Below are 225,243 nucleotides of genomic sequence, written 5' to 3'. Positions count from 1 at the left end.
CGTTTGCGTGTTTCATAAGGTCTCGACGTAACAGTGCATATTGCTTGGCCGTTATCGGCTCTTGGTTTCGTCCGGCTGTTGCCGCCGGATCGAATGCTGAACGGGGGTGGATTGACACTCTCAGCCCACCACGCCTCCTACCGGTATGTGCACTTGCGGACGCGACGCCGCAGGTTTTCAGTTCGCGTCACCGGTGAAAATTTTCCTCGATATCTGCGGGATTTAGCGCGCGAGTGGGCGGCCGGTAAGCGGGGCGGCTTGCGAAAGGGATCAGGATGGCCCCCCGGTCAGGCCGCCGTTCGGCTGGCCGCGACGACAAGCCTCCACTCGTATGAATCGTCCGGCATGATCCGGTACCGGACGCGAGATCCGACTGACCGATCTTCCCCGCCGCATTCGGCCGCAAGCGCCGCTGCTGCTTCTGCTGACAGGTTCATCGTCGACTCGCCCCCGTGATTGTCGTGAAACTCCACCCGAACACGTGCGCTACCGTCTTCATCAGACTCACCAGACAGGATTGTCACCTCGCACCATGGGAGTGGTGCAGATCTACGGAAAGTCTTTGCAGCATTTCCGGTTGACATCATCACTTCTTGGTTTGCCAACCTCTCAGGTTCGCCATCCACGCCTAAAGCATCGTCAAGGCTTGCGTATTCGTCGCTGTCGATATGGCAGCGCAATGTAAACTTGGCACCACGTGCGCTCCGAAGGTGGGCAAGCAAGACGTCTTTCTCGTCATCGTCTGCGCCCTTCTTGCCGACATATTCAGCGTGGACGATGCGCCACTTCGCAAACCGACCTCCCTCAGAGGCATGCCAGCGCGCCGCACTTTCCTCTTTCTTGGCGCCACCCTGCGCGCCCTCAACAGGGCGCGCTCCTTTAGGGGCGCCTATATTATCCTCTGTAAGAGGATGGGTTTGGGGGTCACCATGACACCTTGGGTGTGCGCTTTTGATACCTTGGGAGCGCACTTTTGATACCTTGGGAAGGTCGTCATTTGCCCCTTGGGGCGGACCTGCTAGCCGGCCGGCCAAATGATAGTCGTTCGGCATGGTGACCGTGCTGGTGCGAAAGTCCACCGCGTGCTCGCCGCCGCTGAGTTCACGGAAGCGATCTGAACCTCGGTAATAGAGCGCGATGCCATAGCGCGTCGGCAGATTGACTACACCCCTTCGACCGCCGCGCCGTATAATCCAAATTCGTTCAAGCGTGCACAGCAGTTTGCGAGCGCGCTTGATTGAGGCCAGGGAAATCGGGATGTCACGATCTATAAACGTGTCAGCACACTCCGCATAGCCGTTCTTCCAGCTGTAGGAGGCAAGCAATTTCTCGAAGAAACGAGTTGCTGTGTGAGTGACCCTCGAATCTCCGTTTATGTCGTCACGAAGATTGGAGCGCACCCAGTAGGTTGGCGCGAAATCACGCTGCTTCTTGGGCATTCGTTGGCTCCAGAGAATCCTCGGGAGCCACGAAATCGTATCGCGCTGCGCATGCCTCGGCACGCCCCCAGATCGCCTTGTAGATGGGCTCGCCGGTCGCGGTGCGCCCCTCGTATGAAATAAAGCCCTTCTCGATAAGCTCTCGAACGGCTTTGCCGATCGTGCGACGGCCACAGAATGATGCGGCAGCCAGGTCATTATGGCTGATTGCACAATGGCCGAATGCCAGCGTCGCCTTTGCAATATAATGAGCGACCCGGCCTCCAGAACCGCAACGTACAGTCCTCCACACATCGGCGTTGTGGTTGCAGTACAGGTCGCACTCTTTCTCGCCAGACGGCATCGCTGACCGAACCTGATCAAGCGTCATGGACATCGCCCATGAAGGCCCCCAATTGTTGTTACTGTTGAATAGTGCGGCTCTGCTGGGCAGGCACTAAAGCGGGCCGCCCGAAAAAGCTGGGGGAGATAGGAGGCGAGCGCGGCGGCGGTAAAGGGCCGCCGGAAGATTAATGCCAGGACTTGCGCGGTCGCGGCGCTCTCGTTGGCGACCAAGTGGAGGTCTGGCAAGGGGTCATCACCGGCTCGTGAATTGCCCTCGACCTGGGCGAGCATACCCTTTCAATGCCCGTCCGCGGTCCGGCTAAACGCATCCATCCCAGGTTTGGCCTGCGGGCGGCTCTTTAAACGGTTTTTGCGTTGCCACAGTACTGAACTGGCCATTTTTGAGAAGCGCTAGACGGCGCTCATTTTTGGGAGAGTGACATGCTCCGCCTGACTGCCATTCTTTTTTTCGTGCTCACCTTTGCCGCCCAAGCCCAAACCAACCGCCAGGAATTGAAGCGTGCCGATCTAACCGGCACCAACATGGAAGTCATCGTCAGCGTTGTGGACGTGCCGCCAGGGAATAATCTCGCGCGCCACACCCACCACGGTGAAGAGGCGGTTTACGTGCTCGATGGCGCGACACTGGCGCTCCCCGATGGCAAGGAGATTCAGTTTCCAACTGGCGCGGCAGTAATCAACGCTCGCGACGTCCCTCATGCGGGCTTCAAGATTGCGGGCGATAAGACCCTGAAGATGCTAACCGTCCACATCATTGATAAGGGCAAGCCGATGATGGAGCCGGCTCAATAGTCGCTCCGCCTGCGGCTCTGATGTATCAAAGCGACCGCGTGCTTTGCGTGCCTCGGCTTCGAGCCCAGCCGTGCTTACAGCCTTCTTTTGTTCTGTTAACAACCTAAAGGTGAATTCTCCGGTTGTGTGGTTGTGTTCGGCGCAGCAGGCTCCTCAAGACGACTCCGGCCGAGGTTTCAACTTCGGCCAGTTTCAGGCTCGTTTTTGTTCCACGAAAGTTGAAACTCTGATTGAAGGCAGGAGCCTTTTAGCCGGCCTGTCACGCCGGAGGTCGCGGGTTCGAGCCCCGTCTCTCGCGCCATTTTGGCAATTCCTTCATAGTCTTAGCCTGAACTTCTCGACGCTGTCGCGTCTGCGGCAAGCCATGGACGACATTCGAGCCGGCATAGTCAGGCCGCGCCCGAATCGTCTACGCCTCCAGGAACTTGCGGGGTCCAGGGGTGTCCCCGAGCCACCGGCCAGAACGAGGAGGTTAGACATGGCGAAGAAGGCAGCCGCTCCCGCCACTATTACGCTCAAGCACCTCGCTGCTGACATCGCGGAAAGCCAGGACCTGTCGAAAAAGCGCGCCGAGGCCGTCCTGACCAACATGGTCGACCTGATCACCAAGCACCTGAAGAAGGGCGACCGCGTCCGGATCGTCGGCCTCGGCATTCTCCAGGTCCGCAAGCGCGCCGCCCGCACCGGCCGCAATCCCGCCACTGGCGAGCCGATCCACATCAAGGCCAGCAGGAAGGTCGCGTTCCGCCCCGTCAAGGAACTGAAAGAGGCGATCTAGCAATTACGCTTCGTGACGCCCGACCCAACATCGTTCTGTCCGCAACGCAGCCCGCTTTTCTGGTATACCGCCAGCTTCCCCCTGACCCGGCGGTTTGAGCAGAAATGTCCCCCCTCACCTTTTCGCATACCGTGACCGAGCGCTTCCTGCGCTACGTCACCATCGACACCCAGTCCGATCCGGAATCGGCGGCCTCGCCTTCGACCGAGAAGCAGAAGGAGCTCGGCCGCGTGCTCGCCGCCGAGCTCAAAGCCATGGGCGTTGCGGACGCGCATCTCGACGAGTTCGGCTATGTCTATGCAACGATCCCGGCCAACACACCTAAGAAGGTGCCGGTGATCTGTTTCTGCTCGCACATGGACACCTCGCCCGACGTCACCGGCAAGGATGTCAAGCCGCAGGTGGTGAAGAACTATCGCGGCGGCGACATCGTGCTGCCCGGCGACACCAGCCAAGTGATCCGCTTCGCCGAGCACCCTGCGCTGAAGAACCAGATCGGCAACGACATCATCACGACCGACGGCACCACGTTGTTAGGCGCCGACAACAAGGCCGGCGTCGCCGAAATCATGGATGCCGCGCATTTCTTCATCAACAATCCCGATGTGAAGCACGGCACCATCAAGATCCTGTTCACGCCGGATGAAGAGATCGGCCGCGGCGTCGACAATGTCGATCTGAAGAAGCTCGGCGCCGATTTCGGCTACACCATGGACGGCGAGAGCGCCGGCTGCGTCGAGGACGAGACTTTCTCGGCCGATGGGGCTACCATCACCATCAACGGCGTCAGCGCCCATCCCGGCTATGCCAAGGGCAAGATGGAGCACGCGATCAAGATCGCCGCCGCCATCGTCGAGCGGCTGCCCAAGGAAGGCTGCTCGCCGGAGACGACCTCAGGCAAGCAGGGCTTTCTGCACCCGGTCGGCATCGAGGGCGCGCTGGAACAGGCGACGCTCTCCTTCATCGTCCGCGACTTCAACGAGGATGGGCTGAAGGAGAAGGAGGTCCTGCTCGAGAACATCGTCAAGGACGTGATGAAGGACTATCCGCGCTCGACCTACAAATTCGAGGTGCGCGAGCAGTACCGCAACATGAAGCAGGTGATCGACCGTCACCCCCACGTCCTCGAATACGCCATCGAAGCGATCCGCCGCGCCGGTTTGCGCCCGATGCGCACCGCGATCCGCGGCGGCACCGACGGCTCGCGCCTGTCCTTCATGGGCCTGCCCTGCCCCAACATCTTCGCCGGCGAGCACGCGTTTCATTCGCGGCTCGAATGGGTCAGCCGGCAGGACATGGAGAAGGCGGTGCAGACCATCGTGCATCTCGCGATGATCTGGGAAGAACGGGCCTAGCGCCCCTTATCGGGTTGTGCATGCGGAAATGGCCGGGCTTATGCCCGGCCATTTGCTTTGGGATCAGGGCACCGGCATCGCGCGCGGATTGCGATGGAACCGGTTGGCACTCGCCATCCAGCTCGGCAGCGGTTCTCCATCGCGATGTCGGCCGCCGGCGGCGGCCGCCGCCCAGGCCACTGCGGCCCCGATCAGGGTCGCGGCCGCAACCGAGAACGCAACGATGATCGAGTTGCGCCGCGCGCGGTTGATGGCTGTCCTGGCATCCGCGATCGAAGCATCGACTCGTCGTTCGGCGTCGGGCGCCGCGAGACCCGTCAGCGCGGCCACCTGCTGCACGAGATAGTTTCGATCGTCGGTGCTGACACCGCTGTGGCTCGATGACGTCATCAGGATGCGTCCCGCTTCGGCGCGGGGTTCCCGCAGATCGGTGTTGGGCGGGCGCCGCGGCGCGCGGAACAGCTTGTCGAGCTCATAGCTCAACAGCGGTTCGGCGGCCGAAGTGTTGCTGGCCGAGCTGCGCATCGGCGAACGGTCGATCGCAGCTGCACCGAGCAGCGCGAGCAGCGCGGCGCCGAGAAGCACCGCGAGAGCCCACGACGTCAGGCCATGCAGCCCGTCCCGCCGCTCGCCATCATCCTCGATCGTTGCAAGTGCCGGCGCCGGTCGCGCGGTCCGGCCGGCGATGTAACCGCCAAAGCCAAAACTGACGATCGCCTGGATGATCAGATACAAGCCGGACAGCAACGCAAGGGCCGCTGAGGCATCCCGCCATGTCGGCGAGGCCGAGCTGACACCCAGGCCGACCGCGACGCCAAAGCCGATCAGGATGAACGACATTGCGCTGGCGGCGAGAGAGCCTGCAAGTACCGAGCTCCATTGGATGGTCCGGCGTTCGTCGGCTGTAGCCACGCCGCCCTCCATGACGTCTTCCCGTATGAGAGTTTCAATAGCCATCGCCGTTCTCTCAGCGCAGGCCGAAGAACGACAGGATCGCCATGATCACGACGATCAAGCCGATGAGATAAATCAGTCCGTCCATGGTCCCTTCCTCCTCAGATACCTCTGCTCGGTAATCACAAGGAATGAGGAACGTTCCAAATTTGTCATCTGCCATGGAACGGATCGGCGAGATGCGCATTGTCTGCGCGAGTCCCAAGGATGAAGATTGTGAGCACATGAGGCCCCAGCCGGTCAGTCCCGGGCTGGGGCCTTTGCGCTTAGGGCCGGCTTTGAGGTCTCTTGCTGGGTTAACGACGCCGAGGGCAGATGATGAAATGCGGTCGGCGGAACCTTCCGGATCGGGAGCGCCGCGTGGACCGCAGAACAGCCTGGCTGTATCAGGCAAATGCGCATTCCGGGAAAAGGCCATCCCCGTTTCCACCATCACGGTCGAGCCGCGACTTCTTGCGATCTGCCGAACGATCTCGTCGCGGTAACGGGGCCTCCGCGCTGGTTAACGCCCGATTGCCGGAGGCTCCTTTGCACAAGGCACGCAAACGAATGGCCAAGTCGTGATGCCCGGCCGGTTTGCAGGTTCCGCTCCGCCGTGCGACAATGAGGCATGTCCGTGAGACCGTTCGCCAACGCTGTGGTGATGCTGCTGGTGGCAGCCGGGCTCCTGCTCGCGCCGCTGGCGACGCCTGCATCCGCCATGCCGGTATCCGGTGCTGTTGCCAGCATGCCCGCAATGTCAGACGACACGCAAGGCATGTCCGAAGACATGCCCTGCTGCCCGGATCAGACCAAGAGCAAGGCCTGCGGTTCCTGTCCGTTCGTCGCATTGTGCATGCTGAGCCTGTCGCTCTCCGCTCCGTTCGGAGCGAGCACGATGATCGAGCGGCAGCCGCAGAGGAGCGCGCTCGCGCCGCGCAATGACCGCCTGCGCGACGGGCTCGCCGCCAAGCCACCCGACCATCCTCCTCGAACCCGGGCCTGATTGGCGCTGACGCGCCTGATGATCGTGCGCGCCGACATCGGCGCGCACGCCATTGCCTGCCGATTGGCTGCATCCCGGCTCGCCGCGTGCAGCTCCGGCGGCTCCATCAGACCCATCGAGGAACTATAAATCATGACGACGACCAAGCTCGCGCGCACCGCTCTGGCCGCGCTGATCGGTGCTGTGCTCACGGGGAGCGCTCAGGCCGAGATCAAGAACTACGAATTCCAACTAGTTCAACCGACCATCAAGACGGGGGCCGATCGCATCGTAACCGTGCGGCTGGTCGACAAGACCAGCGGCAAGGCGATACCCGATGCGGTGATCTTCGCCACTCGGCTCGACATGGCGCCTGACGGCATGCAGGAGATGGTCACCAAGCTCACGCCGCTGCCGGGCACCGAACCCGGGACCTATCGCTTCAAGGCCAATTTCAGCATGGCCGGACGCTGGCAGCTCTCACTGGGCGCCAAGGTGCAGGGCGAGACTGGCACGGTCGAAAACAAGCTCGTCGTCACGGCCGAGAAATGACCCGCCTCGCCGTTACAGGCAGTGCCGCTGCGATTTTCGCGGCGGCCGCTGTCGCGCTGATTGGCGGCCGCGCCATGCAGCCTCAGTCGGGGTCAAGCTCGCTGACCTTCGCCGCGCAGGCGGACACGGGCGCACCGATCTATTTCCGGGATCCGGACGGCAGGCCGTTCTACTCGCTCACCCCGAAGAAGACGGCCGACGGCCGCGACTATCGCGCCGTGCGGGCGAACGAGGACATCAGCTTCGACGAGCCGGACGAATCGCCCAGGGTCGTAACGGCTGACGCCAAGGGCGATCGCAAGATCAAATATTACCGCAACCCGATGGGCCTGCCAGACACCTCGCTGGTGCCGAAGAAGGACTCGATGGGGATGGATTACATTCCCGTCTACGAAGGCGAGGACAGCGACGACGGTTCGGTGAAACTGTCGCCCGGCAAGATTCAGCGTAGCGGCGTCAAATCCGAACCGGCCGAACTGCGCCGGATCAGAATGCTGCTGCGCGCGCCCGGCACGATCCAGCTCGATGAACGCCGGGTCTCGGTGGTCGCGATGCGCGCTGACAGTTTTGTGCAGAAGGTGGCCGACGTCACCACGGGCAGCCGCGTCACCAAAGGCCAGCCGCTGATGGAGATCTACAGCTCCGCCGTCGCGTCGGCAGCCGCCGAATATCTCGCGACGATCACCTCGAAGACGACGGGGGGCATCGAGCCCTATGGCCGCGGCTCCCGGCAGCGCCTGATCAATCTCGACGTCCCCGAACCCGTCATCGTCGAAATGGAGAAGAGCCACGCCCTGCCGATCACCATTCAGTGGTCGTCGCCGCGCGATGGCATCGTGCTTCAGCGCAACGCCATCGAGGGCATGCGTGCCCAGCCCGGGGACGTGCTGTTCCGCATCGCCGACATCTCGCAGGTCTGGGCGACCGTCGATGTGGCCGAACGCGATCTCGGCAATGTCGCGGTCGGCCAGCCCGTGACGGTGCGGGCCCGCAGCCATCCCGGGCGGGACTTCAAGGGCCTGATCAGCGTGATCTATCCGCAGGTGAACAAGGAGACGCGCACGGCGCGAGTGCGAATTGAGCTGGCGAATGCCGATCTCGCTTTGCTTCCCGACATGTATGTCGACGCCGAGATCGACACCGGCACACCGGTGCCGGTGCTCAGCGTCGCCGAGAGCGCGCTGCTGGACACCGGCAGCCGACAGGCCGTGCTGGTCGACAAGGGCCAGGGCCGATTCGAGCCGCGCGAGGTCAAGCCCGGACGGCGCGGCGACGGCTATGTCGAAATCCGCGACGGCCTTGCCGAGGGCGACGCCGTCGTCACCTCCGCCAACTTCCTGATCGATGCCGAGAGCAATCTGAAGGCCGCGCTGAAAGGCTTCACCGAAGCCGGCACGGCGCAAGCCGGCGACAAGGCGATGGGAGCCAGGCCATGATCGCGCGCCTCATCGCATGGTCGGCACGCAACCTGCTGCTGGTGCTGTTCGGCGCTGGCTTTGCCGCCGCCGCGGGCCTCTATGCCCTCGTTCATCTGCCGCTCGACGCCATTCCCGATCTCTCCGACACCCAGGTCATCGTCTACACCGAATATCAGGGACAGGCGCCGCAGGTGATCGAGGACCAGGTCACCTATCCCCTCGCCACGGCGATGCTGACGGTGCCGAAATCGAAGGTGGTGCGCGGATTCTCCTTTTTCGGCGTCTCCTTCGTCTATGTCATCTTCGAGGACGGCACCGACATCTACTGGGCGCGCTCGCGCGTGCTCGAATTCCTCAACGGGGCGGCATCGCGGCTGCCGGCCGGCGTGGCGCCGACGGTCGGCCCGGACGCTACCGGCGTCGGCTGGGTCTACCAATACGCCGTGATGTCGAAAGAGCTGAACCTCGCGGAGACCAGGACCATCCAGGACTGGAACCTGAAATTCGCCCTGGCCAGGGCCGAAGGCGTCGCGGAGGTCGCCGGCGTCGGCGGCTTCGTCAAGCAGTACAACGTCATCCTCGATCCGCAGCGCATGCGCGACCTCGGCATCACCATGCAGAAGATGCGCGAGGCGATCCGCGCCAGCAATGCCGATGTCGGCGGCCGCACCGTCGAGCTGTCCGAGTTCGAATATGTCATCCGGGGCAAGGGCTATCTTAGGGGCATCGAGGATCTCGGCGACATCGTGCTGAAGGCCGACAACGGCACACCGGTCAAGCTCCGCGACGTCGCCCGCGTCGAGCTCGGTCCCGACGAGCGGCGCGGCATCGCCGAGTTCAATGGCGAGGGCGAGGTTGCGAGCGGCATCGTGCTCCAGCGTTTTGGCGTGAACGCGCTCGACGTGATCGAGAACGTCAAGAAGCGCTTCAGGGAGATCGCAACCAGCCTGCCGAAATCGGTCGAGATCGTTCCGGTCTACGACCGCTCGAACCTGATCTACGCCGCGATCGATACGCTGAGGCATACGCTGATCGAGGAGAGCATCGTCGTCGCCCTCGTCTGCATCGTGTTCCTGTTGCATGTCCGCAGCGCACTGGTCGCGGTCCTGATGCTTCCCGTGGGCGTTCTGATGGCTTTTGGTGCCATGAAACTGCTCGGGATCGGCTCCAACATCATGAGTCTCGGCGGAATTGCGATCGCAATCGGTGCCATGATCGATGCCGCCATCGTCATGATCGAGAACGCCCACAAGCATCTCGAACGCGCCGAGCCCGGGCGCTCGCGGCTCGCGATCCTGATCGACGCTGCGGTGGAAGTCGGGCCCGCCCTGTTCTTCAGTCTCCTGATCATCACCGTGTCGTTCATGCCGATCTTCACGCTGGAATCGCAAGAGGGACGGCTGTTCAGCCCGCTCGCCTTCACCAAGACCTTTGCGATGGCCGCGGCGGCGCTGCTCTCGGTGACATTGGTCCCGGCGCTGATGGTGATCTTCGTCCGCGGCAAGATCATTCCGGAGCACAAGAATCCGATCAACCGCTTCCTGATCTGGATTTACCGCCCGGTGATCTCAGGTGTGCTGCGCGCCAAGATCCCCGTGATCCTGCTCGCGCTCGGCGTGCTCGCGGTGTCGGTCTGGCCGGCCGGGCGGCTCGGTACCGAGTTCATGCCCAACCTCAACGAAGGCACCCTGCTCTACATGCCGACGACGCTACCCGGCATTTCCGTGACCAAGGCCACCGAGCTGATGCAGATACAGGACCGCATCATCCGCTCGTTTCCAGAGGTTGCCTCGGTCTACGGCAAGGCTGGGCGCGCGGCGACTGCAACCGACCCTGCCCCACCGGAAATGTTCGAGACCATCGTCAACCTGAAGCCGAAGGCTGAGTGGCGCGCGGGCGTGACTGTCGACAGTCTGGTCGCCGAGATGGACAAGGCCTTGCAGTTTCCTGGCGTCTCCAACGCCTGGACCATGCCGATCAAGGCCCGCATCGACATGCTCTCGACCGGCATCCGAACGCCCGTCGGCGTCAAGGTCATCGGCACCGATCTCGCCGGCATCGACAAGCTTGCAAAGCAGGTCGAGCAGGTGCTCAAGGCGGTCCCCGGCACCTCGTCGGCCTATGCCGAGCGCGGCCTCGGTGGTTACTACCTCGAGATCACGCCGAACCGCGAGGCGCTGTCGCGCTACGGCATCATGGTGCAGGACGTGCAGGACACGATCGCGACCGCACTCGGGGGCCAGACCGTGACGACGACGGTGGAGGGGCGTCAGCGCTTCACGGTCAATATGCGCTACCCGCGCGACCTGCGCGACAATCCGAAGGCGATCAGCAGCGACATCCTGGTGCCGATGCCATCAGGCGGCGCCGTCCCTCTCGGTGAGGTCGCGAGCGTAACGCCGGCACGCGGGCCGACCTCGATCCGAACCGAAAACGGCCAGCTTGCGACCTATATTTACGTCGACATTCGCGACCGCGATCTCGGCGGCTATGTCGCCGATGCCCGGCACGCCGTGCAGGCAAGCATCGAATTCCCGCCCGGCTATTATCTGGTTTGGAGCGGGCAGTACGAATATCTCGAACGCGCCACCGCGCGGCTCAAGATCGTGGTGCCGGTGACGCTGCTGATCATCTTCCTGCTGCTCTATCTCAACTTCCGCTCGGTCACCGACACCATGATCGTCATGCTCTCGCTGCCCTTCGCCCTGGTCGGCGGCCTCTGGCTGATGTGGTGGCTCGGCTTCAACCTATCGGTCGCGGTCGCCGTCGGCTTCATCGCGCTGGCGGGCGTGGCAGCCGAAACCGGCGTCGTAATGCTGATCTATCTCAACCACGCGCTCGCGGCGACCAAAGCGCGCTGCGCGCTCGCGGACCGCATGCTGACGCGCGCGGATCTCTACGCCGCCATCATGGAGGGCGCCGTTGAGCGCGTCCGCCCGAAGATGATGACGGTGGTCGCGATCATGGCCGGCCTGCTGCCGATCATGTGGAGCACCGGCACCGGCTCGGAGATCATGCAGCGCATCGCCGTGCCCATGATCGGCGGCATGATCTCGTCCGCCCTGCTGACGCTGATCGTGATCCCCGCGATCTTCGCCCTGGTGAAGGGTCTTGGACTGGATTCGGCCGGGGACGCCGTCATGCCTGTCCACATTGCGGAGGCCGCTGAATGAAGCCGTAGCCGTCGACGATGCGAATGGTCGCAGCCGCGCGAGTGCCTGTGCGGCTGCGACGTTGAGTTCCCATACGTAACATTGTTGCGGGTCGACACTGTTCCCATCGCTGTGGTAGGCCAGCCTGATCGACAGGATGAGTAAATTCGTGGTCTTGAACCGCCGGCCCCTCAGACTCAGGCACACGCGCAATTGGCGTGGGCTCGTGGCTGTGTTTGTCACGGTCATGTACCTGCTGTCCGGCGCGCTCCACGGCACTCATGACATCAATGTGACCAGCCCGTCCGGCGGCTCGGACATCGCTTCGATTCTCGATGGCACCGCAGGCCACGGCGACCACAAGGTGATCGGCGGACACCATTGCCACGGCTGCTTCTCGGTGACGGTGGCGCAGCCGGCGCTATCCGCCGCATCCGTCGCGCTCGCGTCTGCATCGCGCCCGCAGCGTGGACCCCGGCTCGCCGGAATTATTCCCGATACCGACTCGCCGCCTCCCAAACACATTGCCTGAACGGATTGGTCGGGCGCCCGCGCCCATTAGGTTCATCCTTCACAGGTCGGCTTCATGTTTTGCAGGGGTATGGCCGCGCGCCTCGCGTGCGCTGCGGCGTGTCTGATTGCCGGGTTGGCGCTTGCACCGGCTTACGCCCAGACTTTGACGATGCGGAGCGCGCTGTCGCGCGCGCTGGAGGCGAGCCCGCGCCTGACGGCAGCTGAGCGCGACCTTGGCATTGCCACGGGCCAGCGCATCCAGGCGGGCGCGCTGCTCAATCCGGAGCTGTCCTATGAGCAGGACGATTCACTCGGCTCTGGCAAATATCGCGGGACGCGGTCGGCCGAGACTACGCTCCAAATCAGCCAAGCTTTCGAGCTGTTCGGCAAACGGGAAGCGCGGATTGCCGCCGGCGCAGCCGGCATCGAGGTCGCCGCGATCCAGCGCAAGGCCGTCAGGCTGGAGCTGCTGTCGGAGACCGCGATCGCCTTCCTCAGCGTGCTCGGCGCGCAGCGGCGCATCCAGATCCTCGACGAGCAGATCGCCGCGATCGACCGCCTGACGCCGCTGCTGCGCCGCCGCGTCGAGGCCGGCGCCTCCTCGCCCGCCGAGACCGGCCGCGCCGAAGTCGCCTCCGCCCTGGTGAAAGCCGACCGCGAGCGCTTCAAGGCGACGCTGGCCAGCGCCCGGCGCGAGCTGGGGGTGCTGATGGGAGATCCCGCCGCGAAATTCGGCGAGGTCTCCGGCCGGCTCGACACCACCGATCGGCCGCCGACGTTCCAGTCGGTGGTCGCCGCCATCGATGCCAATCCGCAACTGGTGCGCTGGACCGCCGTCTATGCCCAGCGCAATGCCGAGCTGTTGCTGGCACGGCTCAAGCCCTATCCCGACGTGCGGATCGCAGCCGGCTGGCGCCATTACAACGAAACCAATGACGATGCCGTGCGCTTCACCGTCTCGGTGCCGATTCCCGTGTTCGACCAGAACCAAGGCAACATCCTTTCCGCCCAGGAAAGCCTCGCCAAGACCAAAGCCGAGCGCGAGGCCAACCGCAACATGCTGATCGTGATCGCCGGCCGCGCCTATGATTCGCTCCAGGGTTCGCTGCGCGAACTCGCGGTCCTGCGCGAGACCGCGATCCCCAAGGCCGTCGAAGCGTCCGAAGCAATCTCGCAAGGTTACGCCCAGGGCCGCTTCACACTGCTCGAAGTGCTGGACGCCCAGGCGAGCGTCGCCCAGGCGCGGCTGCGGGAGCAGGAGGCGCTGCAGAATTTCCATGCAGGCGTTGCGACCATCGAAGGCCTTGTCGGCAATCCCTTCACGCTGGCGCGGGAGAGCGCACGATGAAGACGTCCTCCACCCTTGTCGTCGCCCTCGTTGCCGCCGGGCTCGGCGCCTACGCCTATTCCATGCTCGCGCCGGCCAGGCTCTCGCCAGCCGAGCATGCCGCGGAGAAGAAGCCGGAGAAACCGAACGACCATGTCGAGCAGGACGAGCACGGCGCCGATCGCATCCGCATCTCCGACGTCAAGCTCGCCGCCGCCGGCGTGGTGCTGGCGGAGGCCGCGAGCGCGACGCTGACCGACACGCTCGCCTTCAACGGCATCCTGCGCGCCAATCAGGAAGCCGTGGTGCAGGTGACGCCGCGCTTTCCAGGCATCGCCAAATCGCTCCTGAAGCGCATTGGCGACAAGGTCGCCAAGGACGATCTGCTCGCCGCGATCGAGAGCAACCAGAGCCTCACCGTCTACGAGCTGAAAGCACCGATCGCCGGCACCATCATCGAGCGGCAGATCTCGCTCGGCGAATACGCCTCCGAACAAAAGCCGGCCTTCGTCCTCGCCGATCTCTCCACCATCTGGGTCGACCTGTCGATCTACCGGCAGGACCTGCGGCGCGTCCGCCTCAATGACGAGGTGCTGATCGATCCCGATGATGGCCGCGGCGAGATCAAGGGCATGATCTCCTACATGGCGCCGATTGGCTCGAGCGAAACCCAGACCGCGCTGGCCCGCGTGGTGCTGCCAAATTCGGACGGGCGCCTGCGTCCCGGCCTGTTCGTCACGGCGCGGCTGATCCTCGCCGCGCGCAACGTCGCGGTCGCGGTGCGCCGCAGCGCGATCCAGACGCTGGAGAACCGGACCATCGTGTTCGTCCGCGAGGACGGCGACAAGATCGAGGCGCGGCCGGTGGAGCTTGGGGATGCCGATCCGCGCCATGTCGAGATCAAGGCGGGCCTTGCGGCCGGCGAGCATTACGTCGCGGAGAACAGCTTCGTCGTGAAGGCGGAGATGGGCAAGGGTGAGGCCGAGCATGATTGAGCGTCTCATCGCCGCCTCAGTTCATCAACGCTGGCTGGTTCTGCTGCTGGCGCTCGGCGCCCTCGCCTTCGGCGTCTGGAATTTCCAGCACCTGCCGATCGATGCCGTGCCTGACATCACCAACGTCCAGGTCCAGATCAACACCCGTGCGCCCGGCTATTCGCCGCTGGAGACCGAGCAGCGCATCACCTTCCCGGTCGAGACCGCGATGGGCGGCCTGCCGAAGCTGGATTACACCCGGTCGCTGTCGCGCTATGGCCTGAGCCAGGTGACGGTCGTCTTCAAGGACGGCACTGACATCTACTTCGCCCGCCAGCTCGTCGGCGAACGCATCCAGCAGGTGAAGGACCAGCTTCCGGCCGGGGTCGAGGTCGCGATGGGCCCGGTCTCGACCGGGCTCGGCGAAATCTTCATGTATACCGTCGAGGCCAAGGCGGGCGCCAAGACGCAAGGCGGCCACGACTATTCGCTGACCGATTTGCGGACCGTGCAGGACTGGATTATCCGGCCGCAGCTTCGCAACGTGCCAGGCGTGATCGAAGTCAACACCATCGGCGGGTTCGAGCGGCAGTTCCACGTGCTGCCGGACCCGGGCAAGCTGATGGCCTACCGGCTCGGCTTTCGCGACGTCATGACGGCGCTCGCCGCCAACAACGCCAATGTGGGCGCCGGCTATATTGAGCGCAACGGCGAGCAATACCTGGTTCGCTCCCCGGGCCAGGTCGGCAATATCAACGAGATCCAGGACATCGTCATCGGCTCGCGCGGCGGCAATCCCGTCAGGATCAGGGATGTCGCGACAGTGACGGAAGGCCGCGATCTGCGCACAGGCGCGGCGACGCGGGCCGGCGAGGAAACCGTGCTCGGTACCGCGATGTTGCTGATCGGGGAGAACAGCCGGACCGTGGCGCGCCGCGTCGCAGCCCGCCTGGAGGACATCGCCAAGTCGCTGCCCGAAGGCGTCGTGACGCGGACCGTCTACGACCGCACCGATCTGGTCGAAGCCACCATCCGCACGGTCCGGAATAATCTGCTGGAAGGCGCGGCGCTGGTGGTGGCCGTGTTGTTCCTGATCCTCGGAAACATCCGCGCCGCGCTGGTCACCGCCTGCGTCATTCCGCTGTCCATGGCCATGACCATTACCGGCATGGTCAAGACCAAGGTCAGCGCCAACCTGATGAGTCTCGGCGCGATCGACTTCGGCATCATCGTCGACGGCGCGGTGATCATCGTCGAGAACTGCCTGCGCATGCTGGCCGCGGCCCAGCGCGAGAAAGGCGGGCTGCTGACGACCTCGGAGCGGCTGCGTGCGATCCTGCGCGGGTCGAGCGAGGTGATCAAGCCGAGCCTGTTCGGAACCCTGATCATCGCGGTGGTCTACCTCCCCGTGCTGACGCTGACCGGCGTCGAAGGCAAGATGTTCACGCCGATGGCGCTGACCGTGCTGATGGCGCTCGGCGCTGCCGTGCTGTTCTCCATCACCTTCGTGCCGGCGGCGGTTGCCATCTTCGTCACCGGCAAAGTATCCGAGCACGAGAACCTGTTCATGCGGGCGGCGAAGCGCGCCTATCTTCCCCTGCTCCGATTTGCCATCGACAACCGGCTCGCCGTCGCAATCATGACCGCGCTCATCGTGGTCGCAAGCGGCATCGCTGCCGCGCGGATGGGTGGCGAGTTCATTCCGAGTCTGGACGAAGGCGACGTCGCCCTGGCCTCGATCCGGATTCCCGGGACCAGCCTTACGCAGTCGCTTGATCTTCAGAAGGCGCTGGAGAAACGCATCAAGCAGATTCCGGAGGTGAAGGAGTTCTTCACCCGTATCGGCACCGCCGAGATCGCCACCGACCCGATGTCGCCGGCGCAGACCGACGGCTACATCATGCTGAAGCCGCGCGCCGAATGGCCCGACCCGAACAAGCCGAAGTCGGAGGTGATCGAGGCCATCGACCATGCCGCTAACGAGATTCCCGGCAGCGCCTATGAGATCTCCCAGCCGATCCAGTTCCGTGTCAACGAGCTGATCTCCGGCGTGCGCAGCGACGTCGGCGTCAAGATCTTCGGCGATGACCTCGACATCCTGCAAGGCGCGGCAAAACGGGTCGAGGCAGCGATCCGCGGCATCCGCGGCGCCAGCGACGTCAAGATCGAACAGGTTGCGGGCCTGCCGATCCTCACCGTCCGGCTCGACCGCCAGGCGCTCGCCCGCTATGGCCTCAGCATCAGTGAGGTGCAGGGTATCGTCGAGATCGCAGTGGGCGGCAAGTCGGCCGGCAAACTGTTCGAGGGCGACCGCCGTTTCGACATCGTGGTGCGCCTGCCGGAGCATCTGCGTGGCAATCTCGAGGCGATCCGGGCTATCCCGATCCCGCTGCCGCCCGGTGAGGAGGCCAGCTCCGGCACGGCCGTGCGAACCGCGCTGGCCGCCTCTCCCCTCGCCCAGATGCGGTATGTGCCGCTGTCATCGGTCGCCACAGTCGATGCGACGCCCGGCCCCAACCAGATCAGCCGCGAAAATGGCAAGCGGCGCATCGTCGTCACCGCCAATGTCCGCGCGCGCGACCTCGGCTCCTTCGTCGCCGAGGCCGAAGCGGCGGTGGCTGAGAAGGTCAAGCTGCCGCCGGGCTACTTCATCCGCTGGGGCGGGCAGTTCGAGCAACTGGTCTCCGCGACCAAGCGGCTGACGATCGTGGTGCCGGTGGCGCTGCTGCTCGTGTTCCTGCTGCTGTTCATGGGCATGGGATCGGCTGCGGATGCGGCACTGGTGTTCTCCGGCGTGCCGCTGGCGCTGACCGGCGGAGTCGCGGCGCTGCTGCTGCGCGACATTCCGCTGTCGATCAGCGCCGGTGTCGGCTTCATCGCGCTGTCCGGCGTCGCCGTGCTCAACGGGCTCGTCATCATCGCCTTCATCGAGCGGCTGCGCAGCGAGGGGCGATCCGTCGTCGATGCCGTGCGCGCGGGCGCGCTGACGCGGCTGCGCCCGGTGCTGATGACGGCCCTCGTCGCCTCCCTCGGTTTCGTGCCCATGGCGCTCGCGACCGGCGCTGGCGCCGAGGTGCAGCGGCCGCTCGCGACCGTGGTGATCGGCGGCATCATCTCCTCGACCGTGCTGACGCTGCTGGTGCTGCCGGCGCTCTACGTGCTGTTCCGCCGTGACGAGGTGCGCGAAGCGCCTACAATGGCGCCTGATTTGGCAGCGTCCGGGGAGCGCTAGAGATGGCCGGCCCCGACCATCACGAACATCGCCATCATGATCATGCCGGCTATCCACACGATCATGGTCACGATCATGCTCATGGTCTTGGCCACGCGCATGTGCATGCGCCGACCAGCTTCGGCAAGGCGTTCGCGATCGGCATTTCGCTGAACATCGCGCTGGTCGTGGCCGAAGCCGTGTATGGCTATATCGGCAACTCCACCGCCCTGCTCGCGGATGCCGGGCATAACCTTTCCGACGTGCTCGGCCTGGTCGTCGCCTGGGGTGCGTCGATTGCAGCGCGACGCGCGCCGAGCGGCCGCTTCACCTACGGCCTGCGCGCCTCCACCATCCTGGCCGCGCTGGCGAATGCGGCGTTCCTGCTGGTCGCAACCGGCGCGATCGGCTGGGAGGCGATTTTGCGTTTGCGCGAGCCGGAGCCGGTCGCCGGCGTGACCGTAATGGTGGTGGCAGGCGTCGGCATCCTCATCAACGGTTTTACCGCCATACTGTTCGCACGCGGACGCAAAAACGATATCAACATCGAAGGCGCCTATCTGCACATGGCGGCGGATGCCGCCGTCTCGCTCGGCGTCGTCGTCTCGGCGGCGCTGATCACGTGGACCGGCTGGCTCTGGCTCGATCCCTTAACCAGCCTCCTCATCTGCGCCATCATCCTCTGGGGCACGACCAGCCTGTTGCGCGGCTCCATCGATATGTCAATGGCGGCAGCGCCCAAGGGCACCGACCTCGCCGCGATCAGGGCGTTCCTGCTGGCGCGGCCGGGCGTCTCCGCGATCCACGATCTCCACGTCTGGCCGATCTCGACCACCGAGACGGCGCTGACCTGCCACCTCGTCATGCCCGCCGGCAGCACAGGCGATGCATTCCTGATGGAGACCGCGCAACTGCTCAAGACCTCGTTCCGCGTCGGTCACACCACGATTCAGGTCGAGACGCATCCTGACAACGGCTGCGCCCTGGCGCCGGACGATGTGGCGTAGGATCTCACGGTCCATCCACCCGCCATCGCGAGGAGCTCGCGACAAAATTGCACAGCAATTTTGCGCTGATGCGACGAAGCAATCCAGACTGTCTCTGCTGAGGCCGCCTGATTTGCTTCGCTGCGCGCAATGACGATCGGGAAGCAGCGCGCTTACGCCGCCTTCGCTGTCACGATCCAGATCGCGCCCTGCAACGTCACCGACTGCCCTTCCTGAAACGGCGCGAGCATGTCGCGGATCGAAGCCTTGGCGGCCTCGTACGTCTCCGGCGGATGGCCCTGAAGCGCGCGGCTGGCGGGGCCGATCTGGAGTGCGCCGTCGACAGCGGCATCGAGGCCACCGCCGATCGCTATATCCATCGCCAGATTGTGCGGCTGCAATGCAAGGTCCACGAAGCCGGCACCTTTCAGGATGCGCATCACGCGCTCTTCGGAGGCGAAGGCGAACGGGCCCGGCTCTTCCGGTCCGACCGGCGGCATTTTCGGCACGTGCTTGTAGACCGCCATCAGCGGCGCCATCATCCAGGGGTTTTCCTTCGGCTCGCGCCAGCAAGCGAAAGCGAGCCGCCCTGTCGGCTTCAGCGCTGCCCGCAAATTGGTGAAGGACACAATGGGATCGGCGAAGAACATCACGCCGAAACGCGAGGCGAGCAGATCGAAGCTCGCCGGTTCGAACGAATGCACCGTGGCATCCGCCAGCACGAAATCGAGCGGCAGGCCCTTCGGCGCCAACGCGCGCGCCTGCGACAGCATCGGCTCGGAGACGTCGAGACCGAGCGCAAAGCCATCAGGCGCCACCGCCTTCGCAAGGGCGACCGTCGTTGCACCGGAGCCGCAGCCAACGTCGATCACGCGCTCGCCGGGCTTCGGCTCGGCACGGTCGATCAGCACGTCCGCGATCGGCCCGAGCAGTTTTTCCTGCACCGCATGACGATCGGCCCAACGTTGGCCGCTCGGGCCGTTCCAATAGGCGATCTGGTCGGCGTTGAGCTCGTGTCCGCTTGACTGTTCCATCAACCCTCTCCGCGACGGTGCCGAACGTCCGCGCTCGGCCCGAGACGCTTATCCACATGCCGATCCCAGCCGCAAGGCCGATTTCCGCGCGGGACAAGCCCCGACGCCGCTTTGCCAAGCCAAGTCGACACGGCCAAGCGGCCCTGTATGAACTCAGCGAACGGGAGAAAACCCCGTGAAGTCGGAACGATCAGTCGACATCGATTGCTTGCGGACAATCTCGATCATATGGGTGCCTGACCCACCCGCTTGCCTGGCTTCGCCAATGGCAGCCGGAGGCGGTCAAATCCTCCGTCGCTGCACGCCCAGCGACGTGACACCCCAAGACTTGCCGATCGCGCCGGCTTTCGCGCAGGCAGGCGCGGCAGCACATCGATGATGACATACAGTCCGGCAGACGGTCTGATCCGGACGGATGACGGCGCAAGGCGATCAGCACCGGTTACGTCAGGAGGATTTACGACGGGTCGAGGAGGAGCTCAGTCATTGAGGCGCCTCTCCGCCGTTGCGGGTGCCCCTCGTTTCTAGCCACAGCAAATCGTAGGCCGGCGCCCTCTATCGAGCGCCGCGCCTCACTCGCCGTTCCTCCAAGCTAGCGCCAGAACAGCGCCAGCAGCAGGATGACCGGAAGCGGAATTCCTAGCAGCCACAACAGGGCGCCTCGACCAAGTGTCATGGTGTCCGGCCTCTTCTAGCTTTGACATAGACCAAGCCGCGAAGCCCTCGGGAGTTCCTGCTTCAGGAACGGAAGATTTGAGGGCGCGTTGGAACAGAAAGTGGAAGTTCATGGAGGATCTCACCATGGTGACACGTGCAATACCTAATCCCTTTTTTGGCTGGACATGGTCGGCCGTGCTGGCTGGCATGTTCGCTTCGCTGGTCGTCCAGATCTTGCTGACGATGCTCGGTCTGGGCATTGGCTTGCTCGCAATCGACATACCCACAGCCTCAACGGCACCCGCTGGCGCTGGCTGGGCGGCGTTCGTGTGGTGGGCGGTGTCGGGAATCATCGCCGCCTTTGTCGGCGGTGCCGTTGCGGCAGCCAACTCGCCGGATCAGTCCGGGCTCGGCCGCGTCGGTCACGCACTTGCCGCCTGGGCGGTCACAACCGTGGTCGTGGTGGCTGCGGCAGCGATGATGCCGGCGTCCGCGACCAGCATCGCCAGCAACCTCGTCGGCCCGTCATATACAGCGAGCGCCCGGATCGCCTATTGGTCGAACAATACGGGACGGGATACGGTCGGTGCGACGACTCGGCCGGCCACGCCGGCCCAGCTCGATGAGGCCCGCAAACACTTCTCGTACGTGATGTTTGCAAGCTTCTGTTCGCTGCTCCTCGGCGCAGGAGCGGCCTATGCCGCCGGTACGGCGACGACGGCCCAGGCGGTCAAGGAAACGGCAGGGCCGATGACGTGACGGCACAACGCAGGCTCGGGAATGGAACGCTGGCGCGGGATCTGTGCGCATTGCGGCCGTATTGGTTTCACCGAACGGCCACATCGGAATCAGATGCCAACCAAATTACCTCGATAGGTTCGCCGTTCCTCAAACTGGAAAGGCATACCATGCGCAGCTTCACGGCATCCGTCATCGTTGCAGCTCTCGCCCTCGGGACACCGGCTCTGGTGCAGGCACAGGGCGCATCGCCGCAATCCGGCGCCGAGTCCCCGTCCACGCAGTCCAGCACGGTGATCCGGAGCATACAGGTTGTCGACGTTAAGGAATTGCAGCCGGCGGTGCGCGCGAAAGTCGATGAACTCGTGGCGCACACAAGCGATCAGGACATCCAGTCGCTTCGGCAGTCCATCGACGCCACACCGCAGGCAGCCTCCGTGCTCAAGGCCAAGGGCTTGAGCTCGTCACAAGTCGTCGCGATCAACATCGCCGACGGTGTCCTGACGATGTTCACCAAGACGGCGTGACATCAGACGGGAGATTCGAAACGCACGGTGGCGGCGAGCTGATCGCCGCCCCCTCAGCCGGACGACGAGATTCGCGCTACGAAAAAAGAGGAGGGCCCTGCAGCGGGCCTGCAGCAGGGCTACTCGTGTTCAGCATCAAAACCCTGCCCAGGCGGCAAATTGGAGCCAGTTGGCGGCGCGCTCGGCCCTTGCTTCGGCACCCGCCGGGGCGCTAAAGAGGCGCACTTGGGCGGTTAGCTCAGCTGGTTAGAGCATCTCGTTTACACCGAGAGGGTCCGCGGTTCGAATCCGTGACCGCCCACCAGCCTTCGCTCGCTTCGCGAGCTACGGCTGGGCAAGCCACCTTCGGAACATCATTGACGCGAAGCGGGCGAGGGCTGTCACGCCGAAGCCGGACAGGCGAAGGCGGACTTCCCGACACTCGCCGAGCTCAATCCTGCGGCCGGCCCGGCAGCAACGGCACCGCGTCGATCCACACCGCCGCCGACCGGCACCAGATTTGCCGCGTCGGCCGCAACTTGTCGCGCTGGCGGATGCTACCCCAGCGGATGCCCCAATCATCGGCCTGGTCGCCCTCGCCGCTCGTGAATAGCGGGGAACCGCAATCGGCGCAGAAATGCTGGAAGCGCATCTGGCCGTTGTCGCCCCGCTTGCCATAGATTTTGGGCGTGCCGCCGGTCAGGCGGACGTCGGCTCCGGAACAGACGGCCGTCACCCGGAACGGCGAGCCGGTCAGGGTCTGGCAGTCAGTGCAGTGGCAAACCGAGACCGCCTCGGGATCGATGTCGGCCTCGAAGCTGATCTTGCCGCAATGGCATTGCCCATCGATCTGCATCGCCCTCTCCCCCTTGGCTCCAAAACAAAAACGGCGCCCGAAGGCGCCGTTTTATCATCTTTTGCGGAATCTCAGTGAGCGGTCAGGCCGCCGGCGGCCTCATCGCCGTCCGGCTTCACCGTCACCTTGGTGTCCTCTTCCCAGACGATCGGCACCGGCTTCTTCACCAGCGCCTTGGCGACGACGTCGTCGAGGCGCGAAACCGGGATGATCTCCATGCCGCCCTTGATCGCATCGGAAATCTCCGTGAGATCCTTGGCATTGTCCTCGGGGATCAGCACCGTCTTGATGCCGCCGCGGGCAGCAGCCAGCAGCTTCTCCTTCAGGCCGCCGATCGGCAGCACGCGGCCGCGCAGCGTGATCTCGCCGGTCATCGCGACATCATGGCGAACCGGAATGCCGGTCATGACCGAGATGATCGCGGTGGCCATGGCGACACCCGCGGAGGGACCGTCCTTCGGCGTCGCGCCCTCCGGCACGTGCACGTGGATGTCGCGCTTGTCGAACAGCGGCGGCTCGACGCCGTAGTTGATCGCACGCGAGCGGACGTAGGACGCCGCCGCCGAGATCGACTCCTTCATGACGTCACGGAGATTGCCCGTGACCGTCATCTTGCCCTTGCCGGGCATCATGACGCCTTCGATCGTCAGCAGCTCGCCGCCGACATCGGTCCAGGCAAGGCCGGTGACGATGCCGACCTGCGGCTCGCTCTCGATCTCGCCGAAGCGGTATTTCGGCACGCCGAGCAGCTCTTCCAGAGTCTTCTCGGTGACCTTGACCGACTTCTTCTTGGAGATCATCAGCTCCTTCACCGCCTTGCGGGCGAGTGTCGAAAGCTCACGCTCAAGATTGCGCACGCCCGCTTCGCGAGTATAGCGGCGGATCAAGAGCAGCAGCGCGTCGTCGTCGATCGAGAACTCCTTGGAGTCCAGGCCGTGCTTGGACACGGCGTTCGGGATCAAGTGCTTGCGCGCGATCTCGACCTTCTCGTTCTCCGTGTAGCCCGCGATCCGGATGATCTCCATGCGGTCCATCAGCGGGCCCGGAATATTGAGCGTATTCGCGGTCGTGATGAACATCACGTTGGACAGATCGTAGTCGACCTCGAGATAGTGGTCGTTGAAGGTCGCGTTCTGCTCGGGGTCGAGCACCTCGAGCAGCGCCGAGGACGGATCGCCGCGGAAATCGGCGCCCATCTTGTCGATCTCGTCCAGCAGGAACAGCGGATTGGACGACTTCGCCTTGCGCATCGACTGAATGATCTTGCCGGGCATCGAGCCGATATAGGTGCGGCGGTGGCCACGGATCTCGGCCTCGTCGCGCACGCCGCCAAGCGAGACGCGCACGAATTCGCGCCCCGTCGCCTTCGCGATCGACTTGCCGAGCGAGGTCTTGCCGACGCCGGGAGGCCCGACGAGGCACAGGATCGGACCCGTCAACTTGTTGGCGCGCGACTGCACCGCGAGATACTCGACGATGCGTTCCTTGACCTTCTCGAGCCCGTAATGATCGGAGTCCAGGATGGCTTGCGCCGCTTCCAGATCCTTCTTCACCTTGGACTTCTTGTTCCACGGGATCGACAGCAGCCAATCCAGATAGTTGCGCACGACGGTCGCTTCCGCGGACATCGGCGACATCTGGCGCAGCTTCTTCAATTCGTGCTGCGCCTTCTCGCGCGCTTCCTTGGAGAGCTTGGTCTTGGAGATCTTCTCTTCGAGATCGGCGAGCTCGTCGCGACCGTCGTCGTCGCCGAGTTCCTTCTGGATCGCCTTCATCTGCTCGTTGAGATAATACTCGCGCTGGGTCTTCTCCATCTGGCGCTTGACGCGCGAGCGGATGCGCTTCTCGACCTGGAGCACCGAGATCTCGCTCTCCATCAGGCCCAGCACCTTCTCGAGGCGCGTCGTGACGGACAGCGTCTCCAGGATGCCCTGGCGGTCCGCGATCTTGACCGCAAGATGCGAGGCAACCGTGTCGGCCAGCTTGGCGAAATCGGTGATCGCCTGCACGACGCCGACGACCTCGGCCGAGATCTTCTTGTTGAGCTTCACGTAGCTCTCGAAGTCGGACACGACCGAGCGCGCCAGCGCCTCCGCCTCGACCGACTTCGCGTCGGTGTCGGCGAGCGCGACCGCGGTCGCTTCGTAATAGTCGGCGCGATCGGTGTATTTCTGCACGCGCGCACGCTCGAGCCCTTCGACCAGCACCTTCACGGTGCCGTCGGGAAGCTTCAAGAGCTGGAGCACGCTGGCAAGCGTACCGGTCTCGTAGATGGCATCGGGCGCCGGATCATCATCGGACGCGTTCTTCTGCGTCGCCAGCATGATCAGCGCATCGTTCTTCATCACCTCTTCGAGCGCGCGGATCGACTTCTCGCGACCCACGAAGAGCGGCACGATCATGTGCGGGAAGACGACGATATCGCGCAGCGGCAGCACGGGATAAGCGTGCGTTTCGCCATGAACGATGGTTGGCCGAGGTTTGGGATTAGTCATGGCCTTTTCCTTTTGCTTTGCCCCCTTGCACGCAGCCCGCTGATCATGCGCAACCGCCACAAGGTGCCGACGTGATCCGCAGAGCCGGTCGGTCCTTTTGCGAGTCGGACCGGCTTGCCGGATCGGAACTGAGGCGAATCCAGAAGAGAATTTTCGCTCGCCGCCGACATTAGGTGGCTATCGACCCGGGGGGTGTCAAGTCATTGAAAAACGCGCGCCTTCAGGCGCTTACGCACGCAGGTAAGCGACGCAACACCGGCTGCGGAGATACAGCTCCGCAGCCCTCCTTGATGAGACGATTGGAGCGTTCCAGCGCCGAGAAATCAGGCGCTGGCATTCTCGACGGCGCGATCGGACCGATCGGCGTAGATGTAGAGCGGACGCGCCGTGCCTTCCACGACTTCTCGCGAAATCACGACCTCTTCCACACCTTCCAGACCCGGCAGGTCGAACATGGTCTCGAGCAGGATCGCCTCAAGGATCGAACGCAAACCGCGCGCGCCGGTCTTGCGCTCGATCGCCTTGCGCGCGACCGCGCCAAGCGCCTCGTCGGCGAAGGTCAGCTCGATGTTCTCCATCTCGAACAGGCGTTGGTACTGTTTCACCAGCGCGTTCTTCGGCTCGGTGAGGATCTTCTTCAGCGAGGTCTCGTCCAGGTCCTCGAGCGTCGCCACCACCGGCAGACGACCGACGAATTCAGGGATGAGGCCGTACTTCAGGAGGTCCTCAGGCTCGACGTGACGGAAGATCTCGCCGGTCCGGCGATCCTCTGGCGCGAGCACCTGGGCACCGAAGCCGATCGAGGTCGACCGTCCGCGCGCCGAGATGATCTTTTCGAGACCGGCGAAGGCGCCGCCGCAGATGAACAGGATGTTGGTGGTATCCACCTGCAGGAATTCCTGCTGCGGATGCTTGCGGCCGCCCTGCGGCGGGACCGAAGCCACCGTGCCTTCCATGATCTTGAGCAGCGCCTGCTGCACGCCCTCACCCGACACGTCGCGCGTGATTGAGGGATTGTCGGACTTGCGGCTGATCTTGTCGATTTCGTCGATGTAGACGATGCCGCGCTGGGCGCGCTCGACATTGTAGTCGGCGGCCTGGAGCAGCTTCAGGATGATGTTCTCGACGTCCTCGCCGACATAGCCGGCTTCGGTCAGGGTCGTCGCGTCCGCCATCGTGAACGGCACGTCGAGGATGCGGGCGAGCGTCTGCGCGAGCAGAGTCTTGCCCGAGCCGGTCGGACCGATCAGCAGAATGTTCGACTTCGCGAGCTCGACGTCGTTGTGCTTGGTCTGGTGGTTGAGGCGTTTGTAGTGGTTGTGCACCGCGACCGACAGGACCTTCTTCGCATGGCTCTGGCCGATCACGTAGTCGTCCAGCACCTTGCAGATTTCCTTCGGCGTCGGAATGCCGTCGCGCGACTTGACCAGCGAGGATTTGTTCTCCTCGCGGATGATGTCCATGCAGAGCTCAACGCACTCGTCGCAAATGAAGACCGTGGGACCCGCGATCAGTTTGCGGACTTCGTGCTGGCTCTTGCCGCAGAACGAGCAATATAGCGTGTTCTTGGAGTCGCTCGTGCCGACCTTACTCATTCATGTCTCCGTCCGCGGTTCGATCCCGTTCCGCTCGATCGCTCCATTCCGACACGATGGCCGGCATGAAGCTTAAGTAGAGCAAATTCCGTACCAAAAAAGACCCTACGCGTTACATCCCGTGCGAATCACGGTCGCTCGATTCTCCGCGATCTTAGCCGATCAATCGTAGCCAACCATGCTGTCACCCGACTATCAAGAATTCGCTAATCGGGGCTCGCCGGCTACCCGTGACAATACCGTGATTTCCGGTCTTGGCACGGGCGAAGTGATCGAAATCATTCCGGCGTTGCTGGATTACCACGAAAAACAAGCACGAAAGCGGAACTTTCTGCCTGTCGCAGGACGCAAAACGGCGTTTTGCAACGCGCGCGCGGTCCTTAACGTGAACATCGTCCTGACGGTCCCCGGCGATCCCGAGGGATCGCCGTAACCACCGGGTAGTGCTATTGGGTTTTCGCCGGCACCGGTTCCTCGGCGCGCTTGTCGATCACCCTGTCGACCAGACCGAACTCCTTGGCGTCGTTCGCAGTCAGGAACTTGTCGCGTTCCAGCGCGTCCTCGATCGACTTGTAGGTCTGGCCGGTGTGCTTGACGTAGATCTCGTTGAGCCGCTTCTTCAGGTTCAGGATTTCCTGGGCGTGCAGCATGATGTCGGTGGCTTGGCCCTGGAAGCCGCCGGAGGGCTGATGAACCATGATACGCGCGTTCGGCAGCGAGAAGCGCATGTCCTTCTCGCCGGCGGCAAGCAGCAGCGAGCCCATCGAAGCCGCCTGGCCCGTGCACAGCGTCGAGACCGGCGGGCGGATGAACTGCATGGTGTCGTAGATGGCAAGGCCCGACGTCACCACGCCGCCCGGCGAGTTGATGTACATCGAGATTTCCTTCTTCGGATTTTCAGCCTCGAGGAACAACAACTGCGCGACGATCAACGTCGACATCCCGTCCTCGACCGGGCCGGTCACGAAGATGATGCGCTCCTTCAGCAGGCGCGAGAAAATGTCGTAGGCGCGCTCGCCACGGTTGGTCTGCTCGACCACCATAGGCACGAGGTTCATGTAGGTTTCAACCGGATCGCGCATGAGTCACCTAGGGTTTCGGAGACGGACATCGCCAAGCTTGGCTGCCAGTTTGGCTGGATTTGCCGGAAGGCGGATGGACGTCCTGTGATGCAGGAACTTGGCAGAGGTAGAACATTGGTACAGGGCGTACCGACAGATATAGCCCAATTCGCGCCTGACAAGTGCGGAGCGCATTAAGGCTTAATCCCTCGGGTAGTTGAAGCTGATTCGCACAAAGAGGCCCAGCCGGCCATCTGGCTAGCTTGGCCTCTTCGCTGATCATTCTTAATAGAAGACTGCCTCAATCCCTTCAGGCAGCGGTCTTTTCCGCCTCGTCGTCCTTGTAGAGGTCCTCGCGCGAGACCTTCTTCTCGGTCACGTTTGCGAGTTCGAGGATGAAATCGACGACCTTGTCCTCATAGATCGGTGCACGAAGCTGGGCCAGCGCCTGGGCGTTGTTGCGGTAATAGTCCCAGACCTCCTTCTCGCGGCCGGGCATCTGGCGCGCCCGCTCGATCACCGCGCGGCCGACCTCGTCGTCGGTCACGGTAATCTTGTTCTTCTCGCCGATCTCGGAGAGCACGAGGCCGAGGCGCACGCGGCGGTCGGCGATCTTGCGGTACTCTTCCTTGGCGGCGTCTTCCGTGGTGTTCTCGTCGGCGAAGGTCTTGCCGGCGGAGTCCATCTCGGCCTTGACCGAGTTCCACATCAGATTGAACTCCTCGTCGACCAGCGAGGGCGGCGCTTCGAAGCGATGCGCCTCGTCGAGGCGGTCGAGCAGCGCGCGCTTGACACGCTGACGCGTCGCGGTCGCGAACTCGGCGGCGAGACGCTCGCGCGCGGCTTCCTTCAGCTTGTCGAGCGATTCAAGGCCGAGCGTCTTGGCGAACTCGTCGTCGATCGCGATGTCCTGCGGCGCCTCGATCAGCGTCGCGGTGGTCTCGAACTCGGCGGGCTGGCCGGCGAGCTTGTCGTTCATGTAGTTCTTCGGGAACGACACTTTCAGCGTGCGCGTCTCGCCCGCGCCGATGCCGGTCAGCTGCTCCTCGAAGCCGGGGATGAAGGTGTTGGACCCGATGACGACCTGGATGCCCTCACCGGTGCCGCCCTCGAAGGCTTCGCCGTTGATGGTGCCCTTGAAGGCGACGGTGACGCGGTCGCCCGAGGCGGCCTTGGCGCCCTCGCCCTTGTCAGCATAGGTACGGTTGGAATCAGCGATGCGCTTGATCGCCTCGTCGACGTCGGAATCGGTGACCTCGGCGACGGGCTTTTCGACCTGGAAGGTCTTGAAGTCGGCGAGCGCGATCGAAGGCACCACCTCGATCGCGACCGTGTAGGTCAGATCAGTTTTACCCGACAGCAGCTCCTCGACCTCGGCCTGCTCGCTGGGCATGGTGATCTTCGGCTCGGTCGCAAGGCGGAAGCCACGCTCGGAGAACAGCTGGGTGTTGGTGTCGCGGATGGTCTGGTCGATGGTCTCGGCCATCACCGAGCGGCCATAGACCTTCTTCAGGTGACCGACCGGCACCTTGCCGGGACGGAAGCCGTTGAGGCGGACCTTGTCCTTGAGATCGACGAGCTTGGCATCGGCCTTTGCGTCGAGATCAGACGCAGGGACGCTGATCTTGAACTCGTGCTTCAAACCTTCCGAGAGGGTCTCTGTGACCTGCATGGCGTCCAATCTTCTTCTCGTTCGGTCCCGGCGCGCATGCGTCGGGACGCTGTCATTAATCGATCCGGCGCGAGGCAGACGCCTCAACGCCGGTGGTTCAGCGGGCCGGCTCCAAGCGGACAAACATCCGCGAGGAAGCTGGCCTCGTAATCCGTGCAAACGCTGAAAGCGCTTGGTGCGGGCGGAGGGACTCGAACCCCCACATCTTGCGACACTGGAACCTAAATCCAGCGCGTCTACCAGTTCCGCCACGCCCGCGTGAATTCGCATCAAGGCCGGCCGCGATGCCGCGGGCGGCCGGGCTTATAGCATGTGCCTGACTGTTCGCAGCAAAAAAATGGCTGGTCGGAGGCAGGCATCAAATAGGCACGCCGGCTGGACTTATCCAGCGCGGCGTGGTCCGGATCGGCCATGACAACGCGGATTTTTGACCTGAGCCGACGCGAGGTTTTGGCGGGCCTCGGCGCCTCGGCGGCCGGGCTGATCGCCGGCGGCGCAACCCCGCCGGCCACAGCCCAGCTCGCCCTCCAGGCAAGGCCGGCCACGTTGGCGCTGAGGCAGGGTCAGCCGCCTACGCCGATCTGGGAGCTCGCCGCCGTAAGCCATCTGGGAAACGTTCGTCTCAAGCGCGGCAACCGCTGCGAGGTGGTGTTCCGGAACGAGCTGCCTGTGCCGCTTGCACCGGTCTGGTCCGGCCTGAACGGCCCGGCCGCTTCCGACCCGCTACGGGGGCGCGCGCCAACCGCCCCGGGTGCGACTGAAACATCAATCATCTCAATATCTAGTGCAGGAACCCTGCTGGCCGACTTCCGGCTCTTCGAGGACGGCCTGAAGCAACCCGCCCGCCCGCTTCCGATCATCGCCGAGGAGGCAAATCGGGTCCCCGTCGATCGCGACGAGGTTTTGCTGATCGAGGAATGGCGCCTGCGGCCGGACGGGACCGCGCTTTCCCCCGGTCGCGATCCCCAGGACACGACGCCGCTCTACACGATCAACGGACAGACTTCATTCGAGCTCTCAGCTGCCGCCAATGAGCGGCTACGGCTGCGCTTTATCAATGGCTCCCAACGCACTGTTCTGGCGATCAAATTGGAAAGCCACGAGGTCAGGGTCATGGCCCTGGACGGACAGCCGGCCGAGCCCTTCCCAGCTCGCAATGGCGCTCTCGTGCTGGCCCCCGGCGGACGGGCCGACGCGTTTGTGAACACGGCCATATCGGCCGCTTTCGTGCTGCATGACGGCAAGGAGGCGCGAAGCGTAGGCAGCCTCAAGGTATCGGGCCAATTGGAGCGGCGCATTCCGCTGTTCGAACCGCAGCCACTCCCGTCGAACGATCTACCTGAGAAGCTCGAGTTGAGAGGCGCCCTGCGGTTCGATGTCGCGCTGGGCGCAGCCGATTCCGGCTGGGCGCGGCCGGCAAACTTTTCCACCGCTTCCGCCCCCGCCTTCCGCGCCAAGGCCGGCCGCACCGTCGTACTGGCCCTGCAGAACCCCGCCCCGATCACCACCGTGTTCCACCTGCACGGCCACCCCTTCCGCCTGCTCGACAAGCTCGACGACGGCTGGAAGCCCTATTGGCTCGACACGCTCGCGATCGAGCCCGGTCAGACCCAGCGCATCGCGTTCGCGGCGACCTCACCCGGACGATGGCTGCTCGAATCCGTTCTGACCGACTGGGCCGCCCCGCGCCTGGTGCGCTGGTACGCGGTGGAGTGAACGCTCAGTATTCGACCCCGAGCGCGTCATAGATCCGCCGATGCACAGCCGGCAGTGTCTCGGTCAGATCCTCCGCGATCAGCCCGGGCCCCGCCTCGCTTCCCGCCTCGCCATGCATCCAGACGCCGATGCTGGCGGCCTCAAATGCCGGCACGCCTTGCGCCAGGAGGCCAGCGATGATGCCCGAGAGCACGTCGCCGGCGCCGGCGGTGGCGAGCCAGGGCGGCGCGTTGGCGGCGATGGTGGCGCGGCCGTCGGGGGCGGCGATCGTCGTGTCCGGTCCTTTCAGCAGCACGACGGCGCCGGAGCGCTCGGCGGCGGCGCGAACGCGCTCGAGTTTCGAGCGGCCCGGATGCTTGTTGCTGAGGTCGGAAAACAGCCGCGGAAACTCGCCCTCATGCGGGGTCAGCACCACCGTATTGTCCTGCGACGACTTGATCGATTCGAACAGCCGCTCGGGCTTCGCGGCAAAGCTCGTCAGCGCGTCGGCGTCCAGCACCAGGCGCCGCTGCGCCGTCAGCGCGGTGTGAACGAGATCGCAGGTGCGCTCGCCGACGCCCGCGCCGGGCCCGATCATGCAGGTGTTATAGCGCTTGTCGCCGAGGAGCTCGCCGAACTCGATCGCGGTGTCGACCGGGCGAACCATCACCGCGGTTAGCGCGCTCGCGTTGATCGCGAGCGCATCGCGCGGGCTCGCCAGCGTCACGAGCCCGGCGCCGGCCCGCAGCGCCGCGCGCGCGGCAAGCCGCGCAGCGCCCGTTGCGGCTGCATCACCGGAGACGGCCATCACATGGCCTCGCGCAAATTTGTGGCCGTCGACGCGCGGCACCGGAAAGGCGGCGCCCCAGAAATCCGGATCGTTCTCGAAGAGCTGCGGGGCGATCTCGTCCAGCACGCTTGCGTCGATGCCGATGTCGGCGACGCGCACACGGCCGCAATGCATGCGACCGGGCAGCAACAGATGCGCCGGCTTCTTGCGGAAGAAAGTCACGGTCTCCGCGGCATTCACGGCCGCGCCCATCACCGCGGCGCTGGTGCCGTTGATGCCGCTCGGCAGGTCGACGGCCAGCACCGGCGCGCCGTTGCCGTTGATCGCCTCGATCATCGCGCGCGCCTCGCCATCGACCGGACGGCTGAGACCCGCGCCGAACAGCGCATCGATGATCAGTGCCGGCTTTCCGATCGCCTGCGGATTGAACGGGAGCACCGGGTGCTTCCAGCCGCGCGCGGCCGAGGCGGCGTCACCCTGGAGCTGGTCGCGCTCGCACATCAGGATCACCGAGACCTCGCGCCCTTGGGCGGCGAGCTCGGCAGCTGCGACAAAACCGTCGCCGCCATTGTTGCCGGGACCGGCGACGATCAGGATCGGCCCCTCCTCCACCAGCGCATTGGCCGCCTCGGCGACCGCCTGGCCGGCGCCGAGCATCAGCTTGAAGCCGGGCGTGCCTGCCGCAATGCTGAGCTGATCGGCGCGCTGCATTTCAGCGTTGGTCAGAACTTCCATGCCACTTCCCTGTCCAAACGCCCGTTCAACAGGCACGTTCCGTGCCGACCCATCCCACGGACCAACGATCTGCACACATATTGAACCGTTTGCCTATTTCGTAGTCTTCGGTATTTTGTGCCGGTCGGCGCCACCCATCAGATTGTGCTCGTTAAAAGGCTGATAACGCTCCAATAATCAGGGCATTTGCAACTTGGCATAGACCCTGCTTTCGAGGAAGCCGCTTCGGTTTGTCGTGCTCACTGGCATTTATCAGGGTGTGGCCGGCCGTCGTTGCCGGGCTGGTCAGGCATTCCGGCATAGCGAAGACAAGATCGTGCGTGACAAAAGCGCATCCTGACGAAGACGTTGCTATTTGATCGAAAGGCCGGGAGGCGCGCAGTGAAGAAAATCGAAGCCATCATCAAGCCATTCAAGCTCGACGAGGTGAAGGAAGCGCTTCAGGAAGTCGGCCTACAGGGCATCACCGTCACCGAAGCCAAGGGCTTTGGCCGGCAGAAGGGTCACGCCGAACTCTACCGCGGCGCAGAATACATCGTCGACTTCCTGCCCAAGGTGAAGATCGAGATCGTGATCGGCGACGATCTGGTCGAGCGCGCCATCGACGCGATCCGTCGCGCGGCGCAGACCGGGCGCATCGGCGACGGCAAGATCTTCGTCTCGAATATCGAAGAGGCGATCCGCATCCGAACCGGCGAATCCGGGCTGGACGCTATCTGAGCCGGGTGCTATCCCGCATTTTGCGACACTCTGACAGGAAATAAGGCTGCTTCGGCGGCCTGATTTCGTTTGTACGCGCGCAAAACTCGCCCAAAGCGAGAATAATCTTGCTCATCTGGAAACCGACCCGCAGAGCCAAAAGGGGTATGCATGAAGACCGCCAAAGACGTCCTGAAATCGATCAAGGACAACGACGTCAAATACGTCGACCTGCGCTTCACCGATCCGCGCGGCAAGTGGCAGCATGTGACGTTCGACGTCAGCATGATCGATGAGGATATTTTCGCCGAAGGGACGATGTTCGACGGTTCCTCGATCGCAGGTTGGAAGGCGATCAACGAGTCCGACATGTGCCTGATGCCCGATCCGGTGACCGCGACGATCGACCCATTCTTCGCCGAGACCACGATGGTCATCACCTGCGACGTGCTCGAGCCGACCACCGGCGAGCCCTACAACCGCGACCCCCGCGGCATCGCCAAGAAGGCCGAGGCGATGGTGAAGTCGATGGGCGTGGGCGACACCGTCTTCGTCGGCCCCGAGGCCGAGTTCTTCGTGTTCGACGACGTGCGCTTCTCCTCGACTCCCTACAACACCGGTTTTCGTCTCGATTCCTCGGAGCTGCCGACCAACTCCGATACCGAATATGAAGGCGGCAATCTCGGCCACCGCGTCCGCACCAAAGGCGGCTACTTCCCGGTTCCGCCGCAGGACTCCGTGCAGGACATGCGCTCGGAGATGCTCGGGGCCATGGCCAAGATGGGCGTCAAGGTCGAGAAGCATCATCACGAAGTCGCCTCCGCCCAGCACGAGCTCGGCATGAAGTTCGACACGCTGACGCTGATGGCCGACCACATCCAGATCTACAAATATTGCATCCACCAGGTCGCGCACATCTACGGCAAGACCGCCACCTTCATGCCGAAGCCGGTCTATGGCGACAACGGTTCGGGCATGCACGTTCACCAGTCGATCTGGAAGGACGGCAAGCCGGTGTTCGCCGGCAACAAATACGCCGACTTGTCCGAGACCTGCCTCCATTACATCGGCGGCATCATCAAGCACGCCAAGGCGATCAACGCCTTCACCAATCCCTCGACCAATTCCTACAAGCGTTTGGTCCCGGGCTATGAAGCGCCCGTGCTGCTCGCCTACTCCGCGCGCAACCGCTCGGCCTCCTGCCGCATCCCTTACACCGCTTCGCCGAAGGCCAAGCGCGTCGAGGTGCGCTTCCCCGATCCGCTCGCCAATCCCTATCTCGGCTTCGCCGCGATGCTGATGGCCGGTCTCGACGGCATCAAAAACAAGATCGATCCGGGTCCGGCGATGGACAAGGATCTCTACGATTTGCCGAAGGAAGAGCTGAAGCAGATCCCGACAGTGTGCGGCAGCTTGCGTGAAGCCCTCGAGAATCTCGACCAGGACCGCGCCTTCCTCAAGGCCGGCGGCGTGTTCGACGACGACTTCATCGATGCCTATATCGAGCTGAAGATGACCGAAGTCGAGCGCTTCGAGATGACCCCGCATCCGATCGAATTCGACATGTACTATTCGGGCTGATCGGCTCGAACGCCATGCGACAAGCAAAAGGCGCTCCGAAAGGGGGCGCCTTTTCGTTTCGGAAGTTGTGGTAAGGCTATCGCAGATGACTGCTGCAATCTTGCCGAACGTGCTCGGCCTGCCTGCATAGTTCGAGGCGCACGCTGAGGCGAGCTCCTCACCATGAGGGCGTGATATTCGCCCGGGGGTCCGCCATAGGCGGGGTCCTTCGAATGTTTCTCCCGTTTAAGTAGGCATCAACATTCGAGAGGCCCATTTGGGCCGAGATGGGTCATCCGCGCCGCTTGCGGCTACGGGTTGTTAGGCCGCGGCATGAAATGGTCGAGCAAGCCCGTCGGTAGCGGAAACACGACGGTCGACGACCGTTCGCCGGCGATGTCGTGCAGAGCCGCGAAATAACGCAGCTGCATTGCCTGAGGCTCCTGCGCGAGGATCCGGCCGGCTTCGACGAGCTTTTCGGCGGCCTGCTGCTCGCCCATCGCATTGATCACCTTGGCTCGCCGCAAGCGCTCCGCCTCGGCCTGTTTGGCAATCGCGCGAACCATGGTTTCGTTGATATCGACGTCCTTGATCTCTATGCCGGTGACCTTGATGCCCCAGATGTCAGTCTGCTTGTCGAGGATCTCCTGGATATCGGCGTTCAACCTGTCGCGCTCCGCAAGCATCTCGTCGAGCTCGTGCTTGCCAAGCACCGAACGCAACGTGGTCTGGGCGAGCTGGCTCGTGGCCGCCATGTAATCGCCGACCTTGATGATGGCGCGCTCGGGGTCGACGATGCGGAAGTACAGAACGGCATTGACCTTGACGGACACGTTGTCTCGCGAAATCACGTCCTGCGGCGGCACGACCTGCACCATCACGCGTAGATCGACCTTGACGAGTTGCTGCACGATCGGAACGAGGATGATGAGGCCCGGGCCCTTCACACCGGTAAAGCGGCCGAGCGTAAAGATGACGCCGCGCTCGTATTCGCGCAGAATTCGAATGGCCTGGGACAGAAACATGATGACCAGCAGCGCGAGTGCCGCATAGGTCAGATATTCCAGCATCATGATGTACCTCCCTTACCGGTCCGCAGCGGCGCGCGCCGTATCAGCAGCGTCAGGTCGACGACGCTGGTAACTTCCACCGTCTCTCCGGGCTTGAACGTGTCGGCGCCGCGCGCCTGCCAGCGCTCGCCATGGGCGAAGACATGACCTTCGCTCCCATTCCAGTCGAGGACCTCAGCAGGCAAGCCTCGCATGGCCTGCGCGCCGACCCGTTCAGGAGCCTTGGCGGCACGCCGAAGCGAACCAAGCAAGACCAGAGCAAAGCCGACGAACACAGCTGCAGTGATGCCGATCACCGACCACGACAGGCGGTAGCCGGGCGCCTCGACCCTGAACAGCATCAGCGCACCCAGCACGAAGGCAATGATCCCTCCGAGACCGATCACCACCGTCGGATTGAAGGCTTCGACCGTGAGAAGCACGAGTCCGACCAGCATCAGGGCGAGGCCGGCATAGTTGATCGGCAGCAAATTGAGCGCATAGAGGCCGATCAGCAGGCAGATCGCGCCGACCACTCCAGGAGCGACGGCTCCGGGAGACATGAACTCGAAGATCAGACCGTAAATGCCCACCATCAGGAGAATGAACGCCACGTTCGGATCGGTGATGACCGCCAGGAAGCGGGATATCCGTCCCGGCTCGATGGCTTCGACGACAGCATCCTTCGTCGCGAGGCGTTGCGTTTTGCCGCCTGCAATCTCCACCACACGGCCATCGATCTGCCGCAGCAATTCGGCCTGATCGCGCGCGACGAGATCGATGGCATGTGCCCCTAACGCGCCATTGGCAGAGAGAGTGGCGGCCTCACGCACCGCCTTCTCTGCCCAATCCGCATTGCGGTTGCGCAGCTCGGCAAGGCTGCGGATAAAGGCGACGGCATCGTTCGTTGCCTTCGCCGTCATCGCGTCCTTCGGCTCATCCTTCTTGTCTTTGCCATCCTTCTCGGGTGTGCCGCTCGGCAGGCCCGGTAGCGGCCCGCCAATCTGGACCGGCGTCGCCGCACCGATATTGGTGCCTGGTGCCATCGCCGCGATGTGGGTCGCATAAAGAATGTAGGTCCCGGCACTCGCCGCGTGGGCGCCGGAGGGGGCGACGTAGCCGACGACAGGGATGGGCGAGGCGAGCACATCCGCGATGATCTCGCGCATGCTGGAATTGAGACCGCCGGGCGTGTTCATTCTCAGAAGCACGACCTCGGCGCGCCGTTCGCTCGCTTTGGCCAAAGCCTCCCGCACGTAGCTGGCTGACGCAGGGCCAATGGCCCCGTCGATCGAAGCAACCAGTGCAACACGGCCGCTCTCCTCCGCTGAGCTGGGAAGGAGGCAGCAGGTCAAAGCCACGACGGTAATCGCCGCAACGAGGGCCGCCTTCATGGTCTGCACGGCAAGGGCTCCCTTGCAGAGCATATGGTGGTCCTCTCGTGAACCTCAATGCTGCGCGTGGAGACCAACGTCGCGATTGTGCAACGCAATGCGATGGTCCTGCAGGATGGCGATGTGATTGGGCCAAGAGAGGCAGCGGCCGACCATGCCTAGCTGATCCGCCCGGCGCCAGGCGCTGCCGTCCTACCACCCTCACGCCGTCCGTGCCGACCGGTCCGTGCTCGCGATGATCTCGCTCGTTGGCTGCATGCCGCCGAGCGATCAGTGCGAGGGCTCGTGCTCCTCGATTCTGGCACAGACGTTGCGGCAGAAACCGGATTGCCGAAAAACCGAGGCATTCTCGCCGTGTGCTTAGCCTACGCCGCAGCCTTCTGCCGCGCCGCGAGCGCCTCGCCAAAGGCCTCGAACAGTTTGCGATTGATCGGATTGCGTTGGGGATCGTATTCGGCGTGCCATTGCACGCCGAGCGCGAAGGTCGGGGCTTCGGCGATGCGGATCGCCTCGATGGTGCCGTCCTCGGCGACGCCCTCGATCAGAACGCGCTTGCCGGGCTCCAGGATGCCCTGACCATGCAGCGAATTGACCCGGATCTTCTCGCAGCCGAGGATCTTCGCGAACGCGCCGCCCGGCGTCAGGTCGACGTCGTGGCGGTCGGCGAACACCACGGTGGGATCAGGATGGATCTCGCCATTCTCGAGCCTGGGCATGCGGTGGTTTATGCGGCCCGGGATTTCGCGGATCTCGGGATGCAGCGAGCCGCCGAACGCGACGTTCATCTCCTGCAGGCCCCGGCAGATGCCGAACAGCGGGATGCCGCGGGCGACGCAGGCCACCGAGAGCGCCAGCGCGACTTCGTCGCGGTGGATGTCGTAAGGCTCGTGCTTCTCGCAAGGATCGACGTTGAAACGCGTCGGGTGCACGTTGGCCCGGGCGCCGGTGAGGATGACGCCGTCGACAGTATCGAGCAGCGCCCCGATATCGGTGATGTCGGGCGAGCCCGCGAACATCAGCGGCAAGCCACCGGAGACCTCGGCTACGGCGCGCAGATTTCGCTCGCCGACCATCTGGACCTGAAATCGATTTTCGACGCGATGGGAATTCCCGATCACGCCGACGACCGGCTTTCTCATCTCCCGTTCCGACCTCCCGCAAGAAGATTCTCCAAACATGCCCTTGGGGGAGAACAAATTCAACAGAGGGGATCGCGGGACGGCAATGCCATTTTCGCGCAAATGCCTGGCCGGAGGGCGGCCGCGACACTGTTCGCGCTGGCCCGACGAGGCCGTGGACAACGTCAAACCGGCGGTTTTCGACCGGCTTGATCCGAGGCGGGATTTCGCGAAAGAGTGCCTCCCCGCAGCCGCCGAAAGGACCCGATGTGACCATTCCCGCAGATGAACGGCCCCGCGCCCGCGCCATCTCGCCTGGGCGATCTCGGTCGGGGGCGTCAGTGTCGTGCTGTTCACGGCGATGCTGGTCTTCACCTGGTATTTTGCCGCCACCCTGCTGCTGATCTTCACCGGCATGCTGCTCGGCCTTGGCCTTAACGCGCTGACGGGCGCGCTTGGCCGCCGCGTGCAACTGCCCCATCCCGTCCGGCTCGCGATCGTCTGCATCGCCCTCGCTTTGATGCTCGCGGGCGTCGCCTACCTCGGCGGCGCCACCATCGCGGAGCAGGCCTCGCTGCTGAGCAAGACCATCAAGTCGCAGATCACCAACGTCAGGTCTTTCCTCGAAAACCACGGCATCGACACCAGCTTCTTCGACCTCGGCAATGCTGCATCTGACTCTTCGGCCGACGCGCCGGCGAGCTCTACGCCCTCACCAGCAGCGCCCACGCGCGGTCCTTTGCCCGGCGCCGGCGCACTCGCTTCCAGCGGCGGAGCGATTGTGAGCCAGACCTTCAAGCTGCTGCTCGGCACCATCCACGGTGTCGGGAACATTTTTATCGTGCTGTTCCTGGGGCTGTCCTTCGCGGCCCAACCCGGCGTCTATCACGACGGCCTGCTGTTCCTCGCGCCGGCCAAGCATCGTACGCGCGTCACCCTCATCATCGACCGTACCGCTGAGACGCTGGAGCGCTGGCTGATCGCGCAGATTACGGTCATGCTCGCGGTCGGGGCGGTGACCTGGATCGGCCTGGCCATCATCGGCATCCCCGGCGCGTTCATCCTGGGAATCCAGGCTGGCCTGCTTGCCTTCATCCCAACCGTCGGCGCCATTATCGCCGGCGTCATCGTGGTGCTGGCGAGCCTGGCTTCGGGCTGGATCGCGGCGCTGTCCGCGCTGCTGCTTTTCCTCGGCGTGCATGCCATGGAGAGCTACGTGCTGACGCCGCTCCTTCAGCGCCAGGCGCTGGACATTCCACCGGCCACGCTGTTCGCGTTCCAGATCCTGCTCGGCGTCGTGTTCGGAATCTGGGGCCTCGCGCTGGCGCTGCCACTGGTCGCCATTGCCAAGGTCATGATCGATCATTTCAAGACGTATGAGGCGCCGTCTCTGACCGAGGCGGCCTGAGCCTGCTCGTCAGGTCGTCAGCACGATCTCGGTGTGCTCGACTTCGGGGGGTGAAGCAAAATACTGGCCGACGAGGCCGCGCCATTCCGTGAAGTTTTCGGAGCCGCGAAAATCGACGGTGTGGTTTTCCAGGCTCGCCCACTTCACCATCAGCCGATAGCGCTGCGGCTTCTCGATCGACTTGTGCAGTTCGAAGCCGTGAAAGCCCTTGGAGCGGCCGAAGGCGGCCTTTGCCTTCGCCACAGCCGCCTCGAAATCCTTTTCGCTGCCCGGCTTGACGTCGATCTGCGCGATCTCGGTGATCATCGGTTTCCACCCATTTTTGTTCGATGGGCGTGTCTACCGCAGCCGTCGCAAAAGAAAAAGGCTCCGAAACGGCGCTTGGCCGGCTGGCAAACGCAGATCTCTCAGGCGAGCAGCAGCACGGTGCCCACCACGATGAACGCGCAACCGACGAACAGCACGAAGGGCCAGTAGCTGCGGCGTTGGCCGTATCGTCCTTGAGAACGACGCTCCGTGATCAGCGCGCGCTCGTATTCGTCCGCGGTCGAGAACAGACAGGCGAAGCCACCGCGCGCCGAGGCAGCTTGGGCTTCGAGTGACATCAGGGCGGCCTGCGGGGTCTGTCGACGGATCGATTCCATGACCATGATGGTAGGGATCGAATGGTAAACAGAGGATTACCGCAAGGTCGCCTGCCGTCTCAGGCGGTGGCCGGACGCACCTGCGCGGCGCCGGTCCGCGCCGCGCTCTGGCGGCGCCAGTTCTCCAGCGACAGCGGCAGCTCCTCCGCCGCCTCGACGCGGTTTCGGCCGCCGCGCTTGGCCTGGTAGAGCGCGGTGTCGGCCGAGGCCAGCAGCACCTCGAGCTCGGTGCCGGCCGGACCGCCGGCGACGCCGATGCTGACGGTGGTATCGACCGGACCTTCATCGACCACGACGCCGGAGGTCTCGAACGCTTCGCGCACGCGCTCGGCGACCAGCACCCCCTCTTCCAGCGAACACGGCAGCAGGGCTGCGAACTCCTCGCCACCGATACGGCCCGAGAGGTCGGAGATGCGCAGGTTGTTGACGACTACGGTCGAGAACAATTTCAGCATCTCGTCGCCGGCGGGATGGCCGAACCGGTCGTTGATCGACTTGAAGTGGTCGATATCAAAGATCATCACGGTCACCGGCCGCCCGGCCTTGGCCTCGCGCTCGATCACGCGCGAGCAGGCTTCGGAGAAGCCGCGCCGGTTGAGCATGCCGGTCAAGGGATCGGTGGACGCGGCGGTCCGGTGCGCGGTCACCGTGCGCTCGGACACCAGCATGAAGATCACGAACACGGTGCCGACGGCATAGAGCACGAGTTCGACCGCGAACACGGTGACCCAGATGCTCGACGAGAAGGTCGCATCGTGGGGGCGCAGGAAGCTGCCGATGAGGATTGGCAGCATCAAGACGCAGCCATGCATCATCGGCACCGCGAAGGCCGGCCAGCGCCGTTGCAGGCTCTTGCGCCGCTCGGTCCAGAGTTCGCTCGCGGTCAGCGCCGCATAGACCGAGACGATGCCAGCACCGATGATCATACGCAGCATGGACGGCTCGGCGCCGAGCAGCGTCACGGCGGCGATCCAGGCGAGCGCGCCAAGCACGAGGCCGGGCCAGTTCGGCTTGCGGCCATGAAAGACTCGCGCGGCGTTCCAGACCATGCCGCAGGCCGCGAATCCGATCGCGTTCAGCGCGAGGTAAAGATGCGGCCCCAGCTTTTCGCCGGCCGCAGTCCACAGCGCGACGGAGGCTGCACCGAGCAGATAGGCGGTGCCCCACCATTTCAGCGCGGGGCTGTTCTCTTGCCTGCCGAAAAACACCATCATGGCGCCGAGCAGTGCGGCAACCATGGTGGCGACCAAATAGAGCGTGATGCTATCGAGCGACATCATGTCGGCCCCCTCTAGAACATAGCAGTTACGCGATCGGCACCGCCGATTTGCGCGCCCTTCCGAATGCGACGCTATGTCCCGCGGGTTCCATTCAGGTTTTCGCGCGGACCCAAGTTTTCGGGAAACACGCCATCAATTTGCGTACAAACGAACAACAAAAAGGGCGCTGAAATCAGCGCCCTTTTGCATCTCATTGAAGCCGCTTTCGCGGCGAATGCGGCCGAAATGATTAACGCTTCGAGAACTGGAAGGACCGGCGGGCCTTGGCCTTGCCGTACTTCTTGCGCTCGACCACGCGGGAGTCGCGGGTGAGGAAGCCGCCCTTCTTGAGTACGCTGCGCAGCTCCGGCTCGAAATAGGTGAGCGCCTTGGAGATGCCGTGACGGACGGCGCCGGCCTGGCCGGACAGGCCGCCGCCGGCGACGGTGCAGATCACGTCATACTGGCCGGCGCGCGCTGCCGCGACGAACGGCTGCTGGATCATCATACGCAGCACGGGACGGGCGAAATAGACCTCGACCTCACGCGCGTTGACCATGACCTTGCCGGCGCCCGGCTTGATCCAGACGCGGGCGACCGCGTCCTTGCGCTTGCCGGTAGCATAGGCGCGGTTGAACTTGTCGACCTTCTTCTCGTGCTTGGGCGCCTCGGGCGCGGCCGCCGTCTTGAGCTGCGAGAGCTGGTCGAGCGACTGGATGGATTCGGCCATGTTATGCGGCCCTCGTGTTCTTGCGGTTCAACTTGGCGATGTCGATCTTCTCGGGCTGCTGCGCCTCGTGCGGATGATCGGCGCCGCCGTAGACGCGGAGATTGCCCATCTGCACGCGGCCGAGCGGACCACGCGGGATCATGCGCTCGACGGCCTTCTCGAGCACACGCTCAGGATGCTTGCCCTCGAGGATCTGGCGCGCTGTGCGCTCCTTGACGTGGCCGACGTAGCCGGTGTGCTTGTAGTAGGTCTTCTGCTCGCGCTTGCGGCCGGTGAGGACCGCATGCTGCGCGTTGATGATGATGACGTTGTCGCCGCAATCGACGTGCGGGGTGTAGGTCGGGAGGTGCTTGCCGCGGAGCCGCATGGCGACAATGGTGGCGAGACGGCCGACGACCAGACCCTTGGCGTCGATCAGCACCCACTTCTTCGTCACCTCGGCCGGCTTTGCCGAAAAGGTTTTCATGTCAGAATTTCCGTGAGGGAGACATCGGCGCGAACACCGCACCGGACTGGGCGGTTTCTAGAGAAGAGCGGCGCAGCGGTCAATGCCCAAAGCGCGAAATTACACTAACAATATCAATGGTTTGAAATTATGGTACTAATATACCTGCAAAAACCTCAAACATTTGGAATGGAATAGGTGGAGGTGACATGCGCGATTGGGTCGGGCGAGGTTCCGGACAGCAGATTTACCTCGCCGACCGCAAGGCGCTTGCCGAGCTTGAGCAGCCGCGCCTCCGCCAGCACGTCCTGCCCCGGCTGGCCCTTGCGCAGGAAGTTGATGTTGAGATTGGTGGTGACCGCCAGCCCGATCGGCCCGATCGCCGACAGCAGCACCACGTACATGGCGAAATCGGCCAGCGCCATCAGCGTCGGGCCGGACACGGTTCCGCCCGGCCGCAGCATCCTTTCGCTGTAGCGCTGACGCAAAAGGCAGGTTTGGCCATCGGCGCTTTCGATCGTAACGTCATCGCCGCTGAAGGCCTGGGGAAACTCGTCGCACAGAAACTGCTCGAGCTCTGCCACGCTCATTTTTGCTAACGCCATGCTGTTCCCCACCCTCGCTTCATGTCCCCTGGTACATTAAGTTATCTGCGTCATCCAAATGCAATAATCTAACCGGAAACGCTTCGATGTCCGCCCAGGTCGCCCGCGCCCCTTCCCCGCAACCGCCGATCCTGCTGCGCGAAATCGTCGGCAGCATTGCCATCCTCACGCTGAACCGGCCCGAGGCCCGCAACAGCCTCTCTGAGGCGATGATCGGGCATCTGCACGCGAGCGTGAATGCGATCGCCGAGGACAAGCGTATCCGCGGGGCCGTCATCGCGGCCAACGGACCGGCATTCTGCGCGGGCCACGATTTGAAGGAACTGAGCGGTCGCCGCGTCGATCCTGATCACGGCCGCGCCTATTTTGCGCAGATCATGACCGCCTGCAGCGCCATGATGCAGGCGATCGTGCGCCTGCCCAAACCGGTCGTCGCCGCGGTCCAGGGCGTTGCCACCGCGGCCGGCTGCCAGCTGGTTGCAAGCTGCGATCTCGCGATCGCCTCGGACGCTGCGAGCTTCGCCACGCCCGGCGTCGATATCGGACTGTTTTGCTCGACGCCGATGGTGGCGCTGTCGCGCAACGTTCCGCGCAAGCAGGCGATGGAGATGCTGCTGACGGGCGAGCCGATTCCGGCCGCGCGCGCCCGCGAGATCGGCCTTATCAATCGCGTGGTCCCCGCCGGCACTGAGCGCGAGGCCGCGATTGCGCTCGCAAATCAGGTCGCGCTGAAATCCGCCTACACCGTCAAGCTCGGCAAGGAGGCGTTCTATCGCCAAGCCGAGATGAGCCTTGCCGATGCCTATCGCTATGCGGCAGAGGTGATGACCGAGAACATGATGGCGCGCGACGCCGAGGAAGGCATTGGCGCCTTCATCGAGAAGCGTACGCCGACGTGGCGGGATGAATGATAACAAGAAAAGATAAGAGATGAACCACGACGCCTACCCCGACAATTACATCCGCGGCATCCTCAACAGCGTGAAGTCGATCGCAATGGTCGGCGCCTCGCCCGTCAACGTGCGGCCGAGTTATTTTGCGTTCAAATATCTGGCGCAGCGCGGCTATGACATGATCCCGGTCAATCCCGGCCATGTCGGCAAGGAGCTGCTCGGAAACCCCTTCGTCGCCTCGCTCGTAGACATCGGCCGTCCCGTCGACATGATCGACATTTTTCGCAACTCGAGCCACATCATGCCTGTCGTCGAAGAGGCGCTCACGCTCGATCCGCTGCCGAAGGTGATCTGGATGCAGCTTGGCGCGCGCGACGACGCGGCGGCGGCGAAGGCAGAGTCCGTCGGCATCAAGGTGGTGATGAACCGCTGTCCCAAGATCGAATACGGCCGCCTGTCGTCCGAGATCTCCTGGATGGGCGTCAATTCACGCACGCTCAGTTCCAAGCGCGCTCCGGCACCGACGCAAGGCATGCGGCTATCCCTCAATCGGATGAGTGTCGGCGGTGGCGACACCGCGGCATCCGATCGCGCCGCCAAAAACAAGACCGAGCAGCGCTGACGCGATCGCGAAGGATTCATTTCGCGATCGCGACAATGCGTAGCACGATCGTTCCGATGTGAAGCAGCAGCTTGACGGCGGATGCCGCGCCGATCAGCATGCCGCGCGATTTCAGATCAAGAGAACAGGACGCCTCAATGAGCGATCGCCTTCCAGGATTTTCCACGCTCGCCGTGCATGCCGGTGCACAGCCCGATCCCACCACCGGTGCGCGCGCAACTCCGATTTATCAAACGACGTCTTTCGTGTTCAACGATGCCGACCACGCCGCCTCGCTGTTCGGTTTGCAGGCGTTCGGTAACATCTATACCCGCATCGGCAATCCCACCAACGCGGTGCTGGAAGAACGTGTCGCGGCGCTCGAAGGCGGCACGGCCGCGCTTGCGGTGGCCTCGGGCCATGCTGCGCAAGTCGTGGTGCTGCAGCAATTGCTCCAGCCCGGCGACGAATTCATCGCGGCGCGAAAGCTCTATGGCGGCTCGATCAATCAGTTCACGCATGCGTTCAAGAGCTTTGGCTGGAACGTGGTGTGGGCCGATCCCGACGACATCGCAAGCTTCGAGCGCGCGGTGACGCCGCGCACGAAGGCGATCTTCATCGAGTCGATCGCTAATCCCGCCGGCGGCATCACCGACATCGAAGCGATCTCGACGGTGGCGCGCAAAGCCGGCGTGCCGCTGATCGTCGACAACACGCTGGCCTCGCCCTATCTGATCCGCCCGATCGACCATGGCGCCGACATCGTCGTGCACTCGCTGACGAAATTCCTGGGCGGCCATGGCAATTCGCTGGGCGGTATCATCGTCGATGCCGGCACCTTCGACTGGTCCACCGGCGGCAAATATCCGATGCTGTCGGAGCCACGGCCCGAATATCACGGCATCCGCCTCCAGGAGACCTTTGGCAATTTTGCCTTCGCGATCGCCTGCCGCGTGCTGGGCTTGCGCGATCTTGGGCCGGCGCTGTCGCCGTTCAACGCCTTCATGATCCTGACCGGCATCGAGACGCTGCCGCTGCGCATGCAGAAGCACTGCGACAATGCCAAGGCGGTCGCCGAATTCCTCGTCGGCCACCCGGCGGTGGCTTCAGTCAGTTATGCCGGCCTTCCGAGCGACAAATACAATCAGCTCGCGCGCAAATATGCACCGAAGGGCGCGGGCGCCGTGTTCACCTTCAGCCTTAAGGGCGGCTATGATGCCGGCGTCAGCCTGGTGTCGAAATTGCAGCTGTTTTCGCATCTGGCCAATGTCGGCGACACCCGCTCGCTGGTGATCCACCCGGCTTCGACCACGCACAGCCAGCTCGACGATGCCGCCAAGATCAAGTCCGGCGCCGGCCCCGACGTGGTGCGGCTCTCGATCGGCATCGAGGACAAGGAAGATCTGATTGCGGATCTGGAACAGGCGCTGGGCGCGTAAGGCTTTGGCGTCATGCCAGGGGGCGCGTAGCGCTGAACCCGAGATTCCGGGTTCGGTGCTTCGCCCGCCCGGAATGGCTCACGTCAGTTAACAGTCGTTAACCATATCTGCCGCATACATCGTCACTGGATCCCTCCTTTGATTCGGAGCCGACGATGCTGCGCTGGATGGTGCCTGCCCTTGCGGCGATGCTGACGGTTTCAACCGCGCTGGCTGCCGATCTGCCGGCCACGCCGCAGCGGCGCGCAGCTGTTCCGCCGCAGGAAGCGCCAAGAGTCTATGTCGAGACCGATCCCGACGCGCTGATCTCGCCGGCCTATGGCATCGGCAGTTACATCCGCAACCTGCCCGGCACGCCGCTGCTGCCCGGCTCGCACACGCTGCCGGGCTATTACGGTCGCCCCTGGGATTACGATTATCAGGGCCCGTATTACGGCGGAAAGCAGGTCGACTATTTCTGGCGACTGCCCTACGCGTGCGGCATCTATGGCTATTGCTGATCAGCTCGCCTGACCGAGCGGAACACCGCGCGGCCGCGCCTCGATCGACTGCCGCGAAGCCAGTCGCTCCGTCTGCACCACCGCGAGTATCAACACGACGATCGCGACCGCCTGGTGCGCAAGCGCCAGTCCAATCGGAACCTGGTTGAGCAGCGTCAGGATACCGAGCACCGCCTGCATGCTTACCGCAGCCAACAACCACAGCGCGCCGCTTGCCGCCGCACCTGCGCGCGAACGCACGGCGTCAACCGCGTGCAGCGCCGCCAGCACGAACAACGCGTACGCGGTCATACGGTGCTCGAACTGCACCGTCAGCACGTTGTCAAACAGGTTGCGCCACCACGGCGTTTCGAACCACAGCCGTTCTGCCGAAGGAATGAACGCGCCGTCGATCTGCGGCCAGGTGTTGTAGGCGCGTCCGGCGCGCAGGCCCGCGACCAGCGCGCCGAAATAGATCTGCACGAAAGTCACGACGAGGAGCAGCGCGCTCGTGAACCGCAGGCGCGCAGGTGCTGCGATCTGCGGCCGCTCCTTGAGCCGCCGCACCGTCCAGACGATGCCGGCGAAGATCAGAAGCGCGAGCACCAGATGCGTCGCCAGCCGATATTGCGACACCTCGATGCGTTCCGACAGGCCCGAGGCCACCATCCACCAGCCGACCGCGCCCTGAAGCCCGCCGAGCGCAAACAGCAGCCATAGCCGCCGCTTCAGCTCACCCGACAGACCGCCGCGCCATAGGAAGAACAGGAACGGCAGCAGATAGGCGATGCCAATGAAACGGCCGAGCAACCGGTGGCTCCACTCCCACCAGAAGATCTCCTTGAACTCGGACAGGCTCATGCCTGCATTGAGCTCGCGATATTGCGGGATCTTCTTGTAGGCCTCGAACGCCTCGGTCCACTGCGCCTCGGTGAGCGGCGGCACGCTGCCCGTTACCGGCTTCCATTCGACGATCGAGAGGCCGGATTCCGTCAACCGCGTCGCGCCACCGACCAGCACCATCAGCGCGATCAGCGCGGCCACGGCGATCAGCCACACGCGCACGGCGCGATGCGGTTCGGACGGGGCGGAAATCGTCGTCATTAGGGCAAAAACCAGGACTTGAACCAAGGAGGCTTGAACCGGACTGCGCGCCCCTTATAGTCCCCCGCTCCCGCAGCGCAAGTTACGCCAACGCAGCAAGCTCCCGCCATGACGATCCGCACCCGCAAGTTCCTCGGCGCCATCCTGCTCCTGATGCTGGCCACGGTCTGGGCCCTGCTCGGCATGGCGCTGGCGCAGATGCCGTGGATCGCCGAGTCCGGCTGGCGCCAGGCGATCTACTACGTGGTCGTTGGCATGGGATGGGTGCTACCGGCGATGCCGATCGTGAGCTGGATGCAGCGTCCCGATCGCGCCAAGTCCAGTTCGCAGCCCTTCTAGTTCGCGGCACTGCCGGTCGGCTTCACCGGCGCAAAGGCAACGCCGGACACCAGCACGCGCATCATGCGCAGCGATCGCACCCGGCCGTCCCACGAGATCCGCGGCAGCGCGCGCAGATTGGTGCGTCCCTCTGCATCCACGATGCCCGGGATCGTCGACACGGCGCTGGCAAAGCCGGCCTCCTCTGCCATCACGACGTGGCTGCGCCCAAACGAAGAGCGATCGCCGAACGGAAAGGCGAAATGCCTGATCTCGCGGCGGAAAGCCGCTTCCGCGACCGCCTTGCCCATGGTCATCTCGCGGAGCGCGGCCGCATCCTTCATGTTAGCGAGAACAGGATAGTTGACGGTCGCGCTGCCGATCGTGACGAGCGGATCGGCGGCGAGCTTCGTCAGATCTTCCCAACCCATCGACGCCTCGCGCGAGATCGCGGCGAGGTCTATCCGGTAGCGCGCGCAAAGATCGGCGATCGCCGCCGACAGATCCGCCGGCGGTAGCGAACGCAACCAGCTCTCGAGATACGAAAACAGCGCCTGCTTCTCGGCATTGTCGGTGACGGTGAAGCGCTGCTCCTTCTCGCCCATCATCAGGCTGATGCGGCTCTCGCGCGCGATCATCCGTTCGAGCCCGAACCACCAGGCTTCGCCGACGCCGTCGGGAAAGGCGGTAGGGACATAGATCGTGCAAGGCACAGCGTGCCGCGCCAGCACCGGATAGGCGAAGTTGATGAAATCCTTGTTGGCGCCATCGAAGGTCAGCGCCACGAAGCGCCGCTTCTCCGGCAGCGTCACCGCGCGGCGGCAGACCTCGTCCATGCCAAGGAAATCGTACTTCCACTGCTTCAGCGCGCGAATGGCGCGGTCGAGGAACTGCGGCGTGATCTCGTGCGCCCCCAGCGGCTGAAAGCCGCCGCGCCGCCGCGGCCGCACATGCGCAAAGCGCAGGATGGCGCCGGCACCACGGCTGCGCAACGCAGCCTGGCCGCTGAACCAGGCCAGCTCAAGCCGAAGACGCTCCAGCCATCTGTCGTCGGATGCCAAGGTCCCCACCTTCGCGCAGCCCCCCTGTTCCCTTTCCTATCGTCATTACCCTTTGTTGACATTTGTTTGCAAAGGTCGGCCACCGGCCGAAATACGTATATTTTCGATTTCTCGACAGGTTTCGCGAATGACCATGGCTGCGGCGATGCAAAGCCGGACGGCAGAAGCGCCAGCGCGGTCGAAAGCGGGCCGCATCGGCCAGGTCGATATCGTCGCTGATCTCGACGAGGCCGAGGCGGTCTGGCGCGCCTTCGAGGAGAGCGGCCACCTCTTCACGCCGTATCAGCGGTTTGACCTGCTCGGTCCCTGGCAGCAGTTGGTCGGCAAACGCGAGGGCGCGCGCCCGTTCGTCGTGATCGCCCGCGACGTCGAGTACCGGCCGCTCGTGCTGCTGCCGCTGTCGCTGCGCCAAGCCCACGGCGTGCGCACGGCCTGCTTCATGGGCGGCAAGCATACCACCTTCAACATGGGCCTGTGGAACGTCGAATTCGCGGCACAGGCCGTCCTCGCCGATCTCGATGCGCTGTTTGCGCCGCTGCGCGAGCATGTCGACGTCCTCTCGCTGACGCAGCAGCCTAAGCGCTGGCACGATCAGCAGAACCCGTTTGCGCTGCTGCCGCGGCAGAGCTCGGTCAACGGCTGCCCGTTGCTGGCGATGGAGCCGGGCGGTCCGCCCGCATCGCGGATCAGCAATTCCTTCCGTCGTCGCCTCAAGAGCAAGGAGAAGAAGCTCCAGGCCCTCGCGGGCTACCGCTACCACCTTGCGACCACGGATGCGGACATCGTGCGCCTGCTCGACTGGTTCTTCCGCGTCAAGCCGGCGCGGATGGCGGAGCAGAAGCTGCCGAACGTCTTCGCCGAACCGGGCGTCGAACAATTCATCCGCAGCGCCTGCCTTGCCCGGCGAGGAGAAGGACGCGTGATCGACGTCCACGCGCTCGAATGCGACGAGGAAGTGATCGCGATCTTTGCCGGCGTCGCCGACGGCCAGCGCCTCTCGATGATGTTCAACACCTACACGATGTCCGAGAATGCCCGCTACAGTCCCGGTCTGATCCTGATGCGCTACATCATCGACCGCTGCGCCGAGCGCGGGTACCGCTCGCTCGACCTCGGCATCGGCTCGGACGACTACAAGCGGATGTTCTGCAAGGACGACGAAGACATTTTTGACAGCTTTGTCCCGTTGACCTCGCGCGGAAGGCTCGCGGCGGTGGCAATGTCCTCGCTGAACCGTGGCAAGCGGCTGGTGAAGCAGAACCAGATGCTGCTCGACCTGGCGCGCAGTCTGCGTCAGGCGTTCGGGTAAGGTCGGCGCCCTCGTCTCTCCATTTGCGGGCTGCCTCTTCCCTCCCCTGGAGGGGGAGGTAAGAGCAGCACTGATCGGTAGATTACCGGGGGCAGCGCCCTCGCCTACGCCGCCACCACGCGCGGCGCGTCCATCGCATTGGACGGCTGCACCGGCCTGCTCAGCATCGTCACGTCGCTAAAGCCGACGGCCCTCAGCTGCTCGCACATCAGCGTGCGCGCATCCTGTGCCATCGATGCATCCGGTACCACGACGGCGCGGGCATCGGCCGTCAGCAACTCGGCCGGCAGGTCGGAGGCACCGCCGGCATCCAGCAGCACGTGGTCGTAGGCCCGGAGCAGCGCATCGATCGCGAGCGTCACCCGCGGTGATTGCAGCAGGCTGCGATCGAAGCCGGGGCGGCCGGCCATGACCAGATGCAGCCGCGACAGCTTGTCCCGGGTGATAACCTGCGCGAAAGACGCTTCGCCCTGCATCAGCTCGGCAAGGCCGGGCGCGGAGGCATCGACGGCCACCGCGGCAATGGTCGGCGAGGACGCGGCGAGATCGACCACGACGACGCGTGCGTCACGCGCGAGATGCCGGGCGAGCGTCAGCGCTGAGAGCGTAATCGAGTCGCCGGCCGCGGTGCCGAGCACCGTAATCTTCTTCGCCGCCGCGCCCGCGGCGCGCAGGCTCTCGGCCAATTGCTCGATCTCGGCGAATTCGGTCATCTCGGCCTCAGCGGCCATCGCCGGCTGAAGCGGCCCGGGCTCGCCGACGACGGGATCGACCCTCGGCTCGACCACCGGCTCCGCTGCCGGTTCTTGGCGCACCGTCGCCCGTGACGGTAGGACCGCAGCCACAGCCCGCGGCGCAGTCTGGCGCAGCAGCTCGCCGGTGACGACGACGCCGGACGACAGCAGCAGCGTCGCAATCGTCGCGATCAGCACGATCGGCAGCTTCTTAGGGTAGGCCGGGGTATTCGAGACGATGGCGCGCGAAATGATGCGGCCGTCCGTCGGGGCGGTATCGATGGTCTCGCGGGTGTTGGCCTCGCGATATTTGGCGAGATAGGTTTCCAGCAGGTCGCGCTGCGCCTTGGCCTCGCGCTCGAGCGCGCGGAGCTGCACGTCCTGGCCGTTGGTGGATGCCGCCTGCTTCTTGAGCTGCTCGAGGCTCGCCGTCAGACCGTCGACCCGGCCGCTGGCGATTCGAGCGTCGCTTTCGAGCGAACGCGAAATCTTCGCCGCTTCGTCGCGGATCTGATTGTCGAGGTCGCCAAGCTGCGCCTTCAACTCCTTGATCCGGGGATGATTGCCGAGCAGCGTGGATGACTGCTCGGCGAGCTGCGCACGCAGCGTCACCCGCTGCTCCGAGAGCCGCCGCATCAATTCGGAGTTCACCACCTCCGATGCCTCGATCGGCTTTCCGCTCTGGAGCATTTCGCGGATCAGCCGCGCTTTGGATTCTGCGTCGGCCTTGATCGAGCGCGCGTTGTTGAGCTGGGTATTGATCTCGCCCATCTGCTGGTTCGACAGCGTGGTGTTGTTGGTGCCGACGAACAGGCTCGACTTGGAGCGGAAGTCCTCGACCCGCCCCTCCGCCTCGGACACCTTCTTGCGCAAATTCTCGATCTCGCCCGCCAGCCACTGGCTGGCGTTCTTGGCCTGCTCCTGGCGTACACCCTGCTGGAGCACGAGATAAACGTCGGCGATAGAGTTGGCGACGCGCGCGGCGAGCTCGGGATCGGCGGACTGGAATTCGACCACGATCACGCGCGACTTGTCGACGGCGTAAGCCTGGAGGCGCTCGTAATAGGCATCCAGCACGCGCTCTTCCGGTGTCATCGAGAACGGATCGCGGGCGATGCCGACCAGCGCTGCCAGCGACTTCAGCGGCGAGATGCCTTGCAGCACCGGATCGAATTCGGGCCGCTCCGCGAGCTTGTTCTTCTTGATGATCTCGCGCGCGAGATCGCGCGACAGCACGAGCTGCACCTGGCTGGTGACGGCCTCGGCGTCGAGCGCCTGCCGCTCTTCGGTGCGATCGCTATTCGGGCGCAGGAACACGTTCTCGCGGCCATCGATCAGGATCCGCGATTCAGACTTGTAGCGCGGTGTGACGAGATTGATGGCAACAACCGATGCAACGAGCACCAGCACAGTCGGCACGATGATCCAGCCGCGCTTGCGCGCCAATGCCGCGCCGAGCCCGTGCAGGTCGATGTCGCCGGATTCGACTTGCGCCTGCTTCGCGACGACCGGCGCAGGCTTCGCTTGGACCTTGGGCGCGGCTTCGGGTTTGGACTTTGAGACAGCCCGCTCGATCACCGCCTTGTCCTTGCCGGCACGCCAGAACGCTAAACGCATCGAACACTCCCGCAGGGGCAACGCCACAAGCTACCCCACCAGGGCGACTACACTCCATTAAGGTTGCCGCTGGGTTAATCGCTGCGTCCAGCGACTGACGCATGCGCGCCCGTCACCGTTTGTTAACCACGAGGGCCCTTAATCCGTCTCGATTATTTCGCGAAATTGTTCGGCAGTTGCCGTCGAGCGCTGGTTTTGATCATGCCCCCTTCTCCCGACCGGCCGCTTCGCATCCTGCACGCCGTGCGCGCACCAGTTGGCGGCATCTTCCGCCACATCCTCGACGTCGCCAATGGCCAGGTCGACCGCGGCCATCATGTCGGCATCCTCGCCGACAGCCTCACCGGCGGCGAGCGTGCCGACAAGGCGCTTGCCGGACTCGCGCCGCGACTGAAGCTCGGCGTGCACCGGCTCGCGATCCGCCGCGAACCGTCACCTGACGACGTCCTGGTGTGGCTTCGCATGCGACGCCTGATCGCGACGCTCAGGCCCGACGTCATGCACGGCCATGGCGCCAAGGCCGGCGCCTTCATCCGAATGCGGCGGCGCTCCGACGACACCATCCGCATCTACACCCCGCATGGCGGCTCGCTGCATTATCCCCTCAACACATTCAAGGGCGAGTTCTACGCGCGGCTCGAGCGCACGCTGATGGACGCGACCGACCTGTTCCTGTTCGAGAGCGCATTTGCCCGCGACACCTATCAACGCATCGTCGGCACGCCCAAGGGCGTGGTGCATTGCGTCTTCAACGGCGTCACGGCGGAGGAGTTCGAGCCCGTCGCGACTGCCGAGGATGCCACCGACCTCGCCTATGTCGGCGAGTTCAGGCACATCAAGGGCGCGGATCTGCTGGTCGATGCCGTCGCGCGCCTGCACGAGAACGGCAAGAAGGTCACGCTGACGCTCGGCGGCGACGGCGAGGAAACCGCGGCGCTGAAGGCTCAGGTCGAGAGGCTCGGCCTCTCCAGCGCGATCCGTTTCATCGGGCACGTCAAGGCGCGGTACGGCTTCTCCAAGGGCCGGCTGCTGGTCGTCCCCTCGCGTGGCGATTCCATGCCCTATGTCGTGATCGAGGCTGGTGCTGCCAGCATTCCCATGATCGCGGCCCGCATCGGCGGCATTCCCGAGATCTTCGGGCCGGAGAGCCCCGCCCTGTTCGCGCCGAGCAATTCCGAGGCCATGGCCGAGGCGATCGCGGCCTCGCTCGACGATCCGCAAGGGACGGCCCAGCGCGCAACCGCCCTGCGCGCGCGCATCTCGGCGCATTTTTCGCAGCAGGCGATGGTCGACGGCGTGCTCGCCGCTTATCGCGACGCATTTGCCAATCATTAACCATTCTTAAGCCCGCTTTAGAAAATCTTCCGATTTGTTCGATAATCGAAGTGCGGGGGATGCCCGGGCGCGCAAAACCGTGCCGCGGGCTTTGGAATGGACGTGGACGCTCGTGGAACCGCTCAACGCACGCTCGATGCTCGATGCCGCGACCAGCGCCGCGGCGAAGCCTGCTGACCAACCCTTTGTGGAGCGCCGCCGCCGGCTCTCGCCCGCAGCGCTCGAGGTCGTCAATCAGAAGGTCGCCCGCGCCTATTCGCCCATCGTGATCGCCGGCTTCGTCCGCCTGGCTGATTTCGCGTTGCTCAGCCTCGTCGGCATTGCGCTCTACGCCGGCTATGTCATGCCGCTCGCCGGTGGGTTCAACTGGGTCTATCCTGCGGAGATTATCGCGGTGGCGGTCGCCGCTGTGGTCTGTTTCCAGGCCGCCGACATCTACCAGGTGCAGTTGTTCCGCGGGCAGCTTCGGCAGATGACGCGGATGATCTCGTCCTGGTCGTTCGTCTTCCTGCTCTTCATCGGCATCTCGTTCTTCGCCAAATTCGGCAGCGAAGTGTCGCGGCTGTGGCTTGCCGCCTTCTACTTCCTCGGGCTCGCTGCGCTGATGGCCGAGCGTCTCGTCCTGCGCTCGCTGGTGCGCGGCTGGGCGCGCGAGGGCCGGCTCGACCGCCGCACCATCATCGTCGGCTCCGACAGCAACGGTGAGCAACTGGTCCAGGCGCTGAAGGCGCAGGAGGATTCCGACATCCACGTTCTCGGCGTGTTCGACGATCGCAACGACAGCCGCGCGCTCGACACCTGCGCCGGCGCGCGCAAGCTCGGCAAGGTCGACGATATCGTCGAATTCGCTCGCCGCACTCGTGTCGACCTCGTGCTGTTCGCGCTGCCGATCTCGGCGGAGACCCGCATCCTGGAGATGCTGAAGAAGCTCTGGGTGCTGCCGGTCGACATTCGCCTCTCCGCGCACACCAACAAGCTGCGCTTCCGGCCCCGCTCCTATTCCTATCTCGGCGAAGTGCCGACGCTGGACGTGTTCGAGGCGCCGATCACCGACTGGGATCTGGTGATGAAATGGCTGTTCGACCGCATCGTCGGCAGTCTCGCGCTGCTCGCCGCGCTGCCGGTTATGGGACTGGTGGCGTTGGCCGTGAAGCTCGACAGCCCCGGCCCGGTGCTGTTCCGCCAGAAACGCTTCGGCTTCAACAACGAGCGGATCGACGTCTACAAATTCCGCTCGATGTACCACCATCAGGCCGATCCGACCGCCTCGAAGGTCGTGACCAAGAACGATCCACGTGTCACCCGCGTCGGCCGCTTCATCCGCAAGAGCAGCCTCGACGAGTTGCCGCAGCTCTTCAACGTGGTCTTCTCGGGCAACCTCTCGCTGGTCGGCCCGCGTCCGCATGCGGTGCAGGGCAAGCTCCAGAGCCGCCTGTTCGACGAAGCCGTCGACGGCTACTTCGCGCGCCACCGCGTCAAGCCCGGCATCACCGGCTGGGCGCAGATCAACGGCTGGCGCGGCGAAATCGACAATGAAGAGAAGATCCAGAAACGCGTCGAGTTCGACCTCTATTACATCGAGAACTGGTCGGTGCTGTTCGATCTCTACATTCTCCTGAAGACGCCGATCTCGCTGCTAACCAAGAACGAGAACGCGTATTGAATTGAGTTTATCTGTCATGCCCCGCGAAGGCGGGGCATCCAGTACTCCGCAGCGCCAACCGTTGTCCGCAATAGGCGCCGCGGAGTACTGGATCGCCCGGTCAAGCCGGGCGATGACAGCGGTATTGTGGCGTACCAGTAGCGTAAGCGTATGAGCGTGCGATGGCGTATGCGGCGACAGCCGGTGAAGTGAACGTAGCCGTACGGGCTGCACCCGGCGTGCTGGCCCTCCAGCGCGCGCTGGTATGGCTGGTCGGCGCGTCGGGCGCGATCGTGTTCATCGAGCCGAGTCCCTACGAGATCGCGACGCTGCTCGCGACTGTCACCTTCTTTGCCACCGGTCTGCGGCTGAAGCTCGCGCTGATGCCGCTGGTGCTGATATTGGTCCTGCTCAATGTCGGCTACACCATCAGCGCGATCCCGCTGCTCGATCAGTCCGAGGTGGCGAGCTGGATCGCGACCTCCTGGTATATGGCGGTGACCGTGGTGTTCTTCGCGATGGTCACCTCGGAGGATACGGCGGCCCGGCTCGACATGCTTCGCCGCGGGCTCGTGGTCGGCGCCATGGTGGCCTCGTTATTGGCGGTCGCCGGTTACTTCCACCTGATCCCCGGCGGAGACGATCTCCTCACGCTCTACGGACGCGCGCGCGGCACGTTCAAGGATCCGAACGTGCTCGGCGCCTTCCTCATCCTGCCGGCGCTGTTCTCGCTCCAGAGCGTGGTTTCGGACAAGCTCGGCAAGGCGTTCCGCAATGTCATCGGCTTCGGCCTCATGTCGCTGGCGATCCTGCTCGCCTTCTCCCGCGCCGCCTGGGGCGGCTTGGTGTTGACCTCCGCCTTCATGCTGGCGCTGATGGTGTTGACCAGCCGCACCAACGCGCAGCGCTCCCGCATCATCGTCATGGCGATCGTCGCCGCGGTGCTGGGACTGGCCTTGATCGCGGTGCTGCTGTCATTCGACTCGATTGCCGAGATGTTCAAGCAGCGCGCGAGCTTCGACCAGAGCTATGACGAGGGCCGCTTCGGCCGGTTCGGCCGCCACATTCTCGGCGCCGAGATGGCGCTCGACCTGCCGTTCGGCATCGGCCCCCTGCAATTCCACCGCTTCTTCCCCGAGGACACCCACAACTCCTATCTCAACGCCTTCATGTCCGGCGGCTGGCTCTCCGGCGTGTGCTATCCCGCGCTGGTCTTCACCACCGTCATCATGGGCTTCCGCCACATCTTCGTCCGCGTGCCCTGGCAGCGCGCCTATCTCGCGATGTTCTCTGCCTTCATCGGCACTATCGGCGAAAATTTTGTGATCGACACCGACCACTGGCGGCACTTCTGGATGATGCTGGGCGCGATGTGGGGCATGATCGCGGCCGCACAGGTCTACAAAATCAAGGCTGACGACGAAGCTTCTTCAGCTTGAGAGCGGGACGCTTCTCCGGCGGGGTCTCGAGCAGGCCCTTGAGCGCCTCCGTGGCTGCGAGCACGGCCTTGTAGCCCTCATTGGCGAAGCGCAGCAGCAGACGCAGTTCCTCGTCTGAATAGCCGCCGAACACCTTCTCCATCGCCTGCTGCATCGGTACGTAGAACTGACCGATCTTCATCGCCGCGTCCGGCACGACCGCGATGAAAACCTTCCGGCGATCGGTCTCGTCGCGTTCACGGCGCACCAAGCCAGCCTTTTCGAGCCGGTCGACCACGCCGGTGATGGCGCCGGTCGTGAGCCCCGTGACCTCGGCCAGCCGGCCCGCAGTGACACGGCCTTCGAGATACAGGATGTCCATGCATTCAAGGTCGGAATTGGCAATTCCGGCAACGTTCGCAACGGTCTGGCCGTAGAGCACGCCCTGCGCGGACGACCTGCGCATCGCCTCCTCGAGCTCCTGCAACAGCGCATCGCGCGCCTTCGTCCTTGACAAGATCCGCCTCATCACTTAGTCGGTATACATCTTAGCTACTAAGAGATTTAGCTAGCCGTAATTTCTCCTAGCACCGCGGAAACGTCGGGAGCAAGCCATGTCCTATCGTCCCCGCAAGGCCCTGATCATCGGCGCCGGCATCGCCGGGCCCGTCGCTGCGATCCTGCTTCGCCGGGCCGGCATCGAGTCGGCGATCTATGAGGCCTGGCCCTATTCGAAGGGCATTGGCGGCGGCCTTCAGATCGCACCGAACGGCATGCATGTCATGGACGAGATCGGCCTTGCGAAAGAGTTGATCAGCCGCGGCTCGGTCGCGGAGGCCTTCGACTTCTATTCGCAGGACGGCGAGCGGCTCGGCTCGATCAACCGCGACATGGAGCGGCGCTTCGGCCAGCCGGCCGTCAACATCTCCCGCGCCACGCTGAACGAAATCCTGATCGACAAGGCCTGGTGTGCCTGCGTCTCACTCTACTTCGAGAAGCGCCTGATCAAGATCGAGGACCGCGGCGACCAGCCGATCATCGCCTACTTCGCCGACGGCACCACGGCCGAGGGCGACTTCCTGATAGGCGCCGACGGCGTTCACTCGGTGGCGCGCCGCCAGGTGGTGCCGGATGGGCCGCAGCCGTTCAACACCGGACTGATCGGCTTCGGCGGCTTCGTGCCGCACGCGGTGCTCGACGGCAGGCCGATCGGCCGCCACGTCGAGACGACGTTCGGACAGAGTGGCTTCTTCGGCTACGGCTATTGCAGCCCCGAACCGGACGACGGCGTGATGTGGTGGAGCACGCAGCCGGCGCACGGCATGGACGCGGTGATGTTTCGCGCGCTCGACCACGCGACGATGAAGCAGCATCTGCGCGGCTTTCATCGCGGCTGGCACGATCCGATTTCCGACATCATCGAAGCGGCCGAGAACATCGTCGTCACCGACACGCTCGACGTCGCGACCTTGCCGACCTGGTCGCGCAAGCGCTCGCTGCTAATCGGCGATGCGGCGCATGCGACCAGCCCCCATGCCGGCCAAGGCGCTTCGCTGGCGCTGGAGGATGCGATGCGGCTCGCGCGGCTGATGCAGGAGGGGCAGGAGCTCAGCGCCACGTTCCAGACCTTCGAGGCCGCGCGCCGCCCGCGCACCGAAAAGATCGTCGCCATGGCGCGCCGCAATGGCAACAGCAAGCGCGAGTTTAGCGCCACCGGTGCGTGGGTTCGCAATCAGATGCTGAAGTGGCTCCTGCCACTCGGCGCCAAGGGCATGGATTTCATGTACGCCTACGACGCGCGGGCGGTGTGATTTGGCGGGCCCTCAGGATGACGACCGGGTACGCGGCACTCATTTCAACGAGCACCGATGCTGCTTAGCCTCATCCTGAGGAGACCGCGAAGCGGGCGTCTCGAAGGACGAGGCGCGCGCTCAGGGCGCGCAAAGCGCCATATGCGATTGCCCCGCAGCTTGCGACGAGAGGCGAGGAGCTACGTCTCCACCTCGAACGTCAGCCCCGCATTGTCACGCAGCCGCTTGATCAGCTTGTGCTGCATCGCTGCACCCGGTGTCCAGAAGCCGGCCGGAACGTCAGCCGCATCGCGCAGCAGGCAGATCGCGCATTCGGAGATCATCCTCGAGGTCGAGCCGTAGCCGGGATCGCGGTCACCGGTGACGCCGGCGCGCACCTGGCGGCCGTCGGGCGCGATCGCAACATACAGCAGATCGAAGAGGCCGTTCTCGCGCTCTTCCTTCGAAGGTCCCTCGCCCGGCTTCGGTGCGCCGGGGCCGGTCTTGCCGGCGTTTGCCGCCATCACGCGCTTCGCGTTGGCCTCGCCCATCTCGCCCGGACCGGTCAGCACCATCTCGTCGTAGACGAAATCCTTGCCGTAGGGAAAGCCCATCAGCATGTTGGAGCGGTGAACGTTGCGCGTGTTGATCAGCGCCATCGCGAACGGGGCCGCCCAGGATTGCAGGTCCTCCTCGACGAAGGGCTTGTTGCCCTTCGGCTGCTTCGGGCCGGTGAAGCCGGGCGTCAACGCAAACGGATCGTTCAGGATCGCGACAAGGCTGAGGTCCTTGGCAACCGCATCGAAGGTCGCTTTTGCACTCGCCGCGGTGCCGCCTGACAGCGTACCACGCATGTCGCGCACGCGGCCCTTGACGCGCGGCGCCGGCGCGCCGAACACGCGCTTGGCCTCTTCCTGCACGAAGAAAGTGCCAAGCTCGAACGGCACGGAATCATAGCCGCAGGAAAACACGATGCGCGCGCCGCTTGCCTTGGCCGCGGCCTCGTATTTGTCGATCATCTTCCGCATCCAGACCGGCTCGCCGCAGAGATCGAAATAATCCACGCCCGCAGCGACGCAGGCCGCGAGCAGTTCCTCGCCGTAGAACTGATACGGTCCGACCGTCGTGATCACCGATCTGGTCTGCGCCACCATCGCCTTCAGCGAAGCCGCATCCGACGCGTCGGCCACGATCAATGGCGTCTCGGCGTGTGCGCCGATCGCTTCGCGCACCGATCTCAGCTTGTCGAGGCTGCGGCCGGCCAGCGCCCATGTCAGCGCCTTGCCGTCCTTGTAATGCGCCGACAGATATTCGGCGACGAGTTGGCCGGTGAAACCGGTCGCGCCGTAGACGACGATGTCGAATTTCGCAGAGCTCATAATCGGCCTTTACTTTTTCGCGTAGCTCACGCCCATGCCGGCACGGACGTCGCTTTGAATGCCATAGGGCGGAATCGGATAGCGCAGGCCATTCTTAGCCAGCGCCTTCATGCCCTCGATTGCCTTGGCGAGGTGCGAGGGCTTCAAGGCCATCAGCATCTCCTCGTCCGGCACGCCGCCATAGCGCCGTTCGGCATAGCATGGCAAGGACAGGCTGGGCTCGCCGGTCTTGAGCGCCCGCCCCCAGGAATCCGCGCAGGCGGTCTCCCCGACCACGCCCCATTCGAACTTCCTGTAGCCGGTATATTGCAGCCCGTTGATCAGGATGATCATCTGCCCGGGCGTCGCGTAAACGAGGCAAATGTCGGGCGGATCGAGCCTGCCGCTCGCGAGCGGGCTGACGGCGAGCGCCTGATATTGCCCGAACGGCACCACATCGAGCGCTTCCTGGCGCTTGCGTGCATCTTCCGCCGTGCCGTGCCACACCCCGACGTAACTGTCGCCCGCGAGCCATTTATCATCCTGCGGCGCAAGACCGATCACGGCGCGGCATTGCGCACCCACGAGATCGTCGGCGGTGATGCCGACGGTCCATCCCAGACGCGCGGCCATGCTGACGATCTGGTCGGTGGTGTGGATCGCGTTCGGCCGCCGGATTTTTGGGATCGCCTCCATGTCCGCGGCGCGCGCGAACAGTTTCATGCCGATCACCGTCGTCTTCAGCCGGAGCAGGCTGTTGAGATCGGCGACGAGTGCAGCAAGGTCGATCCTATCCGCGCTCTGCTGTTGCATGGCGTCCTCCGGTCCGGCGATCGCGCGCCGCCTGTTGTTGTTTGCGGCTCTCGTTCTAGTCCTTGGTGGGCCCCGGAAGCAACTCGCCGGTCCTGCCCATCAGGCGGTAGGCCACGAGGCCGATCCACTCGCGCACGGCGACGTCGGTTCGGCCAAGCCCGTCCGCACCCATATTGGTGAAGGAAAAGAGATCGTCACGCCCGCCCATTCGCCAGTCCACCGGGTAGGCTTCGACGTCAAATCCGGCCTTGCGAAAGATCCCCATCGAGCGCGGCATGTGAAAGGCCGACGTCACCAGAAGCCAGCGCTCGCCCGGCTTCGGCGACACCAATTGCTTCGTGAAGATGGCATTCTCCCAGGTGTTGCGGGAGTCCCGCTCGAGGATCAGGCGTTGCTTCGCTATGCCGACATTCTCCAGGACTGGCGCGGAGTAATCAGCTTCCCTCGCGACGGTCGAGACCAGGTTCGACGTGCCTCCGGTGAAGACGATACGCGCATTGGGATAGCGGCGCGCGAGCTCGGCCGGCGCAAACAGACGATCGGCCGCGTGCGCGACCACCGGCGTGCGATGAGCCGCCGACAGATCGGTGTCGACGGAGCCGCCGAGCACGATGATGCCGTCGGGCGCACCGCGCGACGGATCCCAGGGCGCAAAGCGCGACTCCAGCGGATAGAGCAAGAGATTGCCGAGCGGCGAGAACGCTGCGAGCGCCAGCAGAACCAGCGTGACTGCGGCAAGCTTGCGGCCGAACGCGGCAAAGCGCGTCGCCATCAGCACGACAGACACGATCCCAAGCTCGACCAGGAGATTGATCGGCAGCAGCGCGACACCAAGGGTCTTGGAAAGAGCGAAAAACAGGAGAGCCTCGCTGGAATGATCGTGCCCGTCATGCGCGGGCTTGACCGGCCCGGCCTTCTTCAGAAATCTTCTTGAAAGAGGATCGATCGCCGGGTCAAGCCCGCGGCCGATGAAACCAACCGGACCCGGCAAATGACCCATCATCACCTGCATTCCAGCCCCGAAACCTGCCATTGGGGCTTCTTCGAAGCCGCGCTCAGGCCTGTCCTCACCATCGCCAGCGGCGACGAGGTGACGATCGACACCATCAGCGGCGGTCCGGACATGCTGCCCGACCGCAATCAGTTTCACATTCCGCCGGAGATGTTGGAGGTTCACGCCAGGAACGAGCGCATGCTGCCCGGCCACATCCTCACCGGTCCGATCGCGGTCGAAGGCGCCGAGCCCGGCGATGTGCTCGCGGTCGAGATCCTCGACGTCGAGCTCCGGCAGGATTGGGGCTGGAACATGATCAAGCCGCTGTCCGGCACCCTGCCCGACGATTTCCACGCGACGCGTATCCTGAACATCCCGCTCGACCGAACGCGGATGACCGGCCGCATGCCATGGGGTCTGGACCTGCCGCTCAAACCGTTCTTCGGCGTGATGGGCGTGTCGCCGCCGCCGGCCTGGGGCCGCATCTCCTCGCTGGTCCCCCGCGCGATGGGCGGCAATCTCGACAACAAGGAGCTCGGCGCGGGCGCAACACTTTATTTGCCGGTGTTCGTGCCGGGCGCGCTGTTCTCCTGCGGCGACGGGCACGGCGTGCAAGGCGACGGCGAGGTCTGCGTCACCGCGATCGAGACTGCACTCCGGGGCCGCTTCCGCCTGACATTGCGCAAGGATCTCAAGTTCGACTATCCCCGCGCCGAGACGGCGACGCACTACATGACCATGGCGATGGACCCCGACCTCGACCAGTGCGTGGTGCGCGCGCTGCGCGACATGATCGCGCTGCTCGGCGAGACGCGAAACTTGTCGCGTGAGGACGCCTACACGCTGTGCAGCCTGGCCGCCGATCTGCGGGTGACGCAGACCGTTAACGGCGCCAAGGGTATCCATTGCATGATCGAAAAGGCGATCGTGCACGGCTGAGCCGGCGCGCCTCTCCTGATGTGGTGACGCCACGCCGCCGCCCGGCTTTCGGGCGACGTGCCGCGCCATGCCCGAACTTCTCCAGCGATTCCAACGGGCTGACATACCGGTCTGGCCCGGATTTGACTTGCACCCCCGAACCTAAATAGAGTCTTAATCGTTACTTTTATGTACCCGAGTAAGAGGCTAGCGTTCGGGCCATGGCCACCGAAAAAGCCGAGACTGACCGCATTCCCGTAACCTTGGCGCTCTCGACCATCACCTATCTGGAGAAACTGGTGAGACAGGGCACCCACGGCACGAGCGTTCCCGGCGTTGCGCGGACATTGATCGAGGAAGGCATCCGTCTCGCCATCAAGGACGGGCTTTTGTCGATCCGCGACAATGGCAGGACGTGAGCGCGCGCCTGACGTGAGGCGGACCGATCTCGAGAGGCGGATGGCCGACATCTGCAACCTGGGACCGTTACACATGCCTGCTCTTTCCCCGACTCCTTCTCAGACCGCTTCACCGACTTGGACCGACGAACGCATTGAACTCTTGAAGCGGCACTTCGACGCCGGCCTCTCCTGCCGAGAGATCGCCGCCGACATCGGCGTCAGCCGCAACGCCGTGATCGGCAAGCTGTCCCGATTGAATCTGACGCGGGGCCGGACGGTCGATGACCGCAAGGTTCACGACAGGGGCTTTGCGCCGGCGCGCGCGTCGAGGGCCGTCCCGCGGCTGCAATACGAGATGCTCGCCACGATCTACGGCGAGACCGGCATGCCCGTGGTTGCAGAGCCGATCGACGACGGCAACCGCTGCTCGCTGCTGGAGCTGTCTGAGAATCGCTGCCGCTGGCCGATCTCGACGCCGGGCGAAGACGATTTCTGCTTCTGCGGCAATGCTGCGCCGGAGGGCCAATCCTACTGCGGCGGCCACAGCCGCCTCGCCTACCGGCCGAACTCACGCACCCGCGCTATCCGCGGCTGAAACAGGCACTCCCACAACGAAAAACCTCCGGTGGGGCATCACCGGAGGTTTCTGGAGGCTTAGCGTGAAGCCAAGAGCCACAACTTTCGTAATCGGCTGAGAGCTATATAGCTTAGTAACTCAGGTAAGTAAATAAATCTGAGGCGATTGAATCGCATAGCACGTCTTCATCGACTGCGTGGGAGGCTGCCGATTCCGAACCGCCTCCTTGTAAAAAAGCCCCGGCGGTTTCCCGCCGGGGCTGCTTCATCTTCGAAGACCGAGCTTACCAGTTGCGCTGTGCGCGCAGCAGCAGGCTGTAGGTGTCCTGGTCCTTCAGCTCGTAGGTGGCCGCCGGCTTGGCGACAGTCGTCAGTGCTCCGGTCGTGATCGCGCCCGAGTACTTCTGGTCGAGATGGCTGTAGGTGAAGTCAGCCGAGAACGTCAGGTTCTTCACCGGCGTCCAGCGCGTGATGACGCCGACCTGGCCAATGTTGAAGTCCGGGTTGCAGGTACCGGTCAGGGTGGCGAACGCCGCGCTGCCGCAGATCAGGCCCTTGGCGGTGCCGTTGTAGTTGACCGCAGCCCACGCACCATAGAGTGCCGTGTTCCAGTACGGGCTCCAGTTGTGGGTGTAGGCACCCCGGAAGCCGTAGGTCTTGGTCAGCTCGAGGTTGCCGCCCGGGCCGAACACCGCGTCAGACACGCCGGCGAAGCCGATGCTCTGATAAGCGGCGTTCGAGCTGCCGAACATCGAGTAGCTGGTCGCTGCCAGCGACTGGAAGTTGTAGCGGCTCGCGCCCTCGGTGTAGACGCCGGACAGATTGATCACGTCGCCGGCGCCGGTCGGAATGTTCTTGATCGACAGAGCGAGCTGGACGGCCCAGCCCCACTTGTCTTCCGGATGACCGGTGACTTCAGTGGCGCCGTAATAGCCGACGTGGTTGTCGTGTGCGGCGACCGACGCCTGGAACATACCCCAGGCCTGGTCGACGCGGACCATACCGACGAGGTCGGGAGATCGGGTGCCGCCGATGTCGTTCGAGCCGTAGGCGCCGCCGAGGACGCCGGTGGTGCTCATGCCCGCCGTGTTCCAGAGGTTGGTCGTGAAGAACTGAGTCTGGTCCTGCGCCGAGATCGTCGCCGTCACGCCCTGGCCGAAATCGGCCGTGTAGGTGAACTGGGCGACGCCGTTGGTCGAGCCGCTGCCGCCGACCAACTGGTCGAAGTTGTTGCCGGGATAGTTGACCCAGGGCGCGTCGAACTGCGATACCGCCTTACCCATCGTGAAGCCGGCGAACTGGATGAAGGCATAGTAGACGCCGAGCGCGCCGCCCGAGATGCCGCCGTCGGTGCCGTTGACGTTGCCGCTGGAGGAGCCGACGAGGCCCGTGCCCGCAGCGTTGAGGCCGAGGGTGCCGCTGTACTGGGTGGCGCCCGTGCCCGAACCGGTGCCGACATAATTGCCGGTCGTCCAGGTGAAGACCGCGTCGAAATAGGTGCGGACCACGCCGTACTCGGTCGCGGTGCGCGTGTCGATGTTGAGATCTTCACGAGCGCGCATCGAGTAGTAGTTCGTCAAGCGGTTGTTCGCCGCGAAGACGCCGTTGTACTGGGCGCTGTAATTGCCGCCCGCGTTGAGGGCGACTTCAGCACGCAGATAACCGCCCAGCTTGATGCAGGTGTCGGTCCCTGGGATGTAGTAGAAACCCGCACCATAGAGCGTGCAGATCTTGACGTATTCGACCGCCTTGGCCTTGACCGGAAGATCGGCCGCCTGGGCTCCACCGACGGCGATCAGACCCGCCGCAGTGCCGAGCAAAAGGCTCTTCACCAGTTTCATTTAAAACCTCCAAGTTGCTCATTTTACGGAGACCAGACCGTATGGCCCCCCAGATCTCCGTCTCTCAAATCCGCTCGGCCGCTTTGCGCTTTCGGACACACCCGCTTCGAGCGAGGGACGTGAGCGAACCACCTGCAACGGGACGATCGAGAACCCCCCACCGTCATGGATCAATATGCCTGCGTCGTTCGGTAATCAAAATAGTTTATTAGATCAGCTTTTTGGTTTTGCTGAACCTGTGCCCGGCGCGCAACACCGACGGCTCAAGGAGCAATCAACTGAGCTGATCATCTTTGTAGTTTTAGTGACAAAATTACCCTGCTCTGCACTTGCGTCAGGACAGGCTTGCGTGGACTATGGCCTGCTACGAACACTGGCCTGAAGAATCAGTTCACCGGGAGTGACGCTGTGTCCGCAACGAGGAAAGAGGGTTCACGCCTGCGCTCCGTCGGCAATCTGGATATCATCAGGCGCTTCACCTGGGAGATCTCTTCGATCAACATGTATCTGGAGGAGCTGCGTCAGTTCTGGGCGAGGACGCTCGGCATCAGCGGCCCGCAATGGCTGATCCTGATGGCCATCTCCGACCTCGATAAGGACGACGGCATTCCGGTCAACGTCGTCTCCAAGCTTCTCCACGTCGATCCGTCGTTCGTCACCACCCAGTCCAAGCTGCTCGAGAAAAAGGGCCTGTTGCGCCGTCGGCCCTCGCCGACCGACGCCAGGGTGGTCCGGCTGTCCCTGACCGAGAAGACACAGAAGCACCTGGCGAGCCTCAACGAGCAGTACAAGACCATCAAGGAATTCGTCTTCCAGGAGTTCGACGAGCAAGAGCTCACCGAATTCACCGCCAAGCTCGCAATGCTGAAGTCCCGCCTCGAGAAGGCCTGCGTCCGCCTCACACTCGATTTCTGACGCGCGCTTTAGATCATATCTGGCCGGTTGCGCCGAGCCGCGATTCGAGCCAGTCGAAGATGTATTCGTTGGCAAGGCTCGGATTGTCCGCATGGGCCTGCGCCGCGCCAGTCTCGGCCGCAGTGAACACCTTCAACATGACATCCGACGAGCTGCCAATACGGGAGCTCTGGACGATCTGACGCGCCCGGTCGGCCTTGAGCCAGCCATCCTCGCCGAGCGTGATCAACACAGGGCAGTCGATGCTGGAAGCCATCAGCGGCGCATGCGGCACCGGCACGATGCTGACGTCGCTCAGTGCGAATCGGCTGGCGAAGAAGGCCCGCTCGTGCAGGTCCCACAGGCCGCCGTCGCAGACGGCGGCGGCAAGCCGCGGCTCCTGCAACACCGCGCGCGCCACGAACGAAGAGCCCCAGCCATCCGCGACGATTGCAACGCGCGCGAAATCGACGTCACTGCGCGTCTCCAGATAGTCCATGACGCACGGTATCGCGCTCTCGAGATCCCGGCGCCGCAACAGCACATCGATATAATCGTCGCGCTGATCGCCGAACAGGTCCAGCGCCAGCACCGAGAATCCACGCTCGCACGCATGTGGCACGAGCTTGAAGAGAAATTCCTCCTTGCGGTGGCCGGGTTCGCCGATGCAGATCACGGTCGGAGCCCGCCCGCTTCCCGTCGGCGCAGGGAGGAAGTAGCCCTGCAGCGCATGTCCGTCGAGCCAAGGCACGGTCACGACTTCGCCGACCGGGCTGCGCGCCGAAAGGTAGCTGCGTGCGCATTCCTGCATTGCGAGCACAGCGACCCAGCGGCGCTCGTCGTCCTGCTCGAGCGGCATCGCCGCCGCGCCATAGTAGTTCATGGCGCGCAGCCAGTTGCGCCGTGCGCTCGCCATGTGGCCTTCTGCGGAGGCAGCCTCGGCGCGCTGCCGATTGGCTTGCGCCAGCTTCTTCCACTCGCGGTGCCAGGAGCGGCCGTCGCCCCGCTTCAGCTGCCGCGCGATCATCAGGCATTCGGCGATGGTGGCGCCGCCCTCCTGGGCGGCGGTGAGCAGCCGCGTGAATTCAGCGGAGATGTCCTCTCGCTCCGGGCAGAGGGTCCAGTCGTCGGAGAGGCATGCGGGCATCATCGGGAGCTACGCTCTATCGTCGCGTTACGCCTGGTTGACTAAACTATTTCAGGTCCCCAACCAAGCAGCCGCGACCAAAATGAAAGCCGTCGCTCGGCAAACGCCGCCTGGATGTCCTCCTCAGTCATTTTGTCGGCATCTGGCACGCCGGCCGCGATCATGCGCTTGCGGGTCAGCGCGACCTCGTCGGCATTGAGCCGGTCCGAGCCGTCACTGCTCTGCACCTTGCGCGAATTGGAGACGATCGAGGTGCCGATGTGACCGGGCATCACCACCGAGCATTTGACGTGCGGCGCGTGCAGGCGGAGGTCGTTGATCAGCGCTTCGGTAAATCCCTTCACCGCGAACTTCGCCGAGCTGTAGGCGGTGTGCGCCTGGTTCATGCCGATCGAGGCCCAGAAGCCGTTGACGCTCGCGGTGTTGACGATGTGCGCCTCGTCCGCGGCGACCAGCATCGGCAGGAAGGTGCGCACGCCGAGATAGACGCCGCCCCAGCAGATGTTGAACGTGCGCTCCCACTGCTCGCGCGTGTTGGTGAACAGACTGCCGCCGCCGCCGATGCCGGCATTGTTGAACAACAAATGGATCCTGTCCGTCTTCTGCTGCTCGGCGAGCTCGTCGCGAAAACGCTTCAGATGGTCCTCGATCGCGACATCGGCGACATGCGTCGTGACGCGCAGGCCTTGCGGCAGCTTCTCGACCTCGCAGAGCCGCTTGGTCTCGGCCATCGCGGCTTCCGAGACGTCGCACATCGCAACGTTGCAGCCCTCGGCCACGAGCTGCCGTGCGAGCTCGCGCCCCATTCCCGTGCCTCCGCCGGTGATGACTGCGATCTTTCCTGCAAAATCCTTCATGGGACTTCGGTCCCTCCCCTTGTCGGTATGTTTCTTCAGAGCTGCCCGCGCTGCGGGGCGCCGCGTAAAATGTAGCAGCGTCGCTCGGCAGGTAAAAGCGCATCGGCGCGATCATTCGACGCCGGTGATTTCGGGCCGCGGACTATTCACATGAAGGCATCGGCAGCCTCGTCGAGGTCACCGCGGTCGAGATGAGGAGCGGTGCGCGGCAGCAGCTTGAGCGAGCACCAATGCCGTTAGCCTCATCCTGAGCAGACCGCGTGAAGTGGTCGTCTCAAGGACGACGCGCAAGACTGCTCAAAACCGTATGCGATAGCCCACAATCCGCCCGTCGCTGAGGCTGACCCCGTATTTGTCCGGCTTCGTGTTAGCGGGAATTTTTTTACAATCCGAATCGTCAAATCGATTCCATACGCTGGGGCAAGTCCGGCCCAGGCCAGCGTATTTCTTGCGATTCACAGGCTCTGGCACTCCGCTTGCATCCTCTTCGTGGTCAGAAATAACCGATGAGGTGACAGGAATGTTCGTGACCGTCGTTGCCGTGCTCTGCCGGCTAAGCGCAGCCAGCTCAAGCAGTTGCGTCGAGGAAATCGTGACCGACAGCAACATGACGCCCGAGATGTCGATGATGCAATGCGCGATCGGCGCACAGGCCCCGCTCGCGAAATGGATGGGCGAGCATCCCATCTATCGCGCCAACTGGCGCCTCGAGCGCTACAAATGCGTGCCTGGTCACTACGAGATCAAGGGCCACGCCTAGGCCCGTAGAACTACGACGTCGAGGAAACGCCCCGGAGGCGCACACCGCACGAACTGTTAGCGCCGAGCTCCTACGAAGAATTCAAACGAGTTTGCTACGTGGGAAAGTCAGCGAGATGCTGACCGTGACTGGCAAAAGCGACCGCTGCGGTCAGCAACAACCAATCGCAGCAGGCCGACGGCTGAGTCCTCGCACGCTCTGGCTACGAACGTAATCGATCCGGCTCAAGATACGCTCGCCAGTGTAATAGGCCTGGAGTAGGCTGCCGAAGCCACGTTTGTCGTGGCGATATTTTGGATCGGAGAAATCAATGTCAATAGTAAGAGCTGTTGCCCTGTTTACGATCCTTGCCTTCGGATGTGTTGTAGTCGCCGCGGGTTTCATGACATCGCCAGTATCCGCGGGCAAAATGGATGGCAAGCCGGGAGGGGGACGTAACTCGGCACACTATGACAATCCGAGCAGCGGCGGCGCAGCAAAGCCGCCGACTTCGACGAAGAAGTCACGTGCGCAATGAGAGTTGAGAGGGTCGCCGATTGACCCGAGCCTTGACGAGGATGGCCGCAGCGAAACATCGCTGCGGCCCGCGCGCCAAATGTGCCGGAGCATTTCGCAAGGAGCTAAATGGTAGTTCCATGCATGAGGCAATCGAAGCCACCGTATCGACCCGAACCTGCACCGCGTCCTCGCCGAGCAGATCCCACGCACCGGCCAGCTGAGGGACCTCGAAGCCTTCAACCGCGATTGTCCACGTTCTCGTGCGCGCCTATCTCGAAAGCCACCGCAAGGAGATGCGCAAGATCGCTCCGGGCCTTGCGACGTTCATCTGCGTCAGCGCGATCGAAGCGGTCGCACACAACACAGTGCTGAACCAGGCCGAGATGCTGCCAGAGAAAATGGTGAGGACGCTGGCGGACGAGACGACGCGGATGGTGGTGGGGTATTTGCGAGCAACCGCTTAGCAGTCGATATTGCGAGCGCTCATTGCGAGAGCATCGACAAGCCCCGAAGGTTGGGTCTCTACCTTGTCTGACTGGGCGTTGTGGCAGCTAACACAAATTGCGAAGCCCGAGCAGTTTGGAGATCGAAGGACTGTACTATCGAAGTAGAAGCCAAGTAGCGGCTGCTGCACGCGGCAATTTCGTGTCTTTGGGTTGCAGATCTACGGCGTGATGCGCCGCAGCGAAACAAGTGCTTGCTGCGCTGCCCTTAGTACTCTCGGAACTAGGCATCGAACCAGCGGTATGCATTCACCTTTGTCTGCACGAGAATGCGGGTGCAGGAACACAGGCCGATGAGTTTGCATTGTCCATCAGTTTTATGCGTGAGGCCGACCATGCAAGTTCTTTGTAGAATGATCGCGATTGCGACAATCCCAGCTTGGATGACGATCTGCTCGACTCCTGCTGTCGCGCAAAGCTTCGATGATAGGTGGTCCATCATTCCAAAAGCTCACGCGGAGCCAGCTCCTGAAGGGCTCGACCAGACAAAGAAGGACGAAACGCAATCGCAACCTTCGACCCCACAGCAAGCGCAACCTCTGACTCCGGAAGAGCCCTCGAAAGATAGTTTAGGAGCCCAATCTTCTCATCGAGTCATTTCCGGCAAAGCCTCCTACTATTCTTATCCCAAAGGCAAGACAGCAAGCGGTTCATCGTTTGATCGTAATCGGCTAACAGCGGCGCACCGCCACCTGCCCTTCGGCACCAAGTTGCGCGTCACTCACGGCAGCCGAAGCGTCATCGTGACAGTCAATGACCGCGGTCCGTTCGTCCGCAGTCGCGTCCTCGACCTTTCGCTGGCTGCTGCGCGCAGCTTGGGGATTACGGATCGTGGCGTGGCTCAGATTCGTGCAGAGGTGTTGTGAACATACAACCGGCGTCGAAGCGAAATTGCCTGCAATCAAAAGAACTCCGACGCTACTGCGCCATTGTTCTCGTCAGTATACCATTTACTCTGCGGGCCGACGGCAGCGCCGAATGGTGCAAATGCGATCACCCCCGATCCTCTACTTAAGTGCCTCAGCAGCCTCTTCTCCACCGCTGTCAAACCGCTTCGGAAAACCGTTATTCTCCAATGAGATCGCTACTGTGCATGGGGTTGTTTTCGGCGTTATTGTTTCCCGACCACCGAAGGGGCCACCCATTACTTGTCGCCACGCATCCGTGACGGCCGGGAGCAGGCTCCACGCCGACGGTCAATCCGCCCGACAGATGAGTTGAGAAAAATGGTCGGAGCGAGAGGATTTGAACCTCCGACCCCTAGTCTCCCAGACTAGTGCGCTAACCGGGCTGCGCCACGCTCCGAATGCCGTTCCATTAGCTAGGATCGCCGCTTTGTGCAAGGCGCCCGCACCAAATTGGTGTCGGCTCAAATTCCCGGAACTGCCCGCAAAGCCGGCCGAGCGGCCCTACCCGTCCTTCAGCGCCTGATCCAGCATCTCACGGCAGGCAACGAGGTCGGCGAGCGCCCGCCCTAGCCGCTCCCGGTCCAGCGCGCTGGGGCCGGCCGGCGCGGCGGCAGTGCCGCCCTTGCGGAAGGTGGTGAGGATGTCCTCGTCGTCGATCTCGGCGAAGCGGAAGTCGATGCCCTCCTCTTCGTCGCCCTGGTAATCGTCATCGTCGCTGTCGGTGACGCCCTTGATCGGCGCCTCGTCGTCGGGCTCCATCAAGCTCGCGCCGATGGCGTCCTCGATGGCCCCGAACGAGACCGCGGCGGCGCTGTCGGCGAGGCCCTGCACCGATTTGACGCCGTGCTCTTTCAGGATCCGCTGCACCCCGCGGATGGTGTAGCCCTCCCCGTAGAGCAGGCGGCGGATGCCCTTGAGCAGGTCGACGTCGTCGGGGCGGTAGTAGCGGCGGCCGCCGCTGCGCTTCATCGGCTTGATCTGGGAGAACCGCGTCTCCCAGAACCGCAGCACGTGCTGCGGAATGTCGAGTTCCTGCGCTACTTCGCTGATGGTTCGGAACGCATCCGGCGCCTTGTCCAAATGCCAATCCTTTCCGAAAGGCGGTTACGCCTCGGGTTGAGCCTTGCTGGCGTCGCCGTTGGTGCGGTGCTGGGCGTTGATCCGCTGCTTCAGGATCGCCGACGGCTTGAACACCATCACGCGGCGCGGCGAGATCGGCACCTCGGTGCCGGTCTTCGGATTACGGCCGATACGCTGACCCTTCTTGCGCACCATGAAGGAGCCGAACGAGGACAATTTCACCGTCTCGCCCTTCTCAAGGCAGTCGGTGATCTCCTTGAGCACGAGTTCCACGAAGGCGGACGATTCCGTGCGCGACAGGCCCACCTTCTGGTAGACGGCTTCGCACAGATCGACACGCGTTACGGTTTTGCTTTGATCGGTCATCGCCCTGCCCCACATCACGGCGAACAATTGTTGTCTGAAATTAGGAGCTTACGATACAACGGTCAACAGCGCTCATCAATGCAGACGCATCGATAATCGCGCTGATTCCGGCAAAATTTTATCGACTGTTGCTACCAGCGCACGAGCGCGGAGCCCCAGGTGAAGCCGCCGCCCATGGCCTCCAGGAGAACCAGGTCGCCCTTCTTGATGCGGCCGTCCCTGCGTGCCACCGACAGCGCCAAGGGAATCGAAGCCGCCGAGGTGTTGCCGTGGCGGTCCACTGTCAGCACCACCTTCTCCGGCGCGATGTGCAGCTTGTGGGCGGAAGCGTCGATGATTCGCTTGTTGGCCTGGTGCGGCACGAACCAGTCGATGCTGTCGGCGTTGAGCCCGGTCGCCTGGAAGGCATCGACGATCACGTCCGTGATCATGCCGACCGCATGCTTGAAGACCTCACGGCCCTCCATGCGCAGATGGCCGACGGTCTGTGTCGAGGACGGCCCGCCGTCGACGAACAGCTTTGCCTTGTGGCGGCCGTCGGAGCGCAGATGCGTGGTCACGATGCCGCGGTCGGTCGCCGCATTGCCCGGCTGCTCCTGCGCCTCCAGCACGACAGCGCCGGCGCCGTCGCCGAACAGCACGCAGGTGCCGCGGTCGTTCCAGTCGAGGATGCGCGAGAAGGTCTCGGCGCCGATCACCAGCGCGCGCTTATAGGCGCCGGTGCGCAGGAAATTGTCGGCGGTGGCGAGCGCGAACACGAAGCCGGAGCAGACCGCCTGGAGGTCGAACGCCGCGCCATGGTTGATGCCGAGCCCGTGCTGCACGGCGACCGCGGTTGCGGGGAACGTATTGTCCGGCGTCGAGGTCGCCAGCACGATCAGCTCGATCGATTGCGCGTCCACGCCTGCATCGCTCAGCGCAGCCTGCGCCGCCCGCAGCGCCAAGTGCGAGGTGAACTCGCCCTCAGCCGCGATGTGCCGTTCACGGATGCCGGTGCGCTGTACGATCCACTCGTCGGAGGTGTCGATGCGCGCCGCCAATTGGGCGTTGGTCACCACCTGCTCCGGCAGATAAGAGCCGCAGCCGAGCACGACCGAACGAATTTTCGTCACGAAACAGCCTCCTGCGCGGCCTGCACGGAACTGAGTGCACCACCCTCGCGGTTGAGCATCTGATTGATCTTGTTCAGGAGATCGTAGTGAGCCATCTCATAGCCAACATCGATCGCATAGGCAAAGCCTTCGGCGCTGATTCCGCCATGGCTCTTGACCACTAGTCCCTTCAGACCCAGGAACACGCCGCCATTCGACTTGTTTGGGTCCATCTTGTCGCGCAGGGCCTGAAAAGCGCTGCGCGCAAACAGATAGCCGAGCTTGGACAGCCAGCTCCGCTGCATCTCGTTACGGAGTAATTCCGCCATCTGCCGTGCGGTTCCCTCGGCGGCCTTGAGCGCGATGTTGCCGCTAAAACCTTCGGTCACGATGACGTCGGCCAGCCCCTTGCCGATGCCGTCGCCCTCCACGAAGCCGATATAGTCGAGCTCCGGCAGGTTCCTCGCACGCAGGATCTCGCTGGCCTCGCGGATCTCCTCGTGGCCCTTGATCTCCTCGGCGCCGATGTTGAGCAGCCCGACCGTGGGCCGCGTCTTGTCGAACAGCACGCTCGCCATGGCCGCGCCCATGAGCGCGAGCGACACCAAATGGTGGGCGTCGCCGCCGATGGTCGCACCGAGGTCAAGCACGACGGACTGGCCACGCTTGGTCGGCCATATTCCGGTGATCGCCGGGCGGTCGATGCCCGGCAGCATGCGTAGGTGGAAACGCGCCATCGCCATCAGCGCGCCGGTGTTGCCGGCGGAGATCGCAACATCCGCCTCGCCCTTTTTCACGGCATCGATCGCGAGCCACATCGAGGAGGTTTTGCGGCCGCGCCGCAACGCCTGGCTCGGCTTGTCCTCCATGCTGACCGCGACGTCGGTATGGATGATCTTCGAGGCGGCCTTGAGCGCGGGGTGCTTTTCGAGCTCGGGCTCGATCTTGGCGCTGTCCCCGACCAGCAGGAATTCGCTATCGCGGTGCCTGCCAAGCGAGATGGCAGCGCCGGGAATGACCACGGCGGGGCCGACATCGCCTCCCATGGCGTCCAGCGCGATGCGAATCTTGCTTAGCATGAAAGTCCTGGAACCTGGTCTCGTGCGGTCTTGAGCTAGTGGGGCCGCAAATGGGTTCGCCACGGACATGGCGATTGGCCGAGCGCCACGCCGCACCCGGACGGGCCGCGACAATAGCGTTTTGTACCCCCGAAACAACCTCTTGCCCCCAGCCTTTTGCATTCAGGACGATCCGCGAGCGGACCGACAAATCAGGCCGGAAACGCATTGAAATCAAACGGATGAAACCGTTCTTCAAACCATCGCAGCAAACGGCTTGTGCCCGGTCCGAAGCGGTCCCGCCGCAAATGCCGAGCTATTTGCCCTTTTTCTTGTCCTGCAGGGCCTTCAGGGCTGCGAAGGGATGGTCCTCGGGATCGAGGGCGGTGACGTCCGCCTCGAACACGGCCCCCTCCTTGCGCGGGTAGGGATCGATCGCCAGAAACAGCGCGTCAGTGGCGAGACGGCCGAGGTCGATGATGCCATTGACGATCGCCTCCGGCGGGTCGGCGACCGCAGGCAGCGCCTCGTCGTCCCGCCCCTCTTCGATCAGGTCGGCCAGCCGGCGCGCCTCGGCTTCGGGGGCGAACATCATGTCCACCTCCTCCTCGATCTCGCTCTCGATTGGATCGAGCGTGACGACGCAGGTCTGGCCGATCCGGCCGCGGACCAGCCCCGTGACCTGGATCCGCCCGCCGCTTTTCGGCACGACATCGAAGCTGGCATGGGCGGACAGGATCTCCCGCAGGCCTGCGAGCTCGGCCATGGCCTGCCGTTCGGCCGCCGAGGCCTCGAGTACGCGATGCAGGCCGGTGTCGGGGACCTGCGCCACGATGACGGGCGCCCGCCAGGGATCGGGCTCGGATCCGGTCGTCGGTCGGCTCATGGCGTGACATCCTCTGGGAGGGCCGGGGGAAACTTGAAGGACGCGCGCAAGAGCGCGGCCTCGTCGGTCCGGCCGAGATCGGCTTCCGTGTCCCGAGCATAAGCCGCGAGCCTCTTCGCCTGATCCATGCCGGTCCCGTTCAAGATATTCTTGCAGATCGACGATGCCAGCGCCTCGCCGCCGCCCTCCATGGCCTGATCATAGGCCTGGACGCGGCCATAGAAGGCCTCGCCAAAAGCCCGCATCCGCTTCGGTACGGTCTGGTCCCCCACCCCCATCTCGCGCAGATTGTCGTCCATGTCCTCGCAGAACCGATCGAACAGCGCCTGCGACAGCTCGGTGGCGCCCTGGACCGTCCGCAGGCGGCGCAGCAGCAGCCAAAGATGCAGCAGCAACAGGTCGAAACGCCCGTTAACCGTATCCGGCACGCCCAAGTCACGGTAAAATATGGGTTCTCGCGCCTGCGTCACGATCATGCCATAGATGGCCTCGATGGTGCCCCGCGGGGCTAGCCGGGGTTTCCTGAAGTGATTGAACGGCCAAAGCATTGTGGTTTCCGCAAGCGGGCGCGCGCGTGTTGCATTCAGAGCCTCCGCCCGGTACTTCAGCGCCTCGTGCGACGCAAGGGGACGGAATCAGTTCCGCAATGACGATAACGAACCAGACCAGCCAGCGCGCACGTCAGCGGCGCGGCCTTTACGCACGCTGGCGCGGCCTGCGCATGCTCGCGGCCGCGACCCTGGTCGGCGCGGCGCTTGCGGGTTGCACCGGCGAGCAGTTCCAGAAGGGCTACATCCTGCCGCCTGGGGCACTGGAGCAGATTCCGATTGGCGCGAGCCAGGACCAGGTGCTGATCGTGATGGGCACGCCCTCCACCGTCGCGACCCTGGACGGCGAGGTGTTCTACTACATCTCCCAGCGCTCCGAGCGCCCCGTCGCCTTCATGAACCAGAAGGTGGTCGACCAACGCGTGATCGCGATCTATTTCGACAAGAACCGGCGCGTGCGCCGGCTGGCGAATTACGGCCTTCAGGACGGCAAGATCTTCGACTTCATCAGCCGCACCACGGCGACGTCGGGTCAGGAGATGAGCTACCTCGCCCCGCTATTCAAGCTGCTCAGCTTTAACTGAGCCCTTAGAGCGTTTTCGAGCCAAGTGGATACCGGTTCGCGTAAAGAAAACGCGTGAAACAAGAATCTGGAACCCGTTCCGATTGCACCGGAATCGGCTCGAGCCTGCGGCGTCGTGCCGTTTCGTGCGACTTGCCGTCGCGCGTCGGGTTCCCTACGCTCGCTGCAAAACGAGAAGCAGGGAGTGGATTCGTGCCCAAGACTTTTTTGTCCCGTCGTGGTGTGCTCGCTGGCGCTGCCGGCCTCTCGGCCGCAGCAATCCTGCCGCGATCGAGCCTGGCCGACTGGAAGCCCACCGAGAACGTTCGCCTCGTCGTGCCGGCGGCGGCTGGCGGCTCGACCGACGTCATGGGCCGGCTCCTGGCCGCGCATCTGCAGACTGCCTGGGGCCAGTCGGCGGTCGTGGAGAACCGCTCGGGCGGTGGCGGCACTATTGGTACAGCCGAGGTGGTCCGCGCCAAGCCCGATGGTCACACCATCCTGATCGGCAATCCGGGGCCGAACGCGATCGCCTACAGCATTTTCAAGAACCTCACCTACAAGCCGGACCAGCTCCAGCCGGTCTCCAACATGATCCGGATTCCGAACATCGTCTCGGCGCATCCGAAGACCGGCATCAAGTCGATTCCCGAGCTGATCGCGTACCTGAAGGCCAATCCGGACAAGCTCAGCTACGCCTCCTCAGGCGTCGGCCAGAGCCCTCACCTCACCGGCGCCTGGTTCCTCCAGCTCACCGGGTTGAAGATGACCCACATCCCATTCCGCGGCGCGGGCCCCGCACTCCAGGCCGCGCTCGCGGGCGACATCCAGATCCTGTTCGACAATCTCTATCCGAGCCTGCCGCAGGTGCAGAACGGCACGCTCAACGGCCTCTGCGTCACCACGACCGAGCGCAGCGAGCTCGCGCCCAATCTGCCGACCATGCGCGAGAGCGCGCCGGAGCTGGCGAACTTCGACGTCTCCTCCTGGTTCGCCGTCTTCCTGCCGAAGGGCGTCCCTGCGCCCGTGCTCGAAGCGCTCAATCTCCAAGTGAAGGCGATGCTGGAGCGCGACGACATCAAGAAGCAGATCGCCGCCATGGGGGCCCGCGCCGACTACGGCACGCCGCAGCAATTCGCCGTCTTCGTGGATGCCGAGACAAAGAAGTTCGCCGCGATCATCCAGAAGGAAGGCCTGCAAATGGACGTGCAGTAACGCACAGCGTCATTCCGGGGCGGCTCCAACGAGCCGAACCCGGAACCTCGAGATTCCGGGTTCGGTCCTGCGGACCGCCCCGGAATGACAATGAGAAAGAAAACCCCGCGGCTCGCGCCGCGGGGTTTTGTCTCGTTCCACTTCCGCCGCTCAATGCGCCAAGATCGCCAGCAGCAGCAAGGCCACGATGTTCGTGATCTTGATCATCGGGTTCACCGCGGGGCCGGCCGTATCCTTGTAGGGATCGCCGACAGTGTCGCCGGTCACCGCCGACTTGTGGGCATCACTGCCCTTGCCGCCGAAATGGCCGTCCTCGATGTACTTCTTGGCGTTGTCCCAGGCGCCGCCGCCCGAGGTCATGGAGATCGCGACGAACAGGCCCGTCACGATTACGCCGAGCAGCATCGCGCCCACCGCCGAGAACGCCGCCGACTTGCCGGCCGCACCTCCGCCCGCGATCGCGTAGATCAGGAAGTAGACGACGATGGGCGACAGCACCGGCAGCAGCGAGGGGATGATCATCTCCTTGATCGCCGCTTTCGTGAGCAGATCCACCGCCTTGCCGTAGTCCGGCTTGTCGGTGCCCTGCATGATGCCGGGCTTCTCGCGGAACTGCCGGCGCACCTCTTCCACGATCGCGCCGGCCGCACGGCCGACGGCCGTCATGCCCATCGCGCCGAACAGATACGGCAAGAGGCCGCCGAACAACAGGCCCACCACCACGTAGGGATTGTTGAGCGAGAAGTCCGGATTGACGCCGGCGAAGTAGGGATGGCGCGCGGAGTCGGCAACGAAGAACTTGAGGTCCTGGTTGTAGGCCGCGAACAGCACCAGCGCACCGAGACCGGCCGAGCCGATCGCGTAGCCCTTCGTCACCGCCTTGGTGGTGTTGCCGACCGCGTCGAGCGCGTCGGTCGACTTGCGCACCTCCTTCGGCAGGCCCGCCATCTCGGCAATGCCACCGGCATTGTCGGTGACCGGACCGAATGCGTCGAGCGCGACGATCATGCCGGCCAGCGCCAGCATGGTGGCGGTCGCGATCGCGATGCCGAACAGCCCGGCGAGGCTGTAGGTGACCAGGATGCCCGCGATGATGACGATCGCGGGCAGCGCGGTCGCTTCCATCGAGACGGCGAGGCCCTGGATCACGTTGGTGCCGTGGCCGGTCACCGAGGCCTGGGCGATCGACTTCACCGGTCGATAATCGGTGCCGGTGTAGTATTCGGTGATCCAGATGATCAGCGCCGTGACGACGAGGCCGACCACGCCGCATTCGAACAGAGCCATGCCGGTGTAGTCGACGCCGTCGAGCTTGCCGAAGCCGATCAAGTAGTAGATCACCAGCGCGATGCCTATCAGGGACAGGATGCCGGTCGCGATCAGGCCCTTGTAGAGCGCGCCCATGATCGACTGGCTTGGCCCGAGCTTGACGAAGAAGGTGCCGATGATCGAGGTGATGATGCAGATGCCGCCGATCGCGAGCGGCAGCGTCATCATGTTGGCGAGGATCGGCGTCTTTGCGAAGAAGATCGCCGCCAAGACCATGGTGGCGACCGCGGTCACCGCATAGGTCTCGAACAGGTCGGCGGCCATGCCGGCGCAGTCACCGACATTGTCGCCGACATTGTCGGCGATCGTGGCGGGGTTGCGCGGGTCATCCTCGGGGATGCCGGCCTCGACCTTGCCGACGAGGTCGCCGCCGACGTCGGCCCCCTTGGTGAAGATACCGCCGCCAAGACGAGCGAAGATCGAGATCAGCGAGGCGCCGAAGCCGAGCGCCACCAGAGCGTCGACGACGACACGGCTGTCAGGCGCGAGCTTCAGCGAGTGGACCAGGAAGGCGAAATAGAGGGTCACGCCCAGCAGGGCGAGACCGGCGACCAGAAGGCCAGTGATGGCGCCCGCCTTGAAGGCGAGCTCCAGGCCGCCGGCGAGCGAGGTCGTCGCGGCCTGGGCAGTGCGCACATTGGCGCGGACCGAGACGTTCATGCCAATGAAGCCGGCCGCCCCCGACAGGATGGCGCCGATGGCAAAACCGATCGCGACATAAACCCCAAGGAAATAGGCAAGCAGCACGAAGATGACGATGCCGACGAGACCGATCGTGGTGTACTGGCGCCGCAGATACGCCTGTGCACCTTCGCGCACCGCTCCTGCGATCTCCTGCATGCGCGGCGACCCCGCATCCGCGCTCAACACCGAAGACGTCGCCCAAATCGCGTAGACGACGGAAAGCACTCCGCAGAGTACTATCAACCATAATGCTGTCATGTGATTTTTTGCCTCAGATCCTTGATGTACCCCCGGCGCCTTTTGTTCTCCGTCGTGCGGTGCGGCGCCTTGATTTTGAACAAAGCCGCCCTTGCCCGAAGGGGCGGCCCCAGTCGGTTGCGAGCTTGCCAAAATCAAATTGAGGGTGCAACGCCGGATAAGGCCGAAACAGCCGATCTCGGCAGGTATTTAGGCCAGGCCCTGAGCGTCTGGCGCCGGCTTGGAGCGATTCCTAGAAATGGCTGTACGAAAGGCGCTTCAAAGTCAATTCCTGCCCCTGCCCATCAAGGAAGCGCGGCGGCTCTTGGCCCGCAACAATCGTGCCGATCGCCGTGACGGCAAGGCCAGCCGCCCGCCCCGAGGCGATCAGCGCATCGCTTTGCGCCGGCGGCGCGGTGCACAGCACCTCGTAATCGTCGCCACCGGCCAGTAGCGTCTGGATGCCAACGGCCATCCGCGCGACCAGGCCAGCTGCCGCAGCCGATAGCGGTACGTTCGCCACGTCGACGGTGGCCGAGACACCGGACGCTGCGCAAAGTTTGGCGAGATCGCCCGCAAGCCCGTCGGAGACATCCATCGCGGCGGTTGCGTGATCGCGCACGGCCTGCGCCAGCGCGTTGCGCGGCCGCGGCACGCGATAGCGCGAGACCAGAAAATCCCGTGCGGCGGGATCGGATGTCAGCGCGCCGGCCGCAGCGCCGCCGGTGAGCACGTCGAGGCCGAGCGCGGCATCGCCGATCGTTCCCGTCACCAGAATGCGCTCGCCCGGCCGCGCGCCGATGCGACCGACCATTCGTCCTTGCGGGACGCGGCCGAAGGCGGTGATCGAGATCATCTGCGGCCCCGGCGTCGACACCGTGTCGCCGCCGAGCAGCGGGCACGCGAAGCTCTTGGCGTCCTCGCCGAGCGCATCCGCAAACGGCCGCAGCCAGGCATCCTCCCTGTTGCGCAATGCCAGCGTCAGCACGAATCCGGCTGGGACCGCGCCCTTGGCCGCGAGATCGGACAGGTTCACCCGCAGCGCCTTGCGCGCGATGGTGTCAGGGGGATCAATGGCAAGATAATGCACGCCCTCCACCACCGCGTCGGTGGTGACGACGATGTCCTCGCCAGCCGATCTCAGGATCGCGGCATCGTCGACCAGTCCGAACGCGCCGGGATCGATCGCCAGCGGCTTGAAATAACGCGCGATAAGGGAGTCTTCGCCAGAGAGATTTTGCGTGTCTGCCATCGGCGCCAGCCTCACCCCTCTCTGTCATCGCCCGGGAAAAGCGCGAAGCGCGTCATCAAAAAAGCGACCGGGCGATCCGGTATTCCAGAGACGGTCGGGCGACATCGATAGGCCGCGGCGTACTGGATTCGCCGGTGATGACGCCGGTATATGGGGCAATCATATCGCATCACTTCACCACCCCAGGGTATCGCTACCCACGCCCGAACTCGTCACCGCGAAACTGGCGGCCGATCTGGTCGAGGACTGCGTTGACCATGCCGGTCTCCTCGCGGTCGACGAAAGCGTTGGCGACGTCGACATATTCGGAGACCACGACGCGGCCCGGGACGTCCTTGCGGTGCTGGAGCTCATAGGCCCCGGCCCGCAGCACTGCACGCAGGATCGCCTCGATCCGCTTCAGGGGCCAGCCCTTCGACAGCGCCTCGTCGATCAGCGGATCGAGCTTCTTCTGGTCGCGCACGACGCCGGAGACGACGTCGCGGAAGAAGGCGGCCTCCGCCGGAAGGTACGTATCGCCCTCGACCTCGTTGCCGAGCCAGTGGCTCTCGAACTCCGCAAAAATGTCGTTGATGCCCGCACCGGCGATGTCCATCTGGTAGAGCGCCTGGACGGCGGCGAGCCGCGCCGCGCCGCGGCGGTTCGCCTTCTTCTCCGGAGCACCCGCCGGCTTTTTGTTGTTGTCGGCCATGGCTCAGGCCTGCGCCAGACGGCGTTTGATGCGCAGCATCGCAAGCGCGGCACGTGCGGCATCGCCGCCTTTGTTGAGCTCGCTGGCGCGTGCCCGCGCCCAGGCCTGCGCTTCGGTGTTGACGGTGAGAATGCCGTTGCCGAGCGGCAGCTTTCGCGCCACGGCAAGATCCATCAGCGCGCGCGAGGATTCCTGCGAGACGATCTCGAAATGAATGGTGTCGCCGCGGATGACGCAGCCGAGCGCGATCACTGCGTCATAGGGCTTGCCGTTCGCCGCAGCCGCGTCGACCGCGATGGCGACCGCCGCCGGAATTTCCAGCGCGCCGGGAACCGTGATGACGTCATGCGTCAGGCCGGCCGCCTTCAGCTCGGCGATTGCGCCGTCGAGAAGCGCGTCCTGGAGATCGTCATAGAACCGCGCTTCGACAATCAGCGCGCGGGCGCCGGAAATGTCGGTCTGGTCTTTCAGGGGTGCGCGCCGCGCGTCTGCCATCGTTCAATCCGTTTCGAAAGGGTCGGCGCTATGTAGTCGCCGGAAGCAGGTAAGCCAAGTTCTAAAGACATGGTCATTCCGGGGCGGCTCGAAGAGCCGAACCCGGAATCTCGAGATTCCGGGTTCGATGCTAACGCATCGCCCCGGAATGACGGCTACGCCGTCATTTCCGTCAGCCGCGCCGCGTAGCGAGCCATCAGATCGACCTCGATATTGACCTCGTCCCCCGCTTTCCAGCCGCCGATCGTCGTCACCGTCAGCGTGTGCGGGATGATAAGCACCGAAAAGGTCACGTCCTTCACTGTATTGACGGTCAGCGAGACTCCGTCGAGCGTGATCGAGCCCTTGGTGGCGATGAAGCGCGCCAGCTCGCGCGTCGTCGAGAGCTCGAACCTCGCCATCTCGGGCAGGTCCTCGCGGCTGAGCAGCGTCGCGACACCGTCGGCATGGCCGGCGACGATATGACCGCCGAGCTCGTCGCCGATCTTCAGCGCCCGCTCGAGGTTCAGCCGTGTGCCGACCTTCCAGTGTTTTGCGGTCGTCAGCGCCAGCGTCTCGGCGGCGGCATCGACGTCGAACCACGTCTTGCCCGCCTGAACGCCGGAGGCGACCACGGTGAGGCAGACGCCGTTGCAGGCGATCGAGGCGCCATCGGCGATGGTGGCGCGATCATAATTGCAGGCGATGCGCAGACGGTGCAGCTGCCCCTGCGCCGTCGGCGTGAAACTGACGATCTCGCCGATATCGGTGACAATGCCAGTGAACATTACGAGCGCTCGTAAACGGTGAGAGTATCCTTGTCGAATGTCTCGCTAGCATGAACCTTGTAGGCCCGCGACTGCGTGATTTTCGACAGGGGCAATGCATCGAGCGCATCGACGCCGCCAGAGCCCACCTCTTCCGTGCCGCGGAACAGCCAGATTTCGTCGGCGAGGTCGGCCGCGACGAAGGACGCGGCGACACGGCTGCCGCCTTCGACCATCAGCCGCGTGATGCCTTTCTCAGCCAGCGCATGCAGCACGGCCGTGAGATCGAGTCCTGATGCACCGACCGACGGCACACGCAACATTTGCGCACCGGCCGCGCCAAGCCGTGTGGCGGCTGCGGCTTCGGCGAGTTCAGAACTCACCACCCAGAGCGGTGTTTCTCGCGCAGTGCGGACAAGCTTGCTCGCGCCGGGAATGCGCAGGCTCTGATCGAGCACGACCCGCACCGGCGAGCGCGCCCCCATGCCCGGCAGGCGGCAGGTGAGCATCGGATCGTCCGCCAGCACCGTGCCGATGCCGACCAGGATGGCATCGCTCTGAGCGCGCAAGAGGTGCACGCGATTGCGCACCGCCTCGCCGGTGATCGCGACCGGCTTGCCGCCGGCCGCACCGATCTTGTCGTCAGGCGAGACCGCAAGCTTCAGGATCACGTGCGGACGCTTGTCCCGGATGCGACGGAAATGCCCGGCGTGATCGAACGCAGCCTCTGCCGCGCAGAGACCGACGTCCACCGTTATGCCGGCTGCCCGCAAGCGCGCATGACCCTGGCCGCCGACTTCAGGATTGGGATCCTCGATCGCCGCCACGACCCGCGCGATCCCGGCGGCGATCACCGCATCGGCGCAAGGCGGCGACTTGCCGAAATGCGAGCACGGCTCCAGTGTGACGTAAAGCGTGGCGCCGAGCGCCGCTTCGCCTGCCCGCCGCAAGGCTTCGGGCTCGCCATGCGGCCGCCCGCCAGGCTGTGTCCAGCCGCGACCGACGATCACGCCGTCCTTGACGATGACCGCGCCCACGGCCGGATTAGGCCAGGTGCGGCCCTGCCCGCGGCGCCCAAGCGCCAGCGCAAGCTGCATGAAGCGGAGATCCGCATCCTTGGCCTCACGGGCCTTCTGCGCGAACTGATCTTCCAGGATGCGGAAGATCATTTGCGGATCGCGGCGAGCCGCGCTTCCTCCTCACCGGAGAGCTCGCCGAGCACGTCGGCGAAATCCTTGGCCTCGCGGAAATTGCGGTAGACGGAAGCAAAGCGCACATAGGCGACGTCGTCGAGCGTGCGCAGATGCTCCATCACGGTCTCGCCGATCACCTCGGAGGAGATCTCCGCCTCGCCGCCGGTCTCGAGCTCGCGCACGATGGTGGAGACCATCTTCTCCACCCGTTCCGGCTCGACCTGCCGCTTGCGCAGTGAGATCTGCACCGAGCGCATCAGCTTGTCGCGGTCGAACGGCACGCGGCGGCCGTTGCGCTTGATCACTGTGAGCTCGCGCAGCTGCACGCGCTCGAAGGTGGTGAAGCGGAAATTGCAGGCGACGCACACGCGCCGCCTGCGGATGACGGACGAATCCTCGGTCGGACGCGAGTCCTTTACCTGCGTATCGAGACTGTTGCAGTTCGGGCAGCGCATCCGTGTACCTTGACCTTACTGGTAGATCGGGAACCGGTCGGTGAGCGCCTTGACCCGTTCCTTGATCGCCGCTTCCACGAGCGGCGCCTTGCCGTCGTCGGATTGTGCGATCGCGTTGAGCACTTCGGCGATCATGCCGCCGACCTGCTGGAATTCGGCGACACCGAAACCGCGGGTGGTCGCGGCCGGAGTGCCGAGGCGGAGGCCGGAGGTGACGAACGGCTTTTCGGGATCGAACGGAATGCCGTTCTTGTTGCAGGTGATGGCGGCGCGGACCAGCGCCTTCTCCGAGACGTTGCCCTTCAGGCCCTTCGGCCTGAGGTCAACGAGCATCAGATGGTTGTCGGTGCCGCCCGAGACAATATCGAACCCATGGCTCTTCATCGCCTCGGCCAGCGCCTTGGCATTCTCGACGACGTTCTTGGCGTAGACCTTGAAGTCCGGACGCAGCGCTTCGCCGAAGGCGACCGCCTTCGCCGCGATCACATGCATCAGGGGACCTCCCTGCAGGCCCGGGAAAATCGCCCCGTTTAGCTTCTTGGTCAGCGTCTCGTCGTTCCAGAGCATCAGGCCGCCACGCGGACCGCGCAGCGATTTGTGCGTCGTGGTGGTGGTGACGTGGGCATAGGGCACCGGCGAGGCGTGCACGCCGCCGGCGACGAGGCCGGCGAAGTGAGCCATGTCGACCAGCAGATACGCGCCGACACTATCGGCGATCTCGCGGAAACGCTTGAAGTCCCAGGCGCGAGAATAGGCCGAGCCGCCCGCGACGATCAGCTTCGGCTTGACCTCTTCGGCCTGCTTGGCGACCGCGTCCATGTCGATGATCTGGTCCTCGCGGCGCACGGTGTAGTGCGCGGCCTTGAACCACTTGCCGCTCATGTTGACGGGCGAGCCGTGGGTGAGATGGCCGCCGGCCGCAAGATCAAGTCCCATGAAGGTGTCGCCCGGCTGGAGCAGCGCCAGGAACACCGCCTGATTCATCTGGCTGCCAGAGTTCGGTTGCACGTTGGCAAAGTTGGCGCCGAACAGCTTCTTGGCGCGATCGATCGCAAGGTTTTCGGCGACGTCGACCCACTCACAACCGCCGTAGTAGCGCGCGCCCGGATAGCCTTCCGCATATTTGTTGGTCATCACCGAACCCTGCGCTTCCAGCACGGCCCGGCTGACGATGTTCTCGGAGGCGATCAGCTCGACCTCATGGCGCTGCCGGCCCAGCTCGCCCTTGATGGCGGCGGCGATGTCCGGGTCGGCCTGCTCGAGCGAGGCGGTGAAAAACGAATCGGGCGCGGAAGCGGTTTTGGCTGAGGTCATCTTGCGAATATCTCCACCGCCGCAGCCTGTTGGCGGGCTACGGGCGGGTCTGGTGTGGCGGTCGGAAGCAATGCGCGATCTACCACATTGCCCGCTCCCGGCCAAGCATTTGCGGGTCGGGCCTGAGATTTGTGCAAGATATGGTGGGGATTGGAGGTTTTCGGCATTGGAGCGGTTTCATAGAACCGCTCCTCCGCGAATGTCCGGACAGGACCACTTTGGACCGCACGTCGCGCCAACGGCCGGCGGCCGCAGCCGGCGTCGTTTTAGAGCCCGGTATACCCCGCTTTCACGGGGTCCACGCTGCCGTCGAGCTGCCGCAGATAAGTCAGGCCGCAGACCGTCAAGCGGTGCGGGTCCTTCTCGCCGGCCTCCATCAAAGTATTGAGATAGTTCGTGACCTTGGCCCGTGCCTCCTCGCTTGCCGCCGCGGTGCGGTTGGCGAGCAGGTCATAGGTCTGCATGATGCGGTCGATGGCGGCTTCCATGGCACCCTCTGGTTCTCTCGAATTTTGGGAGTTTTGATCAGGCAACCGCTCGAGCCTCGGACTGCATCTCAAACCTGGTGATCGCCTTGTTGGCGAGCCTGATCTTGTTGAATTCGCCCTGCTGGAGCAGCTTGACGATGATCCCGAGCAGGCGCTCGTCGGTGACGAGGGAATCTGGGATCGCGCCGGAGCGGCGAAGGTAGTTGGCGGCAATGGCGTAGGCTTCGCTCACAAGTTCCACGTTCAGCGCCTGAAGCCCACGCTCGACCAGCATCGACGTTTCTCCGATCCGAAGGAGATAAGCGCCGAGCCCGGAACTGGTTCCTCACGGCGAGACATTTTCTTCGCAGCGCAAAAAGTAAAGCGCACCGGTCCGGACGAATCCGGGCCGGCGCTCTGGGGAAGTTGAGGCACGTTCGGGCGGTTTGCCGGTCTTGTTTGGGGCCGGCTTGGCCTTAATCCCTTGGAACTCAGAGCCGATACAGGATCTGGTCGGTCCAGAACCGCTCGAGGCGGTGCAGCGACTTGTTGAGGGTCGAGAACTCCTCGCCCGAGATGCCGCCGACCTGCTCCACCGTCTTGACGTGCTTCTGGTAGAGCGCATCGACTATGCGGCGGACTTCCTGGCCCTGCGGGGTCAGGCGGATGCGCACCGAGCGGCGATCAACGCGCGACCGCTGATGATCGAGGAAACCGAGCTCGACGAGCTTCTTCAGATTGTAGGAGACGTTGGAGCCGAGATAGTAACCGCGCGTGCGCAGCTCGCCCGCGGTCAGCTCCTTGTCACCGATGTTGTAGAGCAAGAGCGCCTGGACCGAGTTGATGTCCGCACGGCCGCGGCGATCGAACTCGTCCTTGATCACGTCGAGGAGCCGGCGATGCAGCCGCTCCACCAGAGTCAAAGCTTCCAGATAGAGCGACTGCACCGAACCCTGCTGGCCGGAGACGCGCTCTGCGGTATCTGCCGCAGTTGCGACGGCTTTCATCATGACACTTCCCCTGTTGTCGTTTTTATCGACACTTATTCGACGAAACTTGTGTCCCGCCTGATAGGTGCAACTTAAGGGGCTCGTTTGAAGAACGGCTTAAATAAGAGAATAAAGAGATCATGAATTTAAGACAGTGAATTGCGGATTAAGCCTGTACTACAAGCACTTTTTCGCAACACTCTGTTGACCCTCGCAAGGTCCTGTTCACCCTCCGTCCGCCCCCTTGTCGCATTCCAGCACAGCGGCGCCCCGTTTCGAAACGCGGGCGTAACAGCTGTGGCGGAACAATGCTGGTCAACGAAAACTTACCGCAAATTTTAGGCAACCAACGGTCAACCAAGTGCAACATCTCTTGTCCCGACAAGCGCCGCGAAGCAGGGCGCAGAGCCGGGACTCAGATGCCATAATCGGGACCGTAAAAAGATGCGGCGCGGCTCTACAAGCATTACGCCGCAAATGCAGCGCGCTGCATTGCGCCCGGGCACGAGAGCATTTCCGCGAAACGCGCTACGGCGGTCGTTCCCGCGCAGCCATCCAGGCGAGCGCGAGATAGGCGGCGAGCATGAACGCTTCGACACCGACCACGACCAGGCTGCCGCCGTAGATGCCGGGAAACATCAGCTCGATCACCGCCATCGACACCACGGTCGTCAGCCACACCACAGCGCCCCAGGGCGTCGCCAGCCAGAGACCAACTGCTGCGACGAGCTCGATCACGGCGAAGTAGACGGTTGCGGCCTGCCAGGCCATCGCCTGGTTCTCGAAGGCCTCGTCGTCGCCGCCGACGAAACCCGTCACTTGCGCCCAGTGATAGAGACCCTTCAGGATCGAGAGCAGCGCCATCACACGCAGGAACAGCACGAGCCGGCGCGTCCAGACATTGTCATCGGACGCAGAGCGCTCCGACGAGATCGCCGCCACCGACATCGCGCTATCCCTGGCGCTGTCTCTGGCATTGTCCCGGGCGCTGTCGCGGGCCGCATCGCGTGTGGAAATCTCGGACATGGCCCCCTTCTGGCTGCTTCGCCTCGCAAAATCAATCGGCTGCCATCCCTTGCGGCAGGTCAAGCCGCGGTGACGGGAACCATGCGAGCTGGTATAAGAATAATTCCAGCCGGAGGAAGAGTGATGGCGATCAAATACGGACGTCCGATCGAACTGCGCGAGGTTTCGCGCCGGGATGGCGCTAGCGCCTCCCCTGCCCTCGATCTGACCGTCCGCCCGCGCCGCAACCGCAAGGCCGAGTGGGCCCGGCGCATGGTGCGCGAGAATGCCATCACCACGGATGATCTGATCTGGCCGCTGTTCCTGATCGACGGCAGCGACAAGCGCGAGCCCGTCGCCTCCATGCCCGGCGTCGACCGCCTCAGCGTCGACCAGGCGGTGCGCGAGGCCGAGCGCGCCATGAAGCTCACCATCCCCTGTATCGCGCTGTTTCCCTATACCGACCCGTCCTTACGCGACGAGGAAGGATCGGAAGCGACCAACCCGAACAATCTGGTCTGCCAAACTGTGCGCGCGATCAAGAAGGAGTTTCCGGAGATCGGCATTCTCTGCGACGTCGCGCTCGATCCCTTCACCAGTCACGGTCATGACGGCCTGATCTCCGACGGCAAGATCTTGAACGACGAGACGGTCGCGGTGCTGGTGCGCCAGGCCCTGGTGCAGGCCGAAGCCGGCTGCGACATCATCGCGCCGTCGGACATGATGGACGGCCGCGTCGCCGCGATCCGCGAGGGGCTCGACTGCTCAGGCCTGCTCGACGTGCAGATCATGGCCTATGCGGCCAAATACGCTTCCGCCTTCTATGGCCCGTTCCGCGACGCCATCGGCTCGGCCAAGACACTCACCGGCGACAAGCGCACCTACCAGATGGACAGCGCCAATAGCGACGAAGCACTGCGCGAGGTCGAGCTCGACATCGCCGAGGGCGCCGACATGGTGATGGTGAAGCCCGGCATGCCTTATCTGGACGTGGTCCGCCGTGTGAAGGATACTTTTGCGATGCCGACCTTCGCCTACCAGGTCTCCGGCGAATACGCGATGATCGCGGCCGCGGCCAATAACGGCTGGCTCGACGGCGAGCGCGCGATGATGGAAAGCCTGCTCGCCTTCAAGCGCGCCGGCGCCGACGGTGTGCTGAGCTACTTTGCGCCGAAGGTCGCGGAGAAGCTGCGGGCGCAGGGGTCATAAACGCCCACCGCCTCTTTGATGTCGTCCCGGCGAAGGCCGGCCACCTGTCCTGGTCTTGGCCAGGACGACGGAAGCGTCGCGCCAGCGCGGCCTCCGCGCCGCTCCGCCGCCGAATTGCCGGAATATTTTCGCTTGTTGATCCCAGCGCGCCCTTGGCATGCGAACGGCCTGTTCCCATGTCCTGCCACGGGGGTTCGCTGGGAGAACGGACATGTCGGACTCGGGCAATTCAGGCGCCTGGCGCAACGACAGCGGCGTGCAGCCGCACGCCTACGATCCCTATCTGCATCCGGAGCTGTTCCGCGGTGTTGCGACGCGGCGGGTGTTCGCCTTCCTGGTCGACATGGTCGTGATCTCGGTGCCGGTGATCCTCGGCTATATCTTCATCGCCTTGTTCGGTGTGGTCACGCTCGGCATCGGCTGGGCGCTGTTCTGGATCGCCTGGCCGGCCTCGGTGGTCTGGGCCATCGTCTATTACGGCGCCAGCATCGGCGGCCCTTCCTCCGCGACAGTGGGCATGCGCCTGATGGATCTGGAACTGCGCACCTGGTACGGCGCGCCCGGCTACTTCGTGCTCGGCGCCACCCATGCGGTGCTGTTCTGGGTGACCGTCTCGTTCCTGTCGCCCTTCGTGGTGCTGGTCGGCCTGTTCAACGGCCGCCGTCGCCTGCTGCATGATTTCGTCTTGGGAACGGTCGTGATCAACAATTCGGTCCGCGTACCCGCGCCCCAGGCCGCAAGGACGTCCTGATCAAGGACCTATCAACCCGGATCTTCTAAGCTGACTGATCTGATCTGCCGAGCAGGCCAATTGACCCGGAGCTTCCGTAGCGCGATGCTGACACACAGTTCGGAGGCCCACGACGTCCCTTGACCCAGCACTCGCGCGATACCCCGCAATTTTACCTCACGGCGCCCTCCCCGTGCCCCTATCTGCCGGGCCGGCATGAGCGCAAGGTGTTTACGCACCTCGTGGGTGAGCGCGCCGGTGACCTCAACGATCTCCTGACCCATGGCGGGTTCCGCCGCAGCCAGTCGATTGCGTACCGTCCCGCCTGCGACCAGTGCCGCGCCTGCGTCTCGGTGCGGGTCGTCGCCAACGAGTTCCGGCCGTCCCGCAACTTCAGGAAAGTGCTGGCGCGCAACGCCGACATCATCGGCGAGCAGCGCAGCGCCGTTCCCACCTCCGAGCAATATTCGATATTCCGCGCCTATCTCGATGCCCGCCATCGCCATGGCGGCATGGCCGACATGACCGTGCTCGACTACGCCATGATGGTCGAGGACAGCCATGTCGAGACCCGCATCATCGAGTACCGCAAGCGCGGCCCCGACAGCGGCCTCACCGGCCGCGGCGAGGAACTGATCGCGGTGGCGCTGACCGACGTGCTCAGCGACGGGCTGTCGATGGTCTATTCGTTCTTCGAGCCGAGCCAGGTCAGCCGCTCGATGGGCACCTTCATGATCCTCGACCACATCGCCCGCGCGCGCCGGCAAGGGCTGCCCTACGTCTATCTCGGCTACTGGATCGAGGGCTCGAAGAAGATGGACTACAAGGCCCGCTTCCTGCCGCAGCAGCGCCTCGCGCCCTCAGGCTGGCTACGCGTCGACGCGCAGGGGGATGTGGCATCCGAGCCGCAGGATTAATTTAGCCGACGCGCACTGGTGTCATGCCCGCGAATGCGAGGCATCCAGTGCGCCGCGGCTTCTCCGTTCGATCGCAGGCTTCACCGAGTACGGGTCGCGCGGTCAAGCCAGGCGACGACAGCTGTGCATTCGGCGGACACTCACCCGAACAGCGTATCCGCCAGCAGCTTCACGTTCAAAACAACGATTACGCCTGCGACGATCCACGCGATCGCGGCGACTGACATCGGAATCGCGAACTTCCCCATCTTGCGGCGGTCGGAGACGAAGCGAACCAGCGGGATGACGGCGAATGGCAGTTGCATCGACAGCACGACCTGGCTGAACACCAGCAAATCGGCCGTGCCGCGCTCGCCATAGATCGCGGTGACGACGATCACGGGAATGATGGCAATGCCGCGCGTGAGCAGGCGGCGCGCCCAGCTCGGCAGACGCAGATCGAGAAAGCCTTCCATCACGATCTGGCCGGCGAGCGTCGCCGTAACCGTTGAATTGAGGCCGGAGGCGAGCAGCGCCACCGCGAACAGCGTCGAGGCGATGCCGAGACCGAGCAGCGGCGATAGCAGTTCAAAAGCCTGGCCGATCTCGGCGACGTCGGAATGGCCGCTTCTGTGGAAGGTCGCAGCAGCGACGATAAGGATGGCGGCATTGATGAACAGCGCCAGCATCAGGGCGATGGTCGAGTCCGTCGTCGCCCATTTGATCGCCTCGCGCCGGCCAGCGTCATTGCGCTCATAGGCGCGCGTCTGCACGATCGAGGAGTGCAGGTAGAGATTATGCGGCATCACGGTTGCGCCGATGATGCCGATCGCGATGTAGAGCATCTCGGAATTGGTGAAGATCTCGGTCTTCGGCACAAAGCCACGCAGCACCTCCGCGACCGGCGGCGCCGCAGCCACGATCTGGACCGCGAAGCAGACCGCGATGACGCCAAGCAGCGCGATCACGAACGCTTCGAGGAAACGGAAGCCGCGATTCATCAGGAGCAGCAGCAGGAAAGCGTCGAGCGCGGCGAGCAGCGCGCCGCCGATCAGGGGAATGCCGAACAGCAGCTTCAGCGCGATCGCGGTGCCGATGACTTCGGCGAGGTCGCACGCGATGATCGCCGCCTCGCAGGCAAGCCAGAGCAGGAAGTTCACCACGGGCGAATAGGTCGCGCGGCAGGCCTGCGCGAGGTCGCGGTCGGTGACGATGCCGAGCCGCGCTGCCAGCGACTGCAGCAGGATCGCCATCAAATTCGAGAGCAGGATGACCGAGAGCAGCGTGTAGCCGAACTTCGATCCGCCGGCGAGGTCGGTCGCCCAGTTGCCGGGATCCATGTAGCCGACCGAGACGAGATAGCCCGGACCGACGAACGCCAGCAGCCGCCGCCACCAGCGGCCGGCGGCCGGAATGGCAATTGTGGAATTGACCTCGGCGAGGCTCTTGGTGGTGGGCGCATCGGTGCGCCAGCCGGCGGCGTCTTGGCTCAAGTCTCGGGTCAGATGGGGTGATTGGGCATCCATGCCGGCAGAATACCCAACTTGCTTCTTATTGCAACTCATTTGCAACTGCATCTAGCCGCACCGGTTCTCAGCACAGACCCGTGGCCCTTGTCGGGAAGCGGGTGGGTTCGGCGGTTCTCGCGGGCGAACATGGGCGCAAATTCGCCTTTTGCAGGATATGAGCCATGTCAACGCCCCCGCGCCTCCCTGACACCTTCAACCGCCTCGCCTGGTCGAACCTCGCGGCGCAATCGGCCGAGCAGATCGCACTGGCCGCAGCGCCCATCGTCGCGGTGCTGACGCTGGGTGTCGCCGAAGGCCAGACCGGCCTGCTGCAGACCGCCCTCACCCTGCCCTTCGTCCTGTTCGCCATTCCTGCCGGCGTGCTCGCCGACCGCATCTCCCGCCGTTGGCTAATGGCGGGAGCCGAGGCGGTGCGGGCCGCCGCACTCGCGGCCATCGTCCTCCTGCTGGCGCTGGGGACGCTCGATTTGCCGCTGCTGGCGCTGCTCGGTTTTGCCGCGGTGTGCGGCACCGTCGTCTATAGTGTGGCGGCACCGGCGCTGGTGCCCTCGCTAGTGAGTTCGGACCTGCTGCCGGCGGCGAATGCGCGGATCGAGCTCGCGCGCACCATCGCGTTTGCGAGCGGACCTGCGCTCGGCGGCGTGCTCGTGGGCTGGTGGGGCGCAAGCCCGGCCTTCGGCTTTGCGGCTGCGCTGTCGGCTATCGCCGTGGTGCTGCTTGCCGGCATCTACGAGCCCGCGCGGGCAGCATCTCCGCGGCGCCATCCGTTCCAGGATATCCGCGAAGGCGCGGCCTTCGTGTTTCACCATCCGCTGCTGCGGCCGGTGTTCATCACCCAATTCATCTTCAACACCGGATGGTTCTTGCAGATCGCGGTGTTCGTGCCATACGCGGTGCGCCATCTCGGCCTGACCGCCGCCGGCGTCGGCACCGTGCTGACGATGTACGGCGTCGGCATGGTAATCGGCGCGCTGGTCGCCACCCGCGTGATGCAGCGCGTCGCGTTCGGCACCGTCGTCGGCCTCGGCCCCGTCACGGGCTTCGTCGCAGCATTGGTGATGGCGCTGACGGTGCTGGTCCCCTCGCCCTGGCTTGCGGCCTTGAGCTTCTTCCTGCTCGGCGTCGGACCGATCCTGTGGGTGATCTCGACCACGACGCTGCGCCAATCGGTGACGCCGCCGCGCCTTCTGGGGCGCGTCTCCGCCATCAACATCATGAGCTACGGCGCCCGCCCGCTCGGCTCGGCGCTGGGCGCAATCGTCGGCGGGTTCTGGAGCGCGGAGGCCTGCCTCTATCTCGCAGCGGCAGTGTTCGGCGTACAGGCCCTGGTGATCCTGCTGTCACCGGCGGTGGCGCTCGACCGGCAGCCGGACATGGTGAGGGACGAAGTGGTGGCGGGGTGCTGAAGTCCGGTCATTCCGGGGCGATGCGAGCATCGAGCCCGGAATGACTGGTGAAATCACCTAGCCCGCCAGATACCGCTCGTAGCTCCCCGTCACCGGCTCGCTGACATCGACGTCGGGATCGAGCGTGTAGAGATCCTGCGCGCGGCCGATGCCGCGCAGCGCGTAACGGCCGGTGGAGACGAGATAGCGGCGGCCGGCGGTGTCGAGGCCCTTGTAAAATTCCGAGGACGCCAGCAGTTCGCGATCGACCGAGCGGCTCATCGAGGCGATGCGACTGACTTCGTTGACGGTCGGTCCGACCACCGTGAAGTCGAGCCGGTCCTCGCTCCCGATATTGCCGTAGAAGACCTCCCCGACATGCAGACCGATATAGGCCGACGTGGTGGGACGACCGTCGGCCGCGCGGCGTGCGTTCAGCGCCGCGACGTTCTTGCGAAACAGATGCTCCGCCCGTAGCGCGGCGCGGCGCGCCGCCGCCATGTCCTCGCCGGTGAACATTGCAAGCACGCCGTCGCCGATCAGCTTCAGCACGTCGCCGCCCGCATCGTGGATCGGGTCGATCACGGCTTGCGCATAGTCGTTGAGGAACGGAATGATCTCGTCGGGACCGATGCTCTCGCTGATCCCGGTCGAGCCACGCAAGTCCGAATACCAGAGCACGGCGTTGATGCGCTCGGTGACGCCGCGCGAGATACGTCCACGCAGCACCTGCTCGGAGGCGTCCCGGCCGAGATAGACGCGGCCGAGCGTGCGGGCGATGTCGACCTGCTGTGCCGATTTGATCGCGAGCCCCAGCACCGGCACCAGATCGCGCAGGGCTTCGAGCTCGGGTTCGGAGAACCCGCTGTCACGACGCGTGGTCCAGCAGGAATAGAGGCAATCCATCAGGCCGAGCGCGCCGTTCTCGCCGAAGCGATGCACGAAGGCGAGATAGTGCTTGTGCCCCTTCTCGGCGAGCTCGCCGATCTGCGAGAAATCCAGCGACGGCGCGTCGGCGAGATCGATCACCATCTCGTCGTGGCCGTGCTCGAGCATGTGGAAGAAGACCGAGCGGCGCCAGCTCTTGGCTGCATCGCCTTCGGCAGTCGAGCCGTATTCGAACGCATCGCTCTCGTTGCTCGGCCGGTCGCTCCAGCGAAAGCCGCGCCCTTCATAAATCGGATGCAGCGTGTCGATGACGACGAGCCCGCGCGATAGTTCCAGCCCCTCGGCGCGGCAGCGCTCGCAGAAGCCACGCAGCAGTTCCGGTTCGGGCAGGCTGGTAAGGCCCTGGCCGGCGATCCAGTTCATCAATTCGAGGCGCGAGGTCAATTGCATGCGCCATTATGGCGTGCATTCGTGACGAGCGAAAGGCGCGAGCCACGCGCGGGCCGTGCGCAAGGCTCCCATCCCTTGCAGATCGAATATGTCGCAGGGGCGGTTGACGTGTTCGCCGCGCGCGCGGCAGATGCCCACAATGACGAGCTTGTCGGCAAGAATCGGAGCCACGCGCAGATGAGCCGGCGCCAGCTTCCGATCATCCTGGCGCTCGGCGCCACGCAGACCCTGGCCTGGGCTTCCAGCTATTATCTGCCGGCGCTGCTCGCCGATCCCATGGCGCACGACCTCGGCATTTCCTCCAACTGGATTTTTGCCGCGTTCTCGGCTTCGCTCGTGATCGCGGCGCTGCTCGGCCCGCGCATCGGGCGGCAGATCGATCTCGTCGGCGGACGGCAGGTGCTTTCGGCCTCGAACCTGACCATCGCCGCCGGCCTCGTCCTCCTCGGCCTCTCGCACTCGGTGGCGGTGATGGCGATCGCCTGGCTCGTGCTCGGCGTCGGCATGGCGATGGGCCTCTATGACGCCGCCTTCGCCGCTCTGGGGCGCATCTACGGCACCGAGGCGCGCAGGCCCATCACCGGCATCACGCTGATGGCGGGCTTCGCCTCCACGGTCGGCTGGCCGCTCACCGCCTGGGGTCTGTCCCATATCGGCTGGCGCGAGACCTGCTTTGCCTGGGCGGCTGCCAATATCCTGATCGGCCTGCCCCTCAACTTCTTCATGCTGCCGGTGATCAGGGGTGCGAGGCAGACGGCGGCGACCGCCGAGAAGCCGCATTTGCCGCTCGACCGCACCATGATCCTGCTGGCCTTCATCTTCGCCGCGGTCTGGACCGTCACCGGCGCGATGGCCGCGCATTTCCCCCGCATCCTGGAGACGACGGGCGCAACACCCGTCGAAGCCATCGCGGCCGGCGCGCTGATCGGCCCGGCCCAGGTCGGCGCGCGCATGCTCGAGGCGGGCTTCCTCAGCCGTTTCCATCCGCTGTGGTCGACGCGGCTCGCCTGCCTCACCCATCCGATCGGCGCGGTGGTCGTCGCGATCTTCGGCGGCGCTGCGGCGAGCGCGTTTGCGCTGTTCCACGGCTCCGGCAACGGTATCCTGACGATCGCGCGCGGCACGCTGCCGCTCGCGATTTTCGGACCAAAGGACTTTGGTTACCGTCTCGGCATCATCGGCGCACCGGCGCGGATGGCCCAGGCGGTGGCGCCGCTCGCCTTCGGTCTGCTGATCGACATCATGGGGGCCAAGGTGCTGATCGTCTCCTCCGCGCTCAGCCTGTCGGCGTTGGCGGCGTTGTTCCTGATCCGTGCCGGGCCGCGCCCGGATTGACCGCCCGGCCCCTTTCGCGCACAAGCGGGCCATGAGCGAAGACCCCGGCCCGCCACGCACGTTCAAAGGCCTCCTGCGCTGGGCGACCACGGCGCCCCAGGCCTGGGGCGTCTATCTCCTCGCCGTCCTGCTGGTCTGGCTGCTCTCGTTCTATGCCGGCACGCTGAAGCCGAAGAAGACGCCGGAAGCGAGTCCGCCCACGGTGACCGTCCCGCGGAGCTAGGCGGGCTTCGTCTCGCTGGTCGCGATCCAGATCCCGGCGAACACCGCAACCAATCCGACAAGCAGATGAGCCGTAATCGGCTCGCCGATGAGGAGCGCAGCAAGCAGAGCGGCGGCGATCGGATTGATCGTCATCGTGTTGGCGACGCGAGTCGGCGTTGCCCGCTCCAGCGCCATGACCCAGAGGATGAAGGCGAGTGCGCCGCCGCCAATGCCGAGATAGATGCCGGCAATCCACTGCGCCGTGGTGAAGTGCTCGAGCGCCGCAAAGCTGCCTCTCACCAGACCCGCCAGTACCAGCACGACGGCACCCGCACCCATGCCCACGGTGAGAAAGCCGAGCGCGCTCGAGCGCTGCATCAACGGACGCGACAATACGTTGTAGAACGCCATGCAGAACACGGCTGCAGTCATGATCAATTCGCCGCGCCAGGCCCCTGGCGGACTGTGCGCCAGGCCGGTAGCCAGCGCTGCCGCCACGCCGAGCACGGCGATGCCGACACCGATGATCTTCCGCACCGTCAGCCGCTCGACGCCAAGGAGCGCCCCCACCACCATCGTGTGAAGCGGCAGCGTCGCGAGCGCAAGACTGGCGCGGGCAGCGGTCGTGTAGGACACCGCGATGTTGTAGAGGATGAAGAACAGACCGAAGAAGCAGATGCCGAGCAGCGCCACGGTCGGCCAATCGGACCGCTGCGGCCAACGCACGCCAAGCAGCAGCGCGCATGGCACGAGGCAGAGAAAGCCGATCCCCCAGCGCAGGATCGCGAGCATGATCGGATCGGCGCCGCCCACGAGATAGCGGGTAATAGCCGCCGCCGTGCCACCGAGGCTGCTCGACGCCAGCGCGATCGCAACCCCGGCCCATTCGCCCACCGCTGTCTCCTGTCGCGGAGCTTTTGGCGGGCCTAGCACGAAGCTGCTGCCATCGTCGTGGCAGCAGCTTCTTCACACGCCCAGCGCTTCCGGTCCGATGCGATCGGAACGGAAGCTCTGGATGCTTGTTTTGACGCGTTTTCTTGGCGCGAACCGGTGCCCACTTCGCTCGAAAACGCTCTACTCGTAAAACTCGGGCGCCATCTTCTGGCTGTCGCGCTGGGCCTTGTCGTGGTTGATCCAGAGCTGCGCTTTTTCCCTGGCGAGCGTGTCGGCAATCTTCTGCATCGAGGCCGCGCTCTGGTCCTTGTTGACGTTCATGCTCGGCACGCGGCGGTTGTCCCAATTGTCCTTGAAGTGGACGGCATCGCCCGACAGGATCACCGCGCCGGTTTTTGGCAGTTTCACCAGCAGCGACTGGTGTCCCGGCGTATGGCCGGGCGTGGATAGAATGGTCACGCTGCCGTCGCCGAACACGTCCTTGTCGCCTGCGAGCAGCTCGACCGGATGCGACGGCTTGAAGCGCGGCGCGTTGTTGGGCCCGGGCCAGTCATATTCGGCCTTCTGCACGTAGAGCATGGCCTGCGGAAACAGCTCGACATTGCCGGTATGATCGGGATGCGTGTGCGAGACGGCCACCACTTTGACGTCGTCGGGCTTCAGCCCGAGCTGTTCGAGCTGGGCGGCAAGCGTCTTCGGCCGGCGCCAAGTGACGGCTTTGGGATCGGCGGGCGCGAGTCCATTCGGCATCGCGGCGACGGAATCGGCAATGCCGGTGTCCCACAGGAACCAGCCCTTGGCGTGCTTGATGAGATAGCAGCTGTCGACGAAGTCCATCGTCTTGCCTTCGTTGAGGCCAGGCGTCCAGCGGGAGATGTCGCCGGCGGTGCCCTCGCCGCAATTGAGCACGTAGAGCTTTTCGACCCCGGTCTTCTCCGATTGCGCCAGCGCCGAAGGGCCGGGCAGAGCGAGTGCAGCGATGGCGAGCGCGAGCTTGATCCTGGGCATCATTGTTGTTCCTCCCGTACAGGGCGACGACCGAGGATCAACCCCGGCCCGTTCGCGCAATTCCCGTCAAGCAAATCAATGCGGGCAGGTCTCGACCTCGACCGTGACGTGGCTGAGGCCCTTTAGCCCCGCGAGCCGCCGCTTGTAGACGGCCGGCTGCTTCGGCTGGTCCGACACCACCGAGAGCAGCACGGCACAATGGCCGGGCCCCACCTGCCACAGATGCAAATCGGTGACGCGGTCGTCGCCAACTTCCATCCGCGCCCGGATCACCCGCTCCAGCTTCTCGTCGGCGCGCACGTCGAGCAGCACCGCCCCCGATGACTTGATCAGGCCGAACGCCCAGCTCGCGATCACGGCGCTGCCGATCAGCCCGACGGCTGGATCGGCCCAGACCCAGCCCGAATACATCGCGACGGCGAGTGCTGCGATCGCCAGCACCGAGGTCGCTGCGTCCGCCATGACGTGCACATAGGCGGCACGAAGATTGTTGTCGTGATGATGATGGTGATGGCCATGATCATCCTGGTCGTGGTCATGATCGTCGTGATGATCATGGGCGTGGCTGTGGCCGTGATGATGATCGTGGTTGCCGCGCAAGAGCCACGCGCTCGCGAGATTGACGCACAGGCCGAGCGCGGCGACCGCGATCGCCTCGCCATAGACGATCGGCACCGGCGTGATCAGCCGCAGCACGCTCTCATAGGCGATCTCGATCGCGATCAGGCCGAGGATGATCGCGCTGGAGAAGGCGGCGAGATCGCCGAACTTGCCGGTGCCGAAGGTGAAATGCGCATTTTTCAGGTGCCGGCGCGCAAAACGATAGGCAAAGGCGGCGATGCCGAGCGCCGCCGCATGCGTGCCCATGTGCCAGCCGTCGGCCAGCAGCGCCATCGACCCGAACAGCGAGCCGGCGACGACCTCGCCGACCATCATGACCAGCGTCAGGACGACCACGAGCCAGGTACGCCGCTCGTTCTCGTCGTGCTTGTCGCCAAGAAAGGCGTGGTCATGGGTCCATTGTTCGATGGAGTGGGAATGCATCGAATTCTCCAGAAGATTCAGGTCTGTCGGCCTGCAGTATAGACCGCCGAGGCGCGATTTTCTAAGGCCCAATCGTGCCGCGGATTGACAGTCCTGCTTAGTTTCGCTGTAATCGGCGCCATGGGGATTTGAGCGATCTCCCCACGAGGCGACACGCCCAAGCATCGCGTCCCGTTCGTTTCTTGCGAGGACGCATCATGTCTACTTTCACGACCATCTCATCTGACAAATTGGCACGGCTGGTCGGCACCGCGAACAGCCCGGCCCTCATCGATGTGCGCACCGAGGAGGATTTTGCCGTCGACCGGCGGCTGATCCCAGGCTCCATTAAGCTCAGTCACGACAAGGTGACGGACTGGGGCGGCGACTTCGCCGGCCGCCGGGCCATCGTCTCCTGCCTGCGCGGTGAAAAGCTCGCGCAGGGCGCGGCGGCGTGGCTGCGCCAGCTCGGCGTCGAGGCTGAGACGCTGGAGGGCGGCTTCGAGGGCTGGAAAGCGGCAAACCTGCCGCTGCTCGACACGCGCAAGCTGCCGCCGCGCGATGCCAGAGGGCGCACTGTCTGGGTCACGCGGGCCCGGCCGAAGGTCGACCGCATCGCCTGCCCCTGGCTGATCCGCCGCTTTGTCGATCCCAATGCGGTGTTCCTGTATGTGGCACCGTCCGAGGTGATCGGCGTCGGGGAGCGGTTCAATGCAGCTCCCTTCGACATTGAGAACGTGTTCTGGAGCCACCGCGGCGAGCTCTGCACCTTCGACGTCATGATCGAGGAATTCGGGATCGCCTCGCCACCCCTGCTCCGGCTGGCGACGCTGGTGCGCGGCGCCGACACCGCGCGGCCTGATCTCGCGCCAGAAGCGCCGGGCCTGCTCGCGGCCTCGCTCGGACTATCGCGCATGTATGACGACGACCTCGCGCAGCTCGAGGCCGGCATGCTGCTCTACGACGCCTTCTACCGCTGGTGCCGCGACGCCACCACCGAGACCCACAACTGGCCGACCAACAAGGTGAAGGCGTAATGGATATCCGCAACGTTCAAGCAGGAGCTGACGCCGGTCACGGGGTCAGCTTCAATGAGGCCTTTCGTGTCTGGCTCCGCGTCGCCTGCCTGAGCTTTGGCGGGCCCGCGGGCCAGATCGCGGTGATGCATCGTATTCTGGTCGAGGAGAAGAAGTGGATCTCTGAAGCCCGTTTCCTGCATGCGCTGAATTACTGCATGCTGCTGCCGGGACCGGAAGCACAGCAGCTCGCGACCTATGTGGGCTGGCTGATGCATCGCACCGCCGGCGGGCTGATGGCGGGCGGGCTGTTCATCCTGCCCGGCATCATCGCCATCATGGGCCTGAGTTACGTCTACGCCGCCTACGGCAATGTCAGCTTCGTCGAGGCGCTGTTTTTCGGACTGAAGGCCGCCGTGCTCGCCATCGTGGTCGAGGCCGTGGTCCGCGTCGGCAAGCGCGCGCTGAAGAACCGCATCATGATCGCGCTCGCGGCCGCGGCCTTCGTCGCCATCTTCTTCTTCGCGGTCCCCTTCCCGATCATCATCATCGCCGCCGGCATCATCGGCTATGCCGGCGCGCGCGCTGGCCGTCCGGAATTCGCACCGGCTGGTCACGGCCACGGCGGCAGCGGCGCCGCGATCGACAGCATGCTCGGCGAAGCTGTGCCTGAGCACGTGCGGCCCAATACGGCGCGCGCGATCCGCGTCGGCGCGCTGTGGCTGGCGCTCTGGCTGATACCGGTGATCGGGTTGTTGCTCGCTCTTGGGCAAGACAATGTGTTCAGCCAGATCGCACTGTTCTTCTCGAAAATGTCGCTGGTCACCTTCGGCGGCGCCTACGCCGTGCTGGCCTACGTCGCACAGCAGGCGGTCGAGCATTATCACTGGCTCAAGCCGCATGAGATGCTGGACGGCCTCGGCATGGCCGAGACCACGCCGGGCCCGCTGATCATGGTGCTCCAGTTCGTCGGCTTCATGGCCGCCTACCGCGACCCGAGCGGCCTGTCGCCAATGCTGGCGGCAACGCTTGGCGGCTTGCTCGCGACCTGGGTCACCTTCACGCCCTGCTTCCTCTGGATCTTTCTCGGCGCGCCCTATATCGAGCGCCTGCGCGGCAACACGGGATTGGCCGGCGCGCTCGGTGCGATCACCGCCGCGGTTGTCGGCGTGATCCTCAACCTCTCGATCTGGTTCGCGCTGCACACGCTGTTCCGCGCCACGGTGCCGGTGACCGCCTTCCCGTTCGACTTCGACATGCCGGTGCTGACGAGCGTCGACGTGCCGGCGCTGGTGCTGTCGATTGCAGCGGCCACCGCGATCTTCCGGTTCAAGCTCGGCATGCTCACAGTTCTCGCCGGCAGTTGTGCCGCGGGCGTGGCGATGCGGTTAGCGGGGGTAATTTAGGGCCTGCACCCACGAGTCCGTCGCGCCCGACTTGCCATCGGAAGGCGACGTTGAAGGCGACAGCGCTACATGGCGGTCTTGCCCAAAATGGCGAATTACACCGTGACCAGCGCAGGGATTTCCGGCCTACGTACTGTGCGCCGGCGCTCTCTCCCATTCGTCAACGTGGTTGACGGTAGTTGCCCGGAATTGCTGTTCCGCGAGCTATTGGATGGAGTCTTCGGGCAACCAGCCATGATCAATATGCCTTCGCAAAACTGGTCGTGGTGGTTGAAGTTCGGCGCATGTGTGACCGGCTGCATCAGCGGTGCCATGGCGCGCGATACGGACTCCCGAGGTGAACGGCGTCATTGAAGTTACCATCGCCTGCACCTCTTCCTTAATGAACCAATGGCCGGCCACAACGCGACCGGCGACGGTGTCGTCATGCCCGCGGGAGCGCAGCCGCGCCGGACGACCGGACTGATAATCTGATCAATCGGGAAAGGCATTATCCAACAGAGGAGTATCCTATGAAGTTGGCTCAAACATCAGCACTAGTCATTTGTCTGCTTGGCGCGCCAGGGATTTCGCTGGCTGCGGATGCCAAGGGGGATGTGGAGAAGGCATACGCCTCTTGGGATGCCGCATTCAACAAGCACGACGCAAAAGCCATCGGCGCTTCCTATGTCGCGACGGCAAAATTGATGCCGCCTACACATCAGGTGGCGTCAGGTCCGGCTGAGATCGAGAGTTTCTTTGCTGGACTGTTCGCGAACGGCGTGACGGGTCACAAGTTGGAGATGATTGACGCCGGCGGAGACGACAAGGTTGTGTTCGGGACAGCCAAGTGGAGTGCCACGGGTAAGGACAAGGAGGGCAAGCCGTCTCCATTGGGTGGTCTGGCGATGCACGTATTCGAACGCCAAGCCGATGGATCGCTCAAATTGAGGCTGCAAACATTCAACTAAAGCGGTCGAAGCTGATCAGTCCGGTGAGGCGGCGGCCTTACCGGACACTCAGAAGGGCTACTTGTCCCGGTGCAAGATATGTCCGGGGTGGGTCGCAAGCCGTCGATGATGACCAAGCGGGACGACTTCCGATTCGCCCTTAGAAGCTGCTGCCGGAACGCGACTTGAACCGACAGGGCTGCGTGGCGGCTAAGGGCCTAGAAGCAGACGCTGCGGACGCGCCGGCAACGCTCAAAGCAGCAGTACCGACGCTAGCGAGGCGCCGAGTAAGCTACACAAACAAATGATGCGTCAGATGGTGCTCAACGCTTGCGTGATCAAGGGCGCTTTGCTCGGCGTGCGAAGGGCCAATCAGGTCCGCATCCTGAATTAGCGCCAGTCCATTTTTTCCGGCATCGTGCAGAGTATATTCCACTGCATCCGGTCCGTGGCCGTTCCCAGAATTCTCTGAAACTCTGACCTCTGCCCTATCATTCTTGAAATGAAAGGAATCTTCGAACTGGGGCGCAGCTGCCGTTGCATTCTGGTCCGGCCCCGCATGCAGAGTTTTAGAACCGCTTATGGGCACCTTGGGCAAGTCAGCCTGCGATTGGCCGGAATTGAAATGGCTACTCTGTACATCGTCCTTGGCGTGCTGATCGGCAGTTGCGGAACCTTCCTCCGAAGCGTCTAAGTCGCGATGCGATTGCCCCCAGTCAGAATCGTGTCCGGTTGAGTCGTGCTTGGCGGGCTGCTTATCGGCTGCTGCCCCGTGTTCCGAAATATGCAAATCACGCTGCGATTGTCCATGATCTGGATCGTCTCCCGGTGGCCCGTCTCCGGCGTGTGGCTTACCGGCTGCTGCTCCCTGTTCCGAAACATGCAAATCACGCTGCGATTGTTCATCATTGGATCCGTCGGCTGCGGTCGCGTGTATTGTGCCGTGTTCGGCATTCCTCGACGCGTCCGTCGCGGCCGCCTGCTCGAAGCCGCTATGATCGATCGGAGCGTCGATGGCGCCGGATCCGACGTGAGGGTTGCCGCCGGCGCCTACGCTATGCTCGCTTGCGGCTGCATCGACGATCTGATGCTCGTCGCTTTTGCCGATGGCATCGCTTCGGCCAGCCTCGAAAACGAATGATTCATGGCGGCCTTCGGGATTAAGCCGGGCTAGGTTCTCCAACTCGTTTAGGGTCGCATCGGCGCTGCCAGGCATATTAAGGGCGCCCAATTCGCTGGTGGCGTTTTCGGCAGCCGACGCAAAGCTATCCCAAAAAGTGAACGCCTGCGCAGGACTGTTAAGGAGTTCGTAAATCGAAACTCCGACCGCCATGAGCATAAACCCGCCAAAGTCACTGATGCTTGACCTTGGAGGGTTGAGTGCCGGCGATGTGATCGTGCTGGCGGCAATATCGGCGCGGGACTCGATGAGCTTGCTGCCCCGCGTCGGGATGTCAGCTCCAGAGTTCTCGGCACGATCGGCTTTACCCACGGCTCTGGCCGTTTTACCCGAAGCCGCGGTCGTTTTTGGGGGGCTGATTTTGATGGTCACGACAGCGCCGGTGTCGTCTGCGGCCATTACCGTGACACTATCGGTAAGCGCATGATGAACTGCGCTCGCGCTCGCGGGCTGAACGTCGTCCAGCGCTGCCCAAATCAGAGCTGCAAGCGCGCCGACCCTGCCGTAAAGGCGCGATAGGGCGAACGTTGCGAGCTCGGTTCGGTTTTTGATCTCAGACTGCGCAGACATGTGATCAACTCGCGCCTTGATCGTGCCTGTGGCGACGTTGAGCTGGCGCGCAATCTCCTTGTTCGACATACCGCAGGCGACCAGACGTAGGATCTTGCGCTCCAGGTCCGTCGACGCTGCAAGTCCATTTTCGCCGCACGCGCCCTTGCCGGGCTTGCGGATAGCCGCCCGATCGGCGGTCGGTGCCACCAGCCTCAGGGACCGGAACAAGGTTTCGGGCTCCTCGCGCATCGGAATCGCAGTGCAGGCGCCCGCCGCGACGGCGTCAGCGATATCGCCTCGCGCAACCGATGCTGTGTAGAATACCAAGCGCGTGGGAAGGTTTTCCGCAGTAACGGCGGCGAGCATTTCAGAAGCCGTCACGTCAGAAAATCCGTCCTCCAAAAGGGCGACATCTGGCGTCAACCTCCGGACTGCTTCGAGGCAAGCCGCTCCATTAGTGCATGACGCAACAATCTCGAAGTCACGCTCCGCCGCAAGTAGCGTCCCAAAACCCTGCAGAACGATCGGACGACGATCTGCTATCAGTAGTCGGATACGAAGCACCTGCTCTACCTCGCCCGGCCTTCCGTCCTAAGTCACCCAGCAGAGGCGAGCTAGATTGAACGGAGTGACACTCAAGAGCAGCCCGGCAACGCACAACAATCCTCTTGGTTCCTGTAGATTAGTACGGCAATCGGATGATGTTCGTGCTTGCAGCCGATCGATGGCCCTCGTAGCCGGCAGAAAGCCCATCGGATAGGAAATCACAGTGTGGGCAGAACGAGATGAGCAAACCGTCCGCTCATGGGATGGTCCGGCTGTGCTCCAGCCCCGCCACTGCGAGAAGGTGGCAAGGGGCGCTCAAGGCAAGGAGCACGCCATGTCTCAGAACCTCAATGCAGCGATCGCAGTGATCGGCATCGGTATTGGCAAGAATTCGTTCCACCTCGTGGGTCATGATCACCGCGCTGCCATCGTGCTGCGCAGAAGTGGTCACGCCTCCCATCCCCAAGGGTATAGGGTGTCAATCCACAGCGACCTGTCGAAACGCTGTCGGCGCCATGGACACGCCGCCAAAGCCAAAAGGCCGGTCATAGACCATGAGCAGGACGAGGCACACAGCGATTGCCGTAGAAAAGATAAACAAGGTCGCCGCCATCGCCGCTCGATTATCGATATGTATCATTGCGATCGTCACGAGGATCAGCATCGTCAAGACAATGATGACTGCCCACTGGATCGGCGCGATCTGAAGCTGGCTGAGCCGAATTCTATCTCGCCGGACTTCAAACGCATGTTCGATCGCGACCAAGGCGCGCTCCTGGGCCAGCTGCTGAGCGGGTTGTGCGGGCGTAAAGGAAAGGACCGCCGCCATCGCGTCAGTCAATCCAGTCGGGATTGCTTGCAAAGTGGCTTCGCCCCTGCCCATCGCTGGCCAATCCTGCGTTTCAATGAAATGAAGGTGGCGCTTGAGGCTATCGCGCAGATTGTTCCGAACATCCGGTGGCAAAGCATCCGCGAGGAGCATGGCCTGTCGGAGAGCACTGGCTTCCTGACCGACATATTCCCCGGCCCGATCGACATTTGTCCATACGCGCGAGGACAGGAAGGCGAGGAGCAGGGCCAGGATAACCGCCAGAGGCGTCAACGTCACAGGCGAGGCCGCCTTCAGCTGCCTCACCACTGCGCGCCGGGACAGGATTGCCGCTGCGCCGAAAGTCGCAATCGCCAACACGTAACAGAAGCCGAATACAAGAAGCATGATGCCGGGAATCGAATGGGACTCAACCCAATGCAACATTGGTCCTCCTGAGCTGGCTACTCCTGTCCTTCTAGAATACGCCCCGAGTCCCCTGACCGGAAGGCCACACCGCACGGGTGCTGCAGGCAAGCGGGCATTCGCGTGGTGCCGAAGGACGACACCGACTAGGATCAGGAATATGGCTTCACCGACAATCGGCGGATGCCGAAGCCGTTAACTGCTGCGCCGCGGCAGTTCGATCCCGATGTCCGGAGGGGTCAGGAGCCCTCGATAATGCTCGAGCGGGGCGACTTCCGCTTTGCCCCTTAGAAGATGCCGTTCAGGAGCACCAGCCCTCAAAACAAAAGCTCGTCACGGCGCACCCGTCGGCCATCACCCGTCGGGCAAAACAGCTGACCACTTCCGCACCCTCGGCTGTCAAGACCCGCTCTGCAAAATATTCATATTTACCGAAATTCGGATTTGTCGTATAGAAAAGCACCCTGGCCCGAGACAAGGGGCGGATCGCGATCGTCACGAACCGCGGGCTGGGCAGCGATGGACGCGACGGCGTCGAGCGTAACAGGCATTGCAGGGCGGCTTCAGCCGTGAGCAATGCCTTCGCGCGAACGACACGACGCCGACAGCGTCTTCGCATGGCTTCGGGGGCGAGCACACGCCACCCCTCGGATTCCCAGCGAAGACGTGCGCGGACGGAGAAGTCGTGTGGTCCTGACGCCCGGGGTCTGTGCGTCAAGTCCTGTGGTGATGTAGCGGCCCGACCGGGCCCGCGCATCAGTCATCTGCATGGCGACGGGGGCAACAGTGCATCGCTCCCCGAGGAGAGCACGAAGGACACCGTTAAAACCATTCGCGCAGGGAAGGCCGGGCGACCGGCATCACCTGTTGTCCACCCCGTGTGCATTTCTATCGCACACGGACTCGGGTGCCGCCGGCGCCTGGCCTTCCCTGCGCCCTTGTCTTTTCCGAGGGCGCGCCGTGAAGCAAAGCTCGGGCGAGATGCGCCGCGAGAACGCGATGGTATGTCTGCTGTTTGAGATGCGAATCGGAGAGCGATGGCCTCGCCACTTGCTCCATTGCGAGCGCAGCGAAGCAATCCAGAGTCTTTCCGCGGCGGGATTCTGGATTGCTTCGCTGCGCTCGCAATGACCATGTGAGACGGCGCTCCCCTCTGGTGCCCCGGACGCAGCGCAGCGCTCCTTCAGCGGTGCGCTGCTGAGCCGGGGCGCCCATGTCTCCGAGCGATCCGTGCCGCACGGGTCCCGGCTCTGCGCAGCAACGCGAAAAGCGTTGCAGCGCGTCCGGGACAAGAGAGTGCTACCCAATCGCCCGGCCGAACTTGTTCGACTTCGGAAACCCCTTCGGTGCCAGACGGCCGGCATCGGCGCGGTTACCTTGCCATTCGGCGAGCTCTTTCATCGTTGCCGAGAATTCGCGCCCCGCGGAGTCCTTCCAGGTCAGCCCCGCCTTGGCATCGAATACCGCGACGTCGGAGAGGCCGCCGTCCTTGTATTTCTGCAAGCGCATGCCGCGGCCGCGGGCCATCTCGGGGACTTGGTCAAGCGGGAAAATCAGCATCTTGCGGTTCTCGCCGATGACAGCAACGGTGTCGCCTGTTACCTCGGTGATCGCGCGCGCCTCGTTCGGCATCTCGACGTTGAGGACCTGCTTGCCCTTCTTGGTGGTGCCGACGCAATCGTCCTCGTTGACCACAAAACCCTGGCCTTCGTGGCTCGCGACCAGGAATTTGCGCCCGCCCTTGTTGACGAACAGCGCAACCGGCGCAGCCTCCTGCTCGAGGTCGATGAACAGGCGGATCGGTTCGCCGTGGCCGCGGCCCCCGGGCAGCTTCGCCACATCGAGCGAGTAGAACTTGCCGTTGGTGGCGAACAGCAGCAGCTTCGAGGTCGTCTCCGCAAAGAAGGCGAAACCGAGCTTGTCGTCCTGCTTGAAGGCAAGGCCGGAGAGATCCTCGACATGGCCCTTCATGGTGCGGATCCAGCCCTTGTCAGAGACCACGACCGTCACCGGCTCGCGCTCGACAAAGGCTTCCTCGATCGCGGCGAGATCGTGCTCGGGTGCGTCGGCAAAGGTGGTGCGGCGCTTGCCGAGCGGCGTCTTCGGCCCGAACATGTCGCGGACCTTGCCGACCTGCTCGCCGACCTTTTTCCATTGCTCGGCTTCCGAGGCGAGCACCGCATTGATGCCCTTGAGCTCGGCGCGAAGCTTCTTGTCCTCGGTGCGGATCTCCATCTCCTCGAGCTTGCGCAAACTGCGCAGCCGCATGTTGAGGATGGCTTCAGTCTGCACCTCGGTGAGCTTGAACGCCTTCATCAGCTCGGGCTTCGGCTCATCCTCGGTGCGGATGATCTTGATCACCTTGTCGATGTTCAGATAGGCGATCAGGAGGCCGCCGAGCACTTCCAGCCGGTGCTCGATCTGCGCCTTGCGGTGATTGTTGCGGCGGATCAGCACGTCGCGCAGATGGTCGAGCCACTCGCGCAAGCACTCGGCCAGGCCGACCACCTTGGGCACCTTGCCCTTGATCAGTACGTTCAGGTTCAGCGGGATCTTGCTTTCAAGCTCGGTCAGCCGGAACAGCGACTCCATCATCAGCGCGGGATCGACGTTCTTCGACTTCGGCTCGATGACGAGACGGACGTCCTCGGCCGATTCGTCCCTGACATCACCGACCAGCGGGAGCTTCTTCTGATCCAAAAGCTCGGCGATCCTCTCCACCATCCGCGACTTCTGCACCAGCCAGGGGATCTCGGTGACAACGACCACCCAGGTGCCGCGAGCGCCCTCCTCCTGCTCCCACCGCGCGCGCACGCGGAACGAACCGCGGCCCGTCGTGTACGCCTCGGCGATCGCCTGCTTGGAATCGACGATGATGCCGCCGGTCGGGAAATCCGGACCCTTGACCCACTTCAGCAGCGCCTTGGATTTCGCGTCGGGCTTCTCGATCAGATGCAGCGCGGCGTCGCACAGCTCGGCGGCGTTGTGCGGCGGGATCGAGGTCGCCATGCCGACCGCGATTCCTTGCGCGCCGTTGGCAAGCAGGTTCGGGAAGCCGCCGGGCAGGACGATCGGCTCCTTCGACTGGCCGTCGTAATTGGCGCGGAACTCGACCCCGTCCTCGTCGATGCCATCGAGCAGAAGACGCGCGACGTCGGTCATGCGCGCTTCGGTGTAACGGTAGGCGGCCGGGTTATCACCGTCGATATTGCCGAAATTGCCCTGGCCGTCGACCAGCGGGTAGCGCGAGGAGAAGTCCTGCGCGAGACGCACCATGGCGTCATAGATGGCCTGGTCGCCATGCGGATGGAACGAGCCCATCACGTCGCCGACGATTTTTGCGGATTTCTTGAAGGCCGTGCCGGGGTCGAGCCGGAGCAGGCGCATGCCGTAGAGGATGCGCCGGTGCACCGGCTTCAGGCCGTCGCGCGCGTCCGGCAGCGCACGGTGCATGATGGTGGAGAGCGCATAGGCGAGATAGCGCTCTTCCAGCGCTTCACGCAGCGGCACCTCGTGAATTTCGGCCGGTTCTTCCGGCGGAACGATTCGTTTTCCCATGTCGCCCGGTTAAACCGTGGAAGCGAATCGGGCAAGGATGGATTGGTTCCTTGTGGGTGGCTAGTGCCCCGCCCAGCCGGCCGTCACAGGCTGGGTGGTTTGCGGACTCTGAGCCTGCGTGCTGGACGGTGCATTCGCCAGGCAATGCCGGGCGGTCTCGATCTCAGCCTCGCTCGCGCCCTTGGACCGCGCCCATGCCTCTGCGGCTGCAGCCGAATATTTGGCCACATAGTACCGGATGACGGTGCAGGATGCCCGACGAAACACGCCAGGTTGCGGCTCGCCGGCCATTGCATCAGGCGCGCACGCGAGCAGCGCCGCCGATAAGGCGAATCCCTTGATCAACATTTAGGCTAACCCCGCTGTGGAACCGGCGGGTCAATTCGGCCGGCCGAGATTTGGTTCCCGGGGAACTTTCAAGTAGGTTGGCAGGCCCAGGCGCTTTTCATCATGGCACCGGAATCTCCGCCCTTGCCTGCTGCCGCATCAAGGCGTTGATGAATCCGGCGCGCGCGTCGGAATGGCCCTGCCCGCGCGGCTCCAGCACGTGGCGCAGCAGGAACAAGCCGGTGAGCCGAAAGCCGTCCTGGAGATCCTGCTCGGTAAGGTCGGTGTGCACCTCGCCCTGGCGCAGGAATGACGGCAGCCGCAACAGCCGATCGCGCCACGGCTCGCCCGCGCCGCGCGACACCGCGCCGCCGGATTTGGGCGAGACATAGATCAGGTCCGTGGTCTCCCCGGTCACCGCGCAATTCTCCAGCGCGAGCCCAAAGCCGAGTTCGGCGAGCATCGCCAGCTCGAAATGGATGACATGCACGGCGGCGCCGCCGATATCGTCGAAATCGTCGAGCGAATGTTCGAGCAGAGCAAAGATCGCCTCATGCGGATCGCGCTCGGGCAGCAGCCGCGCGATCGAAGCGAGATGGGTAACGCCGTAGACGCCGTGGGATGATGCCAGCAGCGTCGCCGCGCGCAGCTTCAATCCCTCGATCGCATAGGTCCCGAGATGCTCGTCGAGCCGCGCCCGCCACACCGCACTGACGCTGTTCCCCGGCTGCAAAAGCGGCCGCATCCGCGAGCCGGCACCGCCGCGGACGAGACCAAGATGCCGGCCGTGCGCGCGCGTCAGCAACTCGACGATGGCGCTGCTCTCGCCATGCCGCCGCACCCCCAGCACGATGCCTTCGTCGGTCCATTCCATGGCAGGAAGTGTAGCCCACCCTGCGGCGTCGCGCGAGACGCTAGGCGTTGAACCAGCTCTGCGCATCGCCCGTGAAGGAGAAATACAGGCCCATCGTCGTCAGCACGCAGGAGACGATCTCGATGGCACTGTCGAGCTCCATGCCCTTCTCGCCGATGATCTGGCCGAGCGAGATCACCGACAGCACGAGGGCTGCCGCAAGCACCCAGCGCGGCCAGTTCTTGCGTCCATGCGCGGCGAGCCAGACGAAATAGACGAGAAGCAGGATCATGCCGCCGGCGAGCAGGGTGGCGGTCATGATCATTTGCTCGGCCATCTCGGCGTTGGGCGTGCGGTCCTGCACCGCGACCGACAGGGCATCCAGCATCAACGATGCATAGAGCAGCGCTTCGAAGCGCCGGACGTTGCTGGGCACGCTCATCGGATACCGATCTTTTCTTGGTTATTCCTTGGGGAAGTCCAGGCCCATCTCGCGATAGCGATCCGGATCGTCGCCCCAGTTCTCGCGCACCTTGACGAACAGGAACAGATGCACCGGCACATCCAGGATCTGCATCAGTTCTTTGCGCGAGTCGGCGCCGATCGACTTGATGGTGGCGCCGCCCTTGCCGAGCACGATCTTGCGCTGGCTTTCGCGCTCGACGAAGATCGTCTGCTCGATGCGGACTGACTTGTCCTTGCGCTCCTCCCACTTGTCGGTCTCGACCGTGGACTGGTAGGGCAATTCCTGGTGCAACTTCTGATAGATTTTTTCGCGCGTGATTTCGGCAGCCAGCTGCCGCATCGGCGCGTCCGACATCTGGTCCTCGGGATAGAGGAATGGACCAGGAGGCACCATCTCGGCCAGCGTCGTGCGGATGTCGTCGACGCCGTCGCCCGAGATCGCCGCAATCATGAAGGTCTTCGCGAATTTCATGCGCTCGTTGGCGGCTTGGGCCAACGCCAGCAGCTTCTCGCGCTGGACCAGGTCGACCTTGTTGATCACCAGGATCTTCTCGTGATTGACGCTGGCCGCCTTGGCGAGGATCGCCTCGGCCTCCTCGTCGATCCCGGTCTTGGCATCGAGCAGCACGCAGACGAGATCGGCGTCGTGAGCCCCGCTCCAGGCGGTCGAGACCATGGCACGGTCGAGCCGGCGCTTCGGCGAGAAGATGCCGGGCGTGTCGACCAGGATGATCTGCGCGTTGTTCTCGATCACGATGCCGCGGATCAGCGCGCGCGTGGTCTGCACCTTGCGCGAAACGATCGTGACCTTGGCGCCGACCAGCGCGTTCGTCAGCGTGGACTTGCCGACATTCGGCGCGCCGATCAGCGCAACGAAGCCGCAGCGCGTAGCAGTGGGCGCCTCGCCGCTTGCTTCAGCCGTCATTGCCGCCGCCAACGCCTTCGCGTTCGATCATCACTGAAGCCGCCACCTTCTCTGCCGCACGCTTGCTGCCGCCGATGCCTTCGGCCGGGGCCAATCCCGGCAGGTCGACGGCGACGCGGAATTGCGGATCGTGATGCGGGCCGGTGCGCTCGACCTCGCGGTAGACCGGGGTCGGCAAGCCTTTCCCCTGCGCCCATTCCTGGAGCACGGTCTTGGGGTCGCGCAAGGGACGGCGCGGCTTGTGCATGCGCTCGGTCCAGTTGCGCCTGACGAATTCGGCCGCCGCCGCGTACCCGCCGTCGAGGAAAACGGCGCCGATCACGGCCTCGCAGATGTCCCCGAGCACGCTCTTGCGCAGGCGGGCGTCGGCGCTGGGGCCGACCGAGCCGAGCTTGATGTCGTCGAGCAGACCGAGCGATTTTGCGACGTCGGCGCAGCTCTCCTTGCGCACGAGCTCGGCAAGCCGCTTGGACAGCTCGCCTTCGTCGGCGTTCGGAAAGGTGTGATAGAGCATGTCGGAGACGACCAGCCCGAGCACGTGGTCGCCGAGAAATTCCAGCCGCTGATAGCTGTCGCCGCGCTTGCGCCCGGACTTCAGTGCCGAGACATGCGTGATCGCCTGCATCAAGAGGTTCGGGTCAGTGAAGCTGTGGCCGATGCGCGCCTCGAGCGCCGCGTTCGCGTCCGCGCCCTTGGCCTTGCTGCTTCGCGTCCGCTTCTTCTTCGCGGGCGCCTTGCTCGCAAGCGGTTTGGTCGCAGCTTCGCCCTCGGGGCCGGCTTGCGCCTCCGTCAGTGGGGTCGCGATGTCCTTGGCTTCGTCTTTCATCGGACGATATTGAAGAAACGATTCCAGCGCACCGCCCAAGGCCAGCGCCAGAACATCCAGGCATGCTCGCCTTCGGCGATGGAGAAGAAGATCATCTGCGCGCGGCCGATCAAGTTCTCCTGCGGTACATAACCGACCTGGCCGAGGAAGCGGCTGTCGGTCGAGTTGTCGCGGTTGTCGCCCATCATGAAGAAGTGACCGGGCGGCACCGTGTAGACGTTGGTGTTGTCCATGTAGCCGTTGTCGGCGCAGTCCAGCGTCTCGTAGGACACGCCGTTCGGTAGCGTCTCCTTCCAGCGCTTCACCCGGGAGATGCCCCCGCCTTCGGAGCCGCACGGATCCTCGCCGACGAACTCGCTCATGCGCTGCCGCTCGACCGGGGTATCGTTGATGTAGAGCAGACCGTCCCGCATCTGGATGCGGTCGCCGGGAAGACCGATCACGCGCTTGATGTAGTCGGTGGAATCGTCCTTGGGCAGCCGAAACACGACGATGTCGCCGCGGTCGGGGTCAGAGCCCCAGACCCGCCCCGAGAACAGCGGCGGCGAAAACGGGATCGAATAGTGACTATAGCCGTAGGAATATTTCGAGACGAACAGATAGTCGCCGACCAGCAGCGTGGCCTTCATCGAACCGGACGGGATGTTGAACGGCTGGAACAGGAACGTGCGGATCACCAGCGCGATCAGCAGAGCATGGATCACGACCCGAATCGTTTCGCCGACACCGCTCTCAGTTTTCGTTCCCGAAGTCACGCTCATTGCTCTCTCAATTCCGGCCGGCGGTCACAGAGCGCCCTCCTCCCGCGAACAGCCGATCGGCTCGCGGCCCAAGGAGATTGTCCTGATTCTGATAGTGAGGGCCAATTCCGGCGTAAAGCCGAATTCACCCAGCCTGATTTGCGTCGACGGACTTTTAGACGGTTGTCGGAGACCGCGCAATCAAGGATCGCATCAAAACTGCATAAGATATTGGTATTTCAAATGAATTATGAGATTACAGGATCCGGTCAGGGCTTGGCCAGCGGGACGGCGGAAATGACGACGAAGGCCTGCGCGAGCGGCCAGTCGTCTGTGATCGAAACATCGATCCGCGCCTCGAACCCTTCCGGTGTCAGGGCCTGAAGCCGAGCCAAGGCGCCGCCGGTCAGTTGCATGGTCGGCCGTCCGCCCGGCAAGTTGACCACCCCCATGTCGCGCCACCAGACGCCGCGCCGGATCCCGGTACCGAGCGCCTTGGAGCAGGCCTCCTTGGCGGCAAAGCGCTTGGCGTAGGTCGCCACCACCATCTTCTCGTTCTTGGCGCGCCGCTCCGCCTTGGCCCGCTCGGCCGCGGTGAAGATGCGGTCGAGGAAGCGCTCGCCATGGCGCTCGATCACCTTGCCGACGCGGGTGATGTCGATCAGGTCCGAGCCGATTCCGATGATCATGCCCGGCTCCGGCCGCGGTCCATCGCCGCGCGCATGCTGCGCACGGTCTCGGCGAGCCCTACGAACAGCGCCTCGCCGATCATGTAGTAGCCGATGTTGAGCTCCATGATCTCAGGCAGCGCCGCGATCGTCTCCGCCGTCGTATAGTCGAGCCCGTGGCCGGCATGGACCTCGAGCCCCGCTTCCTTCGCCAGCTTCGCCCCCGCCACGATCCGCTGCCATTCGGCATCGGCCTTGCCGGTCGGGCCGTCGAGGACGGCGTCGCACCAGGCGCCGGTGTGGATCTCGATCACGGGGGCGCGCAGCCGCGCCGCCATCTCGATCTGCGCGGGGTCGGCGGCGATGAACAGCGAGACCCGGATGCCGGCATCGCTCAGCCGCGCGATGTAGGGCGCGAGCGCATCGTGCTGGCCGACGACATCTAACCCACCCTCGGTCGTCACCTCCTGCCGCCGCTCCGGCACGAGGCACACCGCGTGGGGCCTTGTGGCGAGCGAGATCCGCATCATGTCGTCGGTCGCCGCCATCTCGAAATTGAGCGGCTTGGAGATCTCCGCCTTTAGCCGCGCCATGTCCTCGTCGCGGATGTGCCGGCGATCCTCACGCAAATGCGCCGTGATGCCATCCGCGCCGGCCTCGATCGCCACCAGCGCGGCGCGCACCGGATCGGGATTGCGGCCGGCGCGGGCGTTGCGCAGGGTCGCGACATGGTCGACGTTGACGCCGAGGCGGAGCGGAAGTGCGGGCATTGCAGGACTCTCGAGCTCAGGGGGACAGACGCATGCGAGAAGCGTCTATCCATTAACACGTTCGACGCGGGCGACGACCGCCTTGGCGCGCAATTGGGCCAGGATCGCGCTCAAATGCTTCAGATCGTAGACTTCGAGGTCGATCGTCGTCTCCGTGAAATCAGGTGAGCGGCGCTGCATGCTGATGTTGTCGATGTTGCCATCGTGCTCGGCGATCACGGTCGCGATCTGTGCCAGCGCGCCGGGCTCGTTGACGTTCTCGACCTTGATGCGGGCCGGGAAGCGCTGCGGCAAGGAATCCTCGATGTCCCAGCGCACGTCGAGCCAGCGCTCCGGCTCCTCCTCGAAATCCTTCAGGGCGGGCGCCTGGATCGGGTAGATCGTAATGCCCTCGCCCGGCGTCACGATGCCGACGATGCGGTCGCCGGGCACGGCGCCGCCGTTCGGCGCGAACTTCACCGGCAGGTCGGAATTGATGCCGCGGATCGGAATGGCGACCGGGCTGCGTGGCGACTCCGACGACTTCTCCTTGAGCTTGGCGGCGAGCCCCTTCTTGATGCCGTAGCGCGCGATGCGCTCCTCCTTGTAGTCCGGATACATCGCGCGCGCGACGTGGGAAGCCTTGATCTCGCCGCGCCCGACCGCCGCCATGACGTCCTCGATCGAGGTCCGCGCCAGCCGCGGCAGCGCGCCCTTGAGCTTGTCGTCGGCATATTCGATCTTGGCGCGCTCGAACAGGCGCTCGACGATGCGCCGGCCGAGACCGACATATTGATCGCGCATGGCGGTGCGCGTGGCGCGGCGGATCGCGGCGCGCGCCTTGCCGGTGACCGCGAGCGTCTCCCAGGCCGACGGCGGTGCCGACTGCGCTTCCGAGGTCAGCACCTCCACCTCGTCGCCGTTCTGGAGCTCCGAGGACAGCGGCGCGAACTTGCCGTTGATCTTGCAGCCGACCGCGCTATTGCCGACGTCGGTATGCACCGCATAGGCGAAGTCGATCACGTTGGCATGGCGCGGCAGCGCGATCAGCTTGCCCTTGGGGGTGAAGCAGAACACCTGATCATGGAACAGCTCGAGCTTGGTGTGCTCGAGGAATTCCTCGGGATTGGCGCTCTCGGAGAGGATGCCGATGGTGTGGCGCAGCCAGGCGAAGGCGTTGGATTCGCGCTTGAGGTATTCGGTCGGCGAGCCTACGCCCTCCTTATAGAAGACGTGCGCGGCGATGCCGCGCTCGGCGATCTGGTCCATCGCCTCGGTGCGGATCTGGAGCTCGACGCGCTGGTTGCCGGGGCCGATCACGGTGGTGTGGATCGAACGGTAGTCGTTCTGCTTCGGCGTCGAGATGTAGTCCTTGAAACGCCCCGGCACGACCGGCCAGGTGGTGTGGACGATGCCGAGCGCGCGATAGCAGGCTTCGATGTCGCTGACGACGAGGCGAAAGCCGAAGATGTCGGACAATTGCTCGAAGCCGACCGACTTGCGCTCCATCTTGGTCCAGATCGAGAACGGCTTCTTGCGGCGGCCATAGACCCTTGCGCCCAGCCCCCGGTGGCGCAGATTGTTGGAGAGCTGGTCCTCGATCTCGCCGATCAGATTGCGGTTGCGCTCGGCGAGCGCATCGAGCCGCTGCATCACCACCGAATAGGCTTCGGGATCGAGCGTGCGGAAGGACAGATCCTCCAGCTCTTCACGCATTTCCTGCATGCCCATGCGGCCGGCCAGCGGCGCATAGATGTCGAGCGTCTCCTCGGCAATGCGCCTGCGCGATTCCGTCGGCACGAAGTCCAGCGTGCGCATGTTGTGCAGGCGGTCGGCGAGCTTGACCAGAAGCACTCGGACATCGTCGGCAATGGCCAGCAACAATTTGCGCAGGTTCTCGGCCTGTTTGGCCTCCCGCGACACCAGCTCCAGCCGCTTCAGCTTGGTCAGGCCCTCGACCAGAGCGCCGATCTCGGGCCCGAAGATCTGGTCGATCTCGGCCCGTGTCGCTTCAGTGTCCTCGATCGTGTCGTGCAGCAGCGCGGCCACGATGGTGGCGTCGTCGAGCTTGAGGTCGGTGAGAATCGCCGCCACTTCAAGCGGGTGCGAGAAATACGGATCGCCTGAGGCGCGGGTCTGCGAGCCGTGCGCCTTCATCGCATAGACATAGGCACGGTTGAGCAGGTCTTCGTTGGTGTTGGGATTGTAAGACCTGACGCGCTCGACGAGGTCATATTGACGCATCATGCGTGCGCGAGGCTTCGCCGGGCGCGCCACCGGCGCAGTCGGGGCCACGGCAACCGATTCGGTTGCGGCCTGCATCTGCATTGGTTTCCAGCGCCGATACACCATAAGTCCTGCCTTCAAACGGACCCCGACGCGACCGTTGCATACATCTTAACGCCGATCCCCGGCGCGTCCGATCAATTCAGTGACAGGGCGCAGCGCGAACCGACAACACTATGGTAACCACGAAAACGCCAACAAAAGCAAAGGCCCGAACAACGGTTCGGGCCTTGATAAGATCACAAGAGGTCGATGATTGCGACGGGACGACCTACTCGTCCTCCTCCGGCTGCTCCTCGGGCGGTGCGAGGCCTTCGAGACCCTTTAGGAGCTCCTCTTCGGTCATGCGTTCGACGGCGACCTCGGTATCGTCCGCATCGACGCTCGCGCCCGCGGAACCGATCAGCGGCACCGTATCAGGCTCCGGCTCGTCGACCTCGACGAACTTCTGGAGCGAGTGCACCAGCTCCTCGCGGAGGTCCTCCGGCGAAATGGTCGTCTCGGCAATTTCGCGCAAGGACACAACAGGGTTCTTGTCGTTATCGCGATCAACCGTTAGTTGTGAACCGGACGAAATCATGCGGGCGCGGTGGGCGGCCAGCAGGACCAGGTCAAACCGGTTGTCGACCTTGTCGATACAATCTTCTACGGTGACGCGAGCCATGGACTGTCGCTCCGTTGTGGGTGGGACGAAATATGTGGGTGATCGGGGCTAGTTATAGGGACCGGGCCGCTTTCGCAAGGCCAATTTGTGATTTGGCCTCGCCAAACGGCTCTGCTACCCCCACATTGGGGCTGGGATGGGTGATTTCCCGGGCTGCCATCGAAGGTAACGCCGGGCGTGTGGAAGTCCGCCATAACTATACCTTGATTGCCCCGACTTCTCCGGATTTGCGGTTTCGACGGCTTTCGACGGCGCCTTAGAACTGCGCGGCTTGCTGCCGCCGCGCCAACAATAAACGATCAATCACGACCACTACGCGAGCAAACTGAATGTCAATTTCTCCTACCAACAAGATCGCGCTCTTCATCGATGGCGCCAATCTCTACGCGACGGCGAAAACTCTGGGCTTCGACATCGATTACAAGCGCCTGCTGAAGGAGTTTCAGAGCCGCGGGACTCTGCTTCGGGCGTTCTACTACACCGCTATCATCGAGGATCAGGAATACTCCTCGATTCGCCCGCTGATCGATTGGCTGGACTACAACGGCTACACCGTCGTCACCAAGGCGACCAAGGAATTCATCGACGCCTCCGGCCGCCGCAAGGTCAAGGGTAACATGGACATCGAGCTCGCCGTCGACGCCATGGAGCTCGCCGAGCATATCGACCAGATGGTGCTGTTCTCGGGTGACGGCGACTTCCGCTCCCTGGTCGAGGCCGTCCAGCGCCGCGGCGTGCGGGTCACCGTGGTCTCCACCATTGCCAGCCAGCCGCCGATGATCGCCGACGAGCTGCGCCGCCAGGCCGACGTCTTCACCGACCTCGTCGAGCTGCAATCCAAGCTCGGCCGCGACCCGTCCGAACGCCCCGCCCCGCGTGATCGCGGCGAGCGCGAGGGACGCCACCACGCCCCGCAATTCCTCCAGCGCGCAACCACGATGGCGCCGAGGGGCGATGACGACTTCGAGGAGTGAGGCGGCCCGGCCAAGCCGCCAGCCATCCACCGTCGTTCCCGACCGTGACTGCCCCCTCTGTCCGCGCCTGGTCGCCTTTCGCGAGGCCAACCGCGCGCGTGAGCCGTCGTGGCACAATGCGCCGGTTGCGCCCTTCGGTGACATAAAGGCGCGCCTGCTGATCGTCGGCCTTGCGCCGGGGATGCAGGGAGCCAACCGCACCGGTCGTCCCTTCACCGGCGACTATGCCGGTGATCTCCTTTACGCGACGCTGCTCGAATATGGGTTCGCCAAGGGCACCTATCAGGCGCGCCCCGATGACGGCCTGAAGCTGGTCGATTGCCGGATCGCCAATGCCGTGCATTGCGTGCCGCCGCAGAACAAGCCGCTTCCGATCGAGATCACCACCTGCCGCCGGTTTCTCGTCGCCAATCTGGCGACCATGCCGAACCTGCGCGCCATCGTCGCGCTCGGGCGGATTGCGCACGACAGCGTGCTCAAGCCGCTGAATCTGAAGGGCTCGCAAGCTCCCTTCGGCCACGGCGCCGTGCACCAGGCGGGCGCGGTCAAGCTTTACGACAGCTATCACTGCTCCCGCTACAACACCAACACAGGGGTGCTGACGCCCGACATGTTCCGGTCCGTGTTCGCGAAGGTGAAAGCCGACCTCGATTAGGCCCCGACCTAGCCCCTGACTGGATTGGCCTTCAGCCAACCGAGCACATCGCCGGCGTTCCGGTCCGGCGGAAACACCGGATAGAACACGTGCGTGATCCTGGCGTCGTCGATGATCAGTGCAAGCCGCTTGATCAGCGTCAGGCCTGCGACCTGCATCGTCGGTAAATTCAGGGCGCGCGTCAGCTTCAGCTTCTCGTCCGACAGCACCGGGAACGGCAGATGCAGCCGCGAGGCCATCTCGATCTGGTAGTCGTTGCTCTGGGCCGAGAGACCGAACACGTGCGAGGCGCCAGCCGCCTTCAAATCGGCAAACAGGTCGCGAAACGCGCAAGTCTGAGGGGTGCAGCCGCGCGCGCCCGGGATCATGTCCCAATCGTCGACCAGTGCGATCTTGCCGGGCTCGCCTGTGCGGGGATAGGCGAACACCACGGTCCGGCCGCGCAGCGCCGACAGCGTGACTGACGTGTCGTCCGTCGCGCGCAGGCCGATCGCCGGCAACGTCATGCCCGTCAGATGCGCGGCGCCGCCGTCGTCGGCCGGCGCGGGAATCTGGCTCCAATCGACCTCGAGCAGGTTCCTCTGGATCATCCCCTATCCCCTTGCCCGCATCAGGCGGCCCTTCTCCCGGCTCCAATCGCGCTTCTTCTCGGACTCGCGCTTGTCGTGCAGCTTCTTGCCCTTGGCAATCGCCAGCTGCAATTTGGCCCGACCGCGCTCGTTGAAGTACAGCTTGAGCGGGATCAGCGTCATGCCTTCGCGGTCGACCGCGCCCATCAGCTTGTTGATCTGTCGGCGGTGAAGCAGCAGTTTTCGCGGCCGTTTGGGCTCATGATTGAAGCGGTTGCCCTGGAGATATTCGGGAATGGTGGCGTTGATCAGCCAGATCTCGCCGTTCTTCGAGTCGGCATAGGATTCCGCGATCGTGCTCTTGCCGTTGCGGATCGACTTGACCTCGGTGCCGGTCAGCGCGATGCCCGCCTCGATCGTATCCTCGATGGCGTAGTTGAAGCGGGCCTTGCGATTTTCCGCCATGACCTTGATCGGACGTTCGTTCTTATCGGCCATCGCAGACAAACCTGATCAAGATGCGCACGGATTCTAACAGGTCGGATGAAGCGCGCGCGTCAAGACTTCTTGAGGAGATCACGGATCTCGGTCAGCAGCTCGACCTCGGCCGACGGCTTCGGCGGAGCGGCAGGTGCCGCCTCCTCTTTGCGCTTCAAGGTATTCATGGCGCGGATCACCAGGAAGAGCACGAAGGCGATGATGATGAAGTTGATCGTCAGCGTGAGAAAGCTGCCCCAAGCAAGTACGGCGCCTTGCTTTTTTGCATCGGCTAAGTTGGTGGCTGTGACCTTCGCCGACAAGGGGGTGAAGTAGTTCGAGAAGTCGAGTCCGCCGGTGACGGCGCCGATGATCGGCATGATGACATCGCCGACCAGCGAGTTGACGATGGCACCGAAGGCCGCGCCGATGATGACGCCGACCGCGAGATCGACGACGTTCCCCTTCATGGCGAACTCGCGGAACTCCTTGAGCATACGCGTGCCCTTTTCCTCGACGCTCATGAAAGGCTCCCCGAAGGCCAACGCGTCAGTTGATCAGGCCCGCGTGCACCATCGCGCTGCGCACGGCAACGCGGGTCGGCTCGGAGACCGGCACCATCGGGAGCCGCAGCGTCTCGTCCAGCTTGCCGAGCAGCGACATCGCGTATTTGATCGGCGCAGGATTGCTCTCGATGAAAAGGTTGTTGTGCAGCGGCATCAGCTTGTCATGCAGCTTCAAGGCGGTGGCATGGTCGCCCTTCTGCCAGGCGACGTGGAACTCCGAACACAAGCGCGGCGCGACGTTCGAGGTCACCGAGATGCAGCCGTGGCCGCCATGGGCCATGTAGCCGAGGATGGTTGCGTCCTCGCCGGAGAGCTGATTGAAATCCTCGCCCATCGCCGCGCGCTGCTGCGACACGCGGACCATGCTGGCGGTGGCGTCCTTCACGCCGGCGATGTTGTTGAGCTCCCACAAGCGCTTCATGGTGTCGACCGACATGTCGATCACCGAGCGCGGCGGAATGTTGTAGATGATGATGGGGATGCCGATCGCGTCGTTGATCGCCTTGAAGTGCTGATACATGCCTTCCTGGGTCGGCTTGTTGTAGTAGGGCGTGACGACCAGCACGGCATCGGCGCCCGCCTTCTCGGCGTGCTGGGAGAGTTCGATGGCCTCTTTGGTCGAGTTGGAGCCGGCGCCCGCGATCACCGGCACGCGGCCCTTGGCTTCAGCGATGCACCATTCGACGACCTTCTTGTGCTCGTCGTGGCTGAGCGTCGGGCTCTCGCCGGTGGTGCCGACCGGGACCAGGCCGTTGGTGCCCTCTGAAATCTGCCAATTCACCAGGGAGCGGAACGCCGCCTCGTCCAGCGAGCCGTTCTTGAACGGCGTGACCAAGGCGGTGAACGACCCCCGGAATTTCGTCTTGGCTGCCATGGACTTCCTCCGTACGCGGCGATCTCTTGAGCAAGGCCCATTCATATCGGGTCTGTCCGGCCGGTAAAAGGCCCGCCGCGTGTGACTCACCGTTTAGGCCGCGATTTTGCCGCGGTGATGGTGCAAATCGGCCCGAGGTAAGCGGCTGTTGGTATTTTGTCCGCATATTCAATCAAATTCAGCTAGATCTTGGGCCACTTGACTGATTCGGGGCGACGAAACGCCGTGACCTCCCTCCCTCGTGCCGCATGGCGATCCACCGGTCTGGTCGTGTGCCTGATGGCAGGGCTGTCGGTCGGCTGTGCTGCCTTGGCCAAGTCCAATGACAAGTCCAACGAGACGACTGCGGACGAGGCTAAGAATTCCGCGAAGCCAGCCGCCAAGGACTCGTCCAAGGGAACCGGCAAGGCAACTTCGAAGGATACGGCCAAGGGGGCCAGCAAGGGTGCCGCCAGCGCCCCGGCGAAAGATACCGCGAAGAAATCTGCCAAGGACGCTGGGACGAACGCCGGCAAGGAACCCGCGAAGGACAGGCCAAAACCCGCGGCAGCGCCCAATCCCACGGCAGCGTCCAAGCCCGCGGCAGCATCCAAGCCCGCGACAGCTCCCCCCGCGCCAGCATCAAAACCGGCCGCCAACGGCGCGCCGCCCAAAACCGCACCCGCCCCGGCTTCAACGGCCACCGTCAGACCGGCCGCCCCGGCCGCGGCCAAACCCGTCGCAGCTCCCGTGCTGGCTCCTGCGACCCGCCAGCATGCAGCGCCGCGCAAGCCGGTCATACCGGCTGCGGTCGCCGCAACGTCGTCGACCTCGCAGGCCGACAAGGACACGCTGGAGACCGTCATCGAGCTCGTGCGCAAGCGCAAGGCGGGCGATGCCACCAATTATGCAGCTTCGATCTTGGATCCCGTCGCGCGAAAGCTCGCGGAATGGATCATCCTGCGCAGCGAGGACAATGGCGCGACCGTGGAGCGCTACCGCGCCTTCCTGTCCGCCAATCCGAGCTGGCCGTCGCAGACTTTCCTCCGCCGGCGCCTGGAGGCCGCGATGTGGGACGACAGGCGCGACGATTCAGTTGCGTGGTCGTGGTTCGAGAATGAGTCGCCGATCTCCGCCAAGGGCCGCTTCACGCTCGCCAAGGCGATGCTGGCGCGCGGCGACCGCGCCAACGCCGAGCGGCTGGTGCGCGACGCCTGGCGCAGCGATCCGATGTCGGAGGACACCGAGAACAACGCGCTCGACCAGTTCGGCGCCCTGCTGACGCCAGGCGATCAGAAGGCGCGGATGGACACTTTGCTCTACGGCAGCGAGAACGAGGCCGCGCTGCGCGCCGCCAAGCGCCTTGGCGCCGGCTATGTCGCGCTCGCCAAGGCTCGCATCGCCGCCGTCAAGAAGGCGCCGAACGCGCGCGCGCTGCTCGACGCCGTGCCGCGTGAGCTGCACAACGATCCCGGCTTCGTCTTCAGCAAGATCCAGCTCCTGCGCCGCGAGGAGAAGTTTGCCGAAGCGGCGCAGCTCATGCTGTCGGCGCCGAAGGATCCGAACCGGCTCTACAATCTCGACGAATGGTGGATCGAGCGGCGCCTCCTGGCGCGCAAGATGATCGACACCGAGGAATTCCGCAGCGCCTATCTGATCGCGCGCGATGCCGCCCTGCCCTCGCGCGACATCTACAAGACCGAGCAGGAATTTACAGCGGGCTGGATCGCACTCCGCTTCCTCAACGATCCCGCGACCGCCGCCCAGCATTTCGCCCGCATCGGGGTCGGCAGCGTCAATCCGACGACGCTAGCGCGCGCCGGCTATTGGCAGGGCCGCGCCGCGGAAGCGATGGGCCGCCAGCAGGAGGCGCGCAACGCCTATGCCCGCGCAGCCGAGCAGTCGACCAGCTATTACGGCCAGCTCGCGCGCGCAAAACTCGGACTGCCCCAGATCGAGCTCCACAGTCAGCCGCGGGGCCGCGGCGCCGAGCGGCTCGAGATCGTGCGCGCCGCGCAACTGCTCTACGAGCTTGACGAGCGTGAGATAGCAGTGCCGTTGCTCGCCGACATGGGCGAGAACGGCGATCCCGAAGCGCTTGCCGGCCTTGGCGAGCTCACCCAGCGCTACGGCGACGCGCGCGGCATGCTGCTGCTCGGCAAGGCCGCACTCAATCGCGGCCTGCCGTTCGACTTCTACGCCTATCCCGTCAACGGCATTCCGCAGTTCACGCCGATCGGGCCCGAGGTCGAGCGCAGCATCGTCTATGCGATCGCGCGACAGGAGAGCGCGTTCAATCCGTCGGTGGTCTCGCCGGCGCAGGCCTACGGGCTGATGCAGGTGACGCCGGACGCCGCGCGCTACGTTTGCAAACGCCACGGCGCGACTTACGACCTGTCCCGGCTGAAGAACGATTCGGTCTACAACGCCACGCTCGGCTCGGCCGAACTCGGTGGGCTGCTCGAGGATTATCGCGGCTCCTACATCATGACCTTTGCCGCCTACAATGCCGGTCGCGGCAGCGTGAAGAAATGGGTCGAGCGCTACGGCGATCCACGCGATCCGAAAGTTGACGCGGTCGATTGGGTGGAGCTGATTCCGTTCTCCGAGACGCGCAATTACGTGCAGCGGATCATGGAAAACCTTCAGGTCTACCGCGCCCGCTTCGGCGGCGGCACCCGGTTGCAGATCGAGGCCGACCTGCGCCGCGGCACCGGCAGCGTGGAATAGCCGCGCCATCTTTCGGGTGAAAGCATGCCCGCCGTATCTGGTCGCCGTGCGCGGGTCGATGCCCGAATCTTGTTCCAGATCAGCTGGATGGCGGCGTCCTGAGCTTGGCTCCCTTGGCCTTAACTCCGGTTAGCCGCCTTCCCTCTCGCAACATACTGTCCTGGTTACAGTTTCTGCGATAGCGCCATGCGGTCACGGCGACACCCGCCGTAGAGGCGGCAGTATTCTAGGGGCGGGCGCGGGGGATATTGAAGATCAGTACAGCTCGGCTGGCGGAGACGGAGGGATTCGAACCCTCGATAGGCCTTTACAAGCCTATAACGGTTTAGCAAACCGCCGCCTTCAGCCACTCGGCCACGTCTCCAATATGCCGGGTATGCCCGACACGGCGGCGAGCCGCAAGCGGCAGAATTGAAGTCGGCGGGTTCTTTTCACCTGAAAGCTGCCAGGCGGGCGGCTGCTCAGGCACGCGAAAGGATCCGCAGCGCGCGACCACCGATGCGTGCCGCCTTATGTATGTCTCCGCCTCGGGCGACCGGACCGCCGGATCGCCAATGCGAGGACGAGATCGGCACCGCCTCGCCGGCCAGACGTTGAACCAGACGCCGGATTGCGCCGGCATGGAAAGTCCGAGACCTTGATCTTGGACACACCGGCCTCGTGCAGCCGGCAGGGTTCCAGGTCATCAGGCGATCTGAATCGCAGCCCTGCCCCATGCTCAACCGGACGTACCCGTAAGGGCGGTTCCGGATGCGATTTTCCGCTCAGTGAGCGGAAACCCACGCCCTCGCCTCACGCTGCGCGGCCGAGATCTCGGCCTCCGACATCTGCCCGGCGACTTCCTGGCGCAGCGCGACGGCGTCCTTGCGGCCCTTCAGCGCGGCGAGGTTGAACCATTTATGCGCGGCGACGAGGTCGACGAGGCCGGAGCGGCCGCTCGCCCAGTACATCCCGCGTTCGAACAGCACGTCCGAGAGCGCGCTCGCGCCGATCGGCGTCGCCGTCTCCAGATCGAAAGTACCCTGAAACATGTCGCATCCCCTTTTTCTTATGCCGCCCCGTTTCCCCGAGCGCGGCTCCCGTCCAACTCTGATTTCGCATGATCCTTCCCGGAAAACCGGAAGACCACTTTTGCGCTGTTCAACTCATCCCCAAGGCTTTTGCCCATGCCGTTTGCCGGCTTGTGGAGCGATGATGGCGGGCAAATTTGAATGGCAGTTTAAGTATCGCGATGAAGCAGACGTAAACGCGAGCGCGCGGTGCTTGCGCACGGAATTCAAAAAGCGCCTGATTTGCAAGCACTTCTGCGCTTCGTCAGATTCGGTTTACCCTGCGATTTTGGGAGAACGATAACCATCGCGCAGGGTCGGACGCGCATTGTGGGGGTCCCGCGTGCCGCTTGCTGTCCTCGCCCGCGCAGGCGCGTGACCCGGTGTTCCGCCGATAGCAGTCATCAGTCGAGACGCCGCAGGTACTGGATCGCCCGGTCCAAGCCGGGCGATGACACCGCACACGTAGAACGGCGCTCGGGCTAGAGCAGACAGGCGACGTGGGCGCACGCCCCAGCCTTGCCCAAGGCAGGGCGAGCAAGCGCGCGGCCGCGTCGCAATCAGATCAGCAATGTCTGGGGAAAGGAATGCCGGCAATGCCCCGGCCTCAAGAGAACGAGGGCGTCGGCGAACACGTCAGGACCAGATTTCACGTTGGCGCGAAGGCCGCTTGTGAAATTGCGGAGCCCTTGAGGAGAACCGCACCGAACGAAGAAAACTCGTTTCTTCTGCCGGGCCGCAAGAGACGACCCGACCGTTGACCTGATGTCTCGCCGACACCCTCTATCGTCGACCAGAACCCTTAGGAGGCGCTGATGACGTGCCGGCTATCTAGAGCCGGCAACTTCAGAAGCGAAGTTACTTCTTCTTCTTCGCGACCTTGCGGGTCTTCTTCGCAGTCTTCTTCACTGCGCTCTTCGCCTTCTTCGCCTTCTTCGCTTTCTTGGCCATGTTACCCTCCGATGTGTGAGATGGCTTTAATCGCTGCGTGCACTCGGGGATCGAATGCACTCATCCCGAATACACCAACACGAAGAAAAAAACAGCGTCTCGCTTAAAGAAGTGTTGACGACGCAACGCGCGTGCGCTTGGCGAGCGCGGCGCAAGCGCACTGCATTACATGTGCTTGCGATCGCAGAGAGTGGGCGCATCGTCGGCGTCTGCAACAGATGCGATTGCAGAAAAACACTATGCAGAAAGTATTTTTCTGCACACATGCATCGCGCATGATCGATGTGATGACGTGCCTCTTCGATCCCACGATTGCCGCGCGAAGGCGTTTCGCGGACTCTGAGTCGCGAGTTTTGGCAACGAAAAAATTTTCATGCTTAACGGCACGAAGGCCCGCCTGATCGTGTGCAAACCGCCGTTTTGCGCGAATCGCGTGCCTGCGATTCGGTCGCCGCATCGCTGTCGATGCGATGAAGTTCTGCCGCCGAGGATGCGCGCGAGCGCCGCACCGAGAGCCGACAACGAGGTGACGAAGCGTACTCGTCACCTCGTTCGAATGCGCGAGGCTAGACGCCGAGCTTGGACTTGAGCAGGTCGTTGACGCTCTGCGGGTTGGCCTTGCCGCCCGACGCCTTCATCACCTGGCCGACGAACCAGCCGAGCGACTGCGGCTTGTCCTTGACCTGCGCGGCCTTGTCGGGATTGGCCGCGATGATGTCGTCAACCACCTTTTCGATCGCCGAGAGGTCGGTGACCTGCTTCATGCCGCGGCTTTCCACCAGCGCGCGGGGGTCGCCGCCCTCCTGCCAGACGATCTCGAACAGATCCTTGGCGATCTTGCCTGAGATCGTGCCCTCGCCGATCAGGTCGATGATCGCGGCGAGTTGCTCGGCGTTGACGGGAGAGCCCGTAATATCCCGGCCTTCCTTGTTGAGACGGCCGAACAGCTCATTGATCACCCAGTTCGCCGCCATCTTGGCGTCGCGCGCGCGGTTGGCGAGCTTGTCGAGCACCGTCTCGTAGAACACCGCGCTCTCGCGCTCGGCGACCAGCACGCTCGCGTCATAGGCCGACAGGCCGAAGTCGGCGACGAAGCGCATCTTCTTCTTGTCCGGCAGCTCGGGCAGCTTCGCCTTCAGATCGTCGACGAACTCCTGGCTGAACTCCAGCGGCAGCAGGTCGGGATCGGGGAAGTAGCGGTAGTCATGCGCCTCTTCCTTGGACCGCATCGAGCGTGTCTCGCCCTTATTGGGGTCATAGAGCCGCGTCTCCTGCTCGATCGCGCCGCCGTCTTCCAAGATCTCGATCTGACGCCGCGCCTCGTACTCGATCGCCTGACCGATGAAGTTGATCGAGTTCATGTTCTTGATCTCGCAGCGGGTGCCGAGCGGACCGCCGGGCCGGCGTACCGAGACGTTGACATCGGCACGCAAGCTTCCCTTCTCCATGTCGCCGTCGCAGGTGCCGAGATAGCGCAGGATCGAGCGCAGCTTGGTCACATAGGCCTTGGCCTGCTCGGCATCGCGGATGTCGGGCTTGGAGACGATCTCCATCAGCGCCACGCCGCAGCGGTTGAGATCGACAAAGGACATGCTTGGCGACTGGTCATGCAGCAATTTGCCTGCATCCTGCTCCAGATGCAGCCGCTCGATGCCGATGGTGACGCTGCGGCCGCCGTCGAGCTCGATCAGCACCTCGCCCTCACCCACCACCGGCGATTTGTATTGGCTGATCTGGTAGCCTTGCGGCGAGTCCGGATAGAAATAGTTCTTGCGGTCAAACACCGAACGCAGATTGATCTTTGCGTTGAGGCCAAGCCCGGTCCGGACAGCCTGCCTGACGCATTCTTCGTTGATGACGGGCAGCATGCCCGGCATCGCGGCGTCGACCAGCGACACGTGGCTGTTCGGCTCCCCGCCGAATGTGGTCGAGGCGCCCGAGAACAGTTTTGAGTTCGAGATCACCTGGGCATGGATCTCCATGCCGATGACCATCTCCCAATCGCCGGTGGCGCCCTTGAGAAGCTTGTGCGTGGCCGTGCTCATGTCTTGCTCCCAAGCAGCGTGGCAGCGATCCGCTCCCACTCTGCTTCCAATGAATCCTTTGCCGCGGGCTGACCGGCCTGGCGGTACCAGTAGCCAGCATTGCCGAGATCACCTTCGACGCGGTGCAGATACGCATGCACCCACGCCGCCTCGCGGCTGCTCTCGTCCTGGACTATTCTGTGTGCGCGCTCCCAGTCGCCCTTGGCCGCCCACCAGAGGCCGGCGAGCGACGCGTTCAATTCCGGCGCAGGCGCCGCGCCGTCAAGGCTCGCGATGAACGCGGCGACATTCACCACCACCTCGCGGGCCTGAAGCGGCCGGCAGCCTGCTCGATCACCTCGCCGAGCGAGAACAGCGTCTCTTCGTCGAAGGGACGGCCGATCAGTTGCAAGCCGAGCGGCAGGCCCTGCGCGTCCTTGCCGGCGGGCACGGCGATGCCGGGCAGGCCCGCCATGTTCACGGTCACCGTGAAGATGTCGTTGAGGTACATCTCGACCGGATCGGCGCCGCCCTTCTCGCCGATGCCAAAGGCAGCCGACGGCGTCGCCGGCGTCAGGATGGCATCCACGCCTTTGGTGAAGCAGTCCTCGAAGTCCTTCTTGATCAGCGTACGTACTTTTTGCGCCCGCAGGTAATAGGCGTCGTAATAGCCGGCCGAGAGCACATAGGTGCCGATCATGACGCGGCGCTTCACCTCTGCGCCAAAGCCCTCGGCCCGGGTGTTTTCGTACAGCTCGATGATGTTCCTGCCCTGCTCGCGCAGGCCGTAGCGCACACCGTCATAGCGCGCGAGGTTGGAGGACGCCTCTGCCGGCGCCACGATGTAATAGGCCGGCAGCGCATATTTGGTGTGCGGCAGCGACACCTCGACAAGCTCGGCGCCGGCGCTCCTGAGCCAGTCCGCGCCCGCGCTCCAGAGTTTCTCGATCTCGGCCGGCATGCCGTCGAGACGATACTCCCTGGGGATGCCGATCTTCATGCCCTTCACGGACTTGCCGATCGCAGCCTCGTAGTCCGGCACGGGGATGTCGACCGAGGTCGTATCCTTCGGATCGTGCCCGGCCATCGAGCGCAGCAGCATCGCGGCATCGCGCACACTGCGCGCGATCGGGCCGGCCTGGTCGAGCGAGGAGGCAAAGGCGACGATGCCCCAGCGCGAGCAGCGGCCATAGGTCGGCTTGATGCCGACGGTCGCGGTGAACGCGGCCGGCTGGCGGATCGAGCCGCCGGTGTCGGTCGCGGTCGCGCCCATGCAGAGCAGCGCCGCTACGGCCGAGGCCGAACCGCCGGACGAGCCGCCCGGCACCAGCGTTGCGTTCGAACCGTCGCGCCGCCAGGGATTGCCGACCGGGCCGAAGCACGAGGTCTCGTTCGACGAACCCATCGCGAACTCGTCATTGTTGAGCTTGCCGAGCAACACCGCGCCGTCGCGCCAGAGCTGCGACGTCACGGTCGATTCGTAGGTCGGCACGAAATTGTCGAGGATCTTCGAGCACGCTGTGGTGCGCACGCCCTTGGTCGCGAACAGATCCTTGATCCCGAGCGGGATGCCGGCGAGCGGACCGGCGTCGCCCCTGGCGATTCTGGCGTCCGCCTCGCGCGCCATGCTGCGCGCCTGGTCCGGCGTCTCCATGACGAAGGCATTGAGCACGCGCGCAGCTTCGATCGCGGAAAGATGCGCATCGGTCAGCTCGAGCGACGTGAAAGTCTTGTCGGCGAGACCCTTGCGGGCCGCGGCGAGCGTCAGCGATGTCAAATCGGTCATTTATTGATCGGGCTACAGAAGAACGGAGACAGGGTCTTGTCGTTGGCCGGGTCGTCTTTTTTGGCGGCTGCTTTTGCGGCGGCCTCGATCTCGTCGAGCACGGCATTGACGGCGACGTCGGGATCGGCAGCCTTGCCCTGCCGCTCCATCTTGTCGAGATAGGTCATGTAGGCCTGATAGGCCTTCTCATCGTCGCAAAGCAGACACATCGGACCACGTCCTAAAAGTTACTCGACGACCTTCGGCACCTGGAAAAAGTGACCTTCGGTCGCGGGCGCGTTGGCAACGATATCATCGGCGATCCCGCCGTCCGTGACGACGTCCTGCCGTTTCTTCATCTGCATCGGCGTGACCGAGGTCATCGGCTCCACGCCCTCGACATTGACCTCCGAGAGCTGCTCGACGAAGGCGAGCATGGCGTTGAGTTCGCCCTGCAAATGCGGAACCTCGTCCTCGGAAACCGCAATGCGCGCCAGATGCGCGATGCGGCGGACGGTCGTGGCGTCGACGGACATTATATAAGGCCTCTCACGGCAAAACCTATGTGCCGTATAGCAGAGGCCGGTTTTGCGCCGCAACCGGCGCTTCCCACCTATCCAGCGAGCGCTTTCATGCGAGCTAGCGCCGATTTGGCGAGATCGCGGGTCAATTCGGCCGCGGGGACGTCCCGGCCGAGGGCCACGGCCTGCCCAGCCCAGAGATTGGTGAAATCCACCCTCCCCTGCTTTTCGGCAGCCGCTTTCAGGGGCCCGAGCGCGGTCGCAGCATGGGGAAAGGGAGGTGCATCCGGCGAGATCGGGCCAGCCTCGCGCATCAGCCGGTTCTGGACACCGCGCGCCGGACGACCGGTCATGACATTGGTGATGACAGTGGATTCGTCGCCCGCCTCGGCGAGGGCCTTGCGGCCTCCCGCCGTGACCTTGGATTCAGGACAGCGCAGATAGGCGCTGCCGATCTGCACACCGGATGCACCGAGCGCAAAGGCCGCGGCAATGCCGCGCCCATCCGCAATACCGCCGCAGGCGATCACCGGCACCTTCACGGCATCGACGACCTGCGGCACCAGCGCAAAGGTGCCGGGCTGCTCCGCGATCTTGTCGGTCAGGAACATGCCGCGATGACCGCCCGCCTCCGCGCCTTGCGCGATGATGGCGTCGACGCCGCGCTGCTCGAGCCAGACCGCTTCCTTCACCGTGGTGGCCGATGAGATCACGAGGCAGCCGGCTGCCTTCACACGCTTGAGCAGAGTTTGCTCCGGCAAGCCGAAGTGAAAGCTGACGACTTCCGGCTTCAGCTCCTCGACGACCTCACAGAAGGCCGCGTCGAACGGCGCACGGTTCGCCGCAGCGATCGGCGCCGCCGGATCAAGACCGTGCTCGGTGTAATAGCCCGCGAGCCGCTGCTTCCAGCGTGCCTCGGCCTCGGTCGTGAGTTCGACCGGCGTGTGGCAGAAAAAGTTCAGATTGACCGGCGCCTTCACGCTCTGGCGGATGAGACCAACCTGCTCGCGCGCCTTCTCCGGCGAGATCATCGCGCAAGGCAGCGACCCCAGCGCCCCGCCCCGCGCGGCCGCAATCACCAGCTCTGTATCCATCACGCCCGCCATCGGCGCTAGCACGATCGGGAATTCGATCTTGAAGAGATCGATCAGTCGACGGTCAGGCCACATGGTGTGTCTCTTTCTCGTTTTTGCTTACCCTCCCCTGGAGGGGGAGGGTGAAGAATTCTGCGCCGCGACTATCGAATTCCGCCGGCCCTCCAGCAACTGCTCCGCCTCAAGCGCAATCCGCTCGACGATCTCCGCGGCGGACGGAATGTCATGGATCAGTCCGACCGCCTCGCCGGCAAAAACCGCCGCGATCTCGAAATTGCCCGCGGCCTTCGCCGCAGCATACTCCACGGCGACCTCGCTTGCGCGCTGCATCAACTCGATCTCGCGGCCGGTCCAGCGCTTGATGTGATCATTGACCAGCGAGCGCGCGGTGAACGGCGCCGGCCAGAACAGATTTCGCGACCAGTCGAAGACGACGCCGCGCACGGTATTATTGCTGTCGGCGTCACGAATGCGCCGCTTCGCTTCCTCCGCGCCATTGGCCTCCACGCTCGCATAAAAGCGCGTGCCGATCAGCACGCCGGATGCGCCCAGCATCAACATTGCAGCGAGACCACGGCCATCCGCGATACCGCCGGCCGCAACGACCGGCACGCGCCCTGCCGCGAGATCGACGATCGCAGGCACGATGTCGATCGTAGTGCGCGATGCGCCATGGCCGCCAGCCTCGGTACCCTGTGCGATCAGGATGTCCGCGCCAGCATCGAGCGCCTGCTTCGCCATGTCCTCACTCTGCACCTGGCAGATCAATCGCGCGCCGCCCGCCTTGATGCGCGGCGCGAACGGCGCGGGATCGCCAAACGACAGCATGATGGCCTGCGGCTGGGCGTCCAACGCAATGTCGAGGAGCTCCGGCTGTTTTGCCAGGCTCCAGGTGATGAAGCCGACACCGAACGGCGCAAGACCCTTCAGCTCCTTGGTTTCGGCCTCCAGCCGGGCCCGGTCGCCGTAGCCACCACCCAAGATTCCGAAGCCGCCGGCACCGCTGACGGCACGGATCAACCGGCTGCCTGCAATGGTGTCCATGGGAGCCGACAGAATGGGATGCTTGATCCCCAGAAGCTCGGTCAGTGGCGTGGCGATCGGCATGCGTCCTCCCACTCTGGACAGGAACACTAGCCGCGAATAGCATTCTCTAAAATTGAATTCTAGAGAACGCTGCCATCTCAAATGCGGAACGATGCCATGGAACTCAGTGATCTCCAGACCTTTGCCGTGGTCGCCCGTACCGGCGGCATCACGCGCGCCGCCGAAGAGCTCAATACCGTGCAGTCCAACGTCACGCAGCGCGTCAAGGCGCTGGAAGCCGAGATCGGCACGCCGCTGTTCGAACGTCACAGCCGCGGCATGACGCTGACCGGTGCCGGCAAACGCCTCCTGCCCTATGCGCAAAAAATGGCGGCGCTCTCGCGTGAAGCCGTGCTCGCCGCGCAAGATGACGGTGAGCCGAAGGGACCGCTCGCGATTGGATCGATGGAGACCACCGCGGCCGTGCGGCTGCCGCCCGTGCTGGCGGATTTCCACCGCCGTTTTCCTGCCGTGCGCCTTTCTCTGCGCACCGCGCCGACCGCAGACCTCGTCGCCGCCGTGCTCGACGGCTCGCTCGACGGCGCCTTCGTCGCGGGTCCCATCGCGCATGCCGAGCTCATTGCGACGAGCGCCTTCCGCGAAGAGCTGGTGCTGGTCAGCGCGCGGCGCTGGGCTTCGTTGGCCGAGCTGCGCGCCGGCACGCCGGAGCCCGGCCCGACGGCGCTGGTGTTCCGCACCGGCTGCACCTACCGCCAACGGCTCGAGCAGGTGTTCGTCGAGTTCGGCTGGCCGTCGGCGGCGCGCTTCGAGCTCGGCACGCTGGATGGCATGATCGGCTGCGTCGCTGCCGACATGGGCGTGACGCTGCTGCCGCGCATTGTGGTCGAACGCAGCGCGATGAACGGAAGCGTGTCGATCCACGCGCTGGGCGCCTCGCACGCCCGCGCCGAAACGCTTTTCATCCAGCGCTGCGCCGGACACCAAACCAGCGCGCTCTCCGGTTTTGCCGCGTGCCTGACGAAGGATGACGACGTCATCGCGGCCTGACGCGGCGCAATTCGTTCCACCGCGCGAAATTCGCTGTCACAACTCTGTCGCACCTGAATTCGTCGTGCCCTGCGGATGCCGTGCTCGGCCGTCGCAGCGCAATACGTCGAAAAGTTTGAAGCGTCCGACTGTTCTGCGTTACGATGCGTCACTGGCCGGCGCGAAACCATAACGAAGCCAAAACATCGGGAGGACTATCAATGCGCAATACCCTCGTGTTGTGCTGTGTCGCTGCGTTGTCGGCGATAACAGGAACTGCAAGTGCACAGGACTGGACCAAATCAAAATGGGGTCCGAACGACGAGATCGGCGCCGCCAACTACATGACACCCGAACTCGTGGTGAAAGCCGCCTCACTGGTGAAGACCGGCAAGACCTATGCCCTCGGCATTCCCGTCACGCCGCAGACACCAGCCTATCCGCCGCGCGCGTTCAAGCTGACCATTGTGCAGCCCGGACAAGCCGGCAGCCCGGGTCTCGGTCCTAACAAGGCGACCTATAACGACGACATCCTCGACACCTGGGTCGGCATCGGCAGCCAGCTCGACGGGCTCGGCCATCTCGGCATCGAGCACGTCTTACAACGGCAACAAGCTCGCCGATTTCGCCGATCCTAACGGGTTGAAGAAGCTCGGCATCGAGAAGGTGCCGCCGATGGTCACCCGTGGCGTCCTGCTCGACATGGCCGCTTATTTCAAGACCGACGTGGTGAAGGAAGGCACCGCCTTCAACGTCAAGGAGATCGAGGAGGCCGCCAAGCAGCAGAACGTCGAAATCCGTCAGGGCGACGTCGTCATCTTCCACACCGGCTGGCTCAGCCTGATCGGCAAGGACGATAAACGCTATTCGGCCGCCGAGCCCGGCCTCGGTGTCGAGGGTGCGAAGTACCTGACCGGCAAGGGCGTCGTCGCGGTTGGCGCCGACACCTGGGGTCTCGAGGTGCTGCCGTTCGAATCCAAGAACGTGTTTGAGGTACACCAGATCCTGCTCGCGATGAACGGGACCTACATCCTGGAGAACATGGACACGGCTGCGCTTGCCCGGGACAAGGGCTACGAATTCCTGTTCGTACTTGGCCAGCCGCGCTGGACCGGCGGCGTACAGGCGATGATCAATCCGATCGCGATCCGCTGACGCCTGTAACGGGCCTAGAGCATGATCCGGAAAAGTTGCGGCGGTTTTCCGAAGAGATCATGCTCAACAAAAACCCAAAGCGCGATGGCAATTCATCCTAATCTCCTCGCGTTTTGGCCGAAGCCGGGTGAGGGTCCTTCAGCGTCTCTGTAGAGCGCACCGCTACCCTCACCCGAACGCCGCGTCGGTTTCGCGGCCCGGCCGATTTAGAAAGGCTCTCTTCGGGTGGGTCCGAAGACGAGCCTCCGTCGCTGGCCCTTCCGGTGCCACCGCCGCAGCGCCACGAGAGTCCAGATCGCCTCGACGAGCCCGAACGGCCAAGCGCCCTGCAAGAAGCCATAGGCCGAGCCGAGTGCGCAGCACGCCGCGAACAGCGGCACGAACCAATGGCTGCGGTCTTCCAATGCATAGCAGACCAGCATCGCCGTCACGGCAAGCCGAATAGTGTCACTGCATCCATGTCCAGGGTTCACTCCGCAGCGCGACGCGTGATATGCGCTAAGCCATGCCGGCTCTTATCCTGCCTCTCGTCGATGCTGCAACACACTGGCCCGCGCGCGGCGCGCTGGTCGGGCTTGACTTAGGCACGAAAACCATCGGCGTTGCCGTGTCCGATCCCGACCGGCGGTTGGCTACCGGCGTCGAGACGATCCAGCGCAAGGCGTTCAAGCAGGATGCCGCCCGGCTGCTCGCCATCGCGGCTGAACGCAGGGCAGCCGGTTTCGTGCTCGGCCTGCCCATCAACATGGACGGCAGCGAGGGCCCGCGCGCGCAATCCACCCGTGCCTTCGCCCGCAATCTTGCCGGCCTGACCGCGCTCCCCATCGGCCTCTGGGACGAGCGCCTCTCGACGGCGGCAGTCGAGCGCGAGCTGATCGGCATGGACGTCAGCCGCGCCAAGCGCGCCGAGGTGATCGACGAGCACGCGGCGATCTTCATCCTGCAAGGCGCGCTCGACCGCCTTGCCAATCTTCGCGCTGGCCCGGGGACGGACTGATTCATGGCCGTCGTGATCGCGGCGCTGCTGCCGGTCTTCATCCTCATCGTGCTCGGTGTCGTGCTGAAGCGCAGCCTGATGCGGCTCGATGCGCAGTGGCAAGGGTTGGAGCGGCTGACCTACTTCGTGCTGTTTCCGATGCTGCTGATCCAGACGCTGGTGAAGGCGGACCTCTCCAAGGTACCGGTCGCCGGGGTCGGCGGCGCGCTGCTGCTGTCAGCGCTCGCGATGTCACTCTTGTGCCTTGCACTGCGCCCCGCCCTTACCCGGCTCGGCATCGACGGCCCCGCCTTCACCTCGATTTTTCAGGGCGCAACGCGCTGGCAGACCTTCGTCGGACTGTCGGTCGCAGCCAATATGTTCGGCGACGTCGGGCTGGCGCTCGCCTCCGTAGCGATGGTCGCGATCATTCCCCTGGTCAACGTGTTGAGCGTCGTGGTGCTCGCCCATTACGCCGCCCCCGAAAAGCAGTCCGCACGCGCCATCGTCATGACGGTGGTTCGTAATCCCCTGATCTGGGCCTGCGTGATCGGCCTTGCCGTCAATCTGACGCACCTGCCGCTGCCGAAACTCTGGCACGAGGTGGCGGATGCGCTGAGCCGCTCCTCGCTGGCGATCGGCCTGCTGGTCACCGGTGCCGGCCTGCATCTCGAAGGTCTCTTGCGCCCGAGCCTCGGCGCGGCCACCGGCGTCGTTTTCAAGCTCGCGCTGATGCCCGCGCTCGCGCTGGGGCTCGGCGCCTGGTTCGGGCTCTCCGGCGACAGCCTCGCGATCGTCGCGATCTGCGCGGCGGTGCCGACCTCGCCCAGCGCCTATGTCTTGGCCCGCCAGATGGGCGGCGACGCGCCGCTGCTGGCGCAGATCATCACGCTGCAAACGATTTTTGCGGCCATCACGATGCCGGTCGCGATCGCGCTGGCCGCCTAACTTGCCAACCACATCGTCAGCACCACTGCGGTCAGATTGTTGAGCGCATGCAACACGACCGTGAGCCAGAGCGAATTGGCACGGTAGCGCATGTAGCCAAACCACAGGCCGATGGTGAAAACCTCGGCGAGAAAATACATGTCGTATTGCAGGTGCACGATTGTCCACACCAGCGACGACAGGATGATCGCGCCGGGCACGCGCAAGAAGCTCGCAGACCAGCCGCGATAGAGGAAGCCCCGCGCCAACACTTCTTCCGACATGGGCGCCGCCACACTGAAGGCAAACAGCAGCACCATTGCGGCGCCCTTGTCGCGACCTGATTTCAACAAATCTGTCATGAAGCCCGGCGTCGCCTCGCGGCCGAGCGCGCGCGACATTGTCTCCCAGGCCAACACGATCAGGACCAGGCCGACCGCGCCGAACAGCAGCTGCTTCCAGGACGGCCAATGCAGCGCGAGATAATCCACGAAGGACGCCTTCTTGATGCGAATGGCAAGCCAGACCACGGCCAGCGTCGACGGCAGGCCCATGGCCACTGACAGCGCAAGCGCCTGGGGCTCATGGCCGACGACTTGCAGCGAGGCGAGATCCATGGGCAGACCACGCTGCGCTACCAGCAGAACGATCGCGCCGATCTGCCCGACGAACATCGCGAGGAAGATGAGGAGACCCCACAGTGCGGTGCTCCAGAACATCCAGACCCGCGGCGTCGCAGGCGTCATGGTGAGCGGCGGATGGTCGGGATTGAGGGAATCCATCAAAAGGCTTTCGTTTGGGAGACTCACGGCAGCGCTCGCTCCAGCAGCGCGCACACGTCGGCGCTCTCCAACTCCACGGCGCCGTACATGCTGGCGTGATTGGCAGCAAGGCGCGTTGCGGCGAACAATTCGGCATTGCGCGGTGACACGCCACCCAGCGCCGCAGCCGCGGCGAGCAATGCCAGCTTCTCGACTGGCAGCCGCGCGACGCGCTCGCCGTCGGCACGGCGAAAGGTCTTGCCGATGAACGCGGCGGCCTCACCCGCTCCGGGCAGTCCTTTTGTTTCGGCCGCAAGCGATTGCAGCACGGCCATCGCCGCCTCCGGCTCGCGCGAGAGCGCGCGGAGCACGTCGAGGCACATGACGTTGCCCGAGCCTTCCCAGATCGCGTTGACCGGAGACTCGCGATAATGACGCGCCAAAATGCCGTCCTCGACATACCCGTTGCCGCCGAGGCACTCCATCGCCTCGTAGAGGAACGGCGGCGCGCTCTTGCAGGTCCAATATTTGATCGCGGGCGTCAGCAGCCGCATATAGGCGGCCTCCGCCGCAGCGTGCGGCGTGCGGTCGAAGGCGCGGCAGAGCCGCATCACCAGGGCGGTGCTCGCCTCGACATGCAGCGCCATGTCTGACAGCACGGCCTGCATCAAGGGCTGATCGGCGAGATGCTTCTGGAACACGCTGCGGTGACGGGCGTGATGCAGCGCATGCGCGAGCCCCGAACGCATCAGGCCGACAGAGGCGATCGCGCAATCCTGGCGCGTCAGCTGCACCATCTGGATGATGGTGCGGATGCCCTTGCCCTCCTCGCCGACCCTTTCTGCATAGGCACCGACGAACTCGACCTCGGAGGAGGCGTTGGAGCGGTTGCCGAGCTTGTCCTTCAGCCGCTGGAACTGGATCGCGTTCACCGAGCCGTCCGGCGCAAAGCGCGGCATGAAGAAGCAGGTTAGGCCCGCGTCTGCCTGCGCCAGTACCAGGAACGCATCGCACATCGGCGCTGACATGAACCATTTGTGGCCGGTGATGCGATAGGCATCCCCGTCGCGTACGGCGCGCGTCATGTTGGCGCGCACGTCGGTGCCGCCCTGCTTCTCGGTCATGCCCATGCCGAGCGTCATGCCGCGCTTTTGCCACCACGGTACGAAGCTGGGATCATAACTCCTCGTTGACAGCACCGGCATCACGCGCGCGAGCAGATCGGGCTGCATCGCCAGCGCGGCCACAGAGGCTCGTGTCATCGTGATCGGGCAGAGATGACCGGTCTCGACCTGGGCGGCGATATAGAATTTTGCGGCGCGGATGACCTCCGCCGCATCGCCAGCGGGCTTTCCATCCGCCGTCCACGTCGAATTGTGCACGCCCGCATGCGCGCTGTGCGCCATCAGCTCGTGATAGGCCGGATGAAACTCGACCTGGTCGCGGCGATTGCCCTTGGCATCGAAGCTGCGCAGCTTCGGCGTGTTCTCGTTCGCGACGCGTCCGCGATCGGCCATCGCGGCCGAGCCCCAGTGCCTGCCGAACTCCGACAGCTCCCGTTCCGCCGCCGCGCCGCCATTGGCCCTCACCGCATCGACCAGCGGACGGTCGGCCGCGAACAGGTCGACGTCCTCGAACGGCGGCGACTGGTTGAAGACCTCGTGGGTCGCAAAGCTCGGCCGGGTCATATGCGCCTCCTCGAACCGGACCTTAGTTCCGCCGCGGCTTGATCGGGAAATCATAGGCCGCCCCACCCGCCCCCGGCAGCGAAAAATGCCACCACTCCTTCGAATAGTTCACAAAGCCTTGCCTGGCCATCGCAGCCACCAGCCGCTTGCGCCAGGCGCGCTGCTCCGCATTGATCGACGGTGCCGCAGTATGCCCCTTCGCGTCGGTACAGTCGTAACCAGTGCCCATGTCGACGCTGCCCTCCGGCGCCCGCGCCTCGGCTGGCGCCGTGCAATCGGCATAGGCCTTTGATGGGTCGTATTTGGCGGAATTGTCGGCCTTGAGATCGACCAAAGTGAGATCGAGTGCCGCCCCGGTCGAATGCTGCGAGCGGCTCGCGATGTAGCCGAGCCGAAATAGCTCGGTCTTGGGAATCTTCGGATTGTAGCGCCGCCCGGCGGCGCGCTCGGGGCCGTTCTGCGACCACTTCACCATGTCGAGCGAGGCCCGTGCCGGCCGGTAGCAGTCGAACATCTTGAGCGAGAGATTTTGCGCGGCCAGTTCCTCCTGAACCGCCTTCAGCCGCAACCCGACCTCGCGCTTCACCACGCATTCGCCGGCGCCATACCCGGCGAGCGGCCGGCCGACGAAATTGTTCGAGGTGGCATAGCGGATGTCCTGGATGATGCGGGGGTCGACGTCGCGCAGGTACACGAAGCCGCCGGGCAGCGATTGGGCGCGGGCGGATGAGCTCATGATGATCGATATAAGTGCACCAAGAAGTGGTTTCACGATGCCGTCCCATCCTTCGTCATTCCGGGGCGGCTCGAAGAGCCGAACCCGGAATCTCGAGATTCCGGATCTGGCGCTTACGCGCCATCCCGGAATGACTGAGCGGGTGACAGATCAGGGGATAACTCACTTCCCCATCTTTGCCCCTTGCTCCCCCCGCCGTCGCCCCCTATAGCTCTGCTTTTAATGACATCGAAATCGACCTTCGTCCTCGGCCACCGGCATTTGCTGGGCATTGAGGGCCTTTCCGCGGCCGACATTACCGGCCTCCTCGACCTGTCCGAAGAATATGTCGAGCTCAACCGCCGGGTTGACAAGAAGCGCACCGTCCTACGTGGACGGACGCAGGTGAACCTCTTCTTCGAGGCTTCCACCCGAACCCAGTCCTCGTTCGAGCTAGCCGGCAAGCGCTTAGGCGCCGACGTCATGAACATGTCGGTGTCCTCGTCCTCGATCCGCAAGGGCGAAACCCTGATCGACACCGCGGTGACTTTGAACGCGATGCACCCGGACATCCTGGTGGTGCGCCATCACGCCTCGGGCGCGGTGGAACTGCTCGCGCGCAAGGTCGACGGTTCCGTGATCAATGCCGGCGACGGCGCGCATGAGCACCCGACCCAAGCGCTGCTCGACGCGCTCACCATCCGGCGCAACAAGGGGCGGATCGAAGGCCTCGTGGTCGCGATCTGCGGCGACGTGCTGCATTCGCGCGTCGCCCGCTCCAACATCATCCTGCTCAACACCATGGGCGCCCGCGTCCGCGTCGTCGGCCCTTCCACGCTGCTGCCGCCCGGCATCGAGCGGATGGGAGTCGAGGTCGCGCGCGACATGCGCGAGGGCCTGGAAGGCGCCGACATCGTCATGATGCTGCGGCTCCAGCGCGAGCGCATGAACGGCTCGTTCGTGCCCTCGTCATCGGAATATTTCCACTACTTCGGGCTCGACCAGAAGAAGCTCGCCTACGCCAAGCCGGATGCATTGGTGATGCATCCCGGTCCCATGAACCGCGGCGTGGAGATCGACTCGATCGTGGCCGACGGCGCCCAGTCCCTGATCCGCGAACAGGTGGAGATGGGCGTCGCCGTGCGCATGGCCGTGCTGGAAGCGCTCGCCCGCAACCTGCCGAACGCGTGATGCCGATGCTGACCGACCGCCGCCCCATCCTGCTCGCCAACGCCCGCGTCGTCGACCCCTCTAGGGATTTCGACGGCATCGGGGACGTCCTCATTGCCGACGGCACCATCCGCGAGACCCGCCGCGGCATTGGCGCAGCCGGCGTGCCTGAAGGCACCGACATCATCAACTGCTCCGGCAAGATCGTCGCGCCAGGCCTGATCGACTTGCGCGCCTTCGTCGGCGAGCCCGGTCTCAGCCACCGCGAGACCTTTGCCTCGGCGAGCCAGGCCGCCGCGACCGGCGGCATCACCACCATCATCTGCCAGCCCGCCACCTCGCCGGTCATCGACAATTCGGCGACGGTGGACTTCGTGATGCGCAGAGCCCGCGACACCGCGATCGTCAATATCCAGCCGATGGCGGCGCTGACCAAGGGCATGCTCGGCGAGGAGATGACCGAGTTCGGCCTCTTGAAGGCCGCCGGCGCGGTCGCCTTCAGCGACGGCGACCGAAGCGTGACCAACGCCCAGGTGATGCGACGCGCGCTGACCTACGCCCGCGACTTCGACGCGCTGATCGTGCATCACACCGAGGATCCCAACCTCGTGGGCGAAGGCGTGATGAACGAGGGCGAGTTCGCGACCCGGCTCGGCCTGATGGGCATCCCGAATGCCGCCGAAGCCGTCATGCTGGAGCGCGACTTACGACTCGTTGCACTCACCGGCGGCCGCTACCACGCGGCGTCGCTGACCTGCATTGACTCCCTGGAGATCCTCGAGCGCGCCCGCGACGCCGGGCTCGCCGTCAGCGCCTCGGTCTCGATCAATCATCTGGCGCTGAACGAGAACGACATCGGGCCCTACCGTTCGTTCCTGAAACTGTCGCCGCCCCTCCGGACCGAGGACGACCGCCGCGCGGTCGTGGCGGCGCTCGCCTCCGGGCTTCTCGACGTCATCATGTCCGACCACAATCCGCAGGACGTCGAGGTCAAGCGCTTGCCGTTCGCGGAAGCCGCCCCCGGCGCCGTCGGGCTCGAGACCATGCTGCCGGCGGGCCTCCGCCTCGTGCATAATGGCGAGATGGAACTGAAGACGCTGATCCGCGCAATGTCGACGCGGCCGGCCGAGCTGCTCGGGCTACCAGGCGGAACGTTGCGCGTCGGCAGCCCGGCGGACGTCATTGTGATCGACCCCGATACGCCGTGGGTGGTCGATCCGGCCGACCTGAAATCGCCCTGTAAGAATACCCCGTTTGATGAGGCCCGCTTTACAGGCCGCGTCGTGCGCACCATTGTCGGCGGTCGGACGGTCTACGAGTATGTCGGACATGGGTGATCGTTCGGCACGGAGACCCAGTCTTTGGAGATGCCGCCATGGGGCTTGAAGCATTCCTGCCGGTGGCCTTCGTCATCGGCTATCTCCTCGGCTCAATCCCGTTCGGGCTGATTCTCACCAAGCTCGCGGGCACGCAGGATATCCGCTCGATCGGCTCAGGCAGCATCGGCGCCACCAATGTGCTGCGCACGGGACGCAAGAGCCTTGCCGCGGGCACCCTGCTGTTCGACGCGCTCAAGGGCACCGTGGCCGTGGTGATCGCCGGCTACCTCGCAGGTCCCAATGCCGCCATGGTGGCCGGGCTCGGCGCGTTCCTCGGCCATCTCTTCCCGGTCTGGCTCAAGTTCAAAGGCGGCAAGGGCGTGGCCGTCTACATCGGCATCCTGCTCGGCCTGTTCTGGCCTGGCGCCGTCGTGTTCTGCCTGCTCTGGCTGGCGACCGCCTTCACCACCCGCTATTCCTCGCTGTCGGCGCTGGTGGCGGCGTTCATCACGCCGATGTTCCTGTGGTGGTTCGGGCACCTGGCATTGTCTGCTTTGTCAGCAGTGCTGACGCTGCTGCTGTTCTACGCGCACCGCGAGAACATCAAGCGCTTGCAAGCGGGCAAGGAAAGCCGGATCGGCGAGAAGGCCTAGAGCCGAAGTGGATGCCGGTTCGCGTCAAGAAAACGCGTCAGAACAAGAATCCAAAGCCGGGCATCTACGGATACCGAAACGGCCCTTCTGCATTATATGCCAAAATCCTGTTCGCAACTTGCGGCCGAATCACGGTTGTATTGGCAAGCGGGTCCCGAGCCTGTCATCCTGACAGCCTGTCATCCCGACAGTGGAAATGATGGCGGTTGCTCAGAATGAGCGAGAAGATTGTCGGCGCGCATGACGGGGTTGGTTCGCGGGGTGCTTCCGGCACCGCAGCGAGCCGACTGCTTTCGATGACCAATATCTGGTCCGATGCGCCCTCGCCGCCTGTCGACACGCCTGCGCCCATTTCATCGCAGGCGCCGCAGCCTGAGCCCCTCGCGAAAGCCGACGCTCCACTCGATATCGTGGTGAGGAAGACTCTACCGGTCGTCACCGCGCGTGCACATTCCGCCCAATGGCCGCCGCGAAAACTCTCGCTGGCGCTGCAGGGCGGCGGCACTTTTGCGGCCTTCACCTGGGGCGTGCTCGAGCGGCTGCTGGAAGAGCCTGACATCGCGATCGATACCATCAGCGGCGCCAGCGCCGGCGCCATTAACGCGCTGCTGCTCGGCTCCGGCTTTGCCGAAGGTGGCCGCGAAGGCGCCCGCGCCCGGCTGAATCGGTTCTGGCTCCGGCTGATGCACGAAGCTTCGTTCCGCGCACTGATGCTGGTCGGCGGCTTCTCGCCGGCGGGAAGCTCGGTCGCGTTCGGGCCGACGCTGCGCTCCGGTCACTTTGATCCGTTCGATCTCGATCCGCTGCGGCAGGCGCTGTCGCGCGACATCGATTTCGCCGCTCTGCGCCATCCGAACTGCCCGAAGCTTCTGATCGCAGCGACGCGGATCCGCGACGGCCAGCAGCAGATCTTCCGCAACGAGGCAATCACCACCGACGTCGCGCTGGCCTCGACCTGCCCGCCGCTCGTCCACTGCGCCGTCGAGATCGACGGCGAAGCCTATTGGGACGGCGGCCTTGGCGGCAACCCGCCGCTGCTGCGCCTGGCGCAGGACGCGACGACCGCCGATGTGCTGCTCGTCCAGGTCACGCCGGCGCGCGACAGCTACGTACCGATCACACTCGCCGCGATCGACCGCCGGCTCGACCAGATCGCGGCCAACGCCGCCCTCAATGCCGAGATCGCCGCGATCGAATGGGCGCAGTCGCAAGCCGCGCCGTCGCTGCGGCTCACCAGGATCGCGGCAGAAGATTCCGTTGACGGGCTGGCGCAGCGCTCATCCACCGATCTCGGCCGCGGCTTCATTCGCCTGCTGCACCGGAGCGGCCGCGAGGCCGCCGAGCGCTGGCTGAAGCAAGGTGCAGATAACAGCGCAGCGCCGGCTGCATCCGGCCATCGCATTGCTGCCCCCGAACCTGCGCTAGCCTGATTTCGCCAGCGCCTCCTCCAGGAACCAGGCCGCCGCAAGTGCGCGCGGATCGTTGCCGAAACGCGCGATCACCTGCACGCCGATCGGCAGGCCGCCGACCTTCAGCACCGGCACATTGACGCAAGGATTGCCCATCAGGGTCCAGAGCCTGTTGTAACGGGGATCGCCCGTGGTCGCGAGCTCCTTGGCGGGCGCGGTGCCCGGCGCGGAATAGGTCAGGAGCACGTCGACGCCTTCGAACAGCTCGCCGAGTTCACGGCGGCCGCGGCGGCTGATCCGCCGCGCTTCGTCATAGTCCTTCGGCGTCAGGCCAACCGTCGCATCGAGACTGGCACGCAGCATCGGCGCGATCTCGTCGTGGCGTTCGGAAAACTCCCAGGCCAGCGCGCGATGCGCCTCGAAATCCTGAATGATCGGATGGATGCGCCAGGCCTCCTGCACCGCTTCGGGCAGATCGATGGTCTGGACGCTGGCGCCGGCGCGCGTCGCCGTCTTGATCGCGGCTTGCAGCCCCTCTTCGGCCGCCGGCTCCACTGCGCCGGCGAATTCCTGCCTGACCACGCCGATGCGCGGCGACGTCGCGGCGGCAATGCCGGAGAATTCGCCGCGCCCCGTCATCGCCAACAGCCCGCGCGCGAGATCTTCCACGCGCGCGCCGAACAGGCCGACGGTATCCAGTGCCCACGAGTAGCACTTCACACCGACCGTCGGCAGCATGCGGAACGACGGCTTGATCGCAGCGGTCCCGCAATAGGCGGCGGGACGGATCACCGAGCCACCGGTCTGGGTGCCCAGCGCCAGCGGGATCATGCCGGCGCCGACGGCTGCCGCCGAACCGGAGGATGAGCCGCCCGGCGAATGGCCGAGATTATGCGGATTGCGCGTCGGGGTGGGATCGCGCGAGGCGAACGCCGTGGTCGTGGTTTTGCCGATGATGGTGGCCCCGGCCCGCTTCAGCATCATCACGACGGGCGCATCCGAGCGCGGCTGCCACCCGCGATAGATCTCCGAGCCCATCTCGGTCGGGAAATCGGCGGTATCGATGATGTCCTTGATCCCGACCGCGATGCCGCGCAGCGGACCGGCGCTTTGCGCCTTCGCAGCCTTGTCGTGGCGAACGAAGGCGCGGACGTCCTTCTCCTTGGCCTCGATCGCCGAATGCGATTGCGCGATCGCGGAATCGGGCGACAGCTCCCCCGCTTCGATGCGGCGCTGGAGGTCGGCGAGTGAGATCATGGCAAAATCCTTCTTATTGGCATCGCTTTTAGCATCGGGGCGCGGTCGCGCAAGCGCACGTCACTGTTGCGCAACGCCCTCAGGTTGTTCCATGCTGTGCCTGCAAGGAGACGCCGTGGACGCCATCAATCCAAGCGTGGAGCTGACCGAATCTGAGCGGATCGACCGCCTGCGGCTGATCCGCTCCGACAATGTCGGGCCGCGCACCTTCCGTTCGCTGGTCGACCATTTCGGCACCGCGCGCGCCGCGCTGGAGCGGCTGCCGGATCTGGCGCGCCGCGGCGGCGCGGCACGGTCGGGGCGCATCTGTAGCGCCGACGAAGCCAAGGCCGAGCTCGCCGCAAGCCGCAAGTTCGGCATCGCCTGGCTCGCGCCCGGTGAAGACGGCTATCCGGCGCGGCTCGCAACGCTCGACGATGCACCGCCTTTGCTCGCCGTGCGCGGCGACACGAAAAGCTTGATGCGGCCGATGATCGCGATCGTCGGCTCGCGCAATGCTTCCGGCGCCGGGCTGAAGTTTGCCGGCCAGCTTGCGCGCGAGCTCGGCGAAGCCGGTTTTGTCGTCATCTCGGGTCTCGCCCGCGGCGTCGACCAGGCCGCGCATCGCACGAGCGTCGAAGGCGGCACGATCGCCGTGCTCGCCGGCGGGCATGATTGCATCTATCCGCCCGAACATGCCGATTTGCTCGCAGCGATCCTCGACCATGAGGGCGCGGCAATCTCCGAAATGCCGCTCGGCCACGAGCCGCGCGCCCGCGACTTTCCCCGCCGCAACCGACTGATCTCCGGTGCCTCGCTCGGCGTGGTCGTGGTGGAAGCGGCGCACCGCTCGGGCTCGCTGATCACCGCGCGCATGGCGGCCGAACAGGGCCGTGAGGTATTCGCCGTGCCCGGCTCGCCGCTCGATCCGCGCGCCGCCGGCACCAACGATCTGATCAAGCAGGGCGCAACCCTCGTCACCGAGGCCGCCGACATCATCAACGCGGTGCAGCCGATCATGGAGCGGCCGCTGATGCATCCCGCAGGCGAGCCCGACAGCGAGCCGTTCGATCGCGATCCGCAAGGCCACGACCGCGACCAGATCACCGCCCTGCTCGGGCCTGCCCCGATCTCGATCGACGATCTCGTGCGGATGTCCGGCGCCTCGCCCGCAATCGTGCGCACCGTGCTGTTGGAGCTCGAGCTCGCGGGCCGGCTCGAACGGCACGGCGGCGGATTGGTGTCGCTGCTCTAGGGCTCGCGGCCGCTGAACCGTCCGGCGCAACAGCCGAGTTGCGCCAGAGGGAATCGAGTTCGCTTGAGCAATCAGCCCCGATAGATCGGCGCGCCGCTCGGAGATGCGACCGCGCCGCCGTCCACGAAGATCTCCTGGCCCTGCACATGCGCGGAATCATCGGAAGCGAGGAACAGCACGGTCTTCGCAACGTGATCCGTTTCGCCCATGCGCCCCAGCGGCGTCGACAGCGCGATGCGCCTCTCGAATGCCTTCTCAGCCTCGGGCGTCGCCACCGCAGGTCCCCAGATCGGTGTGCGGATCGCGCCCGGCGCGACCACGTTGACGCGGATGCCGCGCGGCGACAGTTCCGAGGCCATGGTCCGCGCCATCGCGCGAACGCCGGCCTTCGCGGCACCGTAAGCCGAGTAGCCGGGAATGCCGAGCACGGAGATCACCGAGCCGTTGAGGATGATCGAGGCATTGTCGTTGAGGTAGGGCAGCGCGGATTGAACGGTGAAGAACACGCCGGTGAGGTTCGTGCGGATCACGGTCTCGAAGACCTCAAGCGTGGCTGAGCCGAGCGGCGTGCCGCCGGCGATGCCGGCATTGGCGAAGGCGATGTCGAACTTGCCGAACCTGTCCGCGCCCTTCTTGATCGCGGCCTCCGTCGCGGCGATGTCGGTGGCGTCGGCAACCAGCGCAAGCGCGTTCGGCCCGAGCTCTTTCGCAGCGGCCTCCAGCGTCCCCTTGTTGCGGCCGGTGATCACCACCTTGGCGCCCTCGGCCACGAACAGCTTTGCAGTCGCAAGGCCAATGCCGCTGTTGCCGCCGGTAATCAGGGCCGTCTTGTTCTTCAATCTCACGCTCGCCTCCAGTAGTTGCATTATGAAACTAAGTTGTCATCTAAGACAAATGGTTTTATGATGCAACCACACAAGCGCGTGATCGGCGCGGCACGCGGGCGAACGCGACAGGACGAGAGACAATGGTGAGACGAACGAGCTTCGACGGCGATTCCTGCCCGATCGCACGGTCGTTGGAGGCGCTTGGCGACTGGTGGTCGCTGCTGATCATCCGCGAGGCACTGTTCGGCGTGCGGCGCTTCGGCGAATTCCAGAGCAAGCTCGGCATGGCCAAGAACATTCTGGCCGCGCGCCTGCGGTCACTGGTCGAGCACGGCATTCTGGCGACCGCCCCCGCTTCCGACGGCAGCGCCTACCAGGAATATGTGCTGACGCCGAAGGGCCGCGGCACCTTCCCGGTGCTGGTCGCGCTACGGCAATGGAGCGAGGAGTTCGACGACCACCCCGACGAGATCGCGACCATTCTGGTCGATCGCGCCAAAGGCCGCCCGGTGAAGAAACTCGAATTGCGCGCCGAGGACGGCCGCCTGCTCTCGCCGGCCGATACCACGCTGAAACCGCGGCCGGCGCCGCGGCGAAGGGCGGCGGGATAGCCGTCGCGCACGATCTCTCCTCAACGTCGTCCCGGCGACGCGACCCATAACCACCGGGAGCAGTTTGGCGAAGACAGGCAGCGATCCTCCGCCGGTGCGGATGGTGCGCACTCTCGATAGTTCACGTCCTATGCGTCCCAGCTTCGCCGAGACGACTTTAGAATCTCACGATAGCTTGCGCTTGGTCCGCAATCTCAGATGCTCGTCGGCCTCGAGCTGGGTCATGCCCAATAAATAATGCAACATGTGCAGCTTGTGGCGCTCGGCGAGCTTGCGCAGGGCGGCCGTCTGCTCCGCGATGAAGGCGACCGCCTCATCCGCCCCGCCTTCCCCCGGTTCCTCGTTGCGCGAGCCTCCCGGCGCGCCTGATCCGGCGCGCGCCCGTTTCCTTGCTGGCTTAGCCACCAGACCCCACCCCGAATCCATGCCCCGCAGAAACCTTACGCCGACATCGATCGCAACTCCAAGGTGGTATTTTGCAACTTTTTCGATATGAAACTTTTCCTACCGCGGCGGCCTTCAACACGCCCCGATTTGACAGGGACGGCCTCACCACCCATGTTCGGGTCGAAACGGCCGACCCGAATCCTTTGGTTTTCGGCCCAAGATTTTCCCGTAAGTTACTGGAACTACATGAATATCGTTATTGTGGAGTCGCCGGCGAAAGCCAAGACGATCAACAAATATCTGGGCTCGTCCTACGAGGTCCTGGCTTCGTTCGGCCATGTCCGCGACCTTCCCGCCAAGAACGGTTCCGTCGATCCTGACGCCAATTTCAAGATGATCTGGGAGGTCGACCCCAAGGCCGCCGGGCGGCTGAACGATATCGCGAGATCGCTGAAGGGCGCTGACCGCCTGATTCTCGCCACCGACCCCGATCGTGAGGGCGAGGCCATCTCCTGGCACGTGCTCGAAGTGCTGAAGGAAAAGCGCGCGCTGAAGGACCAGAAGATCGAGCGCGTGGTGTTCAACGCCATCACCAAGCAGGCTGTCACCGACGCGATGAAGCATCCGCGCCAGATCGACGGCGCCCTGGTCGACGCCTATATGGCGCGCCGCGCGCTCGACTATCTGGTCGGCTTCACCCTCTCCCCCGTGCTGTGGCGCAAGCTGCCGGGCGCGCGCTCGGCCGGCCGCGTGCAGTCGGTGGCGCTGCGCCTCGTTTGCGATCGCGAGCTCGAGATCGAGAAGTTCGTCGCGCGCGAATATTGGTCGCTGGTCGCGACCCTGCTGACCCCGCGCGGCGATGCCTTCGAGGCCCGTCTGGTCGGCGCCGACGGCAAGAAGATCCAGCGCCTCGACATCGGCACCGGCGCGGAAGCCGACGACTTCAAGAAGGCGCTGGAAGCGGCCGCCTACGCTGTGACCGCGGTCGATGCCAAGCCCGCGCGGCGCAATCCGCAGGCGCCCTTCACCACCTCGACGCTGCAGCAGGAAGCCAGCCGCAAATACGGCTTTGCGCCGGCGCACACGATGCGCATCGCCCAGCGGCTCTATGAAGGCATCGACATCGGCGGGGAGACCACCGGACTCATTACTTATATGCGTACCGACGGCGTGCAGATCGCACCTGAAGCGATCACCCAGGCGCGTAAGGTGATCGGCGAGGATTACGGCAACGCCTATGTGCCGGACGCTCCCCGCCAGTACCAGGCCAAGGCCAAGAACGCCCAGGAAGCGCACGAGGCGATCCGCCCGACGGATCTGTCGCGCCGGCCCGACAGCATGAGCCGCAAGCTCGATTCCGACCAGGCGAAACTCTACGAGCTGATCTGGAAGCGCACCATCGCAAGCCAGATGGAAGCGGCCGAGCTCGAGCGCACCACGGTCGACATCACCGCGAAGGCCGGCGGCCGTACGCTGGAGCTGCGCGCCACCGGTCAAGTCATCAAGTTCGACGGCTTCCTCGCGCTCTACCAGGAAGGGCGCGACGACGAGGAGGACGAGGATTCCCGCCGCCTGCCCGGCATGAGCGCCGGCGAAGCCCTGAAGCGGCAGTCGCTCGCCGTCACCCAACATTTCACCGAGCCGCCGCCGCGCTTCTCGGAGGCATCCCTCGTCAAGCGCATGGAAGAGCTCGGCATCGGCCGTCCCTCGACCTATGCCTCGATCCTCCAGGTTCTGAAGGACCGCGGCTACGTCAAGCTGGAGAAGAAGCGCCTGCACGGCGAGGACAAGGGCCGCGTCGTGATCGCGTTCCTCGAAAGCTTCTTCAGCCGCTATGTCGAATACGATTTCACCGCCGGCCTCGAAGAGCAGCTCGACCGCATCTCCAATAACGAGATCTCCTGGCAGGAGGTGCTGAAGGATTTCTGGCGCGACTTCATCGGCGCCGTCGACGAGATCAAGGACCTGCGCGTCGCGCAGGTGCTGGACGTGCTCGACGAGATGCTCGGCCCGCACATCTACCCGCCGCGCGCCGATGGCGGCGACGTCAGGCAATGCCCGAATTGCGGCACCGGCCGGCTCAACCTCAAGGCCGGCAAGTTCGGCGCCTTCGTCGGCTGCTCGAACTATCCGGAATGCCGCTACACCCGCCAGCTCGCCGCCGATGGGGAAGCTAGCGCCGACCGCTCGCTCGGCCAGGATCCCGACACCGGCTTCGATGTCTGGGTCAAGGCCGGCCGCTTCGGCCCCTACATCCAGCTCGGCGAGCAGAAGGATTATGCGGAAGGCGAGAAGCCGAAGCGCGCGGGCATTCCGAAGGGCACCTCGCCCAGCGATGTCGACCTCGAGCTTGCGCTGAAACTGCTGTCGCTGCCGCGCGAGATCGGCAAGCACCCAGAGACGGGGCAGCCGATCACCGCCGGCCTCGGCCGCTTCGGGCCGTTCGTGAAGCACGACAAGACCTATGCGAGTCTCGAAGCCGGCGACGAAGTATTCGACATCGGCCTCAACCGCGCGGTGACGCTGATCGCCGAGAAGGCGGCGAAGGGCCCGAGCCGCCGCTTCGGCGCCGATCCCGGCAAGACGATCGGCGACCATCCGACGCTCGGCACCGTCACCGTGAAGAGCGGCCGCTATGGCCCCTATGTCACCGCAGGCGGTGTCAACGCGACGATCCCGGCCGAGTTCGAAAAGGATGCCATCACGCTGCCGCAGGCGATCGCGCTGATCGACGAACGCGCGGCCAAGGGCGGCAGCAAGACCAAGGCGAAGAAGGCGGCAAAGCCTGCCAAGGCCAAGAAGACTACTGAGAAGGCTGCGGACGGCGAGGACGCCGCGCCGAAGCCGAAGAAACCGGCGGCGAAGAAAGCCCCGGCCAAATCGAAAACCGAATCCACCAGCAAGGCGCGCGCCGCCGTCTCGTCGACTGCCAAGACGTCGCCGACCAAGGCGGCCGCCACCAAGGCCCCGGCCAAGAAGAGTGCCGGCAAGAATTAGAGGTTAAGTGAAACGCAAGAATGACCATGGCTTTCCCGACAGGGCAGCCATCGTCGCCTTCATCAAGGCAAACCACGGAGAGGTCGGGACCCGCGAAATTGCGCGCGAGTTCGGCCTGAAGAACGCCGATCGCGCCGAGCTCAGGCGCATGCTGCGCGAGCTCGGCGACGACGGCATCATCAAGAAGAAGCGCCACAAGGTCTCCGAGCCCGACACGCTGCCGCCGACGCTGCTCGCCGATATCACCGGCCGCGACTCCGACGGCGAGTTGATCGCCTCCCCCGCCGAATGGGACGAGGTCGAAAGCGGCGAGCCGCCAAAAATCCTGATCGAGATGCCGCGCCGGCCCAAGCCTGGCACGGCCGCCGGTGTCGGCGACCGCGCATTGCTGCGCGTCGAGCGCTCGGACGAGGACGCAGGTCCCGCCTATCGCGGCCGCATCATCAAGGTCATCGACAAGGCCAAGAGCCGCATCCTCGGCGTCTTCCGCAGTCTTTCCGAAGGCGGCGGACGACTCGTTCCCGTCGACAAGAAGTTCGCCGACCGCGAGCTGAACATCGCGAAGACCGATACACAAGGCGCGCAAGACGGTGACCTCGTCAGCGTCGACATCGTCCGCTCGCGCGGCTTTGGCCTGGCCTCCGGTCGCGTCAAGGAGAGGCTCGGCTCGGTGAAGTCGGAGAAGGCGATCAGCCTGATCGCGATCTACGCCCACGACATCCCCTTGCAATTCTCGCCCGCGGCCGAGCGCGAGGCGGAGGCGGCGGAGCCTGCGAACCTGAAAGGGCGCGAGGATTGGCGCGACGTGCCGCTCGTCACCATCGATCCGCCGGATGCGAAGGATCACGACGACGCGGTCCACGCGCAGCCCGACGACGATCCCAACAACAAGGGTGGCTTCATCGTCAACGTGGCCATCGCAGACGTGAGCTTCTATGTCCGGCCGGGCACCGCGCTCGACCGCGACGCGCTCGATCGCGGCAACTCGGTCTATTTCCCCGACCGCGTCGTGCCGATGCTGCCCGAGCGCATCTCCAACAATCTCTGCTCGCTGGTGCCGGGTGAGCCGCGCGGCGCACTGGCGGTGCGCATGGTGATCGGACCCGACGGCCGCAAGCGCTCGCACAGCTTCCACCGCATCCTGATGCGCTCGGCGGCGAAGCTGCATTATGCGCAGGCACAGGCTGCGATCGACGGTCGGCCCGATGATACCACGGGCCCGCTGCTCGATCCGATCCTGAAGCCGCTCTACGCGGCTTACGCCTGCGTCAAGCGCGCGCGCGACGAGCGCGATCCGCTCAATCTCGACCTGCCCGAGCGCAAGATCCTCTTGAAGAGCGACGGAACGGTCGACCGCGTCGTCGTGCCGGAGCGTCTCGATGCGCACAAGCTGATCGAGGAGTTCATGATCCTCGCCAACGTCGCCGCGGCCGAGATGCTGGAGAAGAGATCGCTGCCGCTGATCTACCGGGTGCACGACGAGCCGACGCTGGAGAAGGTCCACGCCCTCAGCGAGTTCCTGGAGACACTGGACGTCCCCTTCACGAAATCAGGTGCGCTGCGCCCGACGCTGTTCAACCGCGTGCTGGCCCAGCTCGAAGGCCACGATTATTACCCGCTGGTGAGCGAGGTCGTGCTGCGCGCGCAGGCCCAGGCGGAATACTCTTCGGAAAACTACGGTCATTTCGGCCTAAACCTGCGCCGCTATGCGCACTTCACCTCGCCGATCCGCCGCTATGCCGATCTCGTCGTGCATCGCGCGCTGGTCCGCGCGCTCGGCCTCGGCGAAGGCGCCCTGCCCGACAGCGCGACGCCCGAATCTCTCGGTGAAGTCGCCGCCCATATCTCGCTCACCGAACGGCGCGCGATGAAGGCGGAGCGCGAGACCGTCGATCGCCTGATCGCGCACCATCTCGCCGACCGCATCGGCGCGAGTTTTCAGGGCCGCGTCTCCGGCGTCACCCGCGCCGGCCTGTTCGTCAAGCTCGCCGAGACCGGCGCCGACGGATTGATCCGGATCCGATCCCTCGGCACGGAATATTTCAACTATGACGAGAGCCGCCACGCGCTGGTCGGCACGCGCAGCGGCACCATGTATCAGCTCGGTGACGTCGTCGACGTTCGTCTGATCGAAGCGGCTCCCATCGCAGGAGCGCTGCGCTTCGAGCTGCTGTCATCGGCCGGTGAGACCGGCTCCCGCGAACGCAGGCCGTTCCGCCCGCAGCGCAAATCGTCGACGCCGCATCCGGGACGCAGTCCCGAGAAGAAGCGCAGGCCGGAGAAACAGAAGACATCCGGCAAGGGCAAGAAGGCCAAGGGGAAAAGCAAGAGCAAAAGCAAGGGACAGAAGGGCAAGGCATGGTGACGATGAGCACGGCGCCGAAGATCTGGACGCGCGAGACCGGCCTTGTCGAGAGGCGCGACGTGTGGGCTGCGATGAAGCATGGCTTTCGCGGCCGCTGCCCGCGCTGCGGCGAGGGAAAGCTGTTCCGCGCCTTTCTGAAGACGGCGGACAATTGCGCCAAATGTGACCTCGATTTCACCCCGCATCGCGCCGACGATCTGCCCGCCTATCTCGTGATCGTCATCGTCGGCCACATCGTGGTACCGGCCATCCTCTGGATCGAGACCAACTACACGACGCCGGTGTGGCTCAGTTTCGTGGCCTATCTGCCTTTTACCTTCCTCGCCTCGCTCGCGCTGTTGCAGCCCGTCAAGGGAGCTGTGGTCGGCTTGCAATGGGCTCTGCGCATGCACGGGTTTGACGAGAACCCTCCCGATGGTATTCCGCCTGTGTAAGCAAAACAAACAAGAGCGGTTTGGGTGAGGACATGACGGATATTTCGCCGGCAGAGGAGAAGGCTAAAGTTCACGAGGAGAAGGAAGCCGACCACCATCCCTATTTTCGTCCGAGGGATGCAGCGACACTGATCCTGGTCGATCGCAGCGGGCCTATTCCCAAAGTGCTGGTCGGCAAGCGCCACGACAAGGTGGTGTTCATGCCCGGAAAGTTCGTTTTCCCCGGCGGCCGTGTCGACAAGGCCGATTATCGCGTGCCCTGCGCCGCCCCCATCACCGCGGAGCTCGAAGCCAATCTCGCCAAGGGCAGCCCGAAGACTCCTCCCTCGCGCGCCAAATCGCTCGCCATTGCCGCGATTCGCGAAGCCTGCGAGGAGACCGGTCTCTGCCTCGGCCGCAAGGCTGAAGGCAAGGCGCCGAAGCTCGAGGGCCCCTGGAAGCCATTCGCGGATGCCGGCCTGCTGCCCGATCCCTCCGGCCTGTTCCTGATCGCCCGCGCCATCACTCCGCCCGGCCGCGTCAAGCGCTTCGACACCCGCTTCTTTACCGCGGATGCTTCCGCGATCACCCATCGCGTCGAGGGCGTGATCCATGCCGATGCCGAGCTGGTCGAGCTGGTCTGGGTCGAGCTCGGCTCAAAACCACTCGCAGACCTGCATCCGATGACACGCAACGTGCTCAACGAGCTCGACACCCGCCTTGCCACCGGCCCGCTCCGCCACGATGCACCGGTGCCGTTCTTCCATTTCTACGGCGGCAAGATGCAGAAGGATGTTTTGAGCTAGGCCGTCATTCACGGCGCGGCTCTTTCCTCTGGTCATTCCGGGGCGCGCGCAGCGCGAGCCCGGAATCCATTTCTCCATCGTCTCCACGGCTCGATGGATTCTGGGCTCGCCTCTACGCGGCGCCCCGGAATGATGCGAATTTACTGAGCCCACATCGAAAAACAAAAAATTCTTTCCGCCCTCCCCAATGGCGGAGTTGCCCGGCATGCCTATGTGTTCCCGAGCGTCACCAAGAACGGATAGCGGGCGATGGCACAACGGCAACTCAAGCTTGGCGCGTTCATGCGCCCGATCAGCATCCACACCGGCGCCTGGCGCTATCCCGGCGCCTGGCCTGACGCCAATTTCAATTTCGGCCACATCAAGACGCTGATCCGCAAGCTCGAGGCCGGCAAGTTCGACGCTTTCTTCATGGCCGATCACCTCGCCGTCTTGAACATGCCGATCAACGCGCTCAAGCGCAGCCACACCGTGACCTCGTTCGAGCCGTTCACGCTGCTGTCGGCGCTCTCGGCCGTCACCGAGCGCATCGGCCTGATCGCTACGGGATCGACCACGTTCGATGAGCCCTATCACGTCGCGCGCCGTTTCGCCTCGCTCGATCACATCAGCGGCGGGCGTGCGGGGTGGAATATCGTCACCACCTCGAATCCGGACGCGGCGCTCAATTTCGGCCGCGACGATCACATGGAGCACGCCGAACGCTACAAGCGCGCCCGCGAGTTCTACGACGTCGTCACCGGGCTCTGGGACTCCTTCGCCGACGATGCGTTCGTGCGCGACGTCGAGACCGGCCTGTTCTTCGATCCCGCGAAGATGCACACGCTCGACCACCAGGGCAAATATCTGAAAGTGCGCGGTCCCCTCAATATCGCCCGCCCCGTGCAGGGCTGGCCAGTGATCGTGCAGGCTGGCGCCTCCGAAGATGGCAGGCAGCTCGCGGCAGAGACGGCCGAGGCCGTGTTCACCGGCGGCGGCAGCCTCGCCGACGGGCAAAAGCTCTATGCCGACATCAAGGGCCGCATGGCGAAGGTCGACCGCGATCCCGAGCACCTGAAGATCCTTCCCGGCGCCTTCGTCGTGGTCGGCGACAGCGTTGATGAGGCGAAGGAGAAGCGCGCGCTGCTCGACAGCCGCGTGCATTACGACAGCGCCATCGCCTCGCTCTCCGTCATTCTCGGCACCGACGCTTCCGGCTTCGATCCGGACGGCCCGCTCCCCGATATTCCCGAGACCAACGCCAGCAAGAGCGGTCGCCAGCGCATGGTCGATCTCGCCGCGCGCGAAAAGCTCACCGTGCGCCAGCTTGCCCAGCGCGTCGGCGGCTATGGGGGCCTTTCGTTCGTGGGCACGGCCAAGACCATCGCGGATCAGATGGAGGAATGGCTTGTCGGGCGCGGCTCCGACGGCTTCAACATCATGTTCCCGTTCCTGCCCGCCGGTCTCGACGATTTCGTCGACAAAGTGGTGCCGGAGCTGCAGCGCCGCGGGATTTTCCGCAAAGAGTATGAAGGGGCCACTTTGAGGGAGAATCTGGGCCTGCCGCGGCCGAAAAACCGCTTCTTCGAGGCCTGATCGGGCCGATTTGGGTGGTTTCTGCCCCCTAAAACCTTGACATCAGGCGGTTTCTGGCTAGGTTGCCGGCCAACGCGGGCCGTTTGGCCGGCTCCAGATTTCCTTCATTCCTGAGGTTTTGAACATGGCCAAAGCGGTCACCATCAAGGTCAAGCTCGTGTCTTCGGCCGACACCGGCTTCTACTACGTCGCCAAGAAGAATTCGCGCACCATGACCGACAAGCTGGTCAAGAAGAAGTATGACCCGGTCGCGCGCAAGCACGTCGAATTCCGCGAAGCCAAGATCAAGTAAGTTCGGCGCAGCGTTGCAGAGCTTTGCGGGGCCCTTCAGGGCCCCGTTTTATTTTGGCTCTCGCCCTCGGCGCGCTGCAGCGCCTGAGCAAGCCACACAGCGATCCAGGGCCATGGGCCCGGCTCTGCAGCACACCACCGAGATGACCCTGCGCTGCGTCCGGGTCGCGAGAGCTGAGCTAATCTGAGCGTGCGGACTTGGGAAACGCCAAACACCGCGAGCTCCGGCAGTTGGCAGACCAGCCGCGAGAGCTGCCCCGCAGTTCACGCCAGTCTTGCTTCAAATCCCCTCCTCAGTCCATTCGAACATTCTGCTGAAGTCACCAGTGGCAGATCCTCCTACCCGCACGGAACTCCGGGGAACATAGGCCGTTTTCCCACCTGTTTCGAACCGGGAGACGTGAGCGTGAACCGCCGGCAAGTCCTTCGCGTATCGGCTGCGTTCTCAGTTGCCAACATGCTACTGCGTGCAGGGAAGGCTGAGACGGGGCCCGCCCAGCCATTCAGCCCATCCTACGTGCGCGAACTTGCCCGCGCGCTTGCCGCGAAATCATTCGCGCCTGCCGACGAGAAGCTGCCGGATGCACTGAAGAATCTCAACTACGACCAATACCGATCAATTCGCTTCGCGCCTGAGAAGGCGTTGTGGCGTGATGAGAAGCTACCGTTCGAAGTGCAATTTTTTCACCGCGGCTTTTTCTACAAGAACCGGGTCGACATTTTTCAGGTGGTGAATAGGAGCGTCATACCGATCCCGTATCGGCGCGACGACTTCTCGTTCGGAGAGGGTCTCGGACAATGGCCGGATGTCAACATCGGGTTCAGCGGATTCCGCATTCACGCGCCGATCAACAGGCCGGATTATTACGATGAAGTTTGTGTGTTCCTGGGCGCCAGTTACTTTCGAGCAGTCGCGAAAGGACTGACGTATGGCCTGTCGGCGCGCGGGCTAGCGATCGATACCGGCGAGAGCAAGGGCGAAGAATTCCCGGTGTTCAAGGCTTTCTGGCTGGAGAAGCCGACGCCAAATGCCTCGTCCATCGTGGTGCACGCGCTGCTGGACAGCAAGAGCGCGGCCGCAAGCTACCGATTCACGATCCGGCCAGGCCAAAGCACGGTTTTCGACGTCGAGATGGTTCTCTATCCCCGGGTAGACATCGAGCATGCCGGGCTCGCGCCTATGACCAGCATGTACTTCTTCGGGCCGAACGATCGCAAAGATTTTGACGATTTCCGCCCCGCGGTTCACGACTCGGATGGACTTGCGATCTTCAACGGCAGAGGTGAGCAACTCTGGCGTCCCCTCAACAATCCGCACGATCTGCAGGTCAGCAGCTTTGCCGATGTCAATCCGGGCGGCTTCGGACTGATGCAGCGGGAGAGGAACTTCTTCGCCTATCAGGATCTCGAATCCAACTTCGAAAAGCGCCCAAGTCTATGGTTCGAGCCGATCGGAGATTGGGGCGAAGGAGCGGTGAAATTATTCGAGATACCTACCAAGGAGGAGATTCACGATAACATCGCAGCGCTCTGGCAACCCAAGCACCCGCTGACCGCCAAAAGCGAACACATCTTCACCTATCGGCTGCACTGGGGTCCGGACGCCCCCAAACCGGAGGCGCTCGCACGGTTCACGCGAACGGCGATCGGAAGCCGGGGAGATGATAGCAAACTGTTCGTGCTGGAACTGATGGGGGAGCGACTCAAAGGCATCGATGCCAAGACCATCAAAGGTGTGGTGACCGCTGCACAAGCCGAAATCAGCAACATCGTCACGCAACCTAATCCCATGACAGGCGGATGGCGTCTGAGCTTCCAATGCTCGGTCAAGAAGCAAGCCGCCATCGAATTACGAGCTTTCTTGGCGCAAAACGAAGCGCCAGTCTCCGAAGTGTGGACCTATCGATGGACGCCCTGAGGCCGTCGCCGACGCCGTCGCCGGACGCACCTGGCAGCACATTCCTCCCGCCAGAAAGCCCGATGCCGATGCTGCCGTGCCGGCTGGATCGCGCGACTGAGGCTAACCCGTCGCCGGTACATTCGGGCACCGCCTTGACGCTCCGCCGCCTCTTTATTTTTGTCGGGACTGGGGTGCTGACGCTTGCAGGCGGCTACGGCATGTATGACGTGGTGAAGGTTGGCGGTGTAACCTTCCTCGAGGCGATGCTGCTCGGCTTTTTCCTCGTGCTGCTCGCATGGGTCGCCTTCTCCTTCATGTCCGCGTTCGCCGGATTCCTCGTGCTGCTCACGCGCACCCGGTCTTGTCTGCCGATCGATACGACGGGCCCCCTGCCTCGTGTAACCTCCCGCACAGCCATGCTGCTACCCACCTATAATGAGGACCCGCATCATCTCATGGCGCGACTGCGCGCCATGTATGAATCAGTTCAAGCTACCGGATATGGGGACCAGTTCGACTGGTTCTTACTGAGCGATACGAGCGACCCCGACATCTGGATTCGTGAAGAGATGACGTTCATTGGGCTGCGCCGCGCCTGCTGCGCCGCGCGGCTGTACTACCGGCATCGCTCCAACAATATCGCGCGGAAATCCGGCAACATCGCCGACTGGGTCATGAGGTTTGGGTCGGCCTATGATCACATGATCGTTCTCGACGCGGACAGCCTCATGGAGGGCGACACAATAGTTCGCCTTGTCCACGCGATGGAGTCCCATCCCGCTGCTGCGCTGATCCAGACGCAGCCGGTCATCGTCAACGCGCGCACAATTTTCAGTAGGCTGCAGCAATTCTCGGGGCGTGTTTACGGCCCCATCATTGCAGCCGGCAATGCCTGGTGGCACGGTGGCGACAGCAATTACTGGGGCCACAACGCCATCATCCGGGTGCAGGCGTTCGCTGCGGAGGCCGGCCTGCCGGAGCTGAGCGGTCGTAAGCCTTTCGGGGGTCACATCCTAAGCCATGATTTTGTCGAGGCCGCGTTGATGCGCCGCGCGGGCTGGAAAATCTATCTGGCACCGGCCCTTGGCGGCAGCTTCGAAGAAGTCCCGCCGTCACTGCTGGACTTTGCGGCAAGAGATCGCCGCTGGTGCCAGGGTAACCTTCAGCATCTGGCGGTGTTGCCCGCCCGCGGGCTACATTGGGTCTCGCGGTTGCATTTGCTTACGGGCATCGGCTCCTATGTCACCGCGCCGCTGTGGTTTCTATTCCTGGTACTCGGCCTGCTGATTGCACTGCAGGCGCATTTCATCCGACCGGAGTATTTTCCCAAAGGCTTCAGTTTGTTTCCGACCTGGCCGCAACAGGACCCGGTGCTTGCCGCCCGGGTCTTTGCAGCGACAATGGGACTTCTGATCCTGCCGAAGCTGCTCGCCTACCTGGTGCTGATCGGCAATCGAAAAGAGCGGATCGGATTCGCAAGGAGTCCTCGCGTACTGGCCGGAGTCGCTTGCGAGACGTTTCTTGCGGCTTTGATCGCTCCATGCATGATGATCCTCCAGACCAAGGCCGTGTTTGAAATTCTAGCTGGTCGGGACGCCGGCTGGCAGGTGCAGCGCCGGAGCGATGGCGAGCTGGCTCGCGGCGAAATCTATCGCAAGCTCGCCGGCCCTACGCTCTGCGGATTGGCGCTATCGCTCAGTGCCTACGCGGTCTCTCTGCCCCTGCTGCTTTGGATGTCGCCTGTCGTACTGGGTCTTCTGCTTTCAATCCCGTTGGGTCTCATGACGTCTGCACGACTGAAGACGCCTGGACTTTTTGCCACGCCGGAAACCAACAACCCGCCCGCTGTGGTGCTCCGTGCAAACGAACTCGCCGCATCTGAGCCCACCGCGATGGCCGGGGCACTACACCAGCTCAGCCAGGATCTGGAATTGTTAGGCGCGCATTTGGGATCACTATCGCTTGCCAGTCCGCGCAAATTCGGCCCCGTCGACGTGCCATTGGCGACGGCAACCATCAAGCTCGAGGAATGCCAAAGCTTTGAGGACGCAGCAGCATGGCTCGACAAACCGGAATTGCGCGCCGTTCTTGGCCATCCCACGCTGCTCCAGAGGGTCCTTGAGATGCCTCGCGCAGGTAAGAATGGAGCTGGTTGAAGAGCTCGACCTGGGCCGCTGAGCGCTGCTGCGCCGAGCCGGGATCCAGAAAGCCGCAGCTTTGGGCCCCGGCTCGGCAGCGCACCGTCGGAAGTGACGCTGCGCTGCGTCCGGGGCACGAGAGTGTTGACTGGCGCGTGCCTCCGCAATTGTCGCATTCGCTTTGCGCGCAGAAGCCGACGTGGCAGCAGAATGGCTCCACGTCGGCCTTGGGCCACAAGCGGCGATCGAACCAAGCGCCGCCCGTCGTCCGCTTCACCGTCGACAGCCGAGATCGCACGGCTTACCCCGCGGGCTGGTTTCGGCTAAACTCGCTCCTTTAGATGGAGCGGAGCCATGAACAACCCTCCGATCACAAGGCGTTTGGCCGCGATCATGGCAGCAGATGTTGCGGGCTACAGCCGCCTGATGTCGGCGGATGAAGAGGCGACCTTGCAAACTTTGGACGGGTATCGTCGCACGATATCCGATCTAATCGCCGAACACGCAGGCAGGGTTTTTGGGACCGCAGGCGACAGCGTGATTGCGGAGTTCAGTAGTGCAGTCCAGGCGGTGCGCGCCGCCGTGGCCATCCAGCGCTCTCTTGATCGCCACAACGCCGATCTTCCTCAGGACCGCAGGATGGAGTTTCGGATTGGCATCAATGTTGGCGACGTCATGGCGGATGGCGATGATGTACTGGGCGATGGAGTGAATGTCGCTGCGCGACTCGAAGGGGTGGCTGAACCAGGCGGAATTTGCATTTCAGGTACGGTGCGAGATCAGATCGAAGGCAAGCTGAACTTTGCACTCACTCCGCTCGGACAGCGCTCACTGAAGAATATCAGTCGTCCAGTCTCGGTTTACTCGGTGGATTGGCAACCTGAGCATCCGGTAAGTACCGGCATCCTGGGTGGTTCGCTCGCACTCCCAGATAAGCCTTCCATCGCGGTACTTCCGTTCTCGAACATGAGTGGAGATCCCGAGCAGGAATATTTCGCAGATGGCATCACAGAGGACATAATTACCGCTCTGTCCCATAACCGCTGGTTTTTCGTCATCGCCCGAAATTCGACGTTCGTGTACAAGGGGCGCGCAGTTGACGTGAAACAGGTCGCTCGCGAACTTGGCGTTCGATATGTCCTCGAGGGCAGTGTACGACGGGCTGGGCAGCGCGTGCGGATCACGGGACAGCTGATCGAAGCACAAACAGGAAATCACCTCTGGGCGGAGCGCTTCGACCGCGATTTGGCCGACATATTCGCCATTCAGGACGAGATCACGCAGAGCGTAGTCGGTGCCATCGAGCCTGAGATGCTGCTGATCGAAGGGAGACGAGCGTTTCGAAAAAGCGTCAGGAATCTCGATGCCTTCGACTGCTGTATGCGTGCGATGTGGCACTTCTCGCAGCTCGCACCTGAAGAGCACGAAGAGGCGATAACTCTTATAAGACAGGCGTTAGCGCTTGATCCGAACCTCGCTCAGGCTCACATGACGCTTGCCCGTACACTGAATGCCCGCATTTGGTATGGCTGGAGCAGCGATCTCACGAAAGATGTGTCGGACATCTATACTGCGGCCGCGCGCGCAGTCGCGCTCGACGACCGCGATCCCTACTGCCACTACGCCCTGTGTTGGGCCAGCTTATTGAGGCAGATGCACTCCCAAGCGCTTGCCGAGGCGCAACGTTCAATCGACCTTAATCCAAATTTCGCATTAGGGTTTTTCTCCCTTGGTTTGGTTCGGGTCCATATCGGGCATTTCACTGAAGCTCTGGATTCGTTATTGCGCAGCTTACGCCTGAATCCGAACGATCCACAGGCCGGAAGCTTCCTTAGCTTCGTTGCGCTGGCCCATTACCATCAGGAGAACTACGAGGAGGCAGTGCATTACGGCGAACTAGCGATCCAGCTACGACGTCCTTATCTCGCTCTCAGAGCCCTTCTTGCGAGCCTGGGGCAACTTGGACGCATAGAAGAAGCACAGCCTTTGCTGCAGGAGTTTATATCCCGACAACCGAAGGACCCGCGGCGGCAATTCGAAATAACAACTCCATACCTCGACTTGAGATATCGCGAACACCTCGCGGACGGACTAAGCCGTGCCGGCGTAACGAACTTACGATAATAGACCGTGGTACGGGCACGGACATCCGTTTGGGTGGTCTGCCACTTGCTTCCGCCCTAGCTTCATCAGCTGACCAGATCAACGCGCCGCCGATGCGCCAGGCCATGGTGTAGGAGCCGAGCGGGTCGCAAGCGACCGGGGTTCTGTGGCGGTGCAATACGGCGCAAGGGCCATGTGTGACGGCTCCGGGTTGGCAAGAAGAAGCTGCACTTTGCAGCGGTGGTCGGAGCAGCCATGTGTTCGGCCGCCCTGTGAGGAACGTTGGATGGCGCGTCAGCATTGAGAGGCGTCGGCATTCCAGCCGGCTCTCAAGGAGGAGATTCGTCCATGAGGAAGATTCTTCTGTCAACGGCGATCAGCGCCGCATTGTTAGCTGTCGGTACATTCGCAAACGCACAAGGAACTTCGACGGGTGGGTCGAGCGGTCATGATACCAAGCAATGCTGGGACGTAGCCAATAAGGTCGTTCGCGACATGAGTGGCACCACTGCAACTGGACCATCTGGAAACACGACGGTCGGTTCAACAACGTCGCCCGGCGCAAGCACTGGCTCTCCTTCCACACCTTCTGCCGCGACCAGTGCCAACGCCAATGCCTCAGCGCGTCCACCAGGAATACCGGACTGCTAGGCTTCCGATCACGGCGAGTAGACCGTCGCTCGGTTGTGGCGAGCCCGCCGCCCGCTTTACGGGGGTCTTTGCCCATATCGAAAATTGACGCCGCAGCGCCGCGCCGCTCATGAACATGTGGCGGCCGGCCTAGCCCTGGATTCTTTGGCATCGTGCACAGCGGCCGATCGCTCTTCGCGGGATCTCGCTTTTTGCGTTGCTCTAGGCGACATCCTGACGACGCAGCTATTCGAAAGAAAACATTTATCAAAAGGTAAGCCGGTCTGTCATTTTGCGCCAGGCGCATTTCCGACATTGCACTCCGCGTGATCCGGCGTACTCTATGATCGCAAGCAGAAGTGCAACGACAACCCAACGAACGTGGACTTGTAGCTTCTTTGGCGATTTTCGCCGGAGAGATCGAAGCTTGCTGGGAACTCACGCGCGATTGGAGATGAATCGATGAGGCACTGAACTGCATGCAACTCACGGTCGGCGCTTGAAAAATGCAGGTCGATAAACAAAAACGGGAGGACGTATACATGAAGAGGCGGTGGCGCAAATCTGGTTTACCTCTTGTTGCCATTGGCGCGACACTGATTGTGTCGTCAGCATTGGCTCAATCCGTGGATACAGCTCGGATCGAGGCCGCTGGTCAGAATGATTGGCTGACCTATCACGGCTCTTACAAATCCTATCACTACAGCCCGCTGGCGCAGATCAACGCAAGCAACGTCGGCAATCTGGGTGTTGCCTGGATCCATATTCCCGGACGCTCGACGCGCGGCCTGCAATCAATGCCGCTCGCGGCCGACGGGGTTCTTTATTACACGGGCTCCTACAGCCGGGTTTTTGCGCTAAACGGCGCGACCGGCGAGGTGATCTGGTCCTATTTCCCTGAGCTCGACGAGGCGCTGATCGCGCGCCAGACCCATTCCCCCTACAATCGCGGCTTGGCGCTCGGCGAAGGCAAGGCCTTTGTCGGCACGATGGACGGCCGTCTGATCGCACTCGATATGAAGTCAGGGAAGGTTCTCTGGGATACCAAGCTGATCGATTCGCAAAAACTTACAGTCGGTTTCACCGGTGCGCCGCTTTACGCGAAGGGTACGGTGATCATCGGCTCGCAAGGCGGAGAGTGGCCGGGCCGCGGTCCGATATTTGCTGTCGATGCCGCCACCGGCAAAAAGAAGTGGGAGTTCCTGACGGTCGCAGGCACTGATGAAGCGATGAAGTCCTGGGGAAACGATTCCTGGCGCACGGGTGGAGGTGGCGGCTGGATGCCGGGCACCTACGATTCCGAGACCAACACGATTCTGTGGGGCACCGCCAACCCGGCGCCGCTCTACGATTGGTCGGGCGCCGACTACAAGACGCAAGGCGCGCGGCCCGGCGACAATCTCTACACGACGTCGGTGATCGGTCTCGATCTCGATACTGGCAAGCTGAAGTTCTACCATCAGGAGCTGCCTCATGATGCCTGGGATTTCGACAGCGCCGTCGGCGAGTTCTTGATGCTCGATCGTGACGGTCAGAAGCTTGTCGTCCATCCGAACAAGAGCGGTTTCATCTTCGTCTATGACCGCAATCTCGCCGTCAAGAACGTTTGGCGGCTCGTTGAGAACATCAATTTCGTCAAGGATATCGACCCCAAGACGGGCGCGCTGATCGGCCGGCGCGACTTCTCCGCGGGCAAAGTGACCGAACCGCCGCTGTGTCCATTCATCGGAGGTGGCGTCAGCTGGAATTCCGGCTCGTACAGCCCTAAGACCGGACTCTATTATAAAATCGGCCAGGAATGGTGCATGACGCTCGATATCCAGAAGACGACGCCTGTCACCACGCCACAGGTCCAGCTCAACATCGGCGCCGATTTCAAGATGGCGCCGCCTCCGGGCGGTGAGATCTATGGTCACCTGGATGCGCGCGATCCCGTCACCGGGGCGAAGAAATGGGAGGTTCGCTATCCCGAGCCGCCGCTTGGAAGTGTGCTCTCGACCGCGGGAAATCTCGTGTTCGTACCTGACTCCCGCGGCACACTTCACGCCTACGATGCCGAAACCGGGGGTGAACTGTGGAATCACTCCGACGGAACCGGCCATCAAGGCGGCATCATCAGCTACTCCGCCGGAGGCAAGCAATATATCGCCGTGGTCGCGGGCTTTGGCGGCATGTTGTCCGACGAATATGCGCCAAATTTCGGCGGCGTTTACAAGAGCATGCCGCGCGACGACGGTGCGCTCATCGTCTACAGCCTGAAATAGGCTATCGCAAATTGATCTGCCGGGGAGCGGGCGCAAGCTTGCTCCCCGGACGTTGAACTCGCCGGACGTGTTTCAGGACATGGAGCTGGATGCCTTGAAATCGCAATCGAACAAGATCACCGCGCTGCGATCGGCGCTGTTGGGCGCTTCGTTATTGTGTCTCACCGGGTTGGTTCAAGCGCAGCCTGCTACCCCTGCGCCAGAGAACGGAACGTTCGATGTCGAGCAGTTGTTCGCGGGGACCTGCGGCTTTTGCCACTCCGATGGCGGACGGGCTGCCGGCAAGGGGCCGCAGCTGATGAATTCGCCGCGCGATGACGATTTTCTGCACAACCGCATCAAGCACGGCAAGCAAGGCGCGATGCCGGCATTTGACGGCGCCCTCACCGACGCGCAGATCGACCAGATCGTCAAATATATCCGCGCCTTGAAGCCGCGCGAGGGCTGAGCCGCTGGGGCCCCATCTACGCGGGGACGCGAATGAAGACAATTCTTCTGCTCGTCATCGGCGCCGTCATCGGAATGTCGGGGCCAGCGCAAGCGCGGACCCTGGACGCGATCCGTTCGTCCGGCGTGCTCGGGCTCTGCGCCCATCCCAACTCGCTTCCCTTCGCGAGCAAAACCGGTGATCCTCCCGGCTTTCAGATCGAATTGGGTCAGGCGCTCGCGCGCGAACTCGGCGTCTCGCTGAGGCTAGATTGGATCATCACCCAGTACCAGATGCGTAGCGCCGGCTGCGACATTCTCCTGGATGTCATCGCCGACCGCGACGCGCAAGGCGAAACCCGCTTGAGAATTTCAAAGCCCTACTATCGCACTGGCGTCGCGCTGGTCGTGCCGTCATCCAGCCCACTCACCTCGTTCAAGAGCCTCAACGAGCATACCAAGGTGGGAGTGCAGGTCGGATCCGTCGCAGCCATGATCATCGGTCAACGGCACGTACCCACGTCGACCTTTGGCTTCGAGAGCGACAGCCTCGACGCCCTGTCAAACCATGAGATTGACGCCGCTGCGGTCACGCCCACGTCGGCGAGCTATTTCAATCTGACGCACCCGGACAAAGCATTTCGCATCCTGGATCGCGACGAGACCGTGGCCGATCTCAACTGGAATGTCGCCGTTGGCATGGTTCGGCCGGATGATGCACTGCGCGAAGCCATCAATGGAGCGCTTGAACGGCTGCGAAACGACGGCACGATTGGTCGGATATACGGTCGTTACGGGGTCGTACTGCAAACGCCGAAGTAGCTGCGCGACAGTCTCGGCAACCCGGCAATCAATGGTGGGCATCGAGAGGCAGTGGGATTGTGGTCCGCCGGTCGACAACTTTCTCCGTTGGTTCCCCGCGCGCGGTCCTCAGCAGACGCGATATTCTCGCCGGTATCGCGGGAGGTGCCGCGATAGGGATTGCGCCGGTATCCGGTCGGGAGCTGTCGAAAATTGGTCTCCAGCTCTATACGGTCCGCGATCTGCTGAAAGCCGACTTTGACGGGACCCTACGGAAGGTTGCCCGTCTCGGCTATCGCGAGGTGGAGTTTGCCGGCATTCTCGGCCCCAATGTGCGGCGCACCCGGAAACTTTTGCTGGGCCTGGGTCTCACTGCGCCGTCGCTGCATATCGACTACGGCAACCTGCGAGACAATACCGGATCATCGTTCGACATCGCTCATTTGCTTGGCAGCCGGTTTGTCGTGTGTCCATGGCTGGACCAGTTGGAACGGCAGACAATCGACGATTGGAAGCGGATTTGTGACAGATTGAATAGGATCGGTGAATTGGCGGCGCGTTCCGGGCTGACACTTGCCTATCATAATCACGATTTTGAGTTCGCGAACCTCGCAGGTGGCGTCCAGCCTTACGACATTCTGCTCAGCCGTACGGATCAGCGCTTTGTCAAGTTCGAGCTCGATGTTTACTGGGCAACCAAAGGAAACCTCGATTCCGTGAAAGTCTTGAAGACACATCCATCTCGATTCCGCTTGGTGCATCTCAAGGATATGGCGAGCGACGGATCGACCACCGAGCTAGGCAACGGCACGATCGACTTCGCAAAAATACTCGACGCGTCGTTTCGGTGCGGCGTGCAGCATTTTTTCGTCGAGCAAGATGTTTCGGCCGATCCGTTGCAAAGTATAGAGACGAGCATCGCCTTCCTTCGCCACACGCGTATTTCGCCGCGAACGCCCCGATAGTTTCGTAACGCGAATTGAGGACCCGCAATGAGCGAATGCACTGCCGAGTTGCCACATGCGCCAACACCTCCAGCGCCTGGCCCGGCAGACAAAAATAAGGGCGGGCCACCAGCCCTGAGATTGCCTCGAATTAGCCTCACTGCCGTGGGGCTATAAGCCATAAGGGAGACTGCAATGCTCCGCCTCGTCGCTAAGTTCGCCGCAGCGTCGTGTATTTTTCTCGAGGTTTCCAGCGCCCACGCAGAAGACATAAAGCGCGTCACTGCCAATGGGACTGAACTTGCCTACGTGGAAGTTGGTCAAGGCGAACCGGTTATATTTGTTCACGGCGGTCTTCAAGATTACCGAATGTGGCTGCAGCATCTTCCAAAGTTCGCCGATCGCTATCGCGCCATTGCCTACAGCCGCCGCAACCACTTCCCAAATGAGGCAAGTCCTGAGAGCATGCCGGATGGCGCTGCGGATGCGCACGGCGAGGATCTTGCCGCGTTTGTGCGGGCTCTAGGCTTGTCGAAGGTCAGGGTCGTTCCGCATTCGTCTGGCGCGCATGCGGCGCTTTTCTTTGCCGCCGTGCATCCGGAAAAGTTGGTCAGCCTGACGCTCAACGAACCGCCCGCGACGGGCATCCTGGCCGGCGTTCCCGGGCTCGGCGACATGTTGAAAGAGTGGGGCAATGCCCAGGCACCGGCGAGGGAGGCAGTCAAGGCAGGCGACGTGAAAACCGGCATACCGCTGTTCGTGAACGCCGTCGGCGGACCGGGCGCCTATGAACGTCGATCCATTGCCGACCAGAAGATGAACTTCGATAACGTGGCGTCCTTTCAAGCCGACGCCACAACAAAACGCCCGAGGCCGGCGTTCACGTGCGAAATGGCCAAGTCGATCAATGCGCCAACGCTTCTGTCCAATGGCGAGCGAAGTCCCAAATTCTTCTATCGAATTGTCGACCAGCTAGAGACCTGCCTACCAAACCGCGAGAGGATCATCATTGCCGGAAGTTCGCACACCGTGCCTGCAGAAGCTCCTGACGCGTACGACCAGGCTGTCCTTACGTTTATCGGCAAACATTAACACCGTAGTCCGGTTTGGATCACGAGCGTCGCCCTCTACAATAGTCGGTTGTCGGACAATTTCCGCTATGTCCTGTTAGCGACCGAGTTCTTGTGGCGGTGCAATACCGCTCAGGGCCAACACCGGATTGTTGGAGCACGCGCCACCTTGAGTCCGCCCTCTGGGCGATGTTTACTTCCGCTGCGGTGGCGGGGGTACACCGAATGCAATGGAGGCTGTCATGCTGCGCACCGCGCTCTGCCATCTGTTGGCGATTGATGTGCCCGTCTTTGCCGCACCGATGGGGTTTATCACCGGGCCCGAGCTTGCGGCAGCGGTGAGCAACGCTGGCGGACTCGGCATTATGTCATTTAGCGGCAACCCGCCGCCGGTGCTGCGCGAGGAGATTGGGCGCCTGCGATCGCTCACCGAAAAGCCGTTCGGGGTCGGTATATTGCTGAGTGGACCGCATCTGCCATTTCCAATCGAGGCGGTCATCGAAGTGTGCCTCGAGGAGCGGGTTCCAGTCCTCTTGACCTTTTGGGGCGATCCGACTCCCTTTGTAGGCCCAGCCCAAGCGGCAGGGGTGAAACTGATCGACCAAGTCGGCTCGGTTGCCCACGCGCGAAGAGCTGCTCATGCCGGGGTCGATGCCATCGTTGCTCAGGGTGTGGAAGCCGGTGGCCACCTGGCTGGCGATATTACAACAATGGCGCTGGTACCGCGGGTCGTCGACGCGGTGGCTCCAGTTCCCGTCATTGCAGCCGGAGGCATTGCGGATGCGCGGGGCTTCGCCGCCGCTCTCGCTCTCGGAGCGCAGGGCGTGATGATCGGAACGAGGCTGATCGCTACGACAGAAGCCTACGCGCATACGGTCTATAAACAGAAGGTTATCGATGCAGCGGAAGATTACACGGTGCGGACGACGCTTTTCGGTCACGGCTGGCCCAATGCCCCTCATCGCACACTGCGCACGCCCTTTGTCGAACGCTGGCTGCCAGATGAGGCGCGCGGCAGTGAGCAGCGGGCCGATGAGCCGCAGATTGGCGAGACGAAAGTCGGTGGCCGGGCGACGCCACTCTTGCGCTTCATGGGCTTTCCACCGACGCCAGACGCCTCGGGCGACCTGGACTCGATGGATTTTCTAGCGGGACAGGGCGTCGGCTTAGTGAATGAAATTAAGCCTGCAGCGGATGTCGTCCAAGAACTGGTCGATGGCGCCCGGCGGCTGGTTTTTCAGCTCGCTCAGTCAACTCGAGCACCAGACGAGTGACTGCTTTGGGGGTCAAAAGCGGCGTTGAGGCAGGCGTCGTTGCGCGTCCGGTCTACCGCCGTAGTTGCGTTCGGAAAATGGTTCTGCCTGCTATAGCTAAGGGCTAATCGCGCCGCTCTGCTCCTGATTGCGGGACTTTCGGGTTACCGCCGAGTGCGGACATGAAGCTCTCCTAACCCAGTGATGTCGCCAGTGACCGTCAATGACAGCCAGTCCTCGCGCCGCTGGGTCGCCCGAGCGTTCGGACGTCCCGGCCGTCGTCACTAAGCCGGCTGTGGCCGTCATCGAATTGATGGCGGCCTTTGGGCGTGAGATCGAGCCACATGAAGGCACCCATCAAATTTTCAATGCCACGGGAATATGCCGAGTACGTGTGGAAGATCTCGCCAGCCTCGTTTTTGGCAAATATGCTGGCGCCCATCATGTCTTCGCTGCTCTTGAGCGGGATCGTGTCGTAATTGAACTTGGCTGTGCCAGCGGCCAGGTCCTCCTTTTTGAATGACACCCCGAAATCAAAGTTGAAGTCGCTGCCATAGGATGACACCCACGGAAAGGTCCAGCCCAAAGCGCGTTTCACTTGCTCGATTCGCTCGATTGGCGCGCGTGAAATCACAGCAAATGACAGGTCGGCATCATGGAAGTGCTTGCGCGCGGCGTCGAAATGATCGGCGACGAACGAGCATCCTTTGCAAACGTGATCGGAGCCCGGGGTCAGCATGAAGTGATAGACGGCGAGTTGGCCGCGACCATTGAACAGATCGGCAAGCGTGTACTCGCCATCCGGTCCCTGGAAGACGTAGGGCTTCTCGATTTTTACCCACGGCAAATGGCGTCGCTTTTCTCTAAGTTCGTCGAGCTTGTGCGTCATCTTCTTCTCTTCGACGAACAATGCCCTACGTGCGGAAAGCCATTCCTCACGCGAGACGACTTTGGGTGGAGCGAGGGTGCCTGCTGCCATAGTCAAGACTCCTCTGATTGTGGGTTCTAAAACGTAGGTCCTCGCCGATCGGTTCCTTGCTTGCCTGGCCATTGCGCCGCCGGCTAAGCTGCCCCCCCCAGCGTCCGAGATGGCTGCTGGACGACCTGCATGTCCGAGTCGGGTCAATCGGGTCGATGAGCCGACAAATTGGCGGCGGCTCGGAGCACCTGTTCGATCTCAAATGTCAGCACGACCTCGTAGGATTGGGCCGAAATCATCGCGGACCGGGCCAATAGGAAACGTAACAGATGTGCGGTAGAATTATAAAGAGGCCACCAACTGAGGCGAGCTCAATTCAAGTGACGGCGATACTTCTTGATGATCTCGCGAAGGTCAGGACGGAAGAAGCGCGATGCGCGGTCGGCCCAGTACCTTTTCCATCCACCCGCCACGCTATATGGCCCGGTCGGAGCAAAGAGATTTCCCGTCGTCGGTGAGTCATGATCATCCTCGAATTGGAGCGCAGGTGCGGCGCGCGCAACGATGCGTTCGACCAGCATGGGTGCGAGTCGAAATCGTCTTGCACCGCACGGCCGGACTATACAGGGGTCACAACCGGCCGATCACGACCAAGCAACGTGACATCCGGTTCATCCTCCGAAGCTGACGCTGACGGCTACACACCCCACCTACGCCGCCTTCAACACCGGCGGCTGCGACGGCCGGATCAGCGCGAACGCGACCTGCACGATGCCGCCGGCGAGGCCGAGCGCGACGCCGATGCGCCAGGCCATGGTGTATGAGCCGAGCGCGTCGTAGAGCACCCCTCCTCCGTAGGCGCCGAGGAAGCTGCCGATCTGGTGGCTCATGAAGGCGAGGCCCTGGATCATGGCCTGCCAGCGCAGGCCGAACATCTCGGCGACGGCGCCCGCAACCAGCGGGCCGACGCCCATCCAGAGAAAGCCCATGATCGCGCCGAACAGCAGCGTCGAGAATGGCGTTGCCGGCAGCATGAAATACCAGGCGAGCGCCAGCGAGCGCAGGATGTAGATCGCGCCCAGCAGCGCCAGCTTGTTCCAGCGTTGGCCGGCCCAGCCGAAGAACAGCGAGCCCAGCACGTTGAAGCCGCCGATCATGCCGAGCGTCTGTGCGCTCAGCATCGGATCGAGACCGCAGATCGCCAGATACGACGGCAGATGCGTGGTGAGGAACACCAGCTGCATGCCGCAGACGAGATAGGCGCAGGTCATCACCACGAAAGACGCGTTACCGAACGCGGTCCTCGCCGCAGCCATGGCATTGGCATCGCTGATGTCATCGGCCGCGGGCTTGGGCAGCGGGATCTGGTCGACGCGTCCGGCATACCACGCCGCCGGTATCATCAGTACCGACATGATGACGAAGCCGGCAAGGCCAATGCGCCAGCCAAAGCTCTCGTTGAGCATCTGCCCGATCGGCGCCGACAACAGCGCGCCGAGCGAGCCCGCACCGGAGACGATGCCGAGCACCGTCGAGCGCACGGTTTCGGGCACAGCACGCGCCGCTACCGACATCGCGATCGCCGCCGCGGTGCAGGCCAGCGAAGTCCCGATCAGGACGCCGCCGCCAATCATCACGCTGACGAGCCCATTGGCCGTCGCCATCAGAGAGAGGCCCACGATGTACATCAGCGCGCCCACGATCATGATGGGACGGAAGCCGTAACGCACCGTCATCGCGCCGGCCAGCGGCTGGAGAAAGCCCCAGGCGAGGTTTTGCACAGCCAGCGCCAACGTGAAATCCGACACCGAGATGTGGATGTCATGCGTCAGCGGTTGCAGGAAGATGCCGAGCGACTGCCGCAGCCCCATGCTCAGGGTCAGCATGATCGAGGCGCCGATCAGGATCGGCAATGTCGGACGCAGAACCTGCAACAGGGGCATTTTTCTTCTCCCTTTTGGGCACGGCGCGAACGCCGCCGTCTGCTTTTGCCGTTGATTTTGGTTACACAGACCTGTGTACTTAGGCTATAAAGGGCCGGTGCTGTCAAGCGAACAGGACGCGCGCTACCGCATGGCTCCCCCGCCCGCCCCACAGACGATGAAAGAGCGGATCCTCGAGACCGCCGATAAGCTGTTCTACCTGCAAGGCATTCGCGCCATCGGCGTCGACACCATTGCAGCCGAGATCGGCATCTCCAAGCGCACGCTCTACAACCACTTCCCCTCCAAGAACGCGCTGATCGCGGCTTACCTCGAGCGCCGCTTCGTGCACGCGCGCGCGTCCGACAAACCGCCGGCCGAGCAGATCCTTGCGACGTTCGATTCGCTGGAGCGGCGGTTTGCGGCCAAGGATTTTCGCGGCTGCCCGTTCGTGAATGCGGTGGCCGAGCTCGGGCCACAGGACCGCGCCGTGAAGAAGATCGCGATCGCCTTCAAGGAGAGCCGCCGCGTCTGGTTTCGCGATCGCCTGAACGAGCTCGGCGTTGCGGACGCGGAGGCGCTGGCAACCCAGCTCGTGCTGCTGGTCGACGGCTCCATCGCGCAGGACCTCGTGCGCGACGATCCTGCGATGGCCAGGGCGGCGAAAGAAGCGGCGAAAGTGCTGCTGCGGAATGCAGGGGTGGATGTCGGTAGCGATGCGAAGAAACCAATGAAGGGGAGCAAGCGCGCGCCAGACTAGCTGCTGTCGCCATATCGCTTGCTGTCATCACCCGCGAAAGCGGGTGATCCAGTATTCAAGAGACACTGAGGCTAGAACCGAAAAGCCGCGGGCGTACAGGATTCCCCCGCTGGAGCCTGTCATCGGGCTCGCCGAAGGCACGACCCGTTGGCGGGGAATGACAGCGGAGTTTGTAGGATGTTCGGGATGATAGCAGAATGCGCCTGTTTTGCCCGACGTGTCAAACGGACTTGCTGTCGGCGTCAGCCGCTTTGCTACCCGCGTAGGCCATTGATCCGACTAGCGCCGGCTACTGTGCATGGGGTTGTTTTCGCAATTATTGTGTCGCAGTAGCCTTTACGCCGCCTGCGACACCACGCGGTTGCGACCGTCGTGCTTGGCGCGGTAGAGCGCGGTGTCGGCGCGCTTGAGGACGTCGCCGACCGCCTCGCCCTTCTGCTCCAGCGTAGTCAGGCCAATCGAGATCGTGACCTCGATGCGCTTCGTCCCTTTGTGGATCGCAAACGGCTCGCCCGCGATCGAGCGGCGCAGGCGCTCGGCGACCATGCCGGCGACGTGGAGATCGGTCTCCGGCATCACGATGACGAATTCCTCCCCGCCATAGCGGCAGGCAAGGTCGATGCCGCGGATCGACTTGCGCACCCGCACTGCGAATTCGCGCAGCACGTCGTCACCGGCATCGTGGCCGTAATTGTCGTTGATCGACTTGAAGTAGTCGATGTCCAGAATCATCAGCGCCAGCGGCTTGCCGCGGGTCGCGGCCTGCTCGGCGAGCGTGGCGAGATGGCTCTCCATGTAGCGGCGGTTGTGCAGGCCGGTGAGCGCGTCGGTGATCGCCATCTCGATCGAGTTCTGCACGTTGTCGCGCAAGTGATCGGTGTAGCGGCGGCGGCGGATCTGGGTGCGGGCCCGCGCCAAGAGTTCGGTCTTGTCGATCGGACGCAGCAGATAGTCGTTGACGCCGATCTCGAGGCCGCGGAGCAGCCGCGTCGAGTTCTCGGGGTCGGCGATCGCCAGGATCGGAACGTGGCGCGTGCGCTCCAGCGAGCGCGCTTGGCTGCAGAGCCGCAGGCCATCGAAATTGTTGAGATCGAGTGAGACGATCAAGAGGTCGTAATTGCCTTCCGCGGCGTGGAACAGCGCCTCCGTCGGGCTCGGCTCGACGTCGATGGTGTGCTCGGCGGCGAGGATCGTCCCCAGCCGCTCATAGGAGGATTCGCGGTCGTCGACCAGGAGGATGCGGCCGCCCCTGCCGGTGTCGGCCACGGCGCTGCGCTCCGGCGCCTGCATGCCGATCTCGAGCGAGGTGATGGCGCGCATGCGCAGCTCGTCCGTCATCATCTTCAGCCGCGTCAGCGAACGCACGCGCGCGATCAGCACGACGTCGGAGACGGGTTTGGTGAGGAAATCATCGGCGCCGGCTTCGAGCCCCCGGTTGCGGTCGGAGGGGCTGTCGAGCGCGGTGACCATCACGACAGGAATGTGGTGGGTGGCCGGATCGGTCTTCAGACGGCGGCAAACCTCGAAACCGTCCATATCGGGCATCATCACGTCGAGCAGGATGATATCGCATTCGGCGCGCCGGCTGATCGCCAGCGCCTCGGCGCCGTTCGCCGCGGTCATCACGTCGAAATATTCGGCGGACAGACGAGCTTCGAGGAGCTTCACGTTGGCAGGAACGTCATCGACAACCAGGATACGCGCGGACACTTTGAACTCACTTCCTATCCGATAAAACGCCGGACCGTCTCAATGAACTTGCCGACCGAGATCGGCTTGGACAAATAGGCCTCGCAGCCGCCCTCGCGGATACGCTCTTCGTCGCCCTTCATCGCGAACGCGGTGACCGCAACGACGGGAATGGCGCGCAACTCCGGATCGTCCTTGATCCACCGCGTCACCTCGAGTCCCGAGACCTGCGGCAATTGGATATCCATCAGCACGAGGTCCGGCCGCATCTTGCGAACGAGGTCAAGCGCCTCGTAGCCGTTGCTGGTGCCAGTGGTCTGGTAGCCGTGTGCCTCCAACAGGTCGCGGAAGAGCTTCATGTTAAGCTCGTTGTCTTCCACAATCAGGACGGTCTTAGCCATCCCGCCCTCCTGTTTGGTCCGCAGACCCATACATGTGACGCCTCAGGCGCCGCTCCCCGGCGCTTCGAAAACTGGATTCAAACTAGCCTCAGATTCGCTCTAGTTTCGTTAAACCCGAGGGCCGACTTTCTGCGATTTGGTTTCCAGTTGCTTGTCGGGGGTCGCAAGACTCGAGGCGAAGACTCGGGCATGATGATTCCAAAGTAGACACTGAAAGTTAACGGAAAGGCAAACCGGCCGCGTGAAAAAGCCTGTTCACAACCCCCGCGAAGTCGCTGAAATCGTTGCGATTCAAGCACTGTCCTTCGTCGCCGGCGAGCCCGAGCGGCTGGGCCTGTTCCTGGCTGAGACAGGGGTCGGTCCGGAGACCCTGCGCAATGCTGCCTCGGACCCCAATTTTCTCCTCAGCGTGCTCGATTTCGTGCTGCGCGATGACGAGACCGTGAAGGCCTTTGCGAAGGCCGCGGAACTACATCCGACCAACGTTGCCGCAGCACGGCAGGTGCTGGGCGACGCGCTCGGCGACCCCACCTGGGAGCGCGACGTGCCGTGACCGAACCCGATCCGGCAGGGCCCCGCTGCTTCTGCCGGGATTGTCTGGCCGATCTGGACACGGGCGTGCGGCGCTGTTCCGCTTGCGGGTCCCCTCGCCTGGTCCGCCACCGCGCGCTATCGAGCCTGACCATCGCCCACATCGACTGCGATGCCTTCTATGCGACGGTCGAGAAGCGCGACAATCCTGATATCGCCGATAAGCCCGTCATCATCGGCGGGGGCAAGCGCGGCGTGGTGTCGGCCGCCTGCTACATCGCCCGCACCTATGGCGTCCGCTCGGCCATGCCGATGTTCAAGGCCCTGGAGGCCTGCCCGCATGCGACCGTGATCCGGCCGGATATGGCGAAATATGTCCGGATCGGCCGCGAGGTGCGCCAGGCCATGCAGGCGCTGACCCCGCTGGTCGAGCCGCTGTCGATCGACGAGGCCTTCCTTGATCTGTCCGGCACCGAGCGGGTTCACGGCACGATCCCGGCAAAGGTGCTGGCGCGCTTCGCGCGCGACGTCGAGCGCGATATCGGCATCACCGTCTCCGTCGGCCTGTCCTGCAACAAGTTTTTGGCCAAGATCGCCTCCGATCTCGACAAGCCGCGCGGCTTTGCCGCGCTCGATCAGGACGAAGCGCGCTTGATGCTGTCGGAGAAGCCCGTCGGCTTCATCTTTGGCGTCGGACCAGCCACGCAGGAGCGCCTCGCGCAGCGTGGCTTCCGCATCATCGCCGACCTGCAGAAGGCCGACGAGATCGAGATGATGCGGCAGTTTCCGAGCGACGGCCGCCGGCTGTGGCGGCTCGCGCGCGGCATCGACGAACGCCGCGTGGAGCCCGATCGCGGCGCCAAGACGATTTCCAGCGAAACCACGTTCGAGACCGACATCCGCGATTTCGCGGCGCTGGAGAAGATCTTGTGGCGGCTGTGCGAGAAGACGTCGTCGCGTCTCAAGAGCGGCGAGCTCGCCGGCTCGACTGTCACGTTGAAACTGAAGACCGCCGATTTCCGCCAGCGCACGCGCTCGCAGTCGATCGCCGCCCCGACGCAGCTCGCCGCAAAGATCTTCTCGATCTGCCGCGAGATGCTGGCAAAAGAGATCGACGGCACCGCCTTCCGCCTGATGGGCGCCGGCGTCAGCGCGCTGCGTGACGGTTCGGTCTTGGACGACACCGACATGCTCGACCGCCGCGCCGCGCACGCCGAGCGCGCGGTGGACAGTCTGCGCAAGAAGTTCGGCAGCGCTGCGGTGATCCGCGGCATTGCGTATGAGGGGCCGGAGAAGGCGCAGGAGTGATCAAGTCCTGCTCAACTCAGTCGCGTTCAAATATCCGTGCACCCGGATAGGCGCGCCGGGCATACTGAACTACCAATTGCCGATCCTGAGTTTCCACGAACGGCGTTCGGATCTGACAAGACCCGACGATGAGGTGCCACAGGCCGTTGAGCTTTCGAATGACAACGTTCATTTGAGCCTCTCCCCGCAGTGACCCGAGTGGACTCAAATTGTAAGAATCTCCCGCCGTCGCTCAATTCTACCAGTGTAAGCTCAGCGCATGAGAAGGATTAGAGGAGATATACAAAGGTATGTTGACCATTGCTCCCACAGCCTCTGTCGCCGACTCTGGCGGCAATCACGGCGCGTCTTGCCGAAGCGGGGATCAACGTGAATGCGGTTTCGGCCTTCCATCACGATCACCTCTTCGTGCCGGCGGACCGAGCCAACGAGACGATGGCTGTTTTGCAAGAGATGGCCAAAGGCAAGTCGGATAGGTAGAGCGAAGCGACACCCATCAAGCTCCATCCGCACAACAAGGGCGATGGGTTTCGCTCCGCTCTAACCATCCTACCAGTCACCTCAATCCGCGACTGCCACCGCTTCGATCTCGATCAGCCACTCCGGCGCGGCCAGCGCGGAGACGCCGACGAGCGTAGAGGCCGGCGGCTCCATGCCTTCGAAGAAGACGGAGCGGGCCTTGCCGATGATGGGGCGCAGCTCCGGCTTGTAGTTCACGACGAAGGTCGTGATCTTGACGATGTTGGCGTAGCTCGCCCCCGCCGCCTTCAGCGCGTGGCCGAGATTCTGCATCACCTGCGTCGTCTGCGCGGCAATATCGCCCTCGCCGACGATCCGCCCCTCCTCGTCCACCGACACCTGGCCGGAGATGTAGATGGTGCGCGCACCGGTCGCCGTCACGACGTGGGAATAAGCCGGATTGTGATGCAGGCCGCTGGGGCGGAGATGGTCGAGCTTGGGCATGGTGCTGGCCTCCCGAAGTTTATGGTTGGGAGGAGCCTAGCCGGAGAGGACGCCGAGGACCAGCCCAGTCATTGCGAGGAGCTTTTGCGACGAAACAACCCAGACTGCCACCGTGGAAACAGTCTGGATTGCTTCGCTGCGCTTGCGATGACACGGAGGAGACCACGCCCTCAATTACAGGGCTTGCTGTCCTTCACGTCGAACTTGCCCATCGCGCCCGAAATCACGAAATCGTTGTAGTCGAGCACGAGCTGGCGCGAGACGCCGTTTTCGTAGAGCTCGAACGCCATCGCGTAGACCGGCGTCTGCTCGCCTTCCTTCTGCTGGGCGTCGCGATCGAAATAACTGACGGTGACGGGCCAGCGCTTCAGCGCTTTCATATGCTCGTCGGAGGTCGACGGATCGGACGAGGTAGCACGGTCGGCGGGGATCGGCTGGCCGATCACGGTGAGCGTGTTGTAGACCTTCTGGCCGTCGTCGGAGCCGTCATAGACGGAGAGCTCTAGCAGCGACTTGCCCTCCTTGGCGGCGGCGATGATGCGCTGGATCTGCTCGGTCGGGAATACGATCTTGCCGTCGAGGGTGAATGTCTTCGGCGCCGGCAGCTTCAGCTTGACGTTGATGTGGTCACCGTCGCGCTCGGCCGAGCCGTCGACACGGCCGGCATCCGCCTCGTTCATGCGCGTCTCGATCTTGAAGTGGTAGCTTTTTCCGGCGGCGTCCTCCCAGGAATTGGAGCGGAGGTCGCTCAGCGTGACCTTGCCCTCGCCGCTGTCGAGCTCGGAGACCTGGCGGAATTCGGAGGTGTAGCCCTCGCAAGCGTTGCCCGTGAAATTGTAGAGGATGCGGCCGCGCGCACTGTTCACCGAGTTGGAGCGCGATTTCACGAGGCTGAGGTCATAAAGCGCCTGGTGCGCGAGGAACGGACCGTTGGCGGCCTGGGCGCCACCGCCAAAGCCGACAATGGCCGCCGCGAGCGCCATTACACCGAGCGAAATCCGGAAAAGGTGCACCATGTCTGTTCCTTGAGGACGCGTCCTTGGGGAAGCGCAGATTCGACATTTTAATGACCGTTCCATTGCGTCGCAACTGAGGCCGTTTCACGTAAAGTTGCCCCGCCCGCGTTGAACCTGCTCCCCTGCCTCAACAAAGTACATCCCCCTCCAGTTGCTTGCATGTGGCGGCACGATGGGCGAAACAGGGCGCGCCCGGCCTCCCACAGACGTGCCGGGGACGAATGGAATCCTGGACATCGAGGTCGAGACATGGCGGGCACGGTCGAGCAGAAACTGGCGGAACAGGGCATCAAGCTGCACGAGGCCCCCACCCCCGTTGCCAATTACGTGCCGTTCGTGCGCACCGGCAATTTGCTGTTCGTCTCCGGCCAGGTCTGCTTCGACCCGGCCGGCAAGCTGATTGCCAAGGGCAAGCTGGGTGCCGGGGTCTCGATCGAAGACGGCGCTGCGGCCGCTCGCGGCTGCGCAGTGAACCTGCTGGCCCAGGTCAAGGCGGCCCTCGGCGATCTCGACAAGGTGGTGCGCGTGGTCCGCCTCGGCGGCTTCATCAACTCGGCGCCTGACTTCCTGGACGGGCCCAAGGTGCTGAACGGCGCCTCCGACCTGATGGTCGCGGCCTTCGGTGACAAGGGCCGTCATGCCCGCACCACCGTCGGGGTCGCCTCGCTGCCCGCGGACGCCGCGGTCGAGGTCGATGGCGTGTTCGAGGTCGCCTGACGCGAATGCGCGCTCCGGATTGGCTGACAGCCCGGCCGGTCGCCCATCGCGGCCTGCATAACATTTCACGGGGCATCGTGGAAAACATGCCAGGCGCGGTGCAGGCCGCGATCGCAGGCAATTTTTCGGTCGAGGTCGATATTCAACTCTCCGCCGACGGCGAGGCCATGGTGCATCACGACCATGCGCTCGGCCGCCTCACCGAAGCGACCGGAGAGGTGATCGACAAGACCGCCGCCGAGCTGAAATCCGTCAAGTTCAACGACACACCGGAGCGGATGATGTCGCTCGGCGACCTCTGCGCCGTGGTCGCCGGCCGGGTACCGCTGGTGATCGAGCTGAAGAGCCATTTTGGCGGCGACCGCAAGCTGGTGAAGCGGATGGTCGAAGTGCTGGCGTCCTATGACGGTCCCGCCGTCGGTATGTCCTTCGATCCTGACCAGGTGCTGGCGCTGCGCGAGCTGCTGCCCTCCCGTCCGCGCGGCATCGTCGCGCAGCGGACCTATGAGGACGAGTACTGGGCCAAGCTCACGCAGGAGCAGCGCGACAGCATGCTGTACCTCCGCCACGGCTTCCAGACCCAGCCCCACTTCGTCGCTTTCAGAGTCGACGATCTCCCCGCCCCCGCCCCTTGGCTTGCTCGCAACCTGTTCGGCTGCGCCCTGCTCGGCTGGACCGTGCGCACGCCGCAGCAGCGGACGCGGGTCGGGCGATATGCGGACCAGATGATCTTTGAAGGGTTTGTGCCGTAAGGGCACGGCACCTCTCGTGTCCCGGACAAGCCGCGACGCCTTTAGCGTTGCGGCGCAGAGCCGGGACCATCCCGCCGCGAACGCGCTGCCCGTGGGCCCCGCTCTGCAAGCGCACCGTTAGAAGAGCGCTGCGCTGCGTCAGGCATGCGAGCGCGTTCCCGACCTCTTGAAGTCGCTGCTGCAATGCACGATCTTGGGCATGATGGCATCATCGGAAATCACGCTCGAGGCCGTACCTTCGATTGGCGAAGTGACACCGGAGGATTGGGACGCCTGCGCCAATCCCGGCAAAGCTTGTAATGGGCATGGCAAGGGAACCTCATCCGCTTTTCCAGGCGATTCCGCCGGCCTCTTAAGCTCGGCCTATAACCCGTTCGTCTCACACGCATTTCTCTCCGCCGTCGAGAAATCGGGTTCGGCGACGATCCGCACCGGCTGGGGACCGCGGCATCTCGTGGCCAAGCTCGACGGCCGCGTCGCGGGAATCGTGCCCTGTTATCTGAAATCGCACTCGCAGGGCGAATACGTTTTCGACCGCGGCTGGGCGGATGCCTATGAGCGTGCCGGCGGGCGGTACTATCCGAAGCTCCAGGTCTCGGTTCCCTTCACCCCGGCAACGGGGCCGCGCCTGCTGGTCCGCGACGGTGTCGACCGCGAGCAGATCACCGAGGCCCTGGCGAGCGGGCTGGTGGCGCTGTGCGGGGTCAGCAAGGCCTCTTCGGTGCACGTCACCTTCGCGCGCGAGGCCGAGTGGAAGCTACTCGCCAGGCACGGCTTCCTTCAGCGTACCGATCAGCAGTTCCACTGGCACAATGAGGGGTTTGCGAGTTTCGACGACTTCCTGGCGACGCTGAACTCGCGCCACCGCAAGTCGATCAAGCGCGAGCGACGCGATGCGCTCGCCGCCGGCATCACCATCCACTGGCTGACGGGCAAGGACATCACCGAGGATGCCTGGGACGCATTTTTCGAATTTTACATGGAGACCGGGTCGCGCAAATGGGGCCGGCCATATCTGACGCGCGAGTTCTTCTCGCTGATCGGCGAGACCATGAGCGAGGACGTGCTGCTGGTAATGGCCCGCCGCAACAATCGTTGGATCGCGGGCGCGATTAACTTCATCGGCTCGGACACGCTGTTCGGCCGCAACTGGGGCGCGGTCGAGCATCACCCGTTCCTGCATTTCGAGGTCTGCTACTATCAGGCGATTGATTTCGCCATCAAGCGCGGCCTCCGGCACGTCGAGGCCGGCGCGCAGGGCGAGCACAAGATCGCACGCGGCTACCTGCCGACGACGACCTATTCCGCGCACTTCATTGCCGACCCGGGCCTGCGGCGCGCCATCGACGACTATCTTAAGCGCGAGCGCGCTTATGTTGCGGAAGCCGGACGTGAGCTCGCCGAACTCGGCCCGTTCCGCAAAGGGGCCGACGAGGCGTCTTGACGGTTTGCCGTGGCTGGTGACAGTAAGCGCAAAATCTCGAGGACCCACCAATGACCGCCTACGACACCAACAACATCTTCGCAAAGATCCTGCGCGGCGAGCTGCCCTGCTACAAGGTGTACGAGGACGAGCACGTCTTCGCCTTCCTCGACATCATGCCGCGCGTGCCAGGCCACACGCTGGTGATCCCGAAGGCCCCTGCCCGCAACATCCTCGACATCAAGCCTGACGACTTCGCCCATGTCGCCCGCGGCGCGCACAAGATCGCGGTGGCCGCGATGAGGGCATTCAACGCCGACGGCATCACGGTGCAGCAGTTCAACGAGCCCGCCGGCGGACAGGTGGTGTTTCACTTGCACATGCACGTGATGCCGCGCCACGACGGCGTCGCGATGCTGCCGCCCGCCAGCCGCAAGGAAGACGCCAAGGTGCTGGAAGAGCACGCGTCCAAGCTGATCGCGGCGCTGCAAGCGGCGTAGGTCTTTCCACATCGTCATTGCGAGGAGCCCTTGCGACGAAGCAATCCAGACTGTCTCTGCGGAAGCAGCCTGGATTGCTTCGCTTCGCTCGCAATGACGAAGGGGTCACAGTGCGCCCCTCACTCCGTTTCGAAATCTCCCGCTTGCGGCGCCGCCAACGGCGTGAACTCGCAACGGTCCGGCTTGATGTCGATCAGTGGCGTGTTGTCGAGGCAATCGAGCCCGCGCACCAGGATCGCATTGCCTTCGATGCCGACCAGCTTCACGACCGAGGTGCCGATCGGATTGGGCCTCACCGGCGAGCGCAGCGAAAACGTGCCGCGGGTTTTCTCGTTATTCTTCGGGCTTTGCAGGATGATATCGCGGCGCGACTTGTCGAGCCAGTACAGCACTTCGAGATTGCTGTAGAAGTCGACGCCCTTGATCGCCGGCACGAACGGCTCGAAGATCTCAAGCCGGCAGACCGGGCCGTCATGCCGCCCTTGCCGCGGCGTCTCCAGCCGCGACGTCCAGGGGGTGCGGATGCGCCCGATGAAGACGAGACCGGCATCTTGCGTCGGTGGCAGCTCGATGGCGACCTCGCCCTCGCGGAGCTCCTGTTCGCGAACCATATTTCCTGTTTCCTTGCTGTTCGCCGGTGGTTTTAGCCCAACCACCACTTGCCGGCCAGCATGAAGACTTCGCCCGTGACCACGCCGGCAAAGATCGAGCGACGGGTCAGCAGGAAGACGACGAGCCCGGCCCCGACCGCGCCATAGCGTAAGGCACCGGGGACGCTGGCAAGCGCGCCCGGCGGCTCGACCACGATCTGGGCGATGACGCCGGCCAGGATCGCGGTGGCGACTGCCCGCACCCAGACCAGCAGCTCGGAGCCCTCGTCGATGCCGCCGCCGAACCACAGGCCCAGCATGCGCCATATCTGGTTTGGAACGACGCCGGCGACGAACAGAACGGCGAGCGCGTGCCAGTCGCCAATGAGGTGCGAAAAGCTCATGCGCGCACCGCCCGCCACCAATGCACGCCATAGGCGATCGTACCGGCCACCACGCCGCTGACGAGGATGTCCACGCCGGAGTTCATATTCGCGGCCAGCGGATAGAGCAATATGCCGAGCACGAGCGCGACGACATCGGCGATCTCGCGGCTGTTGCGCGCAGTCGAGAACAGGAACGACAGCGGCGTCAGCAACAGGATCGCAGCTCCAAGCGTCTGCGTCAGGTTGGCGGCGAGGAAATAGCCGACCGTGTTGGCACAGAGGCACACCGACACAAGGCCGCAGCCGAGCCCGTGAACGAAGGCGATGCGCCGCTCGCGCGGCACAAGCGGTAGGAAGCGATGGCACTCGACCCACAGCGTCACGGCCGTGAGATGCGCGGCGAAGACCAACTCGCGTCGCTTGGTCGTCCGTGTGCGCATCAGCGGTAGCACCGAGACCACCATCGGAAACAGACGGATCGCGCTGACGGTCACCGCGAGCGCGGATTGGATGACGGTCGCGCCCGAGCCGAGCGTGGTGATCAGGATGATCTGCGCGGGACCGGCCCAGACGAACAATGTCGAGCAAAGCGCCCAGAGCAGGCTGAAATGGGTGTCGTGGGCGAGCGCGCCGATGCCGAGATAGGTCACGAACAGCACGATGGTGAGGATGGTCTGCGTAATCGAACGCAGCCCCCACGCAAATGCGCGCAAGGGGCTTTGCCATTGAGATGAATCAAGCGGAGGAAGCGCCACGGAAGCTTTGGCCGAGGAGAGGAATCGTGCCTGCATAACGGGCGACGCAGCGGCTCGCGTCAAGGAAGCCCGCGGCGGGGCTGGCATGCGCGCATCCCCTACCCGCTCACACCGCGGTTCTTCAGCACAAAGCACGCACCGCCCGCCTTGCGGATGCGGTTGCACAGATCATCCGCTTCGCTGCGCGTGTCGGCGCCGATGCGCACTTGATAGAAGGCGCGCGTGCCGCGGCTGCGCATCACGGAAGACAGCAAGCTCGGATCGCGATCACCGATCACGGTGCTCAGCCGCGTGACCGCGCGGGAATACATCGCCAGCGCCCTATTGCGGTCGAAGCCAGCGGCGAGCTGTACGCCCCAGACCTTTGCGGCGGCAAGCTCGACATGCTGCTCGAGTTCGGCCACGAACGGATTGGGAGCGCGCTTGAGCAACGCCATGAGATCGCGGCAGCCCGTCGGCGGCGCGCTCGGCGGGCCGCTTCCGGTCGCGCCGGCCTTGGCCCACGTCTCCACTGTCGCACCGGTAATGGCGAGAACGTAGTTGCGGGTCTGCTCCGGCATTGAACCGGTGCCCGCGAGCCATTCCTGCACCCGCCGCGGGCCGGCGTTGTAGGCGGCAGCCGCGAGGCCGAGATTGCCGAACTGGTTGCGCAGCTCATTGAGGAATTCGGCCGACTTGGGCAGCGCCTGCACCGGATTGAAGGGATCAAGCAGCCCGCGCTCGCCGGCGGTGCCTGGCATGAACTGTGCGATGCCCTGCGCGCGTTCGCCGTTGCGGGTCACCGGTCCGACGGCGTCGGACTGGAAGCGGCTCTCCTGCCAGATCACGCGGGCGAAGAACTCCAGCGGCAGATTGGCCTGGCGCGCGGCCGCCTCGATGATCAGGCAGAGCGACTCCCGCGTGTCGCTCTCGCGGGCATCTTTCGGTTTCTCCGCCGGTTTCTCTGGTTCCTGGGCATTCGGTGACACGACGGGCCCAGGCGCCTCCTCCGCCAGCGCCGGCGACAGCACGAGGGTCTGGCACAAGACAGCGATGATCCGAGCTATTCGCATGGCATTGCCGCTATGGGACAATTCAGACCTTGACTTGGAACCCCAGCCCTCTAGCAACGAGCAGCAATATCAATGCAGGTCGCGCCCTGATGGTGACAATCTTTTTTGATCTCGACGGCACACTGACCAACCCAAAGCCCGGGATCACCCGCTCGATCCAGTACGCGCTGGAACGGCTCGGCGTTTCGGTGCCGAGCGAGGACGAACTGACCTGGTGCATCGGCCCACCGCTGCATGCCAGCCTCAAGAAGCTCACCGGGACCGATGAACTCGCTGACCGTGCGCTCCTGCTCTATCGCGAGCGCTTCAGCGACATCGGCCTGTTCGAGAATGAGGCTTACAGCGGAATTACGGACACATTGTCGAGGCTCGCAGCGACACGTCAGCGCATGTTCGTGGCAACCAGCAAGCCTGCCGTCTACGCCACGCGCATCGTCGATCATTTCGCCCTGAAGCCCTATTTCGAGCGCGTGTTCGGCTCCGAGCTCGACGGCACGCGCGTCGACAAGCGCGACCTGCTCCGCTACGCGCTCGAGGAAGCCAGGGTTGATCCGCAGCACGCGGTCATGATCGGCGATCGCAGCCATGACGTGGTCGGCGCCCGCGCCAACGGCATAACCGCCATCGGCGTGCTCTACGGCTACGGCAGCGAGGCCGAGCTGCTCGACGCCGGCGCTCATCACATCTGCGCCGCACATCCCGAGCTGCTCCGCCACTGCGTGACCTAGCCGATCAGGCGCGGACGGCCTACACCGCCGCCAGCATGCCCGTCTTCGGATGACAGTTCAGATATTCGAAGAACTGCTCGTCGGCGGCAGCCACCGTGACTTCGTGATAGAGCCGCAACTTGGCTGACGGCCCGAGCGTCGACAGATATTTCATCGCGGCGCCGAAAATCTTGAGGTGGGTCGGATGCGACTCCGCCCAGCGTTCGAGCGCAGCGAGACTCTTCCACCAGCTCTGGCCATAGGACTTTTCGCTGACGCTGCCATCAGCCGCGAGCATCCGCATGTAGCGATGGGCGTAACAGCCGATGCCAAGGCCGTCGTCGCGCAGGAAATCCATGCCCTGGCGCAGCACCGGCTCGACGTCGTCGAGATAGAGCTTGCGCTCGGACGTCTCGGTATCGCTCCAGTCCTGCCCAGAGCGGATCAGGCAGAGATTGTCGTGCGCCACGACGCGCAGCCGCGCGCCAGCGCGGATCAGCTCCGGTGCGCCGCCTGGCGTCATCGCATCCGTTTGGGACAGCGGAATGCGATCACGCATGCCGCCCCAATACGCGTGCTCCTGCACCTCGCCGCTCATGTCGGCGGCGATTGCGGCGACACCTTCGGGCCGGTCAGGCGAGGAGAACAGCGTCTCGTGCCGCGCCACAATGGGTCGCAGCACCTCGATGAAGGTGCCGATATCGTCTCGCTGACTTCCGGTCCACGCCTCTCGCGCAGGTGCGAACCAGGCATCGAAGCGTGCGACGTCGTCCCAATAACCGACGGAGACAACGTTCTCATGGCCGAACTGGTCGACATAATGCGCGCGGTCCCAGTGGGACGGACCGTTCTCTGCAGCGAAGAGCTCCGCAATTTCTGTCAAAGCGTCCGTCGCCGCCGGTGCCACACCGCGATACTGGACACCGAGATAGGCCATCACGACGCGGTTCACGGCTGGCTTGTAGCGCGCCACGAACGACGGATATGGCGGCTGGTAGTCGTCCGGCACGCGCTTGTGGCGCGTGCGCTGGGTTTCGAGATGCAGAGGAATTGCGGATTCCATGATCATGCTTTCCCGTGGTCCCGGCGATCAGCTCGCCGCGGCGGCGATGTCCGTGGGCTCGACCATATCGACCGGCAGCGCAAACTGCTCGACCCGCTTGTACGGCTTGTTGTTGAGCAGGAGCCGCGTCACGTCGGGCCGCGAATAATGCCCGGCGGGATCGGCGGCGTTCTTTGCAACACCGATGGCGCCGAGGTCGATCTCGGCAATCAGGAGACCCTCCTGGTCCGGCGCCAGCTTCTCGCCGATCTGGCTGCCGTCGGGGCCATAGATCGCGGCAAAGCCGCCGCCGGCATGCAGCAGAGCATGCTTGTCGGGCCGGTCGCAAAGCTCGTCGATCATTCCTTGCGACACCGTCGCGCAAGGCGCGAGCACGAAGCAGGAGCCTTCCACCGCGTAAACGCGCGAAGCCGCATTGTTGACCTCGGCGCCGAGCGCCGGCGCGAAGGGATCGTAGAGCGAGAAGCTCGGCCAGGCGGCGACATGCACCTGCTCGTTCTGGGCGTACATCGCGTATTTCGACAGCGGCTGGAGATGCTCCCAGCAGCACAGTGCGCCGAGGCGGCCGATGTCGGCTCTCGCATGCACGGCAAGGTCGCTGCCGTCGCCCTCGCCATAGACGGTGCGCTCGGCATGGGTCGGCCGCAGCTTGCGGCGCTTTGCGATGGTCTCGCCGCCGGGCCCGATCAGCCATTGCGCCAGATAGAGGCTGCCGCCGTCGCGCTCGGACAGGCCGATCACGGCGGTGAGCTTTGCCTTGCGCACGGCCTCGCGCAGCTTTTCAGCCTGCGGGCTGTCATAGGACAGTGAATTGTCGAAATAGCGCTGCACGAAGCCGCGGCCGATCGCCCATGCCGGCGAGTCCATCCAGATATGCTAGGGGTAACCGGGGATGAACGCCTCAGGAAAGGCGACCAGCTTGGCGCCCTTTTCCGCGGCCTCCGTGATCAACGCGATCGACTTGGCGATCGAGGCGTCGAGGTCGAGCCAGGCCGGCGCCGCCTGTACCACTGCCACCTTGTATTTCGGATGTTCGATGCCCATTCCCGCCTCCATCGCCGGTTGATCGGAAGCCACGTCCGATGCAGTCTATTTGGCCAAGCCGGACGGCCGGGCGCTCGACCAGGGCGGAACAAAAACTCGACTGGACGCGCCCGCCAACCGGTACGGGATTTGCCTCCGGGCAGGCTGGATCCGCCAACAGGCGATTTTTGCAGGGTGTGAAAGGGAGGCTCCTCAGATGCCAATCCAGTTCACGACGGACGGCAGCCCCGGCTACCGGCGGCTGGCCCTCTGGCAGGACATTGTCTGCGACGTCTTCGTCGGGCTCGACTGCAAGTCGGACGTTGGTAGCGCCTTTCACGGCTCGGTCACGCAGGCTTCGCTCGGCAGGGCCGTGTGCTCCGAGGTCTGCTCCGACCGCCAGCATGTCTTCCGCACGCCCTCGCGCATCGCGCGCTCTGATCAGGATTTCGTCCTGGTCGCGCTCGGCAATCGCGGGAACGGCGGCGTGGTGCAGGATGGCCGCGAGACCGTGATCCATCCCGGCGAATTCGCGCTGTATGACACCACGCGGCCGTATGAGCTGAAGTTCAACGACAGCTTCACGCAGACCATCTTCAAGGTGCCGCGTGAGATGCTGCAGCGCCGGCTCGGCGGCACCGAGGCACTGACCGCGATTGCGTTCGGCGCCGATGTGCCGCTCGAACGGCTCGCCTATGATTTCATTGTCAGGCTCTGCCAGAGCGCGGACCAACTTGCTCCAAACAACGCGGCCGCACTGTCGGAGCAGGCGGTCGATCTCCTTGCGATGGCGCTCGGCGAGCGGCTCGGCAAGACGTCGCTGCCGTCCTCGACCCATCGCTCCGCCCTGCTCTACCGGCTAAAGGCGCACATCCGCGCGCATCTTGCTGATCCCGACCTCTCGCTCGCGGAGGCCGCGGCCGCGCTCGGCATCTCGCCGCGCTATGTCAACGATCTCCTCGCCGACGAGGACACCTCGTTCCAGCGCCATGTCCTCGCCGAACGCCTCGCCCAATGCAGGCGCGACCTCGCCTCGCCCGTGCTCGCCCATCGCCACATTAGCGAGATCGCCTTCGCCTGGGGCTTCAACGACCTCTCGCATTTCGGCCGCGTCTTCCGCGACCATTTCGGCATGTCGCCGCGCGACTTCCGGCAGAGCCAGTCGCGGCACTGACAGTCCAGTCAGCGATCACCTCGAGCCTTCGCTTCGAGCGAAGGCAGCGCTCGCCAATTCCAAATTGTCTTGCCTGCTGACCTGCCTCAAGCTGGCACGCATGAGGACCGACGCCACCATAAGCGGAACGGAGCTATTGCTTGGTGTGATCGCCATCCGGCTCGCGCTGCTCGTCCTGGTAGGCTGGGGGTTGACGCTCCTGCCGCGGCAGCCGGGTGACTACCAGCTCGCCTGCTTCTCCTCGTCCGCAACGACGATCGAAATCCAGCCCGAGGCGAAAGCGATCGACCCGCGCGTTGCCGACGCGGCCTTCGCTGACATGCTGCGGCACGACTAGGGCATTGCCAAGCCATGCCGGGCTCTCGCGAAAGCGCTCCCGACTCCTTTCTTTTCATGGCGGAAGCCCGGCTCCCGGCAGGGGAACTGTCCGTGTCCTGACGGGTTGCTGTCGATCCGGCAATTTCCTATTCGGAGATGAATCACGGCTCGAATCAACCGCGCCTCCATCATGTCATCCGCCCCGATCGAGCATGCCGACGGCCTGCCGCAGCCGCAGCGCAGCCAGGCGGTGCTGACCATTGCGCTTGGCATCATCATGGCGGTGGTCGACAGCGCCATCGCCAATGTGGCGCTGCCGACGATCGCGGCCGACCTCGATGCGAGCCCGGCCTTCTCGATCTGGATCGTCAACGGTTACCAGCTCGCGATCACGATCTCGCTGCTGCCGCTGGCTTCGCTTGGCGAGATCGTCGGCTATCGTCGCGTCTATCTGGTCGGGCTCGCACTGTTCACGCTCGCATCCGCGTTGTGCGCGCTGGCACACACGCTGCCGCTCCTGACAATCGCGCGCATCATCCAGGGCTTTGGCGCGGCCGGAATCATGAGCGTCAACGCGGCGCTGGTGCGCTTCACCTATCCGCGCAGCCAGCTCGGCCGCGGCATCGGGCTCAACGCGCTCGTGGTCGCCTTCTCGGCCGCGGTTGGCCCGACGCTCGCCGCCGGGATTCTCGCGATCGGAAGCTGGCCCTGGCTGTTCGCCATCAACCTCCCGCTCGGTGCGGTGACATTGCTGATCGGCTTGCGCAGCCTGCCGCACACCAGGCCCGCAAGCCGTTCCTTCGATTGGCAGAGCGCGGGGCTCTCCGCGATCACGTTCGGCGTCGGCATCGCCGCCGTCGACAGCGTCGGCCATGGCGAGGCGGCGGTCACCTGCCTCGTGCAGTTCGCCATCGCCATCGTCGCCGGCGCGCTGCTGATCTATCGCGAAACCCACATGACCTCGCCGCTGTTGCCGATCGATCTGTTGCGCATCCCGGTGTTCGCGCTGTCGATTGCGACCTCGATCGCATCGTTCTGCGGACAGATGCTGGCCTTCGTCGCGATCCCCTTTTATCTGCAGAGCCGCTTCGGCTATTCCGCCGTGCACATGGGCCTCTTGATCACGCCCTGGCCGATCGCGGTGGTTTTCGCCGCGCCCCTCGCTGGCCGCCTTGTCGAGCATTATCCCGCCGGCCTGCTCGGTGGTATCGGGCTCACGCTGTTCGCCTGCGGCCTCGGCGCGCTCGCCTTGCTGCCTGCAACGCCCGCGCCGTTCGACGTGATCTGGCGCATGGCGCTGGCCGGCGCCGGCTTCGGCCTGTTCCAGACCCCCAACAACCGCACCATGATCGCGGCCGCCCCGCGCGAGCGCGCCGGCGGCGCCAGCGGCATGCTGGGAACGGCCCGCCTGCTCGGCCAGACCACCGGCGCGGCACTGGTGGCGCTGTTCCTCGGCCGCTATCCGGTCGAAGGAACCCGGCTGGCGCTCCTCGCCGGTGTCGGCTTTGCACTCTGCGGCGCGGTGCTGAGCATGCTGCGACTGTCGCCCCCGGGCGCGCGCGGCGCCGAGCACGTTCGCGTGCAGGACGACCAGCGCCTGCGGGGTGAATGACGCCGCTACGGTGATGCGAGCAACAAAAAGACCGGCTTTTCAGCCGGCCTTTTCAACTCATCGCGTGCAAATCAGACTTTGACCAGTGGCCCTTTCGAGGTCGGCCCCTTGGAGCCGCCGGGACCGCCCGGCTTGGACTTGCCTGGCGGACGCTTGCGGGCGCCGGGCAGCTTCTCCTGCTTCGGCGTGACCGGGCCCTCAACGAACTCGAAGCCGATCTTCTCCTTGGTCTCGTCGGCCTCGTCCTTGACGAGAACGACACGAACATGGCCGCCGCCCTTGAGCTTGCCGAACAGCACCTCGTCCGCCAGCGGCTTCTTGATGTGCTCCTGGATCACGCGGGCCATGGGACGTGCACCCATCTGCTCGTCGTAACCGTGCTGGACCAGCCAGGTCTTGGCCGGCTCGGACAGCTCGATGGTGACGTCGCGATCGCCAAGCTGCGCCTCGAGCTGAAGCACGAACTTCTCGACGACGGTGCCGATCACCTCGACGCTGAGATGGCTGAACGAGACGATGGCATCGAGGCGGTTGCGGAATTCCGGCGCGAACTGCCGGTTAATCGCCTCGTGGTCGTCGCCTTCCCGCTTCGAACGGGTGAAGCCGAACGCCTGCTTGGCGAGATCCGCCGCGCCCGCATTCGTGGTCATGATCAGGATCACGTTGCGGAAATTGACCTGCTTGCCGTTGTGGTCGGTAAGCCGGCCGTGATCCATGATCTGGAGCAGCACGTTGTAGAGATCGGGATGCGCCTTCTCGATCTCGTCCAGCAGCACCACGCAATGCGGATGCTGGTCGACGCCGTCGGTGAGCAGGCCGCCCTGGTCAAAGCCGACATAGCCGGGAGGCGCGCCGATCAGGCGCGACACGGTGTGCCGCTCCATGTACTCCGACATGTCGAAGCGCAGCAGCTCGACGCCGAGCGTCGCCGCGAGCTGCTTTGCGACCTCGGTCTTGCCGACGCCGGTCGGACCCGAGAACAGGTAGCAGCCGATCGGCTTCTCCGGCTCGCGCAGGCCAGCACGCGCCAGCTTGATCGAAGCGGCGAGCGACTCGATTGCCCTATCCTGGCCGAAAACGGTGCGCTTTAAGGTCTGCTCGAGATGCTTGAGCACCTCGGCATCGTCCTTCGACACGCTCTTCGGAGGAATCCGCGCCATCGAGGCGATCGTGGTCTCGATCTCCTTGATGCCGATGGTCTTCTTGCGCTTGTTCTCGGAGACCAGCATCTGTGCCGCACCGGATTCGTCGATCACGTCGATCGCCTTGTCCGGCAGCTTGCGGTCGTGGATGTAGCGCGAGGAGAGCTGGACGGCGGCCTCGATCGCCTCGTTGGTGTATTTCAGCCGGTGGTAGTCCTCGAAATACGGCTTGAGGCCCTTGAGGATCGCGATCGCATCCTCGACCGTCGGCTCGTTGATGTCGATCTTCTGGAAGCGCCGCACCAGCGCACGGTCCTTCTCGAAGTGCTGACGGTATTCCTTGTAGGTGGTCGAGCCCATGCAGCGGATGGTGCCCGAGGCCAGCGCCGGCTTGAGCAGGTTCGATGCGTCCATCGCCCCGCCCGACGTCGCACCCGCACCGATCACGGTGTGGATCTCGTCGATGAACAGGATGGCGTTGGGGTGCGCCTCGAGCTCCTTCAGCACCTGCTTCAGGCGCTCTTCGAAGTCGCCGCGATAACGCGTGCCGGCGAGCAGCGTGCCCATGTCGAGCGAGAACACCGTCGCGGCCGCCAGCACCTCCGGCACCTCGCTGTCGACGATGCGCTTGGCGAGGCCTTCCGCGATCGCGGTCTTGCCGACGCCGGCTTCGCCGACGAACAGCGGGTTGTTCTTCTGCCGGCGGCACAGCACCTGGATCGCGCGGTTGATCTCGGAATTGCGTCCGATCACCGGGTCGATCTTGCCGTCGCGGGCCTTCTTGTTGAGGTTGACGCAATAGGTCTCGAGCGCCTCGCCCTTCTTCTTGGCGTCCTCGTTGCCCTTGGCCTCCGTCTCCTCGTCGACGCCGCGCACGGGCCGCGCTTCGGAGACGCCTGGCCGCTTGGCGATGCCGTGGCTGATGTAGTTGACCGCGTCATAGCGCGTCATGTCCTGCTCCTGCAGGAAATACGCGGCATGGCTCTCGCGCTCGGCGAAGATTGCGATCAGCACGTTGGCGCCGGTCACCTCTTCGCGACCGGACGACTGCACGTGGATCACCGCGCGCTGGATCACGCGCTGGAAGCCGGCGGTCGGCTTGGCGTCGTCGGCGCCATCCGTCACCAGGTTCTCGAATTCGGTCTCAAGATAGTTGACGAGACTCGTGCGGAGCTTGTCGAGATCGACGCTACAGGCGCGCATGACGGCGGCTGCATCGGAGTCGTCGATCAAAGAGAGCAATAGATGCTCGAGCGTCGCGTATTGGTGATGACGCTCGTTTGCGATCGCCAGTGCACGATGCAGGGATTGTTCAAGGCTTTGGGAAAAAGTCGGCATTCGCGTCCTCTATGGCCCCCACCATCATGATCGTCATCGCCCGGTCAGGCAACAACAACCTTTCTCACATATAGTTATACAAGAGCGCGGCGAAAGACCGGTTCCGCGACTCAGGCGGCTGCACACAAGGCCGGCATTTTCGATGCAAGACCCGTTCCGATTTGGGCGGGATCGGCGCCGGCACAGAATTCCGTAGTTCTGCCGGCTGCAGCGGATGCCGCGCGCAGACCTCGCGCGACGATCACACCGCCACTACGCAAGAGCCGGCTTCAAGCGCGCCGTGAGGCATCTTACTTCTTTTCCATCACGCATTGCAGCGGATGCTGGTGCTTGCGGGCGAAGTCCATCACCTGCGTCACCTTGGTCTCGGCAATCTCGTAGGTGAATACGCCGCACTCGCCGATGCCGTGATGATGGACGTGCAGCATGATCTTGGTCGCAGCCTCGACGTCCTTTTGGAAGAATTTCTCCAGTACATGGACGACGAATTCCATCGGCGTGTAGTCATCGTTGAGGATCAGCACACGATACAGGTTCGGCCGTTTGGTCTTCGGCTTGACCTTTGTAATGACCGACGTGTTCGGCCCGGAAGGGCCGCCCGAACGGTTTTCGTCGTTGCTCATCCGGGGAGCGGAGGCGGCGGTGACCGCTGGCAGGTCCAGTCTGGAAGTCAGTTGCGGCATGGCACAGGCGTTCAAATTCCCCAGGGAAGCGGAAGCGAATGACGGTCTGCGGCGCAGCTCAGTACCTCGGAGCCTCGCACAAGCGCGCCGCCTTTCCGGATCGCCGCTTCCGAGCGGTCCGGTCCGAACCGGATCGTTCGCTAGCAATATGGCCCTGCCCCCGGCTCGCCGCAAGCGTGCAAAGGTTTGGCCGATGCGGCCGCGGCGGTCCCGATTCCCGGCCCGGCGATCCAAACCAAGGTTAATCAATCCGGATCGATTTGACAAAAATTTCCACTGTGACTGTTTGGACCTGTTGACCAGGAACCCGGCCGTTAGCGCGACTGCGACGGTTTCGACGGGATATCTCCGGCTTTCTACGGTCCCATTTACCGACCCTTCAAGGGCCTGGGGCGAAATCGGGCAAACCACAGATTTCGGGGGTCGTCATGCTTCACCTGCCCGTTGTCCGCCGCATTGGTCGACAGCTCGCCAGCTTCGGGAAGGCCGAGCAAGGCAACATCGCGGTGATCTTCGCCATCGCGCTCGTCCCAGTGCTGACCTTCGTCGGTGCCGCGATCGATTACAGCCGGGCCACCCGCGCGCGATCGTCAATGCAGGCCGCCCTGGATTCGACCGCGCTGATGCTGTCGAGGGACCTGACAGCCGGTACCATCTCCCAGTCCCAGATCAGCCAGAAAGCGGCAGACTATTTCAAGGGCCTGTTCGCCGGTAGCGAAGCCGCGGACACGGCAGCAAAGACAAGGGTTCAGCTAACGGCAACCTACACTGCGGCGACCACAAGCGCGGCAGCGAAGATCCTTCTGGAAGGCTCCAGCTACATCGATTCCATGTTCATGCAGATCGCCGGCTATCCGACGCTCGGCTTCAATACCACGTCGACCGCAACCTGGGGCAACGCGAAGATGCGCGTGGCGCTCGCGCTCGACAACACGGGGTCGATGGCTCAGAACGGAAAAATGACGGCATTGAGGAATGCAGTGGCCGGAAGCGGCGGCCTGATCGACCAGCTCAGCGCGCTCAGCAAGAACGATGGCGACGTCTACATTTCACTCGTTCCTTTTGCCAAAACCGTCAATGTCGGAGCAAGCAATTACGGCCAGAGCTGGATTGACTGGACGGACTGGCTCAATCCGCCCACCGCACAGCCGGCGAACGTGGTCGGGAATTACCAGGCGAGTCTTCCGATGAATTGGCACGCAGTGGGACCCGGGGCGCGCTGCCCCTGGTCAAACAACAGCGGCGGCTTCTACTGCACGAGCGGAGCGACCAACAACAGCTCGAAATACACGGTCAGTGGCGTCAACGTTGTTCCCCCGAGCGGCTACATCTGCCCGGGCGTCGACGCCAATTCCCACACCATGTACAACGGCTGCTGGGAGAGCAAGTCTGCGGGCAATGGAACGTTCTGCTCCGGCAGCTCAAGCTGCAGCTGCCCGCTCGATGCCTCGGGCAACAGCGTCTCCGGTTGCAGTTGCACCGGCAGCGGCAACGGAAAATCGTGCACCGGCCAGCTCTATACCCACGATTGGACACAGCCTGGGCCGAACGACCTCACCCATAACCTGAATCAGCCGCGGGTGAGCGCCGTCGTCGGCTTCGCCAACAACAAATGGACTGCCAGCAACCCGACCCCCACCGTTCAGAACAATTGGCAGCAGGCATCCACCAACCCGATCAACACATGGACGGGCTGTATCGCTGATCGCACCCAGCCCAACGACGCAACCGGTACGTCCCCTTCGTCGTCCAATACCGCAACGCTGTTCCCGGCCAACCAATATTTCGAAAACAGCACCGCCTATTGCAGCGACAGCTCTTCGCCCCAGCTCAAGCCGATCATGCCGCTCACCTACAATTGGAGCGCATTGAAGACGGCGGTCAACGCCATGCAACCCACCGGCGGCACAAATCAGGCGGTCGGCCTGGCTTGGGCCTGGCAATCTCTGCTGCAGGGCAATCCCCTGAACGCGCCCGCAGAGACTGGAACCGTCAACACCACTTACAATCGGGTGATCATCCTGTTGTCTGACGGTCTCAATACCGAGGACCGCTGGCCGGCATATGGCAACGGCAGCAATCAGACCACCACCTACGGCAACAGCACCTTCCCCGGCTCGATTGACGCCCGACAGCAAGTCCTGTGCGACAACCTGCACAACGCCAAGGATTCCAATGGCGCATCGATGTACACGATTTACGCAATCCAGGTGAACACCAGCGGCGACCCGACTTCGGCCATCCTCAAATATTGCGCGAGCAGCCCGGACAAGTTCTACGAGATCAAGAGCTCGACCGAGATCGCGACCATTTTCAATACGATCGGAACCGCGCTGAGCAAGCTGCGCCTGGCGAGGTGATCAACGTTTCCCACCGGCAAAAAAAGCCCGGCTGATCAGCCGGGCTTTTCGATTCCAAGACGTCCCGGAAAGCTCAGTTCGCAGCCGGGGTGAACTTCGACACAATGGTCTCGACCGGCTTGAGCGCCTGCTTGGCGAGGTCGCTGTAGAGACCGGCGATCTTCTGCGATTCCGCAACGAAGGTCTCGTAGGCGGAACGGGCGAAATCGGTCTGCGCTTCCATCGCCTTGTCCAGCGACTTCACGCCCGAGAGCTTTTCGACGAAGGACTTGGTGTCTTCGAACGACTTCTTGGTGTAGTCGCCATAAGCGCTCGCGATCGCCTGAAGGCCGTGCTGCACGGAGGTCGCGGAGGCGACGCACTGCTCGAACTGCTCTTTCCCGTAGTTCTGAAAGTCTTCAACCTTGAACATGTCGGAATCCTTTTCCCTGGCTCTCGTCGGGAAGCCCCGGCTCCCTGACTTTGCCTACAATTAGTGCAGCGCACAAAAAAGTCAAGAATCTTGTGCGTCGCACAAAAGCAGATTTAAATCGCGAAGATTCCCGGGGTTTTCCGCAAGGGTTCCTTAAGCTTTTGGAAACCGCGGCCCCCTACCCTGATTCCCTGGACGTGTTCACTTTCGCAGGCGGCCAAAGCCGTTTGAGAACATCACCTTAGCCAGAACAGCGGCTCAGGTCCAAACGTCCCCCGCGGTGAACATCAGCGGAGGGACAGCCTGAGCAGGTAATGATCCCGGGTCGATTGGGCACAATTTTGCCTCACGAGCCGGTGATCAAGTCAGAAACGGGGACGGGGTTCCATGCTTCGTAACAACTTGTCTGCCTCGCGCTTGGCGCGGGTTGGCGTTTTCGGGCTTCTTACGGTCACCACCGTAATCATCGTCACCACCGACGCTGCCGAAGCACGGCGCCACCGGCGCCATTACGCGCACCATCGGGTGCAGCGCGAGGTGTCCGAGAGCTCCAGCTCAAAATTTGCGTCCATCATTGTCGACGGCAATTCCGGCACGGTGCTCCAGTCGACCAGCCCCGACGCACTGCGTCACCCCGCCTCGCTCACCAAGATCATGACGCTCTACTTGCTGTTCGAGCGCCTCGAATCCGGCAAGCTGAAGCTCGACAGCGAGATGCCGGTGTCGCAGCATGCCGCCGACCAAGATCCGACCAAGCTCAACCTCCGCCCCGGCCAGACCATCCGCGTCGAGGACGCGATCAAGGGCCTCGTGACGCGTTCCGCCAATGACGCCGCCGTGGTGATCGCAGAAACGATCGGCGGCGACGAGAGCGATTTCGCCCAGATGATGACGCGCAAGGCACGCGCGCTCGGCATGTCCAAGACCGTCTATCGCAACGCTTCGGGCCTGCCGAACGACGAGCAGGTGACGACCGCACGCGACCAGGCCACGCTCGGCCGCGCCATCCAGGAGCGCTTCCCGCGCTACTATCGCTACTTCGCGACCGCCTCGTTCAACTGGCGCGGACAGTCGATCCGGAACCACAATCACCTGCTCGGCAATGTCGAGGGCGTGGACGGCATCAAGACCGGCTACACCCGCGCTTCCGGTTTCAACCTCGTCACCTCGATGCGCCGCGGCAATCGCCATCTGATCGGCGTTGTGCTCGGCGGCCGCAGCGGCAGCTCCCGCGACGCGATCATGCGCAATCTGCTCGCGGAGAATCTCGAGAAGGGCGCGACCACCCACACCGTCGCCGCCGTCACCGAGCGCAACGGCGCCGACGCCAGTGCCGAGGTCGCCGACGCCTCGGATGCTCCACGCTCTGCCCCGCAGGTCCAGGCCGCGGCGGCCCCTGCTCCCGAGGCCGCCTCGTCCCGCCTTGCCGCGCGTCTGTCGACGCTGGCGGCTGCGACTGCCGCGATGCCGCCGGCTCAGGCCAAGCCTGAAGTTCGCCCGGCTGAAGCCAAGATCGAGCCGGCGCCGCTCACCAATGGCGTGATCTCAAGCCAGCCGCTGTCCATCATCCCCGGCTCGTCCGAACCGATGAAGCCGGTCCGGGTCAAGACCGTTCAGGTCAAGGCCGGCGCCGTGAAAGTCGCCTCCGCTGCCCCGGCGCAGGTGTCGCCACCGGTCACGAACACCATTCCGTCCCGGTCCGATGTCCCGGAAACGTCCGGCGCCGTCGTCGCCCGGGCCGATCTCATCAACAGGCCCGAAATCCCGAGCCAGCCGGAAGCGCCGAAGTCCGAGATCGCCCGCACCGAGCTGCCACGGCAGCCGGCGGGCTTCGGCACCGGCAACGGCATCCTCGGCGTGCTGCCAGCCGCACCCGCCGCCGCTCCCGCCCCGGCCGCTCCGAAGCTTGCTTCCGCCGATCCGGCGCCGCGGCCAATCCAGATGAGCGCCACGACCAAGCCAGTCGTCACCCACAGCGGCTGGATCGTCCAGGTCGGTGCGCTCGAGAGCGAGAGCGAAGCCCAGCAACGCATCGACGCCGCCCGCAGCTCGGCCCGCGGCCTGCTCAGCAAGGCCGACCCGTTCACCGAGCCGGTCGTCGCCAAGGACAATCGCAAGCTCTACCGTGCCCGCTTCGCCGGGCTCGAGCGCGACCAGGCCGAAGCGGTCTGCCGCACCCTGAAGCGCGCCGAAATCTCCTGCATCACCGTGCGCAACTGATCTCTCGAGTCTCTCAAAGCAAATGCCCGCCTTGCGCGGGCATTTTCGTTTTGGGGTGACGCCGAGGCTGTTCCGCGACAACCTCTCGTCAACAATTTACGGTTAAAACTTTCCTCAAGGGATCGACCACGCCGACAATGGCGGGCATCGGGGCGACGGCAGACAGAGCAAGCGGAGCTCACGCGGTACGGGCGTTTGTAGCGTGGTGCCGGAGTTAGCCGTTATGCGTACGAAGCAGAGTATCCTTGGCCTCGTTTACACGGGCAGCGAGATACGTCGAGCCCCCCTGGTCGGGATGGAGTTTCTTCATCAGGGACTTGTGAGCCCTGCTGATGTCGTCACGCCCCGCGCCCGGCTGCAAGCCAAGGATCTGATAGGCCTCCTCCGCCGTCATTTTGCCGCTCGCCGCCGTGCGACGCTGCCGCCCTGCCGCATCGCCCTGCGCGTTCTGACGCCAAGCGGGAAACCGGCGGTCCAGATAGCTTTCAAGTAAGGCCACACTCTCGGCATCGAACGCCGGCACCATCGCCAGCAGGCCGGCAAGATCGAACTCGCCGAGATCGCGCCCGGCATGAGGTCCGGCAACGATCCGGCCTGTCAGCTGGCCGGTGTCGTGGTCGAGCCGCATGTCGAGGAATTGCGAACGCACGCGCGAGGCCTGTCCGGAGGCGCGCGTCGCGCCGCCGCCGAACAGCCCTCCGACATTGCCGAAGCCGGCGTTGGCCAAGGGTGTCCAGCCGAGCAGCCCGGCGCCGAAGATGCCGAGCGGAATCGCGACCGCCAGTTCTCCCCGCAGACCCGTGAACGCTGCGACCGCCAGCGCCACCACGCCGCCACCGAGCTTGATGGTGCGCGCCAGCACCGCCGGATTGGCGGAGCGGAACATCTGGAGCAGCAGATAAAGCGTGATAACGGCGACAGCGCCGGCGAGCAGGGTCATGGGCGGAATATAGTCGCGCTCTCGGCAAAATGCATCGCGTTCAGCTTCCGCAGCCGGTCGCCAGCCTGATCGCTACCTCATCTGGCCGATCAGCTTCGCCGCAGCGCTCGCGCTCTTCGCCAATTCCAGCAGCGCTTCACGGCCGCCGGCGGCGTAAGCCGCGGCCGCCCGCAACAGCTCGCGCAACTGCGCCGCCGCGCCAGGATCGAACCGGCACCAGGCACCGCCGGTCAGGCGCGCGATCTCGCGAAAGGTCCGCTCGGCCACGGCGTCATGGCCTTCCTGAAACACAAACACCGGCACCTTGAGCATGCCAAGCTCGCCGGCCCTGGCGCAGAGTTCGTCGGCGTTCTCCTCCATGGCATCGCCAACGAAGACGACGGCCCGCACGCCGGACGCGACGGCCTCGCGCCGGGCCTCGCTCAGCACCTTGCCGATCTGGGTGTCGCCGCCGCGGCAATCGATCTTGCTCATCAGCGTCGCAAGCCTGGCGCTGTCGGAGATCCACGCCGTCGCACGGCATTCGTTGAAGCCGCGATAGTAGACGAGCCGGACGTCGAGGCTGCCGAGCGCCGCAGTCTCGCGAAACATGTCGGCTTGGAGCGCGCAGGCCATGTCCCAGGTCGGCTGCCGGCTCATCGTCGCATCCAGCGCGAAGATCAGCCGCCCCCTCGCGCCGGGCGCATGCGGTGACAACGCACGCGCCTTGGCGACAAAGGCGGCAATGTCATCCGAGGTGGACGTTCCGGCCTGCGGCACTGCGCCGCCGGCTTTCGTCGAGACGGCATCGCCGCGCGGTTTGATGGGGTCGCCCGACATCGCTGCTCAACCATGCGTGGGCGATTAATGTGCTGGGCGCGGACAGCCCGGTCAATGTGCAAAGCCTCCGCGGACGTAAGCCGGCGGAGGCTTCGAGATCGGTATCAATGAGGGAGGCGTCAGCTCTTGGCAGGCGCCATCAATGCAACTGGACCCGGCTCGAGAATCTTGGGCGGAGACGATTGCGTGTCGACCGGTCCGACGTCGCTGTCGGTGGCGCTCAGGAACCTGTCGAGCATGCTCTGGATCGAGTTCTTGGCCGCATCCGGACCGGTGTCGCGCATGTCATTATGTTGGAACTCGGTCTTCACGACCTGAATGCCCGCCTTCTCGCACTCCTCGTCCGTGGGGATCACGCCCGCATCGGCCTTGAACTGGGGATCGGTGGAACGGAACGACAGGATCTTGAATTTGCCGGCCGTGACGAAGGGAACGCGCAGATTGTCGAGCGTGACGACCTTCTTGACCTCATCCGGATACTGCTTGGCGAAATACATCGTGATGTCGCCGCCCATGGAGTGACCGACCATGGTCACCTTGTCGTAGTCGGCATTCGGCTGGACCTTCTTCATCTCCTGCATGGCGAGATGAATGTTGGCGACGCCGCGCAGGATCTGCGGCAGCCGGCCGACATAGAGCTCGCCCGGCTTGGTCACCATCGGAGGGTCGGTCGGCAAATCATGCTGCGGGCTCACGACCATGTAGCCGCGCGCAGCGAAGATGTTGGCGAGGAAGCCGTACTCGGTGTTCTTGACGGTGTTGCCATGATTGATCACGGCGACAGGCAACTTAATCATGCCGGCGTTGGCCTGCATTTCCTTGTCGCGGCGCACCGCGATGTGGACGGGCACCGGGCGATTGTCGCGCGAAGCGTCGTAGAAGGTGATGGTCTCGTGCTTGATGGCCCACTTGCTCGCCGTGAAATAGGCGATGCCGCAGAGAGCACTGACCGAAACCAGAACGGCAATTCCACGCTTCATCTTCGTCCTCAGCCGCAGGCTCTTGCGGCCTGATCCCTGTTGAAAATCGTGTTCTCCGGGGCTCTTTGTCCCCTTGTCGCCTATTCCCTAATATATGTCACAGCAGCGTGACAGGAAGGCTAAATATTGTGAACCGGCAGCCCTTTCATTGTGCGTCGCACACGTTTGTTGGGCACCCTTTGTCATAAGGCTTCGTCAGGGTGCAGGTCACCATCCGACGCAACCGGGCCCGATCGGGTTCAATTCGTAGTCAACGTGAGATGAAAACGCGCGGAGCGCGGACCGAGTTCCCGCGGCAACTGGCTCGGATTTGACGGAAAGTAGCAATATACCGCGGCCTCAGGCGCCGAGGATGTCGTGGACCTCGAGCGGCTTGTCGACCTGATTGAACCATTCGGCACGGTTGGCGGCGCGGCGGCGGCCGCGCTCATCGAGCGGCAGCTTGAGCTGGCGGAGCAGGCTGGTCACCTCCTCCCGCGCGGTGAGATGGCCGAGATTGGGCCGCATGCCGAGCGTGGCCTCGTCGATCTCGTCGAGGGCGGTCAGGCCACGCGGGAAGAATTCGCGATAGACGACACGTTCGGCGAAGCCGTCGACGTAGCGGAAGCCGAGCCGCAGCGACAAATCCTTCAACCCCTCGGCGACGAGCTGCTTGTTGCGGGAGCCGAGCATCGACAGGCGGTTGCGCACCACGATCCAGTCGGTGGTCGCGCCGTCGAGCTGGCGGCGCTTGCGCCTGACGTCGCGCACCATCTCCGCGTAATGGCTCTCCCCCGTGACCGCGTAGTTGGCGGCATCGACGGTGCCGAGCACGTCGAAATCGAGAAAGCTGTCGTTGATCGGCGTCACCAGCGTGTCGGCCATCGAATGCGCCAGCCGCATCAGGTAGCTGTCGGTGCCGGGCGTATCGATGACGATGAAGTCGAAGCTGCTTTCGACTGCCGAGACCGCCTCCATGAATTGCAGGAACTCGGCATTCTCGTTCTCGGCGATCTGCATGGTCTCGCCGAGCTTGATGCAGCGATGCACCGGCAGCTCGAGGTCGAGCTTGGTGCGGCGCGCCCAGGCTGAACGGTTGCTGATGTAGCGGGTAAAGCTCTGCTGGCGGCAGTCGAGATCGATGGTGGCGACGCGCTGGCCGGCCTTCAGGAGCGCAACCGCGATGTGCAGGGCGGTCGTCGATTTTCCGGAGCCGCCTTTCTCATTGCCGAGCACGACCACATGCGCCGAGCCGGATTGGCCTTGGCTAGCCTGCACAAGCATGGCGATCCTCAATACCCCTAACGAATATCTTCGAGTTGACCGCATCGGCGGTCAAGTGAAATGCGTGACAGGTAATGCAAATTGCAATGCGCCGTTCTTCGTTATGAATTGCGGCGGCATCTTTTCGACTGTGGTCCAGCCCACAATGTCGCGACATTCTGCGCAGCCTTGGCCGGGATGCTGTGCCGCATCCGGATGCATGGTGTCCATGATCGCCGCTTGTTAAGGTTAGCCGGTCGCGCGCCGGCCGCACCCGCACTGATTCCCAACCCGATCGAGTCCTGATGTCATCAAGTCCCTTGATCGCCCGCACGGTCCCTGCCCTGCGGCGCGCCGTCGACACTCTCCGCAAGCGAAAGGCCACGATCGCACTGGTCCCGACCATGGGGGCACTCCATGATGGGCATGTGTCGCTGGTTCGCCTCGCCAAGCGACGCGCGAGCCGCGTCGTGGTGTCGATCTTCGTCAACCCCACTCAGTTCGCCCCGACCGAGGATTTTGGCGCCTATCCGCGCACCTGGAAGGCCGACATCGCCAAGCTCGCGGCCGAGGACGTCGATGTAGTCTGGCACCCCGGCGTCGAGGCCATGTATCCGGAGGGCTTTGCCACCCGCATCGTGCCGGAGGGGCCGGCGCTGGCCGGGCTCGAGGACCGCTTCCGCCCGCATTTCTTCGGCGGCGTCGCCACCGTCGTCGGCAAGCTGTTCACGCAATGCCGGCCCGACTTTGCGATCTTCGGCGAGAAGGATTTTCAGCAGCTGCGGGTGGTGGCGCAGATGGCGCGGGATCTCGACCTCGGCGTCAAGGTCATCGGCTCCCGCACCGTGCGCGAGCGCGACGGGCTCGCGATGTCCTCGCGCAACGTCTATTTGTCACCACAGGAGCGGCAGACCGCAATCACGCTTTACCGCGCCATGAAGGAGAGCGCCGGGCGCATCCGTGCAGGCGATGCGATCGCGCCCGCCATGGCCGGCGGCGCCGAGATGATCAAGGCGGCCGGTTTCGCCCTCGACTATTTCGAAGCCCGCCATGCCGCGACGCTGGCGCCGGTCACCTCGCGCAAGGACGGACCCTTGCGGATCCTGGTCGCGGCCAAGCTCGGCACCACCCGGCTGATCGACAATATCGCGGTTTAGAGCAATCCGAGATCACGCAGCTCGCGCCGCATCGGCTCCGGCATCGCCGCGATCGAGCCGGCGGCGGACTTGCCGAGATCGGCGGGCACCGAATCATCGGTCAGATAGCGCCAGCCCTGGAACGGGCGCATCGGCCGCGGCGACACCGAGATCACCTTCGGCTGCATCACGATCCGGCAGCGCCCGATGCCGTCCTTATCACGGAACGGCTCGATCCCGATGATCTTCTCCCGCGCGGCGATCTCGCCCTTGATGACCCAATAGAGCGAACCGCCCGAGAGGATCTCGGCGTCGCGCTTGGGCACCATGCGGGTGATGTGGATGTGACGTTGCGGCAGACCCTTCTTCTTGGCGGTCTGCATCCGTTCGGCGATCCACTCCTTCAATTCCTTGACGGAGTCGCAGCCGACAGCGAGCTTGATCAGGTGTAGCGGCATGCCCCAGCATTAGCCGGGCAGCCGCGCATTTGGAATGCCGATCTACTCGTTATCCGCAGCCGCTGGAGCAGCCGCCGAGGCTGGCGGGGGCGCGAGCGGAACCGGCGCTGCGGGAGAACGCGCTGCCTTTGGAGCAGGCGGCTTCTTCGCGGCCGATGCAGTTGGTGCCGCAGGCGCTGCGGCCTGTGCCGAGGCCGCTGCCGGCGCGCGCGCTGCCGGCGCTGCGTTTGCGGCCGGTGCCGCCTGGCGCGTCGCCGCGGTCGGCGGCTCCGGATTCATGATGCTGACCGGCGGCGTCGACGAGGCGCTCGGGAACTCGGCATTGGTCGGCTTGCCCGTCGGCATCGACGGCGGCAATCCGGAAAGCGCGCCGGTAGCCGGCATCGCCAGCGCCGTTGCGGGCGCGTTCCAGGTCGGCGCATAGCGCGCAACCAGCGTGTCGTAGCGATGGGAATCCATGTTGGCGGCGACCTGCTGCTGGTCGGTCAGCGAGCGGAACGCAGCGCAATCGAACTGCGTGCAGCCGTCGCGCGCGACCAGCACATGGGCGACGAGGCCGTAGCGATCACGCTCCAGCGATTTGCGCAGCACCTTCAGGTCCAGCGTCAGGCTCTTCTCGGCCGTGGCGACGTCGCCGAGCGCGGTCAGCCGGTCGATCCTGGCGGCGGTATAGGAGACGGCGGCAGCCGCTGCCTCAGGCGCGCCGAACAGCGCCTTCTCGCAGCCAACGGCCACGGCATCGCCGGCGAGATCGTCGAGGCAGGACAGCGCCGGCAGGCTCGCCGTTACCGCCTGCGCGCGCGCTTCGGCCGGGGTGGCCTGCCCCTCTGAACCATAGACGCGCACCGTGGCCGCCCCGGCGATCGCAATGGACAGCAGCGTGATCACGGTCAACGCGCCGTTGGCGACCGACCTGTCGGCGCGCAGCAGCGTGATCAGCAGGATCAGCCCGAAGAATCCGGCAGCCAGCAGCGTCATCCACATCGGGAAGGCCGGCCAGCGCCAAATTTGGTCGAGCGACCAGGTCATACGCGACGTCCTCTCACGCGAGCAAAGAGCGAATGGTCAAGCGAGCACCGCGAGTCGGCAACTGCCCCCGCCCCACCTTGCGAAGCCGAAGCGGGCCTTTTGACGGCGAGAGGATACAATTCCGGGAGGCGCCAATGCGCAGGGTAGCGTCCGTCTTCAGGAGAGCGCGAGCTGGCTTTCCTTGGCGACGCGCTCGAAGGCTTCGGTCGAGCTCTTGATCCGGTACTGGCAGTCGTCGCCATCGGTCGGCAGCAGACGGATGATCTCATACGCGCCGCTGGCAGCCGGACGCGCCACATTGCTGGCCGTGAACAACACGCGCGTTCCCACGGGGAATTTGTGCTTCAACACCCTCTCCATCACTCAAACAGCGCCTGCCTCGCCCAGTGTCCCACTGCGATGGCCGGCCGGAAACCCGGGCCGTCGTATAGCACGAGCCCCGCCCGTTTGGCCAGCGTCATGCCGGCATGACAACCGCGCCAATTTGACAGTCTTTTCAGAACGATAGAGATGGACCGGCGGGCCGATGATACCGCCGGAGCAGCCCCGTCCGGCGGCATGTCGCAGCCGGATGTCGCAGCGTGGGGAATCACGGCGGTGGCAGGAGCGCCGCCAGCCGGCGCGCGGGCCGGCCTTCCCGTCCGGACCAGCGGTCAGGCGTCCTCGAACTTCTCGATGCGAAGCGTTTCGGCGAGCCCGTCCCGGGTCCATTCCTGGAACGCCGGCAGCGCCTGCATCGTGTCCATGTAGGCCTTGGTCTCGGGCGTGACCTCGATCGCATAGGTGCGGAAGCGGTGCACGACCGGCGCGTACATCGCATCCGCCGCGCCGAAGCGGCCGAACAGGAACGGTCCCTTGGCGCCATACCGGGTCCGGCACTCGCGCCAGATCTCCTGCACGCGCGCGATATTGGCCTTGGCGTCCGCCGACAACGTCACCGGGCGCACGGGGCGGTGCAGGTTCATGCCGCATTCGTTACGTAAGGCCATGAAGCCGGAATGCATCTCGGCGCACACCGACCGGGCATAAGCGCGCGCGGCGACATCGTCGGGCCACAGCTTTTTCTCCGGGTAGCGCTCGGCGATGTATTCGATGATGCTGAGCGAGTCCCACACCGTGATGTCGCCATCGACCAACACCGGCACCTTGCCGGCGCGGCTGAAGGACAGGATCTGCTCCTTGTCGGCGGGATTGTCGGTGTAGAGCGGGATGACGGTCTCCACGAAGGGGATGTCGCTGGCGCGCAGTGCAAGCCAAGGCCGCATCGACCATGACGAGTAGTTCTTGTTGCCGATCGCGAGTTTCAGCGCAGCCATGTCGTCAATCCTCCCCGAGACGTCCTGAAGCGAGCTGCTTTTAACGCCATAGCCTGCCCCCAATCAATCGTTGCCGCGCCTTGCCATGCGTGGCAATCGTTGCCGCCCGCGAGGAGACGGACATGAGCAGGCACTGGGTCGACATTACCGCCGTCGGCTTCTTCATCATCGAATGGCTGGTCTACGCGCTGACGCTGGAGCATTCGGCCTATGGCCGCGACAGCCTGTCGGCGCGCATGAATCGCTACCGCGAGGTCTGGGTGCGCCAGCTGCTCGAGCGCGACACGCGCATGGTCGACATGCAGATCATGGCCTCGCTCCAGAACGGCACCGCCTTCTTCGCCTCCACCAGCCTGTTCGCGCTGGGCGGCGCGCTGGCGCTGCTGCACGCCACCAACGACGCCATCACGATCCTGAGCAAGCTGCCGATCGACCTCAGCCCCTCGCCCGCACTGTGGGAGCTGAAATGCGTCGGCCTCGTGCTGATCTGCGTCTACGCCTTCTTCAAGTTCGCCTGGGCCTATCGCCTGTTCAACTATGTCGCGATCCTGTTCGGCGGCATGCCGCCAGCGTCCCAGCGCGACACGGTGGAGGCGGAAGCCCATGTCATCCGCACCACGCGCCTGTTCGAATCCGCAGGCCGCCATTTCAACCGCGGCCAGCGCGCTTTCTTCTTCGCGCTCGGCTATCTCGGCTGGTTCGTCAGCCCCTGGCTGCTGTTCGCGACCACGGCGGCCGTGGTGGTCGTGACCTGGCGACGGCAATTCGCGTCCAGTGCCTGGGCGGCGATGGCGCCGGAGGTGGTGGCGGCTGACGAGGAGAAGAAGCGCGGTCATTGATGCACTGCCGTGCCGGACACGGCGCGGCACGAAGTGACGCGACGCAGAGCCGGGACCCGGCCCACACGGGAAGGCGCTGCGATATAGGCCCCGGCTCTGCAGCGCATCGCTGAAGGGCGCTGCGCTGCGTCCGGGGCACGAGAGGAGAGTGAGGCATGCTCTCTCAACGTCATTGCGAGCGCAGCGAAGCAATCCAGAATCCCTCCGCGGAAAGACTCTGGATTTGCTTCGCTGCGCTCGCAATGACGGAGCATGGTGAACCAACGTCATTCTCCAACACACATTCAACGTGCAGACACGCCTTCGCATTCTCGCGGCGCGTTTCGCCCGAGCTTTGCTTGATCTCTCCACCCTCAAAGCCGGAGGGCGCAGGAAAGGCCGGGTGCCGGCTGGCACCCACGGTCCGCTGTGCGAAAGGCACACGCAGAAGAACTGCACAGCGGCATACAGGTGAAGCCCAACACACGGCCTTCCCTGCGCAGTGGTTTGACGGCTTATGCCGCGCTCTCCCGGGAGCCGAGTTCGTTCTGGCCTCCCTCACTCCAGCGAAAGTCACGGACACCGCGCCGGTTGACGCCCATGCCGCATCCGCCAGGGCTTGACCGTAGCAACGACGGCCAGGACCACACGGTTTTGCCGTACGCGCGGCTCGCCTGCGCCGCAGGGTTCGACGGCGTTGTGCACCTTGCCATCGACATGCTGGCGCGACGAACCTGACAGCGCCGTCCGTCTGCGCGAAGCTTAAGGGCTCACGGAGAGCAATCCGCCCTGCCCTTGGCCTCTCGCGCCCGACGCTGCCGCGTCCACCGCAAGCCCGGCTCCGCGATCATCACGACACATGATCGCCCCTCTCGGATGAACCGGGGTGGGCGATACATACGTCATTTCCGAATTTCGGTAAAGGAGAATATTTTGCGCAATCGGGATTGACAGAGCCGCGACACAGGCGCGGCGACGGATCGAGCGCGGCGCGATCGGGGAAAGTGTCAATGGCGAGCAATCACCCGGATTACGCTGCGCTCCGTTCGGGCTACACGACTATGTCCTAGCCCCCGCCGAAATCCCGCGGGCTGAACGGCAAATCCAGCACCTTCCATTCCCCGTATTTGTCGGCCGGCAGCATCTTGTAGGGCTGGCAATTCTGGAGTGCGCTCATTGCGGACTTGACGATGGCGACGCCCTTCGCGGACGGCGGGGCTTCCATCAGGATCGGCTCGCGTGCCAGCGTGCCGTCGGTGGCGAACACCGTGCGCAGCTTGATATAGACGTTGTCGGTCGGCGCGACCCCGGACGGCAGCTTGGCGCAGTTTTTCAGGTGACGGCGCAGCTCGGCGATGACCTCGGACGGCAGCTTGGCGGCGATCGAATCCTTGGCGTCGCCGCCGTCGTTCTTGGGGGCGTCTTTCGGCAGCTCCGTCAATTCAGGTGGCAGGCCCAGCATGACGCCGTACTTGACGGTGACGTCGGGCTCCGGAGCCTGATAGGCCGGCGGCGGTGCGGCCTGGGGCTGCTGCATCACCTGTGATGGCGGCGTCGGAGGCAGCGGCATGCCCTGAGGCGGCGGTTGCGGCATCGGCTGCGGCAGGGCTTGCTGCGGAGGCTGTTGCGGCTGTGCATTGACCTCGCGCGGGTTCGGCGGCGAAGGCTGTTTCTGCAATTGTTGCTGCTGCGCAGAACGTTGCGGCTCGGGCGAAGCCTGCGGTGAGGGCGATGGCGCGGCTTGCTGCTTGGCCGTCGCATCCGACTTGTCGGCGAAATCCAGCTTCGGCAGCTTCAGGTCGGGTTTCGGCTCCGGCGGCTTCTCCCTCGCCTCTTCCTGGGCCCTCTGCTCGGCTTTGGCCTCCTCCTTCACCTGCTCCGGCGTGACGATGTCGACCGTAACAGTCTCGGGTGGCGCGGCGTGGAACGGATGGACTTCGCTGATCAGGATGATCAGCGCCACCAGCGTCAGATGCGCGATTGCCGACGCCGCCAGGTCCGTCCGTATGATCTTCCGCAGTTCCATCGATTGACTTCAGGTTGCCGCGCTGGTCCTAGCATAATGGAAGCCCCCCTCAATCCCATTTCGGCGCGAAGCCGAAGTCGGTCAGGCGTCCCCTGGGATTGGCGAGCGCGGCGATCCGGCCCATCTCGTCCTCCGACAGTTCGAAATCGAAGATCTCGATGTTTTCCGACAGACGCTCGACGCGCGAGGTGCGCGGGATCGCGGCGACATTCTGCTGCATCAGCCAGCGCAGGCACACCTGCGCCGGGCTCTTGCGATGGACGCGGCCGATCTCCGCGAGCGTCTGGTCGGACTTGATGCGGCCCTTGGCGATGGGACTGTAGGCGACGAGAGCAAGACCATGCTGGTCGCAGGCCGCCCTCACCTTCGCCTGATCCAGATAAGGGTGATATTCGACCTGATTGCAGACAAGCGGCTCGGGCGATAACGCCACCGCCTGCTCGATCAGCGCCACCGTGAAATTGGAAACGCCGATGTGGCGGGTCAGGCCCATGCGCTTCGCATGCGACAGCGCTCCAAGCGTCTCCGCCAGCGGCACATGCGAATTCGGCCAGTGCAGCAGCAACAGATCGACGGAGGGAAGTCGCAGGCGGGCGAGGCTCTCCTTGACCGAGCGTTCGAGATCGTGGGGCGCGAAATGGTTGGTCCAGACTTTCGTCGTGAGGAAGATGTCGTCGCGGCGCACGCCCGAGGACCGCAAGCCGTCGCCGACCTCGCGCTCGTTGTCATAGGCCTGCGCGGTATCGATGTGGCGATAGCCGAGCCGCAGCGCCTGCTCGACAATGCGAGCGCATGGCCGGCCGCCCAATTCCCAGGTCCCGAGCCCGATCGCCGGGATCCTTGCACCATTGGCCTCGACGAACAGCATGAGGAATCCTCTCTGTTGCGGCAGCCCCAAATCATCCGGCCGTCATTATGGACCGGCCCATGACGCTGCCAACGGACGCCGCGACAGTTCGGCCGGATATTCAACGCAATGCTAACGGCAGGTTCGCGCGAGCTCTTGGCGTTCCGTCCTTAGCGTCAAACTTTGGCGAGCGCCTGGAAGACCGTATCCGGCGCATGCGCGATCACGGCGAGCAGCGCGCGGGCCGGTCCGCGCGGGGCGCGCTTGCCCTGCTCCCAGTTGCGAATGGTCTCGACTGGGACGCCGAGTTTTGCGGCGAACTCCATCTGCGTGAGGCAGGCGCGGCGGCGCAAATCGCGCACCGCGAGCGGGCCGGCATCGCCCGGCGCGACATTGGCCGCCGGCTGGACCGGAAATTCCTGTCCGTCCCGCAATTCGACGATCCGTCCGTCCGCCTTCAGCCGCAACCGCATGCTCATTCCCCCAAGCGGGGCGATGATGCGGCAGGTCGCTTAAGTTCGGATTAAGAGAGCGGTCTCGTGCCCCGGACGCAGCGCAGCACTTCTTCAGCGTTGCGCTGCAGTGTCGGGGCCCATCTCGTGGGTCTCGTCCCTATCGCTTTTTGGGTCCCGGTTCTGCGCAGCAACGCTAAGGGCGTTGCTGCGCGCCCGGGACACGAGAGTGAGGTTGCCGCACGTCCGTCCTACTTCAACCCGAACCAGAGCGTCGCGATGCCGAGGAAGGAGAAGAAGCCGACGACGTCGGTCACGGTGGTGACGAAGGTGCCGGACGCCACCGCGGGATCGGCCCTGACACGGTCGAGCGCCATCGGGATCAGGATTCCGCCGAGCGCGCCGGCAATGAGGTTGCAGATCATCGCAAGCCCGATGACGATGCCGAGGCCGGGGATCTTGAACCAGGCCACGGCCGCGATGCCGGTGATCACGGCGAAGGCGAGACCGTTGACGAGGCCGACCAGGCTCTCGCGCATCACCACGCGCCAGGCGTTGGAGGAGCCGAGCTCGCGCGTCGCCAGCGCCCGCACCGCGACCGTCATGGTCTGGGTCGCGGCATTGCCGCCCTGGCTCGCCACGATCGGCGCCAGCACGGCGAGCGCCACCATCTTCTCGAGCTGGCCTTCGAACAGGCCGAGCACGGAGGACGCCAGGAAGGCGGTGGCGAGATTGACCAGCAGCCAGTTGAAGCGGCCGCGCGCAATGGTGAGAAAAGTGTCCGACAGCTCCTCGTCGCTGGTGACGCCGCCGAGCGCCTTGAGGTCCTCGTCCGCCTCCTCCTCGATGACGTCGACGACATCGTCGACGGTGATGACGCCGACCAGGCGATCCTGGGTGTCGAGCACAGGCGCTGCGACGAGATTGTACTTGCCGAACATGCGGGCCACCTCCTCCTGGTCCTCCAGGACGGAGACGCGGCGGCGATCCTCGTCGGTCAGCTCGGTGAGCGGCACCGGACGGCGCGCCCGCAGCAGCACGTCGAGCGGCACCGCACCCTGCCAGTGCTGGTCCTTGTCGACGACGTAGATCTCATAAAAGCGGTCGGGCAGGTCCGGCGTCTCGCGCATGTAGTCGATCGCCTGGCCCACGGTGAAGTCCTGGGGCACCGCGATGAATTCGGTCTGCATCCGCCGGCCGGCGGAATTCTCCGGATAGAGCAGGCTGCGCTCGAGCGCGACGCGCTCCTTCAGCGGCAGCTTCTCGAGGATCTCCTCCTGTTCCTCGGCATCGAGCGTTTCCAGGAGCTCGACCGCGTCGTCGGATTCGAGCTCGCGGACACCTTCAGCGACGGTCTCCGGCGGCAGTTCCTCGAGGATCTCCTCGCGCACGGCCTCGTCGACCTCGTTCAGCGCGGAGAAGTCGAAGTCGCGCCCGGTCAGCTCGACCAGGCGGACGCGGTCGTCGGGCTGCAACGCGCCGATCAGGTCGCCCAGGTCGGCCTCGTGCAGCTCGGCGACGATCGCGCGCAGCTGTGCCGAGTCTGCGGCCTCGATCGCATGCGCGATCTCCTCGACGAATTCGTGACGAATTTCGCCGTCTTCATTGCGCATCGGTACGTGGTCGAGTACCGAATCCGCGGCGGGAGCGGCAACGTCCAGATGTTCATCCATGGCGCGCCTCGCCGTTTGACAGGTTGGATCAGATGGTCTGGGCTGACGGTTCAGGCAATACCCACAAGCGAACAGCGAGCGCAATGACAAAGATGCAATGCCCGGAATGGACGCCGATGGCGCTGGGCGCGGTGCTGGCCGGCCTCGTCGGCGCGACCTCGCTTGAAGCCGCCGAGTGCCCGCGCAAGGACGCGCTCGGCACTGCGCGCGTTCTGAGTGTCGACGTCAAGGCCACCCCGCGCGTGGGCCTGAAGAGCTTTCCGCAGACGCTGCCACTCGCCGATCGCGAGGTCGTGCTGACCTTCGATGACGGCCCACATCCACCGACCACGTCGAAGGTGCTGGCGGCGCTGGCGCAGGAATGCGTACGTGCGACCTTTTTCCTGATCGGCCTGCACGCCTCCGAACATCCGGACATGGTCAAGCGCATCGCCAGCGAGGGCCACACCATCGGCCACCACACTTTCTCGCACCCGTTCATGGCGCGGATCCCGTTCGACAAGGCCAAGAGCGAGATCGACCGCGGCATCGCGGCCGACGAGATGGCGCTGCGCGGGGTTTCGACCACGACGCCCTCGACGCCGTTCTTCCGCTTCCCCTATTTCGAGTCCACGCCCGCACAGCTCGACCTGCTCCAGGCGCGCGGCATCGTGGTGTTCGGGGCTGACCTCTGGGCCAGCGACTGGAACGAGATCACGCCGGAGCAGGAATTGAAGCTCGTGACCGAGCGCCTCGCCGCGAGCGGCAAGGGCATCATCCTGTTCCACGACCCCAAGGCGCGCACGGCCGCGATCATGCCGGCCTTCCTGCGGTATCTGAGGGAGAACGGGTATCGAGTTGTTCACATCGTTCCGGCAGGCCCAGCGCAGAAGAATGCCGATGCGCATTGATGCCGGAATGTCACGCCGGCGCAAAATGGGTGATTTGGGGCCAATTAATACTCTGTTCATGCTACCCCATGCAAAGTTGAGGGCGGCTCCGGTTGAACCGTTTTGGGGCATCTCCGACCTATTAAGGCGGCAATCTCATGGGGGCAGACGAGGTTCATGATCGGAAGTAGCGTTGGTTTGCGGACGCGATCGTGGACGGCCCTTGGCCTGTTGCTGGGATTGCTGACGACCGCTTCGCCGGCGGCGCTCGCGGCCGACTGTCCCGGCCATCCCGACGCGCTCGGGACGTCCCGTACCCTCGTGGTCGATCCGCGCGAGCATCCGCTGATCGGCACCATGCAATATCGCGAGACGCTGCCCCTGAAGGACCATGAAGTGGTCCTGACCTTCGACGACGGTCCGCTGCCGAAATATTCCAACCAGGTGCTCCAGATCTTAGCCGACGAGTGCATCAAGGCGACCTTCTTCATCATCGGCAACCAGGCCAAGGCCAACCCGGAAGGGGTGCGCAAGCTGGTGGCGGCGGGCCACACCGTCGGCACGCACAGCATGGACCATCCGCTGACGTTCGATCGCATGCCGATCGAGAAGGCCGAGGCCGAGATCAACGGCGGCATCGAATGGACCGCGGCCGCAATGACGGATCCGACCAAGCTTGCGCCGTTCTTCCGCATTCCCGGCCTGATGCGCGCCGAAGGCGTGGAGAACCATCTGATCTCGCGCGGCATCCAGGTCTGGAGCGCCGATTTTCCGGCCGACGATTGGCGCCATGTGTCGTCGGATCGCGTCTATCAGCTCGCGATCCAGCGCCTCGAGGCCAAGGGCAAGGGCATCCTGCTGCTGCACGACATCCAGGCCCGCACGGTGGCGGCGCTGCCGAAGATCATCCGTGACCTCAAGGCGCGGGGCTATCGTATCGTCCATGTGGTGCCCGCGACCGCCGATCGGCCGGCGACGCCGACCACGCCGGTGGAATGGCTGCTGCATTCGCCGACCGAGACGACGCCGATCGCGCGCTGGCCGCGCGTGCCGAATTTCGTGTTCGCGCAGACCCGGATGCTGCCGGCGCCCGCCCTTGCCGATCTCAATGCGCAGACCGAGCACCAGCCGCTGCTGCCGCGCCGGACCATGGCGCAGGCGAATGTCGAGGCTACCCTGCCCGTGCCGGGCCGCGATCTGTTTGCGATCCCCGAGGGCTCGGTCGAGGTGCTGCTGTCGACGTCCTTGTCGCGGCGCGCGACGCGGCTGGCCATGGCAGCCCAGACGCCGCACGCGGCCAAGGACAAGGCAGCCAGGGGCAAGGCAGCGAGATCGCAAGGACGGCGCACCGCGCAGGCAGCGCCAGCCGCGCCGAAGCCCGCCGCGCAGACCAAGAGCGCTGCCCCACACCCGACCGGCGTCGCCAGCCTGAAGAAGCGTGCTTAAGGTCCTACTGCCGCATGATCGCGGCGACGCAGAGCAGCACGATCAGCGCCAGGAAGAACAGGTCCATATAGGACTTGAGCTCGCCGTCGCGCCGCAGCCGCGCAACGTCGGCGACGACCTGCTTGCGTGCCGAGCTTCCGCCCGAGCCATCATTGATGGGAGCCTGAAGGCGCCGCGTCTCGGCTTCCAGCTTCTCGATCTTCTGGAAGAAGTAGAACGCGCGCAGCGTCGAGGCGGCGCGCATGGCGGCATAGACCAGCACCAGGATCGCCAGGATCGCCCGGTTCGGATACTTCTCCATGAAGTTCAGGCTGAAATAGACCACCGCCAGGAAAGCGAAATTGGTGATGAAGCGGTAGACGAAGCTAAGAAAGACCATGCTGGCTCGAGCCTTGAGGGATGCGCAACCGGATCGTTGCGCATACGGAATCAGGGGGCCGGACGGAGCAGCCGGCCTGGAGACCGTGCAGGTCCGTCTACGCCAAATTTGTTTCAACAAAGATACTATCGCCTCGCAGTTCGCCGCCATTTAGCCACACGCGGCCATAATGCAAGACGGAGCATGCCGTCGGTCCATTGCACGCCGGTAGCCCGCAACGGTTCAATGGCGATTTGGCGGAAGTCGCGATAGACTATCGACCGCCACCAGATGTGGGGTCTGCCGATGTCGAAGAAGGGAATCACGGGCCACGACGACTGGGTTCTGACCGAGGCCCTCGCGACCGCGCTGGTCGCACTGGAGCAACTCGAGCCCAAGCACCGGCCGAACGCACATATGGACGACATCCGCAAGATGCTCTCGAATGGCAAGGAGCCGGCCGCGGTAAGCCTGCACCTGGCCCAGGCCAAATGCCGCCTGTTCCCCGACCTCGATCCGCTGGAGATCTACCGGGAATACGGCATCGGAGAGGAATACGGCTAAGGGGCGGTCGACGATCGAGCTAAGGGCCGCCGGCAACCGATCCCGCGATCACCATGACCAGCGCGCCAAGGTCGACCTTGCCGTTGACGTTCAGCTCCTCCGAGCGTTCGGCATCATCCGCGCCTTGAACCCTAAGCGCTTGCGGCCGCTCGGCGGCCTGTCTTTGCAGCTCGCCGATGATGGCTTCCTTGAGTTTCTCTTCCAGCATGGGGCGTCGTCCTTCAGGCCGCCATCGCGCGGCAGGATTGGGCGCAGGAGCGGCACATCGCGACGCATTCGTCCATGCCGCCGATCCGCTCGCAATCCTCGGCGCATTCGGCGCAAATTTCAGCGCATTCGCTGCAGGTGTGCCTGTGATGGGGCGTGTTGATCAGCATGAAATGCGCCGCCGTCCGGCAGATCTCGGCGCAGGCCATCATCAGGCGGAAGTGCTTTGGCTCCACGTGCTTGCCGCCGGTCTCGAGGCAGTGATTCATCGCCGTGCCGAGGCATGTCTGATAGCAGCTCATGCAGAGCCCGATGCAGCGGGTCATGTCTTCGGATTGGGCCATCCGTTCTCTCCCATCGCGCGCCTCACTCCGCTCGACCAAAGCGGGGCAACGCGCTTCGTTCCAGGTTCCGCTCGATTGTGTGGCTCTGCCAGGCCCGGCCGCGTCATGCCAAGAGCCGCGGCAGGCTGTTATGGATCGTGCAGGCGGCAATTGCGGCGTGGCCGAAGGCGACCGAGATCTGGTGCAGGTCGGTGACGATATCGCCGATGCCGTAGAGCCCATCGATCGACGTGCGCTGATGGTCGTCGACCTTCAAATAGCCTTCGGCGGTATGTTCGGCGCCCAGCACCATCGCGAGCTGCGAGCGGACCTCCGCGCCCATCGCGGGATAGACTATGTCGAATTGCGCCGTCCGGCCGTCCGCGAAGGCGGCTTCGACGCCGTTGTCGCGTCGCCGCAAGTGCAGGTCGGGCGCGAACACGAGCCTCACACCCGCTTCAGACAGCTCTGACGTTGCTGCCTTCCCGTCGTCCGGACCGGTTGCGAGCAGCGTCACGTCGCGCGAGTAGCCGCGCAGGAACAACGCCTTGCCGGCAGCGCGGTGAAGAGGGCCGACGACGCCGGTGCGGCGGCCGGCGGCCTCGAAGGCGTCGCAGACGGGACAATAGCGCAACAGCCCGTCCGCGACCGCCGCGCGCCATTCCACGAACGGCGGATGGGTGTCGACGATGCCGCAGGCGAGAACGACGGTGACGGCCTGATGTGCGCGACCGTTCCAGCTCGCTTCAAAGCCATGCGCGTGCCGCTGCAATGTGGTGACCTCTGCGTCGACCCGCGCCACGACGAGCTCGTCCAGTTGCGCCGACATGCGCGCGATCAATTCGGTGCCGGACAGACCGTGGACGAAGCCGGGGACGTTGTGACTGCGCGGGATCAGCGCCGCCCGGCTCGCGCCGGCGTCCACGACACAGACGCTGCGGCGAAATCGCGCCAGATAGATTGCGGCCATTAGTCCGGCCGGGCCGCCGCCGACGATCAAGCAATCGAGTGGCGCGCTGGTCATTTGGGGTTTGGGTCCTGAACACCAGCACCGGGGTCCTGGAGCCGCCCGCTCCGCGCCAGCCGGACCGCGTTGCCGAGCGCGCGCGCCGCATTCCGCACCTGCTGCTGGAATTCGTCGTCTTCGTCGAGCTCGCGATGCGAATTGGCGTATGGCTCCATATAGCCGACATAACCGTCGAGCTCGGCGTAACGGCCCGCCGAGATCAGCTGCATGTCGGTAAGCCAGTCGGACAAGGCGCGGCGCACCCCCTCGGCGCCGACCGCATCGCCGTGAACGACGACGCCGTAATGACGGCCGGCGAGATGACGCGGATAAGGCCAGCCCTTCAGCTCGATCGCCTTGGCTTCAGCGGCCCTCTTGCCATGGGTCGAGCTCGGATCGGGATTGCCGCCGTCGGCGCAGACCATCCGGTCCATCATCGCTTTCAGTCCGGCGGGCACGTGATACCAGTTCACCGGCGCCACGATCAGGATGCCGTGGGCGGCGACCCAGAGCGGATAGATCTCGTTCATCCAGTCGCCCACCTGCCCCAGCGAATAGTTCGGATAGCAGCTGCATGGCCAGTGGCAGAGCGGCATCGCGGTTGCGACGCAGGATTTGCAGGGTTGGATATTCTTGCCGAATTCCGAAGCGAGGCGCGAGAGATCGAGGATGTCGACGGCAAATCCCATCTCGGTGAAGACCGGCTCGGCCAACTTGACCAGGCGCCAGGTCTTGGACATCTCGCCGGGACAGGTGTGCTCGCTGCGGGCCGAGCCGTTGATGATCAGGATCCGCAGCGTCTCACTGGCATCGTCATGCCGTCGCTGCGCCGCAAGCACGGCGGCACGCGCCTCCAGCCAATCGACGGCAATGTCGTAATCGGGATCGGCGAAGCCTGCTCCCGCCTTGCGCGTCAGCGGCGCCTTGCGCGAATGGCTGTAAGCGTCCCAGGCGGCGCCGACGATGGCATCAAGCTCGCGTTGCAGGGGGGCAAAGGCAGGATCGACGAACTGGCTCCTGTAACGGCTCTCGAATTCTTCGCGCGACAGCCTGACGGGCGGCATCCCCTTGCGAATGTCGGCTTCCGTCATGCTGGCTCCTGGCAAAGTCGGGCGCGTTCGACCAACCCGGGGCGCAGCGGCTAGTTCCCGAATGCCTGTTGGCGAACGGCTTCCTGAGCCAGATCGAAATGCGCGATCCGCCGGTCCAGCCGCCATAGCTCGATGCGATGGACCAGCACGAGCGCGGCGGCCTCGCGTTTGGCCTGCTCGTCATCGCCGCAGACGAGATTGATGCATCCGAACACATGACCGTCGCGATCGATCTGGAAAGCGCGATAGTGCTTCATGCCCGGCATCGTCATCGATCTCGCCTGGGATGGGCGGGCGCGCTCAGCCAGTCCGTCAGGTTCGAGGTCACCTCGTTCTGCTTGGCCCGTTGCAGCAGCATCTCGCGCTCCCTACCGGGCGGCAGGCTGCGCGCACGTGCGCGGGCGTTTTCGGCGAATGCAGCCAGCCGCTCCTGGAGCGATTGGGTCTGTTTCCTGCGGTTGCGTTTGGCGGTCATTGTCGTTTCACAAATCATTTGGATGGAAGGAAATTGGCCCCGGCGGGAGGTCGGGCACCGGGGCCCAGGTTTCGTACCGGCTGGGGCGGCCCAGCCCGGCGATGTTTGTAGCTTCCGCCGCATCAGCGGGTTCCGGCATTTCAATAAGTTAACAATGCGTGATTTTGCTCGCGGCTACGCAGCAGGTTTGCGTCGCAGCGCAATTCGACTGCGCCGGAACCGAAATTCTGATTCGCATGTTCATGGGGGACTTGAAGGAGGATCATCATGGCGAAAGCAGCATGGAAACGGCCGGGCTCACCGATCGGCCGCAAAGGACCACGCAAGGCGCATCCCGCCTACAAGCGCCGCGCGCGCGAGCCGTGGACGCCTGCGGACGTGAGCAAGCTGAAGCAGCTCGCGAAAGGCAACACGCCAACCGGCGTCATGAGCATTAAGCTTCAGCGTCCGGCCGCAGCCATCCGCAGCAAGGCGCAGCGTGAAGGGATTTCGTTGAGGCCCACCAATCGCTCGCCGTATAACAGGCGAACCAAAGCCGCGAAGCGGCGTTGACGGAAGGCACCGCCGGGTGACAACCGGACGCAACGGGGACGATGGACGTGGTGCTCATTTTTCCGGTTTCTGCCCACGACACCAGCGCATCGGTACGCGCCGACATCTAACCTGTTCCCGGTGCGTGCAGCCCGGACCCGCGTCGCATTATTTGCGCCGCGGCCTTGCGCGCCAGTCTGCGCATGCCTCTGCGTGGTTCTAGTCGGGCGGCTGCAAGCCTGGTGATCGAAGCCATTCGCTCATCTGAGAGCCGGTCTCCGCTTGCCTCGCCTTGCGCAATATCTCGTCCCGTGCCGCTCCCGGCGGCAGCGCCTTGGCTTCTTCGCGCAGCCGCTGCGCTTCAGCGGCGAGGCGTATCTCCAGCGGATCCGTCTGCTTCGATCGATGCCGCATCAACATGAGGCGTTCTCCCTGATGATCGGGCAGAGCGCGCCGTTGCGTTCCCCATGGTCAGGCGCTAGCCACACCCAAACGGCGTGGGCGAACCATCAACGCTCCAGAAGCGGAGCGGTTGCCGGGTTCCGCAAAAAACCTGGCAGCAGATCGCCTAACCGGCACTCGATGTGAACTCGTCTTCCCGATTGTCACGATGAGCCTTCACCTCGGTGAGGACCATGGCGCTCTCCATGAGCGCAAGGCGCAGTTCACCCGCGGCCTGGCGGTGCTCGGCCGCAAGCAGTCGATGCTGCTCCCGCAGAGCGCGGCTGATGTCTATCGTGCCGGCTGCGCGGCAAAGGAGGGGATCGCGCATCGGTCCATGATAGGACGCCAGCGTGAAAGTGCCTTTTACGCAAGTTACTCAAAATGCGCCGCCGGCTCAAAATTCATGCAGGCACTAACTTGGATTAAGATCTTAACGGCGTTGCCGTGCCTGTCGAAATGAGCCGCTCGGAAGCGGGACGATCGACGCTTGGTTCGTGGAAGTTTGCGAAAGCCCGCGCGCTCACCAGTCGCAGACAGGACGGCGCCCCTACTTCTTGAGGACCGCCCCGGCGAGCTGCCATTCCAATTGATCACGGGCGAGATGTAGCTGCTTCCTGATCTCAGCGTTGAGAGCCCGCAGGCGGACACTCTCCTCAATTAGTCGTCCGTGAAGAACCTCCAAGCGGTTGATCAAGAATCAGTTTTCGGGGCGAGAAGGTCTTGGGGATTGCAAACTTTCGGGCTTTGACGGCCCAAAAGCTTGCAGTTTCATTTTTGAGGATTCCGTCGAATCACGAGTCGTGATTCCGTCGTCGCATCGGAGGGAGCGATGCGACCAAAGGAACGACGCGGGACGGGACAAACCGATCTTCTGCGCTCGCGGCTGGACGCGATCATCGATATGGGGCACCCGCTGGTGAAGCTGGCGGGGACAATCGACTGGTCGTTCCTGGAGCAGCGGTTCGGGGCGGTCTACGAGGACAAGCCGGGCCGGCCGCCATTGCCGACGCGGCTGATGGCGGGGCTGGCGATCCTCAAGCACACCTACGACCTCTCCGACGAGGTCCTGTGCGAGCGCTGGGTGGAGAACCCCTATTACCAGTTCTTCTGCGGCGAGGAGTTCTTCCAGCACCGATTGGTGTTCGATCGCTCTTCGCTGACGCGCTGGCGCCAGCGGATGGGCGAGGAGAAGCTGCAGGCTTTGCTGCAGGAGAGCCTTTCGGTTGCCACCAAGACCGAG

General features: G+C 64.0%; 217 protein-coding genes, 4 tRNA genes and 6 pseudogenes (1 of these 227 only partly in view). 100 read left to right on the top strand and 127 right to left on the bottom strand.

Translation table 11 applies throughout. The annotated features are described in order from the left end of the window. The 3 genes from IVA78_RS08890 to IVA78_RS08880 all read right to left on the bottom strand — a co-directional run. Positions 1-16, bottom strand: the beginning of a protein-coding gene (locus IVA78_RS08890; RefSeq protein ID WP_247465015.1) for a hypothetical protein. 692 nt of this gene lie to the left of the window's left edge; 16 of the gene's 708 nt are visible here — the first part of the coding sequence; it begins with the start codon at positions 14-16; the stop codon falls past the left edge of the window. Positions 17-287: 271 nt separating this feature from the next. Further along, positions 288-1,439 carry a hypothetical protein gene (locus tag IVA78_RS08885; RefSeq protein WP_247277137.1) on the bottom strand — a complete coding sequence of 384 codons (1,152 nt, stop codon included), beginning with the start codon at positions 1,437-1,439 and terminating at the stop codon, positions 288-290. Then, positions 1,420-1,809 (bottom strand): helix-turn-helix domain-containing protein, encoded by a 390-nt coding sequence (locus IVA78_RS08880; protein WP_247277136.1) that lies wholly within the window; start codon positions 1,807-1,809, stop codon positions 1,420-1,422. The genes IVA78_RS08885 and IVA78_RS08880 overlap by 20 nt, the downstream gene beginning before the upstream one ends. Positions 1,810-2,204: 395 nt before the next feature. Between IVA78_RS08880 and IVA78_RS08875 the strand changes: the two genes are divergently transcribed. The 3 genes from IVA78_RS08875 to pepT all read left to right on the top strand — a co-directional run bounded on the left by IVA78_RS08875 (position 2,205) and on the right by pepT (position 4,709). After that, positions 2,205-2,576 carry a cupin domain-containing protein gene (locus IVA78_RS08875; RefSeq protein ID WP_247277135.1) on the top strand — a complete coding sequence of 124 codons (372 nt, stop codon included), beginning with the start codon at positions 2,205-2,207 and terminating at the stop codon, positions 2,574-2,576. A gap of 478 nt (positions 2,577-3,054) precedes the next feature. After that, positions 3,055-3,354 (top strand): HU family DNA-binding protein, encoded by a 300-nt coding sequence (locus tag IVA78_RS08870; protein ID WP_247277134.1) that lies wholly within the window; start codon positions 3,055-3,057, stop codon positions 3,352-3,354. Between the two features lie 104 nt (positions 3,355-3,458). Then, entirely contained in the window at positions 3,459-4,709 is a 1,251-nt protein-coding gene (gene pepT, locus IVA78_RS08865) for a peptidase T (protein ID WP_247277133.1), read from the top strand. A 63-nt stretch (positions 4,710-4,772) separates the two neighbouring features. Here the strand turns inward: pepT and IVA78_RS08860 are convergent, their stop codons facing one another. Together IVA78_RS08860 and IVA78_RS08855 are read right to left on the bottom strand one after the other, a co-directional pair. Beyond that, positions 4,773-5,666, bottom strand: coding sequence for a hypothetical protein (locus IVA78_RS08860; RefSeq protein WP_247277132.1), 894 nt, complete (start codon positions 5,664-5,666; stop codon positions 4,773-4,775). 10 nt (positions 5,667-5,676) lie between these two features. Then, on the bottom strand, positions 5,677-6,081 hold the full coding sequence (locus IVA78_RS08855) for a hypothetical protein (RefSeq protein ID WP_247277131.1): 405 nt from the start codon (positions 6,079-6,081) through the stop codon (positions 5,677-5,679). A 192-nt stretch (positions 6,082-6,273) separates the two neighbouring features. Between IVA78_RS08855 and IVA78_RS08850 the strand changes: the two genes are divergently transcribed. The 9 genes from IVA78_RS08850 to IVA78_RS08810 all read left to right on the top strand — a co-directional run bounded on the left by IVA78_RS08850 (position 6,274) and on the right by IVA78_RS08810 (position 18,781). Then, on the top strand, positions 6,274-6,648 hold the full coding sequence (locus IVA78_RS08850) for a hypothetical protein (protein ID WP_247277130.1): 375 nt from the start codon (positions 6,274-6,276) through the stop codon (positions 6,646-6,648). 132 nt (positions 6,649-6,780) lie between these two features. Further along, a complete protein-coding gene (locus IVA78_RS08845; RefSeq protein ID WP_247277129.1) occupies positions 6,781-7,179 on the top strand; it encodes a FixH family protein in 399 nt (132 codons plus the stop codon). Beyond that, entirely contained in the window at positions 7,176-8,615 is a 1,440-nt protein-coding gene (locus IVA78_RS08840; protein WP_247277128.1) for an efflux RND transporter periplasmic adaptor subunit, read from the top strand. Before IVA78_RS08845 ends, IVA78_RS08840 begins: the two co-directional genes overlap by 4 nt. Continuing rightward, complete coding sequence (locus IVA78_RS08835) at positions 8,612-11,770, top strand: CusA/CzcA family heavy metal efflux RND transporter (protein WP_247277127.1); 3,159 nt, start codon at positions 8,612-8,614, stop codon at positions 11,768-11,770. The genes IVA78_RS08840 and IVA78_RS08835 overlap by 4 nt, the downstream gene beginning before the upstream one ends. Positions 11,771-11,906: 136 nt before the next feature. Beyond that, complete coding sequence (locus IVA78_RS08830) at positions 11,907-12,281, top strand: hypothetical protein (protein ID WP_247277126.1); 375 nt, start codon at positions 11,907-11,909, stop codon at positions 12,279-12,281. Positions 12,282-12,335: 54 nt separating this feature from the next. Further along, on the top strand, positions 12,336-13,610 hold the full coding sequence (gene ihpA / locus IVA78_RS08825) for a divalent metal ion exporter subunit IhpA (RefSeq protein WP_247277125.1): 1,275 nt from the start codon (positions 12,336-12,338) through the stop codon (positions 13,608-13,610). After that, positions 13,607-14,584: a divalent metal ion exporter adaptor subunit IhpB gene (ihpB, locus tag IVA78_RS08820; RefSeq protein ID WP_247418463.1), complete on the top strand. Its 978-nt coding sequence runs from the start codon at positions 13,607-13,609 to the stop codon at positions 14,582-14,584. The genes ihpA and ihpB overlap by 4 nt, the downstream gene beginning before the upstream one ends. Beyond that, positions 14,577-17,795 (top strand): CusA/CzcA family heavy metal efflux RND transporter, encoded by a 3,219-nt coding sequence (locus tag IVA78_RS08815; RefSeq protein ID WP_247277123.1) that lies wholly within the window; start codon positions 14,577-14,579, stop codon positions 17,793-17,795. The genes ihpB and IVA78_RS08815 overlap by 8 nt, the downstream gene beginning before the upstream one ends. Positions 17,796-17,896: 101 nt before the next feature. After that, positions 17,897-18,781 (top strand): cation diffusion facilitator family transporter, encoded by an 885-nt coding sequence (locus tag IVA78_RS08810; protein WP_346015615.1) that lies wholly within the window; start codon positions 17,897-17,899, stop codon positions 18,779-18,781. A gap of 152 nt (positions 18,782-18,933) precedes the next feature. On the opposite strand, the gene IVA78_RS08805 is transcribed toward IVA78_RS08810, so the two are convergent. Then, the gene (locus tag IVA78_RS08805; RefSeq protein WP_247277122.1) at positions 18,934-19,794 is read right to left on the bottom strand and encodes a methyltransferase domain-containing protein; all 861 of its coding nucleotides are present in this window, start codon (positions 19,792-19,794) and stop codon (positions 18,934-18,936) included. 801 nt (positions 19,795-20,595) lie between these two features. Between IVA78_RS08805 and IVA78_RS08800 the strand changes: the two genes are divergently transcribed. The 3 genes from IVA78_RS08800 (at position 20,596) to IVA78_RS08790 (ending at position 22,020) form a co-directional block, all read left to right on the top strand. Next, the gene (locus IVA78_RS08800) at positions 20,596-21,210 is read left to right on the top strand and encodes a hypothetical protein (protein ID WP_247465011.1); all 615 of its coding nucleotides are present in this window, start codon (positions 20,596-20,598) and stop codon (positions 21,208-21,210) included. A gap of 149 nt (positions 21,211-21,359) precedes the next feature. Beyond that, complete coding sequence (locus IVA78_RS08795; protein ID WP_247277120.1) at positions 21,360-21,716, top strand: hypothetical protein; 357 nt, start codon at positions 21,360-21,362, stop codon at positions 21,714-21,716. A gap of 227 nt (positions 21,717-21,943) precedes the next feature. After that, positions 21,944-22,020: transfer RNA gene (locus IVA78_RS08790), tRNA-Val, on the top strand. Between the two features lie 126 nt (positions 22,021-22,146). Here IVA78_RS08790 and IVA78_RS08785 read toward each other — a convergent pair. The 3 genes from IVA78_RS08785 to clpX all read right to left on the bottom strand — a co-directional run bounded on the left by IVA78_RS08785 (position 22,147) and on the right by clpX (position 26,641). Continuing rightward, entirely contained in the window at positions 22,147-22,551 is a 405-nt protein-coding gene (locus IVA78_RS08785; protein WP_247277119.1) for a GFA family protein, read from the bottom strand. Positions 22,552-22,622: 71 nt separating this feature from the next. After that, a complete protein-coding gene (gene lon, locus IVA78_RS08780; RefSeq protein WP_247277118.1) occupies positions 22,623-25,046 on the bottom strand; it encodes an endopeptidase La in 2,424 nt (807 codons plus the stop codon). A gap of 323 nt (positions 25,047-25,369) precedes the next feature. Next, the gene (gene clpX / locus IVA78_RS08775) at positions 25,370-26,641 is read right to left on the bottom strand and encodes an ATP-dependent Clp protease ATP-binding subunit ClpX (protein ID WP_008547851.1); all 1,272 of its coding nucleotides are present in this window, start codon (positions 26,639-26,641) and stop codon (positions 25,370-25,372) included. Between the two features lie 178 nt (positions 26,642-26,819). Here clpX and IVA78_RS08770 point away from each other — a divergent pair, with 178 nt between their 5' ends. Then, the gene (locus IVA78_RS08770; protein WP_247277117.1) at positions 26,820-27,074 is read left to right on the top strand and encodes a hypothetical protein; all 255 of its coding nucleotides are present in this window, start codon (positions 26,820-26,822) and stop codon (positions 27,072-27,074) included. Between the two features lie 13 nt (positions 27,075-27,087). Here the strand turns inward: IVA78_RS08770 and IVA78_RS08765 are convergent, their stop codons facing one another. The 3 genes from IVA78_RS08765 to IVA78_RS08755 all read right to left on the bottom strand — a co-directional run bounded on the left by IVA78_RS08765 (position 27,088) and on the right by IVA78_RS08755 (position 29,632). After that, entirely contained in the window at positions 27,088-27,723 is a 636-nt protein-coding gene (locus IVA78_RS08765; protein ID WP_247277116.1) for an ATP-dependent Clp protease proteolytic subunit, read from the bottom strand. A gap of 289 nt (positions 27,724-28,012) precedes the next feature. Next, the gene (gene tig / locus IVA78_RS08760; protein WP_247277115.1) at positions 28,013-29,374 is read right to left on the bottom strand and encodes a trigger factor; all 1,362 of its coding nucleotides are present in this window, start codon (positions 29,372-29,374) and stop codon (positions 28,013-28,015) included. Between the two features lie 173 nt (positions 29,375-29,547). After that, positions 29,548-29,632, bottom strand: a tRNA-Leu gene (locus tag IVA78_RS08755). A gap of 153 nt (positions 29,633-29,785) precedes the next feature. Here IVA78_RS08755 and IVA78_RS08750 point away from each other — a divergent pair. Beyond that, positions 29,786-31,090, top strand: a complete 1,305-nt coding sequence (locus IVA78_RS08750; protein WP_247277114.1) for a multicopper oxidase domain-containing protein — start codon at positions 29,786-29,788, stop codon at positions 31,088-31,090. A gap of 4 nt (positions 31,091-31,094) precedes the next feature. On the opposite strand, the gene IVA78_RS08745 is transcribed toward IVA78_RS08750, so the two are convergent. After that, positions 31,095-32,594: an NAD(P)H-hydrate dehydratase gene (locus IVA78_RS08745; RefSeq protein ID WP_247277113.1), complete on the bottom strand. Its 1,500-nt coding sequence runs from the start codon at positions 32,592-32,594 to the stop codon at positions 31,095-31,097. A 381-nt stretch (positions 32,595-32,975) separates the two neighbouring features. Here IVA78_RS08745 and IVA78_RS08740 point away from each other — a divergent pair, with 381 nt between their 5' ends. Both IVA78_RS08740 and glnA read left to right on the top strand, forming a co-directional pair. Further along, complete coding sequence (locus IVA78_RS08740) at positions 32,976-33,314, top strand: P-II family nitrogen regulator (protein WP_007603495.1); 339 nt, start codon at positions 32,976-32,978, stop codon at positions 33,312-33,314. A gap of 150 nt (positions 33,315-33,464) precedes the next feature. Beyond that, entirely contained in the window at positions 33,465-34,874 is a 1,410-nt protein-coding gene (gene glnA, locus IVA78_RS08735; RefSeq protein WP_247277112.1) for a type I glutamate--ammonia ligase, read from the top strand. Between the two features lie 290 nt (positions 34,875-35,164). Here glnA and IVA78_RS08730 read toward each other — a convergent pair whose 3' ends face one another. The 3 genes from IVA78_RS08730 to IVA78_RS08720 form a co-directional block, all read right to left on the bottom strand. Then, on the bottom strand, positions 35,165-35,926 hold the full coding sequence (locus tag IVA78_RS08730) for a slipin family protein (RefSeq protein ID WP_247277111.1): 762 nt from the start codon (positions 35,924-35,926) through the stop codon (positions 35,165-35,167). Then, positions 35,923-37,305 (bottom strand): nodulation protein NfeD, encoded by a 1,383-nt coding sequence (locus IVA78_RS08725; protein ID WP_247277110.1) that lies wholly within the window; start codon positions 37,303-37,305, stop codon positions 35,923-35,925. The genes IVA78_RS08730 and IVA78_RS08725 overlap by 4 nt, the downstream gene beginning before the upstream one ends. A 356-nt stretch (positions 37,306-37,661) precedes the next feature. Continuing rightward, positions 37,662-38,435: a gamma-glutamyl-gamma-aminobutyrate hydrolase family protein gene (locus tag IVA78_RS08720; protein WP_247277109.1), complete on the bottom strand. Its 774-nt coding sequence runs from the start codon at positions 38,433-38,435 to the stop codon at positions 37,662-37,664. Between the two features lie 248 nt (positions 38,436-38,683). Between IVA78_RS08720 and IVA78_RS08715 the strand changes: the two are divergent. Beyond that, positions 38,684-39,822, top strand: a pseudogene (locus IVA78_RS08715) (AI-2E family transporter). A 9-nt stretch (positions 39,823-39,831) separates the two neighbouring features. Here IVA78_RS08715 and IVA78_RS08710 read toward each other — a convergent pair. From IVA78_RS08710 to IVA78_RS08685, 6 genes are all read right to left on the bottom strand, one after another. Further along, entirely contained in the window at positions 39,832-40,128 is a 297-nt protein-coding gene (locus IVA78_RS08710) for an antibiotic biosynthesis monooxygenase family protein (protein ID WP_247277107.1), read from the bottom strand. Between the two features lie 101 nt (positions 40,129-40,229). Then, a complete protein-coding gene (locus IVA78_RS08705) occupies positions 40,230-40,466 on the bottom strand; it encodes a hypothetical protein (protein ID WP_247277106.1) in 237 nt (78 codons plus the stop codon). Positions 40,467-40,525: 59 nt separating this feature from the next. Continuing rightward, the gene (locus IVA78_RS08700; RefSeq protein WP_247448795.1) at positions 40,526-41,746 is read right to left on the bottom strand and encodes a GGDEF domain-containing protein; all 1,221 of its coding nucleotides are present in this window, start codon (positions 41,744-41,746) and stop codon (positions 40,526-40,528) included. Between the two features lie 229 nt (positions 41,747-41,975). Beyond that, complete coding sequence (gene rpsI / locus IVA78_RS08695) at positions 41,976-42,455, bottom strand: 30S ribosomal protein S9 (RefSeq protein ID WP_247277104.1); 480 nt, start codon at positions 42,453-42,455, stop codon at positions 41,976-41,978. A 1-nt stretch (position 42,456) separates the two neighbouring features. Next, a complete protein-coding gene (rplM, locus tag IVA78_RS08690) occupies positions 42,457-42,921 on the bottom strand; it encodes a 50S ribosomal protein L13 (protein WP_011087726.1) in 465 nt (154 codons plus the stop codon). 155 nt (positions 42,922-43,076) lie between these two features. After that, the gene (locus tag IVA78_RS08685; RefSeq protein WP_247465007.1) at positions 43,077-43,505 is read right to left on the bottom strand and encodes a PaaI family thioesterase; all 429 of its coding nucleotides are present in this window, start codon (positions 43,503-43,505) and stop codon (positions 43,077-43,079) included. Between the two features lie 86 nt (positions 43,506-43,591). Here IVA78_RS08685 and IVA78_RS08680 point away from each other — a divergent pair, with 86 nt between their 5' ends. From IVA78_RS08680 to IVA78_RS08665, 4 genes are all read left to right on the top strand, one after another. Then, positions 43,592-44,416 carry an enoyl-CoA hydratase gene (locus IVA78_RS08680; protein WP_247277102.1) on the top strand — a complete coding sequence of 275 codons (825 nt, stop codon included), beginning with the start codon at positions 43,592-43,594 and terminating at the stop codon, positions 44,414-44,416. Positions 44,417-44,435: 19 nt separating this feature from the next. After that, positions 44,436-45,020: a CoA-binding protein gene (locus IVA78_RS08675; protein WP_247277101.1), complete on the top strand. Its 585-nt coding sequence runs from the start codon at positions 44,436-44,438 to the stop codon at positions 45,018-45,020. A 137-nt stretch (positions 45,021-45,157) separates the two neighbouring features. Then, positions 45,158-46,438, top strand: a complete 1,281-nt coding sequence (locus IVA78_RS08670; protein ID WP_247277100.1) for an O-acetylhomoserine aminocarboxypropyltransferase — start codon at positions 45,158-45,160, stop codon at positions 46,436-46,438. Between the two features lie 155 nt (positions 46,439-46,593). Beyond that, the gene (locus IVA78_RS08665) at positions 46,594-46,938 is read left to right on the top strand and encodes a hypothetical protein (protein WP_247277099.1); all 345 of its coding nucleotides are present in this window, start codon (positions 46,594-46,596) and stop codon (positions 46,936-46,938) included. Here IVA78_RS08665 and IVA78_RS08660 read toward each other — a convergent pair whose 3' ends face one another. Next, the gene (locus IVA78_RS08660; RefSeq protein ID WP_247277098.1) at positions 46,939-48,021 is read right to left on the bottom strand and encodes a COX15/CtaA family protein; all 1,083 of its coding nucleotides are present in this window, start codon (positions 48,019-48,021) and stop codon (positions 46,939-46,941) included. It lies immediately after the preceding gene. A gap of 108 nt (positions 48,022-48,129) precedes the next feature. Between IVA78_RS08660 and IVA78_RS08655 the strand changes: the two genes are divergently transcribed. Beyond that, positions 48,130-48,360: a DUF2842 domain-containing protein gene (locus IVA78_RS08655; protein WP_247277097.1), complete on the top strand. Its 231-nt coding sequence runs from the start codon at positions 48,130-48,132 to the stop codon at positions 48,358-48,360. On the opposite strand, the gene IVA78_RS08650 is transcribed toward IVA78_RS08655, so the two are convergent. Further along, positions 48,357-49,400 (bottom strand): polysaccharide deacetylase family protein, encoded by a 1,044-nt coding sequence (locus IVA78_RS08650; RefSeq protein WP_247277096.1) that lies wholly within the window; start codon positions 49,398-49,400, stop codon positions 48,357-48,359. The two genes, IVA78_RS08655 and IVA78_RS08650, sit on opposite strands and share 4 nt — an antisense overlap. A 127-nt stretch (positions 49,401-49,527) precedes the next feature. Here IVA78_RS08650 and IVA78_RS08645 point away from each other — a divergent pair, with 127 nt between their 5' ends. After that, the gene (locus IVA78_RS08645; protein ID WP_247277095.1) at positions 49,528-50,709 is read left to right on the top strand and encodes a GNAT family N-acetyltransferase; all 1,182 of its coding nucleotides are present in this window, start codon (positions 49,528-49,530) and stop codon (positions 50,707-50,709) included. A 104-nt stretch (positions 50,710-50,813) separates the two neighbouring features. Here IVA78_RS08645 and IVA78_RS08640 read toward each other — a convergent pair whose 3' ends face one another. Continuing rightward, positions 50,814-53,060 (bottom strand): exopolysaccharide transport family protein, encoded by a 2,247-nt coding sequence (locus tag IVA78_RS08640; RefSeq protein ID WP_247277094.1) that lies wholly within the window; start codon positions 53,058-53,060, stop codon positions 50,814-50,816. 201 nt (positions 53,061-53,261) lie between these two features. On the opposite strand from IVA78_RS08640, the gene IVA78_RS08635 reads away from it, so the two are divergent. The 3 genes from IVA78_RS08635 (at position 53,262) to IVA78_RS08625 (ending at position 57,476) form a co-directional block, all read left to right on the top strand. Beyond that, on the top strand, positions 53,262-54,395 hold the full coding sequence (locus IVA78_RS08635; RefSeq protein ID WP_247465004.1) for a glycosyltransferase family 4 protein: 1,134 nt from the start codon (positions 53,262-53,264) through the stop codon (positions 54,393-54,395). A 112-nt stretch (positions 54,396-54,507) separates the two neighbouring features. Continuing rightward, positions 54,508-56,058 (top strand): undecaprenyl-phosphate glucose phosphotransferase, encoded by a 1,551-nt coding sequence (locus tag IVA78_RS08630; RefSeq protein WP_247420701.1) that lies wholly within the window; start codon positions 54,508-54,510, stop codon positions 56,056-56,058. Between the two features lie 161 nt (positions 56,059-56,219). Further along, positions 56,220-57,476, top strand: a complete 1,257-nt coding sequence (locus tag IVA78_RS08625; protein WP_247465001.1) for an O-antigen ligase family protein — start codon at positions 56,220-56,222, stop codon at positions 57,474-57,476. Here the strand turns inward: IVA78_RS08625 and IVA78_RS08620 are convergent. Continuing rightward, complete coding sequence (locus IVA78_RS08620; protein WP_247277188.1) at positions 57,445-57,921, bottom strand: MarR family transcriptional regulator; 477 nt, start codon at positions 57,919-57,921, stop codon at positions 57,445-57,447. The genes IVA78_RS08625 and IVA78_RS08620 overlap by 32 nt on opposite strands. Positions 57,922-58,069: 148 nt before the next feature. Here IVA78_RS08620 and IVA78_RS08615 point away from each other — a divergent pair, with 148 nt between their 5' ends. After that, entirely contained in the window at positions 58,070-59,266 is a 1,197-nt protein-coding gene (locus IVA78_RS08615) for an FAD-dependent monooxygenase (protein WP_247277090.1), read from the top strand. Between the two features lie 179 nt (positions 59,267-59,445). On the opposite strand, the gene IVA78_RS08610 is transcribed toward IVA78_RS08615, so the two are convergent. The 3 genes from IVA78_RS08610 to IVA78_RS08600 are packed head-to-tail and all read right to left on the bottom strand — an operon-like array spanning position 59,446 to position 62,239. Then, the gene (locus tag IVA78_RS08610; RefSeq protein ID WP_247277089.1) at positions 59,446-60,624 is read right to left on the bottom strand and encodes a saccharopine dehydrogenase NADP-binding domain-containing protein; all 1,179 of its coding nucleotides are present in this window, start codon (positions 60,622-60,624) and stop codon (positions 59,446-59,448) included. A gap of 9 nt (positions 60,625-60,633) precedes the next feature. After that, a complete protein-coding gene (locus IVA78_RS08605) occupies positions 60,634-61,416 on the bottom strand; it encodes a DUF169 domain-containing protein (protein WP_247277088.1) in 783 nt (260 codons plus the stop codon). 55 nt (positions 61,417-61,471) lie between these two features. Beyond that, positions 61,472-62,239, bottom strand: coding sequence for a YdcF family protein (locus IVA78_RS08600; RefSeq protein WP_247277187.1), 768 nt, complete (start codon positions 62,237-62,239; stop codon positions 61,472-61,474). A gap of 168 nt (positions 62,240-62,407) precedes the next feature. On the opposite strand from IVA78_RS08600, the gene IVA78_RS08595 reads away from it, so the two are divergent. The 3 genes from IVA78_RS08595 (at position 62,408) to IVA78_RS08585 (ending at position 64,324) form a co-directional block, all read left to right on the top strand. Further along, positions 62,408-63,349 carry an acetamidase/formamidase family protein gene (locus tag IVA78_RS08595; RefSeq protein ID WP_247277087.1) on the top strand — a complete coding sequence of 314 codons (942 nt, stop codon included), beginning with the start codon at positions 62,408-62,410 and terminating at the stop codon, positions 63,347-63,349. 200 nt (positions 63,350-63,549) lie between these two features. Beyond that, complete coding sequence (locus tag IVA78_RS08590; protein WP_007603456.1) at positions 63,550-63,747, top strand: hypothetical protein; 198 nt, start codon at positions 63,550-63,552, stop codon at positions 63,745-63,747. Between the two features lie 73 nt (positions 63,748-63,820). Then, on the top strand, positions 63,821-64,324 hold the full coding sequence (locus IVA78_RS08585; protein WP_247277086.1) for a GcrA family cell cycle regulator: 504 nt from the start codon (positions 63,821-63,823) through the stop codon (positions 64,322-64,324). A gap of 265 nt (positions 64,325-64,589) precedes the next feature. Here IVA78_RS08585 and IVA78_RS08580 read toward each other — a convergent pair whose 3' ends face one another. Next, a complete protein-coding gene (locus IVA78_RS08580) occupies positions 64,590-66,146 on the bottom strand; it encodes a porin (RefSeq protein ID WP_247277085.1) in 1,557 nt (518 codons plus the stop codon). Positions 66,147-66,554: 408 nt separating this feature from the next. On the opposite strand from IVA78_RS08580, the gene IVA78_RS08575 reads away from it, so the two are divergent. Beyond that, on the top strand, positions 66,555-67,061 hold the full coding sequence (locus tag IVA78_RS08575) for a MarR family transcriptional regulator (protein ID WP_247277084.1): 507 nt from the start codon (positions 66,555-66,557) through the stop codon (positions 67,059-67,061). Positions 67,062-67,074: 13 nt separating this feature from the next. On the opposite strand, the gene IVA78_RS08570 is transcribed toward IVA78_RS08575, so the two are convergent. Next, complete coding sequence (locus IVA78_RS08570; protein ID WP_247277083.1) at positions 67,075-68,190, bottom strand: alpha/beta hydrolase; 1,116 nt, start codon at positions 68,188-68,190, stop codon at positions 67,075-67,077. 38 nt (positions 68,191-68,228) lie between these two features. After that, a complete protein-coding gene (locus IVA78_RS08565) occupies positions 68,229-69,044 on the bottom strand; it encodes an SDR family NAD(P)-dependent oxidoreductase (RefSeq protein ID WP_247464997.1) in 816 nt (271 codons plus the stop codon). Between the two features lie 520 nt (positions 69,045-69,564). Here IVA78_RS08565 and IVA78_RS08560 point away from each other — a divergent pair. The 3 genes from IVA78_RS08560 to IVA78_RS08550 all read left to right on the top strand — a co-directional run bounded on the left by IVA78_RS08560 (position 69,565) and on the right by IVA78_RS08550 (position 71,671). Continuing rightward, positions 69,565-69,804 carry a hypothetical protein gene (locus IVA78_RS08560; protein WP_247277081.1) on the top strand — a complete coding sequence of 80 codons (240 nt, stop codon included), beginning with the start codon at positions 69,565-69,567 and terminating at the stop codon, positions 69,802-69,804. Positions 69,805-70,562: 758 nt separating this feature from the next. Further along, a complete protein-coding gene (locus tag IVA78_RS08555) occupies positions 70,563-70,766 on the top strand; it encodes a hypothetical protein (protein ID WP_247277080.1) in 204 nt (67 codons plus the stop codon). A gap of 392 nt (positions 70,767-71,158) precedes the next feature. Further along, positions 71,159-71,671, top strand: coding sequence for a septal ring lytic transglycosylase RlpA family protein (locus IVA78_RS08550; RefSeq protein ID WP_247277079.1), 513 nt, complete (start codon positions 71,159-71,161; stop codon positions 71,669-71,671). A 361-nt stretch (positions 71,672-72,032) separates the two neighbouring features. Here IVA78_RS08550 and IVA78_RS08545 read toward each other — a convergent pair. The 7 genes from IVA78_RS08545 to IVA78_RS08515 form a co-directional block, all read right to left on the bottom strand. Then, positions 72,033-72,110, bottom strand: a tRNA-Pro gene (locus tag IVA78_RS08545). A 104-nt stretch (positions 72,111-72,214) separates the two neighbouring features. Further along, complete coding sequence (locus tag IVA78_RS08540; RefSeq protein WP_247277078.1) at positions 72,215-72,793, bottom strand: MerR family transcriptional regulator; 579 nt, start codon at positions 72,791-72,793, stop codon at positions 72,215-72,217. 24 nt (positions 72,794-72,817) lie between these two features. Continuing rightward, the gene (locus IVA78_RS08535; protein ID WP_018456841.1) at positions 72,818-73,159 is read right to left on the bottom strand and encodes an integration host factor subunit alpha; all 342 of its coding nucleotides are present in this window, start codon (positions 73,157-73,159) and stop codon (positions 72,818-72,820) included. Positions 73,160-73,290: 131 nt separating this feature from the next. Next, on the bottom strand, positions 73,291-74,271 hold the full coding sequence (locus IVA78_RS08530; RefSeq protein WP_247277077.1) for a beta-ketoacyl-ACP synthase III: 981 nt from the start codon (positions 74,269-74,271) through the stop codon (positions 73,291-73,293). Next, entirely contained in the window at positions 74,268-75,329 is a 1,062-nt protein-coding gene (plsX, locus tag IVA78_RS08525) for a phosphate acyltransferase PlsX (RefSeq protein ID WP_247277076.1), read from the bottom strand. Before plsX ends, IVA78_RS08530 begins: the two co-directional genes overlap by 4 nt. Positions 75,330-75,624: 295 nt before the next feature. Beyond that, positions 75,625-76,194, bottom strand: a complete 570-nt coding sequence (locus tag IVA78_RS08520; RefSeq protein WP_247277075.1) for a DUF177 domain-containing protein — start codon at positions 76,192-76,194, stop codon at positions 75,625-75,627. Next, entirely contained in the window at positions 76,191-76,742 is a 552-nt protein-coding gene (locus tag IVA78_RS08515; RefSeq protein WP_247277074.1) for a ubiquinol-cytochrome C chaperone family protein, read from the bottom strand. Before IVA78_RS08515 ends, IVA78_RS08520 begins: the two co-directional genes overlap by 4 nt. A gap of 98 nt (positions 76,743-76,840) precedes the next feature. Between IVA78_RS08515 and IVA78_RS08510 the strand changes: the two genes are divergently transcribed. Together IVA78_RS08510 and IVA78_RS08505 are read left to right on the top strand one after the other, a co-directional pair. Continuing rightward, on the top strand, positions 76,841-77,326 hold the full coding sequence (locus tag IVA78_RS08510) for an outer membrane protein assembly factor BamE (RefSeq protein ID WP_247277073.1): 486 nt from the start codon (positions 76,841-76,843) through the stop codon (positions 77,324-77,326). Between the two features lie 191 nt (positions 77,327-77,517). Next, the gene (locus IVA78_RS08505; RefSeq protein ID WP_247277072.1) at positions 77,518-78,519 is read left to right on the top strand and encodes a tripartite tricarboxylate transporter substrate binding protein; all 1,002 of its coding nucleotides are present in this window, start codon (positions 77,518-77,520) and stop codon (positions 78,517-78,519) included. Positions 78,520-78,669: 150 nt separating this feature from the next. On the opposite strand, the gene IVA78_RS08500 is transcribed toward IVA78_RS08505, so the two are convergent. The 12 genes from IVA78_RS08500 to IVA78_RS08445 all read right to left on the bottom strand — a co-directional run bounded on the left by IVA78_RS08500 (position 78,670) and on the right by IVA78_RS08445 (position 89,397). Further along, positions 78,670-80,790 carry a sodium-translocating pyrophosphatase gene (locus IVA78_RS08500; RefSeq protein ID WP_247277071.1) on the bottom strand — a complete coding sequence of 707 codons (2,121 nt, stop codon included), beginning with the start codon at positions 80,788-80,790 and terminating at the stop codon, positions 78,670-78,672. 232 nt (positions 80,791-81,022) lie between these two features. Next, complete coding sequence (gene thiL, locus IVA78_RS08495) at positions 81,023-82,021, bottom strand: thiamine-phosphate kinase (RefSeq protein WP_247277070.1); 999 nt, start codon at positions 82,019-82,021, stop codon at positions 81,023-81,025. Between the two features lie 193 nt (positions 82,022-82,214). Further along, on the bottom strand, positions 82,215-82,712 hold the full coding sequence (gene nusB, locus IVA78_RS08490; protein ID WP_027548253.1) for a transcription antitermination factor NusB: 498 nt from the start codon (positions 82,710-82,712) through the stop codon (positions 82,215-82,217). Between the two features lie 3 nt (positions 82,713-82,715). Further along, entirely contained in the window at positions 82,716-83,207 is a 492-nt protein-coding gene (gene ribH, locus IVA78_RS08485; protein ID WP_247277069.1) for a 6,7-dimethyl-8-ribityllumazine synthase, read from the bottom strand. A 155-nt stretch (positions 83,208-83,362) separates the two neighbouring features. Beyond that, positions 83,363-83,974 (bottom strand): riboflavin synthase, encoded by a 612-nt coding sequence (locus IVA78_RS08480; RefSeq protein ID WP_247277068.1) that lies wholly within the window; start codon positions 83,972-83,974, stop codon positions 83,363-83,365. Continuing rightward, positions 83,974-85,122, bottom strand: a complete 1,149-nt coding sequence (ribD, locus tag IVA78_RS08475) for a bifunctional diaminohydroxyphosphoribosylaminopyrimidine deaminase/5-amino-6-(5-phosphoribosylamino)uracil reductase RibD (RefSeq protein WP_247277067.1) — start codon at positions 85,120-85,122, stop codon at positions 83,974-83,976. Before ribD ends, IVA78_RS08480 begins: the two co-directional genes overlap by 1 nt. After that, entirely contained in the window at positions 85,119-85,601 is a 483-nt protein-coding gene (gene nrdR, locus IVA78_RS08470; protein WP_011087793.1) for a transcriptional regulator NrdR, read from the bottom strand. The genes ribD and nrdR overlap by 4 nt, the downstream gene beginning before the upstream one ends. A gap of 15 nt (positions 85,602-85,616) precedes the next feature. Then, positions 85,617-86,915, bottom strand: a complete 1,299-nt coding sequence (gene glyA, locus IVA78_RS08465; protein WP_247277066.1) for a serine hydroxymethyltransferase — start codon at positions 86,913-86,915, stop codon at positions 85,617-85,619. A 266-nt stretch (positions 86,916-87,181) separates the two neighbouring features. Beyond that, positions 87,182-87,403: a hypothetical protein gene (locus tag IVA78_RS08460; protein WP_014494771.1), complete on the bottom strand. Its 222-nt coding sequence runs from the start codon at positions 87,401-87,403 to the stop codon at positions 87,182-87,184. A gap of 37 nt (positions 87,404-87,440) precedes the next feature. Further along, complete coding sequence (locus IVA78_RS08455; RefSeq protein WP_247277065.1) at positions 87,441-87,677, bottom strand: hypothetical protein; 237 nt, start codon at positions 87,675-87,677, stop codon at positions 87,441-87,443. A gap of 196 nt (positions 87,678-87,873) precedes the next feature. Next, positions 87,874-88,392 carry a MarR family winged helix-turn-helix transcriptional regulator gene (locus IVA78_RS08450; protein ID WP_018320040.1) on the bottom strand — a complete coding sequence of 173 codons (519 nt, stop codon included), beginning with the start codon at positions 88,390-88,392 and terminating at the stop codon, positions 87,874-87,876. 507 nt (positions 88,393-88,899) lie between these two features. After that, positions 88,900-89,397 carry a DUF6163 family protein gene (locus IVA78_RS08445; RefSeq protein ID WP_247277064.1) on the bottom strand — a complete coding sequence of 166 codons (498 nt, stop codon included), beginning with the start codon at positions 89,395-89,397 and terminating at the stop codon, positions 88,900-88,902. 123 nt (positions 89,398-89,520) lie between these two features. On the opposite strand from IVA78_RS08445, the gene hemB reads away from it, so the two are divergent. The 3 genes from hemB to IVA78_RS08430 all read left to right on the top strand — a co-directional run bounded on the left by hemB (position 89,521) and on the right by IVA78_RS08430 (position 92,232). Further along, entirely contained in the window at positions 89,521-90,585 is a 1,065-nt protein-coding gene (gene hemB / locus IVA78_RS08440) for a porphobilinogen synthase (protein ID WP_247277063.1), read from the top strand. Positions 90,586-90,796: 211 nt separating this feature from the next. Continuing rightward, positions 90,797-91,336, top strand: coding sequence for an RDD family protein (locus IVA78_RS08435; protein ID WP_247277062.1), 540 nt, complete (start codon positions 90,797-90,799; stop codon positions 91,334-91,336). Between the two features lie 119 nt (positions 91,337-91,455). Then, positions 91,456-92,232, top strand: a complete 777-nt coding sequence (locus IVA78_RS08430; RefSeq protein ID WP_247277061.1) for an arginyltransferase — start codon at positions 91,456-91,458, stop codon at positions 92,230-92,232. Between the two features lie 140 nt (positions 92,233-92,372). Here IVA78_RS08430 and IVA78_RS08425 read toward each other — a convergent pair whose 3' ends face one another. Then, positions 92,373-93,737, bottom strand: a complete 1,365-nt coding sequence (locus IVA78_RS08425) for an Nramp family divalent metal transporter (RefSeq protein WP_247277060.1) — start codon at positions 93,735-93,737, stop codon at positions 92,373-92,375. A 164-nt stretch (positions 93,738-93,901) separates the two neighbouring features. On the opposite strand from IVA78_RS08425, the gene IVA78_RS08420 reads away from it, so the two are divergent. Beyond that, positions 93,902-95,146, top strand: a complete 1,245-nt coding sequence (locus tag IVA78_RS08420) for an MFS transporter (RefSeq protein WP_247277059.1) — start codon at positions 93,902-93,904, stop codon at positions 95,144-95,146. Between the two features lie 57 nt (positions 95,147-95,203). On the opposite strand, the gene IVA78_RS08415 is transcribed toward IVA78_RS08420, so the two are convergent. Further along, positions 95,204-96,463 (bottom strand): adenylate/guanylate cyclase domain-containing protein, encoded by a 1,260-nt coding sequence (locus IVA78_RS08415; RefSeq protein ID WP_247277058.1) that lies wholly within the window; start codon positions 96,461-96,463, stop codon positions 95,204-95,206. A gap of 177 nt (positions 96,464-96,640) precedes the next feature. Here IVA78_RS08415 and IVA78_RS08410 point away from each other — a divergent pair, with 177 nt between their 5' ends. Further along, positions 96,641-97,798, top strand: coding sequence for an MFS transporter (locus tag IVA78_RS08410; protein WP_247277186.1), 1,158 nt, complete (start codon positions 96,641-96,643; stop codon positions 97,796-97,798). Positions 97,799-97,829: 31 nt separating this feature from the next. Beyond that, positions 97,830-98,021 carry a hypothetical protein gene (locus IVA78_RS08405; protein WP_247277057.1) on the top strand — a complete coding sequence of 64 codons (192 nt, stop codon included), beginning with the start codon at positions 97,830-97,832 and terminating at the stop codon, positions 98,019-98,021. Here the strand turns inward: IVA78_RS08405 and IVA78_RS08400 are convergent. The 3 genes from IVA78_RS08400 to dmeF all read right to left on the bottom strand — a co-directional run bounded on the left by IVA78_RS08400 (position 98,018) and on the right by dmeF (position 100,948). After that, a complete protein-coding gene (locus IVA78_RS08400) occupies positions 98,018-98,896 on the bottom strand; it encodes a DMT family transporter (RefSeq protein WP_247277056.1) in 879 nt (292 codons plus the stop codon). The genes IVA78_RS08405 and IVA78_RS08400 overlap by 4 nt on opposite strands. Before the next feature lie 180 nt (positions 98,897-99,076). After that, a complete protein-coding gene (locus IVA78_RS08395; RefSeq protein ID WP_247277055.1) occupies positions 99,077-99,907 on the bottom strand; it encodes an N-acyl homoserine lactonase family protein in 831 nt (276 codons plus the stop codon). Between the two features lie 72 nt (positions 99,908-99,979). Then, positions 99,980-100,948 carry a CDF family Co(II)/Ni(II) efflux transporter DmeF gene (gene dmeF / locus IVA78_RS08390; protein WP_247277054.1) on the bottom strand — a complete coding sequence of 323 codons (969 nt, stop codon included), beginning with the start codon at positions 100,946-100,948 and terminating at the stop codon, positions 99,980-99,982. Between the two features lie 197 nt (positions 100,949-101,145). Here dmeF and IVA78_RS08385 point away from each other — a divergent pair, with 197 nt between their 5' ends. From IVA78_RS08385 to IVA78_RS08370, 4 genes are all read left to right on the top strand, one after another. Then, positions 101,146-101,964: a chromate resistance protein ChrB domain-containing protein gene (locus IVA78_RS08385; protein WP_247277053.1), complete on the top strand. Its 819-nt coding sequence runs from the start codon at positions 101,146-101,148 to the stop codon at positions 101,962-101,964. Then, positions 101,964-103,349: a chromate efflux transporter gene (gene chrA / locus IVA78_RS08380; protein ID WP_247450876.1), complete on the top strand. Its 1,386-nt coding sequence runs from the start codon at positions 101,964-101,966 to the stop codon at positions 103,347-103,349. The genes IVA78_RS08385 and chrA overlap by 1 nt, the downstream gene beginning before the upstream one ends. Positions 103,350-103,418: 69 nt before the next feature. After that, complete coding sequence (locus tag IVA78_RS08375; RefSeq protein ID WP_247277051.1) at positions 103,419-103,703, top strand: hypothetical protein; 285 nt, start codon at positions 103,419-103,421, stop codon at positions 103,701-103,703. 158 nt (positions 103,704-103,861) lie between these two features. Next, on the top strand, positions 103,862-104,299 hold the full coding sequence (locus IVA78_RS08370) for a nuclear transport factor 2 family protein (RefSeq protein WP_247277050.1): 438 nt from the start codon (positions 103,862-103,864) through the stop codon (positions 104,297-104,299). 271 nt (positions 104,300-104,570) lie between these two features. Here IVA78_RS08370 and IVA78_RS08365 read toward each other — a convergent pair whose 3' ends face one another. After that, complete coding sequence (locus tag IVA78_RS08365; protein ID WP_247464994.1) at positions 104,571-106,433, bottom strand: response regulator transcription factor; 1,863 nt, start codon at positions 106,431-106,433, stop codon at positions 104,571-104,573. A 457-nt stretch (positions 106,434-106,890) separates the two neighbouring features. Here IVA78_RS08365 and IVA78_RS08360 point away from each other — a divergent pair. Next, positions 106,891-106,998: pseudogene (locus tag IVA78_RS08360) on the top strand (IS110 family transposase); the annotation flags it as partial. 36 nt (positions 106,999-107,034) lie between these two features. Here IVA78_RS08360 and IVA78_RS08355 read toward each other — a convergent pair. The 12 genes from IVA78_RS08355 to rpoZ all read right to left on the bottom strand — a co-directional run bounded on the left by IVA78_RS08355 (position 107,035) and on the right by rpoZ (position 119,851). Beyond that, positions 107,035-107,811, bottom strand: coding sequence for a DUF4239 domain-containing protein (locus IVA78_RS08355; protein ID WP_247420680.1), 777 nt, complete (start codon positions 107,809-107,811; stop codon positions 107,035-107,037). A 1,278-nt stretch (positions 107,812-109,089) separates the two neighbouring features. Beyond that, on the bottom strand, positions 109,090-111,348 hold the full coding sequence (parC, locus tag IVA78_RS08350) for a DNA topoisomerase IV subunit A (RefSeq protein ID WP_247277047.1): 2,259 nt from the start codon (positions 111,346-111,348) through the stop codon (positions 109,090-109,092). A 60-nt stretch (positions 111,349-111,408) separates the two neighbouring features. Beyond that, positions 111,409-111,696: a hypothetical protein gene (locus tag IVA78_RS08345; protein ID WP_247277046.1), complete on the bottom strand. Its 288-nt coding sequence runs from the start codon at positions 111,694-111,696 to the stop codon at positions 111,409-111,411. Between the two features lie 100 nt (positions 111,697-111,796). Next, positions 111,797-112,549: a DNA repair protein RecO gene (gene recO / locus IVA78_RS08340; protein WP_247277045.1), complete on the bottom strand. Its 753-nt coding sequence runs from the start codon at positions 112,547-112,549 to the stop codon at positions 111,797-111,799. Between the two features lie 40 nt (positions 112,550-112,589). Further along, positions 112,590-112,970, bottom strand: coding sequence for a hypothetical protein (locus tag IVA78_RS08335; protein WP_247277044.1), 381 nt, complete (start codon positions 112,968-112,970; stop codon positions 112,590-112,592). A 21-nt stretch (positions 112,971-112,991) separates the two neighbouring features. Beyond that, positions 112,992-113,918 carry a GTPase Era gene (gene era, locus IVA78_RS08330; protein ID WP_247277043.1) on the bottom strand — a complete coding sequence of 309 codons (927 nt, stop codon included), beginning with the start codon at positions 113,916-113,918 and terminating at the stop codon, positions 112,992-112,994. After that, the gene (gene rnc / locus IVA78_RS08325; protein ID WP_247420676.1) at positions 113,908-114,744 is read right to left on the bottom strand and encodes a ribonuclease III; all 837 of its coding nucleotides are present in this window, start codon (positions 114,742-114,744) and stop codon (positions 113,908-113,910) included. The genes era and rnc overlap by 11 nt, the downstream gene beginning before the upstream one ends. Next, positions 114,741-115,505 (bottom strand): signal peptidase I, encoded by a 765-nt coding sequence (gene lepB, locus IVA78_RS08320; RefSeq protein ID WP_247277041.1) that lies wholly within the window; start codon positions 115,503-115,505, stop codon positions 114,741-114,743. The genes rnc and lepB overlap by 4 nt, the downstream gene beginning before the upstream one ends. A 248-nt stretch (positions 115,506-115,753) precedes the next feature. Continuing rightward, complete coding sequence (gene acpS / locus IVA78_RS08315) at positions 115,754-116,173, bottom strand: holo-ACP synthase (protein ID WP_247277040.1); 420 nt, start codon at positions 116,171-116,173, stop codon at positions 115,754-115,756. Continuing rightward, entirely contained in the window at positions 116,170-116,922 is a 753-nt protein-coding gene (locus tag IVA78_RS08310; protein WP_247277039.1) for a pyridoxine 5'-phosphate synthase, read from the bottom strand. Before IVA78_RS08310 ends, acpS begins: the two co-directional genes overlap by 4 nt. 45 nt (positions 116,923-116,967) lie before the next feature. Then, complete coding sequence (locus IVA78_RS08305; protein ID WP_247277038.1) at positions 116,968-119,253, bottom strand: bifunctional (p)ppGpp synthetase/guanosine-3',5'-bis(diphosphate) 3'-pyrophosphohydrolase; 2,286 nt, start codon at positions 119,251-119,253, stop codon at positions 116,968-116,970. A gap of 205 nt (positions 119,254-119,458) precedes the next feature. Beyond that, the gene (gene rpoZ, locus IVA78_RS08300; RefSeq protein ID WP_007603391.1) at positions 119,459-119,851 is read right to left on the bottom strand and encodes a DNA-directed RNA polymerase subunit omega; all 393 of its coding nucleotides are present in this window, start codon (positions 119,849-119,851) and stop codon (positions 119,459-119,461) included. 329 nt (positions 119,852-120,180) lie between these two features. Here rpoZ and IVA78_RS08295 point away from each other — a divergent pair, with 329 nt between their 5' ends. Together IVA78_RS08295 and IVA78_RS08290 are read left to right on the top strand one after the other, a co-directional pair. Then, a complete protein-coding gene (locus IVA78_RS08295; RefSeq protein WP_247277037.1) occupies positions 120,181-120,825 on the top strand; it encodes an NYN domain-containing protein in 645 nt (214 codons plus the stop codon). Continuing rightward, positions 120,806-121,480: a uracil-DNA glycosylase gene (locus tag IVA78_RS08290; RefSeq protein ID WP_247277036.1), complete on the top strand. Its 675-nt coding sequence runs from the start codon at positions 120,806-120,808 to the stop codon at positions 121,478-121,480. The genes IVA78_RS08295 and IVA78_RS08290 overlap by 20 nt, the downstream gene beginning before the upstream one ends. 8 nt (positions 121,481-121,488) lie before the next feature. Here the strand turns inward: IVA78_RS08290 and IVA78_RS08285 are convergent, their stop codons facing one another. The 4 genes from IVA78_RS08285 to dapA are packed head-to-tail and all read right to left on the bottom strand — an operon-like array spanning position 121,489 to position 123,966. Next, entirely contained in the window at positions 121,489-122,070 is a 582-nt protein-coding gene (locus tag IVA78_RS08285) for a peroxiredoxin (protein ID WP_247277035.1), read from the bottom strand. Between the two features lie 3 nt (positions 122,071-122,073). Next, positions 122,074-122,547, bottom strand: coding sequence for an SsrA-binding protein SmpB (gene smpB / locus IVA78_RS08280; protein WP_145629990.1), 474 nt, complete (start codon positions 122,545-122,547; stop codon positions 122,074-122,076). A 59-nt stretch (positions 122,548-122,606) separates the two neighbouring features. Further along, the gene (gene mscL, locus IVA78_RS08275) at positions 122,607-123,023 is read right to left on the bottom strand and encodes a large conductance mechanosensitive channel protein MscL (RefSeq protein ID WP_247277185.1); all 417 of its coding nucleotides are present in this window, start codon (positions 123,021-123,023) and stop codon (positions 122,607-122,609) included. A gap of 52 nt (positions 123,024-123,075) precedes the next feature. Continuing rightward, complete coding sequence (gene dapA / locus IVA78_RS08270; protein WP_247277034.1) at positions 123,076-123,966, bottom strand: 4-hydroxy-tetrahydrodipicolinate synthase; 891 nt, start codon at positions 123,964-123,966, stop codon at positions 123,076-123,078. Positions 123,967-124,245: 279 nt separating this feature from the next. Between dapA and IVA78_RS08265 the strand changes: the two genes are divergently transcribed. Next, positions 124,246-126,675 (top strand): lytic transglycosylase domain-containing protein, encoded by a 2,430-nt coding sequence (locus tag IVA78_RS08265; protein WP_247277184.1) that lies wholly within the window; start codon positions 124,246-124,248, stop codon positions 126,673-126,675. A gap of 270 nt (positions 126,676-126,945) precedes the next feature. Here the strand turns inward: IVA78_RS08265 and IVA78_RS08260 are convergent. The 9 genes from IVA78_RS08260 to IVA78_RS08220 all read right to left on the bottom strand — a co-directional run bounded on the left by IVA78_RS08260 (position 126,946) and on the right by IVA78_RS08220 (position 135,186). Then, positions 126,946-127,039, bottom strand: a tRNA-Ser gene (locus tag IVA78_RS08260). Between the two features lie 400 nt (positions 127,040-127,439). Continuing rightward, positions 127,440-127,706 carry a hypothetical protein gene (locus tag IVA78_RS08255; RefSeq protein WP_247277033.1) on the bottom strand — a complete coding sequence of 89 codons (267 nt, stop codon included), beginning with the start codon at positions 127,704-127,706 and terminating at the stop codon, positions 127,440-127,442. A gap of 1,535 nt (positions 127,707-129,241) precedes the next feature. Continuing rightward, positions 129,242-130,720, bottom strand: coding sequence for an Asp-tRNA(Asn)/Glu-tRNA(Gln) amidotransferase subunit GatB (gene gatB, locus IVA78_RS08250; protein ID WP_247420665.1), 1,479 nt, complete (start codon positions 130,718-130,720; stop codon positions 129,242-129,244). Continuing rightward, a complete protein-coding gene (locus IVA78_RS08245) occupies positions 130,717-131,019 on the bottom strand; it encodes a hypothetical protein (protein WP_247277031.1) in 303 nt (100 codons plus the stop codon). The genes gatB and IVA78_RS08245 overlap by 4 nt, the downstream gene beginning before the upstream one ends. Next, positions 131,010-132,485: an Asp-tRNA(Asn)/Glu-tRNA(Gln) amidotransferase subunit GatA gene (gatA, locus tag IVA78_RS08240; protein ID WP_247420662.1), complete on the bottom strand. Its 1,476-nt coding sequence runs from the start codon at positions 132,483-132,485 to the stop codon at positions 131,010-131,012. Before gatA ends, IVA78_RS08245 begins: the two co-directional genes overlap by 10 nt. Next, positions 132,482-132,694 carry a hypothetical protein gene (locus IVA78_RS08235; RefSeq protein WP_247277029.1) on the bottom strand — a complete coding sequence of 71 codons (213 nt, stop codon included), beginning with the start codon at positions 132,692-132,694 and terminating at the stop codon, positions 132,482-132,484. The genes gatA and IVA78_RS08235 overlap by 4 nt, the downstream gene beginning before the upstream one ends. 18 nt (positions 132,695-132,712) lie before the next feature. Then, the gene (gatC, locus tag IVA78_RS08230) at positions 132,713-133,000 is read right to left on the bottom strand and encodes an Asp-tRNA(Asn)/Glu-tRNA(Gln) amidotransferase subunit GatC (RefSeq protein WP_247277028.1); all 288 of its coding nucleotides are present in this window, start codon (positions 132,998-133,000) and stop codon (positions 132,713-132,715) included. Between the two features lie 77 nt (positions 133,001-133,077). Then, positions 133,078-134,154, bottom strand: coding sequence for a nitronate monooxygenase family protein (locus IVA78_RS08225; protein ID WP_247277027.1), 1,077 nt, complete (start codon positions 134,152-134,154; stop codon positions 133,078-133,080). A 24-nt stretch (positions 134,155-134,178) separates the two neighbouring features. Beyond that, positions 134,179-135,186 (bottom strand): nitronate monooxygenase, encoded by a 1,008-nt coding sequence (locus IVA78_RS08220; RefSeq protein WP_247277026.1) that lies wholly within the window; start codon positions 135,184-135,186, stop codon positions 134,179-134,181. A 96-nt stretch (positions 135,187-135,282) separates the two neighbouring features. Between IVA78_RS08220 and IVA78_RS08215 the strand changes: the two genes are divergently transcribed. After that, positions 135,283-136,173: a LysR family transcriptional regulator gene (locus tag IVA78_RS08215; RefSeq protein WP_247277025.1), complete on the top strand. Its 891-nt coding sequence runs from the start codon at positions 135,283-135,285 to the stop codon at positions 136,171-136,173. Positions 136,174-136,373: 200 nt separating this feature from the next. Beyond that, positions 136,374-137,307 (top strand): annotated as a pseudogene (locus IVA78_RS34540) (cyclase family protein). Positions 137,308-137,513: 206 nt separating this feature from the next. Here the strand turns inward: IVA78_RS34540 and IVA78_RS08200 are convergent. Then, positions 137,514-137,767, bottom strand: a pseudogene (locus IVA78_RS08200) (hypothetical protein). 45 nt (positions 137,768-137,812) lie between these two features. Here IVA78_RS08200 and ruvX point away from each other — a divergent pair. Continuing rightward, positions 137,813-138,304: a Holliday junction resolvase RuvX gene (gene ruvX / locus IVA78_RS08195; protein WP_247277022.1), complete on the top strand. Its 492-nt coding sequence runs from the start codon at positions 137,813-137,815 to the stop codon at positions 138,302-138,304. Positions 138,305-138,307: 3 nt separating this feature from the next. Further along, positions 138,308-139,231, top strand: coding sequence for an AEC family transporter (locus IVA78_RS08190; protein ID WP_247277021.1), 924 nt, complete (start codon positions 138,308-138,310; stop codon positions 139,229-139,231). On the opposite strand, the gene IVA78_RS08185 is transcribed toward IVA78_RS08190, so the two are convergent. The 3 genes from IVA78_RS08185 to IVA78_RS08175 are packed head-to-tail and all read right to left on the bottom strand — an operon-like array spanning position 139,228 to position 142,395. After that, positions 139,228-139,992 carry a type II CAAX endopeptidase family protein gene (locus IVA78_RS08185; protein WP_247277020.1) on the bottom strand — a complete coding sequence of 255 codons (765 nt, stop codon included), beginning with the start codon at positions 139,990-139,992 and terminating at the stop codon, positions 139,228-139,230. The two genes, IVA78_RS08190 and IVA78_RS08185, sit on opposite strands and share 4 nt — an antisense overlap. A 23-nt stretch (positions 139,993-140,015) precedes the next feature. Then, positions 140,016-141,659: an acyl-CoA dehydrogenase family protein gene (locus IVA78_RS08180; RefSeq protein WP_247277019.1), complete on the bottom strand. Its 1,644-nt coding sequence runs from the start codon at positions 141,657-141,659 to the stop codon at positions 140,016-140,018. 22 nt (positions 141,660-141,681) lie between these two features. After that, positions 141,682-142,395, bottom strand: coding sequence for a M15 family metallopeptidase (locus tag IVA78_RS08175; RefSeq protein ID WP_247277183.1), 714 nt, complete (start codon positions 142,393-142,395; stop codon positions 141,682-141,684). 222 nt (positions 142,396-142,617) lie between these two features. Here IVA78_RS08175 and IVA78_RS08170 point away from each other — a divergent pair, with 222 nt between their 5' ends. The 4 genes from IVA78_RS08170 (at position 142,618) to IVA78_RS08155 (ending at position 146,946) form a co-directional block, all read left to right on the top strand. Continuing rightward, positions 142,618-143,565: an aspartate carbamoyltransferase catalytic subunit gene (locus IVA78_RS08170; RefSeq protein WP_247464991.1), complete on the top strand. Its 948-nt coding sequence runs from the start codon at positions 142,618-142,620 to the stop codon at positions 143,563-143,565. A 5-nt stretch (positions 143,566-143,570) separates the two neighbouring features. Further along, on the top strand, positions 143,571-144,881 hold the full coding sequence (locus IVA78_RS08165) for a dihydroorotase (RefSeq protein ID WP_247277182.1): 1,311 nt from the start codon (positions 143,571-143,573) through the stop codon (positions 144,879-144,881). Between the two features lie 38 nt (positions 144,882-144,919). Next, the gene (plsY, locus tag IVA78_RS08160) at positions 144,920-145,516 is read left to right on the top strand and encodes a glycerol-3-phosphate 1-O-acyltransferase PlsY (protein ID WP_247277018.1); all 597 of its coding nucleotides are present in this window, start codon (positions 144,920-144,922) and stop codon (positions 145,514-145,516) included. Between the two features lie 215 nt (positions 145,517-145,731). Further along, on the top strand, positions 145,732-146,946 hold the full coding sequence (locus IVA78_RS08155) for a patatin-like phospholipase family protein (RefSeq protein ID WP_247277017.1): 1,215 nt from the start codon (positions 145,732-145,734) through the stop codon (positions 146,944-146,946). Here IVA78_RS08155 and IVA78_RS08150 read toward each other — a convergent pair. After that, positions 146,938-148,182: an amidase gene (locus IVA78_RS08150; RefSeq protein ID WP_247277016.1), complete on the bottom strand. Its 1,245-nt coding sequence runs from the start codon at positions 148,180-148,182 to the stop codon at positions 146,938-146,940. The genes IVA78_RS08155 and IVA78_RS08150 overlap by 9 nt on opposite strands. A 91-nt stretch (positions 148,183-148,273) precedes the next feature. Between IVA78_RS08150 and dprA the strand changes: the two genes are divergently transcribed. Further along, positions 148,274-149,416, top strand: a complete 1,143-nt coding sequence (gene dprA, locus IVA78_RS08145; protein ID WP_247277015.1) for a DNA-processing protein DprA — start codon at positions 148,274-148,276, stop codon at positions 149,414-149,416. 71 nt (positions 149,417-149,487) lie between these two features. Here dprA and IVA78_RS08140 read toward each other — a convergent pair whose 3' ends face one another. Then, the gene (locus IVA78_RS08140) at positions 149,488-150,261 is read right to left on the bottom strand and encodes an SDR family oxidoreductase (protein WP_247277014.1); all 774 of its coding nucleotides are present in this window, start codon (positions 150,259-150,261) and stop codon (positions 149,488-149,490) included. 122 nt (positions 150,262-150,383) lie between these two features. On the opposite strand from IVA78_RS08140, the gene IVA78_RS08135 reads away from it, so the two are divergent. After that, entirely contained in the window at positions 150,384-150,854 is a 471-nt protein-coding gene (locus tag IVA78_RS08135; protein ID WP_247277013.1) for a helix-turn-helix domain-containing protein, read from the top strand. A gap of 165 nt (positions 150,855-151,019) precedes the next feature. Here IVA78_RS08135 and IVA78_RS08130 read toward each other — a convergent pair whose 3' ends face one another. After that, entirely contained in the window at positions 151,020-151,259 is a 240-nt protein-coding gene (locus IVA78_RS08130; RefSeq protein WP_247277012.1) for a hypothetical protein, read from the bottom strand. 228 nt (positions 151,260-151,487) lie between these two features. Between IVA78_RS08130 and topA the strand changes: the two genes are divergently transcribed. The 15 genes from topA (at position 151,488) to IVA78_RS08055 (ending at position 173,238) form a co-directional block, all read left to right on the top strand. After that, on the top strand, positions 151,488-154,238 hold the full coding sequence (gene topA / locus IVA78_RS08125; RefSeq protein ID WP_247277011.1) for a type I DNA topoisomerase: 2,751 nt from the start codon (positions 151,488-151,490) through the stop codon (positions 154,236-154,238). 7 nt (positions 154,239-154,245) lie between these two features. After that, entirely contained in the window at positions 154,246-156,603 is a 2,358-nt protein-coding gene (rnr, locus tag IVA78_RS08120) for a ribonuclease R (RefSeq protein ID WP_247277010.1), read from the top strand. After that, a complete protein-coding gene (locus tag IVA78_RS08115) occupies positions 156,597-157,037 on the top strand; it encodes a DUF983 domain-containing protein (RefSeq protein WP_247277009.1) in 441 nt (146 codons plus the stop codon). The genes rnr and IVA78_RS08115 overlap by 7 nt, the downstream gene beginning before the upstream one ends. A gap of 32 nt (positions 157,038-157,069) precedes the next feature. Continuing rightward, a complete protein-coding gene (locus tag IVA78_RS08110) occupies positions 157,070-157,822 on the top strand; it encodes an NUDIX hydrolase (RefSeq protein ID WP_247277008.1) in 753 nt (250 codons plus the stop codon). 249 nt (positions 157,823-158,071) lie between these two features. Beyond that, entirely contained in the window at positions 158,072-159,397 is a 1,326-nt protein-coding gene (locus tag IVA78_RS08105; RefSeq protein ID WP_247277007.1) for an LLM class flavin-dependent oxidoreductase, read from the top strand. Positions 159,398-159,521: 124 nt separating this feature from the next. Continuing rightward, complete coding sequence (gene rpmG, locus IVA78_RS08100; RefSeq protein ID WP_007603295.1) at positions 159,522-159,689, top strand: 50S ribosomal protein L33; 168 nt, start codon at positions 159,522-159,524, stop codon at positions 159,687-159,689. A 456-nt stretch (positions 159,690-160,145) separates the two neighbouring features. Continuing rightward, on the top strand, positions 160,146-161,606 hold the full coding sequence (locus tag IVA78_RS08095) for a glucan biosynthesis protein G (protein WP_247277181.1): 1,461 nt from the start codon (positions 160,146-160,148) through the stop codon (positions 161,604-161,606). After that, positions 161,489-163,744: a glucans biosynthesis glucosyltransferase MdoH gene (mdoH, locus tag IVA78_RS08090; protein ID WP_346015465.1), complete on the top strand. Its 2,256-nt coding sequence runs from the start codon at positions 161,489-161,491 to the stop codon at positions 163,742-163,744. Before IVA78_RS08095 ends, mdoH begins: the two co-directional genes overlap by 118 nt. Before the next feature lie 336 nt (positions 163,745-164,080). Further along, entirely contained in the window at positions 164,081-165,850 is a 1,770-nt protein-coding gene (locus tag IVA78_RS08085; protein WP_247277005.1) for an adenylate/guanylate cyclase domain-containing protein, read from the top strand. Between the two features lie 1,151 nt (positions 165,851-167,001). After that, positions 167,002-168,723, top strand: a complete 1,722-nt coding sequence (locus IVA78_RS08080; protein WP_247277004.1) for a PQQ-binding-like beta-propeller repeat protein — start codon at positions 167,002-167,004, stop codon at positions 168,721-168,723. Between the two features lie 94 nt (positions 168,724-168,817). Next, the gene (locus tag IVA78_RS08075; protein ID WP_247277003.1) at positions 168,818-169,171 is read left to right on the top strand and encodes a cytochrome c; all 354 of its coding nucleotides are present in this window, start codon (positions 168,818-168,820) and stop codon (positions 169,169-169,171) included. A 32-nt stretch (positions 169,172-169,203) separates the two neighbouring features. Further along, complete coding sequence (locus IVA78_RS08070) at positions 169,204-169,971, top strand: transporter substrate-binding domain-containing protein (RefSeq protein WP_247277002.1); 768 nt, start codon at positions 169,204-169,206, stop codon at positions 169,969-169,971. 59 nt (positions 169,972-170,030) lie between these two features. After that, positions 170,031-170,915 (top strand): sugar phosphate isomerase/epimerase, encoded by an 885-nt coding sequence (locus tag IVA78_RS08065; RefSeq protein ID WP_247277001.1) that lies wholly within the window; start codon positions 170,031-170,033, stop codon positions 170,913-170,915. Positions 170,916-171,089: 174 nt separating this feature from the next. Next, positions 171,090-171,986 carry an alpha/beta hydrolase gene (locus IVA78_RS08060; protein ID WP_247464988.1) on the top strand — a complete coding sequence of 299 codons (897 nt, stop codon included), beginning with the start codon at positions 171,090-171,092 and terminating at the stop codon, positions 171,984-171,986. Positions 171,987-172,206: 220 nt separating this feature from the next. Continuing rightward, complete coding sequence (locus IVA78_RS08055; RefSeq protein WP_247420633.1) at positions 172,207-173,238, top strand: nitronate monooxygenase; 1,032 nt, start codon at positions 172,207-172,209, stop codon at positions 173,236-173,238. 199 nt (positions 173,239-173,437) lie between these two features. On the opposite strand, the gene IVA78_RS08050 is transcribed toward IVA78_RS08055, so the two are convergent. The 3 genes from IVA78_RS08050 to IVA78_RS08040 form a co-directional block, all read right to left on the bottom strand. Then, positions 173,438-174,196: a DUF899 family protein gene (locus IVA78_RS08050; RefSeq protein ID WP_247464984.1), complete on the bottom strand. Its 759-nt coding sequence runs from the start codon at positions 174,194-174,196 to the stop codon at positions 173,438-173,440. A gap of 311 nt (positions 174,197-174,507) precedes the next feature. Further along, positions 174,508-174,717, bottom strand: coding sequence for a hypothetical protein (locus tag IVA78_RS08045; protein WP_247275781.1), 210 nt, complete (start codon positions 174,715-174,717; stop codon positions 174,508-174,510). 129 nt (positions 174,718-174,846) lie between these two features. Further along, entirely contained in the window at positions 174,847-176,079 is a 1,233-nt protein-coding gene (locus tag IVA78_RS08040) for an MFS transporter (RefSeq protein ID WP_247275780.1), read from the bottom strand. 130 nt (positions 176,080-176,209) lie between these two features. Between IVA78_RS08040 and IVA78_RS08035 the strand changes: the two genes are divergently transcribed. Continuing rightward, positions 176,210-176,818 (top strand): TetR/AcrR family transcriptional regulator, encoded by a 609-nt coding sequence (locus IVA78_RS08035; RefSeq protein WP_247275779.1) that lies wholly within the window; start codon positions 176,210-176,212, stop codon positions 176,816-176,818. A 336-nt stretch (positions 176,819-177,154) separates the two neighbouring features. Here the strand turns inward: IVA78_RS08035 and IVA78_RS08030 are convergent, their stop codons facing one another. Together IVA78_RS08030 and IVA78_RS08025 are read right to left on the bottom strand one after the other, a co-directional pair. Continuing rightward, positions 177,155-178,528 carry a PleD family two-component system response regulator gene (locus IVA78_RS08030; RefSeq protein WP_247275778.1) on the bottom strand — a complete coding sequence of 458 codons (1,374 nt, stop codon included), beginning with the start codon at positions 178,526-178,528 and terminating at the stop codon, positions 177,155-177,157. 14 nt (positions 178,529-178,542) lie between these two features. Beyond that, positions 178,543-178,908, bottom strand: coding sequence for a response regulator (locus IVA78_RS08025; RefSeq protein WP_027547216.1), 366 nt, complete (start codon positions 178,906-178,908; stop codon positions 178,543-178,545). Between the two features lie 241 nt (positions 178,909-179,149). Between IVA78_RS08025 and IVA78_RS08020 the strand changes: the two genes are divergently transcribed. Then, positions 179,150-179,461, top strand: a complete 312-nt coding sequence (locus IVA78_RS08020; protein WP_247275777.1) for a DUF3572 domain-containing protein — start codon at positions 179,150-179,152, stop codon at positions 179,459-179,461. Next, positions 179,458-180,747: a DNA polymerase IV gene (locus tag IVA78_RS08015; RefSeq protein ID WP_247275776.1), complete on the top strand. Its 1,290-nt coding sequence runs from the start codon at positions 179,458-179,460 to the stop codon at positions 180,745-180,747. Before IVA78_RS08020 ends, IVA78_RS08015 begins: the two co-directional genes overlap by 4 nt. Before the next feature lie 16 nt (positions 180,748-180,763). Here the strand turns inward: IVA78_RS08015 and IVA78_RS08010 are convergent, their stop codons facing one another. Further along, entirely contained in the window at positions 180,764-180,919 is a 156-nt protein-coding gene (locus tag IVA78_RS08010) for a hypothetical protein (RefSeq protein ID WP_247275775.1), read from the bottom strand. Between the two features lie 155 nt (positions 180,920-181,074). Between IVA78_RS08010 and IVA78_RS08005 the strand changes: the two are divergent. Then, positions 181,075-181,227: pseudogene (locus IVA78_RS08005) on the top strand (ACT domain-containing protein); the annotation flags it as partial. A gap of 81 nt (positions 181,228-181,308) precedes the next feature. Here IVA78_RS08005 and IVA78_RS08000 read toward each other — a convergent pair. Together IVA78_RS08000 and IVA78_RS07995 are read right to left on the bottom strand one after the other, a co-directional pair. Continuing rightward, entirely contained in the window at positions 181,309-181,710 is a 402-nt protein-coding gene (locus IVA78_RS08000) for a RidA family protein (protein WP_091899125.1), read from the bottom strand. 170 nt (positions 181,711-181,880) lie between these two features. Then, a complete protein-coding gene (locus tag IVA78_RS07995; protein WP_247275774.1) occupies positions 181,881-182,726 on the bottom strand; it encodes a cell envelope integrity EipB family protein in 846 nt (281 codons plus the stop codon). A gap of 249 nt (positions 182,727-182,975) precedes the next feature. On the opposite strand from IVA78_RS07995, the gene IVA78_RS07990 reads away from it, so the two are divergent. From IVA78_RS07990 to IVA78_RS07975, 4 genes are all read left to right on the top strand, one after another. Further along, the gene (locus IVA78_RS07990) at positions 182,976-183,443 is read left to right on the top strand and encodes a RidA family protein (protein ID WP_018321130.1); all 468 of its coding nucleotides are present in this window, start codon (positions 182,976-182,978) and stop codon (positions 183,441-183,443) included. Positions 183,444-183,448: 5 nt separating this feature from the next. Further along, on the top strand, positions 183,449-184,195 hold the full coding sequence (locus IVA78_RS07985; protein WP_247464981.1) for a glycerophosphodiester phosphodiesterase: 747 nt from the start codon (positions 183,449-183,451) through the stop codon (positions 184,193-184,195). 202 nt (positions 184,196-184,397) lie between these two features. Next, entirely contained in the window at positions 184,398-185,639 is a 1,242-nt protein-coding gene (locus IVA78_RS07980; RefSeq protein ID WP_247275786.1) for a GNAT family N-acetyltransferase, read from the top strand. A 50-nt stretch (positions 185,640-185,689) separates the two neighbouring features. Further along, on the top strand, positions 185,690-186,118 hold the full coding sequence (locus IVA78_RS07975) for an HIT family protein (RefSeq protein ID WP_247275772.1): 429 nt from the start codon (positions 185,690-185,692) through the stop codon (positions 186,116-186,118). Between the two features lie 119 nt (positions 186,119-186,237). Here IVA78_RS07975 and tsaA read toward each other — a convergent pair whose 3' ends face one another. From tsaA to IVA78_RS07955, 4 genes are all read right to left on the bottom strand, one after another. Next, positions 186,238-186,729: a tRNA (N6-threonylcarbamoyladenosine(37)-N6)-methyltransferase TrmO gene (gene tsaA / locus IVA78_RS07970; protein ID WP_247275771.1), complete on the bottom strand. Its 492-nt coding sequence runs from the start codon at positions 186,727-186,729 to the stop codon at positions 186,238-186,240. Between the two features lie 32 nt (positions 186,730-186,761). After that, positions 186,762-187,112, bottom strand: coding sequence for an AzlD domain-containing protein (locus IVA78_RS07965; RefSeq protein ID WP_247275770.1), 351 nt, complete (start codon positions 187,110-187,112; stop codon positions 186,762-186,764). Beyond that, positions 187,109-187,849, bottom strand: a complete 741-nt coding sequence (locus IVA78_RS07960; RefSeq protein ID WP_247275769.1) for an AzlC family ABC transporter permease — start codon at positions 187,847-187,849, stop codon at positions 187,109-187,111. The genes IVA78_RS07965 and IVA78_RS07960 overlap by 4 nt, the downstream gene beginning before the upstream one ends. A 98-nt stretch (positions 187,850-187,947) precedes the next feature. Next, positions 187,948-188,901 (bottom strand): lytic transglycosylase domain-containing protein, encoded by a 954-nt coding sequence (locus IVA78_RS07955; protein ID WP_247420624.1) that lies wholly within the window; start codon positions 188,899-188,901, stop codon positions 187,948-187,950. A gap of 89 nt (positions 188,902-188,990) precedes the next feature. Between IVA78_RS07955 and IVA78_RS07950 the strand changes: the two genes are divergently transcribed. Further along, entirely contained in the window at positions 188,991-189,629 is a 639-nt protein-coding gene (locus IVA78_RS07950; RefSeq protein WP_247275767.1) for an HAD family hydrolase, read from the top strand. A 19-nt stretch (positions 189,630-189,648) separates the two neighbouring features. Here the strand turns inward: IVA78_RS07950 and IVA78_RS07945 are convergent, their stop codons facing one another. Both IVA78_RS07945 and IVA78_RS07940 read right to left on the bottom strand, forming a co-directional pair. After that, positions 189,649-190,671, bottom strand: a complete 1,023-nt coding sequence (locus tag IVA78_RS07945; RefSeq protein WP_247464978.1) for a phenylacetaldoxime dehydratase family protein — start codon at positions 190,669-190,671, stop codon at positions 189,649-189,651. A 27-nt stretch (positions 190,672-190,698) separates the two neighbouring features. Then, positions 190,699-191,715 (bottom strand): annotated as a pseudogene (locus IVA78_RS07940) (carbon-nitrogen hydrolase family protein). A 196-nt stretch (positions 191,716-191,911) separates the two neighbouring features. Between IVA78_RS07940 and IVA78_RS07935 the strand changes: the two are divergent. The 3 genes from IVA78_RS07935 (at position 191,912) to IVA78_RS07925 (ending at position 194,798) form a co-directional block, all read left to right on the top strand. Beyond that, positions 191,912-192,868 carry a helix-turn-helix domain-containing protein gene (locus IVA78_RS07935; protein WP_247275764.1) on the top strand — a complete coding sequence of 319 codons (957 nt, stop codon included), beginning with the start codon at positions 191,912-191,914 and terminating at the stop codon, positions 192,866-192,868. Positions 192,869-192,968: 100 nt separating this feature from the next. After that, a complete protein-coding gene (locus IVA78_RS07930; RefSeq protein ID WP_247275763.1) occupies positions 192,969-193,205 on the top strand; it encodes a hypothetical protein in 237 nt (78 codons plus the stop codon). 171 nt (positions 193,206-193,376) lie between these two features. Beyond that, entirely contained in the window at positions 193,377-194,798 is a 1,422-nt protein-coding gene (locus tag IVA78_RS07925; protein WP_247275762.1) for an MFS transporter, read from the top strand. 71 nt (positions 194,799-194,869) lie between these two features. Here the strand turns inward: IVA78_RS07925 and clpA are convergent, their stop codons facing one another. Beyond that, a complete protein-coding gene (gene clpA / locus IVA78_RS07920) occupies positions 194,870-197,278 on the bottom strand; it encodes an ATP-dependent Clp protease ATP-binding subunit ClpA (RefSeq protein ID WP_247275761.1) in 2,409 nt (802 codons plus the stop codon). A 290-nt stretch (positions 197,279-197,568) separates the two neighbouring features. Continuing rightward, positions 197,569-197,901 carry an ATP-dependent Clp protease adapter ClpS gene (gene clpS / locus IVA78_RS07915; RefSeq protein ID WP_164934959.1) on the bottom strand — a complete coding sequence of 111 codons (333 nt, stop codon included), beginning with the start codon at positions 197,899-197,901 and terminating at the stop codon, positions 197,569-197,571. A gap of 488 nt (positions 197,902-198,389) precedes the next feature. On the opposite strand from clpS, the gene IVA78_RS07910 reads away from it, so the two are divergent. After that, positions 198,390-200,321: a pilus assembly protein gene (locus tag IVA78_RS07910; RefSeq protein ID WP_247275760.1), complete on the top strand. Its 1,932-nt coding sequence runs from the start codon at positions 198,390-198,392 to the stop codon at positions 200,319-200,321. A gap of 73 nt (positions 200,322-200,394) precedes the next feature. Here IVA78_RS07910 and IVA78_RS07905 read toward each other — a convergent pair whose 3' ends face one another. Beyond that, a complete protein-coding gene (locus IVA78_RS07905; RefSeq protein WP_247275759.1) occupies positions 200,395-200,733 on the bottom strand; it encodes a phasin family protein in 339 nt (112 codons plus the stop codon). A 387-nt stretch (positions 200,734-201,120) separates the two neighbouring features. Between IVA78_RS07905 and IVA78_RS07900 the strand changes: the two genes are divergently transcribed. Next, positions 201,121-202,953 carry a D-alanyl-D-alanine carboxypeptidase gene (locus tag IVA78_RS07900; RefSeq protein ID WP_247275758.1) on the top strand — a complete coding sequence of 611 codons (1,833 nt, stop codon included), beginning with the start codon at positions 201,121-201,123 and terminating at the stop codon, positions 202,951-202,953. A gap of 214 nt (positions 202,954-203,167) precedes the next feature. Here IVA78_RS07900 and IVA78_RS07895 read toward each other — a convergent pair whose 3' ends face one another. The 5 genes from IVA78_RS07895 to IVA78_RS07875 all read right to left on the bottom strand — a co-directional run bounded on the left by IVA78_RS07895 (position 203,168) and on the right by IVA78_RS07875 (position 207,165). Beyond that, complete coding sequence (locus IVA78_RS07895; protein WP_247275757.1) at positions 203,168-203,893, bottom strand: DnaJ domain-containing protein; 726 nt, start codon at positions 203,891-203,893, stop codon at positions 203,168-203,170. Positions 203,894-203,965: 72 nt separating this feature from the next. Further along, entirely contained in the window at positions 203,966-204,712 is a 747-nt protein-coding gene (locus IVA78_RS07890; RefSeq protein ID WP_247275756.1) for a VWA domain-containing protein, read from the bottom strand. Positions 204,713-204,831: 119 nt separating this feature from the next. Continuing rightward, the gene (locus IVA78_RS07885) at positions 204,832-205,692 is read right to left on the bottom strand and encodes an alpha/beta fold hydrolase (protein WP_247275755.1); all 861 of its coding nucleotides are present in this window, start codon (positions 205,690-205,692) and stop codon (positions 204,832-204,834) included. Positions 205,693-206,031: 339 nt separating this feature from the next. Further along, complete coding sequence (locus IVA78_RS07880) at positions 206,032-206,955, bottom strand: division plane positioning ATPase MipZ (RefSeq protein ID WP_247275754.1); 924 nt, start codon at positions 206,953-206,955, stop codon at positions 206,032-206,034. Positions 206,956-207,006: 51 nt separating this feature from the next. Then, positions 207,007-207,165: a hypothetical protein gene (locus tag IVA78_RS07875; protein ID WP_247275753.1), complete on the bottom strand. Its 159-nt coding sequence runs from the start codon at positions 207,163-207,165 to the stop codon at positions 207,007-207,009. A 74-nt stretch (positions 207,166-207,239) separates the two neighbouring features. Here IVA78_RS07875 and panC point away from each other — a divergent pair, with 74 nt between their 5' ends. Further along, complete coding sequence (panC, locus tag IVA78_RS07870) at positions 207,240-208,091, top strand: pantoate--beta-alanine ligase (RefSeq protein WP_247420616.1); 852 nt, start codon at positions 207,240-207,242, stop codon at positions 208,089-208,091. Here panC and IVA78_RS07865 read toward each other — a convergent pair. The 4 genes from IVA78_RS07865 to IVA78_RS07850 form a co-directional block, all read right to left on the bottom strand. Then, entirely contained in the window at positions 208,088-208,528 is a 441-nt protein-coding gene (locus IVA78_RS07865) for a DUF1489 domain-containing protein (protein ID WP_247275751.1), read from the bottom strand. The genes panC and IVA78_RS07865 overlap by 4 nt on opposite strands. 42 nt (positions 208,529-208,570) lie before the next feature. Next, positions 208,571-209,557, bottom strand: coding sequence for a hypothetical protein (locus IVA78_RS07860; RefSeq protein WP_247275750.1), 987 nt, complete (start codon positions 209,555-209,557; stop codon positions 208,571-208,573). A 156-nt stretch (positions 209,558-209,713) separates the two neighbouring features. Then, on the bottom strand, positions 209,714-209,917 hold the full coding sequence (locus IVA78_RS07855) for a hypothetical protein (protein WP_247275749.1): 204 nt from the start codon (positions 209,915-209,917) through the stop codon (positions 209,714-209,716). 293 nt (positions 209,918-210,210) lie between these two features. Next, complete coding sequence (locus IVA78_RS07850; protein ID WP_247275748.1) at positions 210,211-210,873, bottom strand: glutathione S-transferase family protein; 663 nt, start codon at positions 210,871-210,873, stop codon at positions 210,211-210,213. Positions 210,874-210,995: 122 nt separating this feature from the next. Between IVA78_RS07850 and IVA78_RS07845 the strand changes: the two genes are divergently transcribed. After that, a complete protein-coding gene (locus tag IVA78_RS07845; RefSeq protein ID WP_247275747.1) occupies positions 210,996-211,712 on the top strand; it encodes a DUF599 domain-containing protein in 717 nt (238 codons plus the stop codon). Positions 211,713-212,757: 1,045 nt separating this feature from the next. Here the strand turns inward: IVA78_RS07845 and IVA78_RS07840 are convergent. The 4 genes from IVA78_RS07840 to mgtE form a co-directional block, all read right to left on the bottom strand. Further along, entirely contained in the window at positions 212,758-213,717 is a 960-nt protein-coding gene (locus tag IVA78_RS07840; RefSeq protein ID WP_247275746.1) for a hypothetical protein, read from the bottom strand. A gap of 49 nt (positions 213,718-213,766) precedes the next feature. Then, positions 213,767-214,585 (bottom strand): aldo/keto reductase, encoded by an 819-nt coding sequence (locus tag IVA78_RS07835; RefSeq protein WP_247275745.1) that lies wholly within the window; start codon positions 214,583-214,585, stop codon positions 213,767-213,769. A 155-nt stretch (positions 214,586-214,740) separates the two neighbouring features. Then, the gene (locus IVA78_RS07830; RefSeq protein WP_247275744.1) at positions 214,741-215,043 is read right to left on the bottom strand and encodes a helix-turn-helix domain-containing protein; all 303 of its coding nucleotides are present in this window, start codon (positions 215,041-215,043) and stop codon (positions 214,741-214,743) included. A 224-nt stretch (positions 215,044-215,267) separates the two neighbouring features. After that, positions 215,268-216,689, bottom strand: a complete 1,422-nt coding sequence (gene mgtE, locus IVA78_RS07825) for a magnesium transporter (protein ID WP_247275743.1) — start codon at positions 216,687-216,689, stop codon at positions 215,268-215,270. A 116-nt stretch (positions 216,690-216,805) separates the two neighbouring features. On the opposite strand from mgtE, the gene IVA78_RS07820 reads away from it, so the two are divergent. Both IVA78_RS07820 and IVA78_RS07815 read left to right on the top strand, forming a co-directional pair. Continuing rightward, the gene (locus tag IVA78_RS07820; protein WP_247275785.1) at positions 216,806-217,579 is read left to right on the top strand and encodes a polysaccharide deacetylase family protein; all 774 of its coding nucleotides are present in this window, start codon (positions 216,806-216,808) and stop codon (positions 217,577-217,579) included. Positions 217,580-217,735: 156 nt separating this feature from the next. Continuing rightward, positions 217,736-219,004 carry a polysaccharide deacetylase family protein gene (locus tag IVA78_RS07815; protein ID WP_247420604.1) on the top strand — a complete coding sequence of 423 codons (1,269 nt, stop codon included), beginning with the start codon at positions 217,736-217,738 and terminating at the stop codon, positions 219,002-219,004. A gap of 4 nt (positions 219,005-219,008) precedes the next feature. Here the strand turns inward: IVA78_RS07815 and IVA78_RS07810 are convergent, their stop codons facing one another. Next, the gene (locus tag IVA78_RS07810) at positions 219,009-219,383 is read right to left on the bottom strand and encodes a hypothetical protein (protein WP_247275741.1); all 375 of its coding nucleotides are present in this window, start codon (positions 219,381-219,383) and stop codon (positions 219,009-219,011) included. Positions 219,384-219,668: 285 nt separating this feature from the next. On the opposite strand from IVA78_RS07810, the gene IVA78_RS07805 reads away from it, so the two are divergent. After that, positions 219,669-219,926, top strand: coding sequence for a hypothetical protein (locus tag IVA78_RS07805; RefSeq protein WP_164940018.1), 258 nt, complete (start codon positions 219,669-219,671; stop codon positions 219,924-219,926). 19 nt (positions 219,927-219,945) lie between these two features. On the opposite strand, the gene IVA78_RS07800 is transcribed toward IVA78_RS07805, so the two are convergent. From IVA78_RS07800 to IVA78_RS07775, 6 genes are all read right to left on the bottom strand, one after another. Then, the gene (locus tag IVA78_RS07800; RefSeq protein WP_247275740.1) at positions 219,946-220,134 is read right to left on the bottom strand and encodes a hypothetical protein; all 189 of its coding nucleotides are present in this window, start codon (positions 220,132-220,134) and stop codon (positions 219,946-219,948) included. Between the two features lie 13 nt (positions 220,135-220,147). Next, positions 220,148-220,477 (bottom strand): four-helix bundle copper-binding protein, encoded by a 330-nt coding sequence (locus IVA78_RS07795; RefSeq protein ID WP_247275739.1) that lies wholly within the window; start codon positions 220,475-220,477, stop codon positions 220,148-220,150. A gap of 103 nt (positions 220,478-220,580) precedes the next feature. Then, entirely contained in the window at positions 220,581-221,480 is a 900-nt protein-coding gene (locus IVA78_RS07790; protein WP_247275738.1) for an NAD(P)/FAD-dependent oxidoreductase, read from the bottom strand. Beyond that, positions 221,477-222,553 carry a flavodoxin family protein gene (locus IVA78_RS07785; RefSeq protein ID WP_247464975.1) on the bottom strand — a complete coding sequence of 359 codons (1,077 nt, stop codon included), beginning with the start codon at positions 222,551-222,553 and terminating at the stop codon, positions 221,477-221,479. Before IVA78_RS07785 ends, IVA78_RS07790 begins: the two co-directional genes overlap by 4 nt. Before the next feature lie 50 nt (positions 222,554-222,603). Further along, positions 222,604-222,825 (bottom strand): hypothetical protein, encoded by a 222-nt coding sequence (locus tag IVA78_RS07780; RefSeq protein WP_247275736.1) that lies wholly within the window; start codon positions 222,823-222,825, stop codon positions 222,604-222,606. After that, positions 222,822-223,028 (bottom strand): hypothetical protein, encoded by a 207-nt coding sequence (locus tag IVA78_RS07775; RefSeq protein WP_247275735.1) that lies wholly within the window; start codon positions 223,026-223,028, stop codon positions 222,822-222,824. Before IVA78_RS07775 ends, IVA78_RS07780 begins: the two co-directional genes overlap by 4 nt. Before the next feature lie 267 nt (positions 223,029-223,295). Between IVA78_RS07775 and IVA78_RS07770 the strand changes: the two genes are divergently transcribed. Next, positions 223,296-223,580, top strand: coding sequence for a hypothetical protein (locus IVA78_RS07770; RefSeq protein ID WP_247275734.1), 285 nt, complete (start codon positions 223,296-223,298; stop codon positions 223,578-223,580). A gap of 198 nt (positions 223,581-223,778) precedes the next feature. Here IVA78_RS07770 and IVA78_RS07765 read toward each other — a convergent pair whose 3' ends face one another. Then, the gene (locus tag IVA78_RS07765; protein WP_247464972.1) at positions 223,779-223,979 is read right to left on the bottom strand and encodes a hypothetical protein; all 201 of its coding nucleotides are present in this window, start codon (positions 223,977-223,979) and stop codon (positions 223,779-223,781) included. 190 nt (positions 223,980-224,169) lie between these two features. On the opposite strand from IVA78_RS07765, the gene IVA78_RS07760 reads away from it, so the two are divergent. Together IVA78_RS07760 and IVA78_RS07755 are read left to right on the top strand one after the other, a co-directional pair. Further along, positions 224,170-224,463 (top strand): hypothetical protein, encoded by a 294-nt coding sequence (locus IVA78_RS07760; RefSeq protein WP_247275732.1) that lies wholly within the window; start codon positions 224,170-224,172, stop codon positions 224,461-224,463. A 369-nt stretch (positions 224,464-224,832) separates the two neighbouring features. After that, positions 224,833-225,243, top strand: a 411-nt coding sequence (locus IVA78_RS07755) for a transposase (RefSeq protein WP_247464310.1), incomplete at its 3' end; no start/stop codon positions are given.

The sequence above is a fragment of the Bradyrhizobium sp. 137 genome (genome assembly GCF_023074095.1).
In the GTDB taxonomy this organism is placed as follows: Bacteria; Pseudomonadota; Alphaproteobacteria; order Rhizobiales; family Xanthobacteraceae; genus Bradyrhizobium.
This window is presented reverse-complemented; position numbering and strand designations above follow the sequence as displayed.

Bases quoted from the DNA above. Each gene is read 5' to 3' on its own strand.
- IVA78_RS08885 (WP_247277137.1), bottom strand. From the start codon at position 1,439: ATGCCCAAGAAGCAGCGTGATTTCGCGCCAACCTACTGGGTGCGCTCC.
- IVA78_RS08880 (WP_247277136.1), bottom strand. From the start codon at position 1,809: ATGACGCTTGATCAGGTTCGGTCAGCGATGCCGTCTGGCGAGAAAGAG.
- IVA78_RS08875 (WP_247277135.1), top strand. From the start codon at position 2,205: ATGCTCCGCCTGACTGCCATTCTTTTTTTCGTGCTCACCTTTGCCGCC.
- IVA78_RS08870 (WP_247277134.1), top strand. From the start codon at position 3,055: ATGGCGAAGAAGGCAGCCGCTCCCGCCACTATTACGCTCAAGCACCTC.
- pepT (WP_247277133.1), top strand. From the start codon at position 3,459: ATGTCCCCCCTCACCTTTTCGCATACCGTGACCGAGCGCTTCCTGCGC.
- IVA78_RS08860 (WP_247277132.1), bottom strand. From the start codon at position 5,666: ATGGCTATTGAAACTCTCATACGGGAAGACGTCATGGAGGGCGGCGTG.
- IVA78_RS08855 (WP_247277131.1), bottom strand. From the start codon at position 6,081: ATGGCCTTTTCCCGGAATGCGCATTTGCCTGATACAGCCAGGCTGTTC.
- IVA78_RS08850 (WP_247277130.1), top strand. From the start codon at position 6,274: ATGTCCGTGAGACCGTTCGCCAACGCTGTGGTGATGCTGCTGGTGGCA.
- IVA78_RS08845 (WP_247277129.1), top strand. From the start codon at position 6,781: ATGACGACGACCAAGCTCGCGCGCACCGCTCTGGCCGCGCTGATCGGT.
- IVA78_RS08840 (WP_247277128.1), top strand. From the start codon at position 7,176: ATGACCCGCCTCGCCGTTACAGGCAGTGCCGCTGCGATTTTCGCGGCG.
- IVA78_RS08835 (WP_247277127.1), top strand. From the start codon at position 8,612: ATGATCGCGCGCCTCATCGCATGGTCGGCACGCAACCTGCTGCTGGTG.
- IVA78_RS08830 (WP_247277126.1), top strand. From the start codon at position 11,907: ATGAGTAAATTCGTGGTCTTGAACCGCCGGCCCCTCAGACTCAGGCAC.
- ihpA (WP_247277125.1), top strand. From the start codon at position 12,336: ATGTTTTGCAGGGGTATGGCCGCGCGCCTCGCGTGCGCTGCGGCGTGT.
- ihpB (WP_247418463.1), top strand. From the start codon at position 13,607: ATGAAGACGTCCTCCACCCTTGTCGTCGCCCTCGTTGCCGCCGGGCTC.
- IVA78_RS08815 (WP_247277123.1), top strand. From the start codon at position 14,577: ATGATTGAGCGTCTCATCGCCGCCTCAGTTCATCAACGCTGGCTGGTT.
- IVA78_RS08805 (WP_247277122.1), bottom strand. From the start codon at position 19,794: ATGGAACAGTCAAGCGGACACGAGCTCAACGCCGACCAGATCGCCTAT.
- IVA78_RS08800 (WP_247465011.1), top strand. From the start codon at position 20,596: ATGGTGACACGTGCAATACCTAATCCCTTTTTTGGCTGGACATGGTCG.
- IVA78_RS08795 (WP_247277120.1), top strand. From the start codon at position 21,360: ATGCGCAGCTTCACGGCATCCGTCATCGTTGCAGCTCTCGCCCTCGGG.
- IVA78_RS08785 (WP_247277119.1), bottom strand. From the start codon at position 22,551: ATGCAGATCGATGGGCAATGCCATTGCGGCAAGATCAGCTTCGAGGCC.
- lon (WP_247277118.1), bottom strand. From the start codon at position 25,046: ATGACTAATCCCAAACCTCGGCCAACCATCGTTCATGGCGAAACGCAC.
- clpX (WP_008547851.1), bottom strand. From the start codon at position 26,641: ATGAGTAAGGTCGGCACGAGCGACTCCAAGAACACGCTATATTGCTCG.
- IVA78_RS08770 (WP_247277117.1), top strand. From the start codon at position 26,820: ATGCTGTCACCCGACTATCAAGAATTCGCTAATCGGGGCTCGCCGGCT.
- IVA78_RS08765 (WP_247277116.1), bottom strand. From the start codon at position 27,723: ATGCGCGATCCGGTTGAAACCTACATGAACCTCGTGCCTATGGTGGTC.
- tig (WP_247277115.1), bottom strand. From the start codon at position 29,374: ATGCAGGTCACAGAGACCCTCTCGGAAGGTTTGAAGCACGAGTTCAAG.
- IVA78_RS08750 (WP_247277114.1), top strand. From the start codon at position 29,786: ATGACAACGCGGATTTTTGACCTGAGCCGACGCGAGGTTTTGGCGGGC.
- IVA78_RS08745 (WP_247277113.1), bottom strand. From the start codon at position 32,594: ATGGAAGTTCTGACCAACGCTGAAATGCAGCGCGCCGATCAGCTCAGC.
- glnA (WP_247277112.1), top strand. From the start codon at position 33,465: ATGAAGACCGCCAAAGACGTCCTGAAATCGATCAAGGACAACGACGTC.
- IVA78_RS08730 (WP_247277111.1), bottom strand. From the start codon at position 35,926: ATGATGCTGGAATATCTGACCTATGCGGCACTCGCGCTGCTGGTCATC.
- IVA78_RS08720 (WP_247277109.1), bottom strand. From the start codon at position 38,435: ATGAGAAAGCCGGTCGTCGGCGTGATCGGGAATTCCCATCGCGTCGAA.
- IVA78_RS08710 (WP_247277107.1), bottom strand. From the start codon at position 40,128: ATGATCACCGAGATCGCGCAGATCGACGTCAAGCCGGGCAGCGAAAAG.
- IVA78_RS08705 (WP_247277106.1), bottom strand. From the start codon at position 40,466: ATGGAATCGATCCGTCGACAGACCCCGCAGGCCGCCCTGATGTCACTC.
- IVA78_RS08700 (WP_247448795.1), bottom strand. From the start codon at position 41,746: ATGATGTCGCTCGATAGCATCACGCTCTATTTGGTCGCCACCATGGTT.
- rpsI (WP_247277104.1), bottom strand. From the start codon at position 42,455: ATGGCCGAATCCATCCAGTCGCTCGACCAGCTCTCGCAGCTCAAGACG.
- rplM (WP_011087726.1), bottom strand. From the start codon at position 42,921: ATGAAAACCTTTTCGGCAAAGCCGGCCGAGGTGACGAAGAAGTGGGTG.
- IVA78_RS08685 (WP_247465007.1), bottom strand. From the start codon at position 43,505: ATGGCGTTAGCAAAAATGAGCGTGGCAGAGCTCGAGCAGTTTCTGTGC.
- IVA78_RS08680 (WP_247277102.1), top strand. From the start codon at position 43,592: ATGTCCGCCCAGGTCGCCCGCGCCCCTTCCCCGCAACCGCCGATCCTG.
- IVA78_RS08675 (WP_247277101.1), top strand. From the start codon at position 44,436: ATGAACCACGACGCCTACCCCGACAATTACATCCGCGGCATCCTCAAC.
- IVA78_RS08670 (WP_247277100.1), top strand. From the start codon at position 45,158: ATGAGCGATCGCCTTCCAGGATTTTCCACGCTCGCCGTGCATGCCGGT.
- IVA78_RS08665 (WP_247277099.1), top strand. From the start codon at position 46,594: ATGCTGCGCTGGATGGTGCCTGCCCTTGCGGCGATGCTGACGGTTTCA.
- IVA78_RS08660 (WP_247277098.1), bottom strand. From the start codon at position 48,021: ATGACGACGATTTCCGCCCCGTCCGAACCGCATCGCGCCGTGCGCGTG.
- IVA78_RS08655 (WP_247277097.1), top strand. From the start codon at position 48,130: ATGACGATCCGCACCCGCAAGTTCCTCGGCGCCATCCTGCTCCTGATG.
- IVA78_RS08645 (WP_247277095.1), top strand. From the start codon at position 49,528: ATGACCATGGCTGCGGCGATGCAAAGCCGGACGGCAGAAGCGCCAGCG.
- IVA78_RS08640 (WP_247277094.1), bottom strand. From the start codon at position 53,060: ATGCGTTTAGCGTTCTGGCGTGCCGGCAAGGACAAGGCGGTGATCGAG.
- IVA78_RS08635 (WP_247465004.1), top strand. From the start codon at position 53,262: ATGCCCCCTTCTCCCGACCGGCCGCTTCGCATCCTGCACGCCGTGCGC.
- IVA78_RS08625 (WP_247465001.1), top strand. From the start codon at position 56,220: ATGGCGTATGCGGCGACAGCCGGTGAAGTGAACGTAGCCGTACGGGCT.
- IVA78_RS08620 (WP_247277188.1), bottom strand. From the start codon at position 57,921: ATGCGCAGGTCGTCCGCGCAGGGCGTGCTCTACGGCCAGACCGTTGCG.
- IVA78_RS08615 (WP_247277090.1), top strand. From the start codon at position 58,070: ATGTCCTATCGTCCCCGCAAGGCCCTGATCATCGGCGCCGGCATCGCC.
- IVA78_RS08610 (WP_247277089.1), bottom strand. From the start codon at position 60,624: ATGAGCTCTGCGAAATTCGACATCGTCGTCTACGGCGCGACCGGTTTC.
- IVA78_RS08605 (WP_247277088.1), bottom strand. From the start codon at position 61,416: ATGCAACAGCAGAGCGCGGATAGGATCGACCTTGCTGCACTCGTCGCC.
- IVA78_RS08595 (WP_247277087.1), top strand. From the start codon at position 62,408: ATGACCCATCATCACCTGCATTCCAGCCCCGAAACCTGCCATTGGGGC.
- IVA78_RS08590 (WP_007603456.1), top strand. From the start codon at position 63,550: ATGGCCACCGAAAAAGCCGAGACTGACCGCATTCCCGTAACCTTGGCG.
- IVA78_RS08585 (WP_247277086.1), top strand. From the start codon at position 63,821: ATGCCTGCTCTTTCCCCGACTCCTTCTCAGACCGCTTCACCGACTTGG.
- IVA78_RS08580 (WP_247277085.1), bottom strand. From the start codon at position 66,146: ATGAAACTGGTGAAGAGCCTTTTGCTCGGCACTGCGGCGGGTCTGATC.
- IVA78_RS08570 (WP_247277083.1), bottom strand. From the start codon at position 68,190: ATGATGCCCGCATGCCTCTCCGACGACTGGACCCTCTGCCCGGAGCGA.
- IVA78_RS08565 (WP_247464997.1), bottom strand. From the start codon at position 69,044: ATGAAGGATTTTGCAGGAAAGATCGCAGTCATCACCGGCGGAGGCACG.
- IVA78_RS08560 (WP_247277081.1), top strand. From the start codon at position 69,565: ATGTTCGTGACCGTCGTTGCCGTGCTCTGCCGGCTAAGCGCAGCCAGC.
- IVA78_RS08550 (WP_247277079.1), top strand. From the start codon at position 71,159: ATGATCGCGATTGCGACAATCCCAGCTTGGATGACGATCTGCTCGACT.
- IVA78_RS08535 (WP_018456841.1), bottom strand. From the start codon at position 73,159: ATGACCGATCAAAGCAAAACCGTAACGCGTGTCGATCTGTGCGAAGCC.
- plsX (WP_247277076.1), bottom strand. From the start codon at position 75,329: ATGCTAAGCAAGATTCGCATCGCGCTGGACGCCATGGGAGGCGATGTC.
- IVA78_RS08520 (WP_247277075.1), bottom strand. From the start codon at position 76,194: ATGAGCCGACCGACGACCGGATCCGAGCCCGATCCCTGGCGGGCGCCC.
- IVA78_RS08515 (WP_247277074.1), bottom strand. From the start codon at position 76,742: ATGCTTTGGCCGTTCAATCACTTCAGGAAACCCCGGCTAGCCCCGCGG.
- IVA78_RS08510 (WP_247277073.1), top strand. From the start codon at position 76,841: ATGACGATAACGAACCAGACCAGCCAGCGCGCACGTCAGCGGCGCGGC.
- IVA78_RS08500 (WP_247277071.1), bottom strand. From the start codon at position 80,790: ATGACAGCATTATGGTTGATAGTACTCTGCGGAGTGCTTTCCGTCGTC.
- thiL (WP_247277070.1), bottom strand. From the start codon at position 82,021: ATGGCAGACACGCAAAATCTCTCTGGCGAAGACTCCCTTATCGCGCGT.
- nusB (WP_027548253.1), bottom strand. From the start codon at position 82,712: ATGGCCGACAACAACAAAAAGCCGGCGGGTGCTCCGGAGAAGAAGGCG.
- ribH (WP_247277069.1), bottom strand. From the start codon at position 83,207: ATGGCAGACGCGCGGCGCGCACCCCTGAAAGACCAGACCGACATTTCC.
- IVA78_RS08480 (WP_247277068.1), bottom strand. From the start codon at position 83,974: ATGTTCACTGGCATTGTCACCGATATCGGCGAGATCGTCAGTTTCACG.
- ribD (WP_247277067.1), bottom strand. From the start codon at position 85,122: ATGATCTTCCGCATCCTGGAAGATCAGTTCGCGCAGAAGGCCCGTGAG.
- nrdR (WP_011087793.1), bottom strand. From the start codon at position 85,601: ATGCGCTGCCCGAACTGCAACAGTCTCGATACGCAGGTAAAGGACTCG.
- glyA (WP_247277066.1), bottom strand. From the start codon at position 86,915: ATGACCTCAGCCAAAACCGCTTCCGCGCCCGATTCGTTTTTCACCGCC.
- IVA78_RS08460 (WP_014494771.1), bottom strand. From the start codon at position 87,403: ATGGAAGCCGCCATCGACCGCATCATGCAGACCTATGACCTGCTCGCC.
- IVA78_RS08455 (WP_247277065.1), bottom strand. From the start codon at position 87,677: ATGCTGGTCGAGCGTGGGCTTCAGGCGCTGAACGTGGAACTTGTGAGC.
- IVA78_RS08450 (WP_018320040.1), bottom strand. From the start codon at position 88,392: ATGATGAAAGCCGTCGCAACTGCGGCAGATACCGCAGAGCGCGTCTCC.
- IVA78_RS08445 (WP_247277064.1), bottom strand. From the start codon at position 89,397: ATGTCCGAGATTTCCACACGCGATGCGGCCCGCGACAGCGCCCGGGAC.
- hemB (WP_247277063.1), top strand. From the start codon at position 89,521: ATGGCGATCAAATACGGACGTCCGATCGAACTGCGCGAGGTTTCGCGC.
- IVA78_RS08435 (WP_247277062.1), top strand. From the start codon at position 90,797: ATGTCGGACTCGGGCAATTCAGGCGCCTGGCGCAACGACAGCGGCGTG.
- IVA78_RS08425 (WP_247277060.1), bottom strand. From the start codon at position 93,737: ATGGATGCCCAATCACCCCATCTGACCCGAGACTTGAGCCAAGACGCC.
- IVA78_RS08420 (WP_247277059.1), top strand. From the start codon at position 93,902: ATGTCAACGCCCCCGCGCCTCCCTGACACCTTCAACCGCCTCGCCTGG.
- IVA78_RS08415 (WP_247277058.1), bottom strand. From the start codon at position 96,463: ATGCAATTGACCTCGCGCCTCGAATTGATGAACTGGATCGCCGGCCAG.
- IVA78_RS08410 (WP_247277186.1), top strand. From the start codon at position 96,641: ATGAGCCGGCGCCAGCTTCCGATCATCCTGGCGCTCGGCGCCACGCAG.
- IVA78_RS08405 (WP_247277057.1), top strand. From the start codon at position 97,830: ATGAGCGAAGACCCCGGCCCGCCACGCACGTTCAAAGGCCTCCTGCGC.
- IVA78_RS08395 (WP_247277055.1), bottom strand. From the start codon at position 99,907: ATGATGCCCAGGATCAAGCTCGCGCTCGCCATCGCTGCACTCGCTCTG.
- dmeF (WP_247277054.1), bottom strand. From the start codon at position 100,948: ATGCATTCCCACTCCATCGAACAATGGACCCATGACCACGCCTTTCTT.
- IVA78_RS08385 (WP_247277053.1), top strand. From the start codon at position 101,146: ATGTCTACTTTCACGACCATCTCATCTGACAAATTGGCACGGCTGGTC.
- chrA (WP_247450876.1), top strand. From the start codon at position 101,964: ATGGATATCCGCAACGTTCAAGCAGGAGCTGACGCCGGTCACGGGGTC.
- IVA78_RS08375 (WP_247277051.1), top strand. From the start codon at position 103,419: ATGGCGGTCTTGCCCAAAATGGCGAATTACACCGTGACCAGCGCAGGG.
- IVA78_RS08370 (WP_247277050.1), top strand. From the start codon at position 103,862: ATGAAGTTGGCTCAAACATCAGCACTAGTCATTTGTCTGCTTGGCGCG.
- IVA78_RS08355 (WP_247420680.1), bottom strand. From the start codon at position 107,811: ATGTTGCATTGGGTTGAGTCCCATTCGATTCCCGGCATCATGCTTCTT.
- parC (WP_247277047.1), bottom strand. From the start codon at position 111,348: ATGGGAAAACGAATCGTTCCGCCGGAAGAACCGGCCGAAATTCACGAG.
- IVA78_RS08345 (WP_247277046.1), bottom strand. From the start codon at position 111,696: ATGTTGATCAAGGGATTCGCCTTATCGGCGGCGCTGCTCGCGTGCGCG.
- recO (WP_247277045.1), bottom strand. From the start codon at position 112,549: ATGGAATGGACCGACGAAGGCATCGTGCTGGGGGTGCGGCGGCATGGC.
- IVA78_RS08335 (WP_247277044.1), bottom strand. From the start codon at position 112,970: ATGAGCGTGCCCAGCAACGTCCGGCGCTTCGAAGCGCTGCTCTATGCA.
- era (WP_247277043.1), bottom strand. From the start codon at position 113,918: ATGACGGCTGAAGCAAGCGGCGAGGCGCCCACTGCTACGCGCTGCGGC.
- rnc (WP_247420676.1), bottom strand. From the start codon at position 114,744: ATGAAAGACGAAGCCAAGGACATCGCGACCCCACTGACGGAGGCGCAA.
- lepB (WP_247277041.1), bottom strand. From the start codon at position 115,505: ATGAGCGTGACTTCGGGAACGAAAACTGAGAGCGGTGTCGGCGAAACG.
- acpS (WP_247277040.1), bottom strand. From the start codon at position 116,173: ATGATCATCGGAATCGGCTCGGACCTGATCGACATCACCCGCGTCGGC.
- IVA78_RS08310 (WP_247277039.1), bottom strand. From the start codon at position 116,922: ATGCCCGCACTTCCGCTCCGCCTCGGCGTCAACGTCGACCATGTCGCG.
- IVA78_RS08305 (WP_247277038.1), bottom strand. From the start codon at position 119,253: ATGGTGTATCGGCGCTGGAAACCAATGCAGATGCAGGCCGCAACCGAA.
- rpoZ (WP_007603391.1), bottom strand. From the start codon at position 119,851: ATGGCTCGCGTCACCGTAGAAGATTGTATCGACAAGGTCGACAACCGG.
- IVA78_RS08295 (WP_247277037.1), top strand. From the start codon at position 120,181: ATGTCAATTTCTCCTACCAACAAGATCGCGCTCTTCATCGATGGCGCC.
- IVA78_RS08290 (WP_247277036.1), top strand. From the start codon at position 120,806: ATGACGACTTCGAGGAGTGAGGCGGCCCGGCCAAGCCGCCAGCCATCC.
- IVA78_RS08285 (WP_247277035.1), bottom strand. From the start codon at position 122,070: ATGATCCAGAGGAACCTGCTCGAGGTCGATTGGAGCCAGATTCCCGCG.
- smpB (WP_145629990.1), bottom strand. From the start codon at position 122,547: ATGGCCGATAAGAACGAACGTCCGATCAAGGTCATGGCGGAAAATCGC.
- mscL (WP_247277185.1), bottom strand. From the start codon at position 123,023: ATGCTCAAGGAGTTCCGCGAGTTCGCCATGAAGGGGAACGTCGTCGAT.
- dapA (WP_247277034.1), bottom strand. From the start codon at position 123,966: ATGGCAGCCAAGACGAAATTCCGGGGGTCGTTCACCGCCTTGGTCACG.
- IVA78_RS08265 (WP_247277184.1), top strand. From the start codon at position 124,246: ATGGCAGGGCTGTCGGTCGGCTGTGCTGCCTTGGCCAAGTCCAATGAC.
- IVA78_RS08255 (WP_247277033.1), bottom strand. From the start codon at position 127,706: ATGTTTCAGGGTACTTTCGATCTGGAGACGGCGACGCCGATCGGCGCG.
- gatB (WP_247420665.1), bottom strand. From the start codon at position 130,720: ATGAGCACGGCCACGCACAAGCTTCTCAAGGGCGCCACCGGCGATTGG.
- gatA (WP_247420662.1), bottom strand. From the start codon at position 132,485: ATGACCGATTTGACATCGCTGACGCTCGCCGCGGCCCGCAAGGGTCTC.
- IVA78_RS08235 (WP_247277029.1), bottom strand. From the start codon at position 132,694: ATGTGTCTGCTTTGCGACGATGAGAAGGCCTATCAGGCCTACATGACC.
- gatC (WP_247277028.1), bottom strand. From the start codon at position 133,000: ATGTCCGTCGACGCCACGACCGTCCGCCGCATCGCGCATCTGGCGCGC.
- IVA78_RS08225 (WP_247277027.1), bottom strand. From the start codon at position 134,154: ATGTGGCCTGACCGTCGACTGATCGATCTCTTCAAGATCGAATTCCCG.
- IVA78_RS08220 (WP_247277026.1), bottom strand. From the start codon at position 135,186: ATGCCGATCGCCACGCCACTGACCGAGCTTCTGGGGATCAAGCATCCC.
- IVA78_RS08215 (WP_247277025.1), top strand. From the start codon at position 135,283: ATGGAACTCAGTGATCTCCAGACCTTTGCCGTGGTCGCCCGTACCGGC.
- ruvX (WP_247277022.1), top strand. From the start codon at position 137,813: ATGCCGGCTCTTATCCTGCCTCTCGTCGATGCTGCAACACACTGGCCC.
- IVA78_RS08190 (WP_247277021.1), top strand. From the start codon at position 138,308: ATGGCCGTCGTGATCGCGGCGCTGCTGCCGGTCTTCATCCTCATCGTG.
- IVA78_RS08185 (WP_247277020.1), bottom strand. From the start codon at position 139,992: ATGGATTCCCTCAATCCCGACCATCCGCCGCTCACCATGACGCCTGCG.
- IVA78_RS08180 (WP_247277019.1), bottom strand. From the start codon at position 141,659: ATGACCCGGCCGAGCTTTGCGACCCACGAGGTCTTCAACCAGTCGCCG.
- IVA78_RS08175 (WP_247277183.1), bottom strand. From the start codon at position 142,395: ATGAGCTCATCCGCCCGCGCCCAATCGCTGCCCGGCGGCTTCGTGTAC.
- IVA78_RS08170 (WP_247464991.1), top strand. From the start codon at position 142,618: ATGACATCGAAATCGACCTTCGTCCTCGGCCACCGGCATTTGCTGGGC.
- IVA78_RS08165 (WP_247277182.1), top strand. From the start codon at position 143,571: ATGCTGACCGACCGCCGCCCCATCCTGCTCGCCAACGCCCGCGTCGTC.
- plsY (WP_247277018.1), top strand. From the start codon at position 144,920: ATGGGGCTTGAAGCATTCCTGCCGGTGGCCTTCGTCATCGGCTATCTC.
- IVA78_RS08155 (WP_247277017.1), top strand. From the start codon at position 145,732: ATGAGCGAGAAGATTGTCGGCGCGCATGACGGGGTTGGTTCGCGGGGT.
- IVA78_RS08150 (WP_247277016.1), bottom strand. From the start codon at position 148,182: ATGATCTCACTCGCCGACCTCCAGCGCCGCATCGAAGCGGGGGAGCTG.
- dprA (WP_247277015.1), top strand. From the start codon at position 148,274: ATGCTGTGCCTGCAAGGAGACGCCGTGGACGCCATCAATCCAAGCGTG.
- IVA78_RS08135 (WP_247277013.1), top strand. From the start codon at position 150,384: ATGGTGAGACGAACGAGCTTCGACGGCGATTCCTGCCCGATCGCACGG.
- topA (WP_247277011.1), top strand. From the start codon at position 151,488: ATGAATATCGTTATTGTGGAGTCGCCGGCGAAAGCCAAGACGATCAAC.
- IVA78_RS08115 (WP_247277009.1), top strand. From the start codon at position 156,597: ATGGTGACGATGAGCACGGCGCCGAAGATCTGGACGCGCGAGACCGGC.
- IVA78_RS08110 (WP_247277008.1), top strand. From the start codon at position 157,070: ATGACGGATATTTCGCCGGCAGAGGAGAAGGCTAAAGTTCACGAGGAG.
- IVA78_RS08105 (WP_247277007.1), top strand. From the start codon at position 158,072: ATGGCACAACGGCAACTCAAGCTTGGCGCGTTCATGCGCCCGATCAGC.
- rpmG (WP_007603295.1), top strand. From the start codon at position 159,522: ATGGCCAAAGCGGTCACCATCAAGGTCAAGCTCGTGTCTTCGGCCGAC.
- IVA78_RS08095 (WP_247277181.1), top strand. From the start codon at position 160,146: ATGCTACTGCGTGCAGGGAAGGCTGAGACGGGGCCCGCCCAGCCATTC.
- mdoH (WP_346015465.1), top strand. From the start codon at position 161,489: ATGGCGTCTGAGCTTCCAATGCTCGGTCAAGAAGCAAGCCGCCATCGA.
- IVA78_RS08085 (WP_247277005.1), top strand. From the start codon at position 164,081: ATGAACAACCCTCCGATCACAAGGCGTTTGGCCGCGATCATGGCAGCA.
- IVA78_RS08080 (WP_247277004.1), top strand. From the start codon at position 167,002: ATGAAGAGGCGGTGGCGCAAATCTGGTTTACCTCTTGTTGCCATTGGC.
- IVA78_RS08070 (WP_247277002.1), top strand. From the start codon at position 169,204: ATGAAGACAATTCTTCTGCTCGTCATCGGCGCCGTCATCGGAATGTCG.
- IVA78_RS08060 (WP_247464988.1), top strand. From the start codon at position 171,090: ATGCTCCGCCTCGTCGCTAAGTTCGCCGCAGCGTCGTGTATTTTTCTC.
- IVA78_RS08055 (WP_247420633.1), top strand. From the start codon at position 172,207: ATGCTGCGCACCGCGCTCTGCCATCTGTTGGCGATTGATGTGCCCGTC.
- IVA78_RS08050 (WP_247464984.1), bottom strand. From the start codon at position 174,196: ATGGCAGCAGGCACCCTCGCTCCACCCAAAGTCGTCTCGCGTGAGGAA.
- IVA78_RS08045 (WP_247275781.1), bottom strand. From the start codon at position 174,717: ATGCTGGTCGAACGCATCGTTGCGCGCGCCGCACCTGCGCTCCAATTC.
- IVA78_RS08040 (WP_247275780.1), bottom strand. From the start codon at position 176,079: ATGCCCCTGTTGCAGGTTCTGCGTCCGACATTGCCGATCCTGATCGGC.
- IVA78_RS08035 (WP_247275779.1), top strand. From the start codon at position 176,210: ATGGCTCCCCCGCCCGCCCCACAGACGATGAAAGAGCGGATCCTCGAG.
- IVA78_RS08025 (WP_027547216.1), bottom strand. From the start codon at position 178,908: ATGGCTAAGACCGTCCTGATTGTGGAAGACAACGAGCTTAACATGAAG.
- IVA78_RS08010 (WP_247275775.1), bottom strand. From the start codon at position 180,919: ATGAACGTTGTCATTCGAAAGCTCAACGGCCTGTGGCACCTCATCGTC.
- IVA78_RS08000 (WP_091899125.1), bottom strand. From the start codon at position 181,710: ATGCCCAAGCTCGACCATCTCCGCCCCAGCGGCCTGCATCACAATCCG.
- IVA78_RS07995 (WP_247275774.1), bottom strand. From the start codon at position 182,726: ATGGTGCACCTTTTCCGGATTTCGCTCGGTGTAATGGCGCTCGCGGCG.
- IVA78_RS07990 (WP_018321130.1), top strand. From the start codon at position 182,976: ATGGCGGGCACGGTCGAGCAGAAACTGGCGGAACAGGGCATCAAGCTG.
- IVA78_RS07985 (WP_247464981.1), top strand. From the start codon at position 183,449: ATGCGCGCTCCGGATTGGCTGACAGCCCGGCCGGTCGCCCATCGCGGC.
- IVA78_RS07980 (WP_247275786.1), top strand. From the start codon at position 184,398: ATGGCATCATCGGAAATCACGCTCGAGGCCGTACCTTCGATTGGCGAA.
- IVA78_RS07975 (WP_247275772.1), top strand. From the start codon at position 185,690: ATGACCGCCTACGACACCAACAACATCTTCGCAAAGATCCTGCGCGGC.
- tsaA (WP_247275771.1), bottom strand. From the start codon at position 186,729: ATGGTTCGCGAACAGGAGCTCCGCGAGGGCGAGGTCGCCATCGAGCTG.
- IVA78_RS07965 (WP_247275770.1), bottom strand. From the start codon at position 187,112: ATGAGCTTTTCGCACCTCATTGGCGACTGGCACGCGCTCGCCGTTCTG.
- IVA78_RS07955 (WP_247420624.1), bottom strand. From the start codon at position 188,901: ATGCGAATAGCTCGGATCATCGCTGTCTTGTGCCAGACCCTCGTGCTG.
- IVA78_RS07950 (WP_247275767.1), top strand. From the start codon at position 188,991: ATGGTGACAATCTTTTTTGATCTCGACGGCACACTGACCAACCCAAAG.
- IVA78_RS07945 (WP_247464978.1), bottom strand. From the start codon at position 190,671: ATGGAATCCGCAATTCCTCTGCATCTCGAAACCCAGCGCACGCGCCAC.
- IVA78_RS07935 (WP_247275764.1), top strand. From the start codon at position 191,912: ATGCCAATCCAGTTCACGACGGACGGCAGCCCCGGCTACCGGCGGCTG.
- IVA78_RS07930 (WP_247275763.1), top strand. From the start codon at position 192,969: ATGAGGACCGACGCCACCATAAGCGGAACGGAGCTATTGCTTGGTGTG.
- IVA78_RS07925 (WP_247275762.1), top strand. From the start codon at position 193,377: ATGTCATCCGCCCCGATCGAGCATGCCGACGGCCTGCCGCAGCCGCAG.
- clpA (WP_247275761.1), bottom strand. From the start codon at position 197,278: ATGCCGACTTTTTCCCAAAGCCTTGAACAATCCCTGCATCGTGCACTG.
- clpS (WP_164934959.1), bottom strand. From the start codon at position 197,901: ATGAGCAACGACGAAAACCGTTCGGGCGGCCCTTCCGGGCCGAACACG.
- IVA78_RS07910 (WP_247275760.1), top strand. From the start codon at position 198,390: ATGCTTCACCTGCCCGTTGTCCGCCGCATTGGTCGACAGCTCGCCAGC.
- IVA78_RS07905 (WP_247275759.1), bottom strand. From the start codon at position 200,733: ATGTTCAAGGTTGAAGACTTTCAGAACTACGGGAAAGAGCAGTTCGAG.
- IVA78_RS07900 (WP_247275758.1), top strand. From the start codon at position 201,121: ATGCTTCGTAACAACTTGTCTGCCTCGCGCTTGGCGCGGGTTGGCGTT.
- IVA78_RS07895 (WP_247275757.1), bottom strand. From the start codon at position 203,893: ATGACCCTGCTCGCCGGCGCTGTCGCCGTTATCACGCTTTATCTGCTG.
- IVA78_RS07890 (WP_247275756.1), bottom strand. From the start codon at position 204,712: ATGTCGGGCGACCCCATCAAACCGCGCGGCGATGCCGTCTCGACGAAA.
- IVA78_RS07885 (WP_247275755.1), bottom strand. From the start codon at position 205,692: ATGAAGCGTGGAATTGCCGTTCTGGTTTCGGTCAGTGCTCTCTGCGGC.
- IVA78_RS07880 (WP_247275754.1), bottom strand. From the start codon at position 206,955: ATGCTTGTGCAGGCTAGCCAAGGCCAATCCGGCTCGGCGCATGTGGTC.
- IVA78_RS07875 (WP_247275753.1), bottom strand. From the start codon at position 207,165: ATGGACACCATGCATCCGGATGCGGCACAGCATCCCGGCCAAGGCTGC.
- panC (WP_247420616.1), top strand. From the start codon at position 207,240: ATGTCATCAAGTCCCTTGATCGCCCGCACGGTCCCTGCCCTGCGGCGC.
- IVA78_RS07865 (WP_247275751.1), bottom strand. From the start codon at position 208,528: ATGCCGCTACACCTGATCAAGCTCGCTGTCGGCTGCGACTCCGTCAAG.
- IVA78_RS07860 (WP_247275750.1), bottom strand. From the start codon at position 209,557: ATGACCTGGTCGCTCGACCAAATTTGGCGCTGGCCGGCCTTCCCGATG.
- IVA78_RS07855 (WP_247275749.1), bottom strand. From the start codon at position 209,917: ATGGAGAGGGTGTTGAAGCACAAATTCCCCGTGGGAACGCGCGTGTTG.
- IVA78_RS07850 (WP_247275748.1), bottom strand. From the start codon at position 210,873: ATGGCTGCGCTGAAACTCGCGATCGGCAACAAGAACTACTCGTCATGG.
- IVA78_RS07845 (WP_247275747.1), top strand. From the start codon at position 210,996: ATGAGCAGGCACTGGGTCGACATTACCGCCGTCGGCTTCTTCATCATC.
- IVA78_RS07840 (WP_247275746.1), bottom strand. From the start codon at position 213,717: ATGGAACTGCGGAAGATCATACGGACGGACCTGGCGGCGTCGGCAATC.
- IVA78_RS07835 (WP_247275745.1), bottom strand. From the start codon at position 214,585: ATGCTGTTCGTCGAGGCCAATGGTGCAAGGATCCCGGCGATCGGGCTC.
- IVA78_RS07830 (WP_247275744.1), bottom strand. From the start codon at position 215,043: ATGAGCATGCGGTTGCGGCTGAAGGCGGACGGACGGATCGTCGAATTG.
- mgtE (WP_247275743.1), bottom strand. From the start codon at position 216,689: ATGGATGAACATCTGGACGTTGCCGCTCCCGCCGCGGATTCGGTACTC.
- IVA78_RS07820 (WP_247275785.1), top strand. From the start codon at position 216,806: ATGGCGCTGGGCGCGGTGCTGGCCGGCCTCGTCGGCGCGACCTCGCTT.
- IVA78_RS07815 (WP_247420604.1), top strand. From the start codon at position 217,736: ATGATCGGAAGTAGCGTTGGTTTGCGGACGCGATCGTGGACGGCCCTT.
- IVA78_RS07810 (WP_247275741.1), bottom strand. From the start codon at position 219,383: ATGGTCTTTCTTAGCTTCGTCTACCGCTTCATCACCAATTTCGCTTTC.
- IVA78_RS07805 (WP_164940018.1), top strand. From the start codon at position 219,669: ATGTCGAAGAAGGGAATCACGGGCCACGACGACTGGGTTCTGACCGAG.
- IVA78_RS07800 (WP_247275740.1), bottom strand. From the start codon at position 220,134: ATGCTGGAAGAGAAACTCAAGGAAGCCATCATCGGCGAGCTGCAAAGA.
- IVA78_RS07795 (WP_247275739.1), bottom strand. From the start codon at position 220,477: ATGGCCCAATCCGAAGACATGACCCGCTGCATCGGGCTCTGCATGAGC.
- IVA78_RS07790 (WP_247275738.1), bottom strand. From the start codon at position 221,480: ATGACCAGCGCGCCACTCGATTGCTTGATCGTCGGCGGCGGCCCGGCC.
- IVA78_RS07785 (WP_247464975.1), bottom strand. From the start codon at position 222,553: ATGACGGAAGCCGACATTCGCAAGGGGATGCCGCCCGTCAGGCTGTCG.
- IVA78_RS07780 (WP_247275736.1), bottom strand. From the start codon at position 222,825: ATGACGATGCCGGGCATGAAGCACTATCGCGCTTTCCAGATCGATCGC.
- IVA78_RS07775 (WP_247275735.1), bottom strand. From the start codon at position 223,028: ATGACCGCCAAACGCAACCGCAGGAAACAGACCCAATCGCTCCAGGAG.
- IVA78_RS07770 (WP_247275734.1), top strand. From the start codon at position 223,296: ATGGCGAAAGCAGCATGGAAACGGCCGGGCTCACCGATCGGCCGCAAA.
- IVA78_RS07765 (WP_247464972.1), bottom strand. From the start codon at position 223,979: ATGTTGATGCGGCATCGATCGAAGCAGACGGATCCGCTGGAGATACGC.
- IVA78_RS07760 (WP_247275732.1), top strand. From the start codon at position 224,170: ATGAGCCTTCACCTCGGTGAGGACCATGGCGCTCTCCATGAGCGCAAG.